The 224,450-nt window shown below is 58.8% G+C and carries 213 protein-coding genes, 3 tRNA genes and 4 pseudogenes (2 of these 220 only partly in view); 107 read left to right on the top strand and 113 right to left on the bottom strand.

Going from position 1 to position 224,450, the window contains the following annotated elements:
* The 10 genes and pseudogenes from ACYSTU_RS12550 to ACYSTU_RS12505 all read left to right on the top strand — a co-directional run.
* Positions 1 to 534, top strand: partial view of an urea amidolyase associated protein UAAP2 gene (locus ACYSTU_RS12550; RefSeq protein WP_130903204.1) — the 3' portion only. Its footprint begins 108 nt before the window's first position; the window shows 534 of its 642 coding nt (coding positions 109–642); its start codon lies off the left edge, out of view; the stop codon is at positions 532 to 534.
* Positions 535 to 817: 283 nt separating this feature from the next.
* Entirely contained in the window at positions 818 to 4,465 is a 3,648-nt protein-coding gene (gene uca / locus ACYSTU_RS12545) for an urea carboxylase (RefSeq protein WP_217879475.1), read from the top strand.
* Positions 4,466 to 4,490: 25 nt separating this feature from the next.
* Positions 4,491 to 6,263, top strand: coding sequence for an allophanate hydrolase (gene atzF / locus ACYSTU_RS12540; RefSeq protein WP_217879474.1), 1,773 nt, complete (start codon positions 4,491 to 4,493; stop codon positions 6,261 to 6,263).
* A gap of 280 nt (positions 6,264 to 6,543) precedes the next feature.
* The gene (locus ACYSTU_RS12535; protein WP_024011977.1) at positions 6,544 to 8,031 is read left to right on the top strand and encodes a sensor domain-containing diguanylate cyclase; all 1,488 of its coding nucleotides are present in this window, start codon (positions 6,544 to 6,546) and stop codon (positions 8,029 to 8,031) included.
* Positions 8,024 to 8,254, top strand: a complete 231-nt coding sequence (locus ACYSTU_RS12530; protein ID WP_024011976.1) for a cysteine-rich CWC family protein — start codon at positions 8,024 to 8,026, stop codon at positions 8,252 to 8,254. The genes ACYSTU_RS12535 and ACYSTU_RS12530 overlap by 8 nt, the downstream gene beginning before the upstream one ends.
* 33 nt (positions 8,255 to 8,287) lie before the next feature.
* Positions 8,288 to 8,980, top strand: a complete 693-nt coding sequence (locus ACYSTU_RS12525; protein WP_264364658.1) for a pseudouridine synthase — start codon at positions 8,288 to 8,290, stop codon at positions 8,978 to 8,980.
* Between the two features lie 316 nt (positions 8,981 to 9,296).
* Positions 9,297 to 10,181, top strand: coding sequence for an alpha/beta fold hydrolase (locus tag ACYSTU_RS12520; RefSeq protein ID WP_016771295.1), 885 nt, complete (start codon positions 9,297 to 9,299; stop codon positions 10,179 to 10,181).
* A 157-nt stretch (positions 10,182 to 10,338) separates the two neighbouring features.
* A tRNA-Gly gene (locus ACYSTU_RS12515) sits at positions 10,339 to 10,412 on the top strand.
* Positions 10,413 to 10,663: 251 nt separating this feature from the next.
* Positions 10,664 to 11,197, top strand: a pseudogene (locus ACYSTU_RS12510) (zeta toxin family protein); the annotation flags it as partial.
* Positions 11,194 to 11,352, top strand: coding sequence for a hypothetical protein (locus ACYSTU_RS12505; protein WP_264364657.1), 159 nt, complete (start codon positions 11,194 to 11,196; stop codon positions 11,350 to 11,352). The pseudogene ACYSTU_RS12510 and the gene ACYSTU_RS12505, both read left to right, overlap by 4 nt.
* A gap of 386 nt (positions 11,353 to 11,738) precedes the next feature.
* On the opposite strand, the gene tam is transcribed toward ACYSTU_RS12505, so the two are convergent.
* Positions 11,739 to 12,509, bottom strand: coding sequence for a trans-aconitate 2-methyltransferase (gene tam, locus ACYSTU_RS12500; protein ID WP_264364656.1), 771 nt, complete (start codon positions 12,507 to 12,509; stop codon positions 11,739 to 11,741).
* A gap of 159 nt (positions 12,510 to 12,668) precedes the next feature.
* Between tam and ACYSTU_RS12495 the strand changes: the two genes are divergently transcribed.
* The gene (locus ACYSTU_RS12495; protein WP_016771301.1) at positions 12,669 to 13,079 is read left to right on the top strand and encodes a low affinity iron permease family protein; all 411 of its coding nucleotides are present in this window, start codon (positions 12,669 to 12,671) and stop codon (positions 13,077 to 13,079) included.
* A 161-nt stretch (positions 13,080 to 13,240) separates the two neighbouring features.
* Here ACYSTU_RS12495 and ACYSTU_RS12490 read toward each other — a convergent pair whose 3' ends face one another.
* The 11 genes from ACYSTU_RS12490 to ACYSTU_RS12440 form a co-directional block, all read right to left on the bottom strand.
* Entirely contained in the window at positions 13,241 to 13,744 is a 504-nt protein-coding gene (locus tag ACYSTU_RS12490; protein WP_264364655.1) for a DUF4142 domain-containing protein, read from the bottom strand.
* 153 nt (positions 13,745 to 13,897) lie between these two features.
* Positions 13,898 to 15,247: a sensor domain-containing protein gene (locus ACYSTU_RS12485; RefSeq protein WP_125917738.1), complete on the bottom strand. Its 1,350-nt coding sequence runs from the start codon at positions 15,245 to 15,247 to the stop codon at positions 13,898 to 13,900.
* Between the two features lie 75 nt (positions 15,248 to 15,322).
* The gene (locus tag ACYSTU_RS12480; RefSeq protein ID WP_016771303.1) at positions 15,323 to 15,961 is read right to left on the bottom strand and encodes a LysE family translocator; all 639 of its coding nucleotides are present in this window, start codon (positions 15,959 to 15,961) and stop codon (positions 15,323 to 15,325) included.
* Positions 15,962 to 16,021: 60 nt separating this feature from the next.
* Positions 16,022 to 16,438 (bottom strand): fosfomycin resistance glutathione transferase, encoded by a 417-nt coding sequence (gene fos, locus ACYSTU_RS12475; protein WP_122691684.1) that lies wholly within the window; start codon positions 16,436 to 16,438, stop codon positions 16,022 to 16,024.
* Between the two features lie 4 nt (positions 16,439 to 16,442).
* Positions 16,443 to 17,162: a PA3715 family protein gene (locus ACYSTU_RS12470; RefSeq protein WP_125917737.1), complete on the bottom strand. Its 720-nt coding sequence runs from the start codon at positions 17,160 to 17,162 to the stop codon at positions 16,443 to 16,445.
* A 36-nt stretch (positions 17,163 to 17,198) separates the two neighbouring features.
* Entirely contained in the window at positions 17,199 to 17,933 is a 735-nt protein-coding gene (locus ACYSTU_RS12465) for a PA3715 family protein (protein WP_498998833.1), read from the bottom strand.
* A 194-nt stretch (positions 17,934 to 18,127) separates the two neighbouring features.
* Positions 18,128 to 19,459, bottom strand: a complete 1,332-nt coding sequence (locus ACYSTU_RS12460) for an MFS transporter (protein WP_016771305.1) — start codon at positions 19,457 to 19,459, stop codon at positions 18,128 to 18,130.
* A gap of 180 nt (positions 19,460 to 19,639) precedes the next feature.
* Entirely contained in the window at positions 19,640 to 20,566 is a 927-nt protein-coding gene (locus tag ACYSTU_RS12455; RefSeq protein ID WP_498998821.1) for a hydroxymethylglutaryl-CoA lyase, read from the bottom strand.
* Complete coding sequence (locus ACYSTU_RS12450; protein ID WP_498998818.1) at positions 20,563 to 21,756, bottom strand: CaiB/BaiF CoA transferase family protein; 1,194 nt, start codon at positions 21,754 to 21,756, stop codon at positions 20,563 to 20,565. Before ACYSTU_RS12450 ends, ACYSTU_RS12455 begins: the two co-directional genes overlap by 4 nt.
* A gap of 246 nt (positions 21,757 to 22,002) precedes the next feature.
* Positions 22,003 to 22,914 carry a LysR family transcriptional regulator gene (locus ACYSTU_RS12445; RefSeq protein ID WP_130888782.1) on the bottom strand — a complete coding sequence of 304 codons (912 nt, stop codon included), beginning with the start codon at positions 22,912 to 22,914 and terminating at the stop codon, positions 22,003 to 22,005.
* Positions 22,915 to 22,976: 62 nt separating this feature from the next.
* Complete coding sequence (locus ACYSTU_RS12440) at positions 22,977 to 24,281, bottom strand: NHL repeat-containing protein (RefSeq protein WP_498998812.1); 1,305 nt, start codon at positions 24,279 to 24,281, stop codon at positions 22,977 to 22,979.
* A gap of 218 nt (positions 24,282 to 24,499) precedes the next feature.
* On the opposite strand from ACYSTU_RS12440, the gene ACYSTU_RS12435 reads away from it, so the two are divergent.
* On the top strand, positions 24,500 to 25,177 hold the full coding sequence (locus ACYSTU_RS12435; RefSeq protein ID WP_177421639.1) for a hypothetical protein: 678 nt from the start codon (positions 24,500 to 24,502) through the stop codon (positions 25,175 to 25,177).
* Here ACYSTU_RS12435 and yiaY read toward each other — a convergent pair.
* Positions 25,138 to 26,286, bottom strand: a complete 1,149-nt coding sequence (gene yiaY / locus ACYSTU_RS12430) for an L-threonine dehydrogenase (protein ID WP_264364650.1) — start codon at positions 26,284 to 26,286, stop codon at positions 25,138 to 25,140. The two genes, ACYSTU_RS12435 and yiaY, sit on opposite strands and share 40 nt — an antisense overlap.
* A gap of 154 nt (positions 26,287 to 26,440) precedes the next feature.
* On the opposite strand from yiaY, the gene ACYSTU_RS12425 reads away from it, so the two are divergent.
* Positions 26,441 to 27,460, top strand: coding sequence for a DUF4917 family protein (locus tag ACYSTU_RS12425; RefSeq protein ID WP_207808287.1), 1,020 nt, complete (start codon positions 26,441 to 26,443; stop codon positions 27,458 to 27,460).
* 164 nt (positions 27,461 to 27,624) lie between these two features.
* Here the strand turns inward: ACYSTU_RS12425 and ACYSTU_RS12420 are convergent, their stop codons facing one another.
* From ACYSTU_RS12420 to ACYSTU_RS12395, 6 genes are all read right to left on the bottom strand, one after another.
* Positions 27,625 to 27,969: a YegP family protein gene (locus tag ACYSTU_RS12420; protein ID WP_071174640.1), complete on the bottom strand. Its 345-nt coding sequence runs from the start codon at positions 27,967 to 27,969 to the stop codon at positions 27,625 to 27,627.
* Between the two features lie 80 nt (positions 27,970 to 28,049).
* Positions 28,050 to 28,631: a DJ-1/PfpI family protein gene (locus ACYSTU_RS12415; RefSeq protein ID WP_039762696.1), complete on the bottom strand. Its 582-nt coding sequence runs from the start codon at positions 28,629 to 28,631 to the stop codon at positions 28,050 to 28,052.
* Between the two features lie 170 nt (positions 28,632 to 28,801).
* Entirely contained in the window at positions 28,802 to 30,028 is a 1,227-nt protein-coding gene (locus tag ACYSTU_RS12410; protein WP_264364649.1) for a class I SAM-dependent methyltransferase, read from the bottom strand.
* A 256-nt stretch (positions 30,029 to 30,284) separates the two neighbouring features.
* A complete protein-coding gene (locus ACYSTU_RS12405; protein ID WP_264364648.1) occupies positions 30,285 to 30,902 on the bottom strand; it encodes a TPM domain-containing protein in 618 nt (205 codons plus the stop codon).
* A gap of 33 nt (positions 30,903 to 30,935) precedes the next feature.
* Positions 30,936 to 31,688, bottom strand: a complete 753-nt coding sequence (locus tag ACYSTU_RS12400) for a TPM domain-containing protein (RefSeq protein WP_264364647.1) — start codon at positions 31,686 to 31,688, stop codon at positions 30,936 to 30,938.
* A 13-nt stretch (positions 31,689 to 31,701) separates the two neighbouring features.
* Positions 31,702 to 32,310, bottom strand: coding sequence for a LemA family protein (locus ACYSTU_RS12395; protein ID WP_024011957.1), 609 nt, complete (start codon positions 32,308 to 32,310; stop codon positions 31,702 to 31,704).
* 257 nt (positions 32,311 to 32,567) lie between these two features.
* Between ACYSTU_RS12395 and bglX the strand changes: the two genes are divergently transcribed.
* Entirely contained in the window at positions 32,568 to 34,859 is a 2,292-nt protein-coding gene (gene bglX / locus ACYSTU_RS12390; protein WP_130887059.1) for a beta-glucosidase BglX, read from the top strand.
* A 197-nt stretch (positions 34,860 to 35,056) separates the two neighbouring features.
* Here bglX and ACYSTU_RS12385 read toward each other — a convergent pair whose 3' ends face one another.
* From ACYSTU_RS12385 to ACYSTU_RS12365, 5 genes are all read right to left on the bottom strand, one after another.
* Positions 35,057 to 36,214: a phospholipase D-like domain-containing protein gene (locus tag ACYSTU_RS12385; protein ID WP_056783426.1), complete on the bottom strand. Its 1,158-nt coding sequence runs from the start codon at positions 36,212 to 36,214 to the stop codon at positions 35,057 to 35,059.
* 1 nt (position 36,215) lies between these two features.
* A complete protein-coding gene (locus tag ACYSTU_RS12380; protein ID WP_223630011.1) occupies positions 36,216 to 36,806 on the bottom strand; it encodes a YceI family protein in 591 nt (196 codons plus the stop codon).
* A 170-nt stretch (positions 36,807 to 36,976) separates the two neighbouring features.
* On the bottom strand, positions 36,977 to 37,273 hold the full coding sequence (locus ACYSTU_RS12375) for an amidase (protein WP_125917729.1): 297 nt from the start codon (positions 37,271 to 37,273) through the stop codon (positions 36,977 to 36,979).
* The gene (locus ACYSTU_RS12370; protein ID WP_498998800.1) at positions 37,270 to 38,349 is read right to left on the bottom strand and encodes a serine hydrolase domain-containing protein; all 1,080 of its coding nucleotides are present in this window, start codon (positions 38,347 to 38,349) and stop codon (positions 37,270 to 37,272) included. The genes ACYSTU_RS12375 and ACYSTU_RS12370 overlap by 4 nt, the downstream gene beginning before the upstream one ends.
* A 180-nt stretch (positions 38,350 to 38,529) precedes the next feature.
* Positions 38,530 to 39,408: an acyl-CoA dehydrogenase middle domain-containing protein gene (locus ACYSTU_RS12365; RefSeq protein ID WP_498998797.1), complete on the bottom strand. Its 879-nt coding sequence runs from the start codon at positions 39,406 to 39,408 to the stop codon at positions 38,530 to 38,532.
* Positions 39,409 to 39,561: 153 nt separating this feature from the next.
* Between ACYSTU_RS12365 and olsB the strand changes: the two genes are divergently transcribed.
* Together olsB and ACYSTU_RS12355 are read left to right on the top strand one after the other, a co-directional pair.
* The gene (gene olsB, locus ACYSTU_RS12360; RefSeq protein WP_016771324.1) at positions 39,562 to 40,317 is read left to right on the top strand and encodes an L-ornithine N(alpha)-acyltransferase; all 756 of its coding nucleotides are present in this window, start codon (positions 39,562 to 39,564) and stop codon (positions 40,315 to 40,317) included.
* Positions 40,317 to 41,111, top strand: coding sequence for a lysophospholipid acyltransferase family protein (locus ACYSTU_RS12355; RefSeq protein WP_498998795.1), 795 nt, complete (start codon positions 40,317 to 40,319; stop codon positions 41,109 to 41,111). The genes olsB and ACYSTU_RS12355 overlap by 1 nt, the downstream gene beginning before the upstream one ends.
* A 107-nt stretch (positions 41,112 to 41,218) precedes the next feature.
* On the opposite strand, the gene ACYSTU_RS12350 is transcribed toward ACYSTU_RS12355, so the two are convergent.
* Positions 41,219 to 41,803, bottom strand: coding sequence for an acyl carrier protein phosphodiesterase (locus tag ACYSTU_RS12350; protein WP_136492112.1), 585 nt, complete (start codon positions 41,801 to 41,803; stop codon positions 41,219 to 41,221).
* Between the two features lie 168 nt (positions 41,804 to 41,971).
* Here ACYSTU_RS12350 and ACYSTU_RS12345 point away from each other — a divergent pair, with 168 nt between their 5' ends.
* From ACYSTU_RS12345 to ACYSTU_RS12335, 3 genes are read left to right on the top strand one after another with little or no spacing between them, the layout of a single operon-like run.
* The gene (locus ACYSTU_RS12345) at positions 41,972 to 42,274 is read left to right on the top strand and encodes an ArsR/SmtB family transcription factor (protein ID WP_016771327.1); all 303 of its coding nucleotides are present in this window, start codon (positions 41,972 to 41,974) and stop codon (positions 42,272 to 42,274) included.
* 34 nt (positions 42,275 to 42,308) lie between these two features.
* Complete coding sequence (locus tag ACYSTU_RS12340; RefSeq protein WP_016771328.1) at positions 42,309 to 43,475, top strand: MFS transporter; 1,167 nt, start codon at positions 42,309 to 42,311, stop codon at positions 43,473 to 43,475.
* 33 nt (positions 43,476 to 43,508) lie between these two features.
* Positions 43,509 to 44,558 carry an alkene reductase gene (locus ACYSTU_RS12335; protein ID WP_039762674.1) on the top strand — a complete coding sequence of 350 codons (1,050 nt, stop codon included), beginning with the start codon at positions 43,509 to 43,511 and terminating at the stop codon, positions 44,556 to 44,558.
* A gap of 211 nt (positions 44,559 to 44,769) precedes the next feature.
* On the opposite strand, the gene emhR is transcribed toward ACYSTU_RS12335, so the two are convergent.
* Positions 44,770 to 45,402 carry an efflux system transcriptional repressor EmhR gene (gene emhR, locus ACYSTU_RS12330; protein ID WP_024011948.1) on the bottom strand — a complete coding sequence of 211 codons (633 nt, stop codon included), beginning with the start codon at positions 45,400 to 45,402 and terminating at the stop codon, positions 44,770 to 44,772.
* 266 nt (positions 45,403 to 45,668) lie between these two features.
* On the opposite strand from emhR, the gene emhA reads away from it, so the two are divergent.
* The 4 genes from emhA (at position 45,669) to ACYSTU_RS12310 (ending at position 53,127) form a co-directional block, all read left to right on the top strand.
* A complete protein-coding gene (gene emhA, locus ACYSTU_RS12325) occupies positions 45,669 to 46,826 on the top strand; it encodes an efflux RND transporter periplasmic adaptor subunit EmhA (RefSeq protein WP_136492110.1) in 1,158 nt (385 codons plus the stop codon).
* 3 nt (positions 46,827 to 46,829) lie between these two features.
* Positions 46,830 to 49,994 (top strand): efflux RND transporter permease subunit EmhB, encoded by a 3,165-nt coding sequence (gene emhB / locus ACYSTU_RS12320; RefSeq protein WP_024011946.1) that lies wholly within the window; start codon positions 46,830 to 46,832, stop codon positions 49,992 to 49,994.
* Positions 49,991 to 51,451, top strand: coding sequence for an efflux RND transporter outer membrane subunit EmhC (emhC, locus tag ACYSTU_RS12315; protein WP_024011945.1), 1,461 nt, complete (start codon positions 49,991 to 49,993; stop codon positions 51,449 to 51,451). The genes emhB and emhC overlap by 4 nt, the downstream gene beginning before the upstream one ends.
* A gap of 416 nt (positions 51,452 to 51,867) precedes the next feature.
* Positions 51,868 to 53,127 (top strand): OprD family porin, encoded by a 1,260-nt coding sequence (locus ACYSTU_RS12310; protein ID WP_136492109.1) that lies wholly within the window; start codon positions 51,868 to 51,870, stop codon positions 53,125 to 53,127.
* Between the two features lie 175 nt (positions 53,128 to 53,302).
* On the opposite strand, the gene pcaC is transcribed toward ACYSTU_RS12310, so the two are convergent.
* From pcaC to pcaR, 11 genes are all read right to left on the bottom strand, one after another.
* Positions 53,303 to 53,695, bottom strand: a complete 393-nt coding sequence (gene pcaC, locus ACYSTU_RS12305; protein ID WP_024011942.1) for a 4-carboxymuconolactone decarboxylase — start codon at positions 53,693 to 53,695, stop codon at positions 53,303 to 53,305.
* Positions 53,696 to 53,705: 10 nt separating this feature from the next.
* Positions 53,706 to 54,497: a 3-oxoadipate enol-lactonase gene (gene pcaD, locus ACYSTU_RS12300; RefSeq protein WP_016771335.1), complete on the bottom strand. Its 792-nt coding sequence runs from the start codon at positions 54,495 to 54,497 to the stop codon at positions 53,706 to 53,708.
* 11 nt (positions 54,498 to 54,508) lie between these two features.
* Positions 54,509 to 55,873, bottom strand: coding sequence for a 3-carboxy-cis,cis-muconate cycloisomerase (locus ACYSTU_RS12295; RefSeq protein ID WP_498998787.1), 1,365 nt, complete (start codon positions 55,871 to 55,873; stop codon positions 54,509 to 54,511).
* A gap of 45 nt (positions 55,874 to 55,918) precedes the next feature.
* Positions 55,919 to 57,214, bottom strand: coding sequence for an MFS family transporter (locus ACYSTU_RS12290; RefSeq protein ID WP_264364640.1), 1,296 nt, complete (start codon positions 57,212 to 57,214; stop codon positions 55,919 to 55,921).
* 262 nt (positions 57,215 to 57,476) lie between these two features.
* Positions 57,477 to 58,043, bottom strand: coding sequence for a protocatechuate 3,4-dioxygenase subunit alpha (gene pcaG / locus ACYSTU_RS12285; protein WP_076566302.1), 567 nt, complete (start codon positions 58,041 to 58,043; stop codon positions 57,477 to 57,479).
* A 1-nt stretch (position 58,044) separates the two neighbouring features.
* Positions 58,045 to 58,749, bottom strand: coding sequence for a protocatechuate 3,4-dioxygenase subunit beta (pcaH, locus tag ACYSTU_RS12280; protein WP_076566301.1), 705 nt, complete (start codon positions 58,747 to 58,749; stop codon positions 58,045 to 58,047).
* Positions 58,750 to 58,785: 36 nt separating this feature from the next.
* A complete protein-coding gene (gene pcaF, locus ACYSTU_RS12275; RefSeq protein ID WP_264364639.1) occupies positions 58,786 to 59,991 on the bottom strand; it encodes a 3-oxoadipyl-CoA thiolase in 1,206 nt (401 codons plus the stop codon).
* On the bottom strand, positions 59,988 to 60,767 hold the full coding sequence (locus tag ACYSTU_RS12270; RefSeq protein WP_498998781.1) for a CoA-transferase subunit beta: 780 nt from the start codon (positions 60,765 to 60,767) through the stop codon (positions 59,988 to 59,990). Before ACYSTU_RS12270 ends, pcaF begins: the two co-directional genes overlap by 4 nt.
* The gene (locus tag ACYSTU_RS12265) at positions 60,767 to 61,624 is read right to left on the bottom strand and encodes a CoA transferase subunit A (RefSeq protein WP_024011937.1); all 858 of its coding nucleotides are present in this window, start codon (positions 61,622 to 61,624) and stop codon (positions 60,767 to 60,769) included. The genes ACYSTU_RS12270 and ACYSTU_RS12265 overlap by 1 nt, the downstream gene beginning before the upstream one ends.
* A gap of 274 nt (positions 61,625 to 61,898) precedes the next feature.
* Positions 61,899 to 63,245, bottom strand: a complete 1,347-nt coding sequence (pcaK, locus tag ACYSTU_RS12260) for a 4-hydroxybenzoate transporter PcaK (RefSeq protein ID WP_264364638.1) — start codon at positions 63,243 to 63,245, stop codon at positions 61,899 to 61,901.
* A 293-nt stretch (positions 63,246 to 63,538) separates the two neighbouring features.
* Positions 63,539 to 64,381, bottom strand: coding sequence for a pca regulon transcriptional regulator PcaR (gene pcaR / locus ACYSTU_RS12255; RefSeq protein ID WP_016771343.1), 843 nt, complete (start codon positions 64,379 to 64,381; stop codon positions 63,539 to 63,541).
* A 631-nt stretch (positions 64,382 to 65,012) separates the two neighbouring features.
* On the opposite strand from pcaR, the gene ACYSTU_RS12250 reads away from it, so the two are divergent.
* Together ACYSTU_RS12250 and ACYSTU_RS12245 are read left to right on the top strand one after the other, a co-directional pair.
* Positions 65,013 to 65,213, top strand: coding sequence for a hypothetical protein (locus ACYSTU_RS12250; RefSeq protein ID WP_008080067.1), 201 nt, complete (start codon positions 65,013 to 65,015; stop codon positions 65,211 to 65,213).
* A gap of 370 nt (positions 65,214 to 65,583) precedes the next feature.
* A complete protein-coding gene (locus tag ACYSTU_RS12245) occupies positions 65,584 to 67,059 on the top strand; it encodes an inorganic phosphate transporter (RefSeq protein WP_016771345.1) in 1,476 nt (491 codons plus the stop codon).
* Positions 67,060 to 67,788: 729 nt separating this feature from the next.
* On the opposite strand, the gene ccoM is transcribed toward ACYSTU_RS12245, so the two are convergent.
* The 3 genes from ccoM to ACYSTU_RS12230 form a co-directional block, all read right to left on the bottom strand.
* Positions 67,789 to 67,902, bottom strand: coding sequence for a cytochrome c oxidase subunit CcoM (gene ccoM, locus ACYSTU_RS12240; protein WP_016771346.1), 114 nt, complete (start codon positions 67,900 to 67,902; stop codon positions 67,789 to 67,791).
* 154 nt (positions 67,903 to 68,056) lie between these two features.
* Complete coding sequence (locus tag ACYSTU_RS12235; protein ID WP_016771347.1) at positions 68,057 to 68,218, bottom strand: hypothetical protein; 162 nt, start codon at positions 68,216 to 68,218, stop codon at positions 68,057 to 68,059.
* A gap of 94 nt (positions 68,219 to 68,312) precedes the next feature.
* The gene (locus tag ACYSTU_RS12230) at positions 68,313 to 68,654 is read right to left on the bottom strand and encodes a hypothetical protein (RefSeq protein ID WP_024011931.1); all 342 of its coding nucleotides are present in this window, start codon (positions 68,652 to 68,654) and stop codon (positions 68,313 to 68,315) included.
* Positions 68,655 to 68,906: 252 nt separating this feature from the next.
* Here ACYSTU_RS12230 and rapA point away from each other — a divergent pair, with 252 nt between their 5' ends.
* The gene (rapA, locus tag ACYSTU_RS12225; protein ID WP_024011930.1) at positions 68,907 to 71,753 is read left to right on the top strand and encodes an RNA polymerase-associated protein RapA; all 2,847 of its coding nucleotides are present in this window, start codon (positions 68,907 to 68,909) and stop codon (positions 71,751 to 71,753) included.
* A gap of 190 nt (positions 71,754 to 71,943) precedes the next feature.
* On the opposite strand, the gene ACYSTU_RS12220 is transcribed toward rapA, so the two are convergent.
* A complete protein-coding gene (locus tag ACYSTU_RS12220; protein WP_130911951.1) occupies positions 71,944 to 73,293 on the bottom strand; it encodes a spinster family MFS transporter in 1,350 nt (449 codons plus the stop codon).
* 301 nt (positions 73,294 to 73,594) lie between these two features.
* On the opposite strand from ACYSTU_RS12220, the gene ACYSTU_RS12215 reads away from it, so the two are divergent.
* Entirely contained in the window at positions 73,595 to 73,963 is a 369-nt protein-coding gene (locus tag ACYSTU_RS12215; RefSeq protein ID WP_110600010.1) for a YkgJ family cysteine cluster protein, read from the top strand.
* A gap of 150 nt (positions 73,964 to 74,113) precedes the next feature.
* Positions 74,114 to 76,396 (top strand): putative bifunctional diguanylate cyclase/phosphodiesterase, encoded by a 2,283-nt coding sequence (locus ACYSTU_RS12210; protein WP_264364636.1) that lies wholly within the window; start codon positions 74,114 to 74,116, stop codon positions 76,394 to 76,396.
* Here the strand turns inward: ACYSTU_RS12210 and ACYSTU_RS12205 are convergent.
* Positions 76,287 to 77,183, bottom strand: coding sequence for an NAD(P)-dependent oxidoreductase (locus tag ACYSTU_RS12205; RefSeq protein ID WP_264364635.1), 897 nt, complete (start codon positions 77,181 to 77,183; stop codon positions 76,287 to 76,289). The genes ACYSTU_RS12210 and ACYSTU_RS12205 overlap by 110 nt on opposite strands.
* Positions 77,184 to 77,379: 196 nt before the next feature.
* Here ACYSTU_RS12205 and ACYSTU_RS12200 point away from each other — a divergent pair, with 196 nt between their 5' ends.
* Complete coding sequence (locus tag ACYSTU_RS12200; RefSeq protein ID WP_498998773.1) at positions 77,380 to 79,578, top strand: hypothetical protein; 2,199 nt, start codon at positions 77,380 to 77,382, stop codon at positions 79,576 to 79,578.
* 282 nt (positions 79,579 to 79,860) lie between these two features.
* Here the strand turns inward: ACYSTU_RS12200 and ACYSTU_RS12195 are convergent, their stop codons facing one another.
* Complete coding sequence (locus ACYSTU_RS12195; RefSeq protein WP_016771353.1) at positions 79,861 to 80,166, bottom strand: DUF2288 domain-containing protein; 306 nt, start codon at positions 80,164 to 80,166, stop codon at positions 79,861 to 79,863.
* Positions 80,167 to 80,517: 351 nt separating this feature from the next.
* On the opposite strand from ACYSTU_RS12195, the gene ACYSTU_RS12190 reads away from it, so the two are divergent.
* The 9 genes from ACYSTU_RS12190 to ACYSTU_RS12150 all read left to right on the top strand — a co-directional run bounded on the left by ACYSTU_RS12190 (position 80,518) and on the right by ACYSTU_RS12150 (position 88,255).
* Positions 80,518 to 81,645, top strand: coding sequence for a branched-chain amino acid ABC transporter substrate-binding protein (locus tag ACYSTU_RS12190; protein WP_016771354.1), 1,128 nt, complete (start codon positions 80,518 to 80,520; stop codon positions 81,643 to 81,645).
* Positions 81,646 to 81,874: 229 nt separating this feature from the next.
* Complete coding sequence (gene livH, locus ACYSTU_RS12185; protein ID WP_016771355.1) at positions 81,875 to 82,798, top strand: high-affinity branched-chain amino acid ABC transporter permease LivH; 924 nt, start codon at positions 81,875 to 81,877, stop codon at positions 82,796 to 82,798.
* Positions 82,795 to 84,051, top strand: a complete 1,257-nt coding sequence (locus tag ACYSTU_RS12180) for a high-affinity branched-chain amino acid ABC transporter permease LivM (RefSeq protein ID WP_130926993.1) — start codon at positions 82,795 to 82,797, stop codon at positions 84,049 to 84,051. Before livH ends, ACYSTU_RS12180 begins: the two co-directional genes overlap by 4 nt.
* Positions 84,048 to 84,815: a high-affinity branched-chain amino acid ABC transporter ATP-binding protein LivG gene (gene livG / locus ACYSTU_RS12175; protein WP_016771357.1), complete on the top strand. Its 768-nt coding sequence runs from the start codon at positions 84,048 to 84,050 to the stop codon at positions 84,813 to 84,815. The genes ACYSTU_RS12180 and livG overlap by 4 nt, the downstream gene beginning before the upstream one ends.
* A complete protein-coding gene (locus ACYSTU_RS12170; RefSeq protein ID WP_003222380.1) occupies positions 84,816 to 85,517 on the top strand; it encodes an ABC transporter ATP-binding protein in 702 nt (233 codons plus the stop codon). It abuts the gene before it with no gap.
* A 291-nt stretch (positions 85,518 to 85,808) separates the two neighbouring features.
* Positions 85,809 to 86,114, top strand: coding sequence for a BufA1 family periplasmic bufferin-type metallophore (locus ACYSTU_RS12165; protein WP_130901036.1), 306 nt, complete (start codon positions 85,809 to 85,811; stop codon positions 86,112 to 86,114).
* Positions 86,115 to 86,139: 25 nt separating this feature from the next.
* The gene (bufB, locus tag ACYSTU_RS12160; RefSeq protein WP_264364633.1) at positions 86,140 to 87,027 is read left to right on the top strand and encodes an MNIO family bufferin maturase; all 888 of its coding nucleotides are present in this window, start codon (positions 86,140 to 86,142) and stop codon (positions 87,025 to 87,027) included.
* Complete coding sequence (locus tag ACYSTU_RS12155) at positions 87,024 to 87,782, top strand: HvfC/BufC N-terminal domain-containing protein (protein ID WP_498998766.1); 759 nt, start codon at positions 87,024 to 87,026, stop codon at positions 87,780 to 87,782. The genes bufB and ACYSTU_RS12155 overlap by 4 nt, the downstream gene beginning before the upstream one ends.
* Positions 87,779 to 88,255, top strand: a complete 477-nt coding sequence (locus tag ACYSTU_RS12150; RefSeq protein ID WP_136492100.1) for a DoxX family protein — start codon at positions 87,779 to 87,781, stop codon at positions 88,253 to 88,255. Before ACYSTU_RS12155 ends, ACYSTU_RS12150 begins: the two co-directional genes overlap by 4 nt.
* A gap of 23 nt (positions 88,256 to 88,278) precedes the next feature.
* Here the strand turns inward: ACYSTU_RS12150 and ACYSTU_RS12145 are convergent, their stop codons facing one another.
* A complete protein-coding gene (locus ACYSTU_RS12145) occupies positions 88,279 to 89,193 on the bottom strand; it encodes a LysR family transcriptional regulator (RefSeq protein WP_217879441.1) in 915 nt (304 codons plus the stop codon).
* Between the two features lie 104 nt (positions 89,194 to 89,297).
* Between ACYSTU_RS12145 and ACYSTU_RS12140 the strand changes: the two genes are divergently transcribed.
* The 3 genes from ACYSTU_RS12140 to ACYSTU_RS12130 all read left to right on the top strand — a co-directional run bounded on the left by ACYSTU_RS12140 (position 89,298) and on the right by ACYSTU_RS12130 (position 92,321).
* A complete protein-coding gene (locus ACYSTU_RS12140; RefSeq protein WP_498998761.1) occupies positions 89,298 to 89,897 on the top strand; it encodes a short chain dehydrogenase in 600 nt (199 codons plus the stop codon).
* Between the two features lie 60 nt (positions 89,898 to 89,957).
* A complete protein-coding gene (locus tag ACYSTU_RS12135) occupies positions 89,958 to 90,611 on the top strand; it encodes a COG3650 family protein (RefSeq protein WP_498998759.1) in 654 nt (217 codons plus the stop codon).
* A 96-nt stretch (positions 90,612 to 90,707) separates the two neighbouring features.
* Entirely contained in the window at positions 90,708 to 92,321 is a 1,614-nt protein-coding gene (locus tag ACYSTU_RS12130; protein WP_498998757.1) for an NAD(P)/FAD-dependent oxidoreductase, read from the top strand.
* Between the two features lie 135 nt (positions 92,322 to 92,456).
* Here the strand turns inward: ACYSTU_RS12130 and ACYSTU_RS12125 are convergent, their stop codons facing one another.
* Positions 92,457 to 93,551: a PLP-dependent cysteine synthase family protein gene (locus tag ACYSTU_RS12125; RefSeq protein WP_264364629.1), complete on the bottom strand. Its 1,095-nt coding sequence runs from the start codon at positions 93,549 to 93,551 to the stop codon at positions 92,457 to 92,459.
* A gap of 251 nt (positions 93,552 to 93,802) precedes the next feature.
* On the opposite strand from ACYSTU_RS12125, the gene nhaA reads away from it, so the two are divergent.
* The 5 genes and pseudogenes from nhaA (at position 93,803) to ACYSTU_RS12100 (ending at position 96,259) form a co-directional block, all read left to right on the top strand.
* Positions 93,803 to 94,987 (top strand): Na+/H+ antiporter NhaA, encoded by a 1,185-nt coding sequence (gene nhaA, locus ACYSTU_RS12120; RefSeq protein WP_122505756.1) that lies wholly within the window; start codon positions 93,803 to 93,805, stop codon positions 94,985 to 94,987.
* Between the two features lie 247 nt (positions 94,988 to 95,234).
* A pseudogene (locus ACYSTU_RS12115) lies at positions 95,235 to 95,480 on the top strand (colicin E3/pyocin S6 family cytotoxin); the annotation flags it as partial.
* Between the two features lie 7 nt (positions 95,481 to 95,487).
* Entirely contained in the window at positions 95,488 to 95,739 is a 252-nt protein-coding gene (locus ACYSTU_RS12110) for a colicin E3-like toxin immunity protein (protein ID WP_130926793.1), read from the top strand.
* Positions 95,740 to 95,985 carry a colicin E3-like toxin immunity protein gene (locus tag ACYSTU_RS12105; protein WP_264364628.1) on the top strand — a complete coding sequence of 82 codons (246 nt, stop codon included), beginning with the start codon at positions 95,740 to 95,742 and terminating at the stop codon, positions 95,983 to 95,985.
* A 22-nt stretch (positions 95,986 to 96,007) separates the two neighbouring features.
* Positions 96,008 to 96,259 (top strand): pyocin S6 family toxin immunity protein, encoded by a 252-nt coding sequence (locus ACYSTU_RS12100; RefSeq protein ID WP_136492096.1) that lies wholly within the window; start codon positions 96,008 to 96,010, stop codon positions 96,257 to 96,259.
* Positions 96,260 to 96,332: 73 nt separating this feature from the next.
* Here the strand turns inward: ACYSTU_RS12100 and ACYSTU_RS12095 are convergent, their stop codons facing one another.
* The 6 genes from ACYSTU_RS12095 to dinG form a co-directional block, all read right to left on the bottom strand.
* On the bottom strand, positions 96,333 to 96,797 hold the full coding sequence (locus tag ACYSTU_RS12095) for an outer membrane lipoprotein (RefSeq protein WP_016771369.1): 465 nt from the start codon (positions 96,795 to 96,797) through the stop codon (positions 96,333 to 96,335).
* Between the two features lie 180 nt (positions 96,798 to 96,977).
* Positions 96,978 to 97,625 (bottom strand): pyridoxamine 5'-phosphate oxidase, encoded by a 648-nt coding sequence (pdxH, locus tag ACYSTU_RS12090; RefSeq protein WP_122612613.1) that lies wholly within the window; start codon positions 97,623 to 97,625, stop codon positions 96,978 to 96,980.
* Between the two features lie 24 nt (positions 97,626 to 97,649).
* Entirely contained in the window at positions 97,650 to 98,753 is a 1,104-nt protein-coding gene (locus ACYSTU_RS12085; protein ID WP_207808268.1) for an OmpA family protein, read from the bottom strand.
* A 113-nt stretch (positions 98,754 to 98,866) separates the two neighbouring features.
* On the bottom strand, positions 98,867 to 100,012 hold the full coding sequence (locus ACYSTU_RS12080) for a serine hydrolase domain-containing protein (protein ID WP_498998750.1): 1,146 nt from the start codon (positions 100,010 to 100,012) through the stop codon (positions 98,867 to 98,869).
* Between the two features lie 210 nt (positions 100,013 to 100,222).
* Complete coding sequence (locus tag ACYSTU_RS12075; protein ID WP_498998746.1) at positions 100,223 to 102,691, bottom strand: beta-galactosidase; 2,469 nt, start codon at positions 102,689 to 102,691, stop codon at positions 100,223 to 100,225.
* A 95-nt stretch (positions 102,692 to 102,786) separates the two neighbouring features.
* The gene (gene dinG, locus ACYSTU_RS12070) at positions 102,787 to 104,931 is read right to left on the bottom strand and encodes an ATP-dependent DNA helicase DinG (protein WP_024011911.1); all 2,145 of its coding nucleotides are present in this window, start codon (positions 104,929 to 104,931) and stop codon (positions 102,787 to 102,789) included.
* A 99-nt stretch (positions 104,932 to 105,030) separates the two neighbouring features.
* Between dinG and ACYSTU_RS12065 the strand changes: the two genes are divergently transcribed.
* Positions 105,031 to 105,495 (top strand): CopD family protein, encoded by a 465-nt coding sequence (locus tag ACYSTU_RS12065; RefSeq protein ID WP_498998742.1) that lies wholly within the window; start codon positions 105,031 to 105,033, stop codon positions 105,493 to 105,495.
* A gap of 200 nt (positions 105,496 to 105,695) precedes the next feature.
* On the opposite strand, the gene ACYSTU_RS12060 is transcribed toward ACYSTU_RS12065, so the two are convergent.
* From ACYSTU_RS12060 to ACYSTU_RS12045, 4 genes are all read right to left on the bottom strand, one after another.
* The gene (locus ACYSTU_RS12060) at positions 105,696 to 106,454 is read right to left on the bottom strand and encodes a collagen-like triple helix repeat-containing protein (RefSeq protein ID WP_122698367.1); all 759 of its coding nucleotides are present in this window, start codon (positions 106,452 to 106,454) and stop codon (positions 105,696 to 105,698) included.
* A complete protein-coding gene (locus ACYSTU_RS12055) occupies positions 106,447 to 106,728 on the bottom strand; it encodes a DUF1145 domain-containing protein (RefSeq protein WP_016771375.1) in 282 nt (93 codons plus the stop codon). The genes ACYSTU_RS12060 and ACYSTU_RS12055 overlap by 8 nt, the downstream gene beginning before the upstream one ends.
* Before the next feature lie 160 nt (positions 106,729 to 106,888).
* Entirely contained in the window at positions 106,889 to 107,611 is a 723-nt protein-coding gene (locus ACYSTU_RS12050; RefSeq protein WP_206420946.1) for a PA1041 family peptidoglycan-binding anchor lipoprotein, read from the bottom strand.
* A 90-nt stretch (positions 107,612 to 107,701) separates the two neighbouring features.
* A complete protein-coding gene (locus tag ACYSTU_RS12045) occupies positions 107,702 to 108,397 on the bottom strand; it encodes a PA1041 family peptidoglycan-binding anchor lipoprotein (RefSeq protein ID WP_016770616.1) in 696 nt (231 codons plus the stop codon).
* Positions 108,398 to 108,596: 199 nt separating this feature from the next.
* Here ACYSTU_RS12045 and ACYSTU_RS12040 point away from each other — a divergent pair, with 199 nt between their 5' ends.
* The 7 genes from ACYSTU_RS12040 (at position 108,597) to ACYSTU_RS12010 (ending at position 117,666) form a co-directional block, all read left to right on the top strand.
* Positions 108,597 to 109,094, top strand: a complete 498-nt coding sequence (locus tag ACYSTU_RS12040) for a DUF6231 family protein (protein WP_071174595.1) — start codon at positions 108,597 to 108,599, stop codon at positions 109,092 to 109,094.
* 443 nt (positions 109,095 to 109,537) lie between these two features.
* The gene (locus ACYSTU_RS12035; RefSeq protein ID WP_498998733.1) at positions 109,538 to 110,407 is read left to right on the top strand and encodes a tyrosine-type recombinase/integrase; all 870 of its coding nucleotides are present in this window, start codon (positions 109,538 to 109,540) and stop codon (positions 110,405 to 110,407) included.
* Positions 110,407 to 112,086, top strand: coding sequence for a site-specific integrase (locus ACYSTU_RS12030; protein WP_498998728.1), 1,680 nt, complete (start codon positions 110,407 to 110,409; stop codon positions 112,084 to 112,086). Before ACYSTU_RS12035 ends, ACYSTU_RS12030 begins: the two co-directional genes overlap by 1 nt.
* Positions 112,083 to 113,972, top strand: coding sequence for a site-specific integrase (locus ACYSTU_RS12025; RefSeq protein WP_498998725.1), 1,890 nt, complete (start codon positions 112,083 to 112,085; stop codon positions 113,970 to 113,972). Before ACYSTU_RS12030 ends, ACYSTU_RS12025 begins: the two co-directional genes overlap by 4 nt.
* Positions 113,969 to 114,400, top strand: a complete 432-nt coding sequence (locus tag ACYSTU_RS12020) for a TetR family transcriptional regulator (protein WP_498998722.1) — start codon at positions 113,969 to 113,971, stop codon at positions 114,398 to 114,400. Before ACYSTU_RS12025 ends, ACYSTU_RS12020 begins: the two co-directional genes overlap by 4 nt.
* Positions 114,401 to 115,182: 782 nt before the next feature.
* A complete protein-coding gene (locus ACYSTU_RS12015; protein WP_498998719.1) occupies positions 115,183 to 116,271 on the top strand; it encodes a PIN domain-containing protein in 1,089 nt (362 codons plus the stop codon).
* Between the two features lie 303 nt (positions 116,272 to 116,574).
* Positions 116,575 to 117,666, top strand: a complete 1,092-nt coding sequence (locus tag ACYSTU_RS12010; protein ID WP_024617748.1) for a YaaC family protein — start codon at positions 116,575 to 116,577, stop codon at positions 117,664 to 117,666.
* 174 nt (positions 117,667 to 117,840) lie between these two features.
* On the opposite strand, the gene ACYSTU_RS12005 is transcribed toward ACYSTU_RS12010, so the two are convergent.
* Positions 117,841 to 118,737, bottom strand: a complete 897-nt coding sequence (locus tag ACYSTU_RS12005) for an AraC family transcriptional regulator (protein WP_137216848.1) — start codon at positions 118,735 to 118,737, stop codon at positions 117,841 to 117,843.
* A gap of 138 nt (positions 118,738 to 118,875) precedes the next feature.
* On the opposite strand from ACYSTU_RS12005, the gene ACYSTU_RS12000 reads away from it, so the two are divergent.
* Genes ACYSTU_RS12000 through ACYSTU_RS11990 form a run of 3 tightly spaced genes read left to right on the top strand, consistent with a single transcriptional unit; the run spans position 118,876 to position 121,005 of the window.
* On the top strand, positions 118,876 to 119,619 hold the full coding sequence (locus ACYSTU_RS12000) for an SDR family NAD(P)-dependent oxidoreductase (RefSeq protein WP_498998713.1): 744 nt from the start codon (positions 118,876 to 118,878) through the stop codon (positions 119,617 to 119,619).
* Positions 119,620 to 119,629: 10 nt separating this feature from the next.
* Positions 119,630 to 120,031 (top strand): VOC family protein, encoded by a 402-nt coding sequence (locus ACYSTU_RS11995; protein ID WP_046815625.1) that lies wholly within the window; start codon positions 119,630 to 119,632, stop codon positions 120,029 to 120,031.
* The gene (locus ACYSTU_RS11990; RefSeq protein ID WP_046815626.1) at positions 120,028 to 121,005 is read left to right on the top strand and encodes a saccharopine dehydrogenase family protein; all 978 of its coding nucleotides are present in this window, start codon (positions 120,028 to 120,030) and stop codon (positions 121,003 to 121,005) included. Before ACYSTU_RS11995 ends, ACYSTU_RS11990 begins: the two co-directional genes overlap by 4 nt.
* 14 nt (positions 121,006 to 121,019) lie before the next feature.
* Here ACYSTU_RS11990 and ACYSTU_RS11985 read toward each other — a convergent pair whose 3' ends face one another.
* Positions 121,020 to 121,406, bottom strand: coding sequence for a winged helix-turn-helix transcriptional regulator (locus ACYSTU_RS11985; RefSeq protein WP_046815658.1), 387 nt, complete (start codon positions 121,404 to 121,406; stop codon positions 121,020 to 121,022).
* 125 nt (positions 121,407 to 121,531) lie between these two features.
* Between ACYSTU_RS11985 and ACYSTU_RS11980 the strand changes: the two genes are divergently transcribed.
* The gene (locus ACYSTU_RS11980; protein WP_498998706.1) at positions 121,532 to 121,996 is read left to right on the top strand and encodes a nuclear transport factor 2 family protein; all 465 of its coding nucleotides are present in this window, start codon (positions 121,532 to 121,534) and stop codon (positions 121,994 to 121,996) included.
* Positions 121,997 to 122,141: 145 nt separating this feature from the next.
* Positions 122,142 to 123,143, top strand: a complete 1,002-nt coding sequence (locus ACYSTU_RS11975; RefSeq protein ID WP_498998704.1) for an LLM class flavin-dependent oxidoreductase — start codon at positions 122,142 to 122,144, stop codon at positions 123,141 to 123,143.
* Between the two features lie 558 nt (positions 123,144 to 123,701).
* Here ACYSTU_RS11975 and ACYSTU_RS11970 read toward each other — a convergent pair.
* A complete protein-coding gene (locus tag ACYSTU_RS11970) occupies positions 123,702 to 124,613 on the bottom strand; it encodes a LysR family transcriptional regulator (RefSeq protein WP_498998701.1) in 912 nt (303 codons plus the stop codon).
* A 727-nt stretch (positions 124,614 to 125,340) separates the two neighbouring features.
* On the opposite strand from ACYSTU_RS11970, the gene ACYSTU_RS11965 reads away from it, so the two are divergent.
* From ACYSTU_RS11965 to ACYSTU_RS11955, 3 genes are all read left to right on the top strand, one after another.
* Positions 125,341 to 126,396 carry a tartrate dehydrogenase gene (locus ACYSTU_RS11965; protein ID WP_122611017.1) on the top strand — a complete coding sequence of 352 codons (1,056 nt, stop codon included), beginning with the start codon at positions 125,341 to 125,343 and terminating at the stop codon, positions 126,394 to 126,396.
* A 93-nt stretch (positions 126,397 to 126,489) separates the two neighbouring features.
* Positions 126,490 to 127,845: a dicarboxylate/amino acid:cation symporter gene (locus ACYSTU_RS11960; RefSeq protein ID WP_122611016.1), complete on the top strand. Its 1,356-nt coding sequence runs from the start codon at positions 126,490 to 126,492 to the stop codon at positions 127,843 to 127,845.
* Positions 127,846 to 127,982: 137 nt separating this feature from the next.
* Positions 127,983 to 129,080: a sugar diacid recognition domain-containing protein gene (locus ACYSTU_RS11955; protein ID WP_498998696.1), complete on the top strand. Its 1,098-nt coding sequence runs from the start codon at positions 127,983 to 127,985 to the stop codon at positions 129,078 to 129,080.
* A 93-nt stretch (positions 129,081 to 129,173) separates the two neighbouring features.
* Here the strand turns inward: ACYSTU_RS11955 and eno are convergent, their stop codons facing one another.
* Positions 129,174 to 130,463, bottom strand: coding sequence for a phosphopyruvate hydratase (gene eno, locus ACYSTU_RS11950; RefSeq protein ID WP_498998693.1), 1,290 nt, complete (start codon positions 130,461 to 130,463; stop codon positions 129,174 to 129,176).
* Positions 130,464 to 130,808: 345 nt separating this feature from the next.
* Here eno and ACYSTU_RS11945 point away from each other — a divergent pair, with 345 nt between their 5' ends.
* Positions 130,809 to 131,939 (top strand): glycerate kinase, encoded by a 1,131-nt coding sequence (locus ACYSTU_RS11945; RefSeq protein ID WP_498998690.1) that lies wholly within the window; start codon positions 130,809 to 130,811, stop codon positions 131,937 to 131,939.
* A gap of 312 nt (positions 131,940 to 132,251) precedes the next feature.
* Here ACYSTU_RS11945 and ACYSTU_RS11940 read toward each other — a convergent pair whose 3' ends face one another.
* Positions 132,252 to 133,178 (bottom strand): DUF4435 domain-containing protein, encoded by a 927-nt coding sequence (locus ACYSTU_RS11940; protein ID WP_498998687.1) that lies wholly within the window; start codon positions 133,176 to 133,178, stop codon positions 132,252 to 132,254.
* Positions 133,175 to 134,476: an AAA family ATPase gene (locus ACYSTU_RS11935; protein WP_498998684.1), complete on the bottom strand. Its 1,302-nt coding sequence runs from the start codon at positions 134,474 to 134,476 to the stop codon at positions 133,175 to 133,177. Before ACYSTU_RS11935 ends, ACYSTU_RS11940 begins: the two co-directional genes overlap by 4 nt.
* Positions 134,477 to 134,937: 461 nt before the next feature.
* Here ACYSTU_RS11935 and ACYSTU_RS11930 point away from each other — a divergent pair.
* Positions 134,938 to 135,198, top strand: a pseudogene (locus ACYSTU_RS11930) (transposase); the annotation flags it as partial.
* Positions 135,199 to 135,591: 393 nt separating this feature from the next.
* Complete coding sequence (locus ACYSTU_RS11925) at positions 135,592 to 135,945, top strand: hypothetical protein (protein ID WP_498998680.1); 354 nt, start codon at positions 135,592 to 135,594, stop codon at positions 135,943 to 135,945.
* On the opposite strand, the gene ACYSTU_RS11920 is transcribed toward ACYSTU_RS11925, so the two are convergent.
* The gene (locus ACYSTU_RS11920; protein ID WP_498998677.1) at positions 135,942 to 136,973 is read right to left on the bottom strand and encodes a hypothetical protein; all 1,032 of its coding nucleotides are present in this window, start codon (positions 136,971 to 136,973) and stop codon (positions 135,942 to 135,944) included. The genes ACYSTU_RS11925 and ACYSTU_RS11920 overlap by 4 nt on opposite strands.
* A gap of 660 nt (positions 136,974 to 137,633) precedes the next feature.
* On the opposite strand from ACYSTU_RS11920, the gene ACYSTU_RS11915 reads away from it, so the two are divergent.
* Together ACYSTU_RS11915 and ACYSTU_RS11910 are read left to right on the top strand one after the other, a co-directional pair.
* Complete coding sequence (locus tag ACYSTU_RS11915) at positions 137,634 to 137,852, top strand: hypothetical protein (RefSeq protein WP_498998673.1); 219 nt, start codon at positions 137,634 to 137,636, stop codon at positions 137,850 to 137,852.
* Between the two features lie 22 nt (positions 137,853 to 137,874).
* Complete coding sequence (locus tag ACYSTU_RS11910; RefSeq protein ID WP_498998671.1) at positions 137,875 to 138,447, top strand: hypothetical protein; 573 nt, start codon at positions 137,875 to 137,877, stop codon at positions 138,445 to 138,447.
* 188 nt (positions 138,448 to 138,635) lie between these two features.
* Here the strand turns inward: ACYSTU_RS11910 and ACYSTU_RS11905 are convergent, their stop codons facing one another.
* The 5 genes from ACYSTU_RS11905 to ACYSTU_RS11885 all read right to left on the bottom strand — a co-directional run bounded on the left by ACYSTU_RS11905 (position 138,636) and on the right by ACYSTU_RS11885 (position 145,352).
* Positions 138,636 to 139,718 carry a caspase family protein gene (locus tag ACYSTU_RS11905; protein WP_498998667.1) on the bottom strand — a complete coding sequence of 361 codons (1,083 nt, stop codon included), beginning with the start codon at positions 139,716 to 139,718 and terminating at the stop codon, positions 138,636 to 138,638.
* A 37-nt stretch (positions 139,719 to 139,755) separates the two neighbouring features.
* On the bottom strand, positions 139,756 to 142,239 hold the full coding sequence (locus ACYSTU_RS11900; RefSeq protein WP_498998664.1) for a GAP1-N1 domain-containing protein: 2,484 nt from the start codon (positions 142,237 to 142,239) through the stop codon (positions 139,756 to 139,758).
* Positions 142,240 to 142,243: 4 nt separating this feature from the next.
* Positions 142,244 to 143,083, bottom strand: coding sequence for a TRAFAC clade GTPase domain-containing protein (locus ACYSTU_RS11895; RefSeq protein ID WP_498998660.1), 840 nt, complete (start codon positions 143,081 to 143,083; stop codon positions 142,244 to 142,246).
* 2 nt (positions 143,084 to 143,085) lie between these two features.
* Positions 143,086 to 143,973, bottom strand: coding sequence for a TRAFAC clade GTPase domain-containing protein (locus tag ACYSTU_RS11890; protein ID WP_498999114.1), 888 nt, complete (start codon positions 143,971 to 143,973; stop codon positions 143,086 to 143,088).
* A 65-nt stretch (positions 143,974 to 144,038) separates the two neighbouring features.
* On the bottom strand, positions 144,039 to 145,352 hold the full coding sequence (locus ACYSTU_RS11885) for a GTPase-associated system all-helical protein GASH (protein ID WP_498998655.1): 1,314 nt from the start codon (positions 145,350 to 145,352) through the stop codon (positions 144,039 to 144,041).
* 156 nt (positions 145,353 to 145,508) lie between these two features.
* On the opposite strand from ACYSTU_RS11885, the gene ACYSTU_RS11880 reads away from it, so the two are divergent.
* On the top strand, positions 145,509 to 146,663 hold the full coding sequence (locus ACYSTU_RS11880; RefSeq protein WP_498998652.1) for a S8 family peptidase: 1,155 nt from the start codon (positions 145,509 to 145,511) through the stop codon (positions 146,661 to 146,663).
* A 330-nt stretch (positions 146,664 to 146,993) separates the two neighbouring features.
* On the opposite strand, the gene ACYSTU_RS11875 is transcribed toward ACYSTU_RS11880, so the two are convergent.
* Together ACYSTU_RS11875 and ACYSTU_RS11870 are read right to left on the bottom strand one after the other, a co-directional pair.
* Positions 146,994 to 147,266, bottom strand: a complete 273-nt coding sequence (locus ACYSTU_RS11875) for a hypothetical protein (protein WP_498998649.1) — start codon at positions 147,264 to 147,266, stop codon at positions 146,994 to 146,996.
* Between the two features lie 465 nt (positions 147,267 to 147,731).
* Positions 147,732 to 148,223: an OsmC family protein gene (locus tag ACYSTU_RS11870; RefSeq protein ID WP_498998646.1), complete on the bottom strand. Its 492-nt coding sequence runs from the start codon at positions 148,221 to 148,223 to the stop codon at positions 147,732 to 147,734.
* Between the two features lie 383 nt (positions 148,224 to 148,606).
* Between ACYSTU_RS11870 and ACYSTU_RS11865 the strand changes: the two genes are divergently transcribed.
* The 4 genes from ACYSTU_RS11865 to ACYSTU_RS11850 are packed head-to-tail and all read left to right on the top strand — an operon-like array spanning position 148,607 to position 151,981.
* The gene (locus tag ACYSTU_RS11865) at positions 148,607 to 150,322 is read left to right on the top strand and encodes an amidohydrolase family protein (RefSeq protein WP_498998643.1); all 1,716 of its coding nucleotides are present in this window, start codon (positions 148,607 to 148,609) and stop codon (positions 150,320 to 150,322) included.
* A gap of 51 nt (positions 150,323 to 150,373) precedes the next feature.
* Positions 150,374 to 150,580, top strand: a complete 207-nt coding sequence (locus ACYSTU_RS11860) for a hypothetical protein (protein WP_498998637.1) — start codon at positions 150,374 to 150,376, stop codon at positions 150,578 to 150,580.
* Positions 150,581 to 150,592: 12 nt separating this feature from the next.
* Positions 150,593 to 151,357 carry a hypothetical protein gene (locus tag ACYSTU_RS11855; RefSeq protein WP_498998633.1) on the top strand — a complete coding sequence of 255 codons (765 nt, stop codon included), beginning with the start codon at positions 150,593 to 150,595 and terminating at the stop codon, positions 151,355 to 151,357.
* Positions 151,358 to 151,366: 9 nt separating this feature from the next.
* A complete protein-coding gene (locus ACYSTU_RS11850; protein ID WP_498998629.1) occupies positions 151,367 to 151,981 on the top strand; it encodes a hypothetical protein in 615 nt (204 codons plus the stop codon).
* 122 nt (positions 151,982 to 152,103) lie between these two features.
* On the opposite strand, the gene ACYSTU_RS11845 is transcribed toward ACYSTU_RS11850, so the two are convergent.
* The 3 genes from ACYSTU_RS11845 to ACYSTU_RS11835 all read right to left on the bottom strand — a co-directional run bounded on the left by ACYSTU_RS11845 (position 152,104) and on the right by ACYSTU_RS11835 (position 153,616).
* Positions 152,104 to 152,709, bottom strand: a complete 606-nt coding sequence (locus tag ACYSTU_RS11845) for a DUF6088 family protein (RefSeq protein ID WP_498998626.1) — start codon at positions 152,707 to 152,709, stop codon at positions 152,104 to 152,106.
* Between the two features lie 58 nt (positions 152,710 to 152,767).
* Entirely contained in the window at positions 152,768 to 153,034 is a 267-nt protein-coding gene (locus tag ACYSTU_RS11840; RefSeq protein WP_498998622.1) for an antitoxin Xre/MbcA/ParS toxin-binding domain-containing protein, read from the bottom strand.
* Positions 153,035 to 153,331: 297 nt separating this feature from the next.
* Positions 153,332 to 153,616 carry a helix-turn-helix domain-containing protein gene (locus ACYSTU_RS11835; protein ID WP_498998617.1) on the bottom strand — a complete coding sequence of 95 codons (285 nt, stop codon included), beginning with the start codon at positions 153,614 to 153,616 and terminating at the stop codon, positions 153,332 to 153,334.
* 85 nt (positions 153,617 to 153,701) lie between these two features.
* Between ACYSTU_RS11835 and ACYSTU_RS11830 the strand changes: the two genes are divergently transcribed.
* Entirely contained in the window at positions 153,702 to 154,154 is a 453-nt protein-coding gene (locus ACYSTU_RS11830) for a hypothetical protein (RefSeq protein ID WP_498998613.1), read from the top strand.
* A 227-nt stretch (positions 154,155 to 154,381) separates the two neighbouring features.
* On the opposite strand, the gene ACYSTU_RS11825 is transcribed toward ACYSTU_RS11830, so the two are convergent.
* Positions 154,382 to 154,858, bottom strand: a complete 477-nt coding sequence (locus tag ACYSTU_RS11825) for a DUF417 family protein (protein ID WP_498998609.1) — start codon at positions 154,856 to 154,858, stop codon at positions 154,382 to 154,384.
* Positions 154,859 to 155,099: 241 nt separating this feature from the next.
* Between ACYSTU_RS11825 and ACYSTU_RS11820 the strand changes: the two genes are divergently transcribed.
* The 4 genes from ACYSTU_RS11820 (at position 155,100) to ACYSTU_RS11805 (ending at position 157,186) form a co-directional block, all read left to right on the top strand.
* Positions 155,100 to 155,333 carry a zinc-binding dehydrogenase gene (locus ACYSTU_RS11820; RefSeq protein ID WP_498999111.1) on the top strand — a complete coding sequence of 78 codons (234 nt, stop codon included), beginning with the start codon at positions 155,100 to 155,102 and terminating at the stop codon, positions 155,331 to 155,333.
* 565 nt (positions 155,334 to 155,898) lie between these two features.
* Positions 155,899 to 156,375: a YchJ family protein gene (locus ACYSTU_RS11815; RefSeq protein WP_071174594.1), complete on the top strand. Its 477-nt coding sequence runs from the start codon at positions 155,899 to 155,901 to the stop codon at positions 156,373 to 156,375.
* A gap of 116 nt (positions 156,376 to 156,491) precedes the next feature.
* Positions 156,492 to 156,977: an LEA/WHy family protein gene (locus ACYSTU_RS11810; protein WP_122505749.1), complete on the top strand. Its 486-nt coding sequence runs from the start codon at positions 156,492 to 156,494 to the stop codon at positions 156,975 to 156,977.
* 5 nt (positions 156,978 to 156,982) lie between these two features.
* Entirely contained in the window at positions 156,983 to 157,186 is a 204-nt protein-coding gene (locus ACYSTU_RS11805) for an SEC-C metal-binding domain-containing protein (RefSeq protein ID WP_003198420.1), read from the top strand.
* 201 nt (positions 157,187 to 157,387) lie between these two features.
* On the opposite strand, the gene ACYSTU_RS11800 is transcribed toward ACYSTU_RS11805, so the two are convergent.
* Positions 157,388 to 157,945: a cysteine hydrolase family protein gene (locus tag ACYSTU_RS11800; protein WP_498998603.1), complete on the bottom strand. Its 558-nt coding sequence runs from the start codon at positions 157,943 to 157,945 to the stop codon at positions 157,388 to 157,390.
* A gap of 201 nt (positions 157,946 to 158,146) precedes the next feature.
* On the opposite strand from ACYSTU_RS11800, the gene ACYSTU_RS11795 reads away from it, so the two are divergent.
* From ACYSTU_RS11795 to pdeM, 10 genes are all read left to right on the top strand, one after another.
* Positions 158,147 to 160,597 carry a penicillin acylase family protein gene (locus tag ACYSTU_RS11795; RefSeq protein WP_498998601.1) on the top strand — a complete coding sequence of 817 codons (2,451 nt, stop codon included), beginning with the start codon at positions 158,147 to 158,149 and terminating at the stop codon, positions 160,595 to 160,597.
* 302 nt (positions 160,598 to 160,899) lie between these two features.
* Positions 160,900 to 161,934 (top strand): ligase-associated DNA damage response exonuclease, encoded by a 1,035-nt coding sequence (locus ACYSTU_RS11790; protein WP_125918038.1) that lies wholly within the window; start codon positions 160,900 to 160,902, stop codon positions 161,932 to 161,934.
* Positions 161,931 to 163,619: an ATP-dependent DNA ligase gene (locus tag ACYSTU_RS11785; RefSeq protein ID WP_425645481.1), complete on the top strand. Its 1,689-nt coding sequence runs from the start codon at positions 161,931 to 161,933 to the stop codon at positions 163,617 to 163,619. The genes ACYSTU_RS11790 and ACYSTU_RS11785 overlap by 4 nt, the downstream gene beginning before the upstream one ends.
* 372 nt (positions 163,620 to 163,991) lie before the next feature.
* A complete protein-coding gene (locus ACYSTU_RS11780) occupies positions 163,992 to 164,774 on the top strand; it encodes a transporter substrate-binding domain-containing protein (RefSeq protein ID WP_042608231.1) in 783 nt (260 codons plus the stop codon).
* Positions 164,775 to 164,830: 56 nt separating this feature from the next.
* The gene (locus ACYSTU_RS11775) at positions 164,831 to 165,559 is read left to right on the top strand and encodes an ABC transporter permease (RefSeq protein WP_016771383.1); all 729 of its coding nucleotides are present in this window, start codon (positions 164,831 to 164,833) and stop codon (positions 165,557 to 165,559) included.
* A complete protein-coding gene (locus tag ACYSTU_RS11770) occupies positions 165,556 to 166,266 on the top strand; it encodes an ABC transporter permease (RefSeq protein ID WP_498998590.1) in 711 nt (236 codons plus the stop codon). Before ACYSTU_RS11775 ends, ACYSTU_RS11770 begins: the two co-directional genes overlap by 4 nt.
* 27 nt (positions 166,267 to 166,293) lie before the next feature.
* Positions 166,294 to 167,412, top strand: a complete 1,119-nt coding sequence (locus ACYSTU_RS11765) for a succinylglutamate desuccinylase/aspartoacylase family protein (RefSeq protein WP_498998587.1) — start codon at positions 166,294 to 166,296, stop codon at positions 167,410 to 167,412.
* Positions 167,413 to 167,424: 12 nt separating this feature from the next.
* Positions 167,425 to 168,189, top strand: a complete 765-nt coding sequence (locus ACYSTU_RS11760; protein WP_041478066.1) for an ABC transporter ATP-binding protein — start codon at positions 167,425 to 167,427, stop codon at positions 168,187 to 168,189.
* A 193-nt stretch (positions 168,190 to 168,382) separates the two neighbouring features.
* The gene (locus tag ACYSTU_RS11755; RefSeq protein WP_136492078.1) at positions 168,383 to 170,872 is read left to right on the top strand and encodes a ligase-associated DNA damage response DEXH box helicase; all 2,490 of its coding nucleotides are present in this window, start codon (positions 168,383 to 168,385) and stop codon (positions 170,870 to 170,872) included.
* Positions 170,869 to 171,522, top strand: a complete 654-nt coding sequence (gene pdeM, locus ACYSTU_RS11750; protein WP_016771388.1) for a ligase-associated DNA damage response endonuclease PdeM — start codon at positions 170,869 to 170,871, stop codon at positions 171,520 to 171,522. Before ACYSTU_RS11755 ends, pdeM begins: the two co-directional genes overlap by 4 nt.
* Positions 171,523 to 171,566: 44 nt before the next feature.
* On the opposite strand, the gene ACYSTU_RS11745 is transcribed toward pdeM, so the two are convergent.
* Both ACYSTU_RS11745 and dcd read right to left on the bottom strand, forming a co-directional pair.
* A complete protein-coding gene (locus ACYSTU_RS11745; RefSeq protein WP_016771389.1) occupies positions 171,567 to 171,776 on the bottom strand; it encodes a hypothetical protein in 210 nt (69 codons plus the stop codon).
* 107 nt (positions 171,777 to 171,883) lie between these two features.
* Positions 171,884 to 172,450: a dCTP deaminase gene (gene dcd / locus ACYSTU_RS11740; protein WP_007940589.1), complete on the bottom strand. Its 567-nt coding sequence runs from the start codon at positions 172,448 to 172,450 to the stop codon at positions 171,884 to 171,886.
* 355 nt (positions 172,451 to 172,805) lie between these two features.
* Between dcd and ACYSTU_RS11735 the strand changes: the two genes are divergently transcribed.
* Entirely contained in the window at positions 172,806 to 173,015 is a 210-nt protein-coding gene (locus tag ACYSTU_RS11735; protein ID WP_002554837.1) for a cold-shock protein, read from the top strand.
* A gap of 116 nt (positions 173,016 to 173,131) precedes the next feature.
* On the opposite strand, the gene ACYSTU_RS11730 is transcribed toward ACYSTU_RS11735, so the two are convergent.
* A complete protein-coding gene (locus ACYSTU_RS11730) occupies positions 173,132 to 174,139 on the bottom strand; it encodes a DUF481 domain-containing protein (RefSeq protein WP_024011896.1) in 1,008 nt (335 codons plus the stop codon).
* A 165-nt stretch (positions 174,140 to 174,304) separates the two neighbouring features.
* Here ACYSTU_RS11730 and ACYSTU_RS11725 point away from each other — a divergent pair, with 165 nt between their 5' ends.
* From ACYSTU_RS11725 to ACYSTU_RS11710, 4 genes are all read left to right on the top strand, one after another.
* Positions 174,305 to 174,658 (top strand): MGMT family protein, encoded by a 354-nt coding sequence (locus ACYSTU_RS11725; RefSeq protein ID WP_071174585.1) that lies wholly within the window; start codon positions 174,305 to 174,307, stop codon positions 174,656 to 174,658.
* Between the two features lie 43 nt (positions 174,659 to 174,701).
* Entirely contained in the window at positions 174,702 to 176,261 is a 1,560-nt protein-coding gene (locus tag ACYSTU_RS11720) for an AmpG family muropeptide MFS transporter (protein WP_024011895.1), read from the top strand.
* A 129-nt stretch (positions 176,262 to 176,390) separates the two neighbouring features.
* Positions 176,391 to 178,106, top strand: a complete 1,716-nt coding sequence (locus ACYSTU_RS11715) for a proline--tRNA ligase (protein WP_024011894.1) — start codon at positions 176,391 to 176,393, stop codon at positions 178,104 to 178,106.
* A gap of 17 nt (positions 178,107 to 178,123) precedes the next feature.
* Positions 178,124 to 179,077, top strand: coding sequence for a hypothetical protein (locus tag ACYSTU_RS11710; RefSeq protein ID WP_073475925.1), 954 nt, complete (start codon positions 178,124 to 178,126; stop codon positions 179,075 to 179,077).
* A 126-nt stretch (positions 179,078 to 179,203) separates the two neighbouring features.
* Here the strand turns inward: ACYSTU_RS11710 and dinB are convergent, their stop codons facing one another.
* Positions 179,204 to 180,265, bottom strand: coding sequence for a DNA polymerase IV (gene dinB, locus ACYSTU_RS11705; RefSeq protein WP_076567795.1), 1,062 nt, complete (start codon positions 180,263 to 180,265; stop codon positions 179,204 to 179,206).
* 279 nt (positions 180,266 to 180,544) lie between these two features.
* Between dinB and ACYSTU_RS11700 the strand changes: the two genes are divergently transcribed.
* The 4 genes from ACYSTU_RS11700 to ACYSTU_RS11685 all read left to right on the top strand — a co-directional run bounded on the left by ACYSTU_RS11700 (position 180,545) and on the right by ACYSTU_RS11685 (position 185,129).
* Positions 180,545 to 180,621, top strand: a tRNA-Met gene (locus ACYSTU_RS11700).
* Between the two features lie 217 nt (positions 180,622 to 180,838).
* Positions 180,839 to 180,915, top strand: a tRNA-Met gene (locus tag ACYSTU_RS11695).
* Between the two features lie 279 nt (positions 180,916 to 181,194).
* Positions 181,195 to 183,834, top strand: coding sequence for a bifunctional lysylphosphatidylglycerol flippase/synthetase MprF (mprF, locus tag ACYSTU_RS11690; RefSeq protein WP_130930160.1), 2,640 nt, complete (start codon positions 181,195 to 181,197; stop codon positions 183,832 to 183,834).
* Positions 183,834 to 185,129, top strand: coding sequence for a virulence factor family protein (locus ACYSTU_RS11685; RefSeq protein WP_498998569.1), 1,296 nt, complete (start codon positions 183,834 to 183,836; stop codon positions 185,127 to 185,129). The genes mprF and ACYSTU_RS11685 overlap by 1 nt, the downstream gene beginning before the upstream one ends.
* Before the next feature lie 201 nt (positions 185,130 to 185,330).
* On the opposite strand, the gene ACYSTU_RS11680 is transcribed toward ACYSTU_RS11685, so the two are convergent.
* Genes ACYSTU_RS11680 through ACYSTU_RS11670 form a run of 3 tightly spaced genes read right to left on the bottom strand, consistent with a single transcriptional unit; the run spans position 185,331 to position 187,478 of the window.
* Complete coding sequence (locus ACYSTU_RS11680) at positions 185,331 to 186,014, bottom strand: serine/threonine protein phosphatase (protein ID WP_125925226.1); 684 nt, start codon at positions 186,012 to 186,014, stop codon at positions 185,331 to 185,333.
* Positions 186,011 to 186,709, bottom strand: a complete 699-nt coding sequence (locus tag ACYSTU_RS11675; RefSeq protein WP_122505737.1) for a nucleotidyl transferase AbiEii/AbiGii toxin family protein — start codon at positions 186,707 to 186,709, stop codon at positions 186,011 to 186,013. The genes ACYSTU_RS11680 and ACYSTU_RS11675 overlap by 4 nt, the downstream gene beginning before the upstream one ends.
* A 1-nt stretch (position 186,710) precedes the next feature.
* Entirely contained in the window at positions 186,711 to 187,478 is a 768-nt protein-coding gene (locus ACYSTU_RS11670; RefSeq protein ID WP_123442999.1) for a MarR family transcriptional regulator, read from the bottom strand.
* A 474-nt stretch (positions 187,479 to 187,952) separates the two neighbouring features.
* On the opposite strand from ACYSTU_RS11670, the gene ACYSTU_RS11665 reads away from it, so the two are divergent.
* Positions 187,953 to 188,279, top strand: a complete 327-nt coding sequence (locus tag ACYSTU_RS11665; RefSeq protein ID WP_123443000.1) for a DUF3077 domain-containing protein — start codon at positions 187,953 to 187,955, stop codon at positions 188,277 to 188,279.
* Positions 188,280 to 188,475: 196 nt separating this feature from the next.
* Here the strand turns inward: ACYSTU_RS11665 and ACYSTU_RS11660 are convergent, their stop codons facing one another.
* Complete coding sequence (locus tag ACYSTU_RS11660) at positions 188,476 to 190,317, bottom strand: potassium transporter Kup (protein WP_371699263.1); 1,842 nt, start codon at positions 190,315 to 190,317, stop codon at positions 188,476 to 188,478.
* Between the two features lie 349 nt (positions 190,318 to 190,666).
* Between ACYSTU_RS11660 and rimO the strand changes: the two genes are divergently transcribed.
* From rimO to tsaA, 6 genes are all read left to right on the top strand, one after another.
* Positions 190,667 to 192,004 (top strand): 30S ribosomal protein S12 methylthiotransferase RimO, encoded by a 1,338-nt coding sequence (gene rimO / locus ACYSTU_RS11655; protein WP_024011887.1) that lies wholly within the window; start codon positions 190,667 to 190,669, stop codon positions 192,002 to 192,004.
* A gap of 219 nt (positions 192,005 to 192,223) precedes the next feature.
* On the top strand, positions 192,224 to 192,697 hold the full coding sequence (locus ACYSTU_RS11650; RefSeq protein WP_041478078.1) for a GNAT family N-acetyltransferase: 474 nt from the start codon (positions 192,224 to 192,226) through the stop codon (positions 192,695 to 192,697).
* A gap of 191 nt (positions 192,698 to 192,888) precedes the next feature.
* Positions 192,889 to 193,599 carry an rRNA pseudouridine synthase gene (locus tag ACYSTU_RS11645; protein ID WP_076566200.1) on the top strand — a complete coding sequence of 237 codons (711 nt, stop codon included), beginning with the start codon at positions 192,889 to 192,891 and terminating at the stop codon, positions 193,597 to 193,599.
* Between the two features lie 70 nt (positions 193,600 to 193,669).
* Positions 193,670 to 194,137, top strand: coding sequence for a YehS family protein (locus ACYSTU_RS11640; RefSeq protein WP_016771408.1), 468 nt, complete (start codon positions 193,670 to 193,672; stop codon positions 194,135 to 194,137).
* Between the two features lie 166 nt (positions 194,138 to 194,303).
* Positions 194,304 to 195,074 (top strand): SDR family oxidoreductase, encoded by a 771-nt coding sequence (locus ACYSTU_RS11635; protein ID WP_498998555.1) that lies wholly within the window; start codon positions 194,304 to 194,306, stop codon positions 195,072 to 195,074.
* A gap of 182 nt (positions 195,075 to 195,256) precedes the next feature.
* Complete coding sequence (gene tsaA / locus ACYSTU_RS11630) at positions 195,257 to 195,955, top strand: tRNA (N6-threonylcarbamoyladenosine(37)-N6)-methyltransferase TrmO (protein WP_498998551.1); 699 nt, start codon at positions 195,257 to 195,259, stop codon at positions 195,953 to 195,955.
* Between the two features lie 173 nt (positions 195,956 to 196,128).
* On the opposite strand, the gene fpr is transcribed toward tsaA, so the two are convergent.
* Entirely contained in the window at positions 196,129 to 196,908 is a 780-nt protein-coding gene (fpr, locus tag ACYSTU_RS11625; RefSeq protein WP_007908723.1) for a ferredoxin-NADP reductase, read from the bottom strand.
* Positions 196,909 to 197,040: 132 nt separating this feature from the next.
* On the opposite strand from fpr, the gene ACYSTU_RS11620 reads away from it, so the two are divergent.
* Positions 197,041 to 197,967 (top strand): LysR family transcriptional regulator, encoded by a 927-nt coding sequence (locus tag ACYSTU_RS11620; RefSeq protein WP_024011881.1) that lies wholly within the window; start codon positions 197,041 to 197,043, stop codon positions 197,965 to 197,967.
* On the opposite strand, the gene ACYSTU_RS11615 is transcribed toward ACYSTU_RS11620, so the two are convergent.
* The 3 genes from ACYSTU_RS11615 to ACYSTU_RS11605 form a co-directional block, all read right to left on the bottom strand.
* Entirely contained in the window at positions 197,964 to 198,326 is a 363-nt protein-coding gene (locus ACYSTU_RS11615; RefSeq protein ID WP_016771411.1) for a diacylglycerol kinase, read from the bottom strand. The genes ACYSTU_RS11620 and ACYSTU_RS11615 overlap by 4 nt on opposite strands.
* Positions 198,327 to 198,400: 74 nt before the next feature.
* Positions 198,401 to 199,051, bottom strand: a complete 651-nt coding sequence (gene erdR, locus ACYSTU_RS11610) for a response regulator transcription factor ErdR (protein WP_016771412.1) — start codon at positions 199,049 to 199,051, stop codon at positions 198,401 to 198,403.
* Positions 199,052 to 199,274: 223 nt separating this feature from the next.
* Positions 199,275 to 200,021, bottom strand: a complete 747-nt coding sequence (locus ACYSTU_RS11605; RefSeq protein WP_136492073.1) for a tRNA-uridine aminocarboxypropyltransferase — start codon at positions 200,019 to 200,021, stop codon at positions 199,275 to 199,277.
* Positions 200,022 to 200,210: 189 nt separating this feature from the next.
* Here ACYSTU_RS11605 and ACYSTU_RS11600 point away from each other — a divergent pair, with 189 nt between their 5' ends.
* Positions 200,211 to 200,636 (top strand): PA3611 family quorum-sensing-regulated virulence factor, encoded by a 426-nt coding sequence (locus ACYSTU_RS11600; protein ID WP_007908738.1) that lies wholly within the window; start codon positions 200,211 to 200,213, stop codon positions 200,634 to 200,636.
* On the opposite strand, the gene ACYSTU_RS11595 is transcribed toward ACYSTU_RS11600, so the two are convergent.
* Positions 200,637 to 200,834: a hypothetical protein gene (locus tag ACYSTU_RS11595; protein WP_016770569.1), complete on the bottom strand. Its 198-nt coding sequence runs from the start codon at positions 200,832 to 200,834 to the stop codon at positions 200,637 to 200,639.
* A gap of 341 nt (positions 200,835 to 201,175) precedes the next feature.
* Here ACYSTU_RS11595 and ACYSTU_RS11590 point away from each other — a divergent pair, with 341 nt between their 5' ends.
* Positions 201,176 to 202,291 (top strand): LOG family protein, encoded by a 1,116-nt coding sequence (locus ACYSTU_RS11590; protein ID WP_498998542.1) that lies wholly within the window; start codon positions 201,176 to 201,178, stop codon positions 202,289 to 202,291.
* A 58-nt stretch (positions 202,292 to 202,349) separates the two neighbouring features.
* Here ACYSTU_RS11590 and recX read toward each other — a convergent pair whose 3' ends face one another.
* The 26 genes and pseudogenes from recX to ACYSTU_RS11460 all read right to left on the bottom strand — a co-directional run bounded on the left by recX (position 202,350) and on the right by ACYSTU_RS11460 (position 222,427).
* The gene (gene recX, locus ACYSTU_RS11585) at positions 202,350 to 202,820 is read right to left on the bottom strand and encodes a recombination regulator RecX (RefSeq protein ID WP_024011877.1); all 471 of its coding nucleotides are present in this window, start codon (positions 202,818 to 202,820) and stop codon (positions 202,350 to 202,352) included.
* Positions 202,821 to 202,828: 8 nt separating this feature from the next.
* Positions 202,829 to 203,887 carry a recombinase RecA gene (gene recA / locus ACYSTU_RS11580; RefSeq protein ID WP_024011876.1) on the bottom strand — a complete coding sequence of 353 codons (1,059 nt, stop codon included), beginning with the start codon at positions 203,885 to 203,887 and terminating at the stop codon, positions 202,829 to 202,831.
* An 83-nt stretch (positions 203,888 to 203,970) separates the two neighbouring features.
* Positions 203,971 to 204,471, bottom strand: a complete 501-nt coding sequence (locus ACYSTU_RS11575; RefSeq protein ID WP_038861108.1) for a CinA family protein — start codon at positions 204,469 to 204,471, stop codon at positions 203,971 to 203,973.
* 67 nt (positions 204,472 to 204,538) lie between these two features.
* Positions 204,539 to 205,057: a lysis system i-spanin subunit Rz gene (locus tag ACYSTU_RS11570; RefSeq protein WP_122751960.1), complete on the bottom strand. Its 519-nt coding sequence runs from the start codon at positions 205,055 to 205,057 to the stop codon at positions 204,539 to 204,541.
* Positions 205,036 to 205,602 carry a glycoside hydrolase family 19 protein gene (locus tag ACYSTU_RS11565; protein WP_498998531.1) on the bottom strand — a complete coding sequence of 189 codons (567 nt, stop codon included), beginning with the start codon at positions 205,600 to 205,602 and terminating at the stop codon, positions 205,036 to 205,038. The genes ACYSTU_RS11570 and ACYSTU_RS11565 overlap by 22 nt, the downstream gene beginning before the upstream one ends.
* A 113-nt stretch (positions 205,603 to 205,715) precedes the next feature.
* Positions 205,716 to 206,162, bottom strand: a complete 447-nt coding sequence (locus ACYSTU_RS11560) for a phage tail assembly chaperone (RefSeq protein ID WP_498998528.1) — start codon at positions 206,160 to 206,162, stop codon at positions 205,716 to 205,718.
* Entirely contained in the window at positions 206,163 to 207,050 is an 888-nt protein-coding gene (locus ACYSTU_RS11555; RefSeq protein ID WP_483587391.1) for a gp53-like domain-containing protein, read from the bottom strand.
* On the bottom strand, positions 207,050 to 207,520 hold the full coding sequence (locus ACYSTU_RS11550; protein WP_498998525.1) for a phage tail assembly chaperone: 471 nt from the start codon (positions 207,518 to 207,520) through the stop codon (positions 207,050 to 207,052). Before ACYSTU_RS11550 ends, ACYSTU_RS11555 begins: the two co-directional genes overlap by 1 nt.
* The gene (locus ACYSTU_RS11545) at positions 207,520 to 208,443 is read right to left on the bottom strand and encodes a hypothetical protein (protein ID WP_498999108.1); all 924 of its coding nucleotides are present in this window, start codon (positions 208,441 to 208,443) and stop codon (positions 207,520 to 207,522) included. The genes ACYSTU_RS11550 and ACYSTU_RS11545 overlap by 1 nt, the downstream gene beginning before the upstream one ends.
* A 137-nt stretch (positions 208,444 to 208,580) precedes the next feature.
* A complete protein-coding gene (locus tag ACYSTU_RS11540; RefSeq protein WP_498998522.1) occupies positions 208,581 to 209,096 on the bottom strand; it encodes a phage tail protein in 516 nt (171 codons plus the stop codon).
* A complete protein-coding gene (locus tag ACYSTU_RS11535; protein WP_498998519.1) occupies positions 209,093 to 210,244 on the bottom strand; it encodes a phage tail protein in 1,152 nt (383 codons plus the stop codon). The genes ACYSTU_RS11540 and ACYSTU_RS11535 overlap by 4 nt, the downstream gene beginning before the upstream one ends.
* 13 nt (positions 210,245 to 210,257) lie before the next feature.
* Positions 210,258 to 210,857, bottom strand: coding sequence for a YmfQ family protein (locus ACYSTU_RS11530; RefSeq protein ID WP_042607028.1), 600 nt, complete (start codon positions 210,855 to 210,857; stop codon positions 210,258 to 210,260).
* Positions 210,845 to 211,891, bottom strand: coding sequence for a baseplate J/gp47 family protein (locus ACYSTU_RS11525; RefSeq protein ID WP_498998516.1), 1,047 nt, complete (start codon positions 211,889 to 211,891; stop codon positions 210,845 to 210,847). The genes ACYSTU_RS11530 and ACYSTU_RS11525 overlap by 13 nt, the downstream gene beginning before the upstream one ends.
* Positions 211,881 to 212,279: a phage GP46 family protein gene (locus ACYSTU_RS11520; protein WP_498998513.1), complete on the bottom strand. Its 399-nt coding sequence runs from the start codon at positions 212,277 to 212,279 to the stop codon at positions 211,881 to 211,883. Before ACYSTU_RS11520 ends, ACYSTU_RS11525 begins: the two co-directional genes overlap by 11 nt.
* Positions 212,279 to 212,788: a phage baseplate assembly protein V gene (locus ACYSTU_RS11515; protein ID WP_016771423.1), complete on the bottom strand. Its 510-nt coding sequence runs from the start codon at positions 212,786 to 212,788 to the stop codon at positions 212,279 to 212,281. Before ACYSTU_RS11515 ends, ACYSTU_RS11520 begins: the two co-directional genes overlap by 1 nt.
* Positions 212,789 to 212,930: 142 nt before the next feature.
* Positions 212,931 to 213,974, bottom strand: coding sequence for a phage baseplate assembly protein (locus ACYSTU_RS11510; RefSeq protein ID WP_264364613.1), 1,044 nt, complete (start codon positions 213,972 to 213,974; stop codon positions 212,931 to 212,933).
* Positions 213,975 to 213,977: 3 nt separating this feature from the next.
* Complete coding sequence (locus ACYSTU_RS11505) at positions 213,978 to 215,216, bottom strand: DNA circularization protein (RefSeq protein ID WP_264364612.1); 1,239 nt, start codon at positions 215,214 to 215,216, stop codon at positions 213,978 to 213,980.
* Positions 215,203 to 216,979: pseudogene (locus ACYSTU_RS11500) on the bottom strand (phage tail protein). The gene ACYSTU_RS11505 and the pseudogene ACYSTU_RS11500 overlap by 14 nt, the downstream one beginning before the upstream one ends.
* A gap of 130 nt (positions 216,980 to 217,109) precedes the next feature.
* A complete protein-coding gene (locus ACYSTU_RS11495) occupies positions 217,110 to 217,406 on the bottom strand; it encodes a phage tail assembly protein (RefSeq protein WP_024011858.1) in 297 nt (98 codons plus the stop codon).
* Positions 217,403 to 217,750, bottom strand: a complete 348-nt coding sequence (locus ACYSTU_RS11490; protein ID WP_007908779.1) for a phage tail tube protein — start codon at positions 217,748 to 217,750, stop codon at positions 217,403 to 217,405. Before ACYSTU_RS11490 ends, ACYSTU_RS11495 begins: the two co-directional genes overlap by 4 nt.
* 67 nt (positions 217,751 to 217,817) lie before the next feature.
* Positions 217,818 to 219,314 (bottom strand): phage tail sheath subtilisin-like domain-containing protein, encoded by a 1,497-nt coding sequence (locus tag ACYSTU_RS11485; RefSeq protein WP_016771428.1) that lies wholly within the window; start codon positions 219,312 to 219,314, stop codon positions 217,818 to 217,820.
* Positions 219,314 to 219,496, bottom strand: a complete 183-nt coding sequence (locus tag ACYSTU_RS11480) for a DUF2635 domain-containing protein (RefSeq protein WP_016771429.1) — start codon at positions 219,494 to 219,496, stop codon at positions 219,314 to 219,316. Before ACYSTU_RS11480 ends, ACYSTU_RS11485 begins: the two co-directional genes overlap by 1 nt.
* On the bottom strand, positions 219,493 to 220,077 hold the full coding sequence (locus ACYSTU_RS11475; protein WP_498998503.1) for a phage tail terminator protein: 585 nt from the start codon (positions 220,075 to 220,077) through the stop codon (positions 219,493 to 219,495). Before ACYSTU_RS11475 ends, ACYSTU_RS11480 begins: the two co-directional genes overlap by 4 nt.
* Positions 220,078 to 220,229: 152 nt before the next feature.
* A complete protein-coding gene (locus ACYSTU_RS11470; RefSeq protein ID WP_056783240.1) occupies positions 220,230 to 220,568 on the bottom strand; it encodes a phage holin family protein in 339 nt (112 codons plus the stop codon).
* A 141-nt stretch (positions 220,569 to 220,709) separates the two neighbouring features.
* Complete coding sequence (locus ACYSTU_RS11465) at positions 220,710 to 221,138, bottom strand: tail fiber assembly protein (RefSeq protein ID WP_476309463.1); 429 nt, start codon at positions 221,136 to 221,138, stop codon at positions 220,710 to 220,712.
* 545 nt (positions 221,139 to 221,683) lie between these two features.
* Positions 221,684 to 222,427, bottom strand: coding sequence for a LexA family transcriptional regulator (locus ACYSTU_RS11460; protein ID WP_110600122.1), 744 nt, complete (start codon positions 222,425 to 222,427; stop codon positions 221,684 to 221,686).
* A 202-nt stretch (positions 222,428 to 222,629) separates the two neighbouring features.
* Between ACYSTU_RS11460 and mutS the strand changes: the two genes are divergently transcribed.
* A protein-coding gene (mutS, locus tag ACYSTU_RS11455) for a DNA mismatch repair protein MutS (RefSeq protein WP_041478113.1) crosses the window boundary here: on the top strand, positions 222,630 to 224,450 show its 5' portion. The gene runs 762 nt beyond the window's last position; the window shows 1,821 of its 2,583 coding nt (coding positions 1–1,821); its start codon is at positions 222,630 to 222,632; its stop codon lies beyond the right edge, outside the window.

Genomic DNA, 224,450 nt, shown 5'->3' with positions numbered 1-224,450 from the left:
CTGCGCATCCTCGATCTGGAAGGCAATCAAGCCGTCGACACTTTGTTCTACAGCCTCGCCAACCCCAAGGAACGCTACGACGTGCAACGCACCTTGCGCCGGCAGAACAGCGTCTACCTGAGCACCGGCAGCGTGCTGTATTCCAACCTCGGCCAGCCGATGCTGACCATCGTTGCCGACACCTGCGGGCGCCACGACACCCTCGGCGGCGCCTGCGCGCAAGAGAGCAACACCGTGCGCTACGCCCTGGAAAAACGCTACATGCACAGCTGCCGCGACAACTACCTGCGCGCCTGCGCCCACGACGGCCGATTGAGCAAGAGCGACATCGGGCCGAACATCAATTTCTTCATGAACGTGCCAGTGACGGCGGATGGCGGGCTGACCTTCGAGGACGGTATTTCCGCGCCGGGCAAGTACGTTGATTTGCGCGCGGAGATGGACGTCATCGTGCTGATTTCCAACTGCCCGCAGTTGAACAACCCGTGCAATGCCTACAACCCGACCCCGGCGGAGTTGCTGATATGGAACTGACCATCAGCCGTTTACGCCGTTGGCTTTTTGCACTGTGCCAGGCGCGTTCCGGGCAGTGCCTGAAAGCTTCAAGGCACTGACAGTCCTGTGGGAGCTGGCTTGCCAGCGATTGCGGTGTTTCAGTCACCAACAATGTTGGATGTGCCGACCTCATCGCTGGCAAGCCAGCTCCCACAGGGGGTTTGTGGTGGGTTGGAGTGAAGTGTGTTTTTTCCATCCGGGACGGCCCGGATGTCTGTCGAAAAACAGCGGGACGGCCCGCTCCCCCTTCAGGGGTTATGCCATGTTCGAAAAAATCCTGATCGCCAACCGTGGCGCGATTGCCTGTCGCATCCTGCGCACGATCAACGTGCTGAAGGCCAAAGGCATCGCGGTGTACTCCGAAGCCGACGCTGCCAGCCTGCACATCTCCCAGGCCGCTGAAGCGCACAGCCTCGGCGAAGGCGCGGCGTCCGCGACCTATCTGGCGGTCGACAAAATCCTCGCTATCGCCAAACAAAGCGGCGCCACGGCGATTCATCCCGGCTACGGATTTCTCTCCGAGAACGCAGCGTTCGCCGAAGCCTGCGAAGCGCAGGGCATCGCCTTCATCGGGCCGACGCCGGAGCATTTGCGGGTGTTCGGCCTCAAGCACACTGCTCGCGCGTTGGCCAAACAGCACGGCGTACCGATGCTCGAAGGCACCGACCTGCTCGACAGCCTCGATTGCGCGCTGAGTGCCGCCGAACAGGTCGGCTACCCGGTGATGCTGAAAAGCACCGCTGGCGGCGGTGGCATCGGCATGCGCGTGTGCCGCAGCGCCAGTGAATTGAGCGAGTCGTTCGAAGCGGTGAAACGCCTCGGCCAGAACAACTTCAGCGACGCCGGGGTGTTCATCGAGAAGTACATCGAACGCGCGCGGCATCTGGAAGTGCAGGTGTTCGGCGACGGCTGCGGTGAAGTCATCGCTCTCGGCGTGCGCGACTGTTCAGTGCAGCGGCGCAACCAGAAAGTCCTCGAAGAAACCCCGGCGCCAAACCTGCCAGAAGGCATGGCCGATGAGCTGTGCGCAGCGGCGATCAAACTGGCGCAAGCGGTGAATTACCGCAGCGCCGGCACCGTCGAATTCGTCTTCGACAGCGAGGCCCAGCGCTTCTATTTTCTCGAAGTGAATACGCGCTTGCAGGTCGAGCACGGCGTCACCGAACAGGTGTGGGACGTGGACCTGGTGCGCTGGATGATCGAGCTGGCCGCTGGTGATCTGCCGCCGCTGAACGAGTTGTATCAAGGCCTGGAACCGCAGGGCCATGCGATTCAGGCACGTCTGTATGCGGAAGATCCGGGGCGTGATTTCCAGCCGAGCCCGGGCCTGCTGACCGCTGTGCAATTTCCGCCCGCCAACGGCGTTGAGTTGCGTATCGACACCTGGGTCGAGGCCGGCGTGGAAATTCCGCCGTATTTCGATCCGATGATTGCCAAGCTCATCGCGTGGGCGCCCAGCCGCGAACAGGCTCGCGCCGAACTCCATCAGGCATTGGGCGATAGCCTGTTGTACGGCGTGGAAACCAACCGCGACTATCTGCGGCAGATTCTGCTCGATGCTCCATTCGCCAGCGGTCAGCCGTGGACCCGTTGTCTGGAAAATCTGCTGTATCACGCCAACACCTTCGAAGTGCTCAGCGCCGGCACGCAGACCAGCGTGCAGGACTATCCCGGACGCCTCGGCTATTGGGCCGTCGGCGTGCCACCCTCGGGGCCGATGGACAGCCGAGCGCTGCGCCTGGGCAATCGTCTGCTCGGCAATGAACAAGGCGCCGCCGCACTGGAAATCACCATGAGCGGGCCGATCCTGCGCTTCAATTGTGACGCGGTGGTCGCGGTGACCGGCGCGCCGATTGCCTTGACCCTTGACGCTGAACCGGTGCCAATGAACACCGCGTTGCTGATCCCGGCCGGCGCGACGTTGCAGCTGGGCAGCATCAGCGGCGCCGGCGCGCGCAGTTATCTGTGCCTGCGCGGCGGCGTGCAGGTGCCGGATTATCTGGGCAGCAAAAGTACCTTCACCCTCGGCCAGTTTGGCGGGCATGGCGGTCGCGCGTTGAGGGCCGGTGATGTCTTGCATGTGCCGGCATTGACCGACCACAGCGCCGACCAACAACTGGCCGAACAGCACATCACCGCGCTGCCGAGCGTGCGCCAGATCCGGGTGATCTACGGCCCGCACGGCGCGCCGGAATACTTCAGCGAAAACTACATCGCCACGTTCTTTGTGACCCAGTGGGAAGTGCATTTCAACTCCAGCCGCACCGGCGTGCGCCTGATCGGACCGAAGCCTGAGTGGGTGCGTGAGGATGGCGGTGAAGCGGGTCTGCACCCGTCGAACATCCATGACAATCCGTATGCGATTGGCGCGGTGGATTTCACCGGGGACATGCCGGTGATCCTCGGCCCGGATGGCCCGAGCCTGGGTGGGTTTGTCTGCCCGGTGACGGTGATCGAGGCGGACCTGTGGCAGCTGGGGCAGCTCAAGGCGGGCGATAAAATTCAGTTCATTCCCGTCGACCTCAAGACCGCCCGCGATCTCGCCCTGAAATGGGATGCCCCCTGTGGGAGCGAGCCTGCTCGCGAAAGCGTCGGCAAAGACAAATCGATATTGACTGACACGGCCTCTTCGCGAGCAGGCTCGCTCCCACAGGGTTTGATGTCGCCTGTGGTGTTGGAGTTGGGTCAAGGCGATCAGCGACTGGTTGCACGGGTTTCTGGCGACACTCATTTACTGCTGGAAATCGGCGCGCCGGAGCTTGATCTGGTCCTGCGCTTCCGCGCCCACGCGCTGATGCAGGCGCTGGAAAGCCAAGCCCTGCATGGCGTGATCGACCTCACCCCGGGCATTCGCTCGCTGCAAGTGCACTACCAGCCCGAGCAACTGCCGCTGGCCGATCTGCTCGGCATCATCGCCGGCGAATGGGACGCGGTGTGCGCCGCCAAGGACTTGCAAGTGCCGTCGCGCATCGTGCACTTGCCGCTGTCGTGGGACGACCCGGCCTGTCAGTTGGCGATCGAGAAATACATGACCACCGTGCGCAAGGACGCGCCGTGGTGCCCGAGCAATCTGGAGTTCATCCGGCGCATCAACGACCTGCCGAATCTCGACGAAGTGCAGCGCACGGTGTTCGATGCGAGTTATCTGGTGATGGGCCTTGGCGACGTTTACCTCGGCGCGCCGGTGGCCACGCCGCTCGATCCGCGCCATCGTCTGGTGACCACCAAGTACAACCCGGCACGTACCTGGACCGCCGAGAACTCGGTGGGCATTGGCGGCGCCTATATGTGCGTGTACGGCATGGAAGGCCCGGGCGGTTATCAGTTTGTCGGGCGCACTCTGCAGATGTGGAATCGCTATCGCGAAGTCGCCGCGTTCGATGGCAAACCGTGGCTGCTGCGCTTCTTCGATCAGATCCGCTTCTACCCGGTCAGCGCCGAAGAACTGCTGCGTATCCGCCGTGATTTCCCGCTGGGGCGCTTTGATCTGAACATCGAACACAGCCAGCTCAACCTCGCCGACTATCAGGCATTTCTCAGTCAGGAAGCCGAGGGCATCAGCGCTTTCCGTGCGCAGCAACAGGGCGCGTTCAAGGCTGAACGCGAGCGCTGGATCGCCAGCGGCCAGGCGCATTTCGACAGCGAAGAAGCCGTGCCTGACGCCAGCGAAGAAGCACCGCTGCAAAGCGGTGAACACAGCGTTGACAGCCACATCGCCGGCAATCTCTGGCAGGTGCAGGTCGAGGCTGGTCAGCGTGTCGCGGCGGGCGATGTGCTGGTGATTCTCGAGTCGATGAAGATGGAAATCCCTGTGCTCGCGCCGCTGGCCGGCGTGGTGCGAGAGATCCGCGTGCAACCCGGTTCGGCGGTGCGCGCCGGACAACGGGTGGTGGTGCTGGAACTCGACTGAAGCCATTTCTGAAAAGGATCAACCAATGAATCTGCAACTCGATGCACTGCGTCAGGCCTATCGCGATGGCGATACCACACCGCGCCAACTGCTGCTGCAACTGCGCGAAAAAGCCGCTGCGCTGAACCCCGACTATCACTTGTTCATCCACCTGCTCAGCGTCGATGAACTGGAGCCGTATCTGGCCGCCCTCGACGGTCGTGACCTCGACAGTCTGCCGCTGTATGGCGTGCCGTTCGCGATCAAGGACAACATCGATCTGGCCGGCATTCCCACCACCGCCGCGTGCCCGGCGTTTGCCTATGTGCCGCAGCAGTCGGCGACCATCGTCGAGCAGCTATTGGCGCTGGGGGCGATTCCGCTGGGCAAGACCAATCTCGATCAGTTTGCCACCGGCCTCAATGGCAGCCGCTCGCCTTATGGTGCGTGCCCGAACAGTGTGCTGGCGGAGTATCCGTCCGGCGGTTCCAGCGCGGGTTCATCCCTGGCGGTAGCGCTAGGTGTGGCGAGTTTTGCCTTGGGCACTGACACCGCCGGTTCCGGGCGAGTGCCGGCGGCGTTGAACAATCTGGTCGGTTTGAAGGCGAGCAAGGGCCTGATTTCCACCGCCGGCGTGCTGCCGGCGTGCCGCACGTTGGACTGCGTGACCACTTTCACCGCCACCGCCCGCGAGGCCAGTCAGTTGCTGGCGCTGACGGCCAGACACGATCCCCGCGATGAATACAGCCGGCCCAACCCGGCATGGAACGACAGCTCGGCATTCGGCGCGCCACGACCGTTTCGCTTCGGCGTGCCACGGGCGCAGGACCTTGAATTTTTTGGCTGCAACGAAGGGCCGCAACTGTTCGCAGCGGCCATCAAACGGCTCAAGGCCTTGGGTGGCGAACCCGTCGAGCTGGACCTGTCACCGTTTCTGGAAGCAGCGCGTTTGCTCTACGACGGGCCGTGGGTGGCCGAGCGTTACAGCGTCGCCGGTGAGCTGATGGAGCAGAACCCCGAAGCGGTGCTGCCGGTGATCCGTGCGGTGCTGGCCAAGGCTCCGGCAGTGACTGGCGTGCAGACCTTTCGCGCGCAATATCGATTGCAGGCACTGAAGGCCCTCTGCGACGAGGCTCTGGAAAATCTCGACTGCGTGCTGACACCGACCATCGGCCGTCCAGTGACCCTGGCCGAGCTTGCGGCCGAGCCGGTGCTGCGCAATTCTGAACTGGGCTATTACACCAACTTCATGAACCTGCTCGACTACGCCGCCGTCGCCGTGCCGACCGCGTTCATGGGCAACGGTTTGCCGTGGGGCGTGACGTTGTTCGGGCGGGTATTTACCGACCAGTATCTGTTGAGCGTGGCCGATGCCTTGCAGCGCCAGCAGGACAGTGCCCTGCCAGCTCCGGCGAACGCTGCGCGCAATGACCGCGCTCGATTGGTGGTGTGTGGCGCGCATCTGCAAGGGCTGGCGTTGAACTGGCAACTGACCCAGCGTGGCGGGCGTTTGCTGGAAACCACGTTCAGTTCGCCGGACTATCGACTGCACGCCCTCGCCGGCGGCCCGCCATTGCGACCGGGCATGGTGCGGGTCAAGGATGGCGGCGTGGCGATTGCCGTGGAGGTTTGGGAGTTGCCGAGCAGTGAGCTGGGCTCGTTTCTCACCGGGATTCCGGCGCCGCTCGGGTTGGGCAAGGTGCAACTGGCGGATGGGCGCTGGGAGAGCGGGTTTATCTGTGAGCCGTATGGGTTGGAGGGTGCGGTGGATATCAGTCATTTGGGGGGATGGCGGGCGTATCTGGCATCCCGGGGCTGATCCGAAAGCTCGCCCTCACCCTGGCCCTCTCCCCCAGGAGAGGGCCAGGGTGAGGCGATTGTCCATCGGTTGCCATTGGCTGATACCGGGTCGATCACAGATTTTCCATCACCCACCATCCAGCTCCCTCTCCCCCGGGAGCGGGCTGGGGTGAGGGGCTGCGATTTCCCTGACACACCGCTACGTCATATCCCCCGCCATTTCAGGCACAAATCCCGCAGTGTTTTCCCGACCATCCCACTAGAATGCATCCCATCGGGCCACTGCCAACGGATCTGCCATGCCGCTTCGTTCTCCCTTGTACTCGCAACGTTCACTGGTGCTCACCCTGGTTGCCCTGCTCGGCGCCGGCTTTCTCGCCACCTCGCTGTTGAGCTATTTCGCGTCCCGCGAGTCGATCCGCGACAACATCGTCAACACTGAACTGCCACTGACCTCCGACACGGTCTATTCGGAAATCCAGAAAGATCTGGTCCGGCCGATCCTGATTTCCTCGATGATGTCCCGCGATACATTCATGCGCGACTGGGTGGTCAACGGCGAGCAGAATCCCGAGCAGATGACCCGCTATCTCGACGAGGTCATGACCCATTACGGCGCCTACACGGCGTTCTTCGTTTCCAATGCCACGCTCACCTACTACCACGCCAAAGGTGTGCTCAAGCAGGTCAAAGTCGACGAGCCGCGCGACACCTGGTACTTCCGCGTGCGCGACATGCAGGACCCGTACGAGATCAACGTCGACCCGGATCTGGCCAACAAGGACAACCTGACGTTCTTCATCAACTACAAGGTCTACGACTACCACAACCGCTTCATCGGCGCCGCGGGCGTGGGCCTCACCGTGGACGCGGTGATCAAGCTGATCGACAAGTATCAACAGCGCTATCAACGCAGCGTGTACTTCGTCGATACCTTCGGCCGCCTCGTATTGACCGGTGCCGAGGGTGGCCCGGAAGGCGCGCACATCGGCCAGAGTCTTGGCGAACTGGAGAGCATGAAAAGTCTGGTCAGCCAATTGCCCAAGCCACACAGCGGCAGCTACGAATATTCCACTCAGGGCCAGGGGCATTTTCTCAACGTGCGGTTTATCCCCGAGTTGAACTGGTACCTGTTCGTCGATAAACGCGAGGACGGCGCGCTGAGCGAGATCCGCCAGTCGCTGTACCTCAATCTGCTGATCTGCCTGCTGGTGACGTTGATCGTGCTGGCCTTGCTCAATCGAGTGATCAAGCGCTTCCAGGCGAAGATTCAGGCGCACGCCACCCTCGACAGTCTCACCGAACTGCCGAACCGACGCGGCTTCGACATCCTCGCCGCGCAAGCGCTGCACGAGGCCCAACGGGAAACCAAGCCGCTGACCGCGTTGTTGCTCGACCTCGACCACTTCAAAGCCTTGAACGACACCTACGGCCACATGGCCGGCGATCAGGTGTTGATCGGTTTCGCCCGCGACCTGCAAAGTTGCCTGCGTCACGCCGATATCGTCTGCCGCTGGGGCGGTGAAGAGTTCATCGTTCTGTTGAAAGACACCGACGGTGAGACCGGGCAGAAAATTGCCGAGAAGATCCGCCAGCACGTCGAACAACACAAATATGCCTACGATGGCCACAGCCTGCATCTGACCGTGAGCATCGGCGCCACCACCGTGCAACGCGATGACACCTTGCACACTCTGCTGTCCCGGGCCGATCATGCGATGTACCGCGCCAAGCAAACCGGGCGCAACCGCACCTGCATGGAAATGCCGCACTCGACCTATGCCTGATAACGACGTCAAACCCGACCACTGCCCGGCCTGCGGTGCGCGCAACGATTGCAGCCTCGCCGACCCGCGCACCGCCGACCGCGAATGCTGGTGCTATGGCGTGACCATCGACCCGGCGGTGCTCGAAGCGCTGCCGGCCGCGCTGCGCAATCAAGCCTGCCTGTGCCCGCGCTGCGCACAGGTCGAAGCGCAACTGCAAGCAGGCCGGCGGCCGATCCCGTAAGATGCGCGGCCCTTCGTCCGTTGAATTCTGACCATGCGCGTCGACCGCTTCCTCAGCAATCTGCCCCGCTACAACCGTCAGCAGGTGCGCCTGTTGCTGGTGGAAAAGCGCGTGCGGATTGACGGAAAAGTCGTCAGCGACCCGCACAGTGAGGTGCTGGAATTCAGCCGGGTCGAAGTCGACGATGAGGTGCTGCAGAGCGGCAAACCGGCGCGCTATTTCATGCTGCACAAACCCCCGGGCTGCGTCAGTGCCACCCGCGATCCGCAGCATGCGACCGTGCTCGACCTGCTCGATGAACCGCACAAGGACGATCTGCACATCGCCGGACGTCTGGATTTCAATACCACCGGGCTGCTGCTGATCACCAATGACGGCGCCTGGTCGCGACGCCTGACGCAGCCGCAAACCAAACTGGCGAAGGTCTATTACGTCGAAACCGAACAGCACATCGACCCGAGCTACGCGCTGAAATTTGCCGAGGGCATCTACTTCGCTTTCGAAGATCTGACCACGCAACCGGCGCAGCTTGAGCTGCTCGGCCCACGCTCGGCGCGACTGAGCATCGTTGAAGGCCGCTACCATCAGGTCAAGCGCATGTTTGGCTTCTTCAACAACAAAGTCCTGCGCCTGCACCGCGAATCCATCGGCGAACTGACCCTCGATCACGCGCTAAAACCGGGCGAGTACCGCGCTTTGCGCACCGAAGAGATTCATTTGTTCTAAGCCGGCGACCGCTCAGCCGAAGTTGTCGAACAATTCGCCGACGGCACTTGCGTGATCCTGAGTCCCCTGCTTGAATCAGGACGTCGGCCGAAATGTGACCGATGAGTCACCACATACTTCCAAGAAACTTTTTGTCGGTCGTTTGCCCTCAAGGGCTGCGCCTCAGCCGGCAATCTGCCCGCCAATAACAACACCCGTCGACCTGCCGTACCGGATCGACATGGGCCAGCAAATTTCAGGCGTATGCCTACCTGTCACAAAGCTCGTGCAATCTCGATTGCGCGCATACCCGCTTGCTTGCCAGGAGTCTTATGACATGAGGCCAGAAATCGCTGTGCTGGATATACAGGGTCAGTATCGGGTTTACACGGAGTTCTATCGCGCAGACGCCGCAGAAAAGACCATCATTCTGGTCAACGGCTCGATGGCCACGACTGCGTCGTTTGCACAGACCGTGAAAAACCTGCACCCGCAATTCAACGTGGTCTGTTATGACCAGCCCTACGCGGGCCGCTCAAAAGCCCACAACCGGCATGAGAAACATCTGACGAAGGAAGTCGAAGGGCAGATTCTGCTGGAGCTGATCGATCACTTCGCCGCCGAACACGTGCTGTCGTTCTCCTGGGGCGGCGCCGCCACTCTGGTCGCCCTCGCCCAGCAACCGCGGCGCATCGAAAAAGCCGTGATCAGCTCGTTCTCCCCGGTGATCAATGCGCACATGCTCGATTACCTTGAGCGCGGCGTCGATTACCTCGGCAGCCGAGACGGCGATCGGGTCGGTCATCTGGTCAACAACACGATTGGCAAACACCTGCCGTCGCTGTTCAAGCGCTTCAACTATCGCCATGTCAGCAGCCTCGCCGAGCATGAGTACGGGCAGATGCACTTTCACATCAACGACGTACTGCACAGCGATCGCCAGTGCTATCTGAATGCGGCGAAAAAGATCAGCGTGCCGGTACTGTTCCTGAATGGCGAATGGGACGAATACACCGCTGCTGAAGACGCACGCCTGTTTGGCAATCACGTAGCGCACAGCAGCTTCACCACCCTGCAAGCCACCGGGCACTTCCTCGACATGGAGCACAAGGCCGCCTGCCGCGACAGCCAGAACGCTCTGCTGGGCTTTCTGAAACCTGCGCCGCAAGCCAGCCGAACGCGCTACTCGTTTGTGCAGGATCACCATGCCCTGGCCATTTGAAACAGCGTCATCGCGGGCAAGGCTGCAAGCTTGAAGTGCCTGTTGCACCGGCGCAGCCCTTGCTCGCGATCGACCGATTTCTGCGTGGCAAAGCCCTCGCAGAGAAAAGAAAACTTCAAATCCGTGGCCGAGTCTGGTACAAAGTCAGCCGCTCTGAGCGGGTATAGTTTAGTGGTAGAACGAAAGCTTCCCAAGCTTTAGATGAGGGTTCGATTCCCTCTACCCGCTCCACCGAATATTGATCTCGCGTTGTGTTGTCCGACGAGGGATGCAGGAATAGAAAAGACCGGCCTTGATGGCCGGTTTTTTTGTGCGTGGGATTTGAGATCTGGTTACCAGCGCAGACCAATTCAGAAACAAACCGTAGATTGTAGATCCGCCAATTCCGCATACGCTTCGCTCATTCCAACAATATCAAGCAGAGCCATCGCCGGGGCGCACACCGGAGTCTCCACCAGCGAAAACGCAGCTGTCACGGCACCTTCTCCGACACGCCAATCCTGCGAATTGATCCCGACGAACTCAGGAACGAGTTCGAAGCCTATCAAGGTGGTAATGCCTGGCTATTCCAAGGCGCAGTCTCGATTCTCGTCGGCAAGTTGATAGACCTTGCGTTGGACCGAAAGCAATCCTTTCTGTTGGATGGAACACTGTCCAATATCGAGATCGCAAGGAACAATGTGCAACGTTGCCTTAATAAAGGGAGATTCGTTCAAATTCTCTACGTTTATCAGGATCCAAGACTTGCTTGGTCTTTCGTTCGGAATCGAGAGGAAGCCGAAGGACGGAGAATCCGGCCAGAGCATTTCGTCGACCAGTACTTCGCAGCCCGTGACGTGGTGAACACGCTTAAGATAGGCAAAGACCTGCATGTCGATCTCCTTGTGAAGCATATTGATAATTCCGGGCGTCTCTACAAGGCTGGAATTGACAAGATCGACTACCATATCCCCGAGAAGCATACGAGACCTGATTTGATGGCTACGCTTGGGATCACAGACGGAGCAATCACATGAAATTCGGATCCGAAAAGGAATCCACCAGTCCGTTCGCAGACTTCATCCGAAATGCTAAATTGGAGGAGAAAAAGCGTGTTTACAGCGAAGTGCTGACCGAAGCTACCAAAAAGCAGATTGAAGTGATGCTGGCGGCACGTGAGAAGCAAGCGTGACGGTGCTGAGAGAGTAAAGTAGAGCCTGGCACGCGCCGGGCTTTTTATTGGGCAGTTGTCACGGCGTGTTGGAATTGCCTTGCTGGTCGCTTTTTAGCGGCTGGGATTTGAAATGTCAGCGTCAACATCTATCAGAACGAACAATGCTGCCCACCCGTCTGCAGCTTGCTTCCTCGAAATCCAGATGCAGCCTCGCCAGTACATTGAAGATCGGCTCCCCGGCTTTGTGCGGGACATTCAATCGAGTTAATACTTTCTTCCAGTTGGCGAGCGCAGCGAGAGTCTGCTCGATATATTCCTCGGCCTTGAGGAACCGACCGGATTGCTTTCAAGGGATGCGCCGACCTGAGATAACGTGGCGAACTCCAGAAAGTTAGAGGCGTGATTCAGCGAGTCGCAACAATAAACAAACGTGGAAACGGCAACAGCACCGAGCCGTCAGCCAAGGCCGGATAAGCCTTGGCAACCTCCGCCAGATACCGCTGCAGATACTGCGCCCGCTCCTCCTCGGTCAATGGGCTCAGGAATGGAATCAACCCGCTACCCTTGAACCACTCCACCACCCCCGCCGCCCCGTCCCGAAGTTGGTGGTGATAGGTGGTGCGCCACACATCGACCCGCGCGCAATGCGGGCGCAGCATCGAAAAATACTCACTGGCACTGGCCATGTCGGTACGCTGCCCGGCAGCGTCTGCGAGCTTGCTCGCCCACGGCCCGTTGGCGGCGACTTCACGCATCAAGCGGTGGGACGGTTCGTTGAGGTTGTCCGGCATCTGGATCGCCAGGCTGCCACCATCTGAAAGCTTGCTCGCCAAGGCTGGCAGCAACGAAGCGTGATCAGGCACCCATTGCAACACTGCATTGGCGAAGATCACATCGAACGGGCCTTCATCGGCCCACTTGTCGATCTCGGCCACCTCGAACTGCACATCGGGCAAGCGCTTGCGCGCGGCGGCGATCATGTCCGCCGAACTGTCCAGGCCACTGACCCTGGCCTCGGGAAAACGCTGCACCAGCAACTCGGAGGAATTGCCCGGCCCGCAACCGATATCCACCACCGCCCGGGCGTGCGCCGTGGGTATCGCCGCCAACAGATCACGGGCCGGACGGGTGCGTTCATCTTCGAAAGCGACGTACTGCTTGGCAGACCAACTCATTGCGTTCTCCTGTTGGGGTTTTCTGTCGACTGTCGACACGATACCGCGATCTGCGCCGTACGCCTTCCCTACCAAAGTCCTGCACCGAAACTTGTAAACAGAATTTTCAGCGCAACGCCGATGTCTGAATTTCAAGCTCCCAAAACAAGGACTCCCATCATGAAATTCGCAAAAATTGCCCAAAAACTTGCCCTGTGGGCCGGTAGCCCGAAGACGTTCATGGGGGCGTTGATCCTGATCGGGTTGTGGGGGTTGAGCGGGCCGATTTTTGGTTACAACGACACTTGGCAACTGATCATCAATACATCGACGACGATCATCACGTTCCTGATGGTGTTCCTGATTCAGAACACGCAGAACCGCGATACCGACATTCTGCACTTGAAACTCGATGAGCTGCTGCGGGTGAACAAGGAAGCGCAGAACGCGATGCTCGGGCTGGAGGCGCTGGATCTGAAACAGCTTGAAGCGCTGCGCCGGCATTACCGCGCGCTGGGTGAGAATCAGGTGTTTGATCTTGAGGGGCTTGGCGACAAGAGCAAGCCAAAGCAGGATTTGAATGAGTGCTGAGCAAGTAAACACACCCAGTGGAAGCGAGCCTGCTCGCGAAGACGGAGGGTCAGTCAAAACATCATTGACTGACACACCGCTTTCGCGAGCAGGCTCGCTCCCACAAAGGACACATGCATTTCAACTGAAGGCTTCGTTCGCGCTGCAACAATACGGCGAAGTTAGCGACTGGCCTGCAACGCTCGGGCTTTCTCCAGATGGTTTTGCAGCTTCGGCAAGGTCTCATCCGCAAACGCTTTGATTTCCGGCACGTCGGTGGTCTGTGCCTGTTGCTCGATCTGGGTGATGGCCTCTTCGGTCGCCTTGACCTGACTGGCGGCGTAGGCCTGATCGAAAGTCGCGCCGTCCTTCACTTCCGGCATCAACTCTTTGGCCTTGTCGGCGAGTTCTTCGCGGGGGGCAACCGGCAGGTCGAGCTTCTTGGCGATTTTCGCCAAATGCTGGTTGGCCGTGGTGCGGTCGTTGATGACGACGATGGTGTAATCCTTGACCTCTCTGGATTCGGTCTTGCCGTGGGCCAGACGGCTGGCTTCGATGTCGGCCATGCCTTTAGCGGAGGCATCGTTGATGAATTCGGCAGGCGACTGGGCGAACGCAGTGCTGGCGCACAGGCCCAGCAAAGTCGCAAAACTGGCATTACGTAAACGGGTGGCCATCCGGCTCATGGTCGCGCCCTCCTTCGTGGAAAATTCAAGCGGGCCGTGATTCGCCCGCTGCTCAAATAGTCGCGGCGGACAATTGTCCGCCTCAGTTAAGAAGGCTTTGGCGTTCAAAGGTTTAGAAAATCTGCCGGGACCGCGACGAACGGTGCGCTCGCTTCAGATGCCCAAGGCCCGATGATTCAGGCGTTTGGCCGCATACATGGCTTGATCGGCATGCCGGAACAGTTGCTGTTCTTCTTCACCGTGTTCAGGAAAGCGCGCCACGCCGATGCTCGGTTCGATACGCAGGTCATGGCCGTCGAGGCGCATGGGCTGCGCCAGCACCTGACGGATTTTTCCGGCGACACTGTCGGCATCTTCGGCGGCATGCACGCTATGCAACAGCACGACAAACTCATCGCCACCGATACGCGCCACAGTGTCGGTTTCACGCACGCAGCCTTTCAGCCGATTGGCCACGGTTTGCAGGAGCATGTCACCGACGGCATGGCCATGGGTGTCGTTGACCTGTTTGAAGCGATCCAGATCGACATACAGCAGCGCCATGTGTCCGTGCACGGTTCGCGCATGGGCCAGCGCAGCCCTGAGCCGGTCACGCAGCAGTTCGCGGTTGGGCAGTTGCGTCAGTTGATCGTATTGCGCCATGCGCTTGAGCCGCGCATGCAGTTGCTGGCGTTCGATGGCCGTGGCGACTTGTGCGCAGACGTATTGCAGCAGTTCCTTGTCCTGCTCGGTGTAGCGTTCGCCGCCCGCGAGGCTTTTGACGATCAAGGCGCCGATGGTGCCGTTTTTTGAGCTCAGCGGTACGCCGAGCCAGCAAGGCGCGTTCTGCTCCGCCACCAGCGCAGCGAAGTCGGGCGTGGCATCGGCGCTGTCCGGGGTCAGCAACATTGGCTGGCCGCCGCGGATCACTTGCGCGCAAAGCCGTCCGATGACGGTGCCGGGCTGCTCGGGCTGCAATTCGTGATCGTCGACGTGATAGGGAAAATTCAGCTGCTCGCAGTTTTCGTCGTACAGCGCCACGGAAAAATTCAGCGCCGGCAGCCACTCGCCAATCAGCAGATGGATGCGTTTGAACAGCGCCAGCAAATCTTCCGCCGCGTGCGCCGCTTCGGAAATCGCGTACAACGCCGCTTGCCGCGACTCGGCCTGCTTGCGCTCGGTGATATCGCGGGCGACGGCGATGCGCAGTTGATCGACTTCCGACCAGCGCGCCGACCAGGAAATGTGCGCGACGCTGCCGTCCTTGCGCAGATAGCGGTTCTCGAAATTGTGCTTCGGGTCGCCGCCCATGATTTCGCCAGCGGCCGCGAGGGTGCGCTGGCGATCGGCCGGGTGCACCAGCTCGATCATCGAGCGGCCGATCAGCTCGTCAGGCGTGTAGCCGAAAATCCGCTCGCAGGCAGCGCTGACAAAAACGAAACGGCCCTGTTTGTCGACCGCGCAAACGGCGTCCAGCAACAGGTCCATGTAGCTCGCCAGCGGCGCAGGGTTAGGGCTTTGCATGGTTCTACGGGATGTCCGCACAGTGCAGCGATTTCAATCGTCCATGATCGTGATTGCGCGTCCCTGCCCATTTCATCAAGTCTTGTTCGGCAGCAGCCCCGGCAGCGCGTGCATCAACGCATTGATGGCGAAGCCGATAAACATCACGCCGCATAAACGGGTGATGAGCAGCTCATGACGCTGATACACCGTGCGCACCCGCTGCGCGCCGACCACGCCGATGAGGATAGCGTAAGCCAGCGCACCGCCGATAAAGCTCAGGGCGATCAGCGCCGGCAGCATCGACCAGTTGAGCAGTTCGGCGCGGCTCGACAGCAGCGCCGTAAAGGTCGCCACCGCCACCGGGTAGGCCTTGGGATTGGTCAGGCCGAAGACGATGCCGTGCCAGAACGGCTGCCGCGCCGCCCCTTGCGCCTCGTCGCCGCTACGGCGTTGGGCACGCACCGCACGCCAGCCGAGCCAGAACAGGTACACCGCGCTGAGCACGCCGAGGACATCGAACGCGGTGCTGCCGATTTCCCGCGCACCGACAATCGCCACCAGCGCGGTGCTGCACCAGATCACATCGCCGAGCAGATGCCCACACAGAAACCCCGCCCCGGCCCGTCGCCCATGGGCCGCGCCAATCCCGAACACCGCCAGCACGCCCGGCCCGGGGGTGATCCCGTAGATGAAACCCGAAGCCAGAACGGCCAACAGCAATGATGGAGTCATGGAAAACCTGCGAGCGCCAGAACACGTGGCGGCCAGTCTATATCAGCCGACTGCGCCCGATCACTGCGCGTCGTTAAAACGCATGCCGGGGTACGGTTTCTGCCGACACGCAGCCAGCCGCGATTGCAAATCGCCGACATGGGCTTCCAGCTTGTGGCCGTCGGGGTCGAGAAAGTAGAACGACGCGCCCTCGCTACGGTTGTCTCGCCACTGCGGCACCTGAGCCGATTTCAACGTCTCAACCAGTGAAGTGAAGTCTGCCGCGCTCACGCTCAAAGCGTAATGGGTATAGTCCGCGCCCGGCTCCCCACTGCGCTGAGGATCTTCTGACAAGCACAACCACAGTCCGGGCAGTGACAAATAGGCGCCGTTATCCCACGTCGCTTCGACGTCCAATTGCAGCACATCGCGATAGAACGCCAGACTGCGCTGCAGATCGCGGACGGCCAGGGTCAGGTGGTTAAGACCGGTAAGCATCGAATCAGTAACCTCTGAGGTCTTCGGGAACGACATATTGCTGGCCGTCGTAGATCAGGGTGACCTGGGTGTTCTTCAGGTTGGTGGTTTTCGAAGCGCATTGTTTGCCCGAAGTGAAAGACTCCATCAACGAACCGCTGGAACTGACGATCAGATCCGCAAACCCGTTGTGGCTGGATGAGCCGATTTCGACAGTCCTGCGAATGCGTGTGTCTCGCGTATCGCACTCCCCGGTACCCTCACCGAAATCCTTGCGCACCACCAGGCCTTCCAGCACTGGGCGTAAGCGATTGCCTTCGCGAACATACAAAGCCAGGTCGGTTTTGGAGTACGGATTCGCTCTGGAACCGTGGCTCATGAACGTCGATCGCAGCCCGAACGCACGGACATCCGCCGCCAAGCGGTAACGCGCCGTATCGATGATCAGATCATCGAAGCTGATCGCATCGGAGTTGTAAGCGCCGGGTTTGGCATAACTGGCGACTGTGTTTCCCGTCGTGGCGTTGATTACTGACAGTGCCAGATCGAACACGCCGTCTTGAGCACCCGCGGAATCGGGAACGAAGGTGGCCTTCGCTGCAATTGATTGAGTGTTGAACGCAGGCCAGATTTTGCAGCGCGAGAGAGTATGGCCGTCGAATTTTTTTACTTCGCAAGCGGCATGGACCTCAGCCGTAAGCGCGAACAAGCCGAGGGCGATATAGATTCGGAGATGCAGATTCATGATTCATCCTTGAAGTATTCGTATCAGTAACACCAGTCACATGCCCTTGAAACCTTGCGGCAAAACGTAGGTTTTGCCGTCATAGCGCAACGTGGTCAGCACCGGCTTTTCGTGGGTAGTTTTCGATTCGCAGGTGTCGGGTGACCCCTCACCGACCAGGCCCGTGGTCACTGAGCGGACAATGATATCGGCGTAACCATGGGAACTGGTTTTGCCCATCTCAAGCGTACGCACCGTCTCCGAGCGCTCTCCGGCACAATTGCCATCCCATTCGCCACTGAAGCTGTAGACCACCAAGCGATCCAGCACCGGGCGCAGTTTGTCGCCCTCTTTCACATAGAGCGACAGCAGGGTTTCATCCAGCGGATTGACGCGCGACGAGCCTTTGAAATGGGCGCGGACGCCGAAGGCACGGAGGTCGGGCGTGAGTTTATAACGCGCCGTATCCAGCTCCAGACTCTCCAGCGCGATGGCATCGGAGAGAAACGCCGACCGCTGATGATAGGTCGCCAGCGGCTTGGGGCTGCCAGCGGTAGTGACGGCCAGAGCCAGATCGTATGAACCCACCCTGCCGTCCTGGCCATAGACGGGATCGGGCACGAACGTCGATAGCGCGGTAATCGTCAGATGCGGATAAGCCGGCCAGTTCTTGCACAAAGAAAAGTCCGCTTCGCCACTGAGCGCAGGCGGCGTGCAATCGGCCAACGCCTGCCCAGCCATCAACCACCCGCAGAGCGCCGCAGCGCTGATCCACGTGGACTTCATTGTCAATTCCCGCTCCTTGAAGATATTTCCAGGCGCGCACTATCCCTTTCTGCATTGAAGGATTCAACAGATCAGGCCAGCGAATCCTCTCATGTGTCTGAAGTCGGAATTCGCGAGCAGGCTCGCTCCCACAGGAAATCCGCATTGCAAATGTGGGAGCGAGCCTGCTCGCGAAGGCGTCATCGCCGACGCAGCCAATCTCAATACTTGTCGAGCGTACGCAACTTCTGCGGCAAGCCCCACAGCAGCAACGCTGCGGCGATCAGCGCGGCGACGCCGATGACGTACAGCGCCGGGGTGGTGCTGCCGGTGAGGTCCTTGATGCGTCCGACCATGACCGGGCTGACAATCCCACCGAACTGCCCCAGGGTATTGATCACCGCGATCCCGCCTGCCGCGCCGGCACCGGCGCCCGCCAACAGTTTCGGTGGCAGGGTCCAGAAGCTCGGAATCGAAGCGATGATGCCGGCGCCAAGCAGGCCGAGCGCGACGATCAGGAAGGTCGTGTGGCTGGCGAAGATTCCTGCGCTGAAAAAGCCGATCGCGCCGACGATCACCAGCCCGGCGACAAACTTGCGCCGTTCACCGGTGGCGTCTGACAAGCGCCCGATCACGACCATGCTGATCGCCCCGCAGATGTACGGAATGGCGGTCAGCAGGCCGATCATCACCGGGCTCTCGGTGCCCGCGCTGCGGATCAATTGCGGTGCCCAGAAATTCAAACCGTAGGACGCGACCTGAATCAGGAAGTAGATCAAACCCAACGTCAGGAACCCGGGAATTTTCAGCGCCGCGAGCAATGAGCCGCCGCTCTTGTGTGGTTCGTGATGAGCGATGCGACTGGAGAGTAATTTCTTCTCGTCAGCGGTCAGCCAGTGCGCATCCTCGATGCGGTCCTTGAGCTGCGTCAGCACCAAGAAACCGAGGGCGATGCACGGCACGCCTCCGAGCAGGAACAACCAGTGCCAGCCGCGCATCTGCAACACGCCATCGAGGTGTTGCAACACCAGGCCCGAGAACGGCGCGCCGACCAGCCCGGCAAACGCCGAGGCCAGAAACAGCATCGAGGTGATGCGGCCACGGAAGTGCTGCGGAAACCACAGGGTCAGGTAATACAGCACGCCCGGAGCAAACCCGGCTTCCATCGCGCCGATGACGAAGCGCAGCGCATAGAACTGCCATTCGCTGTTGACGAAGACCATCGCCGCCGTCGCCACGCCCCACGACATCATGATCCGCGCGATCCAGCGTCTCGCGCCGACCTTGTACAACATCATGTTGCTCGGCACTTCGAACAGCACGTAACCGACCACGAACAGCCCGGCGCCCAAGCCATACGCGGTATCGCTCAGGCTCAGGTCGGTTTGCAACTGAAATTTGGCGAAGCTGATGTTGATGCGATCGAAGAAGGCGAACAGGTAGCAGACCATGATCAGCGGCATCAGGCGCCAGGCGACTTTGCTGACCAGGGCTTTTTCGGCGTCGTGATCGACGGACGGATTCACGCCCGCCTCCATTACGTTGAGGCTCATAGATTTTTCTCCAGGCGGACTGCCGATGGGCGTCCGATTGTTTTTGTTGTCTGGTTACTGCTGAATGCTTTTGAACTGTGGGAGCGAGCCTGCTCGCGAATGCGCCAGATCAGTCGATACCGATGTTGAATGACACACCGCGTTCGCGAGCAGGCTCGCTCCCACAAGGGTTTTGTATCTTCAGATGGGCATCGGATGCAGATCGCAGTTGCGCCCGGCCTTGGCCAGTTGGCCGGGGACATCGTGGCCCAACAGCGCCGGCAAGCCGCGCGAAAGCTTCAGCAACAGCGGCAAATCGATGCCCGTGTGAATGCCGACTTCATCGCACAGATTGACCAGATCTTCGCTGCAGATATTGCCCGACGCCCCCGGGGCAAACGGGCAGCCGCCGAGGCCACCCAGCGCCGCATCGAAGCGCCGCGCGCCGGCCTCGTAAGCGGCCAGCACATTGCACAGACCAAGGCCTCGAGTGTTGTGGAAATGCAGGGTCAGATCGGCCGGCGAAACCCGCTGCAAAACGCGCCGCACCAAGCGATCGACCTGACGCGGATTGGCCATGCCGGTGGTGTCGGCGAGGCTGATGCCCTGAATGCCGAGCTCTTGATAAGCGTCGACAATTTGCAGCACGCGATCCTCATCGATCCGGCCTTCGAACGGACAACCGAACGTGGTGGCGATGCTGCCGTTGAGGCGCACACCTGAGCCGCTGACAAACGCAACGATGTCAGCGAACGCCGCCAGCGACTCTTCGCAACGCATGCGCATATTGGCCAGGTTGTGGGTCTGGCTGGCAGACATCACCAGGTTCAACTCATCGGCATTCGCCGCCAATGCCCGTTGTGCGCCTCTCAGATTAGGGATCAACGCGACATAAATTACCCCCGGCTGACGCTGAATGCCGTTGAACACTTGCTCGCCGTCACGCAGGGCCGGAATGGCTTTGGGCGAGACGAACGAGCCGGCTTCGATGCGGCTGAATCCGGCCTGTGACAATTGATTGATCAGGGCGATCTTGTCAGCGGTTTCCACCCACGTCGGCTCGATCTGCAAACCGTCGCGGGGCGAGACTTCCTGGACGATCAGGGTTTGCGAATAGTCAGTGATCATTGCACCACCCCCTGGCCTTTCAGACGTTCGATGTCGAGTTCAGTCAGGCCAAGATTGGCGAGAATAGCGTCGGTGTGCTGGCCCAGTTTCGGCCCCGACCAGTTCACCCCGCCGGGCGTCTCCGAGAGTTTGGGGACAATGCCGGGCATCTTCACCGTTGCGCCACTGGGCAACTCGGCATCGAGCAGCATGTCCCGCGCCTGATAGTGCGGATCGGCGACGATGTCAGCCACCGAGTAGATGCGCCCGGCCGGCACTTCAGCGGCTTCGAGGGCGGCCAGTACCTCGTCGATCGGCAGGCTGCTGGTCCAGTGTGTGATGGCCGCATCGAGCAAACCGCTCTGCGCCGCGCGGCCGTCGTTGTGGGCGAACTCTTCTGCCTCGGCCAGATCAGCGCGGCCGATGGTGTGCATCAGACGCTTGTAGATCGGGTCGCTGTTGCCGGCAATCACCACGTAGGCGCCGTCGGCCGTGAGGTAGGTATTGGAGGGCGCGATACCCGGCAGGGCACCGCCGCTGCGTTCGCGGACATGGCCAAGCATGTCGTATTCCGGCACCAGACTTTCCATGACGTTGAACACGCTTTCGGCCAGCGACACATCGACGATCTGCCCACCGCCCTGCCCGGTCTTGACCCGCAACAGCGACATCAGCGCACCAATAACCGCGTGCAACGAGGCCAGCGAATCGCCGAGGCTGACGCCGACTCGCGCCGGTGGCGAATCGGGATTGCCGGTGGTGTAGCGGATGCCGCCCATGGCCTCGCCAATCGCACCGAAACCGGGACGGTCGCGGTACGGGCCGGTCTGGCCGTAGCCGGAGATACGCACCAGGGTCAGGTTTGGATTCAAGGCATGCAGCACGTCCCAACCCAGACCGAGCTTTTCCAGCGCACCGGGACGCAGGTTTTCGATGATCACGTCGGCGTCACCGGCCAGTTGCTTGACCAGTTCGATGCCTTCAGCGGATTTCAGATTGAGCGCCAGGGATTTCTTGTTGCGCGATTGCAGGTACCACCACAGCGATGTGCCTTCGTGCAGCTTGCGCCATTTGCGCAGCGGGTCGCCCTGACCAATGGCTTCGATCTTGATTACCTCGGCGCCGAACTCGGCAAGCATGCGCGCGGCAAACGGCGCGGCGATCAGGGTGCCGATCTCGATCACTTTGATTGCACTCAAAGGGGCAGTCATCGCGGGTACCTCTTGTTCTTGGAATATGTCGCCAAGGCTAGAGGAACGATGATCGGCGAATCCAGCCGTCTCTCGGCAAAGGGCGTTCGCGAAATGCGAATGCTTCAGCGATGTGGTGAATTCGAAGCCGCTTTCGCGGGCAGGCCCGCCCCCACAGGGTTCGAAGTCAGCCGCACAATTTGCATACACGCTGGAAACTGTGGGAGCGGGCTTGCCCGCGAAGAGGCCGGCCCATTCAATAGAGATTCAGGCGCCCTGCCCGCGCAAATGCTCAAACAACATCCGGCTCACCGGCGACAATCCCGCCTCATCGCGCACCACCACAATCAGCGCGCGATCGGACCAGTTGTCGGTCAGCGGCACCGCACGCAAGCCCAGTGCCTGACCAAACAACTCATAGGCTCGCTGCGGCAGAATGCCGATGCCCATGTTCGCCTGGACCATCCGGCACACCGCATCGAATCCCGGCACATGAATGCGGATGCGCAGGACTTTGCCGGCCTGCCGCGCCGCCGCATGGGTACGCATGTTGATCGAACTGGCTGCGTGCAAGCCGACGTAATCGCTGTCGAGAGTTTCATCAAAAGTCACGGATGCGCGCGTAGCCAACGGATGCTCCGGGAGCATCACCACCACCAGTTTGTCCTGGCGGTACAACACGCTGTGCAGGCCTTTGGTGTCGCTGTCGTCGGAGCAGATGCCGAGGTCGGCGACGCCATCGAGCACGCCCTGAATCACCCCGGCGCTGGGGCGTTCTTCAAGGTCGGTCTTGACCTGCGGATGCCGCGCGGAGAAGTCGCGCAAGTCTTCAGGCAGGAACTGAATGATCGCCGAAAGATTGGCCAGCATGCGCACGTAACCCCGCACACCATGGCTGTGCTCACCCAGCTCCAGGCCCATCTTTTCCACATTGAAGAGCATCTGCCGGGCGTGGTGCAGCAGGGTTTCACCGGCCGGCGTGAGGATCATGCCTTTGGCCTGACGCACGAACAAAGCGATGCCCAGCGCCTCCTCCAACTCCATCAGGCGCTTGCTGGCCGCCGACACCGCGATGGCCTCGCGCGCAGCCGCACGGGTCAGCGTGCCTTCCTCGTGGACGGCGACGAACAGTTGCAGAGTGATCAGGTCGAGACGGCGGATCAGGCTTTTTTGCAGCATGGTGGGCTCGAAGGCAGGGTTCATCCGAGCCGGCAGGATAGCCCGGTTTTACCGCTGACTGCTCAGTTGCCCATGCTGGCGCGCTGTTTTATGACAGGTGCGGTCAGCAAGCGAACCAGCTGCGCGCTGTCGTCCCTGCGACCCAACACCAGGATCGAAGAGCCTTGCAGGCAGGCATCGATGGCTGGCCATGAAATATCCTTCGCGCCCTCGACAGCAAACGAATCATCCACTGCGCCATCGACCAGAAAGCCTCCCGTCAGCAAGCCTCGTGCGCTGCCCGAGGTCTGTCCGACCGCCACAATACGTTTGCCAGCGATGTCATCCAGCGCAAACCCTGCTTGCCAACCTCTCAGGTCGAGTTCATGCGCCGTCGGGCTGAGGACAGGGTTGTTGAACGCGTTATCCATTTGGCCAGCGTAGGTAATACCACTGATGAATCCATGTTGCAGTTTCGTGTCTTGCGTTGACTCGACCGCCGCACCGAGCAAAAGCAGGCGCTGCGCCGTTTGCACAGCGATGTTGGTCACGTGGCTTTCGAGCGTCTTGCCATCCCGTTTAATGTTCAACAGCAACATGCCCTGATCGCCGAACGCTTGTGCAACTTTGCCGTTGTGGTCGAACGCCATGACCAATCCCTGATTGGTTACTTCCGTTTTGCCATGCAGCAGGATCTTCCCATCGTCGAGCTGGATGATCCCGGACAGCGAAATGGCCACGCCTGGCAGCGACAGGGGCAGCCAACCGTTGCTGGCAAACGATAAATCGTCCGAGCCATCGAGATGGAATCGCGTCAACAGGCCACTGCCCTTTTGCGCGGTCACAAACAGCAGCCTGTCCGGCTGCGCAAGCTGCGGATCGGATTTCGCCAGCAGCAGTTGCCCATGGGTCGCCCCAAAGAGTGCCGGAATCCGCATGGGCACAATCCGGTAGCCATTACTGTCGCCGCCGAACTCGATATCCGGCGAACCGTCGGGAAGAAACCGCGCGATGACTTGTTGATATTCAAGAGTCTGGTCTTTGACGACGCCAATCACACCGCACATCCAGATCCGCCCGAGCGCATCAACGATCCATGGCCCGCCTTGGGTGAGCGAGCCTGTGCCGAACCGGCCGCTGAGATATCCGCCGGTGCCGAAATCCGGGTCCGGATTGCCATCGGCATCCAGGCGCGCAAGGCCGTAGTACGAATGGCCCGATTGCTCGACGGTAGCGCTGACCATGATCTGCCCCGAAGGCGTGATAGACACGCCTTCGGCAATGGTCTTGGCCGCTCCGGGAAATTTCAGCGTTCGCAGACCAAACAGAGCGTCCAGCTCCCCGGCTGACTGCGCGGTTGGGGGCAATGGCGCGGTGGATTCGGGCATGTTCGTATTCTCCTGTGGGATCGACATCGATCCCCTCGCTGAGAGCATTCGACCCGAAGAAGCCACGCCGGACAACTGACACAAATGACAGTTTTTTAGAAGAAAACGAAATTGATCACCGTGCAAAAAAGACTGGAGGACTGGTAGTTCTTACAGGTTCGAATTCAGGCACGTCATGCCAACCTCAGCGTTCAAATCAGCCATGGACGAGAAGAACGATGAGCACTCGCGACGAGCACATGCCACAACCGGCCCCGGCCCCGACCATCACCTACCCCGAGGAGGCCAGCACGACGGGACCTGCGACATTGTTGCTCGGCAGCGGCATGCCCGATGCGCTTGTACAGGTCTGGAACATTGAAAACACCCAGTCGCTCGGTGCAGGGCTGGTCAGCGCAAAGGGACGATGGGCGTTCAGCATCAGCGGCGCCCAGGCTCCAGGCCAGCAGAAGATTCACGCCCACCAGACGTATGCAGGCATCACGTCCGAATGGAGTGACGAGCGCGGATATGAGGTGCGACTACGGCCCGAAATCGACGTCCCGGGCGTCTTCGTACCGCTTGAGGGAGCGGAGGTAAATGCGCCTCTGTTGTTGTCGGGAGATGTCACACGGGCCGAGGGTTTCGTCAGTGTTTTCGATCTGGACACTGGCCTGGAGATTGCCAGGGCAGCGGTCGAAAGCGACCGGAAATGGCAAACACCGGCTGCACACTCATTGGCAGTCGGGCAGTACCGTATATCCGCCGTTCACAACATCGCCGGCCAGGTTTCAGACTGGGGCCGTGTGCGGACATTTACCGTGGTCGCAGAAGCAAGCGAAGGACTGTTCGACTTCGCTCGCCTTCGCGCCTTCATTCAAAACGCGTTGCGGAAAATTTCCTCGATCTGGCGCTGATCTGCCGCCCGTGGATTGGTCAGTCCGCACGCATCCTTCAAAGCATTGGCGGCGAGCACCGGGATATCGCTGAGTTTCGCGCCCAGCTCACGCAGTCCTCCGGGAATCTCGACGTCCTTGGCAAGGTTGCGAATGGCATTGATCGCCGCCTGCGCGCCCTCCTCTGCGCTGAAACCACGAATATCCGCGCCCATGGCGTGGGCGACGTCCCTGAGTCGGTCAGCGCAGACCAGCGCATTGAAGCTCTGCACATGCGGCAACAGCACGGCATTGCAGACGCCGTGGGGCAAGTCGTAGTAGCCGCCCAGCTGATGCGCCATTGCGTGGACAAATCCGAGCGAGGCGTTGTTGAACGCCATGCCGGCGAGGAACTGCGCGTAAGCCATGTTCTCCCGCGCCGCCAGGTCGCTGCCGTCGCGCACAGCCAGACGCAGGTTGCTGCTGATCAGGCTCATCGCTTTAAGCGCGCAAGCATCGGTGATCGGGTTCGCGGCAGTAGAGACGTAGGCTTCGATGGCGTGGGTCAGCGCGTCCATGCCGGTGGCGGCGGTGAGGCCTTTGGGCATCGCGACCATCAGTTCCGGATCGTTGACTGACAGCAGGGGCGTGACGTTGCGGTCGACGATGGCCATTTTCACGTGGCGCGATTCGTCGGTGATGATGCAGAAACGGGTCATTTCGCTGGCAGTGCCGGCGGTGGTGTTGATAGCGACCAGAGGCAATTGCGGCTTGCTCGAGCGGTCGACGCCTTCGTAATCGCCAATCTGCCCGCCATTGGTTGCGCACAGGGCGATGCCCTTGGCGCAATCGTGCGGCGAGCCGCCACCCAGCGACACGACGAAATCGCAACGGCTTTCCTTCAACAGCCCCAGACCCGATTCGACATTGGCCGTGGTCGGGTTCGGTCTGGCGCCATCGAAGATCACCGAATCGATGTCCTGCATCGCCAGTTTCTCGGCAATCATTGCGGCCACGCCCGCCTTGGCCAGCCCGGCGTCGGTGACAATCAGCGCCTTGCGAAAACCATAATTGCGAATCGCGACCATGGCTTCGTCGAGGCAGCCGCTGCCCATGATGTTGACCGCCGGAATGAAGAAGGTGCTGCTCATCGTGTGTCTCCTGACTGAAGCCGGATCGACTGCCTCGATTCGGCGGGTGCACACAGGATCGACCGATCGGTCACAAGCAATGTTGATCTGGCTCAATGTCCGCTCGTGATAAAGTCGCCGTCCATCTGCCCTTTGTTTTGAGACCGCCCACGCAATGACCGATTTTCTCGATGTCGACGCCACCCTCGAAGACTGGAATGCCTTGCGCGCCGCGAACGATTTCCAGGGTTTGCTGGTGGGCAATGGCGCCAGCCGCGCGGTATGGGATGACTTCGGCTATGACTCGCTGTTCGAGAACGCCCGTACGGTCGAAGAGAAACCGCTGAGCCCATCGGAACTGGCGGTGTTCGATGCGCTGCAAACCCGCAGCTTCGAGCAAGTGCTGGGCGCCCTGAAAACCACCAGCCGGGTCAACAAGGCCCTGGCGGTCAGCTCGGCGGCGCCGCGCAATCGCTATTACGCAATCAAGGAAGCGCTGATCAACACCGTGCACGCGGTGCACATCCCGTGGCGGCTGGTGCAGCCTTCGACACTGACAGTGCTCAATGCTGAACTGGCGCGCTATCGCACGGTGTTCACCACCAACTACGACCTGCTCAATTACTGGGCACTGCAACACCCCGGCGAGGCCATCGACGACCTGTTCAACGGCGCGGACGCGAGTTTCGATCTGAGCCAGAGCGCCACCGACAAACCGCGTCTGCTGTACCTGCACGGTGGTCTGCATCTGGTGCGCAATCAGGACGGCACCGCACGCAAACTGACCTCGACCGAGGGCACCCTGCTCGGCAGTTTCGCCATCAACAATACGATCAAGACGCTGGACGACGTGCCGCTGTTCGTCACCGAAGGGCCGAGCGCTGACAAGCTCAAGACCATTCGCAGCTCCGATTATCTGTCGTTCTGCTACGAGCAATTACTGGCTCATGGCGACAGCCTGTGCATCTTCGGCCATGCGCTGGGCGAGCAGGATGCGCATCTGGTGCGCGCGTTGCGCCTGGCCCGACCGAGATGCGTGGCGATCTCGATTTACCCGCGCAGCGCCGCATTCATTCAGCATCAGAAACGTCACTATGCCAAGGTGTTCGACGGTACCGGCGTTGAGTTGCGGTTCTTTGATGCCAAGAGTCATGCGTTGGGTGATCCGCAGTTGTCGGTACCGGTTGAAGTTTGATATTGGCCGGGCTGACGCCTTCGCGAGCAAGCTCGCTCCCACAATGGAATGTAGTCACCTGTGGGAGGGAGCCTGCTCGCGAAGACGGCCTATCAGCCAATACAAAAGGTGACTGGAACACCGCTTTCGCGAGCAGGCTCGCTCCCACAGGTTGATGTCGGATTTCAGAGGACAGGCAGGGTCTTGTCCTTGATGGTTTTCGTCGGGCCGTTGGCCTTCACGCTGGCGATGCCCTTGTCGCACGCGCCATCCGATGAATACGACTCGCTGCTGCCGATGACCTGGTGATTGGCCGCCTTGAGGTTGAAGTACGGGTGGCCATCCTTGGTCGATTTTTTCTCGTAACGCTCGTCCAGCGGGCTGTTGGCCTGCACCGAGGCGATGCCGCCGTCGGCGCCGGCGCGGGTGCTGTAGAGTTCGCTGGTCAGAATCGTTTCGGCGTTCGCCGCTTTCAACACGAACCTGAATTGGCCGTTGCTGCTTTTGCTCACTTCGTACCATCCGGACATGTCTGTTTCTCCTGGGGGCGATTGAGAGATTTCGCGCTTCAGAGTAAAGACCAGCGTCTGCGATCTGTCGCCTGCCTCGACTACAAGGTGATTTTCGTACCGAGCAGACCGAGGAAACCGGCCAGCCATTTAGGATGCGCCGGCCACGCCGGAGCGGTGGCGAAATTTCCCTGAACATGGCCGTCGGTCACCGGAATGTCGATGTAGGTGCCGCCCGCCAGACGTACTTCCGGGGCGCAGGCCGGATACGCGCTGCATTCACGCCCCTCAAGCACACCCGCTGCCGCGAGCAGTTGCGCACCATGGCAGACCGCTGCGATGGGCTTGCCGGCGTTGTCGAACGCGCGCACCAGTTCGAGGACTTTGTCGTTCAGCCGCAGGTATTCCGGCGCACGACCGCCGGGAATCAGCAGCGCGTCGTAATCGGCTTCGCTGGCCTTGGCGAAATCGAAATTGAGCGCGAACAGGTGACCGGGTTTTTCGCTGTAGGTCTGATCACCTTCAAAATCATGAATCGCAGTGCGCACGGTGCTGCCGGCGGACTTGTCCGGGCACACGGCGTGCACCGTGTGGCCGACCATCTGCAGGGCCTGGAACGGCACCATCACTTCGTAGTCTTCGACGTAATCGCCGACCAGCATCAGAATCTTTTTCGCGGCCATGGGAAAACTCCTCGGGGAAAGGTCTGGGGGTATTCAAGGTAGACCCAAATTGAGCTGCAAGCTGCAAGCTGCAAGCTTCAAGCTTCAAGCTTCAAGAAAAAGCAGGATCACCCATATCAGGCACACCAGCGTCATGCTTCAACTTGCAGCTTGCAGCTTGCAGCTGCCTGTTAAGGCATATAACCGTCAGCGCGCAGCAGTGTTTCCAGGCAGTGTTCGCTGATGTGGTAGAACGCCTTGAGCTCTGCGATCTTCGCCAACAACTGCGTCGGATCGACCGGTTCGGCGCGTTTTACCGCGAGAATCATCTTGTTCTTGTTGGTGTGCTCCAGCGAGATGAATTCGAACACCTTGGTCTCGTAACCACAGGCTTCGAGGAACAGTGCACGCAAGCTGTCGGTGACCATTTCCGCCTGCTGGCCGAGGTGCAAGCCGTATTGCAGCATCGGCTTGAGCAGCGCCGGGCTCTGGATCTGCAGGCGGATCTGTTTGTGACAGCAGGGCGAGCACATGATGATCGACGCACCCGAGCGGATGCCGGTGTGGATCGCGTAATCGGTGGCAATGTCGCAGGCATGCAGGGCGATCATCACGTCCAGCTCACTCGGCGCCACTGTGCGCACGTCACCGCACTTGAACACCAGCCCCGGATGTTCAAGCTTCGCCGCAGCGGCGTTGCACAGGTTGACCATTTCTTCGCGCAACTCGACGCCAGTGACTTCGCCCTCGGCCTTCAGCGTGTTGCGCAGGTAGTCGTGAATGGCGAACGTCAGGTAGCCCTTGCCCGAACCGAAATCGGCGACCCGCACCGGTTTGTCCAGCGCCAGCGGCGACGAGGTCAGGGCATGGCTGAACACTTCGATGAACTTGTTGATCTGCTTCCACTTGCGCGACATCGCCGGGATCAGCTCCTGCTGCGCATTGGTCACGCCCAGGTCCTTGAGGAACGGACGGCTCAATTCGAGGAAGCGGTTTTTCTCGCGGTTGTGCTCGGCGGACGGCGCTTCACGCAATTGCTGAGGTTTGCTCTTGAACAGCGAACTCTTGCCCTTTTTGCTGTATTCCAGCTGCGCTTCGTCGGTCAGCGTCAGTAAATGCGCATTTTTGAACGAGGCCGGCAGCAGACCGCCGATCAGCGCCACGCCCTCGTCAAGCGACAGGTTCTTGGTGATATCTCGAGTCTTGTAGCGATAAACGAAGGAAAGACACGCCTGCGCCTTGACCGTCACCGGTTTGATGATGACCCGTTGCAGATCCGCCTCTTCACCGACGTATTTGGCCAACACCAATTTGATAAAACCGTTGTCGTCGAGGCTGGCTTGCAGCAGCTCGATGAACTGAGCGTGGTGATCGGCGGCCGGTTTGGCGGACGGCGCGGAAGAAGCGGAAACGGACATGGACAAGCGGCCTCGGACGGGCGGAATCGGGAATGGCGGGTATTTTAGGGGGGATGAGGGTTGGGGACACCCTCTTATTTACCCAACGGCAAAATCCATGACAACGACCTTTGTGGCGAGGGGATTTATCCCCGATGGGGCGCGAAGCGGCCCTCTGTTTTCGGCCCGTCAAACCACGCGCGCAGGTGTTGCGACTGCTACGCAGCCGATCGGGGATAAATCCCCTCGCCACAGAGGCCAAATATGCGCGACTGCTTCAGCCCAACACCACTAACCGATTCGGCAATTCATTCCTCACCTGCGTCACCGGCACATGCACCTTCAACAACTCGCCACACGCCTCCACGCACGTGACAAACCCTTCCAGCGTGCGCCCCTGACTGACCTGTTCGGTAAACGCTGCGACAATCGCGTCCCAGTTGCTGTTATCCAGCCGTTTGGAAATCCCCTCGTCCACCAGAATCTCCACATAGCGCTCAGCCTCGCAGACAAAAATCAGCACGCCGGTGCTGCCCACGGTGTGGTGCAGGTTCTGTTCGAGAAACTGCCGCCGCGCCAGGTTGGAGGCGCGCCAGTGGCGCACACGGCGCGGGACCAGATGCGTGGTGATTTTCGGCAGACGAAACAGCAGGCACAGGACGATGAACATGCCCCATTGCACCAGCAGCAGACTGCGCAGGGTCAGCCAGCCGGTGAGGTAGTGGACGATGCCCGGCAACACCAGCGCCAGCAGGCTGGCCCAGAGCAGCGGGATGTACGCGTAATCGTCGGCACGGGCAGCGAGTACCGTGACCAGTTCGGCGTCGGTGTCGCGTTCGACCCGGGCGATGGCCTCGGCGACTTTGCGTTGTTCGTGTTCAGTCAGTAATGCCATGTCGAAAAGTGCCTGCTCATTATTCTTTTGATCTCACCAGCCGCCGGACGAACCGCCGCCGCCGAAACTGCCCCCGCCACCGCTGAAGCCGCCACCGCCACCGCCGCCGAATCCGCCGCCACCGCCAAAGCCGCCCCCTCCTCCGGAGCCGCCCCGGCCGGCAGGCAGGATACCGAGCATCTGGCAGACAAACACCGTCACGATGAACAACATCACCAAAAACATGAACAGCGCCGGGTGCCGCGAGATGAAATCATCCGCCGGGTCGCCGCTGGATTCGTACACGGTTGAGGGTTCGTCCAGCGGATTGCCACCGAGCACTACCAGCATCGCCGCAACGCCGTCGCTGATGCCTTTGCTGAAATTGCCGGCCTTGAACGCCGGCGTGATGACCTGATGAATGATCACCGACGACTGCGCATCGGTCAGGCGATCCTCCAGGCCATAGCCGACTTCGATGCGCAGTTTGCGCTCGTCACGGGCGACGATCAGCAAGGCGCCGTTGTTCTTGTCCTTCTGGCCGATGCCCCAGTGCCGACCAAGCTGAACGCCGAAATCCTCGATGGTGGTGCCCTGCAGATCCGGCAGCGTGACCACCACCAATTGCTCGCCGGTGGCCTGCTCGTGCGCCTGCAATTGCTGGCTCAGTTGCGCGCGAATCGATGGCTCGAGCATTTGCGCCTGATCGACCACGCGCCCGCTCAGCGGCGGAAACGTCAATTCGGCCCGGGCGCTGACGGCAAACAGCCAGAGCAGCAGCACCAGGCTTAGTTTCAACACACGCATGGGCGACCTCGAGTCAGAATTTCACTTCCGGGGCCTTCTCCGCGCCGGGCGTGGTGGCTTCGAAGGTCTCGCGCATCGGCAGATCGCTGTACATCACGCTGTGCCACAGGCGACCGGGGAAGGTGCGGATCTCGGTGTTGTACTTCTGCACCGCCAGAATGAAATCGCGACGCGCCACGGCAATGCGGTTTTCCGTGCCTTCGAGTTGCGATTGCAGAGCGAGGAAGTTCTGGTTGGCCTTCAGATCCGGGTAGCGCTCGGAGACCACCATCAAGCGGCTCAATGCGCCGGTCAGTTGATCTTGCGCCTGCTGGAACTGCTTGAGCTTCTCGGGATTGTCGAGGGTGCTGGCATCGACCTGAATCGAGGTGGCCTTGGCCCGCGCTTCAATCACGGCGGTCAGGGTTTCCTGCTCATGGGCGGCATAGCCCTTCACGGTTTCCACCAGATTGGGGATCAGGTCGGCACGGCGCTGGTACTGGTTCTGCACCTGGCCCCAGGCGGCTTTGGCCTGTTCGTCGAGGGTCGGGATATTGTTGATGCCGCACGCGGTCAACAGCGTGGCGAACACCAGCAACGTGGCGATCTGTAGCCGTGAACGGGAGGTTGAGCTGATATTCATTGCAGTGATGCTCCATGACACATTTGATTTAAAAACCGAGCGCTGGGCATTCCCGGCCAGCGGTTGGGGCATAATCGGCGCCGCCACTGGCATGCGACGGGTTAATCGGCTAAAAAGTGCCCTCGCGTTCACGTTGCCGCTGTCGGCTGCGGTTTTCCGGCTCAGGATTTTGCGCCGGCACCCGAACAACAATAGTCGCTCCCTACATTTTGGCTGGCCGGTGTTGCATCACCGTTTGGGCTCTAGAGAAAAAATTCATGAAGAAGCTGTGTTTGCTGGGTCTGTTCGTCAGCCTGGCCAGTCATCAGGTACTGGCCGCCACGACCCCGGTACCTTTGGAAAACAAGGACGCCTTCATCAGCAACCTGATGAAACAAATGACCCTCGACGAGAAGATCGGCCAGTTGCGCCTGATCAGCATCGGTCCGGAAATGCCCCGCGAGCTGATCCGCAAGGAAATCGCCGGCGGCAACATCGGCGGCACGTTCAACTCGATCACCCGCGCGGAAAACCGTCCGATGCAGGACGCTGCCATGCGCAGCCGCCTGAAGATTCCGATGTTTTTCGCGTACGACGTGATCCACGGTCACCGTACGATTTTCCCGATTCCGCTGGCCCTCGCGTCGAGCTGGGACATGGACGCCATCGGCCAGTCCGGTCGCGTTGCGGCTAAAGAAGCCGCCGCCGACAGCCTCGACATCACCTTCGCGCCGATGGTGGATATCTCCCGCGATCCGCGCTGGGGCCGCAGTTCCGAAGGTTTCGGCGAAGACACCTACCTGACCTCGCGCATCGCCAAAGTCATGGTCAAGGCCTATCAGGGCGAGACCCCAAGCGCTGCCGACAGCATCATGGCCAGCGTCAAGCATTTCGCCTTGTACGGCGCGGTCGAGGGCGGTCGCGACTACAACACCGTCGACATGAGCCCGGTGAAGATGTACCAGGATTACCTGCCGCCCTACCGCGCCGCGATCGATGCCGGCGCTGGCGGTGTAATGGTGGCGTTGAACTCGATCAACGGCATTCCAGCCACGGCCAACACCTGGCTGATGAACGATCTGCTGCGCAAGGACTGGGGCTTCAAAGGCCTGGCAGTCAGCGATCACGGCGCGATTTTCGAACTGATCAAGCACGGTGTCGCGCGCGACGGTCGCGAAGCGGCGAAGCTGGCGATCAAGGCCGGCATCGACATGAGCATGAACGACACCCTCTACGGCAAAGAACTGCCGGGGTTGCTCAAGTCTGGTGAGATCGAACAGAAAGACATCGATAACGCCGTGCGCGAAGTGCTCGCGGCCAAGTACGACATGGGCCTGTTCAAGGACCCTTACCTGCGCATCGGCAAGGCCGAGGATGATCCGGCCGACACCTACGCCGAGAGCCGCCTGCACCGCGCCGAGGCCCGCGAAGTGGCGCGGCGCAGTCTGGTGCTGCTGAAGAACCACAACGAAACCCTGCCGCTGAAGAAAGACGCGAAAATCGCGCTGGTCGGTCCATTGGCGAAAGCGCCGATCGACATGATGGGTAGTTGGGCCGCCGCCGGGCGCCCGGCGCAATCGGTCACTTTGTTCGATGGCATGAGTTCGGTAATCGGCGACAAGGCCAACCTGATCTACGCCCGTGGCGCCAACATCACGGGCGACAAGAAGGTCCTCGACTACCTGAACTTCCTCAACTTCGACGCCCCGGAAGTGGTCGATGACCCGCGCCCGGCCAGCGTGCTGATCGACGAAGCGGTGAAAGCGGCGAAGGATGCTGACGTGATCGTCGCCGCTGTCGGCGAGTCCCGTGGCATGTCCCACGAATCCTCGAGCCGCACAGACCTGAACATCCCGGAAACCCAGCGCGAATTGATCCGTGCGTTGAAAGCCACTGGCAAACCGCTGGTACTGGTGCTGATGAACGGCCGTCCGCTGACGATTCTCGAAGAGAACCAGTCGGCCGATGCGATTCTGGAAACCTGGTTCAGCGGCACCGAGGGCGGCAACGCCATTGCCGACGTGCTGTTCGGCGACTACAACCCGTCGGGCAAACTGCCGGTGACTTTCCCGCGTTCCGTGGGCCAGATCCCGACCTACTACAACCACCTGAGCATCGGCCGGCCGTTCACGCCGGGCAAACCGGGCAACTACACCTCGCAGTATTTCGATGACACCACCGGCCCGCTGTTTCCGTTCGGTTATGGCCTGAGCTACACCACCTTCGCCCTGAGCGATATGGCGCTGTCATCGACCACCCTCAACGCCAGCGGCAAGCTCGACGCCAGCGTCATGGTCAAGAACACCGGCAAGCGTGACGGCGAAACCGTGGTGCAGTTGTACATCCAGGACGTCACCGGTTCGATGATCCGCCCGGTGAAAGAACTGAAGAACTTCCAGAAGATCATGCTCAAGGCCGGCGAACAGAAAGTCGTGCACTTCACCATCACCGAGGAAGACCTGAAGTTCTACAACGCCCAGCTCAAATACGCAGCCGAGCCTGGCAAGTTCAACGTGCAGATCGGCCTGGATTCGCAGGCGGTGACGCAGCAGAGCTTTGAATTGCTGTAACAGCAAGCACGCCGCCCCCCCTGCACTGATCGTTCCCACGCTCTGCGTGGGAATGCAGCCCGTGACGCTCCGCGTCACTGGACGCGGAGCGTCCCTAGAGGCATTCCCACGCGGAGCGTGGGAACGATCAAATGACACACCGCTTTCGCGAGCAGGCTAGCTCCCACATTGGATTCAGGGTGTATTCAAAATCGTGGTTATCCGCGACGGTCGAGAATATTCACCACCAACCGATCCACCCAGCCCCACACCCGCTGCTTGACCCGCCGCCACAACGGTCGGCGCTGCCATTCCTCCAGACTCACCAGCTGACTCAAGCCGAAGTCCTTCACAAAGCTCGCCTCCACCGCTGCCGTCAACGCCGGGTCCAGTGCTTCCAGATTCGCCTCCAGATTGAAACGCAGATTCCAGTGATCGAAGTTGCACGAACCGATGCTTACCCATTCGTCGACCAGAACCATTTTCAGGTGCAGGAAGCACGGCTGGTATTCGAAGATCTGCACCCCGGCCTTGAGCAGGCGCGGGTAGTAGCGATGGCCGGCGTAGCGCACTGACGGGTGATCGGTGCGCGGCCCGGTCAGCAGCAAGCGCACATCGACGCCGCGCGCGGCAGCCTTGCGCAAGGAGCGGCGGATTTTCCATGTCGGCAGAAAGTACGGCGTGGCCATCCAGATGCGTTTTTGCCCGCTGTTCAGCGCGCGAAACAGCGATTGCAGAATGTCGCGGTGCTGGCGGGCGTCAGCGTAGGCTACGCGGCCCATGCCTTCGCCTTTGTCCGGCACGCGTGGCAAACGTGGCAGACCAAAATGCGCGGCCGGGCGCCAGGCGCGGCGGTAACGGTTGGCGATCCACTGGCGATCGAACAGCAATTGCCAATCGATCACCAATGGGCCGCTGATCTCGACCATCACTTCGTGCCACTCGCTGACATCATGGCCCGGCGTCCAGAATTCATCGGTCACGCCGGTGCCGCCGACCACTGCCAGGCATTGGTCGACCAGCAGCAATTTACGGTGGTCGCGATAGAAGTTGCCGACCCAGCGCCGCCAGCTCAGGCGATTGTAGAAACGCAGCTCGACCCCGGCCTGAGTCAGGCGCTGGCGCAGATGCAGCGTGAACGCGAGGCTGCCGTAATCATCGAACAGGCAACGCACGCGCACGCCGCGCTCGGCCGCCGCGACCAGCGCCTGGACGATGGCTTCGGCGCAGGCGCCGGCCTCGACCAGATACAGCTCCAGTTCGATCTGTTCTGTAGCTCCAGCGATGTGCTCGAGCATGCGCGGAAAGAATTGCGGGCCGTCGATCAACAGTTCGAAACGGTTGCCGTCACGCCAGGGGAACACCGCACCGCGCATGTCAGCGCGCCGTGAAAATCAGCACCGCACCCACCGGCACCGACAGACTGATCGCCGACAGATCGGCGAGTTTGCGCAGGTTTTCCAGGCCCGGCGCCAGATCGAAATCCTCGGCGTTGATCACCAGCGGCTCCAGTGTCACCACCTGAAAGCGCCGATCATCCAGACGCGTGGCGAGCAACTCGGCCGGGTATTCGTGCTGCTTGCCGTGCAGGCTGACGGTCAGCGGCAGGCGCAACTCCAGCTGCGCGCCGGGGGCCAGATCGTTGATCGGGCGCAGGTCGATCTGGGTGGTGACGGTCGCTGCCGGAAATTGCTCGATCTGGAACAGCTCCTTGCGCATGCGCTCATCGCGCAGGGGAATGCCGCTGTTGATCGATTCGAGCTCGACTTCGACCTCGGCCCGACCGTTGGGGTCGACCTTGCCGTGCAGCACCAGAAAACGCTGCACTTCCGACACGCTGGCATTTTTGGTGCTGACGAACGACAGCCGCGACGACTCGCCGTCCAGGTACCAATTGGCCTGGGCCGGCAGTGCAGCGGCGGTCAACAGCAGACTGGCGAAGGTTGTATAGAGGGAGCGGTTGAACATTGAACACTCGTGGGGGCGATAAACCTGCACGAACCTTAACCGCCCGCCAAGTTATTGCAAGCCCTGTGGGAGCGAGCCTGCTCGCGAATGCAATGCTCCCCGCACAGCATGTATTGCGGCTTGCGACGATTTCGCGAGCAGGCTCGCTCCCACAGGGGAGACCAGATAATTCAAGGATTCAGGCGACAGCCCTGGCGTTCGCTCAGCCACTGCGCGCTGTTACTGCGGCCCATGCCGTTGACGGTGACGGTTTTGCTCGACGGGTCATCGGTAAAACCGCTGGTTGGCAGCCATTGCTTCACATAGCCACGGCAATACCCGGCGTCGTTGTTCATCACATAACGGCACGAGCAATATTCCTTGGCGGTGTAGGCGCTGATGATGTCCGGGAAAGCCCAGAGGTTTTCCCGTTCATACCATCCCCAGCCGAGCAGCACGATCAGCAGCAACAATAGAAAGCGCTTCATCGCCGCACCGCCTGCAACACGCGTTTGAGCAATTCGTTGTGCTGGTAGCTGCCATCACGATCATCGCCGTAACGCACGATCACCAGTTTCTCGCTGGGCATCACGTACAGCGCCTGGCCCCAGTGGCCGAGGGCGGCGAAGGTGTCGGGTGGGGCGTCGGGCCATGGTGATGTGGCGCCGTCGACAGGACGATTGAGCCACCAATGGCCGCCGGGTACGGCTTCGTCCTGCTGCGCCTTGTAGCCGGCAAAGGGCTTGAGATTGAATGCCACCCAATCCTCGGGCAGCAACTGCCGATCGTTCCAGCGCCCGCCGCGCGCCATCAGCAGACCGACCCGCGCCAGATCACGCGCGGTGAGATAGGCATAGGACGAGGCGACAAAGGTACCGCTGGCATCGCTTTCCCACGCGGCGTGGCGAATGCCCAACGGCTCGAACAATGCTGTCCACGGATAGTCGGCATAACGTGCTGGGCCGACCATGGTTTTCAGGGCAGCGGCGAGTAGATTGCTGTCACCGCTGGAATAACGAAAAGCCACACCCGCTGCGGAATAACTGTCGTGTGCGGCGGTGAACGCGGCCATGTCGCGATGGCCTCGCGTGTAGAGCATTGCCACCACCGAGGATTTCAGCGGGGCGTATTCGTAGTCCTCCTGCCAATCGAGACCGGAAGCCCAGTTCAGCAGATGGCCGAGGGTGATCGCCGGGTGTTTTTCCAGCGCCGGGTAGAACTTCAGCACTGGATCATCGAGTTTGAACCGGCCTTCGCCGTAGGCCACACCGAGAACGGTTGCCAGCAGACTTTTGCTGATTGACCAGGTCAGATGTGGGGTCTGTGCAGTGGTCGGAGCGGCGTAGCGTTCGTAGATGATCTGGCCGTCGTGGATGATCAGCAAGGCGTCGGTGCGGATGCCTTCGCGGGTGACGTCGTTGCGGGGCGCGAAGGCGTAGTTTTCCAGTGCCAGGGCAGCCGGGCCGGTGATCTGCGGGGCGATCGGCCATTGCTCGCCGGGCCATTGTTCGGCGCGGACGGTGAGGCTGATCAGCAGCAGGAACAGCGACAGGCCTTTGAACATGGTGGGCGCTCTGGGAATGAACCTGTCGAGACTAGTCGGGGTTTATGACAAATTTTAGATGTTGGTCGTCCATGAAATTGCCATCGCTGGCAAGCCAGCTCCCACAGGGGTCCCAAGTGAACACACATTTCATGAACACCTTGAAACCTGTGGGAGCGGGCTTGCCCGCGATGAGGCCAGTCAGGCCAACGCAAGAGCCTTGGCCAAGCGCTTGGCCCGGGCCCCTGCAGCCAATTGCATCACGCCTTGATCACGCTGCCACATCGCCGCCCACGCAGGATCACCCTGCACCAACGCCTGATCTACCTCGGTCTTGAGTGATTCAAACTGCGCAAACAATCCGCCCAGCACTACATGTCCGGCCGGATTGTTCGGCGCTTGCCGGCTGGCCTCGGCGCACCCGGCCAGCAGCGCCAGCAAACGCAATTGCAGGGCCTGCGGCCAGTCGCTGTCCTGGCCGACGCCGTACAACCACGCGGTCATGGCGCTGAGCACGTAGACATCTTCAAGACTGCGAAACGGTTTGACGTAGGCGTCCCAACCGTCGCCGGCGAGCAGTTCGCACAGGGCGCCGTCGAGGTGCAGGCGACCGTGGCTGATGTCCGGCATCAACGGCAACGCCGGCAGTTTTTCCACCTTCACGCCGGGCTCGCCGGGATACACCACCGCCAGACTCAGGCGCGGTGCTTCGCCAAGCTCCTCACTGCGCGCAGCCACCAGTAACCAATCGGCGGCGTCGCCTGCGGTGACGAAATCCTTGCGCCCGCTCAAGCGCAAATCGCGCAGCCGCGTTTGCATGTCGGCCGGACGCAGGCTGCGTTGTTCGGTCGCGCACAAGGCGCCAAGGCTCGGCGGCGCGCTCGGCCACAACATGCGCAGCGCCGCCTGATAACCGACCAGAAACGCCAGCCCCGGCGTCGCCATTCGCCGCCCGCCGACCACCGCCAATTCGAACGGCGTGACGTTGCCCAGCGCCTGCAACAACGTTGCAAAGCCCTCGGCCAGATCAGCAGCGGCGGGCAAGCGTTCACGGCGGTGCAGCAGATCTGTCCAGGGCATGGGCGCCTCCTCGCGGGCTGTCATATAAGCATCACCGAACGTTCATGGCGATGACACCGGGGCTACATAGCCTGACTTTGCACAACACGGCTGCATAAAGAAAGTCGATCGGCTGCAACCCACGACGGGTTAAAGGCCCGTACGGAGATTCACATGACGCAAATCGCCCGCATCAGCGACACCGGCAATGAACGCCGCCTGCAAGCCGAACGCCTGATCGGCGCCGAAGCCTTGCAGCAAGCCCAGGCCCTGCGCTTCGCCGTCTTCAGCGGCGAGTTCAACGCCAAACTCAAAGGCGCCGAACTGGGTCTGGACATGGATGATTATGATGTTCACTGCAGCCACATCGGCGTGCGTGATCTGAACACCGGGCGCCTGGTGGCGACCACGCGTCTGCTCGATCACACCGCTGCCAGCAGCCTCGGCAAGTTCTACAGCGAAGAAGAATTCAGCCTGCATGGCCTGGCGCATCTGCAAGGCCCGATCCTGGAAATCGGCCGCACCTGCGTCGATCCGGCGTACCGCAACGGCGGCACCATCGCCGTGCTCTGGGGCGAATTGGCCGAAGTGCTCAATCAGGGCGGCTACAGCTATCTGATGGGTTGCGCGAGCATTCCGATGCAGGACGGCGGCATTCAGGCCCACGCGATCATGCAGCGTCTGCGCGAACGTTATCTGTGCACCGAACACCTGCGCGCCGAGCCGAAAAACCCGCTGCCGACGCTGGATATCCCGTCCAACGTCATCGCCGAAATGCCACCGCTGCTCAAGGCCTACATGCGCCTCGGGGCGAAGATCTGCGGCGAGCCGTGCTGGGACGAAGACTTCCAGGTCGCCGACGTGTTCATCCTGCTCAAGCGCGACGAACTCTGCCCGCGCTACGCCAAGCACTTCAAGGCGGCGGTGTGATGAGCCGGTTGCGGGTGTACGCGCGAATCGCGCGAGTGCTGCTGGTGGTGACGCTGGGGCTGACCATGGCCAGCGTGTTCGGCGTGTTCGAACGCATCGGTCTGGCCCACTCGATGGAGCGGCGCCAGCGCTGGTCGCGCTTCTTCATGGCGCGGCTGAGCAATGCCCTGCCGTTTCGCGTGAGCGTGCATGGCGAGCTGCCGAAACAGCCGATGCTGTGGGTCAGCAATCACGTGTCGTGGACCGACATTCCGCTGCTGGGCATGCTCACGCCGCTGTCGTTTCTGTCCAAAGCCGAAGTGCGCACCTGGCCGGTGGCCGGCTGGCTCGCAGCCAAAGCCGGCAGCCTGTTCATCCGCCGTGGATCGGGCGACAGCCAGTTGATCCGCAAGCAGATGACCCGCCATCTGCAAACCGAACATGCGCTGCTGATGTTCCCCGAAGGCACCACCACCGATGGCCGTTCCCTGCGCACCTTTCATGGTCGCCTGCTGTCGGCGGCGATCGATTCCGAGGTGATGCTGCAACCGGTGGCGATCCGTTATCTGCGTGACGGCGAAATCGACACGCTCGCACCGTTCATTGGTGACGATGACCTGCTCTCGCACCTGATGCGCCTGTTCAGCCATGACTGCGGCGACGTCGAAGTGCATCTGCTCAAGCCAATAGAGTGTCAGGGCCGCGAGCGTGCGGCGCTGGCGTTCGAAGCGCAGCAGGCGGTGCACAAGGTGTTGTTTGGCGAGGTCGCAAAACCTGCCGAACCGCGTCGCGCAGGCGAACTAATCGCGGCCTGAAAAAACACTTATCCCCTGTGGGAGCGAGCCTGCTCGCGAAGGCGCCGTGTCATTCAGCATCTATATTGGCTGAGGCACCGCCTTCGCGAGCAGGCTCGCTCCCACATTCAGATCTTCAGTGGATCAGAGTTTTGCGCAAAATCCTGCAATTGCGGGTAGAACTGGCTGAAATCTTCACTCAGCGGCTCATACAACCGCCGCAACTCCGCCATGGCCCCGGCCAATTCCTCCGGCCTGGTCAGGCGCCGCGAGATCCCGCGCAGCACCTGCTCCAGCACCTCGAATTCGCGATACGAGCCCAGCCAGTCGTTGGCGACCATGTGCGGGGCGATCTTCGCCAGCCGTTCCGGCAACTGTCGTTCGCGGGACAGCACGTGATAGACGTCTGCGGTGAACTGCTCCAGCGGCCGGTCGGCATACAGCGTCCAGTCCCGCGCCAGGCAATGATCGAAAAACACATCGAGGACGATTCCGGCATAGCGCCGCCGCGTTTCGCTGAAGCGGCCCAAAGCAATGTCGACCAGTGGATGGCGATCGGTGAAGACGTCGATGCGCCGATGCAGCGCAATCGCCGCCTCCACTTCCGGGTCGAACTGGCCTTGCAGCCGACCTTTGACGAAGTCGCCATACAGGCTGCCGAGTAACTGACCGGGGCGCTGGCCGCCGAGATGCAAATGCGCGAGATAGTTCATGGGCGCAGCTTAGCACTGCGCTCGCTCCTCCAGCACCCTCGTATCGTTATAACCCGATATAGCGATTTACGCGTTCGTCAGACCGAATTCATATTGGTATATCGCGATCCAACGATTTAAAGTTCGCTCCATCGCGATATATCGCTACTGCCACCACGAGCCCAAGCCATGAACCTCGACCTCGACGAAATAATAAAAGCCCTGGCGCACCCAGTACGGCGAGACATCCTCAACTGGCTGAAGGACCCGAAAGGCGAATTCCCCGAGCAGTTGCACAACCACGAGTACGGCATCTGTGCCGGGCAGATCGATCAGCGTTGCGGCCTGTCGCAATCGACCGTTTCCGCGCATCTGGCGACGTTGCAACGGGCCGGGCTGATCAGCAGCCAGAAGGCCGGGCAGTGGCATTTTTTCAAACGTAACGAGGACGTCATCCAGGCGTTTCTCAGCACCCTCAGTAAAGAGCTCTGACCCTTAACGTCAGCCAGCCGACAAGGAAACCTGCATGCCCCTTTCGCTTCTCATCCTCGCCCTGAGCGCCTTCGCCATCGGCACCACCGAGTTCGTCATCATGGGCCTGCTGCCCGACGTGGCGGCGGACCTCGGTGTGTCGATTCCAGGCGCCGGCTGGCTGGTCACCGGTTACGCCCTGGGCGTGGCCATCGGTGCTCCGTTCATGGCGCTGGCCACCGCGAAGCTGCCGCGCAAGGCCGCACTGGTGGCGTTGATGGGCATCTTTATTGTCGGCAACCTGCTCTGCGCCATCGCCAGCGACTACAACGTGCTGATGTTTGCCCGGGTCGTCACCGCTTTGTGCCACGGTGCATTCTTCGGCATCGGTTCGGTGGTTGCGGCCAATCTGGTCGCGCCAAACAAACGTGCCTCGGCGGTCGCCCTGATGTTCACCGGTCTGACCCTGGCCAACGTGCTCGGCGTACCGCTGGGCACCGCATTGGGTCAGGAAGCCGGCTGGCGTTCGACCTTCTGGGCGGTGACCGTCATCGGTGTGATCGCGCTGATCGGCCTGATCCGCTTTCTGCCGGCCAAGCGTGACGAAGAGAAACTCGACATGCGCGCCGAACTCGCTGCCCTCAAAGGCGCCGGCATCTGGCTGTCGCTGAGCATGACCGCGCTGTTCGCCGCCTCGGTGTTTACCCTGTTCACCTACGTCGCCCCACTGCTTGGCGAAGTCACCGGTGTGTCGCCACGTGGCGTGACCTGGACGCTGATGCTCATCGGCCTCGGTCTGACGGTCGGCAACATCATCGGCGGCAAACTCGCCGACAAAGGCATGGCCGCCACGCTGATCGGCGTGTTCATCGCCATGGCCGTGGTTTCCACGGTGCTGAGCTGGACCAGCGTTGCGCTGATCCCGACCGAGATCACCCTGTTCCTCTGGGCCACCGCGTGTTTCGCCGCTGTGCCGGCGCTGCAAGTCAACGTGGTGACCTTCGGCAAGGCTGCACCGAACCTGGTTTCGACCCTGAACATCGGCGCCTTCAACGTTGGCAACGCCCTCGGCGCCTGGGTCGGCGGCAGCGTCATCGCCCACGGCTACGGCCTGACCAGCGTGCCACTGGCTGCCGCCGCGCTGGCCGTACTTGCCCTGCTGGTGACCCTGATTACTTTCCGCCAGAACGGCAATGCCGAGCTGGCGCCTGCTTCCAACTGATCAACTTCCTTTATTAAAGAGAGGCTTTTAGACATGGCGACTATTTTCGACCCGATCAAACTCGGCGACATCGAGCTGAACAACCGCATCATCATGGCCCCGCTGACCCGCTGCCGCGCCGACGAAGGCCGTGTGCCGAACGCGCTGATGGCCGAATACTACGTACAACGCGCCTCGGCCGGCCTGATCCTCAGTGAAGCCACTTCGGTAACGCCGATGGGCGTCGGCTACCCGGACACCCCGGGCATCTGGTCCAACGATCAAGTGCGTGGCTGGGCCAACGTGACCAAGGCGATTCACGGCGCCGGCGGCAAGATCTTCCTGCAACTGTGGCACGTTGGCCGCATTTCCCACCCTTCGTACCTGAACGGTGAAGCACCGGTCGCGCCAAGCGCCATCCAGCCAAAGGGCCACGTCAGCCTGGTGCGCCCACTGGCCGACTACCCAACCCCGCGCGCCCTGGAAACTGCTGAAATCGCCGACATCGTCGACGCCTACCGCACAGGCGCCGAGAACGCCAAGGCCGCCGGTTTCGACGGCGTGGAAATCCACGGCGCCAACGGCTACCTGCTCGACCAGTTCCTGCAAAGCAGCACCAATCAGCGCACCGACCAGTACGGCGGCTCGCTGGAAAACCGTGCGCGCTTGCTGCTGGAAGTGACCGACGCCGCGATCGAAGTATGGGGCGCTGGCCGCGTTGGTGTGCACTTGGCACCGCGCGCCGATTCCCACGACATGGGCGATGACAATCTCGCCGAAACCTTTACCTACGTCGCCCGTGAACTGGGCAAGCGTGGCATCGCGTTCATCTGCTCGCGCGAAAAAGAAGGCGCCGACAGCCTCGGTCCGCGACTGAAAGAAGCGTTCGGTGGCCCATACATTGCCAACGAGAAGTTCACCAAGGAAAGCGCCAACGAGTGGCTGGCCAGCGGTAAGGCAGACGCCGTAGCGTTCGGCGTGCCGTTCATTGCCAACCCGGATCTGCCGGCCCGTTTGCAGGCCGATGCGCCGTTGAACGAGCCGCATCCGGAGACTTTCTACGGCAAGGGTCCGGTCGGTTATATCGACTATCCGACCTTGTAATCACGCTGTAGCGCAGAAATGAAAAAGCCCCGGACTTGTGAAAGTCCGGGGCTTTTTGCTGTTGGCGCAGGGTAAGAGCCAGCGAACACCGTTTCACAACAGCGACACAATTTCCCTACAAAATCCACGACTCGCTACGTTTAAACTCCCCGCCGCGATCATCAGCCATGGCGGCTGATTGACATCCTGCCGGGCAATTGCGCATTTTGTTTCATTTGCGCAGGCTTGGGCTCAGGCGCAGCATGTCCAGCCCGGTGTCGACCCAGCGTTCAGCCTCGGCGTGCAGTTCGAAGCTGTCCGGGGCCAGCAGCCAGCCGTACAGCAGGCCGTCGATGTAGGCATGAATGCTGATGGCCGCGCGGGCAGTGTCGAGATCTTCCGGCAACTGGCCGCGATTCACCGCATTACGCAAGGTCAGGCCGATGCGCACGTTGCAATCGAGACTGGCCGTCCGGCGCTGCTGGCGCAGATCGCACATTTCATCGGTGAACTCGCACTTATGAAACAGAATTTCGTTGATGCGCCGGGTTTTCGGGTCCAGTGCAACTTGATGAAACAAATGAATCAGCAACTGCCGCATGCAGCCCAGCGGGTCCGGTTCGTCTTCGCTTTCGCTGGCCTTGGCCAGTTCATCCAGCGGTTCGTGCAGGCTGTCGAGCATGGCCTGGACCAGATCGGCCTTGTTGCTGAAATGCCAGTAGATGGCGCCACGCGTCACGCCGGCGAGGGTCGCGATGTCCGCCAGGGTGGTGCGGGCAACCCCCCTTTCATAGAAGGCTTTCTCGGCCGCTTCCAGAATCTGGCTGCGGGTTTCCTGAGCTTCCTCTTTGGTACGACGGACCATGGCAGTAAAACCTCAAACAGGATGTTTCAGGGATGGCTGAATATCCGCTGAATAAAGAGGGGGCGATCTCTCGTGAATCGACTCCCCGGCCTACAATTTCAAACCTTGCGACGACTTTTGTATCAGGGTGGGTACGCGGCGCAGGTGTTTACAAACAACCATGAACGTAAGTATATTACTTAGCAAGCTACTTATCCACCCGGTGCCCGTTTTTTACTCTTTCACACTTCTTGTGCGCTTCTTGCGCGCCTGACCCGAGGATCTTCATGCAATTCAAGCCAGCTGTTACCGCTCTGGTCACTGCCGTCGCCCTGGCATCGCTGCTCAGCGGATGTAAAAAGGAAGAAGCGGCCCCAGCCGCTCCGCCTCCTCAGGTCGGCGTCGTCACCCTGCAACCACAAGCCTTTACCCTGACCTCGGAACTTCCGGGCCGCACCAGTGCGTTCCGCATCGCGGAAGTTCGCCCGCAGGTCAACGGCATCATTCTGAAGCGCCTGTTCAAGGAAGGTGCCGACGTCAAAGCCGGCCAGCAGCTTTATCAGATCGATCCGGCGGTCTATGAAGCTACGCTGAAAAGCGCCGAAGCCGAGCTGCGTTCGACCAAGTCGATTTCCGACCGCTACAAGCAACTGGTCGACGAACAAGCCGTGAGCCGTCAGGAATACGACACCGCACTGGCGAACCGCCTGCAATCGGAAGCATCGTTGCAGAGCGCGCAGATCAACGTGCGCTATACCAAAGTCTACGCGCCGATTTCCGGCCGTATCGGCCGCTCTTCGGTGACCGAAGGCGCACTGGTCAGCAATGGCCAGGCCGATGCAATGGCAGTGATTCAGCAGCTCGACCCGATCTACGTCGACGTGACCCAGTCGTCGGTGGAACTGCTGGAGCTGCGCCGCGAGCTGGAAAGCGGCCGTCTGCAGAAGGCTGGCGACAACGCCGCTGCGGTCAAGCTGACCCTGGAAGACGGCAGCCAGTACAAGCTCGACGGCAAGCTGGAATTCTCCGAAGTCTCGGTTGACCAGACCACCGGCTCGGTGACCCTGCGCGCGGTGTTCCCGAACCCGGATCACACCCTGCTGCCAGGCATGTTCGTCCACGCCCAGCTGCAAGCCGGCGTCAACAGCGCAGCGATCCTCGCGCCGCAACAAGGCGTGACCCGCGACCTCAAAGGCACCCCGACCGCACTGGTCGTCGGCGCCGACAACAAGGTCGAGCTGCGTCAGCTCAAGGCCAGCCGCACTGTCGGCAGCCAGTGGTTGATCGAAGACGGCCTGAAAGCCGGCGATCGTCTGATCACCGAAGGGCTGCAGTACGTCAAACCGGGCGTCGAGGTCAAAGCGACCGAGGCGACTAACGTCGGCACCAAGAACCCGGCCCCCGCACAGGCAGCTGACAAAGCCGCCGGCGGCAAAGGGGAGTAACCCATGTCAAAATTCTTCATCGACCGTCCGATTTTCGCCTGGGTAATCGCCCTGGTGATCATGCTGGTCGGGGCACTTTCGATCCTGAAATTGCCGATCAACCAATACCCGAGCATTGCGCCACCGGCCATTGCGATTCAGGTGACCTACCCAGGCGCGTCTGCACAAACCGTGCAGGACACCGTGGTGCAGGTCATCGAGCAACAGCTCAACGGTATCGACAACCTGCGTTATGTGTCGTCGGAAAGTAACTCCGACGGCAGCATGACCATCACCGCGACCTTCGAGCAAGGCACCAACTCCGACACCGCGCAGGTCCAGGTCCAGAACAAGCTGAACCTGGCCACCCCGCTGCTGCCGCAGGAAGTGCAGCAACAGGGTATCCGCGTGACCAAGGCAGTGAAGAACTTCCTGCTGGTGATCGGCGTGGTGTCGCGCGACGGCAGCATGACCAAGGACGACCTGTCCAACTACATCGTGTCGAACATGCAGGACCCGATCTCGCGGACCGCCGGTGTCGGTGACTTCCAGGTCTTCGGTGCGCAGTACGCGATGCGTATCTGGCTCGACCCGGCCAAGTTGAACAACTTCAACCTGACCCCGGTCGACGTGAAGAACGCCATTGCTGCGCAGAACGTCCAGGTGTCGTCCGGTCAGCTCGGTGGCTTGCCTGCCGTGCAGGGCCAGCAACTGAACGCGACGATCATCGGCAAGACCCGTCTGCAGACCGCCGAGCAGTTCAAGGAAATCCTGCTCAAGGTCAACAAGGACGGTTCGCAGGTTCGCCTCAAAGACGTGGCTGAAGTCGGCCTCGGCGGTGAGAACTACGCGATCAGCGCCCAGTTCAACGGCAGCCCGGCGTCCGGTCTGGCGGTGAAACTGGCCAACGGCGCCAACGCCCTCGATACCGCCAAAGCGCTGCGCAACACCATCGACAGCCTCAAGCCGTTCTTCCCGCAAGGCATGGAAGTGGTGTTCCCGTACGACACCACCCCGGTGGTGACCGAGTCGATCAAAGGCGTGGTGCACACGCTGGTCGAAGCGATCGCGCTGGTGTTCCTGGTGATGTTCCTGTTCCTGCAGAACTTCCGCGCCACCGTCATCACCACGATGACCGTGCCAGTGGTACTGCTCGGTACATTCGGCATCCTCGCCGCCGCCGGTTTCAGCATCAACACCCTGACCATGTTCGGCATGGTGCTGGCCATCGGTCTGCTGGTGGACGATGCCATCGTCGTGGTGGAAAACGTCGAGCGGGTGATGAGCGAAGAAGGCTTGTCACCGAAGGAAGCGACAAAGAAATCCATGGGCCAGATCCAGGGTGCACTGGTCGGTATCGCCCTCGTGCTCTCGGCGGTACTGCTGCCGATGGCGTTCTTCAGCGGCTCCACCGGTGTGATCTACAAGCAGTTCTCGATCACCATCGTGTCGGCCATGGCCCTGTCGGTACTGGTTGCCCTGATCTTCACCCCGGCGCTTTGCGCAACCATGCTCAAGCCGATTCCGAAAGGCGAGCACGGCACCCCGAAGAAAGGTTTCTTCGGCTGGTTCAACCGCAACTTCGACCGTGGCGTACGCAGCTACGAGCGTGGCGTCGGCAACATGCTGACCCGCAAGGCGCCGTATCTGCTGGCGTACCTGTTGATCGTCGTGGGCATGATCTGGCTGTTCACCCGCATTCCGACCGCGTTCCTCCCGGAAGAAGACCAGGGCGTTCTGTTCGCCCAGGTGCAGACCCCGGCCGGTTCCAGTGCCCAGCGTACGCAAGTGGTCGTGGACGAAATGCGTGAGTACCTGCTGCGTCCGAACAAGGACGGCGGTGAGGCGGACGCGGTGGCTTCGGTGTTTACCGTGACCGGCTTCAACTTCGCCGGTCGTGGCCAGAGCTCGGGTATGGCGTTCATCATGCTCAAGCCGTGGGGCGAACGTAACGCCGACAACAGCGTGTTCAACCTCGCTGCGCGTGCCCAGCAACACTTCTTCAGCTTCCGCGACGCGATGGTGTTTGCCTTCGCCCCGCCAGCGGTTCTGGAATTGGGTAACGCCACCGGTTTCGACGTGTTCCTGCAGGACCGCGCCGGTATCGGTCACGAAAAACTGATGGAAGCGCGCAACCAGTTCCTCGGCATGGCGGCGCAAAGCAAGGTGCTGACCCAGGTGCGTCCGAACGGCCTGAACGATGAGCCGCAGTTCCAGCTGGAAATCGATGACGAGAAGGCCAGTGCCCTCGGCATCACCATCAGCGACATCAACAACACCCTGTCGATCGCGCTGGGCAGTAGCTACGTCAACGACTTCATCGACCGTGGTCGGGTGAAGAAAGTCTACGTGCAGGGCCAACCGGACTCGCGCATGAGCCCCGAAGACCTGAAGAAGTGGTACGTGCGCAACGCCGAAGGCACCATGGTTCCGTTCTCGGCGTTCGCCAAGGGCGAGTGGGTCTACGGTTCGCCGAAGCTGGCGCGCTACAACGGTGTGGAAGCGGTCGAGGTCCTCGGGGCTCCGGCACCGGGCTATTCCACCGGTGAAGCGATGGCTGAAGTCGAAGCGATTGCCAAGAAGCTGCCGTCCGGTGTCGGTATTTCCTGGACCGGTCTGTCCTACGAGGAACGTCTGTCCGGCTCGCAAGCGCCAGCGCTGTACGCCCTGTCGCTGCTGATGGTGTTCCTGTGTCTGGCGGCGCTGTATGAAAGCTGGTCGATTCCGATCGCGGTCATGCTCGTGGTACCGCTGGGGATCATCGGTGCGCTGATGGCCACCAGCCTGCGCGGTCTGTCCAACGACGTGTACTTCCAGGTGGGCTTGTTGACGACCATCGGTCTGGCGGCTAAAAACGCCATTCTGATCGTCGAATTCGCCAAGGAACTGCATGAACAGGGACGCAGCCTGCGTGAAGCGGCGATTGAAGCCTGCCGCATGCGTCTGCGCCCGATCATCATGACATCGCTGGCCTTCGTCCTCGGTGTTGTGCCGCTGGCGATTTCCACCGGCGCCGGTTCAGGCAGTCAACATGCGATCGGTACCGGCGTGATTGGCGGTATGCTCACGGCCACGATCCTGGCGATCTTCTGGGTCCCACTGTTCTTCGTTACTGTGTCGTCCATCGGTCAGCGCAAAAAGACCGACGCGGATGAGACTACTGAAACTCCTAAAGAGGCTGGCCAATGAGCAAGTCGCTACTCTCCATCGCAGTCGCCGCCTTCGTGCTGAGCGGTTGCTCGCTGATACCTGACTATCAGCAGCCTGAGGCTCCGGTCGCAGGCCAGTACCCGCAGGGGCCGGCATATTCGCCGGCCCAGGCTCCGGCGCAAGCCGCTGCCGAACAGGGCTGGAAGCAGTTTTTCCATGACCCGGCCCTGCAACAGCTTATCCAGGTCGCCCTGGAAAACAACCGCGACCTGCGTGTCGCGGCGCTGAACATCGACGCTTACGCGGCGCAGTACCGCATCCAGCGCGCCGACCTGTTCCCGGCAGTGTCGGCCAATGCCGCCGGCAGCCGCCAGCGTCTGCCTGCCCGTGCCTCGCAGACCGGCGAGTCGATGATCAGCAGTTCGTATTCCGCCACCGTCGGCGTCAGCGCCTACGAACTCGACCTGTTCGGTCGGGTGCGCAGCCTGAGCGAGCAAGCGCTGCAACAGTACTTCGCTACCGAAGAAGCACGCCGCAGCACACAGATCAGTCTGGTCGCCAACGTCGCCAATGCCTACCTGACCTGGCAGGCGGACAAGGAACTGCTCAAGCTGACGCAGGACACCCTCGGTGCCTTCGAAGAAAGCTACAAATTGACCAGCCGCAGCAACGAAGTCGGTGTGGCTTCGGCGCTGGATCTGGCACAGTCGCGTACCTCGGTGGAAAACGCCCGGGCGCAACTGGCGCGTTATACCCGCCAGGTCGCACAGGACGAAAACAGCCTGACCCTGCTGCTCGGCACCGGTATTCCGGCCAATCTGCAAGCAGCCAAACCGCTGTCTGATGATCTGCTCAGCGACGTACCGGCCGGTCTGCCTTCGGACCTGCTGCAACGTCGTCCGGACATCCTCCAGGCCGAGTACAACCTGAAGGCGGCCAACGCCAACATCGGTGCGGCGCGTGCAGCGTTCTTTCCGAGCATCAGCCTGACCGCCAACGCGGGCAGCCTGAGCCCGGACCTGTCCGGCCTGTTCAAGGGCGGTTCGGGGACGTGGCTGTTCCAGCCGCAGATCAACCTGCCGATCTTCAACGCCGGCAGCCTGCGCGCCAGCCTCGACTACGCCAAGATCCAGAAGGACATTGGCGTGGCGAACTACGAGAAGTCCATCCAGACCGCCTTCCAGGAAGTCGCCGACGGCCTCGCCGCTCGCCAGACCTACACCGAGCAGCTGCAAGCGCAGCGTGACTTCGTTCAGGCCAACCAGGATTACTACCGCCTGGCCGAACGTCGCTACCGCATCGGCGTCGACAGCAACCTGACCTTCCTCGATGCCCAGCGTCAGTTGTTCAGCGCACAACAAGCGCTGATCACCGACCGCCTCGCGCAGCTGACCAGTGCGGTCAACCTGTACAAGGCCTTGGGCGGTGGCTGGAATGCGCAGACCGCGCAGAACGAAGCGCTGAAAGAAGAAGCGCCGAAGATGAAGCTGTTCTGATCATCGGCTGACTACATCAAGCCCACCATTTCGGTGGGCTTTTTGTTGCCTGTCGCAAAGGTTTCGCGGCCGAACTGGCCTCTTCGCGAGCAGGCTCGCTCCCACAGGGGAACGCATTCCAGTTGTGGGAGCGAGCCTGCTCGCGAAGAGGACCTCACACTCACCACAAATCCGCATGAATCTTGCGTTCGATAACCGCCCAAAACCCGCTTTCAGCAATTGAACCCGAACACACAGGCCCTTCACCATTCGAACCAGAAAACCAATAACAACAAGGTTCGACACCATGCTCCAGCGCCCTGCCCCGCCCGGCTGACCGCCACCGCTGCATCTCAGATCTGCATCATGTTGCCTGCGCCGCATCCGCCGCGACAGCGCCGCCGTTCGCCCTAAAAAAACAAGAGAGACCCAAGTCCATGACAGTTTTCCCTGTGCCCTACGCATTGCCCGCTGTGATCGCCCTGGCCATCGCCGGTCTGGCACTGCCAGCCAGCGCCGAAGAAGGCGGCTTCGTTGAAGGCGCCAAGGTCAACCTCAACCTGCGCAACTTCTATATCAACCGCAACTTCACCAACCCGACCAAGGCCCAAGGCAAGGCTGAAGAGTGGACGCAGAGTTTCATCCTCGACGCCAAATCCGGCTTCACCCAAGGCACCGTCGGTTTCGGCATGGACGTACTCGGGCTGTATTCGATCAAGCTCGATGGCGGTAAAGGCACGGGTGGTACGCAGTTGTTGCCGCTGGACCATGACGGGCGCCCGGCGGATAACTTCGGCCGCACCAACGTCGCGTTCAAGGCCAAGCTTTCGCAGACCGAAGTCAAGGTCGGTGAGTGGATGCCCGTGCTGCCGATCCTGCGTTCGGACGACGGTCGTTCGCTGCCGCAGACCTTCCGTGGCGGCCAGATCACCTCGAAGGAAATCGCCGGCCTGACCCTCTATGGCGGCCAGTTCCGCGCCAACAGCCCGCGCGACGACAGCAGCATGAGCGACATGTCGATGACCGGCAAAGCCGCGTTCACCTCTGATCGTTTCAACTTCCAGGGCGGCGAATACCTGTTCAACGACAAGCGCACGCAGATCGGCCTGTGGAACGCGCAGCTCAAGGACATCTACAGCCAGCAGTACCTCAACGTGCTGCACAGTCAGCCGCTCGGCGACTGGACGCTGGGCGCCAACCTCGGATTTTTCTACGGCAAGGAAGATGGCAGCGCGCGTGCCGGCGATCTGGACAACAAGACCTGGTACGGCATGTTTTCGGCCAAGTACGGCGGCAACACGTTCTACCTCGGCCTGCAGAAACTGACCGGCGACAGCGCGTGGATGCGCGTCAACGGCACCAGCGGCGGCACCTTGGCCAACGACAGCTACAACGCCAGTTATGACAACGCTCAGGAACGCTCCTGGCAGTTGCGCCACGACTACAACTTCGCCGCCATGGGCATCCCCGGCCTGACCCTGATGAACCGCTACATCAGCGGCGACAACGTGCACACCGGGACGATCACCGACGGCAAGGAATGGGGTCGCGAATCGGAACTCGGTTACACGGTGCAGAGCGGCACTTTGAAGGATTTGAACGTCAGATGGCGCAACTCGACCATGCGCCGCGACTTCAGCAACAACGAGTTCGATGAAAATCGCCTGATCGTCAGCTACCCGATCAGCCTTCTCTAACCACACATGCCCCACTGTGGGAGCGAGCCTGCTCGCGAAAGCGCAGCTTCAGTCGACATCTCTGTCGAATATGAAATGGTCTTCGCGAGCAAGCTCGCTCCCACATTTGTTTTGTGATCGACACAACTCCAATGTGGGAGCGAGCTTGCTCGCGAAGGCGTAATTTCGGGCGCCATCAATCCCGGGATTCGACTCCTAGCTCATCCCACACCGATTCAGCCAGATGAAACGTCGCATTCGCCGCCGGAATTCCGCAGTAGATCGCGCTCTGCATGATCACTTCCTTGATCTCGCCACGGCTGACGCCGTTGTTGGCCGCTGCGCGCAGGTGCAGTTTCAGTTCGCCCTCGCGGTTCATGCCGATCAGCATGGCGATGGTGATCAGGCTGCGGGTATGGCGGGGCAGGCCCGGGCGGGTCCAGATGTCGCCCCAGGCGTGGCGGGTGATCATCTCCTGGAATTCCGAGTTGAACTCGGTCAGCGTGGTCAGGCTGCGATCGACGTGGGCATCGCCCAGCACCGCGCGGCGTACTTGCATGCCTTCGTCGTAACGTTGTTTCTCGTCCACAAATTCTTCCTCACTGAGCCTGCAGAAACGCCAGCACACGGTCGCTGAAAGCGGCACCGGCCTGCACGTTGGACAAATGCGCCGCATGGAACTCGGCGTACTCGGCACCGCGCACGTGGTCGCGGATGAAGTGCCCGCCGGACGGCGGCGTCACCGCATCTTCGCTGCCGGCAATCACCAGCAACGGCACGTTGATCGAAGCCAGTTGTTCACGGAAATCGGCATCGCGCACGGCCGCGCAGTTGGCCGCATAGCCTTGTGGATTGGTTGCGGCAAGCATGTCGGTAATCTTCTTCGCCGCCTCGGGATGCGCTGCGGAAAAGTCCGGGGTAAACCAGCGCGCAATCGAGGCATCACGCAGCGCGACCATCGCCGCCGGGCCGTCGCGCAACACGGTTTCGATGCGCGGATTCCACACCGACGGATCGCCGATTTTCGCTGCGGTGTTGCACACGATCAGTTTGTGCAGACGATGGCCTGCGTTGATCCCCAGCCACTGACCGATCAGCCCGCCCATCGACAGCCCGCAGAAATGCGCGCGCTCGATATGCAGCGCATCGAGCAGACCGAGCACGTCGCGACCGAGTTGTTCGATGCTGTACGGCCCCTCGGTGACCAGCGATTGCCCATGGCCGCGCGTGTCGAAACGCAGCACGCGGAAATGCTCGGTGAACGCCGGCATTTGCGCGTCCCACATGTGCAGGTCGGTGCCCAGCGAGTTGGACAGCACCAGCACCGGCGCCTCCGCCGGGCCCTCAATTTCATAGTGCAGTTCGCCATCGGCGAGTTGAACGAAAGCCACAGCCCTCTCCTTCAGACAGTCAAAGCGTTGTGTTCAGCCACCGCGCGCTCGACCCAGACTTGCGCCTGGCCAAGGTAATGCGCGGGGTTCAGAAGATCATCGAGCTCAGCGCCACTGAGTTCGGCGGTGACCTGCGGCTCGTCAGCCAGCACCGCACGCAGATGGCGTTGCTCGGCCACCGCGCGTTTGCAGCATTGCTCGAGCAGATGATGCGCGGTGTCGCGGCCGACGCGTTGGGCGAGGACGATGCTCACCGCTTCGGCCAGCACGAGGCCCTGGGTCAATTCGAGGTTGCGGGCCATGCGCGCCGCGTCGACTTCCAGACCGTCGGCCAGCAAGCGCGCCTGGTGCAGCGAACCGGACACCAGGCAGCAGATTTCCGGCAGGGTTTCCCATTCGGCATGCCACAAACCAAGGCTGCGTTCATGTTCCTGCGGCATCGCGCTGAACAGCGTCGACACCAGCCCCGGCACCCGCGTGGCCGCGCCGATCAGCACCGCCGCGCCGACCGGATTGCGTTTGTGCGGCATGGTCGACGAACCACCCTTGCCCGGTGCCGCAGGCTCGAATACTTCCGCTGCTTCGGTCTGCATCAAAAGGCTGATGTCGCGGCCGAATTTGCCGAGGCTGCCGGCGATCAGGCCAAGCACCGCGCCGAATTCGACGATGCGATCACGCTGGGTATGCCACGGTTGCTCGGGCAGCGTCAGTTGCAGCTCTTCGGCCAATGCTTCGGCGATCGGCAACGCCTGTTCACCCAGCGCCGCGAGCGTGCCGGAGGCGCCACCGAATTGCAGCACCAGCAAACGCGGTTTCAGTTGTTGCAGACGCTGACGGCTGCGCGTGACGGCGCCCAGCCATCCGGCGATTTTCATACCGAGGGTCACTGGCGTGGCATGTTGCAGCCAGGTGCGCCCGGCCAGTGGCGTGGTAGCGAAACGTTGTGCCTGAGCTGCGAGCGAGTCGGCCAGTTGCGCCAGTTGGTCTTCGATCAGCGCCAGCGCCTGGCGCAATTGCAGGACCAGCCCGGAATCCATCACGTCCTGACTGGTCGCGCCCAGATGCACATAGCGCTCGGCTTCGGCATCGCTCGAGGCGATCTGCTTGCCCAAGGCCTTGACCAGTGGGATCGCCGAATTGCCGGCCGTGGCAATCGCCTCGCCCAGCGCCGCGAAGTCATACAGGCCCGCGTCGCACGCTGTGGCAATCGGTGCCACGGCCGATGAAGGAATCAGCCCGACCCGCGCCTCGGCCCGGGCCAGCGCCGCTTCGAAATCAAGCATCGCCTGCACCCGGCCCTGATCGCAGAACACTTCGCGCATATCGCGGGCGGTGAAGTAGGCATCGAACAATTGATTGCCCGGTCGCTGAGTCATAAACAGTCCTTGCCGGCGCGGGCCTCGCAGCCCGCGCACATGGGTTTACAGATCGTGGTGCAGATACTTCGCCTGCTTGGGCAAACGCAGGCTGAACAGGAAGGCCACCGCCATCATCGCCGTGACGTACCAGTAGAAGGCGTTTTCCATGCCGCCGGCTTTGAGACTCAGGGCAACGAATTCTGCCGAGCCACCGAAGATTGCATTCGCCACTGCGTAAGCCAGGCCGACACCGAGGGCGCGGACTTCCGGCGGGAACATCTCGGCTTTTACCAGACCGCTGATCGAGGTGTAGAAACTGACAATCGCCAGCGCCAGGGTGATCAGTACGAAGGCGAGGAACGGGCTGGTGATGCTTTTCAGGCTGAGCAGAATCGGCACGGTGAACAGCGTGCCGAGGGCGCCGAACCAGAGCATCGAGTTCCGTCGGCCGATCTTGTCGGCGAGCATGCCGAACAACGGCTGCATGCACATATACAGGAACAGCGCGCCGGTCATGATGTAGCTGGCGGTCTTGGCGTGCATCCCGGCGGTGTTCACCAGGTATTTCTGCATGTAGGTGGTGAAGGTGTAGAAAATCAGCGAGCCGCCAGCGGTGTAGCCGAGCACGGTGATGAACGCCGCTTTATGATCGCGGAACAGTGCAGTGATGCTACCGGCGTCTTTGTGCGCACGGGTTTCCTTATTGGTGGTTTCCTTCAGCGAACGACGCAGGAACAGCGAAATCAGCGCCGCCACCGCACCGACCACGAACGGAATCCGCCAGCCGTAGGCACGCAGGTCTTCTTCAGTGAGGAACTGTTGCAGCACCACCACCAGCGACACCGCCAGCAGTTGTCCGCCAATCAGCGTCACGTACTGGAACGAGGCGAAGAAACCGCGCTGGCCCTTGAGCGCAACCTCGCTCATGTAAGTCGCGGTGGTGCCGTATTCGCCGCCCACCGACAGACCTTGCAGCAAACGCGCGAACAGCAACAGCACCGGCGCCCAGACGCCGATGTCCTTGTAGGTCGGCAGGCAGGCAATCAGCAGCGAGCCGAAGCACATCATCAGAATCGAGATGAGCATCGAGTTCTTGCGCCCGTGCTTGTCAGCGACCCGGCCGAAAATCCAGCCACCAATCGGCCGCATCAGGAACCCGGCAGCGAACACGCCAGCGGTGTTGACCAGTTGCACGGTGGGGTTATCGGAGGGGAAAAACGCCGGGGCGAAATAGATCGCGCAGAAGGCGTAGACGTAGAAGTCGAACCATTCGACGAGGTTGCCGGACGAAGCGCCGACGATGGCAAAGATGCGCTTGCTGCGCTCTTCGCCGGTGTAGTGGGAGGTGGTGGTTGTCATTGTTTTTTCACTCGATAGGGACAGTCACAGTCTAGACATACTTTGCAACAGTCCCGTTCCACATCGGATCGTCACCCAAGTCTGGATCAGCCTTTGTGGCGAGGGGATTTATCCCCGCTAAAGTGCGAGGCACTCGCAAATCAGATACACGCGGTTCATCTGAATACCGCGCCGACTGGTTTTTGGGGCTGCTTCGCAGCCCAGCGGGGATAAATCCTCTCACCACAGGGACTCTGTCCTGCACGGGATTTGGGGTGTTCTCTCAATAATCGAAGAACACCGTCTCGGCATCGGTGCCCTGCAGAACTACATTCCACTGGTACACACCCGACGCATCCGCCTTGGCCAGCAACGTCTGGCGACGCTCCGCCGGCACACATTCCAGCAACGGATCAGCAACGTTCGCCGGTTCGCCCTCGAAATAAATCCGCGTCAGCAAGTGCTTGACCAGACCGCGAGCAAACACCAGCACCACCAGATGCGGCGCCTGGGTCGAGCCTTTCAGGCCGGGCACGGTGCCGGGTTTGATCGTGGTGAAACGGAAGCGCCCCTCGGCGTCCACCGGTACCCGGCCAAAGCCTTCGAAATTCGGATCGAGCGGTTTGTCCTGCTGATCTTCCGGGTGGTCGTACTTGCCGGCGGCGTTGGCCTGCCAGACTTCGAGCATGGCGTCGTTGACGACATCGCCATTGCCGTCCACCACTTGGCCGGTGATCGCCACGCGCTCGCCGAGGGTCAGCTCGTTGGCCAGGGTTTCGCGGTTCAGCCAGGTCAGGCCGATGTGGTAATACGGCCCGACGGTGTGGGACGTGGTCGCATAAAGCGTCATCTTATTTCTCCATCGGCGTGGCTTCACGGCCGCGCAGCACGATGTCCCAGCGGTAACCGAGGGCGTAGGACGGAATGGTTTTTTCCAGATCGAAAGCAGCGATCAGGCGTTCCTTGGCCGAGGTGTCCGGCACGCAGTTGTAGATCGGGTCATACGCCAGCAACGGGTCGCCGGGGAAATACATTTGCGTGACCAGACGCGTAAGAATGCTCGGCCCGAACAGGGAAAAGTGGATGTGCGCCGGGCGCCAGGCGTTGTGGTGGTTGCCCCACGGATAGGCGCCGGGCTTGATGGTCTGGAACTGGTACCAGCCGTCGGCATCGGTGACGGTGCGGCCGGTGCCGGTGAAGTTCGGGTCCAGCGGCGCGTCGTGCAGGTCGCGGGCATGGTTGTAGCGGCCGGCGGCATTGGCCTGCCAGATCTCCACCAGAATCCCCGGCACCGGCAGGCCGTCTTCGTCGAGCACGCGGCCGTGAATGATGATGCGCTCGCCCAACGGTTCGCCGTCGTGCTGTGCGGTCAGGTCATTGTCCTTTTCGGCAACGTGTTCGGCGCCGATGGTCGGCCCGGTGATTTCCGATAGCGAGTGCGGCAGGTGCACCAACGGCTTGGACGGCGAGCGCAGGTTGGTGGATTGATACGTCGGGTGCAGGTAGTCAGGCTGAGTGCCTGCCTGTGGGCGACGGTAACCAGGCTTGTCAGTCATTTCGCTTTCCTCAGTTCTTGTAAGTGCCGCAGCGCGTCAGACACGTTCGATGGCCAGGGCCAGACCCTGGCCAACACCGACGCACATGGTCGCCAGACCTTTCTTGCCGCCAGTCTTTTCCAGATGATGCAGGGCGGTCAGCACCAGCCGCGCACCGCTCATGCCCAACGGATGACCGAGGGCAATCGCGCCGCCATTCGGGTTGACCTGCGGCGCATCGTCGGCCAGGCCCAACTCGCGCAATACCGCGAGGCCCTGGCTGGCAAACGCTTCGTTGAGTTCGATCACGTCGAAATCGCTGACCGCGACGCCAAGGCGCTCGGTCAGTTTACGCACCGCCGGCACCGGGCCGATGCCCATCACCCGTGGTGCGACGCCGGCGCTGGCCATGCCGAGCACTTTTGCGCGGGCGGTCAGGCCGTGTTTTTTCACCGCTTCGGCCGAAGCCAGAATCAGCGCAGCAGCACCATCGTTGACCCCGGAGGCATTGCCGGCAGTAACGGTTTTGTCCGCGCCGTTGACCGGTTTCAGCTTGGCCAGTGCTTCGATCGTGGTGTCGGCGCGCGGATGTTCGTCCTGGCTGACCACGGTTTCGCCCTTTTTGTGGGCGATGCGCACTTCGACGATTTCTTCAGCGAAGTAACCGGCAGCCTGCGCGGCGGCGGTACGTTGCTGACTGCGCAGAGCAAAGGCGTCCTGATCTGCGCGCGAAACCCTGTAGTCGTCGGCAACGTTGTCAGCAGTCTGCGGCATGGCATCGACGCCGTACTGCGCCTTCATCAGCGGGTTGATGAAACGCCAGCCGATGGTGGTGTCTTCCAGTTTCATGTTGCGCGAGAACGCCGCGTCGGCCTTGCCCATCACGAATGGCGCGCGGGACATCGATTCGACGCCACCGGCAATCGCCAGCTCCATCTCGCCGCTGGCGATCGCACGGAATGCGGTGCCGATCGCGTCCATGCCCGAAGCGCAGAGGCGATTGAGCGTAACGCCGGGCACGCTGTCCGGCAGACCCGCCAGCAGCAGCGCCATGCGCGCAACGTTGCGGTTGTCTTCGCCGGCCTGGTTGGCGCAGCCGAGGAACACCTCATCGACGGCGTTCCAGTCCACCGATGGATTGCGCTCCATCAGGGCCTTGATCGGCACGGCGGCCAGGTCATCGGCGCGCACGGCGGACAGTGCGCCGCCGAAGCGTCCGATGGGGGTGCGAATCGCGTCGCAGATATACACGTCACGCATCATGCTTCTCCCGGTGCCTGGCCATGGGCGGCAGCGGTGCGCGCTTCCAGATCACGCAGCGCCGTCAGCTCGACTTCGGTCGGCTCAGCGGTGGTTTCAACAGCGTCGGCAAAACGGATCGCCCAACCGGTGGCGGCGACCACTTGCTCGCGGGTCATGCCCGGATGCAGCGCAGTGACCACGAATTCGTGGGTACCCTCCTCCGGTTCCATGATGCACAGGTCGGTGATGATGCCCACCGGCCCGGCGCCCGGCAGGCCGAGACGTTTACGCGAATCGCCACCTTCGCCGTGACCGACCGAGGTGATGAAATCGAGCTTGTCGACAAACGAACGCGCCGACTGTTTAAGGATGATCAGCACGCTTTTCGCCGAACCGGCAATCTCCGGCGCGCCACCGGCACCCGGCAGACGCACTTTCGGCGCGTGGTAGTCGCCGACCACGGTGGTGTTGATGTTGCCGAAACGGTCGACCTGCGCGGCGCCGAGGAAACCAACGTCGATGCGCCCGCCCTGCAGCCAGTAGCGAAAAATCTCACCGGTCGGCACCACCGTGTCGGCGGTCTCGGCCAGCTCACCGTCACCGATCGACAGAGGCAGTACGCTCGGCTTGGCGCCAATCGGGCCGGATTCGTAGATCAGCACTACGTCTGGCGATGAAGTCAGCCGCGCGAGGTTGGCGGCTTTCGATGGCAGGCCGATGCCGACGAAACATACCGAGCCGTTCTTCAGGCGCCGGGCCGCCGCGACGGTCATCATTTCATTGGTGGTGTAAGTCATTACTTGGCCTCCGAAGCAGCGGCCAATTTGGCCTGGAATTCGCTGAAGTCAGCGCAGCCATGGATGTATTCGTTGATCCACGCGGTAAACGTCTCACGGTCGCGAGCGATCGGGTCCCACGCCTGATAGAACCGATTGTCACGCTCGGTGTAACCGTGGGCGTAGGACGGATGCGCGCCACCCGGCACGTGGCAGACCGCGCTCAAGGCCCAGGTCGGCAGTACGCAAGCGTTCATCGGTGCATTGAGGTCGTCGACGATTTCTTCCACGGTGACGATGCAGCGCTTGGCCGCCAGCGCGGCTTCTTTCTGCACACCGAGAATGCCCCAGAGCAACACGTTGCCTTTGCGGTCGGCCTTTTGCGCGTGGATCACGGTGACGTCCGGGCGTACCGAAGGCACTGCCGCCAGCACTTCGCCGGTGAACGGACAGGTCACGGTTTTGATCAGCGGATTGACCTTCGGCAGGTCGGAGCCGGCGTAGGCACGCAGCACCGCGAACGGCAGGCCGGACGCGCCGGCAACGTAGGCGTTGGCGAGGTCGGCGTGGCTGTGTTCTTCGATTTCCAGCGCGTGCGGCCATTGTTTCTCGACCGCGTCACGCAGGCGGTGCAGCGAGCCCACACCCGGGTTGCCGCCCCAGGAGAAAATCAGTTTGCGCGCGCAACCGGCGCCGATCAGTTGGTCGTAGATCAGGTCAGGCGTCATCCGCACCAGCGTCAGATCTTTCTTGCCTTGACGAATGATTTCATGACCCGCTGCCGTAGGGATCAGGTGAGTGAAGCCTTCGAGGGCGACGGTGTCGCCGTCGTTGACGAATTGCTTCACCGCGTCGTGCAGCGAAAGGATCTCAGCCATGGAGCGGGCTCCTGTTCTTGTAAGGAATCGCCAGTGATAAAAAGGCGCGAGGTTCAGCGCCGGAGTCACTGAAGATTAAGCTCGGGAAATTCGCCAAACAATCCGATAATCGACTGAGTGTTCGTTTATCGAACGGATTGTTGCTTGCCTAATGATCGTTCCCACGCTCCGCGTGGGAATGCAGCCCGGGACGCTCCGCGTCCCTGTACAGCCGAACGCAGAGCGTCCGTTGAGGCATTCCCACGCGGAGCGTGGGAACGATCATGGGTCTGCCTCAGGTCGCATCCGCATGACTGACCATGCCTTTGATCAGCACCGCCGCCGTCGCCAAACCGGCCGGGATCACCAGTGCGGTCAGCACTTGCTCGAAATTCCAGCCCAGGCCGAGCAAGGTTGCGCCCATCCACGCGCCGAGGATCGCGCCGAAGCGGCCGATGCCGAGCATCCACGACACCCCGGTCGCGCGGCCTTGAGTCGGGTAGAAGCGCGCGGCCAATGACGGCATCGCCGATTGCGCGCCGTTGACGCACATGCCTGCCACCAGCACCAGCGTCGCCAGCAAGGTGATGTTGCCCAGGCTCTGCCCCACGGCGTAGGCAAACACCCCGGCCAGCAGGTAGAAAATACCGATGACCTTGTGCGGATTGAAGCGGTCCATCGCCCAGCCCACCCCGACCGCGCTCAACACCCCACCAAACTGGAACAACGCACCGATGAACGCAGCCTGTTCCATGCTCGCGCCGCTGTCGCGCATCAGCGTCGGCAGCCAACTGGTCAGCAGGTACACAATCACCAGGCCCATGAAATAGGTCAGCCACAACAGCAGCGTGCCGGAGCTGTAAGTGCCGGAGAAGATCACCGCAAAGACATTACGCGCCTTCACGGTCTTCTGTTCCGGCACGCTGAAGCTCGCAGCCTGGGCAACGGTAACCGGGTCGATCGGCGCGAGAGTCTTGCGTACTTTGTCGGTGCCACGGTTGCGCACCACCAGATAGCGCGCCGATTCCGGCAGCCAGAACACCAATACCACGGCGAGGATCAGCGGCAGGATCCCGCCGATCATCAGCAGAGCATGCCAGCCGAACGCCGGGATCAGCTTCGCGGAGATGAAACCGCCGCCGGCCATGCCGAGGTTGAAGCCGCAGAACATGCTGGTCACCAGCAGCGACTTCTTGCGCTCGGGTGTGTATTCCGAAAGCAGGGTCGTGGCGTTGGGCATGCCCGCGCCGAGACCGAGGCCGGTGAGGAAGCGCAACACCAGCAGTTGTTCGACGTTGGTGCTGTACGCCGAGGCCAGGCTGAAGCCGCCGAACAGAGTCACCGCGCCGACGAGTACGACTTTGCGCCCGAAGCGGTCAGCCAAAGGGCCAGAGCCGAGAGCGCCGAAGACCATGCCGATCAGCGCAGCACTCATCACCGGGCCTAGGCTGGCGCGATCAATGCCCCAGTCTTGCGAGAGCGCCGGGGCGATGAAGCCCATGGCGGCGGTGTCGAGGCCGTCGAGAAATACGATCAGGAAACACAGGATCACCACCCGCCACTGATAGCGCGAGATCGGTTGGGCGTTGATGAAGGTCTGCACATCGAGGCAGTTACCCACAGCGGACTGAGGCTGGTTCATTATTTTTATTCCACGCAAAAAACGCAGTCGAACGGCGGCCGGCCGAAGGAAGGCACGGTCACAAGAATAGAAGGTTGTAATCAGGCGTTGCGGTGAACCCGGCAACAACGGGTGGGATACAGACAGTCGGGGAGCGAGCGCATGGTGAGTTGCCTCTTGTCATTATTATGGGGTCGACAGTCCGGCGAGCTCATTCACATCAGCGCCGGATGACGCTGCCGCGACATTAATGATCCGAGGGTTTTAGCGTCAATTCGATAAACGCAACACTGTGCGTTTATCGAACAGCTTCCTCAGGCGAACAGTTGCGCACTGAGGTCGCGACTGGCGCTGAGCAGGCCGGGCAAGAAGCGCTGCTCCAGCTCGGCGCGACTGACCCGCCCGGCGTGGGTGCTGACATTCAGCGCGGCGACCACTTGCCCCGAGGCGTCGTACACCGGAACGGCGATCGAGCGCAGCCCCTGTTCCAGTTCCTGATCGACAATGCACCAGCCCTGCTGCCGCACCTGCTGCAAACATTCGAGCAACGCGTCGGGGGTATGAATGGTGCGGCTGGTCTTGGCCACCAGTTCGGCGTGGTCGAGGTATTCGCCCAGGGAAGTGTCATCCAGTGCCGCTAGCAGAATCCGCCCCATCGACGTGCAATACGCCGGCAACCGCCCGCCGACGGAAAGGTCGACCGAGATCAATCGCTGAGTGGTCGCCGAACGCGCGATATAGAGAATGTCATCGCCCTCCAGCGTCGCCATGTTGCAGGCCTCGTGCAGTTGCTCGCTCATACGGTCGAGATACGGCTGTGCGGAAACGGCCAGCGGGGTTGAGGACAGATAGGCATGGCCGAGGGTCAGCACTTTCGGCAGCAGCGAATAGGTGCGCCCGTCGGTGGTGGCGTAGCCGAGCTTGATCAACGTATGCAGGCAACGGCGCACGGCGGCGCGGGGGATTTCCGTGCGATGACTTATCTGCGCGATGGTCAGGTGGCGTTTGCGTTCCTGAAACGCCTGCACCACTGCCAGACCACGGGCCAGGGACGTCATGAAATCCGGATCACCGGTCAGCGCCTGAATGCGCTTGGCCGGCGAGGCGACGATGGGCGGCGCCACCGAGGTGAAGGAGTTGCGCATTTGATCGTTCATTTCTTGGCCTTGTCCGGCACGCATCGATGCCTAGTCAAACGGCTCGCCACGCGATGCACAAGCACCGGGGCGCCAACATTGGGCGATTATCGAACCGCCGACCGATAATCGCAATCCAGACTCCCGCCCTCCTCTTCATCCTTGAGGCAGCTTTAGCGATTCTGCTCGCAACTTAGTTGTTCTAGTTAATGGCGCCAAAAACAGAACGCCGGTTCTATAACGCTGTCTTTACACTTAACTAGCGGCAAAAGTTGCCAGCAACAAAACCATCACACATTCAGAACCGTTTTTAACTTGGCAAAGATAGTCATTCCCGAATCGGCCGCTATAATGCACCCTAGTCGCGGCGCTTTAATCAAAAGCCCGCGACTTGCTGAAACGAGGTCCTTCGTCTCAGCTCCGGCCAGCGCCCGGCGCCCATCACACATGCAACGCCAGCGCTCGCTGAAACAGGAAACTGATGCTGCGTCAGTTTTTATCTGGTGCCGTAGCCGCCTGTAACACGGAAGTCTTGATCGCCTCTGCAATGTCTCCGCGCCCGATCGAGCTGTGGATGACTGGCGGGGGCGCGCAATTGACTCGTTGCAGTGTGTTTCACCGGATATTCAATTCAACTCATACAGGTAGCACCGTGACAAAAGACGAACTGCGCGCGGAACTAGAGCGCCAGGAACAACGTTACAAGGAAGTTTACGGCGGGGAAGTCACCACCTACGCCGCTCAGCCGGAACCGGAACGCAAGGCATGGCGCAAGCGCCCTACTGTTCAGGATCAGGTGTTCAAGCAGGAAATCGAAAAGATCGAAAAGGAACTCAAAGCCGAAGAGCCATGAGCCACGGCGGTTGAGCATTCGAAAGTCGACGTCCGCCTGAGCCACAGCGCGGTGGAAGACGACACCTCGCGCGCCCGCTAAGCGCGGGCAGCGGCTATATCGCTGTTCTGCGGCTTATGAACGAGCGTCCCACAGGTTTCAGAGATATTTCAGACAAGCGTTTGAGCCTTTGAGATATCAGAAAAACTGGCTTAAAAATCTTATTTTTTCAATAAAATCAAAGATTTGAAAAACCCTGCGTACTGCTTGGTTTTCACGCCCTGCAACAAATTAAATCGAAGAAGGGTGTGACCAGTGAGCAGACGGGGCATCGATTTCCTGTCTTTTCTGGCATAATCGCGCCCCCTTACGACCGGGTCAGAAAACCTTCATGATCGATTTATTCAGCGGACTGGATGCTTGGGTGCTTGTGAGCCTCTTGCTCGCCCTGACGTTTGTCCTCGCCTTCGAGTTCATCAATGGATTTCATGACACCGCTAACGCGGTAGCCACTGTTATCTACACCAAAGCCATGCCGCCACACCTGGCGGTGTTCTTTTCCGGTGTGTTCAATTTCCTCGGCGTGCTGCTGGGCGGCGTTGGCGTGGCGTATGCCATCGTCCACTTGCTGCCGGTTGAGCTGCTGATCAATGTGAACACCGGCCATGGCCTGGCGATGGTGTTCTCGTTGCTCGCCGCGGCAATCGCCTGGAACCTGGGCACCTGGTACTTCGGTATCCCGGCTTCCAGCTCGCACACCCTGATCGGCTCGATCCTCGGTGTCGGCCTGGCCAACGCGCTGATCAACGACATTCCGTTGAGAGATGGCGTGAACTGGCAGAAAGCGATCGACATCGGCGCCTCGCTGGTGTTCTCGCCGATGGCCGGCTTCCTGATCGCCGCGCTGGTGCTGATCGGCCTGAAATGGTGGCGCCCGCTGTCGAAGATGCACAAGACACCGGAACAGCGCCGCAAGATCGACGACAAAAAGCACCCACCGTTCTGGAACCGTCTGGTCCTGGTGATCTCGGCCATGGCCGTCAGCTTCGTGCACGGTTCCAACGACGGCCAGAAAGGCATCGGCCTGATCATGCTGGTGCTGATCGGTATCGTCCCGGCACAGTTCGTACTCGACCTGAACAGCACCACCTACCAGATCGAACGCACCCGCGACGCGACCCTGCACCTGAGCCAGTTCTACCAGCGCAACGCCGATTCGCTGGGTGAGTTCCTGGCCCTGGGCAAGAGCGTGGAAGGCGACCTGCCGGAGAAATTCCGCTGCAACCCGCAGCAGACCGAACCGACCATCACCGCCCTGCTGCACACTCTCAAAGGTGTAGCGGACTATCATTCGCTGTCGTCGGACAGCCGCATCGAAGTGCGTCGCTACCTGCTCTGCCTGGACGACACGGCGAAGAAAGTCGGCAAGCTGCCAGGCCTCGAAGCCCGTGAAAAGGCTGACCTCGACAAGCTGCGCAAAGACCTGACCACCACCACTGAATACGCCCCGTTCTGGGTGATTCTGGCGGTCGCCCTGGCACTGGGCCTGGGCACCATGGTCGGCTGGAAGCGCGTAGTGCTGACCATTGGCGAGAAGATCGGCAAGCAGGGCATGACCTATTCCCAGGGCATGTCGGCGCAGATCACCACCGCCAGTTTGATCGGCATGGCCAACATCTTCAGCCTGCCAGTGTCGACCACTCATGTGTTGTCTTCGGGTGTTGCCGGGACCATGGTTGCCAACAAAAGCGGCCTGCAGGGTGGTACGGTGAAGACTATTCTGCTGGCCTGGGTGTTGACCCTGCCGGCGACCGTGGCGCTGTCGGCCGGGTTGTTCTGGTTGGCTTCGAAGGCTTTGGGTAGTTGATCGTTAGCTGTTGATTGGAAAAGGCGTGATTCGTGAGGATCACGCCTTTTTTGTTATTGGGGCTAAGAAGTATGCCGAAGGGGCAAAAGATCAAAAGCCAAAGCAAAAGCCAGATCAAGAGCCCCTCACCCTAGCCTCTCCCGGAGGGAGAGGGAACTGACCGAGGTGTTTAATCGAAGTACGCCGACCTGAGATACCGAGTCGATGCAGGTTTTGAACACCACACAAATCGGCCCCCTCTCCCTCGGGAGAGGGCTGGGGTGAGGGGCAGCAACAATGCAAATCAAAAGCCGAACACCCACGCTTTTCACCACTCAATAGGCCGAGTGTCAGCTCGCCTGCTCTTGATCTTGATCCACCGGCGACGTCGGAAGGCTGAGCGGAGGGATTGATCCGGGCGTGGGAGCGCAGCGACCGTACGACGCAGTCGTACACAGCGGAAGGAGGTGCAGCGAAGCAAACCGGAGCCGCTGCGCCCGGATCAGTCCCGCAGCGAAGGGACCCGAGCCTGCGAGGGCCGAACGCAGGAGCTAGCGTTTTGGTTACTTTTTGGCGTCTGAAAAAGTGACTCGCCGTAAGGGCGAAACCGCCAGCCGCCACACCCGAAGCAACGGATATTCACCCAAAACCCCAACAGCCTGGTCGGCCCAGAGGCCGCCAAGGCACAAAAAAAAGGGGCAACCGAAGTCGCCCCAAAATGCCTTGCGTGCCCATCAAATCCAGAAGAACTCACTTGCGCCGCTTATGCGCATCCTTCCAGATAAAAAATCCAAACCCTGCAAAAAACAGCACCATGAGCCCCACCGTGAGAACCCCGGCAAACACCACGTTATCGAAAAACATGACTGACCTCCCGGCCCTGCTTTGCTTTGCTTTGCTGCGATGGATTCAAATTAACAAACACACAGGCGCACATATTGACCAGGATCAATATCCGCAACGTTGGGAAATAAAGGAGGGGAAATAACTGATCTGCATCAACCAATGCAGCGGGAGATCAACGCTTTTTCGGCTTGTTCTTCGACTTTTTCTTGGCTTTTCCCAACGGCATCGCCTGCTCGAAAGCCTGGCGCACTTCGTTCAGGCGCTTCTCGTTGAGGTCATGCACACGCTTGGCGCGTTCAGTGCTGAGGTCGATCAGTTTGTCGTCTTGGCTCATGGCGTCCGGCACATCGCAAAAGAGATCACAGCTGCCGTCACCGACAGGATTGCGCCAATCATGCCGCTTGCCGCTGGCGCTGACCAGTCACTGCTCAAATCTCGATATCGACCCACAAGCCCTGACGCGGCTGATCGTCTATCAACGGCACCACCGGCACGGTGTTGTCGGCATTCAACTCGGTACCCGGCACGGCCAGATGCTCTTCAGGATCTTCATCCGCCTCGCGGCGTCGGCGGTCACGTTCCTGTTGACGACGCTGTTCTTCGCGCGCCAGCAGACGATCCTCTTCCGGATCACGCTTCTGCAGATCGATCGTGCTTTCGTTGGAGCTTTCCTGTACCGGCACCACTGGCGGGATGTCCGGCCGCTGGCGGATCGGATCCTGCTGGGAAGTGATCGGCACGGCGCTCAAGGGGAGCATCGGTGGCAACATATAAAGGTCTCCTGTCTGCAGGCTATCGGCTGGGGTGCAGGCGCCTTGAGCCGCCTGTCGCAAACTTGTGATGCGCTTGGCACCTGTTGGAGCTGCCGAAGGCTGCGATCTCTTATGGGACAACGCAAAACCGAAGTGTTCCCACAGATCAAAAGATCGCAGCCTGCGGCAGCTCCTACCCCAGTATTTCTTTGGCCTGAAGCCCGCATTCCGTTAAGATAGCCCGCTTTTTCAAGGTGGGAGTCAGGCAGCATGGCGCAGCAGTATCAACCGGGGCAACGCTGGATCAGTGACAGCGAAGCAGAGCTTGGTTTAGGCACCGTTCTGGCACAGGACGGCCGCTTGCTGACCGTGCTCTACCCGGCCACTGGCGAAACCCGCCAGTACGCGCTACGGAATGCGCCCCTGACCCGCGTGCGGTTCTCGCCGGGCGACTCCATCACCCATTTCGAAGGCTGGAAGATGACCGTGCAGCAGGTCGACGACGTCGACGGGCTGATGGTCTATCACGGCCTCAACGGGCAGAACGAAGTCGTCACGCTGCCGGAAACCCAGCTGTCGAACTTCATTCAGTTCCGTCTGGCCAGCGACCGCCTGTTCGCCGGACAGATCGACCCGCTGCCGTGGTTCTCCCTGCGCTACAACACCCTTGAACACACCAGCCGCCAGTTGCAGTCCTCGCTGTGGGGCCTAGGTGGCGTGCGTGCGCAACCGATCGCGCACCAGCTGCACATCGCCCGCGAAGTCGCCGACCGTATCGCCCCGCGCGTATTGCTGGCGGACGAAGTAGGTCTGGGTAAAACCATCGAAGCCGGTCTGGTCATCCATCGCCAACTGCTTTCGGGGCGCGCCAACCGCGTGCTGATTCTGGTCCCGGAAAACCTTCAGCATCAGTGGCTGGTGGAGATGCGCCGCCGCTTCAATCTGCAGGTCGCGCTGTTCGACGAAGAACGCTTTATCGAAAGCGATGCCACCAACCCGTTCGAAGACACGCAACTGGCGCTGGTCGCGCTGGAGTGGCTGGTCGATGACGAGAAGGCACAGGACGCCTTGTTCGCTGCCGGTTGGGACCTGATGGTGGTCGACGAAGCGCACCACCTGGTCTGGCATGAAGACAAGGCCAGCGCGGAATATTCGCTGGTCGAGCAACTGGCCGAAGTCATTCCCGGCGTGCTGCTACTCACCGCCACCCCGGAACAACTCGGTCAGGACAGCCACTTCGCCCGTCTGCGCCTGCTTGACCCGAACCGTTTCCACGACCTGGCCGCGTTCCGCGCCGAGAGCGACAACTATCGCCCGGTCGCCGAAGCGGTGCAGGAACTGCTCGACAAGGGCCGTCTCTCCGCCGAGGCGCACAAGACCATTCACGGTTTCCTCGGCAATGAAGGCGAAGCCCTGCTCACCGCCGTCAACGATGGCGATACTGAAGCCAGCGCCCGCCTCGTGCGTGAGCTGCTCGATCGCCACGGCACCGGCCGCGTGCTGTTCCGCAACACCCGCGCCGCCGTGCAGGGTTTCCCGGAGCGCAAACTGCATCCTTATCCGCTGCCGTGCCCCGACGAATACCTCGAACTGCCGCTGGGCGAGCACGCCGAGCTGTACCCGGAAGTCAGCTTCCAGGCGCAACCGGACGCCGACGAAGAACAGCGCTGGTGGAAATTCGATCCGCGCGTCGAGTGGCTGATCGATCAGCTGAAAATGCTCAAGCGCACCAAAGTGCTGGTGATCTGCGCCCACGCCGAAACCGCGATGGACCTGGAAGACGCGTTGCGCGTGCGTTCCGGCATCCCGGCCACGGTGTTCCACGAAGGCATGAACATCCTCGAGCGTGATCGCGCCGCCGCCTACTTCGCTGATGAAGAGTTCGGCGCGCAAGTGCTGATCTGCTCGGAAATCGGCAGTGAAGGTCGCAACTTCCAGTTCGCTCACCACCTGGTGCTGTTCGATCTGCCGTCGCACCCGGACCTGCTCGAGCAGCGCATCGGCCGTCTTGACCGGATCGGCCAGAAGCACATCATCGAACTGCACGTGCCGTACCTGGAAACCAGCCCGCAAGAGCGCCTGTTCCAGTGGTACCACGAGGCGCTCAACGCCTTCCTCAACACCTGCCCGACCGGCAACGCCTTGCAGCATCAGTTCGGCCCACGCCTGCTGCCGCTGCTCGAAGAAGCCGATGACGGCGAGTGGCAAGCGCTGATCGACGAAGCACGCGCCGAGCGTGAACGTCTCGAAGCCGAGCTGCACACCGGCCGCGACCGTCTGCTGGAATTGAATTCCGGCGGCGCTGGCGAAGGTGAAGCGCTGGTAGAAGCGATCCTCGAGCAGGACGACCAGTTCGCCCTGCCGATCTACATGGAAACCCTGTTCGACGCCTTCGGCATCGACAGCGAAGACCATTCAGAAAACGCCCTGATCCTCAAGCCGAGCGAGAAGATGCTCGACGCCAGTTTCCCGCTGGGCGACGACGAAGGCGTGACCATCACCTACGACCGCAATCAGGCGCTGTCGCGCGAAGATATGCAGTTCATCACTTGGGAACACCCGATGGTGCAGGGCGGCATGGATCTGGTGCTGTCCGGTTCGATGGGCAACACCGCCGTCGCGCTGATCAAGAACAAGGCGTTGAAGCCGGGCACCGTGTTGCTCGAATTGCTCTACGTCAGCGAAGTGGTTGCACCGCGCTCGCTGCAACTGGGTCGCTACCTGCCACCGGCGGCGCTGCGTTGCCTGCTCGATGCCAATGGCAATGACCTGTCGCCACGGGTGTCGTTCGAAACCCTCAACGATCAGCTGGAAAGCGTGCCGCGTGCCAGCGCCAACAAGTTCATCCAGGCCCAGCGCGATCAGCTGACGCCTCGGATCAATGCCGGCGAAGAAAAGATCGCCCCGCGTCACGCCGAGCGTGTGGCCGAAGCGCGCCGCCGCCTGGCCGCCGATACCGACGAAGAACTGGCGCGCCTGACCGCGTTGCAAGCGGTCAACCCGACCGTGCGCGACAGCGAACTGGAGGCGTTGCGCACTCAGCGTGAGCAGGGTCTGGCGATGCTCGACAAAGCGGCGCTGCGCCTGGAAGCGATTCGGGTGCTGGTAGCGGGTTAATCGCCCCGCTCCACCGCTGAAACCAAGAGGCCCGCAGTGATGCGGGCGGATCGTTCCCACGCTCTGCGTGGGAATGCAGCCTGGGACGCTCCGCGTCCCTACCGAAGCTGGAACGCAGAGCGTCCCTTGAGGCATTCCCACGCAGAGCGTGGGAACGATCATGTGGGAGCGAGCCTGCTCGCGAAAACGGTCAAGCAGTCGCCGCAGAAATTTCTGGTTCAACCACCGCTACCAACCCCTCCTTCATCCGCTGTGCATCGCGAACAAAGCAACGCGATGCCAGAAACAGAAAGACCATCGTCAGGAACAGCGCCACCGGGATCAGGTACATCGCGTCGTGCAGGCCGACAGCCTTGAACGCTTCGGTCATCTGCTCAGCCCCCGCCGCCAGCATCGCCGTATGCGCGAAGTGATCCGACAGACCACCCACGACCACTGGCCCCAACCCGCCGCCGAGCAGATACAGACCGGCGAAGAACAACGCCATCGCCGTCGCCCGCAGGCGAGGTTCGACGACGTCCTGAATCGCCGTGTACACGCAGGTATAGAAGTTGTAAGCGAACAGCCAGCCAACGCTGAACACCGCGACGAACACACCAATCTCGATGCGCCCGGCATGCAGCGCCCACGCCGTACACAGGGTCGAAATGATCAGACTGAACGCGGCAAACAACAGCCGCCCACTGGCGAAGCGCTGGTGAATCTTGTCGGCGATCCAGCCGCCAAGGGTCAGCCCGACCAGTCCGGTGACGCCGACGATCACGCCGGTGGCCACCGCCGCCTCCTGCAACGGCATGAGGAAATAGCGTTGCAGCATCGGCACCAGAAACGAGTTACAGGCATAGGTCGCGAAGTTGAAGCACAGCCCGGCCATGACCAGCCACAGGAAGGTCGGCACAGCGAGCACGCGGCGGATCGGTTTGTCGACTTTCTCCTGCGAGACCTGCACCGATTCCGCCGCACCGCGCTTAGGCTCTTTGATGAAGAACATGAAAATCGCCAGGATCAGCCCCGGCACGGCGGCAATGAAGAACGGCGCTCGCCAGCTGTCGAACGCCTTGACCATTGCGCCGATGGTGAAGAACGCCAGCAGCAGCCCCAGCGGCAGGCCGAGCATGAAAATGCCCATCGCCCGCGCCCGGCGGTGTGCCGGAAACAGGTCGCCGATCAACGAATTGGCCGCCGGTGCATAGCTGGCTTCGCCGATGCCGATGCCCATGCGCACGATGAGGAAACTCCAGAAACTGCCGACCATGCCGTTGACCGCAGTCAGCGCACTCCAGGTGGCCAGGCCCCAGCCCATCAGTTTGCTGCGTGAACCGGTGTCGGCCATGCGCCCGAGTGGCAGGCCGGCAATCGCGTAAACGATGGTGAACGCAGTGCCGATGATGCCCAGCTGAAAGTCGCTGAGGTGCCATTCCATGCGGATCGGTTCGATGATGATCGCCGGGATGGTGCGGTCGAAGAAATTGAACAGGTTGGCGAGGAACAGCAGGAACAGAATGCGCCAGGCATTCGCCGCTTGGGTCGAGTTCTGCATGGGTCCGTCTCTTTATTGTTATGAGGGCTTCACTGCCAGCGCGTCGAGCCCGGAACCTGCAATCTAGTCAGCTGCGCCGGGGCTGTCTGTCATCATTCGTCAGCCTGATATCGACCCATCGCACTGTAACGAAACGTAAGCCCTTGATAAGTCTGGAATCCCCCGCAGTACGGGGCTTTCGCGGCAAAATCCGGCGACAAAAAAATAGTTTCGCGCCCCCCTTCCCAACGGCATGGCAAAGCCTAGAATGGCCGCCGGATCCGTCCGGATCTTCCGATCAACCCCTTTGATACCCCCGCCCATGTCCGAAGCCAGTCCGTGTCTGAATTGCGGTGCCTGCTGTTCCCATTTTCGCGTGTCTTTTTTCTGGGGTGAGTGCGCATCCTCTGGCGGGACGGTGCCCGATGAACTGGTCGCGCAGATCACCCCGAGCCGGGTGGCAATGATCGGCACCGATCGCAAACCGGCGCGTTGCATGTCGCTGGCGGGTGAGGTCGGCAGCGCTGTGGCCTGCACGATCTATGACAAGCGCTCGAGCACCTGCCGCGAGTTCGAGGCGTCGTGGGAGAACGGCGAGCACAATCCCGACTGCGACAAGGCTCGCGCCGCCCACGGCCTGCCACCCTTGCCGCCACACTGGAACGATCTGCCGCTGGAGCGCATTGCCTAAGCCTTAGCGCGAATCGCTATGAGGCTAATGGCAAAATCATTACCACCAATGTGCCACTACGGCTTGCAGCCGGAAAAGCGCCTCTATACTGCTTTCATTCGCCTGCGTTGATTGACGCAAGGGCCAGATGAATCCGAGACGGGGCATGCTATGGAGTGGCTTGGTTTGCAGTTTGTTGCCGAGCTGCCGGCGAGCGGGCAGATTCTCCTCGATTGCAGCCACAACCCTTTGTTGGTGATGGTGGCCTATCTGGTCGCCTGCGCGGCGAGCTTCGCCACCCTGGACATGGCAGAGCGCCTGGTGCATGCCGAAGACCCGGGGTCGCGGCGAATCTGGCGCTGGATCGGCGCGACCTGCCTGGCCGGCGGCATCTGGGCCATGCACTTCATCGGCATGCTGGCCTTCCAGACCCCCATCGATATTCAGTACGACCTCGGCATCACCCTCTTGTCGTTGCTGATCGCCCTGCTCGCCTCGTGGCTGGCCATGCATACCCTCAGTGAGGTGCAGCCGAGCGCATTGCATTGCCTCAAGACCGCATGTGTCATCGGTTTGGGCATCGCTGGCATGCATTACGTCGGCATGGCCGCGATGAAGTCGAGCGCCACCGCCTACTACCAGCCGGGGCTGTTCGCGCTGTCGGTGCTGATTGCCATCGGCGCCAGTTTCGCCGCGCTGTGGGTGGCGCGCTATCTCAGCGAAGGCAGCGGCGTCGCGCATCAATTGCTCAAGTACAGCGCGGCGCTGATTCTCGGCGCTGGCATCATCAGCATGCACTTCACCGGCATGGCTGCGCTGGATCTGGTGCTTCCCGAAGGCGCTCTGGCAGCCAGCGGCGGCGACACCGGCCATCTGCAACTGGGCCTGACCGTAGCGCTGATCATCCTGTTGATTCTCGGCAGTGCGATCAGCGCCGCCCTCGCCGACAAGAAACTGCAGAACAAGGAAAACGACCTGCGCCGGCTCAACGCCCTGCTCAGCCAACTCGATCAGGCGCGCATGTCCTTGCAGCAAGCGGCCAATTACGACGCGCTGACCAACCTGATCAACCGCCGTGGTTTCAACCAGATGTTCGCCGAAAAACTTAGCCAGAAAACCAGCGAGGGCGGCATGCTCGCGGTGATGTTTCTCGACATCGACCACTTCAAGCGCATCAACGACAGCCTCGGCCATGACGCCGGTGACGCGCTGCTCAAAGTCATCGCCCAGCACATCAAGAGCTCGGTACGCAGCCATGAAGACGTGGTCGCGCGGTTCGGCGGCGACGAATTCTGCATCCTCATCAGCCTGCGTGACCGCGAAGAGGCGCGCGGCATGGCGCAGCGCATCATGCACAAGATGAAAGAGCCGATCGAACTGGCCGGCCGCCGCATGGTGATGACCACCAGCATCGGCATCAGCCTGTTTCCCGAAGACGGCACCACTTGCGAAGAGCTGCTCAAACACGCCGACCTGGCCTTGTACCAATCCAAAGGCGCCGGGCGCAACGGTCTGCACTTCTTCAATTCCAGCCTGAAGACCCGCGCCAGTTTCGAGCTGCAACTGGAAGAAGAACTGCGCAGTGCGCTACGGCAAGACAACGCGCTGATGCTCTACTACCAGCCGATCTTCGAAGTGAAAACCGGACGCGTGACCAAGCTCGAAGCGCTGATTCGCTGGCAGCATCCGGTTCACGGTTTGCTTACACCGGATCGCTTCATCGGTATCGCCGAGAACAACGGTTTGATTGCCGAACTGGACAACTGGGTGCTGCGCCGCGCCTGCAAGGATCTCGGCGAGCTGTCGCGGCATGGTTGTGCCGAATTGAAAATCGCCTGGAACTGCTCGCCGCTGAATCTGGCGCGGGAAGAGCTTGCCGAGGAGATTGAGCACGCCTTGCACACGGCGGGCGTTGCCCCGGAACGCCTGGAACTGGAGGTCACCGAAAACGCCTTGATGGGCAACATCGCCAACACTCTGGTGCTGTTGCGGCAGATCCGCGCCCTCGGTGTGTCGCTGTCGATCGATGATTTCGGCACCGGCTATTCGTCGCTGGCCTACCTCAAGCGTCTGCCGCTGAACACCCTGAAAATCGACCGCTCGTTCATCCTCGACATCCCCACCGCCACGGCGGACATGGAGATCGTCCAGGCGATCATCGTCATGGCGCACACCCTGCATCTGCAGGTGGTCACCGAGGGCGTCGAGAGCCTGGAGCAATACGAGTTTCTCGAGCGTTCGGGCTGCGACTTCATTCAGGGTTATCTGCTCAGCCGCCCGGTGCCGCTGGACGAATTGCGCGCGGTGCTCGATGAAATCAATCAGCGCAAACCCGTGCTCGGGGTCAATCCGTTGAGTCTGGCGCGCGATACATTTGCACCAGCGTCGCTGGATCCTTCGCTAAAAAGCCTTGCGCCCCATGCAGGCGCATCAATTGTGCGGCCAATCCGCTGATTGGCGTCGCCGAGCCCTGCTCGCGGGAAAATTTCACCGCCGTGTCGAGATCCTTGAGCAGCGTGCGCACGTGCCACTTGATCGGTTCGAAACGGCTCTCGGCCATTTGCGGGGCAAGGATCTGCAACGGCTTGGAATCGGCAAACCCACCGGCCAGCGCCTCGGCGATCAGGCTGGCATCGACCCCCGCCTGCTCGGCCAACGCCACCACTTCGGCAATCACCAGCGCATTGCAAGCGACAATCATCTGGTTGCAGGCCTTGGTCACCTGACCGGCGCCAATGCCGCCCATGTGCGTGACGCGCTGACCGAGGCTGAGCAGCACCGGGCGCACGCGCTCAAGATCTGCCGCTGCACCACCGACCATGATCGCCAGACTGCCAGCCTCGGCGCCGACCACACCGCCGGACACCGGGGAGTCAAGCCAGCCCATGCCGCTTTTCTCGGCCAGCTCTGCGGCCATCTCGCGAGTCGCGGTCGGTTCAAGACTGGAGAAATCCACCAATAGCTGGCCGTTTTTCGCACCTTCGGCAACACCGCCAGCGCCAAACACCACTTCACGCACCACGGCGGTATCGGCCAGACACAGCATGACGATGTCGGCGTGTGCGCACAGTACGGCAGGGCTCGATACCTGGCGGGCGCCGGCCGCAACCAGCGGTGCGCACTTGTCCGGGTTGCGGTTCCACACCGTCAGCGGGTAACCCGCGGCCAGCAGACGCCGGCACATCGGCAGGCCCATCAGGCCGATTCCGGCAAACCCCAACGAAGGTAGCGTTGACATCATTTCGCCTCTTTTCGATTAAAGATCACCGAATCATGGCCGATTCATCAACGATCAGGAAAGGATTCCGCCCGGCGATCAGACCAGCCAGCACTACGACGCCCGGGCCGTATTCGCGCACACAAGACGCGAGATCTTATTCCGTGAGGTTCGCCGGCACTGTTCGGCGGGCCAACCCAGTCCAGGTAAATGGCGCACCATGACCTCTAAAAACAACCCCGCCAGTGCAACAGCCGATCTGACCCTGAGCCCCGCCGCGAACAGCGCGTCATTATCCAGACCGACGCAGCCTTCGCGCCCGCTGTCGACCCAGCAATACCTGTACTTCACCGAAACCAACACCGACCGCATCCTCGATAACCTCGACGGCCTGCGCGATTCGGTGTTCCCGCGCCCGGCGCATCAGGAAGGCGACAACGAGCAGCACACCGACCAGGAATTCCCTTCGGTGTGCCTGATCGGCCTCGGTCGCTGCGGCTCCAACATCGCCCTCGACGTGGCGGAGCTGGTGTACAACGCGCGCAAGTTCTACCTCAACGAATTCAACAACGAAGACCGCCCGACCGACCGGCGTCTGGCCGACAAGGGCTACAGCCCGGCGCAGTGGATCAAGAACAATCTGCGCATCGGCACCAGCAAATCGACCAAACCGGTGTTTCTGGTCGAACCGCTGGTGATGCTGGGCGACCTCGACAAGGACATCGCCGGGCGCATCCGTTTCTCGCGCAAGGGCGAGAAAAGCGGCTTCCTGCGCGACTACAGCAAAATGAAGATCATGGACTTGTCCGAAGTCCACGCCGGTGGCGCCGGTAATGCGCCGATCCTCGGCCAGTACTTGGCGAAGATCATCCTCAACAAAGACACCCAGCGCTTCTCCAGCCCTGACTGGAAAATGATCCACTCGTACCTGATCGACAGCTGCGGGATCAAGGCCAACCAGTCGCGCCTGTATTTCTCGATCTTCAGTGCCGGCGGCGGTACCGGTTCGGGCATGGCCTCGGAGTTCGGTCTGGCCCAGCAGCACTCGTACATGAACAAGACCTTCGACACCAAGCCGATGGACGAGCATGACGGTAAGAGCGGTCATTCGTTTGTCTTTGAGCCGATCTTCACCAGCGGCATCTGCGTGCTGCCGAACATTTCCGACCACCGCAGCGAAATGTCCGAGGCGCTGCACATCAACGCCGGGCGCCTGCTGTGCAAATACCTGTCGGAGGAATGGGATTTCTCCTACAACTTCGCCAACGAAGACAGCAGCGAAGCCAGCGTGATGGGGCGTATCCGCCCGTGGAACGCGATGATGCTGATCTCCAACGACATCATGCGTTACGCCGAAGAAAGCGATGACGGCAATATCCAGAACATTGATGTCAATGCCATGGAGAAACACGCCAACCAGTACATCTCGCAGCAGATCTTCAACATTCTCACGGCGCAGGCAGTCACTACTGACTACGACCAGAACTACTTCCGCCGCGCCGGCATCGACATCGGCGAAACCATCCGCCTGGACGCCAACGACCTGTTCATGAGTCTGGCCGGGCCGGTGGCGATTGCCTACGCCGAATCGGTAGTCCCGGAAACCCCGCCGCCGAGCAGCGACAAGTTCAAGGTCTTCGACAAAGAGCCGCAGCGCCTGAACATCGACGACCTGTTCTTCCGTTCGATCGACCTGCCGCACTTCAACAAGGTCACTCAGGCCATCGAAGGCATCAGCCTGCTGCCGATCGAATCCAAGCGTTATCGCGCTTCGCTGGAGCAGTACAAGAATTCCGGCTACGACGCCGCCGCGCTGCACGACCTGCACTTCTTCAAGAATTGCTCGTCGGTGGTCTCGATCGTCTCGCTGCCGAAAGACTACAAACTGTCGTACATGGACCTGAACCGGTTGAAGACCCACCTCAACAGCCTGTTCCCCAACACCACGCTCAAGCGTTACGCGCTGGTGATCGGCGCTTCGGCCAACCTGTCGCTGACCACCCTGATCGCCAAGAGCCCGTGTCTGTCGGACGACTTCCTCACGCTGATCGTGGCGTTCATCAAGCGCTGCTTTGCGAAGAATCCGTACCGTTTCGACGAGACGCTGGATAACTCGATTCTCGACTTCATCATTCAGGAAGACTTCGACGAAGAGCGGATCGACGACCTGCTCAACGAATTCGAAAACCCGGCGAAGATCCTCGATACCAACTGGTACGCGATCAAACCGATGTACGAAAAGAAATACCGTGAGTTGATCAACGACAAGGACAAGTTCGTCTCGATCAATGACATTCGCCTGTCGCGTGATTGCGTGAAGAAGTCGATCAAGTACCTGCGCGAGATCTACCGCCACCGGATTGGCAAGACCAAGGTGATTTCGCTGAATAACCATACCGGGAAGACTTACTCGGTCTGATCTGGCACCGAGTCGCCCCATTCGCGAGCAGGCTCGCTCCCACAGGAAAGTGCATTCCGGTGTGGGAGCGAGCCTGCTCGCGAAGGCGCCCTCAACCTCACCGACAAATTCAGCTTACGAACATCCAGAAACAATTAAGCGACCCTCAGGCCGCTCTAGAAACTGTTCCCGTTACGTTTACGTCACCGTGAGGCGTGGCATTTCTCCACGGCAAGGTGCCATCACGCTACTCCGCTACACACTTGCGGCGCGCCAGTCGAGGCACCAAAAGAGTGCGAGCAATTAAACGGCCGCCCTTTCCTGGATCAGAATCCACGGCGAAACCACCACGGCCCACAGCTGCGGATCACGTTCGAAAATATCCAGTGCCCGCGTTTCAGACAGCTTGGCGACCTTGTCGTCGGCCAGCCAGGCCGCGACTTTCTCGCCTTCATCCGAAGCCACGGCCTCGGCGGCGGCGATCAAATCGAGGTCAGGGTCGACCCACAATAGGGCACCCTTGGCGAAGAACGGCTCCAGCTCTTTCCAGGTAATAGATGCCGTTTCACCAAGCAGCTTGGCATAGAGGGTGCTAGGTTCTTGATTCATGGGAGCTGTCCGGAAAAGAAATCGACGCGAATGATAACGTCGGTGGTCCGTCAGAAAAACCCGGTTGCAAATCGCTTCACCGAACGAAAAGAGCAGGAACGCCAGGGAATGCTGCCTTTTGGGATATATGCCCCCGATTGCCCCGCCGCAATTCTGTCTCTTTCATTCAAAAATGCGACACCCCCAAGTTTTGCCCCGTGGCGCCCGCTTCCCAGTTGATCAAGCGGCGCTCTACACTGTACCGGTACAGTTGCCGGGGCATTTTCCGGAGGGTATCGCAAAGATATCTGACCCGGTTCTGCTGCTACGGCGCCAGAACTCTAAAAAATACAACAGTAAGAGTGGAGCACTATGACTAAGGCTACTAAGCAGATTTCCAAACTGTTTGCCGCTATGGTTCTGGCCGGGGTTGCCAGCCATTCGTTCGCAGCTGACACCATCAAAATCGGTATCGCCGGTCCTAAAACCGGTCCAGTAGCCCAGTACGGCGACATGCAGTTCAGTGGCGCGAAAATGGCCATCGAGCAGATCAACGCCAAGGGCGGCGTCGACGGCAAGAAACTCGAAGCCGTTGAATACGACGATGCCTGCGATCCAAAACAAGCGGTAGCGGTAGCGAACAAGGTCGTCAACGACGGCGTCAAGTTCGTGGTCGGTCACCTGTGCTCCAGCTCCACTCAGCCAGCTTCGGACATCTACGAAGACGAAGGCGTGATCATGATCACCCCGGCTGCCACCAGCCCGGACATCACCGCCCGTGGCTACAAAATGATCTTCCGCACCATCGGTCTCGACAGCGCCCAGGGCCCTGCCGCCGGCAACTACATCGCCGATCACGTGAAACCGAAAGTGGTTGGCGTGCTGCACGACAAACAGCAGTACGGTGAAGGCATCGCCACCGCCGTGAAATCGACCCTCGAGAAGAAAGGCACCAAGGTTGCCGTCTTCGAAGGCGTCAACGCTGGCGACAAGGACTTCTCCGCCATCATCGCCAAGCTCAAGCAAGCCGGCGTCGACTTCGTCTACTACGGCGGCTACCACCCGGAGCTGGGCCTGATCCTGCGCCAAGCTCAGGAAAAAGGCCTGAAAGCCCGCTTCATGGGTCCGGAAGGCGTGGGTAACGACTCGATCACCCAGATCGCCAAGGACGCGTCCGAAGGCCTGCTGGTGACCCTGCCGAAATCCTTCGACCAGGATCCGGCCAACGTTGCCCTGGCTGACGCGTTCAAAGCCAAGAAGGAAGATCCGAGCGGTCCGTTCGTGTTCCCGTCCTACTCGGCGGTGACCGTGATTGCCGAAGGCATCAAGGCGGCCAAGTCCGAAGACGCTACCAAAGTGGCTGAAGCCATCCACGCCGGTTCGTTCAAGACCCCGACCGGCGACCTGAGCTTCGACGACAAGGGCGACCTGAAGGACTTCAAATTTGTCGTGTACGAGTGGCACAACGGCAAACCTAAAACCGAAGTTTCGCCTCAGTAAGGCCTTGCCCGACTGACTGCCAATAAAGCCCACGGCGTGCCGTGGGCTTTGTTTTGCGAATGTATGGGCCGCGCTGGCGTGATCCGCCAGTCGGCCCACCTGAAAATCTCAAAACCGTCATCAGCGGTTCGCTGGCAAAACCCGGATTCGAAGTGGATAGAGATCCACGGGGCCGGGCGGGAAAATGACTCCACCAGTGAAATGCGTACAGGTTTTTAGGAGCGCTGTAATGCCTGACCTCTATCACTTCTTCCAACAGCTGGTTAACGGCCTCAACGTTGGCAGCATGTATGCCCTGATCGCCATCGGCTACACGATGGTCTACGGCATCATTGGAATGATCAACTTCGCCCACGGCGAGGTGTACATGATCGGTTCCTACGTGGCCTTCATCGCCATCGCCGGGCTGACCATGATGGGACTCGACAGTGTCCCGCTGTTGATGACTGCGGCGTTCATCGCCAGCATCGTCGTCACCAGTTCCTACGGTTACAGCATCGAACGGATTGCCTACCGTCCCCTGCGCGGCAGCAACCGTCTGATCCCGCTGATTTCTGCCATCGGTATGTCGATCTTCCTGCAGAACACCGTTCTGCTGGCGCAAGACTCCAAGGACAAAGCTATCCCCAACCTGATCCCGGGCAACTTCGCCTTCGGTCCGGGTGGCGCACAAGAAGTGCTGATTTCCTACATGCAGATCGTGGTGTTCGTGGTGACCCTGATCGCCATGCTCGGCCTGACCCTGTTCATCTCCCGTTCCCGTCTGGGCCGCGCCTGCCGCGCCTGTGCCGAGGACATCAAGATGGCCAACCTGCTCGGCATCAACACCAACAACATCATCGCCCTGACCTTCGTCATCGGTGCTGCGCTGGCCGCCGTTGCCGCAGTGCTGCTGAGCATGCAATACGGCGTGATCAACCCCAACGCCGGTTTCCTCGTCGGCCTCAAGGCCTTCACCGCTGCGGTACTGGGCGGCATCGGCAGCATCCCCGGGGCCATGCTCGGCGGGTTGGTGCTCGGTGTAGCGGAAGCGTTCGGTGCCGATATCTTCGGCGACCAGTACAAGGACGTCGTTGCGTTCGGCCTGCTGGTTCTGGTGCTGTTGTTCCGTCCGACCGGCATTCTGGGCCGTCCGGAGGTTGAGAAAGTATGACTAGGAATCTTAAACAGGCACTGTTCAGTGCCTTGCTGGTGTGGGCGGTGGCCTACCCGGTACTGGGTCTGAAACTGACCATCGTCGGCATCAATCTGGAAGTGCACAACACCAGCCCTGCGGTACTCGCGACCATCGCGATCTGCTCGGTGCTGATGTTCCTGCGCGTGCTGTTCAATCAGCAGATCAGCAACGCCTGGCGCTCCTCGCCGGGCATGCCGCTGATCCCGGCCAAGGCCAGCAACTTCCTGACCCTGCCAACCACCCAGCGCTATTTCATCATTGCGCTGATTCTGATCGCCCTGGTCTGGCCGTTCTTCGGCTCCCGTGGCGCGGTGGATATCGCAACGCTGATCCTGATCTACGTGATGCTCGGCCTGGGCCTGAACATCGTCGTCGGTCTGGCCGGTCTGCTCGACCTGGGTTACGTCGGTTTCTACGCCGTCGGCGCCTACAGCTACGCGCTGCTGTCGCATTACTACGGCTTGAGCTTCTGGATCTGCCTGCCGATTGCCGGCCTGATGGCGGCGACGTTCGGCTTCCTGCTGGGCTTCCCGGTGTTGCGTCTGCGTGGCGACTATCTGGCGATCGTTACCTTGGGTTTCGGCGAAATCATCCGTCTGTTCCTGCGTAACCTGACCGACATCACCGGTGGCCCGAACGGCATCAGCAACATCGAAAAACCGACGTTCTTCGGCCTGACCTTCGAGCGCAAAGCCGCCGAAGGCCTGCAGACGTTCCACGAGTATTTCGGCCTGCAATACAACTCGATCAACAAGGTGATCTTCCTTTACCTGGTTGCGCTGTTGCTCGCACTGGCCGCGCTGTTCGTGATCAACCGTCTGCTGCGCATGCCGATCGGTCGCGCATGGGAAGCACTGCGTGAAGACGAAATCGCCTGCCGCGCGTTGGGCTTGAACCCGACTGTGATCAAGCTCTCCGCGTTCACCCTGGGTGCTGCGTTCGCCGGTTTCGCCGGCAGCTTCTTCGCTGCGCGTCAGGGTCTGGTGACGCCCGAGTCGTTCACCTTCATCGAGTCGGCGATCATCCTCGCCATCGTCGTGTTGGGCGGCATGGGCTCGCAACTGGGCGTGATTCTGGCGGCGATCGTGATGATCCTGTTGCCGGAAATGATGCGTGAGTTCAGCGAATACCGCATGTTGATGTTCGGTGCGCTGATGGTGCTGATGATGATCTGGCGTCCACAAGGTCTGCTGCCGATGCAACGCCCACACATGGAGTTGCGCAAATGAGCCGCGAGATCCTTAAAGTCGAAAATCTGAGCATGCGCTTCGGCGGCTTGCTCGCGGTCAACGGCGTGGCGCTGACCGTCAAGGAAAAACAGGTGGTTGCACTGATCGGCCCGAACGGCGCCGGCAAGACCACCGTGTTCAACTGCCTGACCGGCTTCTATCAGCCTACCGGCGGCAGCATCCTGCTCGACGGCGAGCCGATCCAAGGCCTGCCGGGCCACAAGATCGCCCTCAAAGGCGTGGTGCGGACCTTCCAGAACGTGCGTTTGTTCAAGGACATGACCGCGGTCGAGAACCTGTTGATCGCCCAGCACCGTCACTTGAACACCAACTTCCTGTCCGGCCTGTTCAAGACCCCGGCGTTCCGCAAAAGCGAGCGCGAGGCCATGGAATTTGCCGAGTACTGGCTGGAAAAGGTCAACCTCAAAGAGTTCGCCAACCGCACCGCCGGCACCCTCGCCTACGGCCAGCAACGGCGTCTGGAAATCGCCCGCTGCATGATGACCCGCCCTCGGATTCTCATGCTCGACGAACCGGCCGCCGGCCTGAACCCGAAGGAAACCGAAGACCTCAAGGCGCTGATCGGTGTGTTGCGCGAAGAGCACAACGTCACCGTGCTGCTGATCGAACACGACATGAAACTGGTCATGAGCATTTCCGACCACATCGTCGTGATCAACCAGGGCACCCCCCTGGCCGACGGCACGCCGGAACAGATCCGCGACAATCCTGAAGTGATCAAAGCCTACCTGGGGGAAGCGTAAATGCTGCAGTTCGAAAACGTTTCCACCTTCTATGGCAAGATCCAGGCCCTGCACAGCGTCAACGTCGAAGTCCGTCAGGGCGAAATCGTGACGCTGATCGGCGCCAACGGTGCCGGCAAATCCACGCTGCTGATGACGCTGTGCGGTTCGCCGCAGGCGCACAGCGGCAGCATCCGCTACATGGGTGAGGAGCTGGTCGGCCAGGACTCGTCGCAGATCATGCGCAAGAGCATCGCCGTGGTCCCGGAAGGGCGTCGGGTGTTTGCCCGTCTGACCGTGGAAGAAAACCTGTCCATGGGCGGATTTTTCACCGACAAGGGCGACTATCAGGAACAGATGGACAAGGTTCTCGGACTTTTCCCACGCCTGAAAGAACGCTTCAACCAGCGCGGCGGCACCATGTCCGGCGGCGAACAGCAAATGCTCGCCATCGGCCGTGCGCTGATGAGCAAGCCCAAGCTGCTGCTGCTCGACGAGCCATCGCTGGGTCTGGCGCCGATCATCATCCAGCAGATCTTCGACATCATCGAACAGCTGCGCAAGGACGGTGTGACGGTGTTCCTGGTCGAGCAGAACGCCAACCAGGCGCTGAAAATCGCTGACCGCGCCTACGTTCTGGAGAACGGCCGCGTGGTCATGCAAGGCACCGGTGAAGCGCTGCTGACCGATCCGAAAGTACGCGAGGCGTACCTCGGCGGTTGAGTGTTTCCGCTGAATAAAAAACGGCCTTCGGGCCGTTTTTTCATGCCCAAACGAAAAACACCGATCCTCTGTGGGAGCGAGCCTGCTCGCGAAAGCGATGTATCACGCACCAATAATGTTGAATGTCACACCGCCTTCGCGAGCAGGCTCGCTCCCACAGGGATACTGCTGAATCCGAAATTTTTCATAAATTTCTCGCCCCACCTGTAACGCATCCCCCCACCCGTTCTCTAGAGGGACAAGCAAGCGCAAACCGCTTGCAGAAACCCTGATAAAAACTGGAGAAACATCATGACTGCGACTACCCGTACCCTGTCCGCTACCGCCCTGGTTCTGGCCCTCGGTTCCGCTCTGAGCATCGCCACTGTCTCCACCGCCCATGCCGCCGATGCCAACATGGAAAAATGCTTCGGCGTGGCCATGAAGGGTAAGAACGATTGCGCCGCAGGTGCCGGGACTACCTGCGCCGGCACGGCGAAAATGGACTACCAGGCCAACGCCTGGAAGCTCGTTCCGAAAGGCACCTGCGCCACCACCGAAAGCAAAACCTCGCCGACCGGCTTCGGTCAGCTCGAAGCCTTCAAAGCCAAGTCCTGATCCACGGCCTGCCTGAGTGACGCCCATGTTCAGTCATCACGAACCGTCCCTGCCGCGCACTCAGGCAGCTCGCACCGAGCTCCCTGCCCGCGCCGGGCTGGGGCTCAAGACCGGGCACTTCCTCGAAGTGCTCGGCTCCGTACCGGACCTCGGTTTCTTCGAAGTCCACGCCGAAAACTACATGGTGGCCGGCGGCCCGTTTCATCATTTTCTCGGTCTGATTCGCCAACAGTACCCGCTGTCATTGCACGGCGTGGGCCTGTCTATCGGTGGCGAAGGCCCGCTGGACAGCCAGCACCTCAAACGCCTCGCCGAGCTGATCGAGCGCTATCAACCGCAAGCCTTTTCCGAACATCTGGCGTGGTCGAGCCACGGCCCGGTGTTCCTCAATGACCTGCTGCCACTGGCTTACGACACGCCGACGCTGAACCGCGTCTGTGCGCACATCGACCAGGTGCAGAACACTCTGAAACGACCGATGCTGCTGGAGAACCCGGCGACCTATCTGGGGTTTGAGCACTCGACGATCGACGAGGCCGAGTTCATCGGCGAAGTGATCCGCCGCAGCGGCTGCGGCTTGTTGCTCGACGTCAATAATGTCTACGTGTCGTGCATCAATCATCAGCGCGATCCTTTGGCCTACCTTGATGCGTTACCGCTGCACGCAGTCGGCGAGATTCATCTGGCCGGCTTCGCTGAAGATTGCGACAACCTCGGCGATCGCTTGCTGATCGACGATCACGGCGCGCCGGTTGATCAGGCCGTTTGGGATCTGTACCGGCAAGTGCTGCGCCGTATCGGCCCGGTGGCGACGTTGATCGAACGGGATAATCAGGTGCCGGCCTTCGCTGTTTTGCTCGCCGAAGCGCAGCAAGCCGAGACGCTGTTGCGCCAAGCGGAGCGTGCGGCATGAGCACGCAAGCGGACTTCGCAGCCGCCCTGCTCAATGCGCAACTGCCGTATCCCAAGGGCCTGTGCAGCCGCAATGGCGCCGATCCGTCGCGGCGTTTCGCGGTCTATCGCAACAACGTGCAAAGCTCGCTGATCAATGCCCTGGCCGACAGTTATCCGGTGGTGCTGCAATTGGTCGGCGAGGAATTCTTCAGCGCCATGGCGGCGATTTTCGTCCAGAGTCAGCCGCCACACAGTCCGTTGATGAGCCGCTATGGCGAGCACTTCGCCGACTTCATCGCACAATTCGAACCCATTGCCGGCGTGCCTTATGTCGCTGACGTCGCGCGACTGGAGCACTTGCGTACTGTTGCCTACCACGCCGCTGATGCGCAGCCGATCCGGCCTGAACAAGTCAGTGCCGCGCTGGCCGATCCGCAGTCGCTGAGTGAACTGTGTTTCGAACTGCATCCCTCGCTGCACCTGCTCGACTCTGCTTTCGCGGTGGTGGCGATCTGGGCCGCGCATCAGCAGGAGCCAAGTCTGGCGGGCATTGGCCTCAATCAAGGCCAGCATGCCCTGGTGCTGCGCAATGGTCTCGACGTTGAGGTGTTCGCTCTTGAACCGGGTGCGAGCGTGTTCATTGGTCATCTGTTCCAGGGCTCGCCACTGCTCGCGGCGGCAGAAAACAGCCCGCCGTTCGATCTCGCCCAAACCCTCGCCTTACTGATTGCGCACAACGCAATTACCCGTCTGAATTACAAGGAGTTGCCATGAAGGCTTTTATCCTGCGCGTCATCGCGCTGTTCGAAAAAATCCCGCACAGCCTGATCGCCCTCATCGCGCGTTTTTCCATCGCTGCGGTGTTCTGGAAATCCGGGCAAACCAAGGTCGAAGGACTGGCCGTCGATTTGATTGACGGAACCTTTGAACTGGGCTGGCCACGTTTGGCCGATTCGACGATTCCGCTGTTTCAGAGCGAGTACAACCTGCCGCTGTTGTCGCCGGAAATTGCCGCGCATCTGGCGGCGTTTGCCGAGCATGTGTTTCCGCTGCTGATCCTGCTCGGCTTCGCCACACGGTTTTCGGCGCTGGCGCTGCTGGGCATGACCCTGACTATCCAACTGTTTGTCTACCCGGATGCCTACCCGACCCATGGCACCTGGGCGGCGGTGTTGCTGTACCTGATGGCGACCGGGCCGGGCAAATTGTCGATCGATCAGCTGATCGCGCGCCGTTTCGCAAAATAAGATCCCCCCTGTTGGAGATCACATCAGCGCTGGAGTCGATCCAGCGCCTCGCCACTGCGCTTGAACCAGCCCATCAGATAATCCGCGAGCACCTGCGTGCGTTTCGGCAATCCACCCTGATACGGGTGCACCAGATACATCGGCATGCGCCGGGTCTGGTAATCGCGCAGCAACCAGCGCAAGCGGCCGTCCGCCAGTTCCGCTTGCAGGAGATACGACGGCAAACGGGCGATGCCGGCGCCGGACAGCGCTGCTTTCTTCAACAGGCTGTAGTGATTGCTGGCAAACGGACCCGAAACCCGCACCCGCAACAACTCGTGCTGCTGGTGATACAGCCATTCTTCGCGGCCGCTGTAATGGCTGTTGAGCAGGCAACGATGCTCGACCAAGGCATGCGGCGTCGCCGGCTCGCCGAAGCGCTCGAGGTAGGCCGGGCTGGCGCAGGTCATTTCGTGCCACGCCAACAGCGGCCTGGCCACCAGCCGATCGTCATTGGCCACTTCGGCACGAATCGCCAGATCAAAGCCATCGCGGGCCAGATCGCGATAGCTGTTGTTCAGCTCCAACTCGATCTGCACCTGCGGGTATTGCCCGGAAAACTCCAGCAACAAGCCATCGAAGAAGGTCTCGCCGAGCGACACCGGAACCGTCATGCGCACGGGACCGGCCATGTCGTCCTTCAACCGCGCCAACGCCTGCCGTGCGCGTTCGACCTGAACCACCAGCGCCTGAGCCTGCGGCAGCAGCGCCGCCCCCGCCGCCGTCAGGCTCAAGCGCCGGGTCGTGCGTTGCAGCAGCACCACACTGAATTGCGCTTCGAGCTGGCTGATGCGCTTGGAGAGTTGGCCCTTGCTGCAGCCCAACTGCTGCGCGGCCAGGGTAAAACTGCCAGCTTCGATCAGCACGGCAAACGCGGCAAGGTCATCCATTTCGCTCATGGATTGTTTCCATTTGAAAACCAAAGGTTGCCTATTAGTGCGCTTATCCGCAGAAAAAACCACTCTAGACTGAAACCTCATTCGCACACATGAGGTACAGCTCGATGAAAATTCTGTTGATAGGCGCAGGCGGCACTATCGGTTCGGCGGTGGACAAAGAGTTGTCGCAACGCCACGAGGTCATTCGTATCGGTCGCAACAGCGGTGACTTGCAGGTGGATATCAGCGACAGCGCGTCGATCCGCAAGCTGTTCGAACAGACCGGCAAGTTCGATGCCTTGATCTGCGCGGCGGGCAACGTGACGTTTGCAGCGCTGGACGAGATGACAGGGGACAGCTTCGCCCTCGGCCTGAAAGACAAGTTGATGGGCCAGGTCAATCTGCTGCTGATCGGCCGCGAGTTCGCCAATGACGGCGCCTCGTTCACCTTCACCACCGGCGTGCTCAGCCACGACCCGATTCGCAGCGGCGCTTCGGCAGCGCTGGTCAACGGCGCCCTCGACAGCTTCGTCCGCGCCGCCGCCATCGAACTGCCGCGTGGCCTGCGGGTGAACTCGGTGAGCCCGACCGTGCTGACCGAAGCCCTGGGTAAATACGCGCCCTACTTCCGTGGCTTCAAGCCGGTTGCTGCAGCGGAAGTGGCATTGGCCTACGCGAAAAGTGTCGAAGGCCTGCAAACCGGTCAGACGTTTCACGTGAGTTAAGGCCCTTGTGATGAACGGTCAGGCTGCGTAACGTGGCGACACTTGTCTGGAGAGCCAAAGATGCGTGTTGCCCGTTCGTTCGTCCTCGTTGCCCTGCTGCCGATGTTTGCCGCCTGCCAGTTGTTCGACGGCCAGCGTGAAAGTGTGTCCCATGCCGGGCAGACGCGGATGCAGGGGCAACTGACCGCCGCCGACGGCAAACTGGTGTTTCAGCCGTGCCAGGAGCAGCGGCAACTGGTGGTCAACGACATCGGCGGCACCAGCGTCCTGCAAGAAGCCGCCACCCTCGCCGACGAGCAGGGCAAGCTGTTTGCCGATGTGCGCGGCAAGTTTTCCGGCGATCGTCTCGACCTCGGCCAGTTGTATCGCGTCGAGCGCTCGGGCACGGCCTGCGACGATCCGAATTTCAAACTGCTGATCCTGCGCGCCGCCGGCCATGGCCCGGAATGGAACGTCAAGGTCAGCGGCAAAGGCATGGTCATCGAGCGCGACGGCCAGCCGCCGCTGGCCGTGCCGTATGTGGAAGAGCAATTGGGCGACGGCCGCTTCAATCTAAGCAGCGAAGCCAACAACCAGCGCATCGAATTGTGGGTCGCGCCACAGCGCTGCGTCGACAGCAGCACCGGCAGCGTGCAGCACATGAGCGCCGAGTTGCGTATCGACGGTCAGGTGCAGCGCGGCTGCGGCTATTTCGGCGGCGCGCGTAACGACTGATCGTTTTTCCCCCACGGATCCGCTCGCGGCGGCTTATAATCGCCGCCTTCAAACGCCCTGGCGCAGTTGTGCGCCCCGCGAATCCGGATCCCCGCCATGTTACGAATCACCGAACTCAAGCTGCCAATCGACCATCCCGAAGAAGACCTGCGCGTCGCCATCGTGCAACGCCTGGGCATCGCCAGCGATGATCTGCTCGATTTCACCTTGTTCAAGCGCAGCTATGACGCGCGCAAAAAGTCCTCCGAACTGTGCTTCATCTACACCATCGACCTCAACGTGCGCGACGAGGCCAGGGTGCTGGGCAAGTTCGCCGACGACCGTAACGTCAACGTGGCGCCGGATGTCAGCTACAAATTCGTCGGCCAGGCACCGAGCGATCTCGGCCAGCGGCCGATCGTCGTCGGTTTCGGCCCGTGCGGCATCTTCGCCGGCCTGCTGCTGGCGCAGATGGGCTTCAAACCGATCATTCTCGAACGCGGCACCGAAGTCCGTCAGCGCACCAAGGACACCTGGGGCCTGTGGCGCAAAAGCGTGCTCAATCCCGAGTCCAACGTACAGTTTGGCGAAGGCGGCGCGGGCACGTTCTCCGACGGCAAGCTGTACAGCCAGATCAAGGACCCGAAATTCCTCGGCCGCAAAGTCCTGCACGAGTTCGTCAAGGCCGGTGCGCCGGAAGAAATCCTCTACGTCAGCAAGCCGCACATCGGTACGTTCCGCCTGACCGGTATGGTCGAAAACATGCGCGAGCAGATCCGCGAACTGGGCGGTGAAGTGCGCTTCCAGGAGCGCGTCAGCGACGTGCTGATCGAAGATGGCCAACTGGTCGGCGTGCAACTGGCCAGCGGCGAAACCCTGCATTCGAAGCATGTGGTTCTGGCCCTCGGCCACAGTGCCCGCGACACCTTCCGCATGCTCCACAGCCGTGGCGTGTTCATGGAGGCCAAGCCGTTCTCGGTGGGCTTCCGCATCGAACATCCCCAATCGCTGATCGACCGCGCGCGCCTGGGCAAATACGCCGGCCACCCGAAACTCGGCGCTGCCGATTACAAACTGGTGCACCACGCCAAGAATGGGCGTTCGGTCTACAGCTTCTGCATGTGCCCGGGCGGCACCGTGGTCGCGGCGACGTCGGAACCGAATCGCGTGGTCACCAACGGCATGAGCCAGTACTCGCGTAACGAGCGTAATGCCAACTCCGGCATCGTCGTCGGCATCACCCCGGAAGTCGATTATCCGGGCGGCCCGCTCGCCGGTATCGAGTTGCAGGAGCGCCTGGAATCCCACGCGTTCATCCTTGGCGGCAGTGACTACAAGGCTCCCGCGCAACTGGTTGGCGACTTTATCAACGGCAAGCCGTCGACCGAGCTGGGCGAAGTCGAGCCGTCGTACAAGCCGGGCGTGGCGCTGGGCGATCTGGCCTTGGCATTGCCGGATTTTGCCATTGAGGCGATCCGTGAAGCCTTGCCGGCGTTCGAGAAGCAGATTCGCGGTTATTCGCTGCACGACGCCGTGCTGACCGGGATCGAGACGCGCACTTCATCGCCGCTGCGCATCACCCGCAACGAGTCGCTGCAGAGCATGAACGTCAAAGGCCTGTTCCCGGCCGGTGAAGGCGCGGGCTATGCCGGCGGGATTCTCTCGGCGGGTGTCGACGGGATTCGCATTGCCGAGGCAGTGGCTCGCGATATCCTCGGCCTGGAAGCCTGATCCGCATAAGCTGACACAACACAAACCCTGTGGGAGCGAGCTTGCTCGCGAAGTCGCTATTTCAGTCAATGATGATGTTGAATGAGATGACGCCTTCGCGAGCAGGCTCGCTCCCACATTGGTTTTTGCGTTTCTTCAGATGTTGGCGCGCAGCACCGAGGTCGGCAGCGCCTCCCCGCGCTCGGCACTCGCCGCCACTGCTGCAATCAACTCACCCAGTTCGTAACCCTGCGCTTTCAACCATTGCTGGTCGTAATAAGTGTCGGCATAACGCTCGCCGCCATCGCACAGGATCGCCACGATCGACCCAGACTGCCCCGCCGCTTTCATCTGCTGCGCTGCCATCAGCGCACCGATCAGATTGGTCCCGCTCGACCCGCCGACATGCCGCCCCAAACGCTGCGCCAGATAATGCATGGCCGCCAGCGACAAGGCGTCCGGCACCTTGACCATCGCATCGATCACCTTGGGCAGGAACGACGCTTCCACCCGAGGCCGGCCAATGCCTTCTATGCGCGAGCCGCAGTCCAGGCGCAGGCTGGCATCTCCGGTCTGGTAAAAATCGAAGAACACCGAACGCTCGGCATCGGCACACAACACGCGGGTGCAGTGCTGGCGATAGCGCACGTAACGGCCGAGGGTCGCGGTGGTGCCGCCGGTGCCGGGGCTGGAAATCAGCCAGGTCGGCTCAGGGTGTTTTTCGTAGCGCATCTGCTGGAAGATCGACTCGGCGATGTTGTTGTTCGCTCGCCAGTCGGTGGCGCGTTCAGCGTAAGTGAACTGATCGATGAAGTGACCGCCATGCTCGCGGGCCAGGCGCTCGGATTCGGCGTAGATCTGCGTCGGATCCTGCACCAGATGGCTCTGGCCGCCGTAGAAGGCAATCTGGGCAATCTTTTCTTTCGAAGTGGTCGCGGGCATCACCGCGATAAACGGCAAACCGAGCATGCGCGCGAAATACGCTTCGGAAATCGCCGTCGAGCCGCTGGACGCTTCGATCACCGGCGCGCCGGGTTTCAGCCAGCCGTTACACAGCGCGTAAAGGAACAGCGAGCGGGCCAGGCGGTGCTTGAGGCTGCCGGTCGGGTGGCTGGATTCGTCCTTGAAATACAACTCGATGCCGGCAAAACCGGGCAGCGGCAAAGGGATCAGGTGGGTGTCGGCGCTGCGCTGGAAGTCCGCCTCGATGATGCGGATGGCTTCGCGGGCCCACTGTCGGTTGTCGCTCATGGTTTCGGTTCTCGTTGAATCAGCCAGAAGATCGGTCTTCTGAAAAAGGTCTGCCGCAAGCTTAGGAAAAATCCCGCAGGCGGCAAAGATACAGCTGAGTCTCAATGTGTCAGGCAACTGCTAGGCTCAGTGCTGCCCGTACCAGACAGCCTGTAACGACATATAACAAAAAAGAATATAACTTTTGTTTTAACAACTAACGGTACGGGTTAGGGTGTTTCACCTTTTTCTTGATTCGATGGAGAGCGACCTTGCCTCTGCGTAGCACTTTCACGCGTTTCTTTCAGTTGGAAGCCGCCAGCGGTCTGCTATTGATCGCCGCAGCCGTTCTCGCGCTGATCATCAACAACTCACCGCTGTCGTGGCTGTACACCGGCCTGCTCGACACTCCTGTGGTGGCGCAGATCGGTGCGTTGAAAATCGCCAAGCCCCTGCTGCTGTGGATCAACGACGGCCTGATGGCGATGTTCTTCCTGCTGATCGGTCTGGAAGTGAAACGCGAAGTGCTCGACGGCCAATTGTCCAAGCCTTCGCAAATCGTCCTGCCCGGCGCAGCGGCGATCGGCGGCATGCTGGTGCCGGCGCTGATCTACTGGTTCCTCAATCGCGACAACCCCGCGGCCCTGAGTGGCTGGGCCATTCCGACCGCCACCGACATCGCCTTCGCTCTCGGCGTACTGGCCCTGCTCGGCAAACGCGTGCCGGTGTCGCTGAAACTGTTCCTGATGACCCTGGCGATCATCGATGACCTCGGTGCCATCGTCATCATCGCAATCTTCTATTCCGGCGAACTCTCGACCCTGTCCCTCGGCCTGGCGGCTGCGTGCATTGCCGCGCTGGTGGCGATGAACCGGCTCGGCGTGGTCAAGCTCGGGCCGTACATGATCATCGGCCTGATCCTCTGGGTCTGCGTGCTCAAGAGCGGTGTCCACGCGACACTGGCCGGCGTGACCCTGGCTTTCTGCATTCCCCTGCGCACGAAAAACGCCGAGTCGTCGCCGCTGCTGACCCTCGAACACGCGCTGCACCCGTGGGTCGCCTACGGCATCCTGCCGCTGTTCGCCTTCGCCAACGCCGGCCTGTCACTGAGCGGCGTCACCGTCGAAAGCTTCACCCACGACGTACCGATGGGCATCGCCATCGGCCTGCTGCTGGGCAAGACCGTCGGCGTGTTCGGCCTGACTTGGCTGGCGGTCAAGATCGGCATCGCCGCCCTGCCCCAAGGCGCCAACTGGGGCCAGGTCCTCGGCGTCGCGATCCTCTGCGGCATAGGCTTCACTATGAGCCTGTTCGTCGGCTCGCTGGCCTTCGAACCGGGCGTGAGTGATTACGCCGGCATGGATCGCATGGGCATCCTCACCGGCTCGATCCTCGCGGCGGTGATTGGTTATGCGGTGACTGCGGCGGCGAGTCGCAAGAATTCACAACTGCAATAACCCCTGTGGCGAGGGAGCTTGGCCCTCGCCACAGATTCCTCGCCTTACAGTTACGCAGCGAACAATCCCCGCGTCATTAGCGACCCGTCCTACAGCCACACTTTCCCCGCTTCGATAACGTCGTGCAGCCCCTTTCCGAGGGGCTGTCGATGATGAACAAAGGGACGATCAGTGGCGCGGAACAAGGACATTCCCCGGGTGCAAAACCCACCGCAGGGCGACGGACAATACCTATCACCCCGCCCCCGATACGTCGGATATCACAGCCTTTCCCGATTTAAGAAGAGCGAAAAAGAAAACACCGTTCAACGGTGGGCTTAGGGATCGCTGGATCAATGCAAAAGGCCGAATAATTTATGAATGGGACTATTTACACGGCGAGCTTGAAGCCTACCGCGCAAGTGATGGCAGCCATTTAGGCTCTTACGACCACAGAACTGGTGAACAGATAGATCCACTCAAAAAAAACCGTAGTATTAAAAAATATTTATGAGGATTACATGGGACTCAAAGCCAGACTCGAATGGTACGACCAACAAACCGAACTGGGTGAAGGGGAGGAACTGTCGAAAGACCTAGGCGAGGACGGCTCATTAATGGAAGCATTAGGCCTACCGTCGAAAAGCTTCAATAACGGCGGATTTGATGTAAAAGCCGATTGGATCAAGACTCTCCAGCCCCACTTCAAGCATTCAATCCAATTTTCGTCCTACGACTATCAGGTATCGTTTGTTTACCGTGATCAATGGTAGATGGGACTGGAACTGAGATTGGAATGGTACGACACAGCAACCTTGGAGTTTCAGGGGGAAGAGTCGTCAAAAGACCTGGGTGGTGACGAGTCAGTGTTAAACGCCTTGGGGACTCCCGCCGCGGACAACATCAACAATGGCACTTTCAACGTCGCTCAAAATTGGCTCGCCACCATGCAGCCGTATTTTCAACATCAAATCGATTTGAGAGTTCACGACTATCAAATTTCGTTTGACTACGGTTAACAGCCCCGGAAGTATTAGCTCCATGCACTTTCTTTTAATTACCGGTTTTTTCCCTGACGAAGCCCAAGATGACTCCTTGCAATTCGAGCTGGATATCACCGGCAGCGAGATGAATGAAAAAGTGGCTCAGCTCATTGAATCAAAGCCCTTGGATGAGGTGGAACCCGGCGAGCTGTTGTTGACTCAGGATCAGGTAACCGCATTGGAAAACCTACTCAACGTCAGCTTTCCAGAGGGCCTCGAATACTTTATGGGCATCTGCGCCACATACTGAATGAACAATTCACAAGCAAAGAAAAACCCCGACCAGTCACCTGATCGGGGTTTTCTTTTACCCGGCTTCTCGTTTAGTGCGAAACGCGGCTGGTTCCGCCAACGGTGGAAATCCGTACCCGCTCGCCAACGCGGAATACTTCATTTTCCTGAACCTGCTGCACATAGGCGCGCATGCTGCCGTCGTCTTCGCGGACGGTGATTTCCACGCCCTGGGTGCGGGTCAGGCCTTCTTCGGTGGCCGAGCCAAGCAGGCCGCCAGCCACTGCACCGATGACCGCAGCAACGATGCTGCCCTTGCCGCCGCCGATGGCGCTACCGCCGACGCCGCCGACCACTGCGCCTGCTGCGCCGCCGATCGGGGTCTTGGTGCCTTCGATTTTTACCGGGCGCAGGGATTCGATGGTGCCCATGCGAATCGTCTGTACACGACGCGCTTCGTCACGGGAGTAGGAGTCGCCGGTGAGGCTCGATTGGCAGCCGGTCAGCAACATCGCCATCGTCGAAAAAGAAGCAACCAGCAGAACAGACTTACGCATAGCATCAACTCCAAAAGAACATGTGTTCATTAAACCCCGTGGCCTGGCGCCTGTCACGACACCATCCGGATAAAATTGGCTTCCATTCAGGCTTGGTACAGATGCCCGCGAGCGTCCACTCAAGGTAGCGTCAAATCAGCGATCCTGCGCCATCCGCGTTTATCTCGCTCGGTAGACTGCTCAGGGTGCCAGTCGTTCCAGAATCCACTCGGTGCCCTGGAGGCGGTAGTTGAGGCGATCGTGCAGGCGGCTCGGCCTGCCCTGCCAGAACTCGATGCGCTCGGGCAACAAGCGGTAACCACCCCAATGTTCCGGGCAGTGCGGCTGGCTGTCGCTGAAGCGTTGCTCGGTGGCCTTGAGCAAATCTTCCAGTTCGCCACGACCGTTGATAACCCGGCTCTGCGGCGAGGCCCAGGCGCCGAGGCGGCTGCCCAGCGGGCGCACCTGATAATACGCGTCGGACTCTTGCGCCGTGACCTTGACCACCCGCCCCTCGATGCGCACCTGGCGCTCCAGGGTTGGCCAGAAGAAGGTCATGGCGGCAAACGGGTTGGCCGCCAGATGCTGGCCCTTGGCGCTGTCGTAGTTGGTGAAGAAGGTGAAGCCCTGCTCGTCCAGGCCCTTGAGCAACAAAATGCGGCAATGCGGACGACCGTCGGCATCGACCGTGGCCAGGGTCATGGCATTGGCTTCTACCGGCGCCTGCTCGGTTTTCACCGCATCGGCGAACCACTGGTGAAACAGCGCAAACGGCTCGGTCGGGGCTTGCGCCTCGGTCAAACCGTCACGGGTGTAGTCGCGACGCATATCGGCCAGAGCCTGGGTCATGGCGGATTCCTTTTCGTTAGCGGATCACTTCTTGGCAGCGTCGGCTGCGGCGACTTTCTTGTCGGTCGCGGCGGCTTTGGCTGGTGCAGTCTTTTTCGCCGGAGCCTTGGCCGGGGCCTTCTTCGCCGGAGCCTTGGCAGCGGTTTTCTTGGCTGGCGCTTTTTTCGCCGCAGGGGCAGCTGCTTTCTTGGCAGCAGGCGCTGGGGTGGCGGGTTTGGCCACTGGCTTGACGTCTTGCGCAGCAACCATCGTCACCGGCTTCGGCGCTGGCATGTTGTATTTGCTCAGCAGCGCAACCATGGTGTTTTGCGGCGTCACCAGCAGTTCGACACGACGGTTCAAGGCACGGCCTTCAACGCTGTCGTTGGCCGCACGCGGCGCTTCGGAACCCATGCCGCGCAGCATCAGGCGATCACGTTGCAAGCCGCTGAGGCGGAAGATCGCCGCCACCGATTGCGCACGTTCCTGACTCAGCTTGACGTTGGCCGGCGCAGCACCGCTGGTGTCACTGTGACCGAGCACCAGCACCGCGGTTTTCGGATCGGCTTCAAGGATTTTTGCCACGCGAGTGAACGGGCCAAGGGTGACCGGCAGCAGCATCGCCGGGCGGTCCGGATTGAACGAGCCTTCGACCGGCGCCGTCACTACCAGTACGTTGTCGCGACGCTCGAGTTGCAGATTGCTGTCCTTCACCGCTTCACGCAGACGCGGCTCGTAGTCGTCGAGCCAGGCCTGAGTCACCTTCGGATCGGGCATCGGCACGGCTTTGGCGGTTGGCTGATCCTTGCCGCCGAACGGCCACCACCATTTGCCATTGGACTGCGCCTCGGCTTTGGCCACCTCGACCGGTTTGGCTTCAGGTTTGACCTCGGCTTTCAGATCAGCCTTGACCGCTTCGTCGCTGGAACCGAACGGCCAGTACCACGGGTTGCTGCTCTCAGCCTTGGCCACTGGCGCAGTCGCCGCAGGTTTCAGCGGAGCCGGGACCGGAGCCGGATCCTTAGCCGCAACTTTGTCGGAAGAACCGAACGGCCACCAACTGCCGCCATCTGCATCGTTTTTCGGAGTCTGTGCGCAACCGGATATCGCTACACACAGGGCCAGGGCGAGGGTCTTTTTAGATGACATTGAAAATCCACAAAATGAAGTAATGAAAAATCAGAGCACTTTCGCCCGGATAAACAGCCGTTTTGAAACGAAAATCCCTTCGAGGTTCCGACCCTGGAACCTCTGTTGAAGCTTTACAGACAAGTGGCAAGCACCCGCGCCAGCTTTTGCGCGCGCGGATCCATCAAAACATAAGGCCCCAGGGTATTTGTCACGAAACCGAAAGCCACATCGTGCTCAGGATCAGCAAAACCGATCGAGCCGCCCGCTCCCGGATGACCGAACGCGCGTGGGCCGAGGCCGTAGGTGGCGTTGGGCACGTCCGGTTGATCGAGCATGCAGCCGAGGCCGAAACGGGTGCGCGTGAGCAAGGTCTTGTCGTCGCCAAGGCTGTGCTCGCGGGTCAGCTCTTCGAGCATCTCGCTCTCGAGCAGGCTGCCGTCGAGCAGGCCGGCATAGAACCCGGAGAGACTGCGCGCGTTACCGTGGCCGTTGGCCGCCGGTTGCTGCATGCGTCGCCATTCCGGCTTGTTGGTGCTGGTCAGCACGGACGGCGGATTGGTGAAGGCGCGAGTAGTCATGGCAGTCGGTTCGCGCATGGTCACTTGCAGCAGACGCTGGGCCGCAGCGTCGCCGGCGTTGCCCTTGCCACGGGCGATGTGCGCCACGCGATGAAACTCTTCGTCGGCCAGGCCCACGTGGAAATCCAGGCCCAACGGTTTGGCGACCCGAGCGACGATCGACTCGCCCGGCCCACGACCGTCGGCGCGGCGCAGCAATTCGCCGACCAGCCAGCCGTAGGTGATCGCGGCATAACCGTGACCGGTGCCCGGCGTCCACCACGGTGCTTCGGCCGCGAGGGCGTCGACCATGGTTTGCCAGTCGTAAAGGGCTTCAGGCGCGAGTAGTTCGCGCAGCGCCGGCAGGCCGGCCTGATGGCAGAGCAATTGGCGCAGGGTGACGGATTCTTTGCCGGCGGCGGCGAATTCCGGCCAGTAGCGGGCAACCGGGGCGTCGAGTTGCAACTTGCCTTCAGCGACCAGTTGCAGCGCGGTAACGGCGGTGAAGGTCTTGGTGCAGGAGAACAGGTTGGCGATGGTGTCGCTGTGCCAGGCTTCGGCGCCGTCCTTGTCGGCAGTACCGGACCAGAGGTCGAGGACGGTTTCTCCACCGACCTTGATGCACAGGGCTGCGCCGCGTTCCTGGGGATCGTCGAACAGTGCGGCGAAAGCCTCGCGCACCGCTTCGAATTGAAGCTCGTAATGTCCCTGAATCTGCACCCGCAACTCCCCCGCGAAAACGCTCTACAAAGTGGCCCGCATTGTTCCAGCCCTTGAGGGATTTGGGAACAGGCGCGGGCCAGACGGTTGATCGGCAATTTGTGTTGATCCCTTCGCGAGCAGGCTCGCTCCCACACTGGATCTCAACAGCAGCGCAGATCCCCTGTGGGAGCGAGCCTGCTCGCGAAGAACGATAACGCGGTCTGAAACCTAGTGACCATTCCCCGAATGCCCACCCGCCTGCGCGGCCCCCGGCGCTTTGCCAGCCTCGGCCTTGCGCCCGCCTTCCACTTCCGCCGCCGGGGTTTTCTGCGCCTCCTTGCCCAACTGCTCCAGCGCCTGCAGATTGCTCTTACGCACCGCCTCGACAAAACCCTGATACGGCAGGTCAGTGACCCCGACCAGACCGAAATGGCCGTTCTCGCCGTCGAGCAAACGCCCGGTCACCGGTTGGTCGAGGTACTGAAACCAGTGCACGCCGACAATCGACGGTTCGCTCAGCGCCTGTTTGAGGAAGTTGGCATAGGCCGGGCCGCGATCTTCTTCCTTGGCCAGCTGCGTCACGCCGCCCCAGAACGGGCCTCGGTCGGCCGAGCCGAAGTTGAATTCAGTGATCAGCACCGGTTTGTCCAGCGCTGCCAGCGCGGCGAAGTCATAGCCGTCCTGCGGCTTGAGCGTGTACATGTTGAAGCTCAACACATCGCAGTACTGCGCGCAGGAGGCCACGGCTTCAGGCGTACTGGTGGCGAAACGACCACCCAGGAGCATCTGGTTCGGCGCGTGCCATTTCAGCGAATCGGAAATGGTCTTGAAATAGGAATCGGCGAAGACCTTCTGGAAGTATTTGAAATCCGCTTCGATCTCCGGATGCTCCGGGTTCGGCAGTGGCGGCACGAAGCCTGGATCTTCCATCAACTCCCACGCCGGTAGCTCGATACCCCAGGCTTTGGACAGCCCGGCCTGATTGCGGTACTTGTCACGCAATTGCTTGAGAAAGGCGCGTTTGGCCGGCACGTCGGTGGTCATTTTCAACGTGCCGTAGGCCAGCGCGTAGCGAGCCTTTGGATCGTCGCCAGGGCCTGCCCAGGCCAGTTCGTTGTCGGCGTAATAACCGATCAGCCACGGATCGTCACGGTGATCGCGGGCGGCAATGGCCACGGCGCGCTCGGTGGCCATGGCGAAACGCGGATCGAACGGATCCGGCATGCCGCCCCACCAATCGCTGCCGGTGCTGATGCTGGTGTAATCGCCGACGATCGACAGCGGCAAGGTGTACGGCACGCGCTCAGCATCCGCCAGCGACGGCGCGCTCCAGTTGCCCACCGTGTTGAAGCCCCAGGCTTGCAGCCGATCGAGGGTATGCCGGGTCCAGCGTTCTTCATCAATTCTGGCTGTGCACGGAGCGGTTTCCTCGCTGGACGCTTGCACCGCATCGGTCTGCGCCGCTTCGGCAATACCGGATTTTGGCTCAGCAGGCACCGCTGCGGTTTCAGCAGCCTGCACCGAGCCGGCCTCAGCCGCCCCCGCCTTCGCCGCTTCGGCAATCCCGGCCTTGTTGTCGCTGTCGGCCTTGCACGGTTCGCCGTACAGGCGTTGCAGATTGGCGCCATAGAAGTCGTACCAGCGGCCGTTGCCGTAGCCACGGCCCTGATCGGCACCGTTGCCGCCACGGTTGTCGCCCTCGCCGAAATGCGCGGCCAGCGGGTCGTCGTTCTTCGGCAACGATTCGAACATGTACTCACGACCAGCCACGTAGGTCTGGTTGACTTGCGGGCTGACGGTGTTGACGCCCAGCGAATAGAACGGGTGGCCTTCAGGGGTCACCAGATACCAGCGGCCATCACGTTTTTCCGTGCGGAAGAAGCCGCTGGCCTTGAACGCCGGGCCCTTGTTCCAGCCGCCGAACTTGTCCAGCGAAGCCTTTTCACGCTCGGCCAGCCACGTATTCAGCTGTTGCTGCTCTTTGCTGGCGGCGCTTTTCAGTTGTTCGTCGCTGCTGACTTTTTCCGGCCATTTACTGCGGGTTGACTGCCCGTATGCGTCGACCAGATTACCGTACACCGCGCGCGTCACCGACTCGCCGTCCTGCACGCCGAAACGCTCGAGCAACAGGCTCTGCGCAACTTTCGGCTGATCCATCGACAGACTTACCGAAACCACCTGGCTGCGATCGATCTCGCCGGTGCTGCTGGCCAGCAGGATGCGTTGGCCATCGACGGTCATCGGCATCGGCGGCCCGGCTTTCATGCCTTGGCTCAGCGGCGTCGACGCCACCAGCGGCACCAGCAAGGTTTGCGCGGGGCCAGCCGGCAGATCGACGCGGCTGACCAGGGTGCGGCCGTCGTTGCTCTGGATCTGCACATAAACCGTCACCGCCCAGTTCATCGCACTCTGCAGACGCAGAGTCATCATGCCGGACTGCGACCAGTCCCAAGCGCCGGTCTGTGGGGTCAGGCGCAAGGTCGGGCGGGCGACCGGGTTGAACGTCACCCGGCGCAGCACTTCGCCTTCCGCGGTCTGTTCGGCATTGGCCTGCGGCAGGTCGGCGTTTTCCGTGGCGACCTTGACCACGTCGGCCGGGCGCACGAAGTTGAACAGCGTCTGCTGACCGGCAGGGGCCGCCAGCAACGGCGCGGCAAAGATCAAGGCGAAAACAGCGGGCAACGAACGGCGGATCATAAGAACGGAGTTCTCCCTAACGACCAGTCAAGGCCAGTGGAAAAGCGGTGGCAGAGAGATAGACAACGCGGCGGGCCAATCGGCCCACCCGTGTCTCAGGATATTTCACGACGGAAAGGAGGCAACGCATTGAGGATCGCCTTGCCGTAGCGCTGGGTGACCAGACGCCGGTCGAGCAAGGTGATGGTGCCGCGGTCTTCTTCGGTGCGCAGCAGACGCCCGCAGGCCTGAACCAGTTTCAGCGAGGCATCGGGCACTGAGATTTCCATGAACGGATTGCCGCCACGCGCCTCAATCCACTCCGACAACGCGGCCTCGACCGGATCATCGGGCACCGAGAACGGAATCTTGGCGATCACCACGTGCTCGCAGTAGGCACCCGGCAAATCGACACCCTCGGCAAAACTGGCCAGCCCGAACAGCACACTGGAATCACCGCCATCGACTCGCGCCTTGTGCTTGTTGAGGGTTTCCTGTTTCGACAGGTTGCCCTGAATGAACACTTGCTTGCGCCAGTCGCGGTCGAGACCGTCGAACACGTCCTGCATTTGCTTGCGCGAGGAGAACAGCACCAGCGTGCCACGGGAACCTTCGACCAGATCCGGCAGTTCGCGAATGATCGCCGCCGTGTGAGCAGCGGCATCGCGCGGGTCGGCCTTCAGGTCCGGCACGCGCAGCACGCCGGCATCGGCATGATGAAACGGGCTCGGCACCACCGCCGTGACAGCTTTTTTCGGCAGACCGGCGCGCATGCGGAAACGGTCGAAAGTGCCCAGCGCCGTCAGCGTCGCCGACGTCACCAGGCAGCCGTAAGCGACATTCCACAAACTGCGACGCAAGGTTTCCGCCGCCAGAATCGGGCTGGCGTTGACCTCGATATCGAACAGCGACCCGCTTTCGGCCAGGGTCAGCCAGCGCGCCATGGGCGGGCTGTCTTCCGGGTCTTCGGCGGTGAACGCGGTCCACAATTCCCAGTTGCCGGAAGCGCGGGACAACAGGCTGCCGAACAGCGGATACCATTCTTCGGCCTGATTGCTGGCGATGCCGATATTGACCTCACCGTCCATGCCTTCCTTGAGCAGGTCGGTCAGGCGCTGGAACAGGTCGTTAAGGCGCGAATAGCCTTTTTTCAGCTCGATGCCCATCTCGCGCATGTCCTCGGGAATCACCCCGCCGACAAAGCGATGACGCGGTCGCTCGCGGCCTTCGACGTCTTCGCCGGGTTTGAAATCGGCGATCTGCTCGCAGGCGGTGAACATGAACTGCTGTTGGGTCTTGATCTCCCGCGCCAGCTCGGGCACCTGCTCGATCAGCTTGCCGAGATCACCCGGCAACGGATGCTGTGCGAGCAGTTTGGTCAGATTCTTCGCGGTGGTCTCCAGCCAGTCGGCAGTGGAGCGCAGGCGTGTGTAATGAGCGAAGTGGCCGATGGCCTTGTCCGGCAAATGGTGACCTTCGTCGAACACGTAAATGGTGTCGCGCGGGTCCGGCAGCACGGCGCCGCCGCCCAATGCCAGATCCGCCAGGACCATATCGTGGTTGGTGACGATCACGTCAACCTTGCCCATGCCCTCGCGAGCCTTGTAGAAGGCGCACTGCCCGAAGTTCGGGCAATGACGGTTGGTGCACTGGCTGTGATCGGTGGTCAGGCGCGCCCAGTCGGCGTCTTCCAGCGCGTTCGGCCAGCTGTCGCGGTCGCCGTCCCATTTATTGCCGGCGAGCTTTTCGATCATGCTGGTGAACAGCTTCTGACTGGCCTCGTCGACTTCGATCTTGAAGCCTTCTTCCTCGAACAACTGCGCGGTGGCGGTTTGCGCGTGGCCTTCCTGCAAGAGCATGTCGAGCTTGGACAGGCACATGTAGCGGCCACGGCCCTTGGCCAGGGCGAAACTGAAATTCAGCCCGCTGTTGCGCATCAGGTCGGGCAGATCCTTGTAGACGATCTGCTCTTGCAGGGCGACGGTCGCGGTGGCAATCACCAGACGCTTGCCGGCCAGTTTCGCCGTAGGGATCGCCGCCAGGCTGTAGGCCACCGTCTTGCCGGTACCGGTGCCGGCTTCCACCGCGACAATCGCGGGGTCGCCACTGCGCCGGCCTTCGTCATCGGTGTCGATATCCCCGAGGACCTTGGCGATTTCGGCGATCATCAGGCGCTGGCCGTAACGCGGCTTGAGGCTCTTGGCCTCTAGAAAACGCGAATAGGCGCCCTGGATCGTGGTTTTGAGTTCAGTGCTGATCATTGAGTGTCGGGCGCTGGAAACGCTGGATAAATTTTCAGTAGTTTGGTTCGGCGGCTATCATACCTGCCTAATCGATCCTGCGCAGAACGGAGTGCCCGAATGACACCTTTTAGCCTCGTTTACCCCCTGCATGTCCTTGCCGCTCTGGTGTGGGTCGGCGGCATGTTTTTCGCCTGGATGGTCTTGCGCCCTGCGGCTGTGAAGGCTCTGGACGGCCCAGCTCGCCTGACCCTGTGGGTGGAAGTGTTTCAAGGTTTTTTCCGTTGGGTCTGGGTCGCCGTGATCCTGTTGCCGATCAGCGGCGTGGGCATGCTGCATCTGCAGCAGGTCGGCTTTGAGACCGCGCCGAAGTATGTGCAGGTGATGATCGGTTTGTATGTGGTGATGACGGCGCTGTTCATCCGCATTCAGGGGTTGATGCTGCCGGGATTGCGCAAGGCGGTTGAGGCGAAGGATTGGCCGGCGGGTGCGGCAGTGCTGGGGCGGATTCGGCGGGTGGTGGGGCTCAATCTGCTGGTCGGGTTGGTGCTGGTGGCTGTGGCTGCGGCGAGACCGATGCTCTGAATCGCACTCTTGTTCTGCTGTGAACACAGTTGTGGCGAGGGGATTTATCCCCGCTGGGCTGCGTAGCAGTCCCGCTTTTGATTTTTAGAGCGGGGCCGCTTCGCGACCCAGCGGGGATAAATCCCCTCGCCACATAATTTCACTCACCAAAGATCTTCACTCACCAAAGCGTTTTATTGATCAGAGAGTGGGTCGCAGTTTTAGAGGCGTTGCACGGTAACCGAACCCGCCGCTCCCTCCGGCCCCGGCTGGCCATCCGCGCCGGCCTTGCCGTTCTTGCCGCCGTCAGCGCGGTACACCAGGCAGCCCTTGGACTTGCCACCCTTGCCCGCCTTGCCGCCGACACCCGCCGGGCCGCCGGCACCGCCAGCCACGTTGACTTTGATCAGCTCGGCCGGGAAATCCCGTGGTACGGCGAGGCGCACCAGCGCACCCGGCGCGCCTGGCTGGCCATCGCTGCCGTCACTGCCATCGGCGCCGTGGCCGGCCGAGCCATAGGTGCAGCCGGGGTCTTCACCGTTGCCGCCGTCGAGGCCGACGAACCCCGGCGCGCCCCTGCCGCCACGGGCATCGACCGTCAGTTGCGGCGCGCTCAGGGCCTGGAATTGCAGATTCAGATTGCGCCCGGCCCGGGCCGCTTTTTCATAAGTGCCGGGGGCGCCGCGCGCGGTGATCTGGCTGCCCTCGCTCAATTCAGCGCGCTTGACCTTCACTTCCAGCGCTTGTTCAGCCGGAACGATAGCAATACGTGCTTCGTGGCCCAGGCGCAGTTCATCAATGTTCAATTCAGTCACGTTGGACGGGATCAGCAAGGTGCCGTAATCGGCGACTTCCAGTTTCTCCAGTTGCAGCGTGCTGGTGGTGTTGGGCAAGCGCATCAAAGAATTGCTTTGCACGTTGACCACCTGGGCGCAGGCCAGTGGACTGATGAATGCAGCGAGCAGGCAGAGTTTACGCATGGGAAGAAGCCTCCGGGGCGGCCGGGGCCGGGATGGTTTGCAGGTGGAAAACGCCGAACAACAGGATGCGGCCACGATCACGCCAAGGGTGCGGACGGCCCTTGAGGCTGCGGTTGCACAGCAGCACTTCGAGGAGATGAATCAGCAACAACAGAGCGCCGGCCAGATTGACCAGCAGATGCAGCGGATGAACAAACGGCACCAGTTGATTGGCCAGTACCACGCAGCAGAACAGCAGGGTCAGCAAACGCCCCAGCCCCCAGAACACCTTCATACGCTCCCCCGTGTTGCGAATTATTCTTTGCACGCACAGTACCGGCTTCTGCGGGGGATAAGCCAGAGGGAAAAATGAAATTTCTACAAACGCCGGGTAAATGGCTGCCGGGCCGATGATTTCGACCCGGCAGCTCTAGTCGGCGGACTACAGACCTTTCCTAACGATTGATATGCAGCTCGACCCGGCGATTTTCCGCGCGACCTTCATCGCTGGCGTTATCGGCGACCGGCTCACTTTCGCCTCGACCCTCGCTGGTGAGCTTGTTCGGCGCCAGGCCCTGACTGAGCAAGTACGCTGCGACACTGCTCGCGCGCCGCTCGGACAAAGCCTGGTTATAGGCGTCGGAGCCTTTGCTGTCTGTATGCCCGATGACTTTGATGCTGACCACGTCGGCATTACGCAGTTTGTCCATCAAGGTGTCGAGCTGGGCTTTGGCCGCCGGGGTCAGATCGGACTTGTCGAAATCGAACAGCACGTTACCAGCATCGCTCAAGGTGATCACTTCGGTTTGCGGCGCCGGTTCGACGGGTTTGACTGCCACCGGATATTGCGGCAGCGGGCAGCCACGGTGATCGACTTCGGTATTTTCCGGTGTGTCCGGGCAGCGATCGCGGCGGTCGAATACGCCGTCGCTGTCCTCGTCGCCATCCTGGGCGTAACAGATCAGCCCGCCGGTGACGATACCCAATGCCGCGCCGCCACCGGCCCAGCCGGCGCTTTCAATGGCGCCAAGACCGCCGCCGACCAGGCCGCCAAGCAGGCTGCAGATCGGCCACGTACGTTGATTGAGGGGGGCGGTGCCATCGCTGTGAGTGGCACAACCGGTGAGCAAGCTGCCAAGCAGCAGCACCGGCAAGACGGACCTTGAGAAAACACGCATTTGTGAACGCTCCTGTGTACCGGCCCATACCGGTTACACAGGAGTAAAGACCCGCATCCGCGACTGCACAAGCCGCGGATGCGAGAGGGGCTAGCGGACGATTTTGATTTCGGTGCGACGGTTCTGCGCACGACCATCAGCCGACTTGTTGTCAGCTACAGGCTGGCTTTCACCAAGGCCCGACACCGAAACGAAGCTGGCACGTGGCACGCCCTGCTGGATCAGGTATTCCACCACCGAGTGCGCACGACGATCCGACAGTTTCTTGTTGTAGGCATCGCTGCCGACACTGTCGGTGTGACCGGTCACGGTCAGTTGCGCGGTAGAGGATTCCTGTTTCAGGCGATCGGCGACCTTGTCCAGCACTTGCTTGTCAGGGCCGGTCAGCGTGGCTTTGTCGAACTCGAAATGCACATCACGAATGACGATGGTTTCTTCCTTGACCACAACCGCTTCTTCGACCACTGGCGCAGGCGTCGGTGGCGGGCAACCGTCAGCGTCGACCTGTACGCCTTTAGGCGTACCCGGGCACTTGTCGCGACTGTCCGGCACGCCATCGCCGTCTTCATCGCCATCACCATGCACCCAGCAATAGGCCGCCGCCGTACCACCGACAATCAGTGCACCGTAACCGGCCCACGAAGCGCTTTCCGTCGCGCCGAGACCGGCACCGACCACACCGCCGACCGCCGCACAGGTCGGCCAGTCGGTTTTCTGCAAACCTGCGCAACCAGTCAACACACTGGTTAGCAGAACCAAGGGTAATGCTGTCCGAACTATGCTCATCTAGTTTTCTCCTGAGGGATCGGCTTAAAACCGATTCAGGGAGTAAAGACCGGAGTTTTAATCTCCGCCAGCAATAGGCCACCGCTGTTTGCGACCGTGTTCACAGGGGGTTGCCTCTTTGGGCGAAAACCGCCGCCACCGGGCGCTTTGCCGACGCGGTCTGGCAGGCTAGTCTTGGCGGTCTGACTGAGGAGCTTCGATGAACGCCGCCATTTCTTCGCGCACGCCACAACAGGCGCTGGCCGCTTTGCTGGATCGCTACGCCCCGGCCCGACTGCTGCTGATCGGCGCCAGCGAATTTCCCGCCTTGAGCGCTTTCAAGGACGCGCATCCGGACACCGTGGTCGCTCATGCCGCGCCCGGCGCGTTGCCCGCCGAATTGGCTGCGCAACGCTTCGATCTGGCGCTGGTAGTCGATTGCCTGGAACATTTGCCCAAACGCGATGGCCTGAACCTGTTGGGCGGCATCCGCAATCTCAACGCCAGTCGCATCGCGGTGCTGGCGGATCTGGCGGCCAGCGGCTGGCAGGAAACCGATTTCTATTCGCTGGCCCTGCAGGCCAGCGAGCGTTTTCAGCGCGACGCGCAGGTGCTGACCCTGTTCACCTACGATCTGCTTGACTACAAACAAGTCCCCGACTGGCTCAATTCACGCTTCTGGGCCAATCCGGAAAACTTCGGGAAATACTGGTGGTAATGCAATGATCTGACACCTTGCAACCGTTAGCTCCCAATTGTATTAGATGGCGCTCCCTTACAAATCTATAGCCTGAGCTGGTGATTAGGGGGCGATCTAATGACCCTGAATCTGTGAAGGCAGACTGAAGGGAATGGGTGTCTGGTCAATGTGGGGGATGGTTAATGGAGCTTGTGAGGGCTACAAAAGACTTTGTGATCGTTGGGCAACCCTACCCGGGATTCCCCATTCTTCTATGGGACTCGATGGAGAGTTGTGCCCCCGCCAATCAATTTTTTCGCCATTACTTACTTCGCGGGGCTATAGGGTCAAAACGCTCCTGGCCAAGTACTGGACGCGCTCTTTATGACTTTTTCAGCTTCCTCCAAGCGCACGAACTGGACTGGCGCGACGTAGATCGAAGTGAGGCCAAGAGTCTTGTGGCTGCCTACCGAGACTATTGCATGAACACGTGCTGTCTGGCTTTGAACACTACACGCCAGCGACTGACGTACATCTGTAAGTTCTACGAATTCGCCCTAGATAATGGCTGGGTGAAGCGCCTGCCGTTCGGTCATGAAGAGCGGACCGTAAAGCGTGAATTGGGCTTCCTTGCGCATGTCGATGCCCGTGGCGGTCAGGTGATGGCAAACGATGTGATGCCGCGTTCCCGCAAGATCTTGCCCAAATTTCTAAACATGGCCGAGATCAAGTCTCTCCTGGCCGCAGCGGAGAATCCTCATCACAGGATGATGATTCGCCTTGCGTTACATACAGGGTTGCGCCGCGAGGAAATCGCTGCCTTCCCGCTTGCATATGTCTTCGACCCAGACAAGGCTGGACGAGCCGTACGCAACCTCCGCATTCGACTTGACCCGTCCGACGGCAGCGGTATGGTGACTAAAGGCAGCAAGCCTCGAGATATTTACCTTAGCAGCAAGTTCATGGCTGAACTCTATAGCTATGTGACAAAAATCCGCGGCGAGCGCGCCTCGCTAAGCAAGACTTCACAAAACGCCTTGCTCCTTAACCAGTCCGGTAAACCCTATGGTAACGATGGCAAGAGCCTCAACCGTATCATCAGCGAGACCGGCAAGCGGGCTGGAATCAAGGTCCACACGCACATGCTCCGTCACACCTATGCGACCCAAACCCTAGTTAACCTCCAGCGTACTCCTGACAGAGGTCTGGAGCCTCTGGTCTTCATTCAGCGACAACTCGGCCACAGTTCGATTCAGACAACCATGGTGTACCTGCATCTGGTCAATGAAATGGCCGACAAGGCGGTGCTGGCGTATGACGATGAATTGAACGCACTGGCAGGTGCTGCTTGATGGGCAAACGCAAGATATTTACGAAGACCGACCTCAATGTCCCGCAAGTCGACCAAAGTCAGGATATGACAGGTAATGTGGTGATTCTGCCAGAGGTGATTCCGCCGACTAATACAAAAATCGCGTTCGGGCGGAACGCCACCACGGCACGTAATTTCGATTTTGCCCGCTGGTATGGCGCTGACATCGATCCCATCACCTATGCTTGCCAGCGCCAGATCGAACACTTCCTCTCACAAGGGAACGCCGTAGTCGCGACGAGCACGGTGAGTGCTTACTGCAGGGAAGGATTGCGCTCTTTTCTAGATTACTGCTTGCTGCGGGCGACGGCATTTGGCCGAGAATTAGCGTTGGCCGATATAACCCGGGACCTGATCGATGGTTATCTCGGCCATCTTGCCGGGACAGGCATGGCAACTACCTCTCAGAAAAGCACCTACGCGAAGACTAAGTCCGTACTGTTCGCTTTGGGGCGGCGTGGACTGGTCCATCTGCTTACGTCCGGCGATGACGCGACCTTCCCATATAATCCCTTTCCAAACATCAACCGCAAGGCCAAGGGCGAGGTGGCGCTGTCTAAGCGCGAACAGGGAGCTTTAATGGTGGCGCTGCGACAGGCCATCAAGCCGATTTGGAATGATGATGTAAATATAACCAGTGAACTTCTAAGCATTATCCTGCTGCTCGTGGCACTGCACACTGGGCGCAATACCACGCCACTGGTGGAAATGGGCCGCGACTGCCTGCGCTCGCACCCTAAGGACAACACCGTGTTCCTGGTGCTATGGAAACGACGCGGTTACAACTCCAGCAAGGTAGCCCTCCGCGCCGCGTCAGACGCCGAACGCCTTTTGGAATCCACGCCCAGCGTGAGAACCAACCTAGAACGGCTGATCCGTCGCGTGATGACTCTCACCGAGCCTTTGGATGCAGAAGCACCGGTCGACCTCAAAGGCCGCGTGTGGCTGTATCGCTCTCGTGCCTGGAAAAACGCCGGCGAAGTCCATGCCTTGAATTCTGCATCGTTGAGCGAAGCAGCAAGAAATTTTGTAGCTCGCTATAACCTGACAGACATCGACGGAAAGCCACTGCGCATTAACATCCCACGCCTACGCAAGACCTTCGCCAACCGCATCTTCGAGCTGACCGATGGCGATTTGGTAACCACTGCCGCGGCTCTCGGCAATAACACTCGCGTAACCGACCAAAACTATCTGGCGCCCGGTGAAAATGCCCGTCGCAACTGGCAGTTCATGGGCGAGTTACTGGTGCAGGAGCTACTAACCCAAACCATTGGAGCGACCTATAAAAATACCCCAATGGGCCGCTGCGCCGACCCGGTGAACGGCCACTACGCCCCGAAGCGCGAGGGTGCGACCTGCATGAACTTCATGAATTGCCTGCGGTGCAGTCACTATGCGGTAACCGCCGAGGATCTGTATAAACTGTTCAGTTTCTACTTCCGCGTACTGACCGAGCGCTCGCGTATGGATAAGCGGCGCTGGGCACGAGAGTACGCTCATATCCCCCGCTTAATAGACCACTTCATCATTGCCGAGGGCCTTCGTCGCGGCACGTTCAAGACAGCCGTAGTGGAGGCCGCCCGTGAACGTGCCCGCATCCTGCCGCATCCGTTCTGGTCAGTTGATCTGATTGACAATCTTGAGGTTTTTGCATGAGCGAGCACACCTTGGTGGCGACAACCTGCGCCCTCTTTTCAGCCCAGCCTGGTGATGTGCGTGGGCTCTCTGAGTCCGAGCGCGACACCCTAATTATCAGCACCACCCAGATCAATGGAAAGTGGGTCATCCTTAGCCGCTACGGCGATAATATTTGGCAACTCGATGGATGCATCAGCAACGTGGAGATGAGCAAGAAACGGCTGGACTTCAACAAACTACCGTCGGCATTTCTAGAAGTGATGAAAGCAGCATTGTACCGCTACCTACGACGTGGCCTCAGAGGCGGCGTGCGCCCTAAAGGCGGCTCTATGAGACGCTTATTCCACGATGCACAGCCATTCTTAAGCCATTTGCAGGCGCTTAAGCTCGATCACATTTCCGCAGCGAACCCAATGGTCTGCGGGACCTATGTGAACGCAAGCAAGGCGTATCGACAAACCAGTCGATCCAAGGGTAAGCCCCTTTCGCAAAATGCAATAAGAACCCGTTTCAAAGCCGTCGAAGCGCTCTATGAACTCAGTCAATACACCCACGACCGGATGCCTGTGCATCCATGGCCGGAGACTTCAGCATCGGAATTGGCAGGGCTCACCGGCCGTGGATTTAATTACGACAGCAAAACGCATCTGATTCCCGATGATGTGTTCTGCGTTCTGTTCGAGCGAGCCTACCAGCAAGTTGAAAGCGGTCAGCACCTGCTTGACCTCCGCGATGCATTGGATACTCTAACGACGCATCGAAAAGGGCAACTTACCAGTGCCGTTTATGTCGCTATGAATGTTCAACTTGGCGCTCTTGGTTGGGAGGGCGGTCTGAATTCATTCACTAAGGCATTACTCGATCTTCGGACTTCTTGTTACATCGTTGTAGCCAGCACCTCCGGCTGTCGCAATCACGAGATCACCAACCTACAGTCAGGCGCACACCACCGCACAGAGGACGATGAAGGCACCCAATACCATTGGATGCGCTCTCGCTCGGAAAAAACCGATACTGGTGTGCATGACTGGATGATCCCCGAAGTCGCTGTGCGCGCCCTGCGCGTGCTGGAGCGCTGGGCCGCGCCCTATCAGGCCAAGATTGCCGCCGAAATCATGCAGCGTAGACGCGCCAATCCATATGATCCGCAGATAGTAGAGGCACAGAAACACCGCCATGCGCTCTTTCTCGCTGTTGATCGAAAAAATAATCTGGCACGCACGCTTAGCAACAAAAATTGGAATGGGCGCCTTAAAGCATTCACGAAAAATTGCGGTCTGAGTTGGAATCTCACTACTCATCAGTTCCGCCGCAAGTTTGCCAACTACGCCGCGCACAGCCGTTTCGGCGACTTGCGCTACCTCAAGGAGCATTTCGCGCACTGGTCGCTGGACATGACGTTGAGCTACGCCATGGATGATAGCTGGGGACAACATCTGGACCTTGAACTGTACGACGTTATTCAGGGAGAGGTGGAAGACATAAAACTCGGCGTCGTGGACAAATGGCTTGATGACGCCCCGCTGGCCGGTGGCTATGGTATCGCGCTGAAAAAGTGGCAGCGAGAGCCACAGACCCTCCTAATTTTCAAGGATCATGCCTCGATGCTGAAGTCCATTAGTGAGAGTACCGCAATCCGGAGCAATGGCCATGCCTGGTGCACGGCGGACAATGATGGTTGCGTTGGCAACACCCTTGAACGTACCCGCTGTGGCAACTGCAACCAGGCCGTGATAGGACGCGGTCATGCGCCCATTTACCAACAACTATACGATGATCTGAAAGGGCTGCTGCATTGCACAGACATTGGCGAGGGCGGCCGCCAGCGCGTTGAGCGCAACCTGAATCGCTGCCGTGACGTACTGGCACAGTTGGGAATGGACCCGGAGACTCTAATCGCATGAAACTCAAAGATAAGGCGACCAACTACAAACCTGCCGAGGATCGGATGAAGGATCTGAAACTCGCCCTCCTCCGTCTCCAGAAGGGGCGCGCCCGCCCTGGGGAATCCAAGATTACCATCGCGGCGGTCGCCCGTGAGGCGGGCGTATCAGCGGCGCTAATTCACAACCACTATCCGCGAATTGCCGAGGCTATCCGAGAGGCTCAAGGCCGCTCAAGTCGTGCCATGCGTGATGTGAAACAACAAGACTTGATTGTGGAACGCAAAAAGTCCGCAGCGTACCGCCAGGAGATCGAAGAACTACAGACCAAGCTCGCCATTCTTGCTTCCATCAACGAAGTATTGATAGACGAGAATCGTGTGCTCAAAGCTAAGATGAACGGCAGCAAAGTGGTCGATCTGGCCTCAAGGAAACCATATGGTAAGTAGATTCCGTTTTTCTGCTCAGTTGTTCTTGCCTCCACCGACTTGTTGTGTGGACTGCTCGATCTGGATTACGGCTATGACCAGCGAGTGCCTATCTTGCGTTGCATGAGTAAATTCTTGGTGTTGTTCATCCCGGTAGTCGCACCTACGTGAGTAAACCGGCCCTTCGCTCGTTGAGCACTGAGATAATTAGTAAACCGGCATCCATTTCGAGCCGGGGGCCGCGTGAACCTGAGCACCGAGCTTGCATAGTGTCGACTACTCACAACGCAACCTGTCTACATGCTCAATGAGCAACTCCTCTATCAAAAGAGTGCCTAGGAGAGTTGTCCGGCGAGTTAATCGAAGGGCGCTGATGGCCTTATCCGGCGTGCCTGCGGCCAGCTATTTGCTCTCATGACCGCGCACTGACCGAAAGCAGTGCCTATAAGCTACGTCCGCTTTTGGCCGAAAGCATTCGCTCTGAACGACCGCTTCGGGCCGATTGCTGCCGCTCACGAGTGACCGCTTTCGGCCAATAGCTGCCTCTCAAAGATCAAAGATAATATGCCCCTTTTTCATGCACCCTCGATCGAGCATTCATTGGCATCGCCCGCGGCAATGTGGCTGGAAGCTAAAAGCTTCCAACGCGACCCAAGCATAGGAGGCGTACGCATCGTAATTTCAGACATGGGGTCTATAAACTAGTATGCAAAACAAAACAGCGAGTGGTATTTTTGTACCAAAGAACCGATGCTCATAATCGGCAAAAACAATAAACATTAAATGCTTCGGGGAGCTGGGATATGGAAATCAAGTCACGACTAGTCTTTCTAGATACCAATATCTTTGAGAGTAAAAATTTTCAGTTTGATAATCACAGCCTAAAGGCTTTTAAGAAACTTGTTGATGATGAGGAGATTAGACTTCTCATAACCGATCCGACAATTCAAGAGGTTAAGCAGCATATTAAAGCTAAATCTGAGGAGGCGGTTAACGAAATAAAAAAAGTAAGGCGCTCTGCGATGTTGCTGCGTAACACTCCTGATTTTCCTGTGCATGGAATATTTGAGGAATTAACTGTCGACGCGGTAGAAGACAGGCTATGCAGAAACTTCGACGAGTTTTTATACGGGGACAATGTTGAGCATGTTACGATTGAAAATGTGAGCGCATCGCAAGTTTTTGATATGTACTTCAATCTGAGGGCGCCTTTCGCAAATGGCGAAAAGAGAAAAGAATTCCCTGACGCCTACGTTCTTTTAGCGTTGGATGCACTTTCAAGAACGCGAGGATGGCCAATTCACGTAATCACAAAAGATAAAGATATGTTCAGGTTTTCGGAGGCGCACTCGAATCTAATATGTAGTGAATCCATAGATGTGCTAATGGATTCGATAAATAAAATCATTTCCATAGAGCCTTCTGAATTTGCCGCTACCGCCTTCTTGAAAGTCCGTGACGAAGCTATAAAACGAATAAATGATTCTTTGAATGATATCACTATCGATATAATTGATTATGGAAATTACGATGAGGCCTCGCTTGAAGATGTAAAATTTAGAGACCTTAATCTGATTGATAGTAATTTAATTTCCGTCGATAAAGAATACTGTGCTTATAGTCTATTGTTTTCAGTTTCTATTGATACAGTTGAAATAACCAAGGACTACGATAGAAGCCCATTTGATCGAGAGGATGATAGGTATTTTTTTGTTCTTGAAAGTATTCATTCAAAATCATTCCAAGTTAAATTCTCTGCTGAATTGGTAATAGGGTATTCCGATAGAATAGATCACTCAATATACATTGAGGAGATAATTACGCCGGATGTTATACCGCTATCAGACCCCTATGATCATGAAGTCAGGCACCTCGATGTTAACGGTGATTAACATTGAGCCATGGTCAAGAATTTCTACCTAAAACCTCAAAATCCCGCCGCAGCTTCCATCTTTGAAGCTTAGCGCCAGACGAGGCCAGACGGCCGGGCAGCAAAGGACGGTTGCAAAACAATGGGACATGCCAACTGGACAATCATTACGATGGTCCATGGTTGAGGAGTCCTGACGCTGATTTGACGGCAGACATGAAAGACGAAAGTATGTGCCCTTCTAATTCACTCGACAACGGAATAACGTTCGATGAGACTGCCTCCAGCGCGACCAGGGAAAAGAGTTGAATCAAGGCAACGGGTTGTGGACTTCTCGTTCTGGCCGGCCACTCTCGCTCACAAGAACAGATATAAGGTCCAACACACGCTGTTCGCTTTGGATCCATGGTCAATTATCGAGGGAAGTATAAGTCAAAAATGCCCGGCGGCCGCTAAAGAGGAGGCCCAAGCATGCCTGCGTCAAGCGCGAGATTTTTTCCAAGCTGCCAACCAGGCACAGACTTTAGAGTCACGACCGCTCTCTCTCTACTACAGCTACATGAATTTAGTTAAAGCTTTTTGCCTGACTCGCGGACAACAACCAACATTTGATAAAGCGCAGCATGGGCTATCCGAGCAGCTTCGCGCCCCAAATGTTGAATTAGTTGATGCGTACCTCGCCGCATTCCCCAGCCCGAGCAAAAAACAAATACTTCAAAACTTTGATGAATTCTTGCGAGCTGTGACTGGAAAGTCACTACCCGCCAGCTTCGATTACGAATTAAAAAAACTATTGCCCCAGACGGTAAGCGGGCACAGATTGTGGTGTTCAGCTGAGAACGCTGATGAGCGAATGTTTCCAATAGAAAGCATCCAGTACTGGAAGGATTACCAGGGTAAAACTGCATGGCTTAGGATGATTTTGAAAACCGAAAACCTTAATAGACACGGCATGACGCGCTCCCAACTTTTGAAACGAACCGGCTTAAACATTGATTTTAAAATGGTCAGCCAAGACCCCATCACAGATAAAGTTCTGACCACCCTCGAGATGAAGGTACCGATTCCGGTTAGTGGCTATGCAAGCGACAAGGTTCAGGAGCTATCAAAGCTTATTAAGGATCGTATTTGGTCGGTGGTTTCTACAGTGCCACCCTATCGAAAATACTATCTGTATGCATGCCCACTCGCGGAGCAGCCACACGTTTTACCCCAGCTACTCAGCATTTACGCCATATCCTATTATTTGGGGTCAATTACCCGGTACAGACCTCATCAATTACCAAAAATATCCCAAGGCGCTTATGGCCCGCTAATCCAAGATTTTATTACTGGTCAACCGATGCAGTTCCTCTACTTAATGGCATCAGAGTTTTCAGAGCAAGATGTTGCTAAGCCTGCGATCGTACTCCAGTAATGGCTGCTAATGGCCGGAAGCAGCCCTTTACGACAGTCTGCAATCGGCCAGAAGCGGACGCTCATGACCGACTGTTTCCGACCCAGAGCGGCCTGTCGCGTCAAACAGCTCCTCGCCGGTACCCAGTAGCGGCAGCCACAGTAGACCCGTACTCAATCCAGCCAGGCATTCAGCTCACTCGCATGTAATGGCTCTCGCTCGGCCAAGGATCCGGGTGGCATCCTGCGACGGGGGAAGTCCGAATACCTTTGAATAGTCACGACTGAATTGCGTTGCGCTTTCATAGCCGACCTCGAAGGCAGCGGCCATGACACTTCTTGCGTTTGCCACCATCAATGTTCGAGCCTGAAGCAGGCGAACCCGCTTTTGATACTGCAATGGGCTGAGGTTGGTCACTGCTTTGAAGTGCCGATGGAATGCAGAGACGCTCATTGAAGCTCGCTCTGCCATGTGCTCAACCCCTATAGGCTGGGCGAAGTCGCGGCGGATCCACTGAATCGCCATGTTTACACGCGCCATGGCGCTGTCTGGCGCCGCAATTTCTCGCAACATCCAGCCGTGGGGGCCCTGAAGTACGCGAAAAATGATCTCACGCTCGTAGACTGGGCCCAGCGCTGCGATGGCGTTTGGATCGCCCATTAGCCTGAGCATTCGCACCCAGGCATCCATGAGATCGTCCGTCATTGATGCGACTGAAAACCCTGGCTGAGGCATGACGCGGTTTGCAGGTTTGGGCAGATCTGCGAATAGGGTAGCCAACACCGCTGGATCCAGCGTCAGGCTGACCGCCAGATAAGATTCTCCGGTTTCGGCGGGGTGCACCGAACCTACAGCAGGTAGATCGATGGACATCACGAAGTAGGTGGCGGGGTCATATCGCAGCGTGCGGTCGCCCACGGTCATGCTTTTGCTGCCCTGAAGGATCAGGTTGATCATCGGATCATAGACCGCCGCGAGCATGTGCTCGGGAATTTTTCCCTTGACCATGGCGACGCGGGGGATACCCGTTTCTGTACGCCGGTTTTCAGCATTGGCCGCGAGCGACCTGAGTTCGTTCAGTTGATTGTCCATGTTGGGCATGCTGAGGGCGAACGCCTGTGCGCTGCAAGTGAAAAGTAGAAACAGGCAGGTTTCGAGTAGGAATGGGCGCGAGCGACGATGGGGTGGACGGTACTCTGGGTACACGTTTGAACCACGGAGGAAAATTACATGGGCGTTATCGTCATTACAGGCGGCAGTCGCGGGATCGGTGCCAGTACCGCCGAGCATATCGCTCAGCGCGGCATGGGCGTCATTCTGACCTACAACAATCATCCAGAAGAGGCTGCTTCGGTCGTCGACCGGATAGAGCAGGCAGGAGGCAAGGCCATCGCTCTCAAGCTCGATGTGTCGGATGCTGGAAGTTTTGAGGTGTTTCATGAGTCAGTGGTATTTGCCCTGCGCGAGACTTGGGGCATCACCACCTTGAGCGGCCTCGTCAACAATGCCGGGTATGGTCTTTTCAATCCGTTGGCAGCGGTGAGCGAGGCGCAGTTCGATGGCTTGTTCAATGTGCACCTCAAAGGCCCGTTTTTCCTAACGCAAACCTTGCTGCCGCTGCTGGCCGATAACGCCAGCATCGTCAACCTGACTAGCGCCACGACTCGTGTCGCCACGGCGTGTGTAGCGCCTTACGCGGCATTCAAAGGCGGGCTCGAAGTTCTCACCCGTTACATGGCCAAAGAGTTTGGCGAACGGCGGATCAGGGCTAATGCGGTATCGCCTGGTGCGATCCGTACTGAACTTGGCGGAGGGTTGAACGATGAGTTCGAGGCTTTGCTGGCGGCGCAGACTGCGCTCGGCCGAGTGGGTGAACCGGAGGACGTTGCGCGTGTGATTGGCATGTTGCTGTCCCAAGACGGCAGCTGGATCAATGCCCAAACCATCGAAGTCGCTGGCGGCTATAACATCTGAGGATTATCCCATGCTCGATCATGTCTTTTTGTCGGTAAGCGACATTACTCGCTCCATCCGTTTCTACGAAGCTGCGTTGGCGCCCTTGGGCATCAATGCCCGCCTGGACTACGACGGCAAGGATGGCCCGCCTGGGCATCCCGACCTCAAAGGCTTTGGCGCCAATGGCCGGATGTTTTTCTGGCTGCGCGAAGGTATCGTCGAAGGACGCGCCGTCCACGTGGGGTTCGTCGCCAAAAGCAAGCATGAAGTGGAAGCCGCCTATGCTGCTGCCATGGATGAAGGTGCGGTCGACAACGGCACGCCTGGGGCGCGCCTGCACTATGACCCCGACTACTACGCCGCCAACGTGTTAGACCCGGACGGGTACAGCCTCGAATTCGTTTATAAAAAATGGCAGCACGTCCAATGAGCACGCTGCTGATCTACGGCGCCACCGGCTATACCGGTCGCATGGCCGCTGAACGAGCAAAAGGGCTTGGCCTGCGTTTTGAAGTCGCTGGGCGCAATCAAGCGCGTTTAGCAGCACTCGCCGCACAACTGGACGTGCCATTTCGGGTGTTCGAGGCCGACGCGGATGCGGCTGGCTCGCTGGATGGCATCTCGGTATTGCTCAATTTCGCGGGGCCGTTTGCGCTCACGGCAGAGCCACTGATGCGTGCATGCATCAAAGCCGGGGTCGACTATCTGGACATTACAGCCGAGATCAACGTCTATCGGTTGGCCGAGCGGCTAGGTGCTGAAGCCGCTTCGCATCATGTGATGTTATTGCCGGGTGTAGGTTGGGATGTCGTGCCGACTGATTCGCTGGCGGTGCATGTCACCAGGCGAGTTCAAGAGCCTTTTGCCTTGAGCATCGCGCTTCAGGTTCCTGGCTCCATGTCGCGTGGCTCAGCCATGAGTGTCAGCGAAATCATCGGTGCGGGGGTGCTAGCTAGGATTGATGGAGAACTGGTCGCAACGCCCGACGCGACGCCGCGTCATTTCGACTTTGGCGACGGCCCGATTCTCTGCGTGCCGTTGTCGTTCGGAGATCTGGTAACTGCCTGGCACTCGACTGGCATCCCTAATATCGCGATGTTCGTGCACATCTCAGGCGATGCGTTTCCAGAAGGCGATATGTCGCAACTGCCCGATGGCCCGACTCAAGAGCAGAGGGAGGCTCATCCAGCACGTGCAGTGGTTGAGGTCATTGGTATCGATGGGGCAGCCTCACGCTCAGTCATCGAAACCGTGAACGGCTATTCCTACACTCCGCTTGCGGCAGTGGAGGCAGCGCGGCGGGTGCTCAACGGTGATCGGCAGCAGGGTTTCACAACACCGGCCAAGGTCTTCGGCGGCGGATTTGCCGAGAGCATTGAGGGTACGCGGGTCACGGATTTTTAAGGCCGCTTCTGACGCTAAACCTTTACGCCCTCGACTTCTCGGGAGTCGAAATCAGCCTGGGCTTGCATGACCGTATCCAGATGTTCGAGTGTCCAGAGGTATAGCGCGTTGAAAGGCTGCGCGAGCGTTCTCCCTAACGGCGTAATGCTGTACTCAACGGCCACCTGAGAGGAGGGAATGACACGCCTGGCCAAAATGCCGCTGCGCTCAAGACGACGCAGAGCCTGCGTCAAAGCTTTCTGAGTGACCCCGTCCAGGCGTCGTTTGAGTTCATTGAATCTCAATGGTTGCTTGCAGAGCGCTGTGAGAATCAGTACCGACCACTTGTCAGCGATTTGGTCGAGCAGGAAGCGGCTTGAGCAATCCAGGTTGTGATCTGCGAGTGCTGGGACGGCGTGCATTGCGGTCGGCGTGACATTCTCTTGCATGAGGTTTCCTGGGATATACCTGATGACTTAAAAGTGCGTAATTGATATCTGGTATACAACTTATACCATGGTGATTCACTTCACATAAGGCGTTACCCATGTCGTCCACCTACCTTCAAGAAACCGCAGACAAACTGTCAGTGGTTGAAACACTCTATCGATTTGCTGCCGGTATCGATCTGCAAGACAGCGTTCTTTTCGCATCGGTGTTTACAGAAAACGCAGTTTCCGACTTCCGGCCCGCTGGTACAAAAGCCGGCTTTGAATACCCGGTGCTGGAAGGCCGGGACAAGATTGTCGCAACGTTGTTAGAAGCGCTCAGCCACGTCGACACGACGCATTCGGTGAGCAACCCTCGGGCCAGCATCAATGGTGACAAGGCACAACTGGATGCCTTGGTGGAAGCGCAGCATGTTCTGAAGATCGATCCGTCACGCCACTACCTCATGAAGAACCGTTACGACGTGGAGATGGTGAAGCAAGGAGATATTTGGCTCATTGAGCGCGTCACGGTGGACAACATTTGGCGCACTGGAGAGCTGTCCGCCCTTTTCGGTAGCTAGGAAGAGGCATGCGGGGAGCGTCTGACTCTCACTAACAGGGGCAACGCATCTCGCACGTGCAGCGATGCCCGGAGGCAGGCTTCAGCGACAATCGTGCTGTCGTCTGCCCTCAGGTTCTCAATGACTTTTCGCAGGAGCCACCATTGTGATTGCCTATTCCATCCTCGACCTCGTCCGGGTGACCCAAGACACTGACGCGCGAGGAGCTATTGATAATGCTCGAAACTTGGCCGCATCTGCCGAGACTTGGGGCTACACGCGTTTCTGGGTTGCCGAGCACCACAATACTGTCGGGATCGCAAGTGCGGCCACTTCGCTCGTGCTGGGGCATATCGCTGCCGGTACGCGACATATTCGAGTAGGGGCGGGAGGAATTATGCTGCCCAACCACGCCCCTTTGATCATCGCCGAGCAATTTGGCACGCTCGCGCAATTACATCCTGGTCGAATTGATTTGGGAGTCGGGCGAGCGTCAGGGACAGATCCGTTAACGGTGCGGGCGTTACGTCGCCCGACTTCGGGGGTTGATTCCTTCCCGCAAGATATTCTCGAAATACAAGCCTACTTCAGTGATGCAGCGGCGAGCCAAGCGATTCAAGCAGTACCGGCTGCGGGCACCAACGTGCCAATCTGGATTCTCGGGTCAAGTCACTATGGTGCTCAACTCGCAGCCGAGCTTGGCTTGCCCTACGCATTCGCCTCGCACTTTTCACCCGACATGCTGCTTTCAGCGCTAAAACTTTATCGGGGAGGATTCCAACCCTCGCCACAGCTTGCCAGGCCACGCGTAATGATCGGCGTCAACATTATTGCCGCAGATACAACACTAGAGGCACACAGAATCGCGACGACCCAGCAAATGTCTTTCACGGATGTATTTCGCGGTCACTACGGTCTCAGCAAACCTCCAATCCACGATATCGATACGTACTGGTCGTCACAGGAGCGAGCTTGGGTCAGCCAGACACTGAAGTGCTCGATTATCGGCGATGCTGACGACGTAAGCGCTGGAGTTCAGGCTCTGCTGTCGAAGACGGGTGCCGACGAGTTAATGATCGTTTCCGATGTGTACCACCATCACCAACGGCTTCAGTCATTTGAAATCGTCGCAGCCGTCATGCGTGAATTGAACATGTCCGCACATTGAGACGCAACGTACAAAAAATTTTACCTGCTGCATGGTTAAGTTACACATCAGAAACATGTATGGGGCGCTTCCTTTTTTACCTGTATCCAGTGGCCGCTTTTGGCCGATTTCAGCCGCTCGCGAGAGCCAGCAGCCGGCCAAAAGCCGACAGTCGTGGCCGCACTGTGACGAGCTAGCCCCCAGTCGAGGCTGTGGGCATTCGATGCTTGAGCTCTACACGACATCCCCTGTCGGGGACGGCAAAGACAACAAGAGTTAAACTGCTACCCGGAGAGATACGGTACGACGCGAAATTCCTGCTGCGGCACCGTCCCGTTGATAGCGATGTTGAACTGGCTGGACGCCGTGGAGAGGAACCCGATACTTCGGCTCCTTAATTGACCCCTATGGGCAGTTCCTCTACCGAAAGCTGAGGGCAAGCCGCTGAGCGACAGTGAATCATGGCCCTTCCAAGATCACGTATTGCCGGCAAGTTCTACATGCCTCTGGCATCAGGTCTGGGCCCCGTGGCGCTTTGCCTGCGCTGTTTGCGGTCCATCAGGTTTTAAGTTAATAGGATCATTCAGCTTCGCTCAAATGATCGATATGAGCAAAGCGCTCGACCAGAAAGTCGATCAGGGTGCGAACCCGTGCAGATAGCTGCAGTTGCTGGGGGTAAACTGCATAGACATCCGCGCGGGTAGGCGTCTGATCTTCAAGGATTAATTGCAAGCGGCCGCTTCGCACATAGCGCGCAATGTCCCATTCTGCTCGCATAAGAATGCCGTAACCCTCTAACGCCCAATTCAAGGCCACCTCGCCGTCGTTGCAACCCAGTGCGCCATGCACTTTGATGTTTTGAGTACGGCTACCTGCTGCGAAACTCCATACGCCATAAGGCGTCTCGTTTTGCCTGATGAAAATGCAGTTGTGCTGCTGCAAATCTGCCAGTCGCTCAGGTGCGCCGTGCTTCTGCAGGTAAAGGGGAGAGGCACAGAGCAAACGACGATTGGATGCGATTTTGCGAGCATGGAATGCAGCATCCGGCAGTGTGCCGAAACGGATGCTCAGGTCAAACCCGTGGGTCGTCAGATCCAGTGGGTGGTCGCTGATCTCCAGTTGTATCTCAACCTCAGGATAGTGGCTGTAAAAGGCTGCCAACGCCGGCCCGATATAGCGCCGACCAAAGCCGAGCGATGCGTTGACCCGAATAAGTCCTTTTGGTGTGGCCCGACTGCTACTGACCATCTGCTCGACCTCATCTATCTGCGTAAGGATTCGCGCCGCATGGGAGAAGTAAAGCTCACCCTCAGTGGTTAGGCTCATTGAGCGGGTGGTGCGATTGATCAGACGAATGCCCAGCCTAGCCTCCAGCGCCGATAGACGCTTGCTCACTGCCGGAGGGGTGACCCCCAGCTCGCGAGCCGCAGCGGCTAGGCTGCCTTGGTTGGCAAGCAGGTAGAAAAACGACAGGTCTAAGGTCTTGCTCATTCATGACTCAAAGTGATGTATAGGGCGCTTATGTATGATTGAAGCATTATCAATACATATACCCTTCCCATGCCCTGACTGAACAGCATTTTCAACCTGTAAAAGCAGGAGCCTTAGATGAAGGTTGTGGGCGAACACCTCCATCAGTGCTGCGCCCGATTCTTTAAACCTCAGCTGCAGTCTCGGAGCAAAGAAAAGGCCCCTCCGTCGCATCCGCGCACGACGAAAGCATTTACCTCTCCAAGATTTCTACTGGCAGGCAAGGGCATTTTGACTGCCGGATCAGGTTTGGGTGAGTTGCAACGCCAGAAGGGGCGTGTGTTGCGGGTCTCTCCACTTCGAAAGAAGCCTCCGCGCAGGGCGCCATAGTGGTGGCATTAACATGGCGTTGATGTGGCTAAATAGCGGCGTGGCGCTATCTTCCTGAACGATCAGAGGGGAGGCGACACTTGACAGTTCTTTAGAAACTTAGCGCCAAGGCGGGGCCGAGCGCCCATGAAGCAGTGACTATTATTTTCAACAATCCGCGCCGTCCGGGATGCCTACCTGAAGGCCCGATCTCGACCGTTTGTGCGGGTAAAAATAGACGAATGATTGATAACTTAAAGTAAATTATGTAGTGATTTTAAGTAACTCACACCTTCGAATTCAATACTTATACTCCGAACACACCCTGATCGAACGACTCCGTTTGACGGGCAAAACAAAACTTACAAAGGTGTTCCCAATGACTGCGTACAAAATTGCTTCGGTTCCTGGTGACGGTATCGGCATTGAAGTTATTGCTGCCGGGGTTGAAGTCCTCAAGGCGCTGTCCAAGAAAGTCGGCTTTGAAATTACCTTCAAAGACTTCGACTGGAACTCGGATAACTACCTGAAAAATGGCTACTACATTCCGGAAGGTGGCCTGGAAGAACTCAAGACTTTCGATGCCATTTTCTTCGGTGCCGTAGGTGCGCTGAACGTTCCTGACCACATTTCTTTGTGGGGACTGCGTCTGCCTATTTGCCAAGGCTTTGACCAGTACGCAAACGTACGTCCTGCCCGTGTGCTTCCCGGCGTCAAAAGCCCGCTGCACAATGGTGATCAGATCGACTGGGTCGTGGTGCGTGAAAACTCTGAAGGTGAGTACTCGGGCAACGGCGGACGCGTACACCGTGGCTTGCCAGAAGAAGTGGCCACTGAAGTCTCTGTGTTCACCCGTGCCGGTGTTGAGCGTATCCACCGTTTTGCTTTCCAGTTGGCCCAGAGCCGTCCGCGCAAGCACTTGACTATGGTCACTAAGTCCAACGCCCAGCGCCATGGCATGGTGTTGTGGGATGAGATCTTCTACGAGGTGGCCAAGGACTTCCCTGATGTGAAGATCGACAAGGAACTGGTCGATGCCGTTACCACACGCATGGTGCTTAAGCCATCCACTCTGGATGTGATCGTGGCGACCAACCTGCACGCCGATATCCTTTCCGACCTCGCCGCCGCCTTGTCAGGTAGCCTGGGTATTGCACCGACTGCCAATCTAAATCCTTCGCGCCAGTTCCCGTCGATGTTCGAGCCGATCCACGGTTCCGCCTTCGACATCACCGGTAAAGGCGTCGCCAACCCGATCGCAACCTTCTGGACTGCGGCCATGATGCTCGAGCATCTGGGCGAGGCTGCGGCCGCCAAGGAACTGATGTCCGCCATCGAAGCTGTTACCGAAAGCGGTTTGCACACGCCTGATTTAGGCGGTACAGCAACCACTCGGCAGATCACCGACGCTGTAATCAAGCTGATTGGCCGCTAATTCATAGTAATAACTACGGCATACCGCCAAGGGAGGGGTCATTGATCCAGCCCTTGGCATTTCCTGACAACAATAAAAAATCAGGGCCCCGTCATGAAAAGAATTTTGGGAAAGCTCTACGTTCAAGTTTTGCTAGCCGTGATCCTCGGTGCCATCGTGGGTGTAGCGGTTCCTGAAACCGGTGAAGCACTGAAGCCCTTGGGCGACGCCTTCATCAAACTGATCAAGATGCTCCTTGCACCGGTGATTTTCCTCACGGTGGTAACGGGCATCGCCAAGATGGAAAACATGAAGGAGTTAGGGCGTGTCGGTATGCGCGCACTAATCTACTTCGAGGTGGTGTCGACCCTAGCACTGGTGGTTGGTCTGGTGGTGGTGGACGTGTTCAAGCCCGGCGCAGGAATGAACATCGACGTCGCGACGCTGGACGCTTCAAGCCTGGATACCTATACCACCGCAGCGAAGCACACGACGTTCATGGATTTTGTGATGAACATCATCCCGAACACCATTGTCGATGCCTTTGCCAAAGGCAATGTACTGCAGATCCTATTGTTCTCGGTGCTGCTGGGCGTCGCCCTGGCACAGGTTGGCCCCCGCGCAAAATTCTTCGTCGACACGCTTGATAGCCTGATGCAGGGCATGTTCCGAATGGTCAACATGATCATGCGCTTGGCCCCCATTGGCGCATTCGGCGCGATTGCCTTCACCATCGGCAAATACGGCTTCGGCTCGCTGTTCTCGCTGGGCAAGTTGATGGCCTGTGTCTACCTCACCTGCATCGTGTTTGTGATCTTCGTGCTCGGTCCCATCTGCCGCATGAGTGGTTTCAGCCTGTGGAAGTTCCTGCGGTTTATTAAGGAAGAGTTGTTCACTGTGCTGGGCACCAGTTCATCGGAGTCGGTACTACCGCAGATGATTTCCAAGATGGAGAAGGCAGGGGTTTCCAAGCCGGTTGCTGGCATGGTGATTCCGGCGAGCCTGACGTTCAACCCGGATGGGCAGGCGATCTACTACACCATTGCAGCCATCTTCATTGCCCAGGCCACCAACACACCATTGACCTTGATGGACCAATTGATCGTGCTGGCCGTGCTGATGTTCACCTCCAAGGGATCGGCCGGGGTGACAGGTTCGGGTTTTATCATTCTGGCGGCCACCCTGGCTTCGCTGGGAACCATTCCGGTCGCTGGCATGGTGCTGTTGTTGGGTGTCGACCGTTTCATGTCTGAAGCGCGTGCCATCACCAACACCATTGGCAACGGCGTCGGCACCATGGCGATTGCCAAGTGGGTAGGAGCACTGGATACGGCGAAGATGAATCGTGCACTCAACGGTCAGCCGGAGCCTGATGAAGTGACGCCCCCTGTCGCCAGCCAATCCGCGTCCCATGACGCTCATAGCAACGGCTCTCAACAGGTGGGCCTGGCGCCTGCTTTGAAGGTCTAAGCTTCTGCAATCAGAAGTTTGGACTGGCTCAACGTCGGCTCCTTCCCGGAGTCGACGTTTTCTTTTTAGCCGACCTTCAATTTGAAATCAGGTAGCTGCGCCGGTCGCGTGACGAGTCATTTTCAAAGGTAAAAACAATGTTTGAGTTGGATCATGTGCTTGCGCAGGACATTGTCGATCGAGCAATGCTCATCCTTCCTTTCAATGTCAATGTGATGGACTGCCAGGGCTTGATTATAGGCAGTGGCGAGCCCGAGCGGATAAACACTCGTCATGAGGGTGCACAGCTAGTTCTGGCGAACCAGCGCGTGGTGGAAATCGATGTGCAGTCGTCTCCCTGCCTCAAAGGGGTCCAGCCAGGTATCAATGTGCCCCTCATGCACGATGAACGCTTGATTGGCGTGCTGGGCCTTACCGGCGATCCGCATACGCTGCGTACTTACGCAGAATTGCTGCGCATGACCGCTGAAATGCTAGTTTCGCAACGGCACCGCGAAGTGCAGTCGCAATGGCGCAAGCAGCGCAGCGACGACTTGCTGGCCTTGCTCTTGGGGGATGCAGGAAACTCTCCTCGCTTGTTGGACGAAGCGCAGCAGCTAGGGCTCAAACACCAGCTCACGCGCACGCCACTTTTGATTGAGTTCGCGTCTAACCAGGTCGCAGCGATGGTGAGTGAATGGCTGCTGGGGCGGGTTCCGGACAGTTGGTGTCTGAGTCCGTCGCCTAATACGGTCCTGTGGTGCTGCCCCGCCGTCAGCGGGGTCGATCCTCACAAGTACCTGCAAAAAATGCAGAGCCAAGGCTGGACGCCTGTTCGTGTGGCCATCGGAGTGCCTGTCCAGGGCATGGAGCGGCTACGCAAAGTCTGCGCGCATGTGACGGCGCTAGCGGCCTATGGTCGTGCCGTTTTGAAGACGCAGCGGCTTTTGCTGCTGACGCGCTTGCGTCTGCCGGCAATATTATGGGCTCATCGAGAAGAGTATGTGGTCGAGGAACTACTGGCCGTCGTCAACAAGGTGCGTGCCAAGGACAGCAATGGTCAGTTGATGCAAACGTTGCGAAGCTGGTGTGAGCACAGTGGGCAAATCCAAACCTGTGCAGATGCCCTAGGCCTGCATCGAAACACGCTGCGTTATCGGATGGATAGGATTTCAGAGATCACCGAAATGGATTTGAACAAGCTAGATGACGTGATTGTTTTGTACCTGGGTGTGCAACTGATGTCTGACGGTTGAGCCTCGATGTTCAGCGTAAACAGGCGCAGACTTGCATCAGCGCCTGAGGTTAAAAGGTTAAACGGTTCGCCGATATCAGCACTCGGCATAGGTTCAGCGAATACCTGCGCCGTAAACCGCGAAGGCGCCCAATGCTTCTTCTATTCGCAGTAGACGATTGTATTTGCTCACTCGGTCCGACCGGCACAACGATCCGGTCTTGATCTGTCCGGCCCGCGTGGCGACGGCGAGGTCGGCAATGAAGGTATCCTCCGTTTCCCCGGAGCGGTGTGAGATGACCGCTTTGTAGCCCGCCGCTTGAGCCATGCGGATGGCGGCCAGGGTTTCGGTCAAGGTGCCGATCTGGTTGTATTTGATCAGCACCGAGTTGGCGATCCCTCGATCTATCCCTTCCTTGAGGATGCGCGTGTTGGTGACGAACAGATCGTCGCCGACCAGTTGCACATGTTCGCCAAGCTGGGCGGTCAGTTTTTTCCAGCCGTCCCAGTCACTTTCGTCCATGCCGTCTTCGATAGAAGTGATGGGGTAGCGCTCACAGAGTGAGCTCAAGTAACGGGAAAAGTCTTCGGAGTCGAATCGACGATCTTCACCCTGCAGATGGTAGAAACCGTCCTCGAAGAATTCGGAGGCTGCGCAGTCGAGCGCTAGGGTAACGTGCTGTCCCAGCACATAGCCTGCCCGCTCCACGGCTTCTTGGATGACCAACAAAGCGGCTTCGTTGGAGGGCAGCGAAGGGGCAAATCCGCCTTCGTCGCCAACCGAGGTACTCAGGCCTTGAGCGCGCAAAACGGCTTTCAAGGAGTGAAAGATCTCGGCACCCATGCGCAGTGCCTCGCGAAACGATGAGGCTGAAACCGGCTGAATCATAAACTCCTGAATGTCCACATTATTGTCGGCATGTTCGCCGCCGTTAATGATGTTCATCATCGGTATCGGCAAGGCGTACCGTCCAGGTTGACCGTACAGGGAGGCCAGGTGTTCGTACAGCTCCAGGCCCTGGTGCTTTGCGCCAGCCCGTGCGGTGGCCAGCGATACGGCTAGCGTCGCATTGGCGCCCAAGGCGCTTTTGGAATCTGTGCCGTCCAGTTTGATCATGGCCTCATCGACGGCCTTCTGGTCCAAGGCACAAAGCCCTTTGACCCGTGCGCTGATCACGCCCTTGACGTTTTCCACGGCGCGCAGTACGCCTTTGCCCAGGTAGCGAGCCTCACCATCGCGAAGCTCCAGCGCTTCTCTCGAACCCGTCGATGCGCCAGAGGGCACACTGGCGGAACCGGTCACACCGTTGACCAGTGTCACGCTGGCTTCTATCGTCGGATTGCCGCGTGAATCGAGTATCTCGCGAGCGTGAATGTGCGCAATGGCAGAGGTTTCAGGTGTCATGGAGGGTCTCCGATTGAGTGATGCGTGCAGGGCGCGGTTGGTTGGCGTTTTCGAGCAGTTCTTGCTGTTCTGCTCGTAAGGCACGGACGTCGAAATCCCGTGGCCAATCAGTCATGGACTCTCGGGGAGTCGGCATTTGTACGGCTGGGTGCTGCTTCGAAATCATTGGACGTCACTCTTTTTGATATTGAGGGACAACTATTACCTGACCAAGCCTACGCCGCGATTCGGGCGAATCCTTTAGGCGCGCGAACAAAAGCGCTTGCCTGTGCTTGTGCCTGGAGCTGGAGCCTAAGCGGTTCGCTGATGTCAGCATGAGGCATCACCTATCGCCGGAGAGCGCTCATGAAAGTCGTCATAGCACCTGATTCATTCAAGGACAGCCTAAGCGCCGATGGCGTTGCACAAGCCATTGCGCTGGGGCTGGCTGAGGTGCTGCCCAACGCTGAATTGGTGCAATGCCCAATGGCCGATGGCGGCGAGGGAACCGTGGAGGCGATTCTGGCGGCCCTGCACGGTGAGCGTCGTCACGCCAAGGTTAGAGGGCCTTTGGGTGTTGAGGTCAGCGCCCGTTGGGGATGGCTTGCGCAGACGCAAACCGCGGTCATTGAAATGGCTGAGGCGAGCGGCCTGCAACTGGTGGCCCTAGAGCAACGTGATGCCTGTCTCAGCTCCAGCTATGGCACTGGGCAACTGATCCTTGATGCTCTGAATGCCGGGGCCGAAACAATCATCTTGACGATTGGTGGTAGCGCAACCAACGACGGTGGTGCGGGTATGCTCAATGCCTTGGGCGTGCGCTTCCAAGATGGAAGTGGAAGGGAGCTGACGCCAGGCGGCTTGGCTCTTTCTGGTTTGCGTAGTATCGATTTGAGTGAGATGGACCCCCGTCTGCATAGTACCCGTTTCGAAGTGGCGGCTGATGTCGATAACCCCTTGTGCGGTGCCCACGGCGCTTCATTTACCTTTGGTCGACAAAAGGGGGCAAGCAGCGAGCAGATCGAACAGCTGGATCAGGCATTGACCCATTTTGCCGATTGTTGCGCTGTCGTGCTTGCGCAGGATGTTCGCGACTTTCCGGGCGCCGGGGCAGCCGGAGGCATGGGGTTCGCCGCGAAAGCGTTCCTGGGGGCCGGTTTTCGGCCGGGCGTAGAAGTGGTGGCCGAATTGGTCGGGCTTGCCGATAAGATCAAGGGTGCAGACCTAGTCGTCACTGGCGAAGGCCGTTGTGATGGTCAAACATTGCGCGGTAAAACCCCTATGGGGGTAGCGCGTATTGCGCGTGAGCAAGGCGTACCTGTAGTGATTCTCGCCGGCACGCTCGGTGAGCGCTACGAGGCGCTGTATGAACACGGCGTCAACGCTGCTTTCGCGTTGGTGTCGGGCCCCATGAGCCTCGCCGATGCGTGCCAGCAAGCACCTCGACTATTGCGCGAACGGGCGCGGGATATTGCTCGTCTCTGGCGGCTTAAATAGCTATTTTCGGCCTGCAGGCAACTGAGAGGTAAACGTCCGCTTCTGGCCGAAAGCGGTCATTCATAAGCGTCTGCTTCCGGCCAAAAGCGGACGATCATTGCAGCCCACGTAGATAATGTTAGGAGCTGCTCAAATCCTAGATCAAAAACCATCTTATCGTTTAGACGAAAGGGGCGACTCTCTCATTCAGATGAATAAATACAAAGGCGCTCGCCCCCAGCTGACTCTAGAATTGGACGCCTTCTTTCGTTACCTATTTGCGCATTAGGGCAGGTTCGACCACGTTTTTTACGACTAAGTTAGCAGCGATGATCACCCTAGTGATTTAAGCCTAGCTTTAATGTAAGCGAAATCTGGCAGATCAACATATCCACGCGCAAGACCTCGTAAATGCGCAGACTGAAAATTTTCGCGCCATCTATAGAGGCATTTCTTATTATTGCCGCCCGAGCAATATTGACACTGAACTAAATGGCCAGACGCACACATCTGAGGGAGATTAGAGATATAATCATGCAGATAATCACAGAACAAATCCAACAGCCACTTCCCCTTACAAATTAATGTGAGGTTTTGCCAGTCTCGTGCAATATTTAGAGTGCTAGCAAATTGTTCAAGTGCTGGCTGCTTGGCCATAATCTTGGCATATGCACCATTCAAAAAAACAGAACGCACCTTGTCTGCATAACCGATTTCAGCAGAGTAGCCCCGAACACAAGACTTCTTCAATGCTTCGAGAGAAACCTCGTATACCCCCATCAGTCGGTTAACAATATCGCGGAAAATTTGATTAGTGTCGGTCTTGTGCAATAGTTCGTCAGATACATTAAGCACAGATGAAAGTATCCGGCGGATCGTCTCCTCGCCAACGAAATGACTTTCGATTGAGTAGAGGTCGAGTGTCAATATTGCGGGACTAGCGGGCATGTCATTTCTAAAATAACGCGCATCTCGGTCAATAATTCCAACTACGTGCTTTGAAATATCCGTATTTCCAGCGACAAGCTCAATTACATCAATATTGGAAATGACACCCTCACACCCTTCTTTTTCGGTGAGAATATTTTCGCTCGCAATAATTTGACAAGTTACCTCTGCTTGCTTTGCAAACGACTCGTATAATCTAATATCATCAAAGCCCTCAACGATAACCAACGGCCTTTCACCCATCATAGCTGCCTTAAGCAACTCGACAGCTTGAAGTTTGAGGTCCTCCGGAATCAACGCAACATTGCTCACAGACTACTCTCCTGCGGGACAAGTTTGACAAGGGAGTCAAGAGTATCGCTTGAGATTATTGGGCTGTGTGTCGCCACTATTATTTGTGTATTCGGAACGAGTTCGATAATTACATTCATTAATATCCGCTGCCACTTTATGTTCAGCGATATTTCTGGCTCATCAATAATGAGGAATTGCCTGCTCCGACCAACTGTTACTACCAGCGCTAAGAACGTTAGAATATGCCTTTCGCCACTAGACAGGTAGTTAACCGAGTGTTCCGAGCGCCCTACCAAAACCTTGAGTTGATTATCGATGATTTCAAGTTTTTTCCCGCCAATCAAAAAATCATTAAAGGTATCTATCAGATGGTTTATCGAGCTTAATAATTGCTTTTCAACTTGAAGCTCACCAACCATATTAATTATTAGCTTGGCGAATATTTCATTTTTTAGAAGTGGAGCTACGTCGTCCTCCCTCTCAATCTGCTTCAAAGTTTGGATAACCTGGCTCTTGAATGTATTCTCGGGCCCTGCTGCCAGCGCCTCTATAATCCGGTCCCGGCTCTTAACTAAGGCTCCGCTTATCTCTCTGACAGAAGTATCAGTGGGTAACACTGGACCTAACTGCCCATCAATAACACTTGCTAGAGTATCGAATAAAGCATTTTGTATTTTTTCAGTAGCTACGCTTTTAGCGAGTCTGTACTGCTCAAGAAGGAGTGATTCAATGTTGCCAATTTCGATGCTTTTTACAAATAAATGCTGCTCATTTACATCAAGCTCTTGATTGCGATTTCTGCTCTTAATCTGTTGAGCTCTATTTAGATGCTGCGCGAGATCATAAGCAAATTCTTTGTTGTCAGGGTAATACCGCGACTCCCTGACATACTCTCTTTGGCGCATTAAGAAGCGATGTATTATTTGCGGGTCAATTCGAATTGGCTGTGTAGCAAGCCCGCGTTCTACACCAATAGACAGAGAGCGCGATTTCCCTAGCGGTGAGTTTTGTAACTGGGACCAATCATACCTTTCGCTGGCGGGAGATTCGCTTTCGACTTCGGTTGAAATCAACGCTATGGTTATTTTTTTAGTTTCATTCTCATCAGTATATTCGATCGTAAGCTCTTGAACAGACTCCTCTAGTAACGCGGACGTTTGCTGGTTGAGTGCGGCAAATAAAAGCTTCAAAAAAGTAGTCTTACCGCAACCGTTGTCTCCGTAAATTATAGAAACAGGGTTATTCGAAAACGAGACATCAACTGAACGCTCGGGGTGTTGAAAACCTTGAACTTTGAGGCGAGATATCCTTAACATTTATGCAATCCCTTATCAATAATCTTAATATTTTTTGTCACATCGAATTCAAATGATGCCATTTTGACATTTCTCTGCGTTCTCTGCCAAGCCTTGCAGACCTGCGCGCATACGCCATACACCGCCCTACCAGAGGGAGGGCTCGCAAGCAGTATGCCTGAGAAATATGGCATATTATTGCGAAAGCGATGATGGTGAGTTAGGTCTCGCGCTAGGAAGACAGGCTACAGATGAAGCTCAGTGGGACGTCGGTCGATGATGCTAGAACTGCCGTAGCCAAATGAAGGCGTGTGTGGTGCCTTAGGCATTCTTGAAACACACTATTTTGGTAAGGCTCTCGACGTGACTGGAGCTGACGTATTAAGCCATTTAGCGATATTCCGCTTTTGGTCCAGAGTGTGTAAAAACAGCTTCGCAAACCCTTGCCATGATTTCTGAGAATTTCATCGTAAGGATAGCCCATGAAGCGCTTTATCCGAGGAGGGCATCGAGGCCAAAGCACCTTCCTACCAGAGAGCCTCGACGATTACGTCGCGGATATCAATCTGTTGCGCGTAGTCGACGCATTTGTCGACGAACCTGACCTGATCAAACTGGGTTTTGAAAACGCCATGCCGGCAGATACTGGCAGGCCGGCTTGCCATCCCTCTGTCCTGCTGAATATCTATATCTACTCCTATCTGAACCGCATTCAATCGAGCCGGCGACTGGAGCGAGAAGCCATTTAGTGCCCCCTCTATTGCTGCCCCGAGCGCTTGCTGGTTGTGCAGCAGCAATGTCAGAGCATCTGCCGTGGCGGAGTTTGAGTCTGAATCAAATGGCATGAGGACTCGTCCTTGGTGTTGAATTAGGAAAGCCTAGGTCATCGCATCGTCGGCGAAGGTCAATCACTAATTTGGCAAGCGTTATTTGCGCGCCGAAACAAGTCCAGATGAGACTGGCCAGATCACCAAACGGCAAGTACTCATAGCTGGCATCCCACTCTCAAAGGGAAGAGCACTTTATCGGGCAGCGTCCTGATGCGAAAAATAAACGGTGGGTCTCCTAGAAGACAGATCGAAACTCCTAAAACTGGTTGGCAAGATGCGCTCACATCAACCACTACCGGAGTCACCATGTATCATACCCCTACCCTCGACGACGCCTGCTACATGCTCACAGCCCTAGACAGCATTCCTCGGCCCTATGGAGACAACGAAGGCGATCCGATCAACAGCGACAGCGTTTACTATTCGTTGTCAGCTGAACACAAAGCGATGGTGGACCAGGTCGAAGACGTGCTGAAAATCTACACCCGCACGCCTGATCAGCAGCCCAATAATCGCGCAGTTCGCTACCTCCAAAATCGAGGATTTAAGGCTTACCTTGGACCAGACCAATACGACCCATATCGTTTGGTGGGAGCTGTACAAACGCAGGAGTGGACTCTTGTGATCTCCGACCAAAAATCCTACGAAATTGACCTCTAGATGTCGTCAGCATGTATGTAGGTACCGTCTTTAAGGCGGTACCCTGGCACAATGCCGAAATCTGGATTTGCTTTGCGCTCTATTTCCCGATTGTGAAGTACTCTGCACAGTTTAAGAATGGTGGAGTCGCCTATCTTTATATCGGTTCTTTTACTTTCATGGATCTCTTTATTCAAAGCCTTGGAGATATCCTCCATGGCTCTATTTGCGCTTTTCCACAGGGGCCGAACACCGTCATCCCCTATGGTTCTTAAGGTGTAAAATAATTCTCTGACCCTAATTTTCCCCAAGTTAACTGCATTATCACTTGCATGACGCTTTTCGAGATGAAGTTTTGATTTTCTTTGGGTGGAAACCTCATCAAATCGTTCCATGATGTATTCAGATGACTGATACATTCCCAGCATGTGATTTGCATCAAGCAGATAACTATAGGCCTCGGTCGTCAGGCCGTTTTCCGACGCTTGCTGTGACTGTATAAGTAATCCACAAATTCCGAAAATGGCTGCCGGTGTTTGATGAGGCGTATCCAAGGTTTGGGAGATGATTTTAGCGACCTGTTTTTCATCAGAATAGGTCATTGCATGCCTAACAAATAAAAACAAATCATCGCCAGGATTGCCTTGGCTAGCTAGCGCTGGAATCACGCCTCTTCTAAAAATCACATTCAACATCTCCTTGAGCTTTGATTCGCCATTCTGATTGCCATCTTCGATAAGCATTTTCAAACCCGGAGAGATGCGAGCTTCGAAATACTGTTCAAAAATTCTGATGGCCCAGCCCCAGAGCCGGTTCAACTCGTACTCATAGGAGCGAATCGAGCGTGTTTCCTTGTGTATGGTAACGCTCAAATCAGGATACTCAGGCAGTACGACCTCCCGTATGACCTTGAAAAGCTCATCAATTTCGCGTTTTTGAGCATTCCAAATATCGAATCCTCTACCTTGGCGATCTTGGGAATTCCGGTGCTGACGAATCAGCTCTAGGAAAAGATCGTGCATTATTTTCTGATCTTCGGGGGAATCCACTCGACGCTCCGACACTTCTGATTATGTGGTCGAAAGTAGTGTATAGAAGGTTTGTCAGAGCCCCAAGCCCCCTACTAACAGCGCCTCCGGCTCCCTATTTCGAAGTTTTCAGCATGCTTCGTATCGAGGACACCAGCCTTGATCAGAGCCTGCAGAAAATCTTCATCGATGGCCCGCTTGTTACATGGATCTAAAAGTGCGGAGTTTCGTTGATCTATGCCTTGACGATAGAAGCAGTAGCTCATAATAAGCGCTGTGTTAGGTGGTTCAATCGGCGCTCGAGATCCCTTAGCCCGAAGTCACGACGACTGCTACTGCTACTGCTACTGCTACTGCTGCCAGATAATGCGCTGCTCGCTAACCCGTGCGGGAGTTCTTTATCGCGAATTGAATGCCCGTCTGACCGATTGTGCTGAAAAAATCGGTCCCTCTAGACTGCCCACGCATTAACTGCTGAGAATGCCCTTATCGCGCGCAGCGTACGCGAAATCTGAAATCTTGGACTTTAGGTTTTTGGCGCATTAAAAATGGTCATCTGGAACAAGAATGGGAAAGATGCGCCACTCCGGTGCGAAAATTTACTCAATGAATGAGCGATTGAGCTAATCTGATCTGAGTACGCGAAAATGCTTTACGAAAAACTCACTCAAGGACGACTAAATGCCAAGTAGTTCAGACTCTAACATCGTTGCTGCCGATGCTCTAACATTGCTACTTCACAACCAGCATGCTCTTGGTGCTGCGATTGAAGAGATCACGCACTGGATCTCAGGACCGGGGGCAGACATTGTTGCCGATAATGCCATTACGGCTTTGGGAACACTGGACACAAATGCAAAAGCGATTAAAGATGCGATCATGCGATTACGGCAATACTAGTTAATAATTAAGGAAGTAAAAGATGGATAGTGCAATCTTTAGCTCAGTCGTTGCTGCGGCATCTGCCATTATGGGTGGCGGGCTAGTATCGATAATACAACTTCGTTCCGCTAGAGAGGCGCAATCAGCTCAGTTACGCCTCGAGTCAATTAAGATAAAGGCGGCGGCGGAAGATAAACGCAGTGCAACCATTATCAGCAGCTACACCGATACACATAAAATCTTGAGCCGCATCGCTAGGGAGTATTCATTAACATCATTGGATATTATGTGGAGAGCGGAACTGAGCGGGGCCGATTACGACAAAAAATATCTACTTTCCTGCGAGTCTTTAGATGAGGCTCGTGCTGTCGCAGATCTTTACTTTCCAGATATATCAGAGGTAATGGAAAAGATTTATGGTCAGATGAATATTTTTTGGGGGAATTTCAAAGAAATCCGCTCTCTGACACAGTCCAACGAGTCCTACGCGAAAAAAGAAAGATTTCATGCTGAGGCCGCAGCAGCCTCCTTGGAAATTTCAGACTTCGTAATACTTGCGAAAAGTAGGCTTAACTTGCTTGTTAGCATCGCTAAAACAGTGGATCATGGGTGATTGCTCGACTAATATCTAGGGGGTTGCGCCGCGAAATTTGCGGTTCGCGCCTCAATGCAAAAATAAAAATCATTATCTCGGCATGAATGCTTGCTGATACGAGCTCACGAAACAGGACGTTAGGCGAGAGAGAAAGGAAGCTTGTTTTCTGCTTATTTCGATCGGATGCTCGTAAGCGCTCAGTGGGTTTATCGTGAGGCTGGCGAATGACTCAATTCTGGATTGTTTGGAAAATCATCGGTTACGACACCAAAGAGGGTGCGGATCGTGATGTTCATTCCCCCTCCTCCGAGTTCCAGCAGCTTTAATGCAGAAAACCACATTGTTCGCCCTGTACCTTGTAACCGAAGGAGTGAGAGGTCACCTCCCGCCCGCTCCCACACGTTCTGATCACAAGGCCCGAGTGGATAAAGCATCGGAAGGACGGAGCTCATCAATTCAAGAGCGGTGCCATCATCTAGTGGAAGCCTTTCGGAAACCGCAGCATCCGCGACCTTGCTAAAAGAAACCGGGAAATTGTTTTCAAGTTCAGCAGCCTTAAAAATAGGATGCTGTTTTTCTTGCGTGGTTATTGGCACTGTCCTCGACACGTAATCAAACAAATCGAAAACGCGAACAACACCTTCCTTGAGTTTGTCTGCTTTCCCTTTCAATGCCTCAAGCAGAGCCTCTGTAAAGGCACTGTTTTGTGCTCCTGGCATGATGAGCGAACTCTCGCTAGATCTGCACGATGCCATGAGCGCTCGCCCAGCTCCTTCCGCTAATTGTGAAAGTGTTTTTTCAGCAACTCCAAAAATCGGCTGAGGAGAGAGAGCAGCATCTTTGAGTGTTCCAGCCCCCGCGGCGTGACAGGCATCCAAAAACACAATCAAGCGCCTCGCCTCGATTCTTTTCAGCGCATTCGAAAGCTCAAAAGCGCTAACGGATGTATTGATCAGATCGGACGTAGAAGAATCCACTGTGAGGAGGCTGCTTTCGTCAGGCTTACCGGTCAAGACACCATGCCCCGAAAAATAGACACAGACAATGTCTTCCGGCTGCGCTCGACGTCTTAAATCATCAAGCCCTGACAAAACTGCTTCGCGTGTGGCCCCCTCATCCAACAGTTGTATGATGTTTGCTTGCTCGAACCCGCAGTACTGTGGAGAACTGAAGACCTCTGCCATAGCTTTTGCATCGTTTAGAACGGCAACTGGTAGTGCCCTGACATGACTGTAATTTGCGATAGCAACAATTAACGCGTGCCCTTTAGGACTAGCAAAGGTGTTCATCAAAAAACTTCACTCTTTGGGAGTCGAGGTTGGCCGGTCAGTAGCGCCTTGAGCCGTTAATTTCAGGATCGTTGGCTAGAAGCTGCAATTGCTCATTGGTTGAGTAATCCCGTAGCATTTCGGAAATTAGTCTGGCAGAGGATGGCCCGCGGCCGTTGCGCACGTTAGCCAGCGCATGCGACCACATCGATTTACCCGAACCTCTTGTTGGAAGATCGGAATTTTCTCCGCCTGCGCGAGACCAGATTTGATCATGCTCTGGACCACTGTAATAAAGTTGAGCTGCTAGCTCTACGAAAGCATCCCATTTTTCTTCAGCGGTTACCGCTGAAATGTCGAGCTTCCATCGATCGAACCATCCGAGCATTGAGGAGCATATCCTCAGCGCCGGCTTAAGATCCGTACGATGAGCTCGATATTTCGAAAGTATCTCTCGCAGGCCACTATCCCATTTGTTTCGAAGGATTAAATAGCCAATTTTTTCTGCGTCCTGATGCAGAAGCAACTTGGGTTGCGCGATTAGGTCTTGTATCCAGTTTAGAAAGCGCTGTTCATCAAAATGGTCTAGCTCTTCGATGATTTGTATCCGAATGCCTACACCCAATGATTCGTTCTTGAGAAGACTATCAAGCTCTGGGGAGAGCTTAACTTCAGCCATTAGAAGGGGCGAAAGTACAAACGGAATGCCCCCTTGGGCGGCACGCTTGATCCACCCATCGGCTGTAGCGCACAAGTATGCCCTCTGTACACGGACCTCCATCTTCGCCCAGACAAAGTCTCGACTTGCGAAATCTGACAGGTCTGCCAACGGCGTCGCTGCTAAAGCTGCCAAGAGGGGTTGATAGATCTCTTCATCCTTCACAAATTTTTCAAGAATTTTATCTCGACACACAAATGGTGTGCGCGGGGCCTGCCAAAGGGTCGGATTTCTTCGAAGGGCTGCCTCCCAAATCGCTTGCTCGGCTACTGCAACGAGCTCCAGCTCTGCAAAAATTTCAGGGCTATCGAGGACATGTTCTGCAGCTAGATTGATTAGGCGCTTGTCATCGAATTGTGTAGCGCATTTCAGTATTTGCTCCGGTGACGCTTTTTTCAGCGCAAACTCAAGCCCGGCACGGTCAGTAATGATGCCTTCTACTTCAATCTGTCTGCGCACAGCAACACAGGGACTTTCAAATGTTGCAAGCACGGCCCCATGTGCAGTCATCCAGCCTCGCTCTACCAGTATCTTGAGCAAGGCTTCAGCAAGCGAAGAAGGCAGCTCATCCGGCACAGAGTTGGCTAGCTGTCGTTCGGTCGAGAAATCGATTGGTATTAGCCTGAACAGAATTGTCACTAGATCTGGTCGTTCTTGAATCCAGCGCCATACAGCCAGTGAGAATCTGTTCGCGTCGGACCGTACAACAGAAGAAATACCTCTTACAACAGCGCTCTGCCAATCATCAACAGCATCACTTGGAGTAGCGGCGCAGACGAGCATTTCAAGGATAGAGTGATCTTCAGAATGGGAAAATTGGCGATTTTCAAACCACTGCTCAATTTCCAGCCAAAGCTGGGGATGCAACGGAAATCCGGAAAGGGCGAGATTACGCATAGACGAAATTTGTTCCGCCGTCGCAGTCTTCACCCCCGCCACAAGATCAGCCAAGATCATTGTTTTCTTTCCCCCCCCCCTAGTCACATCAGGCGAAATTCTCTCGATCAGCCGTACCGCAGTCAAAGTGTCACCGACATCGCTGGGATTTGATGAGGTCGTGAAGGCGCGCTCTAATAGTGGCAATAGGTGAAGATATTGCATATCGGCCCCTACGTCGCGTCCGAAAGCTAGAATCGGTACCAGAGCAGTTTGCCCCGAAAGTAACTCTGCTGAGGCTGAAAGCGGGGCTTTGTCGTCTGTGTTCACGACTCGGAATTTAGTCCAGCGAGCTCTTAAGCTTTGGGGGGTGCATACTACAGTTGGGGGGGTATTTTCGATAACATCTGTCGGGCCAAAGCTTAGCCGGAAGCCGAAGCCTGCCCGAGCCTCAACCCAAAGGGCGGCCCACAAAGAAGCCACTAGTTCTTCGAAGTTCTGCAGCCCAAGCCGAATCACGGGGCCGGTACCACGCGTTGTGATTGCGTTCACGACCGCCAGGAAATCACCAGCTCTGGGAGGAGTACCAGAATCTAATTTAATGTCGAATCCAACAGCGGTCGCTATTTCTCCCACAGACTTTGCGAGCCTTTCCAGTATCGAATGCAGGTTACGTATTTGTATCAATTCTTCGAGCGGCGCAATCAACGCATGACAAATTACCATGCCAGAGCGTGACGCACCGTCGTCAATAAAGGTTCGCGCAATTACATAACGGTCACCATGAGAGAAGCCACTAATGTACGGAGACCACTGAACTCCAGTTGGTGCTGTGTCTGGAAGGTCCAGACGCGAAGCAATGGATTGGGCGAAGTGACTGTCTCCGCTTGCTTCTCTTAAGGCATGGCCGCCGTTGACCTCACCATAGATAGCTTCTTCGACTCTCATCGGTTCAATCCACATCGTTATTTGTCAGTAGTCGATGGATCGGCCAAGTTATGTCCTCGGTACGGCTGCCGTCAGGATGAACGATGAAGCCAAACTCCTCCGGTCCGCGAGATGTGTACTCCTGATCAGGTTTCTTTTGACTGAGCGGTTTCTCTAAAGCAGAAAGGCCGAAAACTACCGGCTCTCGCCAAGTGCTATTGATGAACGCAGAAAACATAGGTAATTGTTCTGCCAAGATATCTTTAGGGCTGCCTTGCACTCCCAGTTCGTCCCAGCAGGTGAGTAAAACGGTAAGGCTCGGGCTCCGTCGTGGCTCATCTCGATCAAGCCCCGCAACGTACAACAACATTTGTAGCAGTTCGATAAGTCTGCCCTGATCTGAAAACTGTTGGGGCGTACCTTGGCTTTTTACTTGGCCGAGCACCGACACTGGTCGAGAGAACATGTCGTCAGCGGAGCGGAGAGTGTGGAGCCGAATAAGAAAGATCCAGTCCGTTGCTAACCCCACACGGCTCCGCCAAGTTTCTGGAACTCTCCGCTCGGCAATCATCTTGAGGACTTGTTCTCCTCCGTAGTCTGGCCAAATTAAAGTTCCGGAGTGGCCTTCGGTATCAATCATAGGCCACACACTTTCGACATAAGTCGTGGCGGGTGTGTGTTCAGTGGCAATCCCATCTGCGAGACACTCCATGGCCTTCTCAAAAGGCTTCAGATTGGAGGCAGCACCATTCATCCGGAGCTTGCATTCACCGACTATGAGACGCTTGAGGAGCTGCGCGCCATAATGCGTCTTGCCGACATTTGATTCGCCTATTACGAGGATGGATTGCTGGGTGGCGGACACTGTTATCTCCTGCCGTAGACAAAGAGAGAGTCAGCACCTGAGGCGGCTGCACTGGGGAGTTCAACCACAGAGCGGCGTCTAGCCAAAATCCACTGAAACAATTCTTGAAATCCGATACCAACTGCGCTCGCGCCATCAGTTAAGACGCTTACTGAAAACTCGGCTGCATCCGGCATGATACTCATCACTGCCTGGCGTATCCGGTCCTCCATGTCTGGCGCCACCTCGACATCTGCTTTGGTCCAAACCAATGCGACTGGTCGTCCCCGTCTCTGGGACCCTACTCTCGTTGCAAGCAATTGAAACGCGCTGCGCGCCGAGCCCATTTTTGGCCCAGCGAGAGCCTGTCGATCTGCGACGAGAAGCAACACATCTGCGTGCTGCGACACCCAGCGTGCACCTTCTGCGTCCTCAGCGTGCTCATCAATTGCCCAGCGCTTGAACCACTCACCAGGGGCATCTGCAAAAAGGAAATCTCGCAATTGACGTCCACAATGTCTGAAAGCCAAATGCAGTAACCCAGGAGCACGAGCACGGCGGCTCGAAGTATGAGGCGGGAACCCTGGTGCTTGTCCGGGAGACCAGCGCATGGCTGTAGCTACTGCTTCCCATCCCTCCAATGAAAACGAACCACCGAAATGCCAGGCGTCATCCGTCAGTCGTGTGCGCCCCAGGAGCAGGTACCATGCGGCAAGTAATGTGGTTTTCCCTGCACTCTCTTGGCCAGCGATGCCGACGATCAGTGGCTTGGCTCGCCCTGTCACAAAATTCAGGTCCCCCAGCCCTAGTGCGTTTCCGGTCCACGGAAGTGAAACATGTTGGACCTCTGGATCTGGCGGAGACTCCTCCGGAACAACACCCTTCCATCGCGGGCATCTCGCCAACTCCATGTTACCCATAGCGCAAGAGGTTTCTGGCGCATAGCAGTTCGGACCAGGGCAGATGTTCATATAGCTCAACCTTTGCGTCGAGGGCGTTTGACACACGCTTCTTGAGTGGCACGAGCGGCTTGCAGTTCTCGATACAGCAGAGCCCCCCAAGAGGAAGGAGAAAATACGCTGTTTGCGCCCATGCCCGACACTTCGCGAAGTGTTAATGCATCCAATAACCCAGTATTACTAGCATGACCGAGCAATGACAGGAGCGGACGCCGCCCCTGAACAGGTGGTACGAGCTCCGCCGCGATTAGCCGAAGTGGTTCCAGCTCGCTGACGTCCATAGCTTGTAGGGTCAACGAAAGTAGAGTCTCACCGTCGGATTCCTCATCAAACGGCAGTTGTAAAATTGCCTCGCTCAAAAACGCCGATACACTCGCTGGCGAATAAGTGGGCACTTGTTTGAAAAGGTCGAGCGCCATCAATGAAGCTGCGCTAAAGACTGGGATATTTCGATAGCTTGCTTTAGCACTGCTGGAATAGAGTGCCTCCTTCCACCAGAGCAGATTTGTCCGACGTTGTAACCCAGCTGTTGCACCACTGAAAGCTGCCAGTGCGGTCTCAATGTGGATTCCGACTGCTTTTGCTAGGGCAACAAAAGATGGACCCAAGTCGATTGGCTCTATGGACACCTCCGCAACCGCCTCTTCGACAGTATCTGCCAGCACTGCGGAAAGTCGAGATGCAAACTCAGGCCCCCATTGCTGTGGGTATTGATGTAGCCAATGTGGGTTACAATTACCTCCTACAAAGGGGCCTGTTGCCTCCGCGACTGCGGTCTGTAGCGCTGCTCGATCAGCTGACCATTCTCCCGCGTTGACGACAATGCTGGCAGGAGATTTGAAGTTAAATGGATCTACTTTAATCGTCTCGGGCGTAGACCATTCGGCCTCAGCTCGTAGGTCAACCAGGCCTTCAATTTCGGCAATCGCAGATGCCCAAATCGCTTGGTGTTCGCCGGACTCCACGTGAGGTAAGACGTTACGAGCAGTATTCACGAAAGCTACTGCTATGGCGTCGTCTTGACGTGCCGTCTGTACTAGCGAGTCCAGCAGCATCGCTCGGACCACCGCGACAGGAGTGCCCGAGAAAGTATTGGCAACCGTAGTCCAATGCTTTTTCAGCAAGGCCATTACAACCTCAACTGTCGGGTCCGCTGGCGGGACGTCTGGATCGGCGGCAACAATCGTAAAGCTTGCAGTTCTGGTGGGGGTCTCTTTGAGGACTGATACCAGATCACTCACAGCTGCGCGCAGCTTTTCTAGCTTGTTGTCATCGCCGTTGACGTCAATCACGCCGATCGCTAGAAATTCCAGAAGAACTTCACCATCCATAGCAGCTCAAGCCTCGTTTTTGATACTTTTATAAGTGTCTAAAAGATATCAGAACGAGATCATTTTGGCATCGTTGCTTGGCACGACTATTTCGGCTCAAGCTGGCGCCAAAGGAAGATGGTCAGCGGGCTGCATTACACATCATTAGGGGCAGGGATGGAAAATTACATCGTTCTACGGAAATCGCAGGCAACAGAGAAGTCCATAGTTGGCTTAGCCATGAATGATTATGCAGTTGGAGGCACCATCACCACAGAGCGAATACCTGAGCATGCTTTGTCTGACCTTCAGCGAGACCCTGAGGTTTTGGTTGTCACTCCACCAATGGCTACAGCGCTGATCCAACCAGAACAAAGCACAGCAAGCTTGATCGGTGATGCGTGGGGCGTAGCGTCCGTTCGGGCTGATACTTCACCTTACACGGGTGAAGGTGTGACAGTTTCTATATTGGACACTGGTATCGATAAGTCTCATCCAGCATTTGCGGGGGTAGATATTGTCGAGCAGGATTTCACTGGCGAAGGTAACGGTGACTTAAAGGGTCATGGTACCCATTGCGCTGGTACGATTTTCGGGCGGAACGTCAATGGTTGCAGGATTGGCATTGCCAGGGGAGTGAGCCGAGCCTTGATTGGCAAAGTCTTGGCCAGCAATGGAGGTAACACCTCGATGCTCTTTGAGGGGCTTCAATGGGCTCTCAGAGAGCAGGCGAACGTCATTTCTATGTCTCTGGGCTTCAACTTCGCTGGGGAGGTTGAACGTAAGGTCAAGAGTGGATGGCCGGTAGATCTGGCAACGTCCCAAGCATTGGAAACATATCGAGGTAATCTTCGCCTACTGGATGCACTAATGGGACTGTTTAAAGCCCAGTCGGCCTTTAACGGTGCGCCACTGGTTATAGCGGCTACCGGCAATGATAGCCGTAGGTCGGTAAACAAAAACTACAGAATTGCAGCCTCTCTGCCAGCCGCGGCGGAAGGAGTGCTATCAGTCGCAGCGGTGTCAGAGTCTGGAACCCTGTTCGACGTTGCTGATTTCTCCAACAGCATGGCCCAGGTTGCCGCACCAGGCGTGGGTGTGCTCTCGGCTTGGCCTGGCGGAACGTTGCACGCTCTAAATGGCACGAGCATGGCATGCCCTCACGTTGCAGGTGTCGCTGCACTGTGGTGGCAAAAGTTGAAAGTGCAACAGGCTCCGAATCTTGCGCAGGCCGTAGCGTCCAACCTGATTTCTCACGCACGAGCGGACTGTTTTCTACCTGGCCTCGACTCCGTCGATTTTGGACATGGATTGGTGATCGCGCCGCAGTAAAAAACGAGGGAAGCTTTAGCCACTACGATCTATCTATCGGCTAAAGTCCCTCAACGATCTGACACCGACCTCGACAGTCAGTGTTCTCTTTCCTTTACAGGCAGCGAGCTCCGTTCCCAGCAAAGGACCCCGCCTCGATCTATTGCTTGAGAGTAATAAGACTGACGCTACCGAGCAATACCCCCGCTGCTGCCCGACAAGCATTAGGACAAGCCTTCCAGGTGGCAGTTATACGGTAGCGGTATGCAGAGCGAACAGCTACCGCTGAGCTAGGTCCGCGCACTGGTGCTTCGCATCTAAATAAGTCTCAACTCTCCCTGTTGTCGATCCTCATTCAGCTGAAAGGGTGGGACCATGTAAATGTGCATCGATGATGCGGAGTGACTTACGAGCCGCCGTCACAGCACCACTATAAATGCTGTCCGCGACTATCTTCGCTAAGAAGGCACGATCATTCGGTTCAACTGCCGCTTCTGCAATTAATCGATACCAATGGCCTAGAACTGCATCCCGATGGAGCTGTGAAATAGTTTCTTTTTGTTCTACAAAAGACTGCCATAAATCAATCGCACCGATTAGCCCTATTGAAAACGCTTCGACCATGGTACATAGAAACTCGGGCAGTTCGCGTACGGCACCTTGAAGGAGTAGTATCACGCCGTATGGCTTCTATTCCCGCCAGTGCTTCGCTGATTCTTTGTTCGAAGGAAGGGCGGCGCGCAGCTAGTACCGCCTGCCTTAAATATCCCGACAAGTGTTGAAGCTGTTCTTCTGCCACCAAACGGACAATACACCAACATGGCCGCGTGGTACCTCCGCTTACACTGAAAGCTGACGCAACAAATGGCCAAGCCGTTTGCCCCGTTAACTCTCTATGACCTAACTCCGTCACAAGCTGCTCCTGGGCGGAGAATTGCATTCCACTTGACCACCCGCTTGCATTGCAACTGACCAGCATTTGCATTCAACCTGACCAGTTGTTTGCATCGGATCTGACCAGCGCACTGGGTGCGCCTTGACCGGCAGGAATCGGCCGGGAGCAGTCATTCGAAGGCAAATCCACACTTTTTAAGGTGTCTGATTGCTACTACCTATTGAAATAATAGGTTCAAGGTGTATAGGGAAATTAACGGAGCGGGCAATAAAGCACTTCTCATGAGCAACGTAATGTAACTCCTCTGCCCTTTTGACATCAGATCCCATAGCCAAGATCACCTTCGGCTTCAATACAACCAACCTAAACTGACCCGCTCCATCTGCGTACTCGACCATCTCACCCACCGCCTCGTCTTCGTAACCTATGACCGCTACCCCAGCCTCGGAAGACAGACCGAGATACCAAAGCTGATGACACGCAGACAACGATGCCAACAGCAACTCTTCAGGATTCCAACAATTCGAATCGCCTCGAAAGCTTGGATCCGATGAACCATAAATTATAGGTTTTCCTCTACCTTGAATGATGTAGGATCTACTATAACCAGAATACGTTGCTGTACCTGCACCTTTATTTCCTTTCCATATTACCCGGGTACTGTAACAATGAACTCTATGTTCCATTTTCTAAGCTCCTGCAATGTGCACTACCAATAATCAATTAGGTATGATTGACCCAAAGCATCATAAGATTTTTTTGGATGATCAAAAATAACGTTAAGTTATAAAGAACGAATACGCGATTATTGATACCAAAAGCTTTGAATTGGCGGTGCAGGTAATGCCCCGTGTTGATGGCTAGGCTTCCGCGCTCACAGTTTCGTATCGCGAGCGAAATCGATGATCATTGCCAATTTAGAAGCACGCTTGCAAAACGCAAGAGGTCTACTAATCTCCACAAAACATAAATTCCTTCGTTCCTAACACTTCGATTGTAGGGAGGAACGTTAGATATACATGATATTGCTAGCTGATAGATTTTGACTTTCGACTGGAAGGGCCAGGCCGTGAAAGGAATTCTCTACTTAATCGTTCCTCTTTTCCTGCTTGTCGTCGGTTGTGCGACCAGACAGGCACCCACTGTGTATGAAATAAAAAAGCTGGATTCACTTTTAGAGAAGCCGGTGAAAGTCTGTGCCCCCTTACCCACACCAAATCACCGTTGCGATGTATATCCAGCGGGCGAATCACAAGACTTTATAATTGCCGGGGATATTATGACGCCTACCGGCATAATAAAAAATGGCGAGATATATATTTCGGCCGGAAAGATAACGTCAGTCGGGTGTGGTTCAGATAATAAGGCTGTCACAATGATAAATTGTAGCGGCGAATTAGTAACGCCTGGCTTAGTAAATGCTCATGACCACTTAACCTTTAATAGCATTCCACCCGGAGGCAATAACGTAAAAACCTCAAAATATGAATACTGTAATGATGCAAACAATGCCTACTCCGATGTGGATTGTAGTGCGTACCGATACGATCGCAGAAATGAATGGCGCAAGGGTCTGAACAACAAAGTTAAAATTGAAGCTAACCCTCAGCAAAATGATCCGAAAGCTGCTCTCGTCTGGAACGAACTTCGGCATGTAATGGCAGCAACGACTACAGTGGCTGGCTCAGGAGGGATAGAAGGCCTAGTGCGCAATCCAGACAACTTAAAACAAATGGAAGGAATGACAGAGAAATCCAATGTAAAATATGTAACTTTTCCACTCGGAGATACAAATGATGTGAGCGGCCTTACTGACTCTTGCAGCTATCCAAAAGTTGTGGGTACTGAAGTGCTTAACAATTTAGTATTTTTACCTCATGTAGCCGAGGGCATCGATAAATATGCTCGAAATGAAATTCTTTGCCTAACTGGTCGAGGAATCAACTCTAACTCAAGTGGTGTTAATCTCCTAAGTTCAAACACGACACTCATTCACGCCCTTGCTGTAACAACTGAGGATGCACAGCTTTTGGCAGCCGCACAGACAAGCGTGGTTTGGTCTCCCCGCTCAAATATCTCACTTTACGGCAATACAGCCCCCGTTACACTGTTTAAAAACACCGGAGTCAACATCGCTTTAGGCTCTGACTGGACCCCTTCAGGTTCAATAAATATGATTCGAGAATTGCAATGCGCAGCATCTTACAACGACAAGTATTTAGGCAATTTTTTTTCTTCAAAGGAGCTTTGGGAAATGGCAACCCTAAACTCTGCAAAAGCACTGGGCATAGGGGATCAGATTGGCAAAATTGCTGATGGATATTTAGCCGACCTTGCGGTAATTCATCCTCCTAAACCTGATGATCCATACGCGAGCGCGATAGCTTCTGATAGCAATGATGTGGTGCTAACTGTACGAGGAGGAAGCTTTTTATTTGGAGATGCCGCCACAATAAATTCTCTTTTGCCAGGGAGGTGCGACGCTATGGGAGAAGTTTGTGGTGTGCCGAAATCTGTTTGCCTAGAAGGGACTGGATACTCTTTTAAAGAATTAAATTCAAAAAATGAAGCTAACTTTATGTTGACCATGTGTGGTAGTGAAAACTTTCAACCAACCTGTACGCCCTCAAGATATGCACAATATAACGGAGAGCGGAGCGAACAAGATTGGGATGGAGACGGAGTGAAAAATGCCTTGGACAATTGTCCGCATATATTCAATCCGCCGCGGCCGATGGATGACGGCCGTCAAATGGATGTTTGTAATTCAGCAGTGACGCTGTAGAAAGTGAATGAAGGACTATTTTAAATAAATCCAATGCTAGAGGATGTCACCATGTCGAATAAAGAGGAAGGGAAAAAAATTGATTTTGAGCTGACGGCGGATGACTTGAAGGCTATTGCTTCAGGGCAAAGTGTCAAAATACCTAGTTCAAAATTTTTTGGAAAGACCGTTTTTACCATTGAGAACGCGCCAATACCTAAGAGCATTGATGACAATGTAACCATCCAGATAGTTTTAGAGAAGGATGTAAAAAAATAGAGGAAACTACCAATGAGCGATATAGCGAAATACTTCATAAGTAACCTGACAATCGCGGCGCTCAAAGGTGTTGATGGAAAAGAGCGCCCGCTTTATGAGCAAGCATTGCGAAATGCTTGCTCATCTGTTCCTCCACCATATGGTATGAAGTGGTTTGGGGAAGAGTTTCGCATAAAAGGACGGGATGCTTCGTGGTTTGGCGGACTCTTAATTTCTGATGCTCATATGGAGGGGTATAGTGCTGGACGCTTATGGCAATACGGCGAAAGAATATCAGATAAAGCATTGTCGGAAGGTATGCTTAGGCACGCAAGGGACGAAGCCAAACACTCTAAGCTTTTCGGAAAAATATTGGTTGAGGTTTTTCCTCAAGTTCAGTCTGCAGAATTATCAGAAAAATTAAGATCATTTGTTCCTCTGTTCCCTGTCCCCAATGGGGCATTGATTGAACCTCCAGGTTTTGAGGAGCTTCTAAACTCTTTAATTTTAATAAATCTATATGAAATCAAAGCTCTAGTTTTAGGGCGATTACTTTCACCGCTAGCATTGGCTCATGCACCAGAGATGAATAGGTTAAAAATCTCCAAAATGTTGGGCTGCATCCTCAATGACGAAGCGCATCATGTTAAATACAGTGCGGATTTTATTGAGGCTGCTTGTGCTGCGGGCTATCACGATTATGTTTGTTCCGCCTTTGAGGAATTCCAAAAAACGTTAAACATAATAACTGAGTCTGAGTTGCTTGCAGCTTCAGAATTCAACGAGATTGATGCCTAGGTGATATAAATGTCTAATCGATTTTACAGCATAAGCAAAGATGTCATGACTTCAAGAGATTTGCAAAAAATTATTGACGGGGTTTGCGAATGTAAATATTTAGGAAAAAGTCCTTTGGGACAGGAATTCGTTCGCACCTTGGGTTTTTCAATCGTATTTAGGAGGGAGGCTCTAGAAGATGTCGTAAGACATTTCCCGTTTTTAGAGGTTTTTCTAAAAACGGTAGTTTTTTGTGAGTGCAACGCCTTTTACGTTAATCCCCTGGTACTGCATGCCTCATCAAAAGTTAAAGCACACATTGATTGCAGATTGTTACCTGGGGATATAAGGATAATACCTAATTTAGTTAGCATTTTTTATGCGGAAATTTCTAAGGATATGCAGGGTGGTCGCTTAATACTCAATGTCGGGGCAAGCAACCAAGTTGCTTTGACGCCGGAAACAAATAGCGTGGTTCATTTTTTAGGTTCAACTGTTCATTGTGTAAGTACAATTAAAAACCCCATGAGAAGAATTAGCTTAGTGTGCGAACAGTATAATCTTGATGAGGAAACTCTTAAGGGTTTTCCCTACTGCAAGGTGATTACAGATATCGATAGCGCACCCAGGGTTAGCGTTTACTAAGTCACACCTAGATCTAATAATTTAAGCACCAAGCTGAGATCACCAAATCACTACCCAGATAGGTTAGCCGAGCTAAATGACTGCTTTGGGTCGGAAGGCACCCATTCACGTGCCTATTCCAGCTATTTTTTGCGCGCATTTCCAGCACAGTCGACGAGTGCTGAGCGCAGCCACTTGGGCATTTTGCATTCCATGAACTTGTTGAGCTCTCCATCGCTGAGCGAGTTGGTAATCTTCCTCACGACCTGCTCATTCACCCCCTTTTTCCCGAGATACAGAAAAGCAGTCAAGGCCGTCCCAATTAGCGTTCCAGCTTGTTGGAGTCGTTGCTGTGACGCATGGCGCAGCCGAACAACCGCGTTACCAATTCTGATTTCTCGTGTCGATCCGCTAGTGTAGAAAGTGGGCAAAACCTGCACTTGAACACTTAGACCCAGTCGGCGAATAGCTTCTACACCATGGATCTGGATAGTCTCGCTTCTCGCTCTTGCAACCGCTTCCAACACAGAAATCGGGTTGGCTCGAACCCGTTTACCCGTGTATTGGCTGAACTTGGGACGCATGTAAACGCCGCGGACAACGCGCTCCAAAGTGCCCTTGAGCACCATCCGAGAGAGAGCTTTGTTAACAGCGGAGCGGGAGCCCGCTTGCTCAAATACCGTCTGAACAAAGGGTCTTCCCTTGGGCATTCGCTTGATACGTTTCGAGATAGACTCTGTGACCGACACAGCTAATCCTATGACTAACAAGTAGTGGACAGGCCCTATGGCATAGAACCTAACGGTGTTAAACGTAGACACCGTGTTCAATTCGTCCTAGAAGTGTAACTACTTGCTGGTAACCCGCTCGAGTTATCAAGATGTTGCAAGGCACTTGATATCTTAGCCCGATCGCCGGTTTGCATAGCCATTGCCCGGCAAGCGCTCGACTGCCAAGCACTCGCGTTGCCAGATGCAAGATGTGCTCACACCGCCCCTCTAGGCATCGGTGGGCGATGCTCCAGCACCCCAGCGGCGAGTTGGGGCAAAGCGCTAGTATCTTTGTATCGTTCATTTGCACACCTCAAAGGTGAAAGCGTATCTCTCGACCGGCCAGTCGGCCAACGGGTTCCATCCTTTCGTCGGGTTGTGCTGCTATGTCGAGGAGCCTTCCTTGCGCATTCGCAGCCCTCGCAAAAGCTCTCGAGCTTCCGTCTTTACATGTCACTTACTGGTCTTTACCTCCCGGCGGCCCTTCATTGCCTCCTCTTTTCCTCGAAAATAGGGCCGAGGATCAACTCATCCACGCAGTCTTTGGTTGTATCCAACCGCAGGTATCAGCCCGTGTGCGGGGTGCAGGCGCCCGTCCGCATCAGTCCAATGGGGTCACGCTGAGTTCCTCGCGAATACGCTCAATGATCGAGTCCAGCGTGGCCTCCTTGTCCATAAGAAGGTAGCACTGGGTCAAGATCGTCAAAGGATGAACGTTCATGACCGAGGCGAGCCCATGCACCATTTCGAGGGTAGGGCCCTTTCCACCGGCTTCCAGCTGACTAAGGTAGGTTTGGCTACTTCGGCCGCCGAAATCTTCCTGGCTAAGGCTACGAGATTTTCTCAGCAGCCTCATTGCTTTACCAAATGCCTGTTTCAGCTCCATTTTTTCATTCCTACAAAAGGAATGATGAAGCCGTCTTGAACGTCAGACATCCATTAACTATTGTTAATATTTTGAGGGTTTTTCGATGTTCAAGACCTACAGACATGCCGAACTGAGCCCTGCCGCCATTTTCGGAGAGCCTTACATTCGTCATTGGCAATTTATTGAGCTGGAGCTGCACCACCCATGGTTTTACGTGGAGCTAGTACGCGATCATGGTGATGACATTGTCGGTAGCATGCTGATGATCCCTACGGTACCGATCTTTCAACAAATGCTCTCGGAGCTGGATGACCACTCATGGTTCGCGCAGGCACATCTAATGTCTCCTGGATACATGAGAGGAAGGGGCAATTGGGTGATGGAGCCGCTTATTGAGGTAAGTGTTGCGGAAGGCGGTGCGGGGGCGTTGGAAGGCTACTTGTACAAGGTGGAAGGTGGCGCATGTTACAGCACTCATCACTCGGCTCAGATCGATAGCCTCAAAGTCACAGAAATTATTTTTTCGGCTGAGCGCGATTTGCGCGTGCGAGGGTGAGCTGTTTTTTGAAAAAATTAGGCATTGCAGCTTTTCCTTGCTTGCTCTTGATGGTTTGACCAGAGTTCTCCCCTGCCATCTGTACGGTCAATGTCGTGCATCTAGATTGGCGTGGGACGGCTTTGCTGCTGTCAATCCTACTTGTACACAGAGGGTTATGTGTCAACCTTTGCCAAAATCATTGACAGTCAACTCACTTTCGTATGCTTTGTGTAAAAACCTTATTTTCATTGGAGTTCGATATGTAAAGGATGAACCAAGGCAGGTGATACAAGTTGATAGGGGAAGCCAAACTGAGCGTCTCCGAGGTTTGCGACCCATGCTTCAGGCGTTGTGATTAAAAAAGACAACGTCACTATTGGCGTAAGGATTATGAGGACAGCTCCTGCGAGACCAAGCTTCGGGGAGACGAGATAAGCTAGCACCAGCAAGCCAATGCTCAGCTCTACTATGCCCAGCCCGCTGGAAAACGTGTAGGTATGGTTTGCCACTTGCCATGCTCGTTTTGCGAGATCGAGCTGGCCTTCGTGGGTAAAGTGCTCGCGATAGGCCTCTGGATTTGCGTATATGAGGGAGAAGAATGGGCTGTTAGCGACAAACGGAGTAATGCTGTCAGCTTCATATGGAACGAACTTCAGCGCACCAATCCATAAAAAAACGACTGCTACGGCAAACCGGACCAAATGGATGCCCAGCCTGTCCAAGCGGCTTGCAGCAACCAGCAGTTAATTGGGTCTCATGTGTTAATTTCCCTTGGGTTGAAGAAGAGCCCATCGTAAAAAAATACCGCTTCGCTCTATAGTTGGTGAGCATCGTTTTTTTGCGGATCGTCTCAAACCATCGAACTTAGTAACCGCGCTTTGTATTGAGTTGCTTAAAGCGTGATCTGCTGGCCACCTTGCCATGAGATATCTATGACGACGTTGGACAAACTCATAACGCTGGCTGGAGTGCGCGGCAGCATGGATTCACCAGGTCGGCTACTCCTTCTTGTTCATGCGCGGCAGTGGCGAGCAACTGTCAACGCTAGGTGAACTAATCGATAGCGGCGTGATACGCCCAGTCATCGACAAAGTCTTTCCATTCGAGGAAACAGATAGTGCCCTGGCGTATGTCGAAGCAGGACGTGCCAGGGGCAAAGTCGTAGTGCAGGTTGTTGCTCCCGACAATCAGGTCTGAAGGCGCAAAATCAGGAGCATCGAGCGGTAGACGAATTTCTAGGTTGCAGATTTGGCTGATACGCACGAACGAATGACCAACCGACCATTTGTTCTCATCACAGGTTCAGCTTCCGGGAACCGACACGGCCGCTTTCAGGAACAGGTAATTCGCGCTTCCGCCCACTGATTCCATAGGCAACCCCCGCGACTCTCAGTTGTCGAGGTGTCGCCTCTTTATCAACCGATGAATGAGAACGCTCCTGAGTTGAGTGGAAGCGAAAATCAAAAATAGGGATAGTGGTAAGGGCGACCTGTTAGATCCGTCAGCAACCGCTGTGGTAAGCGTATAAAGATAATTAAGTTTGAATGTCATGCCATCGGCGATTCCGTAAAGCATGACCCTCATCGACTAACCTTCACCTCTGACGAACGCTCGATGAGGCTTGCCGTGGAGCTGCAATGAGGCAGATGGCGATCGCTCATTAGCTACACGCGCTTGAAATAAGTGAAAAAAGTTAATTTAGGTAAGTGACTGATTTATGGAAGATAAAACACATATAACTGTTAGCAAGGCTCCAGAACAAATGAGTACAGCCATTTGCCCTTGCGGCAGCGGCAATCTGCTGGATGCCTGCTGCGGCCCTTATCACGACGGCCACCCGGCACCGTGTGCCGAAGCCTTGATGCGTTCGCGCTACAGCGCTTATGTGCTGGGGCTGGTCGATTATCTGGTGGCGACCACCCTGCCCGCGCAACAGGCGGGACTGAATCGACAATCGATCAGCGACTGGAGTGCGCAAAGCACTTGGCTCGGCCTTGAGGTTGAAAGCTCGGAAGTGTTCGGCGGCCAGCCGGAACACGCCTTTGTCACCTTCACCGCGCGCTGGCATGACAGCCAAGGCGAGCACAGCCATCGCGAGCGCTCCTCGTTTGTGCAGAACGGCGGGCGCTGGTACTTCATCGATCCGACGGTGCAGATGAAGCTGGGGCGCAATGACGGCTGCCCGTGTGGCAGCGGGCAGAAGTTCAAGAAGTGTTGTTCGGGTTATTTCGGCGCTTGAGCTGAAGATCAAAAGATCGTCCGATCGCGGCCCGAGCCTTCGGCCGCTCCTACACGGGATTAGCCGAAGGCTGAAATCTTTTAAGGTCTAGACTGGGCACAAAGGGAGTCAATTTCATGCTCGGTCATCGGCGCACATTACATTTTCTGCTGTTGATGCTGATCGTAAACCTCGGCGGCTGTGCCTCGTGGTTCAGCGACGACAGCGTCGAGCCTGCCGTACATCTGGTGAAAGTCGAGGTGGTGCGGGCCAAGCTGCTTGAGCAGAAATTCATCCTGCACTTTCGCGTCGACAATCCCAACGACAGCGATCTGACCGTGCGCGGCCTCGAATACCGGATTCACCTGGCCGACATGCTGCTCACCGAGGGCGAGCACGAACACTGGTTTACCGTGGGGCCAAAGCGCAGCGCTTACTTCAAAGTGCCGATCCGCACCAACCTGTGGCCGAAGGTCAAACACGTGGTGAAACTGCTGAAAAATCCGAACCAGCAGATTCCCTATCGATTGCAGGGGGAAATGGAAACCGGTTTATTCATCGCCCACTACGTGCACCTTGAGCGCAATGGCGTGATAATCCCCGCCGATCTAACTCCGGAGTGACCTCGATGACCCAGCAACCCCATGTCCATGGCCCTGACTGCAACCACGATCATGACCACCATCATGATCACGACCATGGCCATGTCCACGGCCCGAACTGCGGCCACGCCCACCAGGAACCGGTGCGCAACGCCCTGAAAGACGTCGGCCGCAACGACCCTTGTCCATGCGGCAACGGCAAGAAATTCAAGAAGTGCCACGGCGCTTGATGTCACTGGCGAAGGTCTTCTTCGCCTGACCTGCCGCCTTCGCGAGCAGGCTCGCTCCCACAGTTGATCTGCACTCAACACATTTTTGTGAACCTGCGCAGCCCCTGTGGGAGCTGGCTTGCCAGCGATAGGGCGGCACATCCCTGCATTGATGTCGCCTGATTCACCGCAATCGCTGGCAAGCCAGCTCCCACAGGTCTATCAGTTGGCTGTCAGAATCAGGGCAGCACTGACCACCGTCGCATACTCCCCATGCAGATTGCCCAGCGACATCCCGTGCACCTCTTCAGCGGTACGCGGTGTGCCGAAATAATCGGCCTTGTCGAAGGTAAAACATGCATCCTCTGCCACCCATGTGTCGAACCCCAGGTTGCCCGCAGTGCGCGCCGTCGACTCAACCGAGTTATTGGTCGCCACACCAACGATGATCAATTGCCCGATCCCAGCCTCACGCAACTGCGCCTCCAGCCCATTGACACAAAACGCATCCGGCACCTGTTTCTGCACCAGCCATTCCCCGTCCCGAGGAACAAATCGCTCTTGAAACTCCACTCCGTCCTGCTCGGGCCAGAACACCGAGTCAGGTGAGCGCGACAAATGCTGCACGTGAATCACCGGGCGCCCGCACCGCCGCCACAGCGCCAATAACTCAAGCATTCGCTCTTCGGCCTGAGGATTATTCCGCCGCCCCAGACGCGGATGCAGAATGCCTTTCTGCTGGTCGATGATGATCAGCGCAGCGTTGCTCTGAAGCTCCATAGCGATCTTTCTCCTGACAGGGCACGGGACTTGTTCCGTAGTTCAACATCAGCGCTTTCCCACAAGCAACTGTCACACCTCTGACCGATCAGCCGACAACTGCATAAATAACCACTCGCCCCGCTTGCGCGGCCCTCGCGCCGTCACTAACGTAGCGGCTTTATTGCGCCCCCAGCCTTATACCCCCGCAGGAGCTTCGCCATGGCCTCGCCAGCCCTTTCACATTTTCTTCCCCGGTTCGGCGTTGCCGCAGCAGTGGCCGGTGTCCTCGGCCTGTCCGGTTGCCAGACCTGGAACGCCCAGGACAGCCTGCCACCGACCTCCGGCGTGCAACCGCTCAAGGGCCTGGCGCAGAACGTTTCGGTGCGGCGCAATGCGATGGGCATGCCGCTGATCGAAAGCAACAGCTTCCATGACGCGCTGTTCAGTCTCGGTTACGTCCACGCCAGCGACCGCATCAACCAGATGGTCACCCTGCGCCTGTTGGCCCAGGGCCGGTTGGCGGAAATGTCCGGCGCGTCGATGCTCGATGCCGACCGCTACATGCGCGCGGTCAATCTGAAGAAGAGCGCCGGCGAGCTGTACAAGGCCTCGTCGCCACGGCTCAAGCGCTTCTTCGAGGTGTATGCACGGGGCGTCAACGCCTACCTGTTCCGCTACGCCGACAAATTGCCGGGCGACCTCGCCGCCAGCGGTTACAAGCCCGAATACTGGAAACCGGAAGATTCGGCGCTGATTTTTGCCCTGCTGAATTTCAGCCAGTCGGCCAACCTGCCGGAGGAAATCCAGTCGCTGGTGCTCGCGCAAACCGTGACCACTGACAAACTCGCCTGGCTGAGCCCGTCGGCGCCTGATGAAAACCTGCCAGTGGCTGAAGCCGACAAACTGCAAGGCCTCAAGCTCAACGGGCAGATTCCGGGGCTGACGGAACTGAGCAGCGCCAGCCAGCAACTGTCGGCGCTGAACCTGCTCGCCACGCCGACTGCGAACAATTGGGCGATTGCCCCGCAACGCAGCCGCAGCGGCAAAAGCCTGCTGGCCAGCGATGCGCACGGGCCACTGGCCGCGCCGTCGTTGTGGAGTTTCGTGCAGATACGTGCGCCGAAATATCAGGCGGCCGGCGTCACGGTTGCCGGTCTGCCGATGGTGCTCGGCGGCTTCAACGGCAAAGTGGCGTGGAGCATGACCAGCGTGCTCGGCGATAACCAGGATCTGTTCCTCGAAAAAATCCGCCGTCAGGGCAGCAGCCTCACTTATGAAGTCAACGGCAAATGGCAGCCGCTGGGTGTGCGCAACGAAACCTACTTCGTCAAAGGCCAGCGACCGATTCGCGAAGCCGTTTACGAAACCCGCCACGGCGCGCTGCTCAACAGTGCCCAGGCAGCGGCGCAGGGCAGCGGTTTCGGCCTCGCCCTGCAGACGCCAAGCTTCACTGACGACAAAACTCTGGATGCCTTCTTCGACCTGACCCGCGCGCAGAACGTCGAGCGCGCCTCGGACGCCAGCCGCGAAATCCGCGCCATCACCCTGAATCTGGTCTTTGCCGATGCGAGCAATATCGGCTGGCAAGTCACCGGGCGCTTCCCCAACCGTCGCGAAGGCGAAGGTCTGCTGCCCTCGCCGGGCTGGGACGGTCGCTACGACTGGGACGGTTACGCCGACCCGATGCTGCACCCCTACGATCAGGACCCGGCACAAGGCTGGCTCGGCACCGCCAACCAGCGCGTCATCCCCGACGGCTACGGCATGCAGTTGTCGAAATCCTGGGCGGCACCGGAGCGCGGCGAACGCTTGGCGGAAATGGCTGGCAGCGGCAAGCACGACAGCCGCAGCGTGATCGCCATGCAGTACGACCAGACCACCACCTTCGCCGCCAAGCTGAAAAAAGTCTTTGAAGCGCCGGGCATGAAGCAACCGCTGAAACAGGCGATCGACGCCCTGCCGGAAGCCGAACGCAGCAAGGCGCGCGAAGCCTTCACGCGCTTGATGGCGTTCGACGGCAAGCTCAGCCCGACCTCGGCGGATGCGGCGATTTATGAACTGTTTCTGCAGGAAAGCATGAAGCAGATCTTCCTCGATGAACTGGGTCCTGAATCGAGCCCGGCGTGGAAGGCCTTTGTCGCCAATGGCGATCTGTCCTACGCGGCGCAGGCCGATCATCTCTTGGGACGTGAGGACAGTCCGTTCTGGGATGACCTGCGCACGCCGCAGAAGGAAGACAAAGCGGTGATTCTCGCCCGCAGTCTCGCTGCAGCGATTACAGCGGGAGACAGCCAGCTGGGCGGCGATCATCGCGCCTGGCAGTGGGGCAAATTGCATAGCTATGCGTGGAAAAACAGCAACGGTCAGACTGTGCGCGGGCCGCTGGCGGCTGGAGGCGATCACACCACGCTGAACAGCTCGGCGTTTGCCTGGGGCCAGGACTTCGTCACCACGCGCGCGCCGTCGATGCGCTTTATCGTCGACTTCGGCCAGAGCGAGCCACTGATGGCGCAGAACGGTACGGGGCAGTCGGGCAATCCACTGAGTCCGAACTACCTGAACGGGATCGATGCGTGGCTGAAAGGTCAGTACATCGGCCTGCCGATGCAGCCGCAGAACTTTGATCGGGTGTATGGCAAGACCCGTTTGACCCTGACGCCCGGGAAATAGAGCAAAGATCAACAGCCCCTCACCCTAGCCCTCTCCCGGAGGGAGAGGGGACTGATTGGGGGATGCTTGGGTCTTGCGCCGACCTGAAAGAGAGACAGTGAATCCAACATTGGATCAGGCTCAAGGCTGTGCCGGATCCATATTCAACTCGGTCCCCCAGGTCGATGTACCTCACCAGATACCTCGGTCGGCCCCCTCTCCCTCTGGGAGAGGGCTGGGGTGAGGGTAGCGCTTTAAAGCCGATCGAACTTCCAGCCTTACGCCCGCCTCATAGCTAACAAGCCCCCCATTCCGGTCACGACATGGATCTTGTTATTGCCCGACCTGAAGGTCTCTACTGCCCCGCCGGGGATTTCTATATCGATCCGTGGCGGCCGGTCGAGCGTTCGGTGATCACCCATGCCCATGGCGATCACGCGCGCACCGGTAATCAGCACTACCTGTCGAGCAGCGCCAGCGCCGGGATTCTGCGCGCGCGTCTGGGTCAGGACATCCAGTTGCAAACACTCGACTACGGCCAGCGCCTGACCCACCACGGCGTGACCTTGAGTTTTCACCCCGCCGGGCATGTCCTCGGTTCAGCGCAAGTGCGCCTTGAATACGGCGGCGAAGTCTGGGTCGCATCGGGGGATTACAAGGTCGAGCCGGATGGCACCTGCACCCCATTCGAACCGGTGCGCTGCCACACCTTCATCACCGAATCGACCTTCGGCCTGCCGATCTATCGCTGGCAGCCGCAGGCGCAGATCTTCGCCGAGATCAATCAGTGGTGGGCGGCCAATATCGCCGCCGGCAAGGCCAGCGTGCTGTTCTGCTACTCCTTCGGCAAGGCGCAGCGGATTCTCCACGGCATCGACGAAACCCTCGGGCCGATCCTCAGCCATGGCGCGGTCGAACCGCTGAACCGCGTCTACCGCGATGCCGGCGTGTACCTGCCGCCGACGGTCTATGCGGGCGACGTGAAAAAAAGCGATCCGATCATGCGCCAGGCGCTGGTCATTGCTCCGCCGTCAGCAGGCGGCAGTACCTGGATGCGTCGTTTTGGCGAGTTCAGCGATGCCTTTGCCAGCGGCTGGATGCGCCTGCGCGGGACCCGGCGGCGGCGCGGCGTCGATCGCGGTTTCGTCCTTTCCGATCACGCCGACTGGCCCGGCCTGCTGTGGGCGATCAACCAGACCGGCGCGGAACGGGTGATGGTCACCCACGGCTCGATCGGCGTGCTCGTGCGCCATCTGCGGGAACAGGGCCTCGATGCACAAGGCTTCACCACCGAATACGGCGATGACGAAGACGACAACATCGCCACCGAACCCACCGTTGCCGAGACATCGCCATGAAAGCCTTCGCCGAGTTATATGCCGAACTCGACGCCACCACGTCGAGCAACGCCAAGCTGGCGGCGATGCAGGCGTACTTCGCGCAGGCCGCGCCGGAAGATGCCGCATGGGCGGTGTATTTCCTCTCCGGCGGGCGGCCGCGACAACTGGTACCGGTGCGCATCCTCCGTGAGCTGGCGGTCGCAGTGTCGGGACTGGAGCCATGGCTGTTCGAAGAAAGCTACCAAGCCGTCGGCGATCTGGCCGAGACCATTTCTCTGGTGCTGCCAGAAAATTCCCACAGCTCCGAGGCCGGTCTTGCCGAATGGATCGAAGACAAGCTGTTGCCACTGCGCGGAGAAACGCCGGAGTACCTGGCGCGCCAATTGCCAATGTTGTGGGCACAACTGGACCGGCCGAGCCTGATGCTGTGCATCAAGTTGATCACCGGCAGTTTCCGCGTTGGCGTGTCGAAGTTGCTGGTCACCCGCGCCCTCGCCTCAATGGCCGGGCTCGACAGCAAACGCGTGGCACAGCGCCTGGTCGGGTACACCGATCTGTCGAACCGGCCCAACGCCGCGAGTTATTTGAAACTCATCGCCCCGGAGTCCGCCGACGAACATGCCCAGCGCGGCGGCCAGCCCTACCCGTTCTTTCTTGCCCACGCGTTGTCGCAACCGGTCGAGGAATTCGAAGCCCTCCTCGGCCCCGCCAGCGACTGGCAGGTGGAATGGAAGTGGGACGGTATCCGCGCGCAAGTGGTCAAGCGCGACGGCAAGCTGTGGGTGTGGTCGCGCGGCGAGGAACTGGTGACCGAGCGCTTCCCTGAATTCGATGTGCTGGTCCACGGCTTGCCTGACGGCACGGTGATCGACGGCGAAATCGTCGTGTGGAAGAGCACCCATCCGACTACTGAAGATGCCTTCGATCCGCAATCCGATGAGCCGCCGGCCGTGCAACCGTTCGCGCTGCTGCAACAACGCATCGGTCGCAAGACCCTCGACAAGAAGATTCTCGAAGAAGTGCCGGTGGTGGTGCTGGCCTACGACCTGCTGGAGTGGCAGGGCGAAGACTGGCGCAACCAGCCGCAGGTCAAGCGGCGGGCGCAACTCGAGGAAGTCATCGCGCGCTGCAACAGCCCGGTGTTGCTGCCCTCCCCGGTACTGACCGGCGAAGACTGGCTCGACCTCGGCCGCCAGCGCGAAGCGTCGCGCAAACTCGGCGTCGAAGGCATGATGCTCAAGGCGCGCGATTCGTTGTATGGCGTCGGCCGGACCAAGGACATGGGCGTGTGGTGGAAGTGGAAGGTCGACCCGTTCAGCGTCGATGCCGTGTTGATTTATGCCCAGCGCGGGCATGGCCGCCGCGCCAGTCTGTACAGCGATTACACCTTCGCCGTGTGGGACGGCCCGCCGGAATCCAGCCAACGCTCGCTGGTGCCGTTCGCCAAGGCGTATTCGGGGCTGACCGATGAAGAGATGCGCCAGGTCGACAGCATCGTGCGCAAGACTACGGTGGAAAAATTCGGCCCGGTCAGCAGCGTGAAACCGAGCCTGGTGTTCGAGCTCGGCTTCGAAGGCATCGCCCTGTCGCGCCGACACAAGAGCGGCATCGCCGTGCGTTTCCCGCGCATGCTGCGCTGGCGCAAGGACAAGACCGTCGAAGAAGCCGACAGCCTCGCTACCCTTCAGGATCTGTTGGCCTAACCCCTTTTCACTGATCGTTCCCACGCTCTGCGTGGGAATGCAGCCCGGGACGCTCTGCGTCCCCCCAGAGCCGAACGCGGAGCGTCCGTTGATGCATTCCCACGCAGGAGCGTGGGAACGATCAGTCATCAGGGACAAATCCCTTGCCACAGTTTTACCTGCTCTCAGCCACGCGCTTGAACCGAAACAGTGCATGCAAACAGCTATGCCCGTTTCCGGGCATTCAACTACCCTTGCCTCTCTGCACTCGACCTTTTAAAACACCTGTTCGGCACTCTGGTTCGGAAATTGCTACTTTCTACAGGTCGTAAGCGTTGCAGTAACAATAATTCTGCGCCACAAGCGCTCATATTGGTTCTTAGGGATTGAATAATGAAAAAAGCATTGCTGACCCTTTCTGCACTGGCGTTGTGCATGGCCGCCGGCTCCGCGCTGGCCAAGGAATACAAAGAGCTGCGCTTTGGCGTTGACCCTTCGTACGCACCGTTCGAGTCGAAAGCGGCCGATGGCAGCCTGGTCGGGTTCGATATCGATCTGGGCAACGCGATCTGCGCCGAACTGAAGGTCAAGTGCAAATGGGTCGAAAGCGATTTCGACGGCATGATTCCGGGCCTCAAGGCCAACAAGTTCGACGGCGTGATCTCGTCGATGACCGTGACTCCGGCGCGCGAGAAGGTCATCGACTTCTCCAGCGAACTGTTTTCCGGCCCGACCGCTTACGTGTTCAAGAAAGGCTCCGGCATCACCGCCGATGTCGCTTCGCTCAAAGGCAAAACCGTTGGCTATGAGCAAGGCACCATTCAGGAAGCCTATGCCAAAGCCGTGCTGGACAAAGCCGGTGTGAAAACCCAGGCCTATCAGAACCAGGATCAGGTGTACTCCGACCTGACCTCCGGCCGTCTCGACGCCGGTATCCAGGACATGCTGCAAGCCGAACTGGGCTTTCTGAAGTCGCCAAAAGGCGCTGATTATGAAATCAGCCAACCGGTCGACAGCGAATTGCTGCCAGCCAAAACCGCTGTCGGTATCAAGAAAGGTAACACTGAGCTGAAAGCACTTTTGGATAAAGGTATCAAAGCGTTACACGACGACGGCAAATACGCCGAGATTCAAAAGAAACACTTTGGCGACCTGAATCTGTACAGCGGCAAATAATGCCCCGGCGCCCATCCCCGATGGGCGCCTTTTCCATCCGCTCAGGTTGCTGATTTATGTTTGAAACCCTCCTGCAAAATCTGGGGCTGGCCTCGTTCAGTCTGCAGGGCTTCGGCCCGTTGCTGCTGCAAGGCACCTGGATGACCATCAAATTATCGGCGATGTCGCTGCTGGTGGCCGTGTTGCTCGGCCTGCTCGGCGCCAGTGCCAAACTGTCGAAAGTCAAACTGGTGCGCCTGCCCGCGCAGCTCTACACCACGCTGATTCGCGGCGTGCCGGACCTGGTGCTGATGCTGTTGATCTTCTACAGCCTGCAAACCTGGCTGACGTCACTGACCGACTACATGGAATGGGAATACATCGAAATCGACCCGTTCAGCGCCGGCGTGCTGACGCTGGGCTTCATTTATGGCGCGTATTTCACCGAGACCTTCCGTGGCGCCATCCTCGCGGTGCCGCGTGGTCAGGTCGAAGCCGCCACCGCGTACGGCCTCAAACGTGGCCAGCGCTTTCGCTTCGTGGTGTTTCCGCAAATGATGCGTTTTGCCCTTCCAGGCATCGGCAACAACTGGATGGTCATGCTCAAGGCCACCGCGCTGGTGTCGATCATCGGTCTGGCCGATCTGGTCAAGGCAGCGCAGGACGCCGGTAAAAGCACCTATCAACTGTTCTACTTTCTGGTCCTTGCCGCCTTGATCTATCTGCTGATCACCAGTGCTTCGAACTTCATCCTGCGCTGGCTCGAACGCCGCTACGCCGCCGGTGCCCGGGAGGCCGTACGATGATCGAACTCCTGCAGGAATACTGGAAAGCCTTCCTTTATACCGACGGCCAGAACATCACCGGGCTGGCGATGACGATGTGGCTGCTGACCGCCTCGATCTGCATCGGCTTCATCGTCTCGATCCCATTGTCGATCGCCCGCGTCTCGCCGCACTTCTACGTTCGCTGGCCGGTGCAGTTCTACACCTACCTGTTCCGTGGCACGCCGCTGTATATCCAGTTGCTGATCTGCTACACCGGCATCTACAGCCTCGCCGCCGTGCGCGAACAGCCGATCCTCGACAGTTTCTTTCGCGACGCGATGAACTGCACGATCCTCGCTTTCGCGCTCAATACCTGCGCGTACACCACGGAGATTTTTGCCGGGGCGATTCGCAGCATGAACCACGGCGAAGTCGAAGCGGCCAAGGCTTATGGCCTGACCGGCTGGAAGCTGTACGCCTACGTGATCATGCCGTCGGCCTTACGCCGTTCGTTGCCTTACTACAGCAACGAAGTGATCCTGATGCTCCATTCGACCACCGTGGCGTTCACCGCGACCATTCCCGATATCCTGAAAGTCGCGCGGGATGCCAACTCGGCGACCTTCCTGACCTTCCAGTCGTTCGGCATCGCCGCGCTGATCTACCTGACCATTACTTTTGGGCTGGTCGGTCTGTTCCGCCTTGCCGAACGCCGCTGGCTGGCCTTCCTCGGGCCGACTCACTAGCATCGGTTTGACAATAAAGAGATAACAATGCGCCACCAGATTCATGACTTGCTGGCCCCGCTGCCGGGGACCGCACGGCAGATTCACAGTTTCCACTTCGGCCCACAGCAGGCCAAGGGCAAGGTGTACATTCAGGCCTCGCTGCATGCCGACGAACTGCCCGGCATGCTGGTCGCCTGGCACCTGAAACAGCGTCTGGCCGAGCTGGAAGCCGCCGGCCGCCTGCGCAGCGAAATCGTCCTCGTGCCGGTGGCCAACCCGGTCGGCCTCGAACAAGTGCTGATGGACGTGCCGCTGGGCCGTTACGACCTGGAGAGTGGGCAGAACTTCAATCGCTGGTTCGTCGACCTCAGCGAAGAAATCGGCAACGCCATCGAAGGCCAGTTGGACGACGATGCGCAGCACAACCTCGAACTGATCCGTGCCAGCCTGCGCGACGCCCTCGCCCGCCAGACGCCGGCCACACAACTGCAATCCCAGCGTCTGACCCTGCAACGCCTGGCCTGCGATGCCGACATGGTGCTGGACTTGCATTGCGACTTCGAATCGGTGGTGCACCTGTACACCACGCCCGAGGCGTGGCCACAGGTCGAGCCCTTGGCGCGCTACATGGAAGCGCAGGCTAGCCTGCTTGCTACCGATTCCGGCGGGCAGTCATTCGACGAGTGCTTCACCCTGCTCTGGTGGCAACTGCGCGAGCGCTTCGGCGAGCACTTCGAGATTCCGCTGGGCAGCTTCTCGGTGACCGTCGAATTGCGCGGCCAGGGCGACGTCAACCACCCGCTGGCCAGCCGCGATTGTCAGGCGCTGATCGATTATCTGATCCAGTTCGATGCCATCGTCGGCGAGACCAAGCCGCAACCGCCACTGCCGTACCCTCCCACGCCGCTGGCCGGGGTCGAACCGGTGACCACGCCAGTCGGCGGCCTGCTGGTGTACTGCGCCACACCCGGCCAATACCTGGAAGCCGGCCAGCAGATCGCCGAAATCATCGACCCGGTCCACGACAAGGTCACCCCCATTCATTGCACCGCCGCCGGCCTGCTGTATGCGCGCTCGCTGCGGCGCATGGCCACTGCCGGCATGGTCATCGCCCACGTCGCGGGCGCCGAAGCCTATCGCAGCGGCTACCTACTTTCGCCTTGAGGATGCTCGTCCATGTACAAACTGACCGTTGAAGGCCTGCACAAAAGCTATGGCGATCATCAGGTGCTCAAAGGCGTTTCGCTCAAGGCCAAAACCGGCGACGTGATCAGCCTGATCGGCGCCAGCGGCTCGGGCAAAAGCACCTTTTTGCGCTGCATCAATTTCCTCGAGCAACCGAATGACGGCGCCATGAGCCTCGATGGCCAGGCGATCCGCATGGTCACCGACCGGCACGGCATGCACGTCGCCGACGCCGATGAACTGCAACGCCTGCGCACGCGGCTGGCGATGGTGTTCCAGCATTTCAACCTGTGGAGCCACATGACCGTGCTGGAAAACATCACCATGGCCCCGCGCCGGGTGCTCGGTTGCAGCAAACAGGAAGCCGAGGATCGCGCCCGGCGGTATCTGGACAAGGTCGGCCTGCCAGCGCGGGTCGCCGATCAATACCCGGCGTTTCTGTCCGGCGGCCAGCAACAGCGCGTGGCGATCGCCCGGGCACTGGCGATGGAACCGGAAGTGATGCTGTTCGACGAACCGACCTCGGCACTCGACCCGGAACTGGTCGGCGAAGTGCTGAAAGTAATTCAGGGCCTGGCCGAGGAAGGCCGGACGATGATCATGGTCACCCATGAAATGAGTTTTGCGCGGAAGGTGTCGAATCAGGTGCTGTTTCTGCATCAGGGTCTGGTGGAAGAAGAAGGCGCGCCGGAAGACGTGCTGGGCAATCCCAAAAGCGAACGGCTGAAGCAGTTCCTCAGCGGCAATCTTAAGTAAGGTTGGCCCCCGCCCTGTGTGGGAGCGAGCCTGCTCGCGAAAGCGGTTTATCAATCAACATCAATGTTGAATGAGACATCGCATTCGCGAGCAGGCTCGCTCCCACAGGGGGAATCCACCGACCGACAAAGTTAAACTTGTCCCCCCGCTTCGCTGTCTCTGAAACAACACCTCCAGAGCGCACGCAGCCGGCATGGCGAAATCCCCCGACTTTGCAAAAACCTGGTTCAGCGCCCGCGACTGGAAGCCGTTCGCCTTTCAGAAACAGGTGTGGGCGGCGGTGAAAAACGGCGAGTCCGGATTGCTCCACGCCAGCACCGGCGCCGGCAAAACTTATGCGGTATGGTTTGCTGCGCTCAACCGCTTCGCCCGCCTGCAACCGCCCGTGGCTACACCGCGCAAACGCAAACCGCCGGCCGAGCCGTTGACGGTGCTGTGGATCACGCCGATGCGCGCCCTCGCCGCCGATACCGCCCGCGCGCTGCAAATCCCGGTGGATGAATTGCAGATTCCGTGGAGCATCGGCCTGCGCACCGGCGACACCAGCAGCAGCGAACGCGCTCGTCAGGGCCGGCGCTTGCCGACGACGCTGATTACCACCCCGGAAAGCCTGACTCTGTTGCTCGCCCGCGCCGATGCGCGCACGGCGTTGTCGACCCTGCGCATGATCGTCGTCGATGAATGGCACGAGTTGCTCGGCAACAAACGCGGCGTGCAACTGCAACTGGCCCTCGCTCGCCTGCGGCATTGGCAGCCGGAACTGATCGTTTGGGGCGTGTCCGCCACCCTCGGTAATCAATCCCACGCGGAGCAAGTGCTGATCCCACAGGGCGGCGGCGTCAGTGTTCAAGGCAAAAGCGAAAAAACCCTGCAAGTCGACACCCTGCTGCCACCGGCCATCGAGCGTTTTCCCTGGGCCGGCCACATTGGTCTGAAGATGCTGCCGCAGGTGGTGGCCGAACTCGACGCCTGCGCCAGCAGCCTGGTGTTCACCAACACCCGCGCACAATCGGAGATCTGGTATCAGGCGCTGCTGGAAGCGCGGCCGGACTGGGCCGGGTTGATCGCGCTGCACCACAGCTCACTGTCCCGCGATACCCGCGATTGGGTCGAGCAGGCATTAAAGAATGGCCAGTTGAAAGCGGTGGTCTGCACTTCGAGCCTGGACTTGGGTGTGGATTTCCTCCCGGTCGAGCGTGTATTGCAGATCGGCTCGGCCAAAGGCGTTGCGCGGTTGATGCAACGTGCCGGACGTTCCGGTCACGCACCGGGGCGCACCTCGCGGGTGACGCTGGTGCCGACCCACAGCCTGGAGTTGATCGAAGCGGTCGCCGCACGCGATGCCGTCGAACAGCGGCGCATCGAGCCGCGTCTGTCACCGCACAAGCCGCTGGATGTGCTGGTCCAGCATTTGGTCAGCATGGCCCTTGGCGGTGGCTTTATTCCTGAAGACTTGTACGCAGAAGTCCGTGGTGCCTGGGCTTATCGTGACCTGACAGCGGCAGACTGGGCCTGGGCGCTGGCGTTCGTACGCCATGGCGGGATGTCTCTTACAGCGTATCCGGATTACCGCCGGGTCGAGCCGGACGAACACGGCGTCTGGCGCGTGCCGGATGCGCGCCTGGCGCGGCGCCATCGCATGAGCATCGGCACCATCGTCAGCGACGCGAGCATCAACCTGAAATTCTGGAGCAAGGGCGGCGGCGGCAAACAGCTGGGCAGCGTCGAGGAAGGCTTTATCGCCCGGCTGAAACCCGGCGATGGTTTCCTCTTCGCCGGGCGCCTGCTGGAACTGGTGCGGGTGGAAAACATGACCGCCTACGTCAAACGCAGCACCGCAAAAAAAGCCGCCGTGCCGCGCTGGAATGGCGGGCGCATGCCGTTATCCAACGAACTGGCCGAAGCAGTGGTGACGCGCTTCAGCGCCGCTGCTCAAGGTCAGTTCAACGGCCCGGAAATGCACGCGCTGCGGCCGCTGCTGGAGACGCAGATACGCTGGTCCGGCTTGCCCACCACGGAAAATCTGCTGGCCGAGGTACTGAAATCCCGCGAAGGCTGGCATCTTTTCCTCTATCCGTTCGCCGGGCGCCAAGTGCATCTGGGACTGGCGAGCCTGCTGGCGTGGCGCGTCAGTCAGCGGCAACCGCTGACCTTCTCGATTGCCGTGAATGATTACGGCCTGGAACTGCTCAGCGCCACGCCGGTGGATTGGGCCACGCATCTCGACGCGCGACTGTTCAATGCCGATGACCTGTTGCTGGACGTGCTGGCCAGCCTCAATGCCGGTGAACTGGCGTTGCGCCGCTTCCGCGAAATCGCGCGAATCGCCGGGCTGGTGTTCGCCGGGTATCCGGGCGCACCGAAAAGCACCCGCCAGGTGCAGGCGTCGAGTGGGTTGTTTTTCCAGGTTTTCAAACAATACGACGCCGACAATCTGCTCTTGGCCCAGGCAGGGGAAGAAGTCCTACGCGAGGAACTGGATATTCGTCGTTTAGAGCAGACATTGGAGCGCATCAATCGGATGAAACTCGACATGCATCAAGTTAAACGTCCTACACCGCTGGGCTTTCCGCTGCTGGTGGAGCGGATGCGCGAGAGCATGAGTTCGGAAAAGCTGGCTGACAGGATCAGAAGAATGGTCGGTGACCTGGAAAAAACCGCTGATAACGGAAAATCGTCGTGAGTGCGTACCCGGTGCGTTTGGCCGGTGAGGAGTTGTGGTTGCTGCCGGAGAAAGCGCTGTATTGGCCAGCGCAGGAAGCATTGCTGATCGCCGATGTGCATTTCGGTAAAGCGGCGGCCTATCGCAGCCTCGGCCAGCCGGTGCCGCATGGCACGACGGCGAGCAACATCGAGGTAATCGACGCGTTGCTGGCGCGGTTGCCGTGTCGCCAGTTGATTTTTCTCGGTGATTTCCTGCATGGGCCTGGCTCACATGTCCCGACCACATTGAATGCGCTGGCAGAGTGGCGAGCGCGCCACGCTGACCTGCCGATGACGCTGATTCGCGGCAACCACGACAAACGCGCGGGCGACCCGCCGGCCTCGCTGAATATCCGCGTAGTGCCAGAGCCGCTGTTACTCGGGCCGTTTGCCTTGCAGCATGAGCCCGATGCGCATCCGGAACGGCACGTGCTCGCCGGCCACGTGCACCCGGTCTATCGGCTGCATGGCAAAGGTCGGCAGAGTCTGCGTCTGGCTTGTTTCAGACTCGGTGAGCGCATCAGCCTGATGCCGGCATTCGGTGCGTTTACTGGCGGCTATCAGGTCGAGCGCGACGACAGTTGCAAGGTCTTCGTGATCGGCGACAACGAAATATGGCCCGTCAGCTAGATCGCAAATCGATCAGACTGACGGGCCATATTCATGACAGTGGATCAGGCAACAGGCGCCGGAGGCGGCTCGTCCGGCAGCGTCGGTTCGCCTGGTTCGGTCGGTTGTTCGTTGGGAGTATCGGGATCGGGCTGGCCGGGTACGCCGCCGGACAGGCTCAAAGACGGATTCGCCAGTAACGACCAGGCCAGAACGCCTATCTGATTGGGCTCAAGCCTTGCCAGTTCAGCGCTGATTCGCGGGTCGATCTTCATAGGGCACTCCTCAGTGAAGGCCCGAATCTGTGTGTAACAAAAACGGGCAGTACACCCCATAGAGTGTCTGCCCGCCAAAGAATTCCCGACATCCGTCGGATGGTCGATCAGGTACGCGGCAAGGTTACGCCACGCTGGCCCTGATATTTGCCGCCACGATCCTTGTAGGAAACTTCACATTCTTCATCGGATTCGAGGAAGAGCATCTGCGCCACACCTTCGTTGGCGTAGATTTTCGCCGGCAGATTGGTGGTGTTCGAGAACTCCAGCGTCACATGACCTTCCCACTCAGGCTCGAGCGGAGTGACGTTGACGATGATGCCGCAGCGCGCGTAGGTGCTTTTACCCAGGCAGATGGTCAGCACGTTGCGCGGAATGCGGAAGTACTCGACGGTGCTGGCCAGGGCGAAGGAGTTCGGCGGAATGATGCAGACGTCGCTGTGGATGTCGACGAAGCTGCCGGCGTCGAAGTTCTTCGGGTCGACAATGGCCGAGTTGATGTTGGTGAACACCTTGAAGTGGTTGGTGCAACGCACGTCGTAGCCGTAGCTCGACACGCCGTAGGAAATCACCCGGCTGTCGTCGCTGCCGCGCATCTGGCGCTCGACGAACGGTTCGATCATGCCGTGTTCCTGCGCCATGCGGCGAATCCACTTGTCCGATTTGATGCTCATGGCGGGTTTGTCCTGAATAGCGAGGTGGAAAAATTCTGTCCGGCATCTTACCGGGCGCGTCGCCGCGATCAAAGTGCGCAACGCAATTCTCGGCGAACACCCCGTATTTACGCGATGTGGCGACGAACCGTCGCACCGCCGATCCCTAAAACACAGAATCCTTTGCAAGAAACATTGGCACGTTCCGGAAAAAGGGTTAAGGTGGCGTCACTGTGTTGCTTGTGTCACTGAGAATCTCTACACGATATGTTGAATTTCGATCCAACCATCTACAAGAATTTTTCCTGCTCTTTGCACTCAGTCTCGGCCAGGGTTCTTCCTGAGTCGCAGTTATCTTTGTTCAAGGAGTTACACCATGTCTAATCGCCAAACCGGTACCGTTAAGTGGTTCAACGATGAAAAAGGCTTCGGCTTCATCACTCCACAATCCGGTGACGACCTGTTCGTTCACTTCAAAGCTATCCAATCCGACGGCTTCAAAAGCCTGAAAGAAGGCCAACAGGTTTCTTTCATCGCTACCCGCGGTCAGAAAGGCATGCAAGCTGAAGAAGTACAAGTTATCTAACTTGTAGCTTCTTTAGAAAAGAGCCCCGCCCTTAAAAGCGGGGCTTTTTTGTGGGCGCCTGTTTTGTTCAGGCAAAAAAATCGCAGCCCAAAGGCTGCGATTTTTTGTGTGTGTCTTTACCAGGCCACGCCAAACCCTGCGGTATAACGGGTCTTGTTCAGATCCGCATCGTTGGTGCCGCTGATGATGTCGCGCTCGGCCTTGAGGTTGAGCGAAGCCCAGTCGGTAACCTTGTAGCGCAGGCCCAGCTCGGCATCCAGTGCATAATCGGCAACGCCCGACAGCGGCTTGCCGACTTCGCCATTGGTGAAGAACTCGACCTTCTTGCCGATCAGGTAGCGGTTGTAGTCCCACTTCATCGCGACGGAATAGAAGTTGTCCTTGCTGCCATCGCGATACTCGTAATCGGTGCGGTTGAGCAACGAGCCCAGCGAGAACGCGCCGAGTTCGTCGTCCCAGAACTGGTAGCCCGGACCGGTACCGACCACGCGCTGACGCGCCAGCTCTTCGATGTGATCACGCTTGTAGTTGATGCGTCCCTGCCAGAACCACTGATCAGTGAGGAAGCGGTCGAGGGAGTATTCGGCGCGCCAGTTGTTGGTGGTGGTTTCCGCATCCTGGACTTCGCGGTTGTACTCGCCCTCGCCGGTATGCCGCCAGCGGCCATGGCGAGCCGAAGTCTTGAAGGCAACGTCGTAATCGTCGGTGTCCTTTTCGGCGCGCTGATAGTCCAGCGCCAGATCGACGTTGCCCTTCCACACCAGGTCGGTGACGATCGGCTTGGGCTTGAGGATCTGCTGAATGCTCGCCAGCTCGACCGTTTTCGGCGCCTCGCCGTTGGCCAGGGTGACCTTGCCATCGTCGGCCGCGGTGAGCGACTTCGACACTTCGCCGGCATAGGCGTCCTGCTTGACCAGCAGATGCTGATCGCTGTCGAGGGTCTTGACCTCTTTCCAGTCAATCGCCACTGCGCCGGCGTATTTGGTCTGGATCAACAGCTTGCCGCCGTCGAAAACCGTGATAGTGCCACTCAGCTTGTCGCCGTTTTTCAACCAGACGGTGTCGGCAAGCAGGGGCGTGGACGCGCTGAAAACAGCAAGGCACAACAGGGTTCTGGGGAACATAAGCAGATCGGGGGCTCAGAGTTGGCGAAAAGGGTCGGCATTATCCGTAGGATTTTGCCCATGACAAGGACTGACCGGACTATTTCAATTGAGTTCATTTCTCAATTGCGCCACGAGCGATTACCCTTGTCGCCATCATCACGCCAATGCTCAGGAGCCGCGTACGTGAAAGACCCGCTCGACAGCGTCGAAAATGATGCGCAAATCCGACGCACGGCACTCTACTCGACGCTCGCGCAAGTGCCTGAAGGCAAAGTCGTCAGTTATGGCCAGTTGGCCGAACTTGCCGGGCTGGGCCGCGCCGCGCGCTGGGTCGGGCGGACTTTGAGCCAGTTGCCTGGCGACACCAGGCTGCCCTGGCACCGCGTACTCGGCGCCGGCGGGCGCATCAGTCTGCCGGTCGGCAGCCCCTCCGGTGATGAACAACGTGCGCGATTGCGTATGGAAGGCATCACCGTCCAGAACAATCGTGTGGATATTCGGCGCCATGGCTGGCGTCCGGTAGAGCACAGCGGTTAGAGTGCGCGCTTTGTTTTCGCAATTTTGAGGCAGACTTCAGCCCATGCCCCGTAAAACCTGGCGCGCCGCGCTCGCCGCCTATGCCAGTCCTTCGACGCTCGTGCTGTTGTTGCTCGGTTTTGCCGCCGGCCTGCCGTACATGCTGGTGTTCTCGACGCTCTCCGTATGGCTGCGTGAAGCAGGCGTGGCCCGTGAAACCATTGGCTATGCCAGCCTGATCGGCCTGGCGTATGCGTTCAAATGGGTCTGGTCGCCCCTGCTTGACCAATGGCGCCTGCCCTTGCTGGGCAAGCTCGGCCGCCGCCGTTCCTGGCTGGTGCTCTCCCAGGCACTGGTGATTCTCGGGCTGATCGGCATGGGCTTCTGTGATCCGCAGAAGCATTTGTCCTGGCTGATCGCCATTGCCGTCGTCGTCGCCTTCGCCTCGGCCACGCAGGATATCGCGGTCGACGCCTATCGCCTGGAAATCGCCGATGACAGCCGCCAGGCCGCGCTCGCCGCCAGCTATATGTCCGGCTACCGCGTTGCCGCCCTGCTCGCCACCGCCGGCGCGCTGTTCTTCGCCGAAGGTTTCGGCTCAACCGGCTTCAACTATAAGCACGCGGCATGGACCGGCACCTATGTACTGTTTGGCGCATTGATGGTGCCCGCGCTGCTGACCACGCTGTTCATGCGCGAACCACCCGTACCGCTGCGCACGCAGTTACAGGCCGGGCGCTATACGTTCATGCATCAACTGATGTCGGTTTTCGTGCTGATCGTTTTGCTGGTCTCCGTGCCGGCGATGTTCACCCAGCTGTACAACACCGATTTCGCTGGCGTGCTGTTCGGTGACATGAGCCCGCTCGATTTGCTGCTCGAAGACCGCGCCTTTCTGCGCGCCATCCTCTACATATTGCTGACGGGGATGTGCCTGTCGGCCATGGGCCGGCGCGGACTGGCGCCGGTACTGACGCCGATCAATGACTTCATCCTGCGTTATCGCTGGCAGGCGCTGTTGCTGCTGGGCCTGATCGCGACCTATCGCATGTCGGACACGGTAATGGGCGTGATGGCCAACGTGTTCTACATCGATCAGGGTTTCACGAAGGATCAGATCGCCAGTGTCAGCAAGATTTTCGGCCTGATCATGACCCTCGTCGGTGCCGGCATGGGTGGCCTGTTGATCGTGCGTTTCGGCATTCTGCCGATCCTGTTTATCGGTGGTGTGTCTTCGGCAGCGACCAACCTGCTGTTCGTCATGCTCGCGGACATGGGCCCGAACCTGCAGATGCTGGTGGTGACCATTTCCCTAGACAACTTCAGCTCGGGCCTGGCGACGTCGGCGTTCGTCGCTTACCTGTCAAGCCTGACCAACCTGAAGTTTTCCGCAACGCAATATGCCCTGCTCAGCTCGATCATGTTGCTGCTGCCGCGCCTGATGGGCGGCTATTCCGGCGTGCTGGTCGAGAAGTTCGGCTATCACAGCTTCTTCCTCATCACCGCCCTGCTCGGCGTGCCGACGCTGCTACTGATCGCGCTGCACTGGTTCCAGGAACGCCGCCGCGAAGGGCAGACACCGACGCCCGAGCCTGCACCGACGCCCGTCACCGAAGAATCGTAGGACGCTTCGCCAATGGCGGGAGGAATCCCGCCGCTGGCGCCTTCCGCCGGCCACACTTCTGTACGTCAGCAAAACTCGCCGGTACACTGCTCCGTCATTTCCAGTCATAGCAACCGACAACGGCCAACCATGCGCACCAGTCAATTTTTGCTCGCCACACAGAAAGAAACGCCTTCCGACGCGGTCGTGATCAGCCACCAGCTGATGCTGCGCGCCGGCATGATCCGCAAGCTTGCCTCGGGCCTGTACACCTGGCTGCCGATGGGCCTGCGAGTCATGCGCAAGGTCGAAGCCATCGTTCGCGAAGAAATGAACGCTGCCGGTTCTCTGGAAGTGTTGATGCCGAGCACCCAACCGGCCGAGCTGTGGCAGGAATCGGGGCGCTGGGAAGAATACGGCCCTGAGCTGCTGCGCATCAAAGACCGCCACGGTCGTGATTTCTGCGCGGGCCCGACCCACGAAGAAGTGATCACCGATCTGATGCGCAACGAGTTGAGCAGCTACAAACAGCTGCCAATCAACCTGTACCAGATCCAGACCAAATTCCGCGATGAAATCCGCCCACGCTTCGGTTTGATGCGCGGCCGCGAATTCATCATGAAGGACGCCTACTCCTTCCACGCTGATCAGGCGTCGCTGCAGATCACTTATGACCGCATGCATGAAGCCTACTGCAACATCTTCACGCGTCTGGGTCTGAAATTCCGTCCGGTAGAAGCCGACAACGGCTCGATCGGCGGCGCCGGCTCCCACGAATTCCACGTGCTAGCCGAGTCCGGCGAAGACGATATCGTCTTCAGCAACGGTTCCGACTACGCGGCGAACATCGAAAAAGCCGAAGCGGTGCCACGGGAAACCTCGCGCCCTGCGCCAACCGAAGAACTGCGTCTGGTCGACACGCCGGACACCAAGACCATCGCGGCGCTGGTGGAAAAATTCAATCTGCCGATTGAAAAGACCATCAAGACCCTGATCGTCCATGCCGAAGAAGAAGGCAAGCTGATCGCGCTGGTGATTCGTGGCGACCACGAACTGAACGAAATCAAGGCTGCCAACCAGCCTGGCGTGGCCAGCCCGCTGGTGATGGCCTCCGATGCCGAACTGCGTGACGCGATCGGCGCCGGCGCTGGTTCGCTCGGCCCGCTGAACCTGCCGCTGCCGATCATCATCGACCGCTCGGTGGCGATGATGAGCGACTTCGGTATTGGCGCGAACATCGACGACAAGCACTACTTCGGCGTGAACTGGGAGCGCGATCTGCCGGTTCCGACCGTTGCCGACCTGCGCAACGTCGTCGCTGGCGACCCAAGCCCGGACGGCAAAGGCACGCTGGAAATCAAGCGCGGCATCGAAGTCGGACACATCTTCCAGCTGGGCAACAAGTACAGCAAGGCGATGAAGTGCGAAGTGCTGGGCGAAAACGGCAAGCCGGTGACCCTGGAAATGGGTTGCTACGGCATTGGCGTATCGCGCGTGGTGGCTGCTGCCATCGAGCAGAACAACGACGCCAACGGCATCATCTGGAGCGACACCCTGGCGCCGTTCCAGATCGCGCTGGTACCGCTGCGCTATGAAACCGAGCAGGTGCGCGAAGCCACCGACAAGCTCTATGCCGAACTGACGGCGGCCGGCTTCGAAGTGCTGCTGGACGATCGCGACAAGAAAACCAGCCCGGGCATCAAGTTCGCGGACATGGAGCTGATCGGCATTCCACACCGGATCGTGGTCAGCGACCGCGGCCTCGCCGAAGGCAACCTGGAATACAAGAGTCGTTCCGAAGCAGAGGCGCAAGCACTGCCGGTGGCCGATGTTGTGTCCTTCCTTCAGGCCCGTATCCGCCGCTGAAACCAGATAGAGACGTCATGTTCAAGCGAAACACCTTAGGCCTCGGTGGCGCCGCCCTGTGCGGCGCCCTGCTGGTCAGCGGCTGCGCCAATCACATGTCGCAACGCAGCGAGCACGAAGAGCGGGTCGAGCGAAAACTGCTCGATCACAGCCTGCAGATCGATGTCGGCGAGCCCAAGGTGCTCGAGCTGCCGCAGCGACGCGTGAAGATCAACGAGCAGAAGACTTTCGAAGTCACCGAGTTCGAGGTCACCCGCCGTTACGACCGCTACACGCCTTATCAACCCTGGCGCGAAGTCTACGAGATTCCGCTGGGGGCGGTGGCCGTGGTCGGTGGTGTCGGTGCGAACGTGGTAAACGTGTTTGCCCTCGGTAACCTGCCGGACAGCGTCACCAAGGATTGGCTGAGCTACGGTTTTGCCGGGCTCAACCCGTTCATGAACGTGCAGTCCAATGGTCGCGCGCAGCAGAACCTCGCGGGCATCGACGAAGTCCAGCGCGACAAGCGCACGGAGTATTCGAGCCTGCCGTGGAGCGAACGACCGGTGCAGGTCAAGGCCGGCAAGCAGACGTTCGACATGACCACTGATCGCAACGGCGTGCTGCGCTTGAACCTGCTCGACAGTCCGTTCGCCGAACATGACCTCAACCATGTTGGCCGCTTGCAGATCAGTGTCGAAGACGCCAAGGACGACGTGCATACCGACTCGACCCTGATGCTCAGCGGCCACCTGCGCGGCAAGTTGATCGAGGCGCACGGGCTGATTTATGACGATCTGGAAGATGACGAAGTGAGCCAGTGGGTACACCGGGTCAAACGCCTGTCGGAGCTGGGCCTGGAAGAAGAAGCCAGCGAATTGGAACAAAGCCTGATCGAACTGACCCGCAATGATCCTGAGTTGCAGACTGAGTTTCTCAAGTCTCTGGCCAAGGATGCCGGGCGTTTAGTGGCTGATCCGGGACCGAATTAAAAGCTAAAGGCATCGCGGGCAAGCCCGCTCCCACAGGGTTTATGGGTGTTCACACAATATGTGTTTCACCATCGATCAATGTGGGAGCGGGCTTGCCCGCGATGACTATCTGAATACGCCGCGAATCTACCGCTCAAACAATTCCATCTGCTCAAACCCGCCCCGCAGATCCTCCAGCCTCACCCCCACCCCCAACAACCGCACCGGTTTGCCGCCGCGATTGAACGCCTGCGTCAGCATCAACTGATAACTGCCCAGGTCACGCCCTGCCCCGGCCTGTTCCAGCGTGGTCTGGGTGAAATCATGAAATTTGACTTTGACGAACGGCTTGCCCGGTCGATAACTGCTGTCGATCCGCGCCATGCGGGTTTTCAGGGTATCGAGCAACTCGGGCAATTTGTCCAGGCAGCTGCGCAAGTCCGGCAGATCGACGTCGTAGGTGTTTTCCACGCTGATCGACTGACGCCGGCTGTCGTTGTGCACCAGCCGGTCATCGATTCCACGGGCGAGATTCCACAAGCGCTCGCCGAAACTGCCGAATTCGCGCACCAGCGCCAGCCTGCCCCACTCGCGCAGATGCTGGCAGTCAACGATGCCAAGCTTGCCGAGCTTGTCGGCGGTGACCTTGCCGACGCCGTGCAGCTTGCTTACCGGCAGACCACTGACGAACTCCTCGACCTGATCCGGGGTGATCACGAACAAACCGTTGGGTTTTTTCCAGTCGCTGGCGATCTTCGCCAGAAACTTGTTCGGCGCAACGCCTGCGGAAACGGTGATGTGCAATTGGTTGGAGACCCGGCGGCGAATGTCCTGGGCGATGCGCGTGGCGCTGCCGCCGAAATGCGCGCTGTCCGACACATCGAGGTAGGCCTCGTCCAGCGACAGGGGCTCGATCAGGTCGGTGTAATCGGCGAAGATCGTATGAATTTCTTTCGAAGCTTCGCGATAAGCCTCCATCCGCGGCTTGACGATGGTCAGGTCCGGGCACAATTTCAACGCGTGACCGGAAGCCATGGCCGAGCGCACACCATAGGCGCGCGCTTCGTAATTGCAGGTGGCGATCACCCCGCGCCGATCCGCCGAACCACCCACCGCCAACGGCTTGCCGGCCAGACGCGGATCATCGCGCATCTCGATGGCGGCGTAGAAACAGTCACAGTCGATGTGGATGATTTTTCGCTGGGTCATGTCGGAAAAAGACAACGTGGCAAGCCGGAGCGGCAGTATCTCATTGGCACCTGTATATAGCACCAGTGGTTGAATGTTCTTTTCCGACCGTAGGAGATTTCCGATGAATTTATTTTTTCAATCACAGATCAACGGGCAATAGAGCTGAAAGCCTTGCACCACCTGCCCTGCGCGCCGGCCAACCGCCGCGAAAAGACGCTAAGCGCTTGAACCTGAACAGATTTATCCAGATCGACGGTTGACACACTCGCGAACCTCTGTAGAATGCCGCCACACAGACGCGGGATGGAGCAGTCTGGTAGCTCGTCGGGCTCATAACCCGAAGGTCGTCGGTTCAAATCCGGCTCCCGCAACCAAACATCAGAAAAGGCTACTCGAAAGAGTGGCCTTTTTTGTGCGCGTCTGTTTTGCAAACGGGCGCCCTGCTCAATCGCTAGCGAAACGGCAATTCGTTGCATTTCCGAAACTTACGCACCACCTGCGACCGTTTGCCGCGATTTCGCAGTTATTTGGCCCATTCCGGGATTAGCGGTTGACACTTCGTCGTTCGCCTGTAGAATGCCGCCACACAGACGCGGGATGGAGCAGTCTGGTAGCTCGTCGGGCTCATAACCCGAAGGTCGTCGGTTCAAATCCGGCTCCCGCAACCAAACATCAAAAAAGGCTACTCGAAAGAGTGGCCTTTTTTGTATCTGTTGAAAAAGTCCTTTCGCAACAATGATCTGTCACTGTGCAGTGAACCGCTGGGGATCATCAGAACCACTGACTTGCGACTATGCTTGAGTCGCAGACAGGGCTTCTGCAATCCAGGAACTGCCCTCGCCGATGCCCGACGAGAGGCGTAGTATTTTGTGATTATTTTTTTCTACAGGGATTGGTAACTTGGCTGGATACCTCCATCCTGTCGCGCACAATCCAAGAGGTGATTGATGCGCGCCAACTCGTCTGATCCACAAGACACCGTTACAGCAGAACAACCGATCAAACCCGAGCGTTTGCGCTGGCTGGATCGATTAAGCAAATACCGTCAGCCGATCGGTCTGGCCGTCACGTTGCTGCTGTTTGCCATTGCCCTGATTGCCTGCCGCCATCTGCTCGCCGAGCTTGATCTCGACGCGCTGCATGACTCGATTCTCGACGTGCCGAAGCCCGCCCTGCTTGGCGCCATCGGTGCGACCGTGGTCGGTTTCATCATTCTGCTCGGCTATGAATGGTCGGCCAGCCGCTACGCTGGCGTGAAACTGCCGCCGCGCACCCTCGCGCTCGGCGGCTTCACTGCATTTGCGATTGGCAATGCCATTGGTCTGTCGCTGCTGTCCGGCGGCTCGGTTCGTTATCGTTTATATGCGCGACTGGGCGTCGGTGCGTCGGAAGTTGCGCACATGACGCTATTTGCCAGCCTCTCGCTGGGCTGCGCCTTGCCGCCACTGGCAGCGCTGGCCACGCTGAGCAACCTGCCCGCCGCCTCGCAAGCGCTGGGACTGTCCGAAGTCTTGCTCGGCTCGGTCGCCGCTGCCGTACTGATCCTCGGTGCAGTGCTGGCGATCGGCATCTATCGCCGTCGTCTGCCGGAACAACCCTACCCCGACAATCTGCTGGTTCGTGCCGGGCGGCGCACCCTGCGTCTGCCGGGTCGGCGCCTGACGTTCCTGCAACTGGTGATCACCGCTCTCGATGTCGCGGCTGCCGCCACCGTTCTCTATTTATTGCTACCGGAAGCGCCGCCGTTTGCGCCGTTCCTGCTGGTGTATCTGCTGGCACTCGCCGCCGGTGTCCTCAGTCATGTACCTGGCGGCGTCGGTGTGTTCGAGGCGATTCTGCTCGCCGCGTTTGCCGACAAGCTCGGCGCCGCGCCGCTGGCAGCCGCACTGCTGCTGTATCGCCTGATCTACGTGGTGCTGCCGCTGCTGGTCGCTTGCGTACTACTGCTGATCAATGAAGGCCAGCGCCTGTTTCAATCCCAGACCATGCGCGCGGCGTCCGGTCTGGCCGCGCCGGTGCTGGCGGTGTTGGTGTTCCTGTCTGGCGTGGTGCTGCTGTTTTCCGGCGCCACCCCGGAGATCGACACGCGCCTGGAGCACATCGGTTTTCTGATCCCGCATCGTCTGGTCGATGCGTCGCACTTTGGCGCCAGCCTGATCGGCGTCCTCTGTCTGTTACTCGCGCAGGGCCTGCGCCGACGCCTGTCGGCGGCGTGGATGCTGACCACCATTCTGCTGCTGGTCGGCGCCCTGCTCTCGCTGCTCAAAGGCTTCGACTGGGAAGAAGCCACGCTGATGACGTTGACGGCCGCCCTGCTCGGCGTGTTCCGCCGCTCCTTCTATCGCCCGAGCCGTTTGACCGAACTGCCGTTTTCGCCGCTGTATCTGGTCGCCAGTCTCTGCGTGCTGGGCGCTTCGGCCTGGTTGCTGCTGTTCGCCTATCAGGACGTGCCCTACAGCCATCAATTGTGGTGGCAGTTCACCCTCGATGCTGACGCGCCGCGTGGTCTGCGCTCGCTGCTCGGCGCGGCGGTGTTGCTGGTGATCATCTCGCTGACCTGGCTGCTGCGCACCGCGCGCCCGGTGATTCATTTGCCGACGCCGGACGAACTGGATCGCGCGGCAAAAATCCTCATGGCCTCGTCACAACCCGACGGCGGCCTCGCGCTGACCGGTGACAAGGCGTTGCTGTTTCATCCCAACGATGAGGCGTTCCTGATGTACGCCCGTCGTGGCCGCAGTCTGGTGGCGCTGTACGACCCGATCGGGCCGAGCCAGCAACGTGCGGAAATGATCTGGCAGTTCCGCGATCTCTGCGATATCCATCACACGCGCCCCGTGTTCTATCAAGTGCGCGCGGAGAACCTGCCGTACTACATGGACATCGGCCTGACTGCGATCAAGCTCGGCGAAGAAGCCCGGGTCGATCTGCTGCGCTTCGATCTGGAAGCCAAGGGCAAGGAGATGAAGGACCTGCGCTACACCTGGAACCGTGGAACCCGCGATGGACTGTCGCTGGAAATCCATGAGCCGGGCCAGGCGCCGATGGACGAGCTGAAGGTGATTTCCGATGCCTGGCTGACCGGCAAGAACGTACGCGAGAAAGGCTTCTCCCTCGGCCGCTTCAGCGACGATTACCTGAAGCATTTCCGCATTGCGGTGATTCGCTTCGAAGGCCGCCCGGTGGCGTTCGCCAATCTGCTCGAGACCTACAGCCACGATCTGGCCAGTCTCGACCTGATGCGCGCGCACCCGGAAGCGCCGAAGCTGACCATGGAATTCATGATGGTCGGCCTGATTCAACACTATAAGAGTCACGGATACGCGCGCTTCAGCCTGGGCATGGTGCCGTTGTCGGGACTGCAACCCCGGCGCGGCGCACCGCTGACCCAGCGCCTGGGCTCGATGGTTTTCCGCCGTGGTGAGCAGCTGTACAACTTCCAAGGCTTGCGCCGCTTCAAAGACAAGTTCCAGCCTGACTGGGAACCCCGTTATATGGCCGTGCCCGCCGGACTCGATCCGCTCGTGGCGCTGGCCGACACTGCTGCCCTGATCGCGGGCGGCTTGACTGGATTGGTGAAACGCTGATGATTCAACGCTCCCTGAAGTACATCCTGGCCGCCCTGCTGGTGCTGGCCGTGATTGCCGGCGGCGGTTACTGGTACCTCAAACGTCCGGCACCGGAACCGACCGTCGAACAACTGAAACCCGCCGATGGCACAGCCATGATCCGCGTGATCCCCGGCAGCAAGCCGAAGGCTCAGGTGCTGGTGGCCGTCACCGACGAACAGAAGCTTTCCGAGAAACAACTGACCACCCTCAGCCGCAGCGCCTCGGCGCAGATCGTTCAGGTGATCCTGCCCAAGGACTGCCTGCTGCAAAGCCGCGCCCTGCAATCAGGCCTGCGCGAACTGAATGGCCCGGCCACCCTGGTCAGCGGCATCGGCCCAGGCGCTGTGCTGGCATGGCGCTGGCTGGCGGAACAGAAAGACGATAAGGCCCAGGCCATCTCCGTCGACTTGGCTCTGGAAAAACCCGGCTGCACCCACCTGTTGCCGAAATCCGCCGCCCACGGCCACTGGCTGGTGGCGTGGAACGACAACCCGGACGATGCCAGCGCAGGCTTCGTGCGCGATCAGCCGAACGCCGAAACCAGCATCAGCGACTACGACATCAACCTGCCGCAAGTGCTGAACAACGAACTGCGCAAAATCCTCGTCGGCGGCGACAAGGCCAACGGCGGCCTGGCGATCCCGGTAGTTGAAGTGCCGGCCGGTCAGGCCAACGACACCGTGACCCTGTTCCTCTCCGGCGACGGCGGCTGGCGCGACCTCGACCGCGACGTGGCCGGGGAAATGGCCAAGATCGGCTACCCGGTGGTCGGCATCGATACCCTGCGCTACTACTGGCAGCACAAAAGCCCGGAGCAAAGCGCACTGGACCTGACCGAACTGATGCAGCACTACCGGCAGAAATGGGGCACCAAGCGCTTCATCCTCACCGGTTACTCGTTCGGTGCTGACGTTCTGCCAGCGATCTACAACCGCTTGCCGGACACCGAGCAGCAACGCGTAGACGCGATCATCCTGCTGGCCTTCGCCCGCACCGGCAGCTTCGAAATCGAAGTCGAAGGCTGGCTGGGTAACGCCGGCAAAGAAGCCGCCACCGGCCCGGAAATGGCCAAGCTGCCAGCGGCCAAGGTTGTGTGCATCTACGGTGAAGAAGAGACCGATGAAAGTGGCTGCACGGACAAGACTGCAGTCGGTGAAGCAGTGAAACTGCCTGGTGGCCACCACTTCGACGAGAACTACCCGGCGCTGGCCAAGCGTCTGGTGGACTTGATCGAGAAGCGCCAGAGCAAGGACTCGGTCGCCGAAGAGTGATCTGAGCCGCATCCACAAAAGGCCCCCACAACTTCGCAGTTACGGGGGCTTTTTACATTCCAGCCGCCACCAAAATCCCCTGTGGGAAATCCCTGTGGGAGCGAGCCTGCTCGCGAAAGCGGTGGGTCAGTTTACAGATTCGTCGACTGACACTACGTCTTCGCGCTCCCACAGGGTATTGTGCCGGACTCAGACAACTCGTCAGTCCCGCCGGCCAAGCTGAACATCTATCCACGTGACATCATCGTCGCCAACGCTAAAGTCGCTATCCGGCGCCGCCAACAAACTGCTTTGCTGGACTTGCGTCAAGTCCGCCCAAAAGCCATCAGTGACAAATACCAAGCGCTCAACAGCCTCCAGTTCACACCAAACAAAGTCAGGGTTCGGAACCCGATTGATCTTCAAGCATCGCGTTACTGAATTTCGAGCTGGATCTTGCGCCAACTCACAGTGCGAACGGTCGCGCCGCCAATTGGCCTTGCAGTGAGGAGGCGTAATCCACTCGATGGCTCCCAACAGCGTCACAATCCCGCATGAACAGTCACCTTCGTATGCAACGGTGAGTCGGCCATGAGCGACCAAGCCAATCAGGTAACAGATGGCTCCCGTCTGATCAGCAGGCAACGACGCATGAAAATCCGACAGTATTGAACCCAATAGACGCTCGATAGCTCCGGGTTCTGCAGGATAGCCCCCCTGCTCCAACTGTGTGGAATGAGCCGCCAACATGCCGCTTACGAAGCATTCAGCCAGCTGTCCACTGCCGCGCCTTGAAGTGCCATCCGCGACAACAAAAAAACCACGGTCACCCTCACAGGTAGCTCCGGCATAGTCATTATTTGCTCTGCTGGCTTGCCCAGTGATTGATCGGGAGAGGTATCTCATGCGCTGGCCAGCGCTTTCATACGCCTGTGAATAATCTGCCCTCTGCCTGGATTCGCCTGCACCGAGCCTGAACTTTCGATCACGTAGCCAACCCCATCGAGCGCCATCAGCTTCTGGACTCCCTCTGTAATGAATGCCTTGAGGTCCTTGTCAGCCTGGACCACCTCCTCCAACAGCTCAGGCCGACCATCGATCAAGATGATCATGTCCTCGACATCCTTGTGATAAGGATCACCATTTCCCCGACCGGCGAAAGCTTCCAGTTTCGTCGCGAGAAAATACGTGGGCTGGAATATCTGGATGACAGTGCCGCTGGGCAAGGTGAATTTATCCGCACTCGCCAGCCCCTCGACGAACCAGCGGTTGGCATAGCCGAGTACTGCAGGGTCGGAAGGCATGACATCCACGACAACGTCATTGAAGCGAAAACGACAATTCACCTCGTCCTCACCCGTGATCTTGAATCCCTTGGCCGCCAGCCGTTCGGTGAGTTGGTTCCAGGCGCTGATACCGGCCAACTCGATCACTAGATCAACGTCATCAGTGAAACGAATGTCGTCCAGCACGGCTGTATCTGTAACCAGCATGGCGGTTGTGCAACCGCCAACAAAAGCAACTTCGGCGAGAAACGCCTCGCCCAAGCCTCCAGCCACGAACTCAATGAGTTCGTAGTTGTGATCCGCGTTTGACGACATGTTATTTCAGCCCCATCCCTGCCTTCAGAATACTGATTGCCACACCACACTCACGCGGACCACCCAGACGGATTGCATCAGCGAGCGCCAGATAGTGGTAAAGAATCCGGTCTTTTTTCACCGCTTCCGGCACTGTTTTGTAAAGCGGCTCGATCGCTTGGCCTCGCTCGGTTCCCTGCGCATCCGGCCAGACCGGAATCAAACCACCCGCACTCTTGATGCTTTTGGACAGCGCAGGCGCTGCAAAACCTGTGGGTATGCCACGAACCATCGCGCCAGGCTTGACCGGGAAGAAGTACTTCAGCGCGTGCTCGGTAATTTTCAGCAGTTCCCGGCGGTGCACTTTGGCAAGCCCGGTGTCGTAATCATGAATGAGCAATCCAGATTCCCGGCACCGGGCGAGAGCATTTGAGACTTCGCTTTTGCTCAGTCCGAGAGAGGCAGACAGCGCACGTAAGGAGTACCGATCACTCCAACTTGTCAGCGGTGGATCAGATGCCGGTTCCGCCCATCCCTCCCAACCTGGCCCATCAGCGAAAGGCGAGTCGAATTCGCGGCGCAGGAAGAGAGTGTCTTCCCCATCAGTGGAATAGGTGACCAATGGCTTCCCCACACTTTGCCCTGCGGTCATTCGGCTGACGACATAAGGCCTGAGCAGCTCTTCGACCCTGTCCGAATTCGATTCGGCCTCCATCTCCCCCATGAGGTTCTCTTCCTGAGCGTGGAGACTGGCCATTTTGAACAATAGTAAAATGTCTTGACTCTTCATTTAGATCAAAACCTCAAGTGTCCACATTCCATAAAACGTGGACACTTGTCTCACTACCGAGGCCGGGTCGTCAAGCCCTTGGGTAAATCACTAATCGCTGCATACCTTGCCCGCATATCGTCATGGCTGTGTTCGTGTCAGACGTTTAGTATCGTTTACTTCCAGTTTCGCAATATCAGATGACGCCCACAGACCTTGTAGGCAAACTCCGAAACTCGTGTTCGGGCGCTTTGCCGCTCTATTGCGCTGTTTTTCGACGGGATACTCTCCGGACGTCGCTGACCCATTCAGCGATCGGGTGTGGTAACCCGGAGAAACCATCGCAACAGCGCGCTCCTCAAGTTATGGCGGCTGTGCGTGGGACGCTTTCGGGCGTGCCGGTTTCCTTGGTTCCCGGTTTACCACCCTGCGTACAGTTGCCTCCCTTTCGCGTGGTAACGAAAGTCGCGGCACTTCGAACCAAGGAGTAACACGATGACCGAAACTGATCTGCACGGACTTGCAAACGCTAAAACCATCGGCTTCACCCCTTTCCTCTACAACTCGGATCGAGCGTTCTTCAACGTCCGCGCCGGCATCCCGATCATCGATGCCTTGTCCCAATCCTCCGACCTGCTGTCCCTCGCCAAATCCTTCGCCGAGGACGCTGCCTTCATCAGAGACACCGACCGCCATGCCTGGGCGGCGCATTATCTGACGGTGATGGGCAAAGCCTTGATTGATGATGTGATTCAAGCGCTGATGCCGCGACCTGCTCGCACAAAGACCGAATCTGAAGAAGAATCGCCTGAAAGCCACTAACACCACAGAACCCTTGTGGGAGCGAGCTTGCTCGCGAATGCGGAGGGTCAGTTAAACAGATTGTCGACTGACACTACGCCTTCGCGAGCAAGCTCGCTCCCACAGGGGATTTGCGTGGGTTCGAGGTTTATGTGCGGGCACAAAAAAGCCCCCGCCAGCCTTGAAGCTGACGGGGGCTTTTCAGTTGAAGCGAGGCTTACATCTCCACCTGCGTCCCCAACTCGATCACTCGGTTCAACGGCAGATTGAAGAACCGCAAATTGCCATTGGCATTCTTCAACATGAACGCAAACAGCGCCTCTCGCCAACGCGCCATCCCCTCAAGTTTCGAGGCAATCACCGTTTCCCGGCTAAGGAAGTAGGTGGTGCGCATCGGGCTGAAGTCCAGATCATCCAGATGACACAGCTTCAACGCTTGCGGCACGTCCGGCTCGTCGGTGAAGCCGAAGTGCAGGATCACCCGGAAGAAACCCTCTCCGTGCGCTTCGACCTCGAAGCGCCGCGATGGCGGCACACGGGGGATATCTTCGTAGACCACCGTCAGCAACACCACTTGCTCATGCAGCACCTGGTTGTGCAGCAGGTTGTGCAACAAGGCATGGGGCACGGCGTCGGAGCGGGCGGTGAGGAACACGGCGGTGCCCTGCACGCGATGCGGCGGTTGCACGCGGATGCTGCTGATGAAGATCGGCAGCGGCAGCGCGCCTTCGTCGAGGCGTTCGACCAGCAGTTGTTTGCCGCGCTTCCAGGTGGTCATCAGCACGAACAGCGCGATACCGGCGATCACCGGGAAGGCGCCGCCCTGGACGATTTTCGGCACGTTGGCGGCGAAGTACAGACCGTCCACCAGCAGGAAGCCAAGCAACACCGGCACCGCGAGGATCGGTGGCCACTTCCACAGCAGCAGCATCACGGCGGACACCAGAATGGTAGTCATCAGCATGGTGCCGGTCACCGCCACGCCGTAAGCCGAGGCCAGTGCACCGGAGGATTCGAAGCCCAGCACCAACAGGACCACGCCGACCATCAGCGCCCAGTTCACCGCGCCGATGTAGATCTGGCCTTGCTCATCGCTGGAGGTGTGCTGGATGTACATGCGCGGTATGTAACCGAGCTGGATCGCCTGACGGGTCAGGGAGAACGCACCGGAAATCACCGCTTGCGAAGCGATCACCGTGGCCAGGGTCGAAAGGCCGACCAGCGGAATCAGCGCCCAGCTCGGTGCCAGCAGGTAGAACGGGTTACGCGCTGCGTCAGGGTTTTCCAGCAGCAATGCGCCCTGGCCGAAGTAGTTGAGCACCAGCGCCGGCAGCACCAGCAGGAACCAGGCGCGAGCGATCGGCTTGCGGCCGAAGTGGCCCATGTCGGCGTACAGCGCTTCGGCGCCGGTCAGCGCCAGCACTACCGCGCCGAGGATCGCTACGCCCATGCCCGGGTGCACGACGAAAAAATTCACCGCCCACATCGGGTTCAGCGCGTGCAGCACTTCCGGGGTGTGGCTGATGCCGTACACACCGAGGGCGCCGAGGACGAGGAACCAGGTGACCATGATCGGCCCGAACAGAATGCCGATCCGCGCAGTACCGTGGCGCTGGATCAGAAACAGCGCGACCAGCACGACCAGCGACAGCGGCACCACCCAGTGATCGATGCCTTCAAACGCCAGGCCGAGGCCTTCGATCGCCGACAGCACCGAAATGGCCGGGGTGATCATGCTGTCGCCATAGAACAGCGCCGCGCCGATCAGCCCGCACACCACCAACAGCGTGCGCAGACGCTTGCGCCCCGCCGCTGCCCGCCGTGCCAGTGCCGTCAGGGCCATGATGCCGCCCTCGCCCTGGTTGTCGGCGCGCAGGACGAACATCATGTATTTGATCGAGACCACCCAGATCAGCGACCAGAAGATCAACGACAGAATGCCGAGCACGCCGTCGTGATTGACCGGCACACCATAACCGCCGGAAAACACTTCCTTGAGGGTGTACAACGGGCTCGTGCCGATGTCGCCATAAACCACCCCGACCGCCGCGACCAGCATGCTCAGCGGTCTGCTTGCCGAACCCTCGGCGCCCGCCGCATGACTACTTGCCTGACCCATCCAACACTCCTGATCTCGATACCGGCTTCTTTGAAGGAAGCACTATGCTTTGAGTTGCAGCATGCGCTGTTTTACCTGTTGTTACAGACCAATGATTGACTGCACGAAATCGGTAAAGCTCAACGGCGCGAAGCATAGCGCAGCACTCGTCGTATTTCCCCGTATAAAGCTGGTCAAGTGCGTTGCCCGCCGCTAGAATTGCGCACTTTTTGATCAGAGGCGCATCTCAAGCGCCCATCCGTCAGCTGCCGCGCGTGGCCAGCGACGTCACAAAACACCGAGGTTAGACATGTCCACCACTCCTGCGCCGGCCAATCCAAAGGTTGGCTTTGTATCTCTGGGTTGCCCGAAAGCACTGGTCGACTCCGAGCGCATCCTGACCCAGCTGCGCATGGAAGGCTATGACGTGGTGTCCACCTATCAGGACGCCGACGTCGTGGTGGTCAACACCTGCGGCTTCATCGATTCGGCCAAGGCTGAATCTTTGGAAGTGATCGGTGAAGCGATCAAGGAAAACGGCAAGGTCATCGTCACCGGCTGCATGGGCGTGGAAGAAGGCAACATCCGCGACGTACACCCGAGCGTGCTGGCCGTGACCGGTCCGCAGCAGTACGAGCAAGTGGTCAACGCCGTGCACGAAGTGGTGCCGCCGCGTCAGGATCACAACCCGCTGATCGACCTGGTGCCGCCGCAAGGCATCAAGCTGACCCCGCGCCACTACGCGTATTTGAAGATTTCCGAAGGCTGCAACCACAGCTGCTCGTTCTGCATCATCCCGTCGATGCGCGGCAAACTGGTCAGCCGTCCGGTTGGCGATGTGCTCGACGAAGCCCAGCGCCTGGTCAAATCCGGCGTTAAAGAGCTGTTGGTGATCTCGCAAGACACTAGCGCTTACGGCGTTGATGTGAAATACCGCACCGGTTTCTGGAACGGCGCGCCAGTGAAAACCCGCATGACCGAGCTTTGCGAGGCGCTGAGCACCCTGGGCGTCTGGGTCCGCCTGCACTACGTTTATCCGTACCCGCACGTCGACGAGCTGATTCCACTGATGGCCGCCGGCAAGATCCTGCCGTACCTGGATATCCCGTTCCAGCACGCCAGCCCGAAAGTCCTGAAGTCGATGAAACGCCCGGCGTTCGAAGACAAGACTCTGGCGCGCATCAAGAACTGGCGCGAAATCTGCCCGGACCTGATCATTCGTTCGACCTTCATCGTCGGCTTCCCGGGCGAAACCGAAGAAGACTTCCAGTACCTGCTCAACTGGCTGACCGAAGCCCAGCTCGACCGCGTCGGCTGCTTCCAGTACTCGCCGGTTGACGGCGCGCCAGCGAATGATCTGGATCTGGAAGTGGTGCCGGACGACGTCAAGCAGGATCGCTGGGAGCGCTTCATGGCGCACCAGCAGGCGATCAGCTCGGCACGCCTGCAAATGCGCATCGGTCGTGAGATCGAAGTGCTGGTGGATGAAGTTGACGAACAAGGCGCGGTTGGCCGCTGCTTCTTCGACGCCCCGGAAATCGATGGCAACGTGTTTATCGACAATGGCAGCAACCTGAAGCCGGGCGACAAGGTCTGGTGCAAGGTGACTGACGCCGACGAATACGACCTGTGGGCTGAGCAGATCTAAGCACCGCAAAATACCTGTGGGAGCGAGCCTGCTCGCGAATGCGCTGGGTCAGTCGCTGTAAATATTGCCTGACACAATGCCTTCGCGAGCAGGCTCGCTCCCCACAGGGGGATAGCGCTGTATCCAGAAGCCCCGCTCTTTTCCGAGATACGGGGCTTTTTTGCGGCTATCGTTTAGCGGGGGACGGACTCCCTTGAACCGCACAAGAGGCACACGCACATGCGTCAGCATTCGGTCATTCACACACCGAAAATCAGCGATTACGAAGAACTGACCCGGGTCTGGGAGGCCTCGGTCCGTGCAACTCATCGGTTCCTGCCGGACAGCTATATCGAGCTGCTGCGCAATCTGGTGCTCACCCGCTATCTCGACGCGGTCATGCTGATCTGCACCAAGGACCGCCAGCAGCGCATCACCGGGTTTGCCGGTGTGGCGGCGGGCAAGATTGAAATGTTGTTCATCGATCCTGATCATCGTGGTCAAGGCTTGGGCAAGCAATTGCTGCGCTATGCGATCGAACGGCTCAACGCCGATGAACTCGACGTCAATGAGCAGAACCCGCAAGCCTTGGGTTTTTATGAAAAGCAGGGATTTGAAGTGATCGGCCGCTCCGAGGTCGATGGCATGGGCCAGCCGTATCCGCTGCTGCATATGCGCTTGCGGCAGTCCCAACAGCGCTCAGGCAACGGCTGACACACCATGAACCCCCTGTGGGAGCGAGCCTGCTCGCGAATGCGGTGTACCAGTCACTGCACACATAGACTGGCTGGACGCCTTCGCGAGCAGGCTCGCTCCCACATTGAATACAGCGCCTGCAAATGGAACCGGGCTTAACCGCTTCCACACAGGTACAATGCCCACCCCTTTTTTGTTACGGCCCCGTCATGACTGACCCGATTCGCCTCTCCAAACGCCTCATCGAACTGGTCGGTTGCTCCCGCCGGGAGGCCGAGCTGTTCATCGAGGGCGGCTGGGTCACCGTGGACGGCGAAGTCATCGATGAGCCGCAATTCAAGGTCGGCGAGCAAAAGGTCGAGCTCGACAAGGACGCCAAGGCCACCGCGCCGGAGCCGGTGACCATCCTGCTCAACGCGCCCGCCGGCATGGATGTCGACAGCGCCATGCAAACGCTCAGCGCCGAAACCCTCAGCGAAGAGCATCGCTACGGCAAGCGCCCGTTGCGCGGGCATTTCCTGCGCCTGACCGCCAGCGCCGACCTGCAGCCCAAGGCCAGCGGCCTGCTGGTGTTCACCCAGGACTGGAAAATCCTGCGCAAGCTCACCGCCGACGCTGCGAAGATCGAGCAGGAATACATCGTCGAAGTCGAAGGTGAGATGGCTGCCCACGGCCTCAACCGTTTGCAGCATGGCCTGACCCACAAGGGCAAAGAGCTGCCGCCGGTCAAGGCCAGTTGGCAGAACGAAAACCGCCTGCGCTTCGCCATGAAAAACCCGCAGCCGGGAATCATCGCGCAGTTCTGCGAAGCGGTCGGCCTGAAGGTCATCGGCATCCGCCGCATCCGCATCGGCGGCGTGTCGATCGGCAAGGTCCCGCTCGGCCAGTGGCGCTACCTGTCCGGCAAAGAGAAGTTCTAGAACTTTCACTGCCGCCACACATTTCGGCAGTGCTTACGAGCGCTGCCCACAACGCATCAGGAATACCGACATGGTTCATAACGACGTACTGCGCAGCGTGCGCTACATGCTCGACATCAGCGACAAGAAAGTTGTCGAGATCATCAAACTGGGCGGCATGGACGTCACGCTCGCCGATGTCATCACCTGGCTCGACAAGAAAGAAGAAGACGAAGAAGGCTTCGTGCGCTGCCCGGACGAAGTCATCGCGCACTTCCTCGACGGCCTGGTGATCTTCAAGCGCGGCAAGGACGAAAGCCGTCCGCCACAGCCGATCGAAGTGCCGGTGACCAACAACATCATCCTGAAAAAACTGCGTGTGGCCTTCGAACTGAAAGAAGACGACATGCACGCTATCCTCAAAGCCGCCGAGTTTCCGGTATCCAAGCCTGAACTGAGCGCGCTGTTCCGCAAGGTCGGCCACACCAACTATCGCCCGTGTGGCGACCAGTTGCTGCGTAACTTCCTCAAAGGGCTCACGCTGCGCGTGAGAGCGTAAAGCAGCTACAAGCTGCAAGCTGCAAGTTAGCCCCTGCTTTAACTTGCCGCTTGTGGCTTGCAACTCGAAGCAGGCCGCATGGCCCCTCATTCCCTCCAAAAATAATGGCTCCGCTTTTCGCGGCTGACGACTAGGGTGTACTGATCCCTAATCTTCAGGATTCGCCATGCATCCCTACTTTTCCCTGCAAGGCCGCACCGCTCTGGTGACTGGCGGTACTCGTGGTATCGGCAAAATGATCGCCAAGGCATTCGTCGAGGCCGGCGCCCATGTCTACGTGTGCTCGCGCGACGTCGAAGCCTGCCATCAAACCGCCGAAGAACTTGGCGCCATGGGCACTTGCCACGGCGTGGCGGCAAATCTGGCGACCGAAGAAGGCGTGCGGGAATTGGCCGCGCGTCTGGGTGAGCAGATCACTCATCTGGACATTCTGGTGAACAATGCCGGCACCACGTGGGGCGCGCCGCTGGAGAGTTATCCGGTCAAGGGCTGGGAGAAAGTCATGCAGCTCAACGTGACGTCGGTGTTCAGTTGCATCCAGCAGTTTCTGCCGTTGCTGCGCAAGGCTGGCTCGGCGGCGAATCCGGCGCGGATCATCAATATCGGTTCGGTGGCGGGGATTTCATCGTTTGGCGAGCAGGCGTATGCCTATGGGCCGAGCAAAGCGGCACTGCATCAGTTATCGCGCATTCTGGCGCGGGAACTGGTGAGCCAGCACATCAACGTCAACGTGATTGCGCCGGGACGATTTCCGAGCAAGATGACCCAGCATATTGGTAATGATCAGCAGGCGTTGGCTGAGGATACGGCGCTGATTCCGATGAAGCGCTGGGGGCGTGAGGAAGAGATGGCGGCGCTGGCGATCAGCCTGGCGACTACGGCGGGTGCTTATATGACCGGGAATATCATTCCGCTGGATGGTGGCTTCAGCCTCTGACATCGGCGGTGTGACTATCGCTGGCAAGCCAGCTCCCACAGGGTTCTTTGGTGTTTGAACAATCCAGGTTCACTCAAAAACCTGTGGGAGCTGGCTTGCCAGCGATGGCGTCCGCCCTGTCACCACCAGACTTGAAGCGAGCCGGGTTATCATGCCCGCCCTACCCGCTTCGATCCCAGACCATGACTTACAGCGTCTCCCCCATCGGCTTCGTGCGCTCCTGCTTCAAGGAGAAGTTCGCCATCCCCCGCCAGCCGCAACTGGCTCCGGCCGCCCGTGGCGTGCTGGAACTGGTCGCGCCGTTCGATCAGGGTGACGCCGTGCAGGGGCTGGAGCAGGTCAGTCATGTCTGGCTGTTGTTTCTGTTCCACCAAGCCCTGGAAGACAAGCCACGCCTGAAGGTGCGCCCGCCTCGCCTGGGCGGCAACAAGTCGATGGGCGTATTCGCCACCCGCGCCACGCACCGGCCAAACGGCATCGGCCAATCGGTGGTGAAGCTGGACAGCGTCGAAGGTAATCGGCTGTTTATCTCCGGGATCGATCTGCTCGACGGCACACCGGTGCTGGATATCAAACCCTATGTGCCGTATGCCGACATCATCCCTGGGGCGACCAATGACATCGCCAGCGCGGCGCCGCAGTTGATCGACGTGCAGTGGGCGGATTCGGCTTTGAAACAGGCGCACGCCCACGCTCAGCGCCTCGATGAGCCGTTGGTTGAGCTGATCGAGCAGTGCCTGGCGCAGGATCCGCGTCCGGCGTATCAGACGCCGGCGCCGGAACGTGAATATGGTGCACAGTTCTGGGATCTGGACGTGCGCTGGCATTACCCGACGCCCGAACAGATCCGCGTGCTGGAAGTCATCCCGGCCGGGGCATAAAACTCGCAAACGAAAAAGCCCGCGCTGCCTTCTCAGGCAGCGCGGGCTTTTACTGTCACACCGAAAAACCAACTGTGGGAGCGAGCCTGCTCGCGAAGGCGTCGTGTCATGCAACATCAACGTTGATGACAGACCGCATTCGCGAGCGGACTCGCTCCCAAAGGTCTCGCAGGTTATTTTTCGACGAAAGCACGCTCGATCAGGTAATCACCCGGCTCGCGCATCCGCGCCGAGATTTTCAGGCCGAAGCTGTCGAGCACTTCGCTGGTCTCGTCGAGCATGCTCGGGCTGCCGCAGATCATCGCGCGGTCGTCCTGCGGGTTGATCGGTGGCAGGCCGATGTCGCTGAACAGCTTGCCGCTGCGCATCAGGTCAGTCAGGCGGCCCTGATTCTCGAACGGCTCGCGGGTCACGGTCGGGTAGTAGATCAACTTGTCACGCAGCGCTTCGCCGAAGAACTCGTTCTGCGGCAGGTGCTCGGTGATGAATTCGCGGTAAGCGACTTCGTTGACGTAACGCACACCGTGAACCAGGATCACTTTCTCAAAGCGCTCGTAGGTTTCCGGGTCCTGAATCACGCTCATGAACGGCGCCAGACCGGTGCCGGTGCTCAGCAGGTACAGGTGCTTGCCCGGGTTCAGGTCATCAAGAACCAGCGTGCCGGTAGGCTTCTTCGAGATGATGATCTCGTCGCCTTCCTTCAAGTGCTGCAGCTGGGAGGTCAGCGGACCGTCCTGCACTTTGATGCTGAAGAATTCGAGATGCTCTTCCCAGTTCGGGCTGGCGATCGAGTAAGCGCGCATAAGCGGGCGGCCGTTGGGCTGTTGCAGGCCGATCATCACGAACTGACCGTTCTCGAAGCGCAGGCCCGGATCGCGGGTGCACTTGAAGCTGAACAGAGTGTCGTTCCAGTGATGAACACTGAGGACACGCTCGTGGTTCATGTTGCTCATGTACGTTTGACTCCTGGAGATTGGTCTGCGCGGCTCAATGAGGCTCAACGTGCGCAATTGCATCGCATTCTAATAGCGACGACAATATCTGTTAACTGGATTATTAAGATAAGGGTTATCGGTTATATCGATATGCGATTTACTCTCCGTCAACTGCAAGTCTTCGTCGCCGTCGCCCAGCAGGAAAGCGTATCCCGTGCTGCGGGTCTGCTCAACCTCTCGCAATCGGCGGCCAGCACTTCGATCACCGAGCTCGAGCGCCAGTCCAGCTGCCAGCTGTTCGACCGCGCCGGCAAACGCCTGAGCCTCAACGCCCTGGGCAAACAACTGTTGCCGCAAGCGGTCGCCCTGCTCGACCAGGCCAAGGAAATCGAAGACCTGCTCAATGGCAAATCCGGTTTCGGCTCTCTATCAGTGGGGGCGACGCTGACCATAGGCAACTATCTGGCCACCCTGCTGATCGGCAGCTTCATGCAGCGCCACCCCGAAAGTCAGGTCAAGCTGCACGTGCAGAACACTGCCAATATCGTGCAGCAGGTCGCCCACTACGAAATTGATCTGGGTCTAATCGAAGGTGATTGCAGCCACCCGGACATCGAAGTGCAGAGTTGGGTCGAGGATGAGCTGGTGGTGTTTTGTGCGCCGCAGCATCCGTTGGCCAAACGCGGCAGTGCGACAATGGAAGAGCTGACCCATGAGGCATGGATTCTGCGCGAGCAGGGTTCCGGCACGCGGCTGACCTTCGACCAGGCCATGCGTCACCATCGCAGCGCGCTGAATATTCGCCTGGAGCTGGAACACACCGAAGCGATCAAGCGCGCAGTGGAATCAGGGCTGGGGATTGGCTGCATTTCGCGGCTGGCGCTGCGCGATGCCTTCCGGCGCGGCAGTCTGGTGCCGGTGGAGACGCCGGATCTGGACCTGGCCCGGCAGTTCTATTTCATCTGGCACAAACAGAAATACCAGACCTCGGCGATGCGCGAGTTTCTCGAGCTGTGTCGCGCTTTCACCGCCGGGGTGCAGCGCAGCGACGAGATCGTCTTGCCGACCATCGCTTAAAGCAGAATCACCGCCCACACCAGTCCGATCATGCTCAGCGCCACGAACTGCGCGGCGCTGCCCATGTCCTTGGCGTTCTTCGACAGCGGATGCAATTCCAGCGAGATGCGGTCAATGGCCGCTTCCACCGCCGAATTGAGCAGCTCGACAATCAGCGCCAGCAAGCAAACCGCGATCAACACCGCCTGCTCGACCCGGCTGACATTAAGGAAGAATGTCAGCGGAATCAGCACCACGTTGAGCAGCACCAATTGGCGGAATGCCGCTTCGCCAGTGAAGGCGGCGCGCAGGCCGTCGAGCGAATAGCCGGACGCGTTGAGGATGCGTTTCAGGCCGGTCTGGCCCTTGAAAGGTGACATAAGAAAGAAACCAGCCAAAAAGGTGTGGGGAAGCTAGATCAACGAAAGTCAAAAAAGCGTGAAACCGCCAGCCATCACTGGCTGGGAATTGACTCAAGTTGTTGCAGCAGTAAAGCCGCTTGCGTGCGAGTGCGCACGTTCAATTTGCGAAAGATCGCCGTGACGTGGGCCTTGATGGTCGCTTCCGACACGCTCAGCTCATAAGCGATCTGCTTGTTCAGCAAACCTTCGCAGACCATGGTCAGCACGCGGAACTGTTGCGGCGTCAGGCTCGCAAGGCCATCGCTGGCGGCTTTCGCTTCATCCGACACACTCACTGCTTCGAACGCTTGCGGCGGCCAGAACACGTCGCCATCGAGCACCTTGCGCACCGCTTCCTGAATCACGCTCAGATCGCTGGATTTGGGAATGAAGCCACTGGCGCCGAACTCGCGGGACTTGACCATCACCGAAGCTTCTTCCTGGGCCGAGACCATCACCACCGGAATCTGCGGATACTGCCCGCGCAGCAGCACCAGCCCGGAAAAACCATAGGCGCCGGGCATGTTCAGATCCAGCAGGACCAGATCCCAGTCAGCCTTTTCGGTCAGGCGCGCTTCCAGTTCGGCGATGCTCGCCACCTCCACCAGCCGCACGTCCGGGCCAAGGCCCAGCGTCACCGCTTGGTGCAGGGCGCTGCGAAACAGGGGGTGATCATCGGCAATCAGGATGTCGTATGTGGCCATTTTTCAAATGATCCTGTTTTTGATGGCAGACGCGGTAGATTCCGGTCTGGCCAAAGCAACTCGAGACAACGCTTGGCAGCGATATCCACAGGGGCACGTTCGACGCCAATCAACAGCAAACACGGCGTCTCAAACCTTGGCCGCACCCTAATCGGCGCCAAGCATGCCCAGCGCAGCCGGGGTGGTCAAGCAAGATGGCCAGCGCTGTCGACAGTATGGGCCACTATCGGGCCAACTCCGGCTGCGGCTTTCGTATATAGGGCAGCAGCTCGGCGTGAGCGGGCGTTGATTCATTCATGTCCAGTTGCTGCTTGGCACCGAGGTAATGCTGGCTGAACACATCGAAATAGGCGTCCAGCGCCGAAGCGGCAGCGCTGTCACCGGCCAGTTCCAGGCACAACGCTGCGACTTCGGCGGTGCACAGGTGCTCGCTGCGGGTCGAACGGCGCAAGCGATAGCGCGAGAGTTTGTCGGGCAGCAGGCTGAGGATCGGCAAGCGGTCGAAATACGGACTCTTGCGAAAGATCTTGCGCGCCTCGGTCCAGGTCGCATCCAGCAGTATGAACAGCGGGCGCTTGCTGCTATCGACTGTCACCGTGTTGGTCACCCGCGACGGTTCGACATACTCACCCGGAAACACCAGATACGGCTGCCACTGCGGATCGTTGAGCAATGCAAGCATCCGCGGGTCGGGCTCGGTGCGTGACCAGATGAACGCATGGTTGTCGCGCACCACATCGGCAATCAGCCAGCCGGTGTTGCTTGGCTTGAACACTTCCTTGCCGGTCATGATCAGGCACACGCCGGAACGGGTGTCGACGCTTGGCCGCCACGCGCACAGGCAATGACTGATGATGACCCTGCAATCGCGGCAACGCTCGGAGCGAAAGCCGCGCGCCTGAATCGGCTTGATGCCTTCGTCCTCGCGCTGATCGCGCAGGCGGGCCACGGCGTTGGGGGCATGGATCATCGCAGGCAACACCGGCAGACAGGAAAACTCGACACGAACGACACTCGGCAGGGCAATAAAGGCCGGCAGTTTACCAGAGCGACGGCCGCAAGCCTGTACCGTCCAGACCGGCTCCCCTATAATTCGCCGCCACTGAACGCACCGCCCCGTGACGGGTCGAACCACCAGTCACCGAATCAGGAGAGTTTCATGCTGCGCCTTATCGTTCCCACCGCTGCCATTCTGCTGGCGTCGTCCTTTACCGCTCAGGCTGCGTCCCTGAGTGAGCAGAATCTGAACCGAGAGCTGCGCAACGTCGCCGCCCAAAGCAGCGTCGGCACGCCACGGGCGATCAATGAAGACATTCTTGATCAAGGCTACACCGTCGAAGGCACACAGCTGATCAACCATCTGAGCGTGCAAAAGAGCCACGCCGACAAGATGCGCGCCGATCCCAAGGCTGTGTATTTCCAGTTGGGCGCGTCGGTCTGCAACAACCCGTCGTATCGCAAGCTGATGGCCAAAGGCGCGATCATGCGTTACGACTTCACCGAAGTGAAAACCAACAAAGCGATCGGTTCGGCCAGCTATCAGGAATCCGATTGCCCGAAAGCCGCGCCAGCAAAGAAGAAGTAATCAGCGCGAAGCCTTGGCGCGCCGCTGTTCATCCTCGGCGCGCAGTTCCGCCACTAGCGCCTGCAGATAGCGCGAGCGGCGTTCGCCGCCGGCCAATCGTCGGCAGCACTCTTCTTCGAGACTCAATTGATGCGTCTCGGCCGACTCCTGCAACATTCGATACAGCTGAGTATCGATCTCCAGAACCACTCTGACCATGCATCCCGCCTCCTTGCCACCCACGAATCCTTGAATTGCCTGGCCTTGCGCAAGCGCAAGGTTGTCTTGCGACGTCTGTATTTGAGTAAATCAGAGTGATGGCCCTTTGCGACACGTTCAGACGAGCGGCGACGCTTTGGCGCAAACCAGTAAGCGGTTGCCAGGCAAAACGTTACAGCGCACTGTTCAAGTCAGCGCGAATGCGTGCGAGGGTCTAGATTGAGAGTATCCCCGATCATTCATTAACGGCAGAAATGGAACTGCCGGCCCTGTGTGTTTTTGCAGTGCGGCCCGGACGCTGGTTGTCCGGGCTACCCGCTCTGTACAGAAGGAGACGTTGAATGCCTTATCAACCGAATGACCTCTTGAGCCGTCATTTTCAAGAAAGCGGCGACCTCATCAGCCAGGTCGAAGCCCAACTCAACCGTGTTTCCACCGACAGCCCGAACATCCCCATCTACCGCGACATGATCCTGACCGTGCTGCGCATGGCTCAGGAAGACCACAACCGCTGGAACGCCAAGATCACCCTGCAAGCCCTGCGTGAACTGGAGCAGGCGTTTCGCGTGCTTGAGCAATTCAAGGGCCGGCGCAAAGTCACCGTGTTCGGCTCGGCACGTACGCCAGTGGAACATCCGCTATACGCGATGGCCCGCGAACTCGGCGCAGCGCTGACGCGTGCAGAGATGATGGTCATCACTGGCGCCGGCGGCGGCATCATGGCCGCCGCCCACGAAGGAGCCGGTCGAGATCACAGCTTGGGTTTCAACATCACCCTGCCCTTCGAACAACATGCCAACCCCACCGTCGACGGCACCGATAATCTGTTGCCATTCCACTTTTTCTTCACCCGCAAACTGTTCTTCGTCAAAGAGGCAGACGCGCTGGTACTGTGCCCGGGCGGGTTTGGCACCCTTGATGAAGCGCTGGAAGTGCTGACGCTGATTCAGACCGGCAAAAGCCCATTGGTGCCGGTGGTGTTGCTGGATGTTCCGGGCGGTACCTTCTGGCAAGGTGCGCTGGACTTCATCCGCAATCAGCTGGAAGGAAACCGCTATATCCTGCCGACCGATATGAAGTTGATGCGACTGGTTTACAGCGTTGAAGACGCGGTGGACGAGATCAATCAGTTCTATAGCAACTTCCACTCCAGCCGCTGGCTCAAGCGGCAGTTTGTGATTCGCATGAACCACAAGCTCAGCGACCAGGCACTGGCGCGGATGCAGGAGGAGTTTGCTGATCTGTGCCTGAGCGACCAGTTCCACCAACATGCCTACAGCGGCGAAGAACACGACGATGCGCAGTTCAGCCACCTGACGCGGCTGGCGTTTGCCTTCAATGGCCGTACCCATGGTCGTCTGAGGGAGTTGGTGGACTTTATCAATCTGCCGGAAAACTGGGCCGATTCGAAACCGCCCACTGCACAACGCTCACGCGAGCCTTTCAACGTAATTTGAAGGCAAAAAAAGGCCCGCTATTTTCTAAAAAATAGCGGGCCTTTTTTGTTGAATCGGTCTAATCGTCCATCCCTCGACCGCTGAACAAGCGGTTGATCATCTCCATCGAGAACCCCCGATACGCCAGAAACCGGCCTTGCTTGGCCCGTTCTTTCGCATCGATCGGTAAATGTCCGGAAAACTTGCGTTGCCAAGTATCCTGAAGCTGCGCCTGCCAGTTGATACCGCTTTCGCGCAGGGCGATTTCGATATCGGTACGTTGCAAACCCCGCTGGCTGAGCTCCTCACGAATTCGCAGAGGGCCATAGCCGGAACGGGCTCGGTAGGAGACAAAGCTTTCAAGGTAACGGGCTTCGGAAAGCAGCCCCTCTTCCGTCAAACGGTCGAGGGCTGTTTCGATCAGCTCCGCCTCGGCGCCGCGCTGACGCAGCTTACGCGTCAACTCGACTCGACCATGCTCGCGACGTGCGAGCAGGTCCATGGCGGTTCGCCGCACCGCGACGAGGGTATCCAGTACGGCGGTGGTCATCGCTGGTATCAGAGATCAGCGTCGGCCAGGTCGTCTTCGGTCTCTTTGACCGCCGAGGCCTTGGAGTCCGCGATCACCGCTGGCGACAGCAGCTTGTCACGCAGCTGCTTCTCGAGCTTCGCGGCGATTTCCGGGTTGTCCGCCAGGAACTTGGCCGAGTTGGCCTTGCCCTGACCGATCTTGGTGCCTTCGTAGGCGTACCAGGCGCCGGACTTCTCGACGAAACCGTGCAGCACACCCAGGTCGATCATCTCGCCGTTGAGGTAGATGCCTTTGCCGTAAAGAATCTGGAATTCGGCCTGACGGAACGGCGAAGCCACCTTGTTCTTCACAACCTTGACGCGGGTTTCGCTGCCGACCACTTCGTCGCCTTCCTTCACCGCGCCGGTACGGCGGATGTCGAGACGAACCGAGGCGTAGAACTTCAGCGCGTTACCACCGGTGGTGGTTTCCGGGCTGCCGAACATCACGCCGATCTTCATACGGATCTGGTTGATGAAGATGACCAGGCAGTTGGCGTTCTTGATGTTACCGGTGATTTTACGCAGCGCCTGAGACATCAGACGTGCTTGCAGGCCGACGTGCATGTCGCCCATTTCACCTTCGATTTCAGCTTTCGGTACCAGTGCCGCCACGGAGTCGACGATGATCACGTCAACGGCGTTGGAGCGCACCAGCATGTCGGTGATTTCCAAGGCCTGTTCGCCGGTGTCCGGCTGGGAAACCAGCAGATCATCGACGTTGACGCCCAGCTTGCCGGCGTACTCTGGATCGAGTGCGTGTTCGGCGTCGACGAATGCGCAGGTCGCGCCGGCTTTCTGCGCCTGGGCGATCACGGACAAGGTCAGTGTGGTTTTACCGGAGGATTCAGGACCGTAGATTTCAACAATACGGCCTTTTGGCAGACCGCCGATGCCGAGTGCGATATCCAGACCCAGAGAGCCAGTAGAGATGGCCGGGATCGCCTGACGGTCCTGATCGCCCATACGCATTACGGCACCCTTGCCGAATTGACGTTCGATCTGACCCAGGGCCGCAGCCAAGGCTTTCTTCTTGTTGTCGTCCATTAAAGTCCTCACGTAATCAATAAGGCCTGACGGCCAACACCTGTATAAGTAGCCAGTATTATTCCACAGCGTTCGAAGATCGCCTACCCCTGATTTTCGATTTCTCGTGCCGCTAGTCGCACAAGCCCCTCTAGCGCGGCCTTCACCGTTTGTCGGCGGACCTCATCACGGTTGCCGGGGAAGTGCTGAACCTCACTGTAAACCTCATCGCCAACACCCCAGGCCAGCCATACCGTGCCCACTGGCTTGTTCGGCGTGCCGCCGTCGGGGCCGGCAACACCGCTGACCGCCACGGCAAAATGCGCCAGGCTGTGCTGCTGCGCACCGCGCACCATGGCCTCGACCACTTCGCGACTGACCGCCCCTACCGTCTCGAACAAATCGCCCGGCACATCCAGCTGCCGGGTCTTCTGCCGATTGGAATACGTCACGTACCCCGCTTCAAACCAGGCCGAACTGCCCGGAATCCGCGTAATCGCTTCGGCAATCCCGCCACCTGTGCAGGACTCGGCGGTAGTGACATGGGCATTGAGCACTTGCAGACGTCGGCCCAGTTCTGCGGCCAGTTGGGTGGTCTCTTTCACGGCGAGCTCCGGATCGTGTGGAATGCCTTCACCGTACACGAGCCGGCCATGCTTTCAATACACAGAATCATTCAAGATGTTCGGGCGCCAGCGCTCTGACATAGGCCTGACAGGCCTGCAAGGCAATCAATCCACGGTCGCCGGTGTCGGTGATGGCGATAATTCGTTGAGCATGCGCCGGGTCAAGTCGGGCGCGTACGGCTGCAGAATCCACGCCGCCGGTGCCGGCGGTGGCTGGCACCGCACAGCCGTGGGCAACGTCGCCGGCGTCGAGAAGGACCGACAGCCGAACATCGGCAGTAGCAAGGCGATCGCGCAGGCGATCCTGATCACGTTGGGCATCGCTCAGCGCTCGGTAATGGGTTTGTTCACTCGCCGCGAGCCGTTGCTCCAGCGCCAGGCGTTTATCCTGCTCGGCCTGTTGCGCGGTGGCGGCGGTCAGAGTGAGTTGATTTTGCGTTTCGGCGTTTAACCGCGCTTGGTCGGCCAATTGCCGCCCGTAACGCCAGCCCTGAAACTGCCACGCCGCGGCGAAAGCCCCCGCCACCAGCAACAACAGGCCAATCACCCGCCAGGAGCCGGACATAGCACCGCCCTCGCCCGTGCCCAAATTTCCAGGCGATCCTGCAAGCCGTTCAACCCGCCGTTGATCCGCCGGGTGATGGTGTTGAACTGGTCCGCGTCGGCCAGTTCGTTCAAGCCCTTCTGCGCCCAGAACCACGCCGCCGATTCGGCGGCCCACTGCGGTTGTTCGAGCAGTTCGGGCAACGACAACAGACGCTCATCGCCAAACAAGCCGAGGCTGCATTGTCGATAGTTGTCACGACCGGTGATCTGGATCAGCCCGCGCCCTCTGTATTTTTGCCCATCGCCATCCGCCTCGGGCGTATTGCCCAGACGCAGCGCCAGGGTGCCGGTGTCGTATTTGCTCAGGTATTGGTTGTTGCCCAGTTCGCGCACGTAACGCAATTGGCCCGACTCGTGACCGACCTGAGCCAGAAAAGCCGCGATACGTTTTGGCGTATCGATGCGATGCCTGGCCATCGCGGTGTTGAGCGGCGAAAAAAAAACGCCCGCTTGAGAGCGGGCGTTGGGCATGATGTCGATAAGGTGTTTTTCATTTAATTGCATGATGCTTGATCCTCCCTGGATGTTGTCCCGATTGAATCACGGCTGGCGGCTTATGCTTGCCAGCCATTTATTTGCCAGAGTTTTCCGCGAAAGTATTTGTGAGTGACGCTGGGTCAGGGCGTCGCTACCAACCAGCGCGGTGCCAGCGGGCGATGCTCGCTGAAGGGAAAGGAAGACCCTTGCGGCCAATCGCGCAATTCACGTCGATAGGCTTGCAGTTCGGCATATTGTCCGGTGGTCAGCGTCGTGCCACCGCCATCCTCCAATTCATCGCGATCGCGTGCAACCATGCCATCGGTGGCTGCCAATTGCGCATTGCGCCATAGACGTTCAATGTCCTCGACTTCTTCTGCCGAGGGTGGCGGTGGATCTACCAGAATCGGGTAGCCATCGTCCGCACGCACCCCGATCATTTTCGCACTCACCGCCAGTTGCTGCAGCAGCGAGATCCAGTAGCCCTGAGGAATTTCGATGACGTCGTCGGGGATGTCCGTCGAGTTGATGCCGGGTACGTAAACACCTCGGGTGGTGGCGCTGAATAAAACGTTGAAGGTGTTCATTCAATAGCCCTTTACAAAATAGTTGACGGTGCAATTGGCAGCCAACTGCGCATTCGCATCGCGAATTTTCAAGGTGCAGCCCTGCTGGTTGGCGGCATTCAGCACGATCATTGCGGTATCGCCTCCCGCATGTGTGGCCACGAGCGAGAAATAGGCCCTCGGAAACGAGATTGGAAATGTCACGTAGACCAGTCCAGCAGCATTCGACAGACCTGAGCCCCATTGATCGATATTGCCGCTGGCGTGTTTTTGATATCCCTGGGCACTCGTCAATCCGGAAAAAAGCGAGGCATATTTCAGACTCGCCGTCCCGTGTACCGCCCAGGCTCCACTTTCCCTGACGATGGTGGCGCTCTCGCCACTGTTGATCACTATCGAATTCAACAAGACGCCCTGCGGGCTTATCTTGGCGGCGCCCGGGTGAGCAATCGTGACCGGAGCATTGCTGCGGCAGTGAAATGCAATGGCGGCGCCCATTGGAACCTTGTCGATGTCCGGCAGGGTCACGGTGTAAGGCGAGTTACCACCCAGACCTAACGACCAGCCCAGGTCAGCGAGAGTTAGTTGCGTAGTGGCAAGGATGTCACGCGCCCCCGCGTAGTTGCCAAGAGCCCGCTGAACATACTCGCAAGTCGCCGCCGAACGGCTGATATCGAAAGGTGCGGCGGTCCTAAAAAGCTGGGCGCTGCGCAGTGCGCCCAGCATTTGCGTGTTGGACGCTTCACTCGGCGTCAGCCCGCCGGCTTGAACGACACTCAGGATTTCCTGGGTGACACCATTGCCCCAACTCGCCGGAATCAGCGATCCCGGTCTGCCGTTCAGCGGGTCTTCATCAACAAAGCTACCATCCACCAACCCTGCGCTGGGGACGCTTTTTGGGTAATCCATTACTGTTCTCCTGTTTTGATAGCGAGCCATGCGGGTGCCAGAGGGCGGGCATTCAACGCCGGGAAAAGCGCTGAGTCAGGCCAGTCGCGCAATGCCTGTCGGTACTCAAGCAGTTCCAGATACTGCGTGGGCTTGAGCGATGTGCCGCGTCCCAGATCCTGTTCATCGCGATGCCGCGTGACTAACCATTCGGTCGTGGCCAGAGAGGCTTGGCGCCAGACAAGTGCGGCCGCAGGTTCCTCTTCCGCAACAATGGGAGCCTGAGCTACCCCACGGCTCTGCTGTGCAGGCAGTTCTTCGACGACTGCCGGAAGCCTGCTGATCGGCGCACCGATCTCGACCTCTTGACCCTCCAGCACGCGAACCATCGTATCGACGAAAGATGGAGCAAACAGTTGGCTGATCGCGTACTCACCGGTATCTATCCGTTCAACGACCACGCCGTTCTCGACCCGTGCATAAATAGCCATTATTCGTACTCCCAGATTTCACAGAAGGCGTTGCCGCCGACGCCGCTGACCACTGAGGCCGTGGGCAGAACCGAACATGAGCCGCTGCCCCCGGAACCACGGGTGCCGGCGCTGCCTGGGGTGTCCGACCCCGTGAACGGGCCGCCTCCGTCGAACGCACTCGCGGCTCCGCAACCGGATAGCAAGCCCCAGTTAGCGTTGCTCATGCCGAATCCACCCGAAATGCCCCGAGCATTGCAAAGATTTCCGCCCGTCACGGTCCCGCCAACACCGCCCTGAATGAATCCAGAGGATGTAGCCGACGTCACGATCGCCAGTTTTTGCCCACCACCACCGCCCGAAACACTCATGTAGGCGCCAAAAGAAGCTCCACCGCCCGCCAGGCCTGTGGAGTTGCTGACCGCACCACCCGCGCCCAGCGAAACCGGGACACCGGCGAGCATTTGCGTGGTAACGTCATACAAGCTTTCCGCGTAACCACCTGAACCGCCACCTCCCCCCAGAATCTGGGTGCCCGCCGGCACCGGCCCACACCCGCCACCGGAACCACCCGCACCCACCAACCGCACTCGGATCCGCTTTGCTTTGGGATTTGGCTTGTAAACCGTAATACCGACCGTCTCGATCTGTCTGACCGCCAGCAGCCGCCCCACCGCATCGGTGATGCCGTAACCGGCCAATGTGGTCGGGGTATTTTTCAGTTTGGTGAAATCGACCAGTGCACCGATCGCACTGGCGAGTTGATCCGTTTTGGCCTCATCGGGTGTCAACCCGGCCGCCTTGATCACGTTGAGAATCTCTTGTGTAACGCTGTTGCCCCACACCGCCGGAATCAACGAACCCGGTGTCCCCGCCACCGGGTTTTCATCGACGAAGCGGCCATCGACCAGTCCGACGCTGGGTACGCTTTTTGGATAATCCATAAGATGTTCGCTCCTTTGAAATGACAAATGACCGGCATCGGCAAAACGTTCTTCGCCTACCTGTTCACGGTCTGTTTTCAGAAATAAAAAGCCCACATCTAAGTGGGCTTGGGTGACGCAGAACTGAGGTTTTTGATTTAGCTGGATGGACCGTTGACCAGTTCGCGAATGGCGACCGATGCTTCCTCAGCAGAGCTGCGCGCCCGATCCATGTTGCCCTTGGCAGCTTGGGCGCGAATCTGCGCTTTGGCCTTCAGGCGCAGGGTACGCAGCGCCAACAGATGGTCGGTCAGTTGATCGGCCATGCTCAGAATCTGCTCGGTGGCCTGTTTGGCGCTGCGGCCTTTGACAACCCACGCGGCGACCGACAGCGGCACTTCTTTTTTTGGGTAACCGGCGTCCTGATAAGCCTGCGCGTCGGCGGCGGCCTGGGCGTATTCCATGGCTTTGAGCGGGTCGCCGGCCAGCACCGTGCGGACGTTATCAGCAGCGGCGTCGATCATGCCGCAGAGGCGTTCGGCTTCCAGCAGTTCCAGTTCGGCGACCCTGCCCGCATTAAGCTGCCATGCTTCACCGACCCACTCATGGGCAGGAGAAGGCTGTGCAGCACGCAAACCGTCCTCGAACTGATGCATTTCTTGAATGATGATCATCGGATCAACTCCCAGGAAAGATTGATATTCACCGCTGCTGTAAAATTGATCGCAATACCGTTGGAGTAGTCGCTTGGAAGGATATTTTTAATACCCATGCTCAACAGCAATTCGTCACTTGTTCCGTTATCAGCACCGAAGGCGTGTTCGGCTTGATAGGTCTGCCACAGGGAACGCAACATGCTGTGGTCGAAGCTGGCGGTCAATGTCGAAACGGTTGTGTCATTCACCTCGTTGTTGGTAATAACCCGCACCGTCTCACCCGCATTGGCCCAGCCGTCCCAGTTGCTCGACGTGGCAACCTTCGGGTTGAGAAAACAGTAGTTGGCGCCCAGCCATCCGGGTGTAGCAAAATTCACAGCTGTGACTTGCGTCGGATGCGGCGTCGCGTTGCCCACCACCAGACGAGCGGCACGAGCATGCGGGTCAAGTGGCAGGTACACCACACCATTACCGCTGATTGTTTGCGTCCACGACAAGCGACTGCGGTTATAAATCGGCCGGACAATTGGTACCGAGCCGGGACCAGCCGTCACCACCCATGCCAGACAAAGATCCAGCGTCGTCGATTGGAAACCGCCTCCCGCCGCTCCATTGTTCGTGCCCTTCAAACCCTCCGGTGTAGCGTCATAAATCGTGCCGCGCTGCATGTAGAAGGTCAGCACGCCCGCAACCACTTGCGCACGCAGAAAGTAACCAGAGTTGGGCAAAAGATCGGCACTGCTCCAGGCTTGTGTCGTAAATGTGCGCGGACGACCCAACTGACCTGCCAGCACTTCTTGGCCCAGGCTGATCAGTACGCCGGGCAGAATAGATAACCGACCGCCACTGGTAGCAAACGCGGTCGGTGTGATTGGCAATCGCCCGTCCGCCGTAGCGACGGTGGCGGTTGGCAAGGCGCCAATCGGCAACGCCGAATCCAAATTCCAGCCCTTGGCCGAAACGCTCTGAATCGCTTGCAACAACTGATCGTATTTCTTCTCATCCGGTGTCAGGTCCGCCGCCTTGATCACGTTAAGAATTTCCTGCGTAACCCCGTTCCCCCAATCCGCCGGGATCAACGATCCCGGCGTCCCCGTCATGGGGTTTTCATCAACAAACTTGCCGTTCACCAGCCCGGCACTGGGCACACTCTTCGGATAATCCATCCCTCATCCCTCCCTAGTCATAATTGATATGCACCTTGGTATGCGCCGGCGCGCTGCGGTGGATCAGGCATTCCAGCGCCGAGCCCGGGTTTACGCCGAAGCGCTCCCCCCAATAGCTCGCGCCGTAACGCCGGCCGAGCAGCAAGCGCCCGCCGGTATTGAGCGTCCACATGAACTGTGCTTCCCAGGTGCCCCAATGCGCCGAGCCGAAACGAGCGCGGCCCATGCGTGGGGCTTCGTGTTCGGTGATGCTGGCGTTGGGGTAACCCTGGCTTTTGGCGATGTCGAGGTAATAGCCGACAGCCTGGCTGCCGACCGCGAGCAGGCGGCGGCGTACGGCGAGGCGGCGGTCGTCGAACAGTGGCGTGGTGCCCAGGCACGGGTCGGGCAACTGCATGACGCGTTCCCAGTCCGGCACCAGTTCGCTGACGCCGGCCGGGTCCATTTCGTTGAGCAGGTCGGCGGCGCGCGCATCCAGACGAGCCAGTTCGACGGCGACGCCTTGCAACACTTCTTCGAGTTCCGGCACGCGTTCCGGATCCCATGCCGGGCCACTGGGCAGCAAGGCGCGCAACTGCGCCTGGTATTGCGCGGCGGTTCTTATGCCCCCCATACGCAGCCTCCGAAAGTCAGCAGTTCGCTTTGCCCGGCCGGCACGTCAGCGGCTGGAGCAGTGAGCGTGTGATCGTATTCGCCGCCGGCGCTGCTGATCGCTTCGCGGATATGGCTGATCAGCAACGGCACGCCGAGGTCAGCCTCGCGGTTGTGCAGATCGCGCAACTGCGCTTCGACGGCGGCGCGCACCGCGGTGGTGTCCGGATTAACGCTCTTGAAGCGATACACCACCGGCACCTGAACCGGTCGCTGCATGTGCACTTCCGCGGTCACCGGACGCAGCGGTTCGATGTACTCCTGAACCTCCGCCAACTGTTCATCGTTCGGCACCGGTTGCGGATCATCGTCGCGCATGATGAACACGGTTACGGTGCCCGGGCCGAGCAAGCCACCACGGCACCACGCCCGCGTCACGCCCGGCACTTCCAATGCCCAGGTTTCGTAGTCGCTGGCCGCGCCACCGTGGGGAATCACGCGGTAGGAACGGATGACCCGCGAGCGCAGCGATTCGAGGCTTTCCCGCGCCACACCGCCGCTGAGGCCCGGCGCCAGCACCACGAAGCTGTTGCCGACAATCCCGGCAATCGGCTGCACCGGGGTCAGCGTCAGACCGGCGTCAGCGTTGCCGAGACTGCCGGCCTCCAACGCGGCAATTGTGGTGTTGTTGCTGCCATTGACCGTGGTGCGCGCGGCGGTGACTTTGTAGGTGCGGCCATCGTTCGCTTGCAGCAGCGTGTCAACGTCGAGCACCGCGCCGGGAGTGGCGGTAAAACTGACGCTGCCGGTGGCCACTTGCGCGGCTTTGCGCGGCTGATTCAGGCGCAGCGCTGCGATGCGTTCCAAGGTTGACTCATCGGCTTTGTCGGGCAGGATCTGCTCGGCAATCCAGTCGAGATAACCGTACAGACCATAAGCGGCGCCGCCGAGGGTGCGGGCGAGCACTTGCGCATCGGACTGGCGCAGCGAATCGCCGGCCAGGTCGCTTTGGGTGCGCTTGATCAGCACCGGCAGCGAAGGGGTTTCAAACGGCATAGATCACCTGCCAACTGTTATCGGGGTTGATGTCCAGACGTTCGCCGTCGGCCAGGGTCAGGACCGTGCGCAGGTTCAGGCGCTGGGCGTCGAGGCGTTCGCTGATGATGTCGATGGCGCTGCAGTGGCCGTCGTCGAGTAGCCATTGCAGGGCTTCGCGGGCATAGAACTCCGCGTCCATCTGCGTCTGCCGGGTCAGCTTGACCCGGCGCAACAGCCACAGCCGCGAGCCGACGCGATCGTCGGCAACCGTGGGAAAACTGTCGCCCCACCAGCCGAAGCGTTCTTCGTCATCGAGGGCATCGTCATCGGCGGCGCGACGCCAGGTGAACAGGCTGATCAGCACCGCGCGGGTCAGTGCGGCGTGGAGGTTCTGGCTGATGAACATCACTGGCCTCCTGCCGGCGCGCCGGTCTGACCGTTGCCGGCCTGCACGCCAACATGCACGTGTTTGATCTGGCTGATGCCGCCGGCCAGTTGATCACCGGTGGAAACGATCTTGCCGGTCTGGTTGATCACCGGCGTGTCGAAGTTCACCGCGCTGCTGGCGCGGATGTTCAGCGTGGCGGTTTCGATGTCGATGATCCGTCCGCGCTTGAAATGAATTTTGTCGCCCTCGTCGGTGTAGATCGCCACTTCACCGGCAGCGAGTGCTTGCAGGCGATAGCGGCGGTCGGCGATGACCAGGGCGATGGCATGGGAACGGTCGCCGCCGATGAAGGTGACGACCCCTTCGGCTCCCGCCAGCGGATGGCTGGTGAAACCGTAGGGTTCGAAGTGTTCGAGGTCGTCGTTGATTTCACCGGCGGTGAGGCGCATTTGCAGCGATTGCAGCTTGGTTGCCGAATTGGCGAGCACGACAGTGCCGCGCGCCAGCAGGCGTGTCAGTAGGCTCATGGGGTGTCCTTGAAAAGAGTCGCCCGAATGGGATCAGTGTGGGAGCGAGCCTGCTCGCGAACGCGGCGGGTCAGGCGCTGTGATGTTGAGGCTGGCGACGCTTTCGCGAGCAGGCTCGCTCCCACAGGGTTCGGGGTCAGGCTCAGGTTTTTTTCGGGGGAGTCGGATCAGGATCAAAGGTATGCGGCGGCGCCACTTGCAAGGTGGTCACCGATCCCTGCGCCGACAGCGAATAAGTGACCTTGGAAATCAGCATGTCACCATCGAAATCGAGCACCGGATCCTTGACCTTGACCAGCGTGTTATGGCGCCACAAATCGCCATTGCTTTGCCGCCAGCCCTGCACCTGATAGGTGGTGGTCTGCGCGCGGCCCATGCGGGTCGCGCTTTCCCATAGAGCACGCTGCTGCGCCAACTCAAAGGTCAGTTGCGTGCCTTCATTGATCACCGTGGTGCGTCGACGTTTGAAACTCAGGTCAGCCGCGGTCGACTCGACTTCGCTGACCGCCGCGCCGCTTTTTGCGTCCGAGCCTTTTTGCTGGCCGATCACCCGGTACTCGGAGAACACCTGGCTGAAATCCATTGGCGCACTGGCCGACAGGATATTCTTGCCCAGCTCCAGCGCATCGCTGGCGCGGCCACCGCTGCCGGGTTTGGCCAGCACCAACTGGCCCAGCTCGTTGTCGGTGGAAAACACCCGCAGCAGCGAGAGCAATCGGTCGATCGACTGGAATGCCGTTTCACCCGGCACGATGGTGTGTTTGGTCAGGCGTGTGGTTTCGCTGATCTCGTTGACCACTGACAGCCCATATTCGCTCGCCAGATCGCGGACGATAGTCAGCAAGGGTTGTTGCTGCCATTGGCTGGGCAGGTTGCGAGCGGCGCAATCGACCAGATCCTGGGTCTTGGAACTGCCTTCGATGGTCAGGCTGATCTGCCGTCCGTCATAGCGGATCGGTGCTTTGAACACGTAACCGGTGAGCACCAGGTCCTTGCCGATTTTTACCTCGCAGGGGTCGCCGGGTTTGATCCTTTGGTCTACGGCCTCCCCTGGCCATTGCCAGGTGATGTCGAGTTTGAAAGTGCGGAACTGACGCTCCAGATCAGCGGTGATTTCGACGCTTTTCCAGCCGCCGTATTCCATATTGTTGACCGTCAGCGTGACGTGGTTATCCAACTCGTCCATGGTTCACTCCCTGGAGACTTTCACATCGCTTTGCGGGAGGTACAACGGATTGGTCACGCCGTTGCGCTGCACGACTTCGGTGACTCGCGTGGCGTCGCCAAACTGTTTGTACGCTATGACCAGTGCCGGAAGGCTTTCCTGAAAGGTTTTGCTGACCAGTCGCACGCCCGAGGATGCCACGGCCTTGAGGTGCGCAACCAAGGCATCCTGCACGTCACTGATGGCTTGATAGTGCTCAGGATCGGCCTTGTTTTTCGCCCCTTGCAGCGCCTCGACCAAATCCTTTTGCAGCGCCTGCAAATCATCCGTGGCCGGGACTTCCGGGCGGGTGACTTGCTGATGAGCTTGCTGAGCAACGGTGGGCGTCGACGGCAGTTGCATCGCTCGGGTGGCCACTGGCATCGACGCGACCCACTGCGCCACTTTGACGATCAGCGTGTCCTGCACCAGATCGGCCATCGCCTGCGCGGCGGCATTGGTGTCCTTGCCCGTGGTGATCTTCGGCGCATCGGCCTTGCGAATCGCTTCGAGTTGCTGCGACACGTCAGCAATCACGCCACGGTAGCCTTCCTTGGCGAACGCTTTCAGCTCCTTGATATCGCCGAGCAAACCCTTGAATTCCGCCGCCACTTCCTTGGGCAGTTCCTTCACGGCTTTGACCAGTTCAGTGATCTGGCGGTACTGCTCGATCAAAGGTTTCAGTTGCTCTTTGATCACGTCATAGACGCCGGTAAGGCTGTTGCGCAGGTTGGTGATGCCGATCCGCGCAGCCTTGATCAGCGTCATCGCTTGTTCGAAACGCGCCACCGCCGAACCCAGCAGAGTGTCGGCTTTGGCCAGCAGCACTTTCTGCGTGCTGACCGTGGCGGTCGGAAACGGCAGGGGTTGGTCGGGATAGAACTTCAAGGCGAACGTCACCAACCCACCGTCCTGGCGGGTGTGGGTCATGTCGCATTCGCCGACCTTGACTTGCAGGCGTCCGAGCCACGGATGCACCAGTTCGCCACGGCCCTGCTCCAGCGCCTTGAGCAACTTGTCGCGCTGCTCGAGGCAATCGGGGCCGATGATGAACGCGGTCAGATCGTGGGTCTTGGCCTGCTGGCCGAGGTCCTCGAAATACGGCAGGTCGCGTTGCGGGTATTCATGCAACTGCCCTTTGCGCCCGACCGGGGTTTTCGCCTGGTCGATCCAGAAACCGACACCGCGAAAGGATGCCGGCAATAAACGATCACGCCAGTTCATTGGGAACCTCCCATCGACAGTGAGCGATAGCCGATGCGTGAAGACACGGCCAGGCCAGGTTGATTGGTTTGCGGTTGTTCGGTGCGCAGGCCTGCCGGCGCATTTTCGAAGCGCACGGTCAGCCCGCCTTGGAGCTGCGTACGGTTGTTGGCGGCGCTCTGCTGGATCAGCGCGCTGGAGGTTTGTGGCAACGAACCGCTTTGCAGTGTGCCGTTGCCAGCAGGCGCCGGACTGGCAGCGAAGAACGCCGGCGCCAGTTCGCCTTTGCCTTCGGCATTGGTTTGGCGTTGTGCTTCAGTGAGAGTTTCAACCTTGCCGGTGACCTTGGCGATCAGTCCGGCGAAGCCACCGTCGAACAACTCCTTGATCGGCGCGATGACGGTTTGCAGCTTTTGCCACAACTCGCCGAACCACTCGGTGATCGGCCCCCAACTCTCGATGATCTGATCCAGCGGTTTCCATTCGAACAGGCTGTGCAGAAAGTCCACGACCGGCGCGGACAGCGCCAACACAACGCCCCAGAGCGCCGAAAAGACCTCACTGATCGGCTGCCAATACTGGGCAATCTGCTCCAGCGGTGACCACTCGAACAGACTGGTGAAAAAGCCCCTGACTCGCTGCACAGACGTTTGCAGCGCCATCCAGATCGGTTCGAAGAACCCGACAACTCCACCCCAGGCGCTGGTGAGCATTTCCATCGGGAAAAAATCGAACAGCGTGCGCAGGATATCCCGGGTGCTTTGAACGGCCGATTGCAGCGTGGTGAACATCGGTTCGAAGAACGTCACGACACCACCCCACGCATCGGTAATCATCTGCATCGGCGAGAAATCGAACAGGTTTCTGAGAAACGCCATCACCGGCACACTCAAGGCCTCGAGCAATTCCCAGATCGCCGAGAACAAACCGGTCAGCGGCCCCCAGTTTTCGATGATCATCCCCGCAGGCGACCACGCGAAAACCGACTTGAAGAAGTCGATCACTGGCGCCGTCACGACCGTGACCTTGTCCCAGATAGCCGAGAAAAATCCCGTGACCGGTTCCCACAGCGCAGCCAGTGCCGCCAGCGGTCGCCAGTCTAGTACCGAGCGCAACGTCGCCATCGCACTCGCCCCGGCGTTTTTCACGCCCTCCCACATCCCGGTGAAGAACGCGCTGATCGGCGTCCAGTTGGCCACGATCAAACCGGCCGCCACGGCAATGCCCATGGCGATCAGCATGATCGGGTTGGTCTTGAGCACCATGCTCATGACGTCCATCACCTGGGTCATACCGGTGACCGCGGTTTGCATGGCGGAGAAGGCAATCGCCCCCGCCGCCAGGCCCTCGACCAGTTTCGGATTGTCGGCGAGCAGGCTGCCGACCTGCGTCAGCATCGGCTCCAGTCCGACCACCAACGCCCCCACCGCCGGCACCAGCGCAGCGTCCACCGCCGCCGAAACCTTCTGCATCGACGCACTGAACACGTTCATGTTCTGCGTGGCAGCAGTCGGCGCGGCGGGCAGATCGACGGTTTTCGCCGTGTCGCTGACTTCGCTCAATTTGCCCTGGAACGCTGCGGCCGATTTGATGCCGTCTACAAACGGCGTGATCACGCTGCCGCCGTTGAACAGACCACTGATGTCCAGTTTGCCGAGGCCGGTCTGCTCGAGATTGTTTTTAAAACTCTCAACCTTCATGCGCAGGGCGCCCAGTTTGGGCGAGAGTTCATCGATGCCGGTGATCAGCACCGGTTTCGGGGTTTTCTTCTCTTCGTCTGCCATCACTGCACCTGCTGCATCGCATTGATCCGTTGCGCGTGCTCCAGCGATTCGCGAAGCACATCCAGTGGCCTGGCCATCATCTGTTCGGGGTCAACCTTCCAGAACCAGGCCAGGTCATAGGCGACGGCGATCAGGTCGGTGATGGCGCCGACGCCGCACTCATGAAAAAACTCGCGACGGCCCAGCTCAGCGCATTGAGGTCAGCCAGATCGAGCTGGTTGACCGACGACGGCGGGATGCCGGCGCACACGGCGATGTATTTGGCCGCCACGTCCATGTCGAGGCTGACTTCTTCGCTCTTGTCGATCTTGTACGGCAGCGCCTTGATCGCTCGCACTTCCTGCACCGTCGGACGGCGCAGAACGAGTTCGGTCAGAGGCTCGCCGTGGGCTTCGATTGCTACTTGAAGCTTCACGGCGGCGCTCATTGCCAGGTCCCCTTGATGCCTTCGAATTTCAGTTCGATGGTGGCGTCGTCGCCCTTGGAGACTGGCTCCTCGACCAGATAGGCGCCGGCCAGCACGTAGACTTTGCCGTTGCTGAACTCGCAGGTGACCGTGATATCGGTGCCTTCGATCAGCTTCTTCAGCGGGAAGTCGGCGGTGTGCAGCGCGGTCACTTTGAACGACGGTGCGATGTCGGTTTCCTTGTAGAAACCGGGCACGACGGTTTCACGTTTGACGGCCATCAGCGGGGCTTCGCAGCCGCCATTGATGGTCAGTTGTGCGCCGTCGACCTTGACGTAGCAGGTGCCTGCAATCAGTTGACCCATGGTGTTTCTCCCTTCAAAAAAAAAGCCCACGCGAGGTGGGCTGAATGCTTAGCGCCGACTGCGCGGATCAGGCCGCGTCGTCGTACTGCAGACGGAACTGGTTGAGCAGTGCGAACACGCGCAGACCGTTGATGTAATCCGGCGGGAACAGCACGTTCACGCGGCTCGGGTCCTGCACGTCGCGCTCGACAATCAGGTGCTCGGCGAACAGCTCGGCGTTCTCCACATGGCCTTCGAGTTCGAGCTTGGCGTACTGCGCGATCAGCTCGCCGCGAATGGTCGCAGGCGTGACGATCGGCTGACCGGCGCCGAAACGGGTACCGTCGGAGGCCAGTTTGTGGCGGCCGTATTTGCTGGTGATCACGCTTTGCAGACGACGCACGATGAACGCCGACTGGTGCATGGTTTCGCTGTCCAGATAGGAGTTGTCGGCCTGGCCGTAGGCGTTCTTCTGGTAGGTGGTGATCGAGCGCTGGATGCGCACGTAACCGCCTTCGTAGTAAGCGGTGGCGATGCCGTAGTTGAGCAGCGACTGACGCTCGGTCAGGGTGAAACGCTCGCTCGCCGGCGCCGGATCGACGCCCGGCAGGCTGCCGCTTTGCGTCGGACGGCTGGCATCGGCGGAGATGAACACCGCCGTGCGCGCAGCCAGCGCGGCGGCCTGCACCCAGAACGGTTGCGGTACGCCCGGCTCCAGCGCCTGAATGGTCATGTGCTGATCGTTGCGGGCCTGGCCTGCGGCGACCAGAGTGCCAACGGTGCCGCGCTTGGCGCTGTAGACGTGACCGAACAGTTGCTTGGCCCACGACCAGCGACCGGTGCTGTCATCCATGACCGCTTGCCAGGTATTGAGGGTCGCCAGATCGGACCACGGCAAGGCGATGAATTCGAATGGCTCATCGCCTAGAGCCGCGACGGCGGCGATCTGATCCGGCACACCGGCGCCGCCGGTCATGGCGGTGATTGCGCTGGTCAGGCCAGCCGGGGTTTCTTCGCCGTTGCTCTTGCCCAGGCGATTGAATTGCAGGCTGATGTCGTTACCGCTGTCGCCGGTCCATTTGGCGTTCAGGGTGACCACACCTTCAGCAGCCGCAGCGCTGACCGGCAGGTCGGCAGTGGCGTTGATTTTCTGCGCCAGTGCAGTGGCCGCTTGCGCGGCGGTGGCGCCATTGACCACGGTGGCCTGCACACGCACGCCGCCGACGTATAGATTGAGCATGCCCGCCTGAGTTGCGGTGCCGGTCAGTGTCAGCACACCTTTGGCGATAGCGCCTTCGGTGTTGTGCAGCGGCAGGCACCAGATCTCGCCGATCGGGTCAGCCTTGCGGAAAGTCTCGTACATCGAGGCGAGCATCGAGCCCTGGCCGCCGATGCTTTTCGCCAGCGCCACGCTGGAAACCAGCACCAGCTTGCCGACTTCAGTCGGGGCAATATTGTCGTTGACCTGGGCGACGATCAAACGGCGCATGGCCGAAGTCGCGCTGTTGGCGGCCGAGTTGTCCATTTCGGCATAGAACAGCGGCACACGAATGTCCGCCGGTATGTTGCTGAATCCGATCGCCATCATTTGGCTCCCTGTGGTTTAGCCGCTTTTGCGGTTTTGAGTGTGATATCGCCGTCGGCCAGACGCCGGCGCCACCAGGCGCTGTCCAGCACGTCACGGCCTGCGGCCGGCAACAGGTCGCCCGCCTCCGGGTCAGGTACGACACGGCCAGCGGCCGGCACTACGGTGATGCGGTTGCTCATGGGGTTACGTCTCCAGAGAAAGTCATTTCCACCCGGCCATCCGGACCCGGGCGTTGCAGATTGGGATCGGCCGGATCGATCGCATCGACCCGCACCGTCATCCCGGTAAAAGACGACAAAGCGTCCAGTTCGCGCTCGTGCCAACTCTCCGCAGGCTGACTCGGCAGATTGCGGCCGAGCTGGAACTCGGCATAAAAACGCAGCCGATAGAAGGCACGGCTGCTGTTGATCGAGACCATCTCGCCGCCGTCGTAGGCGATGGCGCTGTAGGTGGCATCAGGTTTGAAACCGACCAGCGCGCGCCACAGTTCGGCGCGCAGGTCGTGCAACAGATCCAGCGCTTTTGTAGCGTCGGTGGCGTCAAGGGCCAGGACGATTTCGAAGCGATCGCGGATTGGTTGGGTGGTGAGGTTTTGGGCGGTGCTGTTGCTGGCCAGATCGGCGATTGGCAGCACGTGGGCCGAAGGTGTTGGCAGATCCGGGTTGCCTTGCAGCAACGCCAGATCGACACCCACCGAAATGTGATTGGCAAGCCCAGGGCATTGCCCACGCAGTTGCGTGAGGATCGGGGTGATCTTCATGGGGGTGTTCCGGAATAAGAGAAATTACAGAGGACGCCGCAATCCCTGTGGGAGCGAGCCTGCTCGCGAAAGCGGTCGATCAGTCACATCGATGCTGAAGCTGACTTCCCTTTCGCGAGCAGGCACGCTCGCATAGGGCTATGCGTGGAGAATTAAGGATGGTCGCGCGGCGGCACTTCACAGACGCCAATGCGCTTAGCTGCCCAGCGCTCGTAAAGGCCGATGGCGACGTCGGCGCCGGCCATGGCGGTCAGGCAGCCAAACGCACCAGCGGCCCAGATCGACATGCCGGCGGCATACAGCAGCATGATCGCCGACACGCCGCAGATCATGCAGGCGCCGGAACGCAGAGCCAGACGCCGCACCAGCGACCAGCCGCGGGCGCCTTCCTTGTCGGCGCGCCACATTTCGCCGGACACCCCGCCGACGACAGCGAGGAGGATGACCAGCCAGATCGGCATGTCAGCCAATGCTTGTTGCTCGTTTGTCATGTCACGCCTCCATGGGTGATTAATGAGTGATGGGTTGGGTTCAAACGGTTTCTCTTGAGGCAGGCATTCCAAAAAGCCCGGCGCTTGCACGCCGGGATTTTCAGTAATGCGCTCTCGCTTCCTTCCACTATCGGAAAGAGATCAGAATGGCACGACTGGCCAAACGATCGTGTAAGGGTAATCGGCTTGTTTTCTCACGTCGGCGACTGCTACGTAATACTGTTGGTACGCAAGCCACTGGGTTTCTTCTTCGGGTGTGGCGATTTCCAAATTCACCTTGTACTGCAAGGGATTGAGATTCAACCAACCCTGCGCAACGCCGAGACGTTGTTGTATGCGCTGCGAAACAAGATCAGCGTGATCTTGATAAGTCAGCTCAGAATAAATCCATCCGCTGGCCGAATAGGTCGCCTTCCAGCCCACTTGCACGACCGTCTCAGCTGCCAACGCGTACCAGGCCCCGGGAATCCCAACCGGGCCTGTAAGTGGCGTGTCCTCAGACTCGACGATCTCAGCGACGCGCGAAAACGGATATTGATTACTCATTTCAATGAAAGCGTAACGATTCATTTTTTTCCCCTTATCGATATTCAGTATTGTTTTGCACTAATGCTTTCCTTCAGCCACGTCTTCACGGGGCAACTATTCCAGGCAGGCATTCCAAAAAGCCCGGCGCTTGCACGCCGGGCTTTTCAGTAATGCGCTCCTTCGCCTTCCAATCCTGTGTTCGAGAAGGAAGCTGACTTTTCGGCGCTACTGGCGCGGTACGAGTCCATTCAGATTGTTTTTCCGACCGCGGTCCCTGCCCGCCGGATAACTGCTTCTGGTGCTTTACGCTGCACACCCGGGTCAGTTGCCAACCCTCTGAACCGTTGAGGCCGGTTCATCGCTGCCTGTTCTTGTGGAACTAAAGAGCTTGTCTTGCCAGCCGCTTTGTCGAGCGGCTTGGTGGCAAGAATATGCATGGATGCATATACAGTCAATGCGCAAATGCATTTATTTATGCATTAAATTTGCGCGTATGCATGAAACCCATGCGGGCCAAGGGGTGGGGAGATTTCTGCAGGCGAAAAAAAACCTGCCGAAGGGGCAGGTTTCAGTTGGATGAACGAGTGTTAGCGGGCGTACATGCCCCACCAGAAGACGTGACCGAGGATGACGATCTGCTCTTCCTGGATTTCCTGGAAGCTATAGTCCTCGTCCGGATGCTCGTCGCGATTGAAGCTGCGCAGACGGATGCCGGTGGGCAGGCGATAGAGTTGTTTCACGCGCAGCTGGCCGTTGTGATTGATCGCATACAGATCGCCATCGATGATGTCGCCGATGCCGCACTTGCCGGCGTTGACGCCGACGGTGGCGCCATCGCGAAGAACAGGCAACATGCTGTTGCCGCGCACCGTCACGCATTTGGCCTGGTCGAATTGCACGCCGTTGTGGCGCAGGCTGCGCTTGCCGAAGCGCAGGCTAGAGCGCTCGCTCTCTTCGATGACGAATCTTCCTGATCCAGCAGCCAATTCAACCTCGCGTAGAAAGGGCACCGACACCTCGTCGTCATCGACGGGCGTGTCGTCGTCCCACAGGCTTATGTCCTTGAGTTCCGCATGCACGTCAGCGCGAGTGCCGCCGGTCGTTGGCGCGACGTCCGCGCGCCCGCGCAGCTGATCGGTGCTGACGTTGAAATATTCAGCGATCTTCGAGATGTGTTTATCCGAAGGATCGACAATCTTCCCGCTGAGAATCCGCGAGAGCGTTGATTGAGGCACGCCGGTGCGACGGTGGAGCTCCGTGGGGGAGATCCCGTGCTGGTCGAGCAGTGCTCTTAAGACGGAGGAAACGTTGCGTTTTTGCATAACGCGCATAGTGCTTGAAGTTTTTCCCGATGACAAATGCTGATTTGCATAAATCATGCATAGATCAACTTTTCTCTGCAAGTAAACGCTCTCCCGACCGCAGTGCCTGCGTCGGGCAGACTGCCCATGGTAACCTTGCGCCCATCGCGGAAAAGCCCGGCCACTGCCCGCGCTTTGCCCTACATCTTTTAACGAGTTGCCCGACAATCCGATGAATAAAGCCGTCTCCGACCTGTCCTCCCACACTCCGATGATGCAGCAATACTGGCGCCTGAAGAATCAGCACCCGGACCAGCTGATGTTCTATCGCATGGGCGATTTCTACGAGATCTTCTATGAAGATGCAAAGAAAGCCGCCAAGTTGCTGGACATCACCCTGACCGCGCGCGGGCAGTCGGCGGGACAGGCGATTCCGATGTGTGGGATTCCTTACCACGCGGCGGAAGGTTACCTGGCGAAACTGGTCAAGCTCGGCGAGTCGGTGGTGATTTGCGAGCAGGTCGGCGACCCGGCCACCAGCAAAGGCCCGGTGGAGCGTCAAGTCGTACGGATTATCACGCCGGGAACGGTCAGCGACGAAGCGTTACTCGATGAACGCCGCGATAACCTGATCGCAGCGGTATTGGGTGACGAGCGTCTGTTCGGTCTGGCAGTACTGGATATCACCAGCGGCAACTTCACCGTGCTTGAGATCAAAGGCTGGGAAAACCTGCTGGCGGAACTGGAGCGGGTCAACCCGGTGGAACTGTTGATTCCAGATGACTGGCCAAAAGACCTGCCGGCGGAGAAACGCCGTGGCGTACGTCGTCGTGCGCCGTGGGACTTTGAGCGTGACTCGGCGTTGAAAAGTCTCTGCCAGCAGTTTTCCACCCAAGACCTGAAAGGCTTCGGCTGCGAAAACCTGACCCTGGCCATCGGCGCTGCCGGCTGCCTGCTGGCCTACGCCAAAGAGACCCAGCGCACCGCCCTGCCCCACTTGCGCAGCCTGCGTCACGAACGTCTCGATGACACCGTGGTGCTCGACGGCGCCAGCCGGCGCAATCTGGAACTCGACACCAATCTGGCCGGTGGCCGCGACAACACGCTGCAATCGGTGGTCGATCGTTGCCAGACCGCCATGGGCAGCCGTTTGCTGACTCGTTGGCTGAACCGGCCGTTGCGCGACCTCACAGTGCTGCTGGCACGCCAGACGTCGATTCGCTGCCTGCTCGACGGCTACCGTTTTGAAAAGCTGCAACCGCAGCTCAAGGAAATCGGCGACATCGAGCGGATCCTGGCGCGAATCGGCCTGCGCAATGCGCGACCACGTGACCTTGCGCGTCTGCGTGACGCTCTCGGCGCACTGCCCGAACTGCAAGTGGCGATGACCGATCTGGAAGCGCCGCACCTGCAGCATCTGGCGGCCACCACCAGCACCTATCCAGAACTGGCGGCGCTGCTGGCCAAAGCCATTATCGATAACCCGCCTGCGGTGATCCGTGACGGCGGCGTGCTGAAAACCGGTTACGACAGTGAACTCGACGAACTGCAATCGCTGAGCGAAAACGCCGGCCAGTTCCTCATCGATCTCGAAGCCCGGGAGAAAGCCCGCACCGGTCTGGCCAATCTGAAAGTTGGCTACAACCGCATCCACGGCTACTTCATCGAATTGCCGAGCAAGCAGGCTGAATCGGCGCCCGCTGACTACATCCGCCGGCAGACGCTCAAAGGCGCCGAGCGTTTCATCACGCCCGAGCTGAAAGAATTCGAAGACAAGGCGCTGTCGGCCAAGAGTCGCGCGCTGGCTCGGGAAAAAATGCTTTACGAAGCGCTGCTCGAAGACTTGATCAGCCAGTTGCCGCCGTTGCAGGACACCGCCGGCGCCTTGGCCGAGCTGGATGTGCTGAGCAACCTCGCCGAGCGTGCGCTGAATCTTGACCTGAACTGCCCGCGTTTCGTCAGCGAGCCGTGCATGCGCATCACCCAGGGTCGTCACCCGGTAGTCGAGCAGGTGCTGACCACGCCGTTCGTGGCCAACGATCTGAGCCTCGAT

The sequence above is a fragment of the Pseudomonas glycinis genome (genome assembly GCF_054871425.1).
The sequence above is the reverse complement of the archived record's forward strand: the minus strand, read 5'-3'. Positions and strand labels throughout refer to the sequence as shown.

What these genes read in the sequence shown, in the direction of transcription:
- ccoM (WP_016771346.1), bottom strand. Translation starts at nt 67,902, where the DNA reads ATGTTTTTCGATAACGTGGTGTTTGCCGGGGTTCTCACGGTGGGGCTC.
- ACYSTU_RS11515 (WP_016771423.1), bottom strand. Translation starts at nt 212,788, where the DNA reads ATGAGCCTACTGACACGCCTGCTGGCGCGCGGCACTGTCGTGCTCGCC.
- ACYSTU_RS11995 (WP_046815625.1), top strand. Translation starts at nt 119,630, where the DNA reads ATGCTCGATCATGTCTTTTTGTCGGTAAGCGACATTACTCGCTCCATC.
- livH (WP_016771355.1), top strand. Translation starts at nt 81,875, where the DNA reads ATGCCTGACCTCTATCACTTCTTCCAACAGCTGGTTAACGGCCTCAAC.
- ACYSTU_RS12365 (WP_498998797.1), bottom strand. Translation starts at nt 39,408, where the DNA reads ATGCCCTGGACAGATCTGCTGCACCGCCGTGAACGCTTGCCCGCCGCT.
- ACYSTU_RS12480 (WP_016771303.1), bottom strand. Translation starts at nt 15,961, where the DNA reads ATGACTCCATCATTGCTGTTGGCCGTTCTGGCTTCGGGTTTCATCTAC.
- ACYSTU_RS11945 (WP_498998690.1), top strand. Translation starts at nt 130,809, where the DNA reads ATGAAAGTCGTCATAGCACCTGATTCATTCAAGGACAGCCTAAGCGCC.
- ACYSTU_RS11925 (WP_498998680.1), top strand. Translation starts at nt 135,592, where the DNA reads ATGTATCATACCCCTACCCTCGACGACGCCTGCTACATGCTCACAGCC.
- tam (WP_264364656.1), bottom strand. Translation starts at nt 12,509, where the DNA reads ATGAGTTGGTCTGCCAAGCAGTACGTCGCTTTCGAAGATGAACGCACC.
- ACYSTU_RS11475 (WP_498998503.1), bottom strand. Translation starts at nt 220,077, where the DNA reads ATGAAGATCACCCCGATCCTCACGCAACTGCGTGGGCAATGCCCTGGG.
- ACYSTU_RS11560 (WP_498998528.1), bottom strand. Translation starts at nt 206,162, where the DNA reads ATGAACACCTTCAACGTTTTATTCAGCGCCACCACCCGAGGTGTTTAC.
- ACYSTU_RS12145 (WP_217879441.1), bottom strand. Translation starts at nt 89,193, where the DNA reads ATGAGCGAAATGGATGACCTTGCCGCGTTTGCCGTGCTGATCGAAGCT.
- ACYSTU_RS12230 (WP_024011931.1), bottom strand. Translation starts at nt 68,654, where the DNA reads ATGTTGCCACCGATGCTCCCCTTGAGCGCCGTGCCGATCACTTCCCAG.
- ACYSTU_RS11635 (WP_498998555.1), top strand. Translation starts at nt 194,304, where the DNA reads ATGCATCCCTACTTTTCCCTGCAAGGCCGCACCGCTCTGGTGACTGGC.
- ACYSTU_RS11520 (WP_498998513.1), bottom strand. Translation starts at nt 212,279, where the DNA reads ATGTTCATCAGCCAGAACCTCCACGCCGCACTGACCCGCGCGGTGCTG.
- ACYSTU_RS11910 (WP_498998671.1), top strand. Translation starts at nt 137,875, where the DNA reads ATGGATAGTGCAATCTTTAGCTCAGTCGTTGCTGCGGCATCTGCCATT.
- ACYSTU_RS12350 (WP_136492112.1), bottom strand. Translation starts at nt 41,803, where the DNA reads ATGAACTATCTCGCGCATTTGCATCTCGGCGGCCAGCGCCCCGGTCAG.
- emhA (WP_136492110.1), top strand. Translation starts at nt 45,669, where the DNA reads ATGCAATTCAAGCCAGCTGTTACCGCTCTGGTCACTGCCGTCGCCCTG.
- ACYSTU_RS11590 (WP_498998542.1), top strand. Translation starts at nt 201,176, where the DNA reads ATGCCTTATCAACCGAATGACCTCTTGAGCCGTCATTTTCAAGAAAGC.
- ACYSTU_RS11665 (WP_123443000.1), top strand. Translation starts at nt 187,953, where the DNA reads ATGACCGAAACTGATCTGCACGGACTTGCAAACGCTAAAACCATCGGC.
- ACYSTU_RS12535 (WP_024011977.1), top strand. Translation starts at nt 6,544, where the DNA reads ATGCCGCTTCGTTCTCCCTTGTACTCGCAACGTTCACTGGTGCTCACC.
- ACYSTU_RS11550 (WP_498998525.1), bottom strand. Translation starts at nt 207,520, where the DNA reads ATGGCTATTTATGCACGGGTCGAGAACGGCGTGGTCGTTGAACGGATA.
- ACYSTU_RS12100 (WP_136492096.1), top strand. Translation starts at nt 96,008, where the DNA reads ATGCACTTTCTTTTAATTACCGGTTTTTTCCCTGACGAAGCCCAAGAT.
- emhB (WP_024011946.1), top strand. Translation starts at nt 46,830, where the DNA reads ATGTCAAAATTCTTCATCGACCGTCCGATTTTCGCCTGGGTAATCGCC.
- ACYSTU_RS12195 (WP_016771353.1), bottom strand. Translation starts at nt 80,166, where the DNA reads ATGAATCAAGAACCTAGCACCCTCTATGCCAAGCTGCTTGGTGAAACG.
- ACYSTU_RS11990 (WP_046815626.1), top strand. Translation starts at nt 120,028, where the DNA reads ATGAGCACGCTGCTGATCTACGGCGCCACCGGCTATACCGGTCGCATG.
- ACYSTU_RS12355 (WP_498998795.1), top strand. Translation starts at nt 40,317, where the DNA reads ATGAGCCGGTTGCGGGTGTACGCGCGAATCGCGCGAGTGCTGCTGGTG.
- ACYSTU_RS11915 (WP_498998673.1), top strand. Translation starts at nt 137,634, where the DNA reads ATGCCAAGTAGTTCAGACTCTAACATCGTTGCTGCCGATGCTCTAACA.
- tsaA (WP_498998551.1), top strand. Translation starts at nt 195,257, where the DNA reads ATGACTTACAGCGTCTCCCCCATCGGCTTCGTGCGCTCCTGCTTCAAG.
- ACYSTU_RS11800 (WP_498998603.1), bottom strand. Translation starts at nt 157,945, where the DNA reads ATGGAGCTTCAGAGCAACGCTGCGCTGATCATCATCGACCAGCAGAAA.
- pdxH (WP_122612613.1), bottom strand. Translation starts at nt 97,625, where the DNA reads ATGACCCAGGCTCTGGCCGATATGCGTCGCGACTACACCCGTGACGGT.
- ACYSTU_RS11755 (WP_136492078.1), top strand. Translation starts at nt 168,383, where the DNA reads ATGGCGAAATCCCCCGACTTTGCAAAAACCTGGTTCAGCGCCCGCGAC.
- ACYSTU_RS12530 (WP_024011976.1), top strand. Translation starts at nt 8,024, where the DNA reads ATGCCTGATAACGACGTCAAACCCGACCACTGCCCGGCCTGCGGTGCG.
- ACYSTU_RS11530 (WP_042607028.1), bottom strand. Translation starts at nt 210,857, where the DNA reads ATGGGGGGCATAAGAACCGCCGCGCAATACCAGGCGCAGTTGCGCGCC.
- ACYSTU_RS12125 (WP_264364629.1), bottom strand. Translation starts at nt 93,551, where the DNA reads ATGAGCGACAACCGACAGTGGGCCCGCGAAGCCATCCGCATCATCGAG.
- ACYSTU_RS12095 (WP_016771369.1), bottom strand. Translation starts at nt 96,797, where the DNA reads ATGCGTAAGTCTGTTCTGCTGGTTGCTTCTTTTTCGACGATGGCGATG.
- ACYSTU_RS11710 (WP_073475925.1), top strand. Translation starts at nt 178,124, where the DNA reads ATGTTCAAGCGAAACACCTTAGGCCTCGGTGGCGCCGCCCTGTGCGGC.
- ACYSTU_RS11545 (WP_498999108.1), bottom strand. Translation starts at nt 208,443, where the DNA reads ATGGATTATCCAAAAAGCGTACCCAGCGTCGGACTGGTCGATGGCCGC.
- yiaY (WP_264364650.1), bottom strand. Translation starts at nt 26,286, where the DNA reads ATGAGCAGCACCTTCTTCATTCCGGCGGTCAACATCATGGGCAGCGGC.
- ACYSTU_RS11835 (WP_498998617.1), bottom strand. Translation starts at nt 153,616, where the DNA reads ATGGAGCTGAAACAGGCATTTGGTAAAGCAATGAGGCTGCTGAGAAAA.
- ACYSTU_RS12460 (WP_016771305.1), bottom strand. Translation starts at nt 19,459, where the DNA reads ATGAGCCTCAACGTAATGGAGGCGGGCGTGAATCCGTCCGTCGATCAC.
- ACYSTU_RS11780 (WP_042608231.1), top strand. Translation starts at nt 163,992, where the DNA reads ATGAAAAAAGCATTGCTGACCCTTTCTGCACTGGCGTTGTGCATGGCC.
- ACYSTU_RS11840 (WP_498998622.1), bottom strand. Translation starts at nt 153,034, where the DNA reads ATGAACGATACAAAGATACTAGCGCTTTGCCCCAACTCGCCGCTGGGG.
- uca (WP_217879475.1), top strand. Translation starts at nt 818, where the DNA reads ATGTTCGAAAAAATCCTGATCGCCAACCGTGGCGCGATTGCCTGTCGC.
- ACYSTU_RS11735 (WP_002554837.1), top strand. Translation starts at nt 172,806, where the DNA reads ATGTCTAATCGCCAAACCGGTACCGTTAAGTGGTTCAACGATGAAAAA.
- ACYSTU_RS11600 (WP_007908738.1), top strand. Translation starts at nt 200,211, where the DNA reads ATGCTGCGCCTTATCGTTCCCACCGCTGCCATTCTGCTGGCGTCGTCC.
- pcaH (WP_076566301.1), bottom strand. Translation starts at nt 58,749, where the DNA reads ATGACTGACAAGCCTGGTTACCGTCGCCCACAGGCAGGCACTCAGCCT.
- olsB (WP_016771324.1), top strand. Translation starts at nt 39,562, where the DNA reads ATGACGCAAATCGCCCGCATCAGCGACACCGGCAATGAACGCCGCCTG.
- ACYSTU_RS12165 (WP_130901036.1), top strand. Translation starts at nt 85,809, where the DNA reads ATGACTGCGACTACCCGTACCCTGTCCGCTACCGCCCTGGTTCTGGCC.
- ACYSTU_RS11885 (WP_498998655.1), bottom strand. Translation starts at nt 145,352, where the DNA reads ATGGATGGTGAAGTTCTTCTGGAATTTCTAGCGATCGGCGTGATTGAC.
- ACYSTU_RS11525 (WP_498998516.1), bottom strand. Translation starts at nt 211,891, where the DNA reads ATGCCGTTTGAAACCCCTTCGCTGCCGGTGCTGATCAAGCGCACCCAA.
- atzF (WP_217879474.1), top strand. Translation starts at nt 4,491, where the DNA reads ATGAATCTGCAACTCGATGCACTGCGTCAGGCCTATCGCGATGGCGAT.
- ACYSTU_RS11805 (WP_003198420.1), top strand. Translation starts at nt 156,983, where the DNA reads ATGACCCAGCAACCCCATGTCCATGGCCCTGACTGCAACCACGATCAT.
- ACYSTU_RS12420 (WP_071174640.1), bottom strand. Translation starts at nt 27,969, where the DNA reads ATGTCCGGATGGTACGAAGTGAGCAAAAGCAGCAACGGCCAATTCAGG.
- ACYSTU_RS12335 (WP_039762674.1), top strand. Translation starts at nt 43,509, where the DNA reads ATGGCGACTATTTTCGACCCGATCAAACTCGGCGACATCGAGCTGAAC.
- emhR (WP_024011948.1), bottom strand. Translation starts at nt 45,402, where the DNA reads ATGGTCCGTCGTACCAAAGAGGAAGCTCAGGAAACCCGCAGCCAGATT.
- ACYSTU_RS11675 (WP_122505737.1), bottom strand. Translation starts at nt 186,709, where the DNA reads ATGTCGTCAAACGCGGATCACAACTACGAACTCATTGAGTTCGTGGCT.
- ACYSTU_RS11770 (WP_498998590.1), top strand. Translation starts at nt 165,556, where the DNA reads ATGATCGAACTCCTGCAGGAATACTGGAAAGCCTTCCTTTATACCGAC.
- dcd (WP_007940589.1), bottom strand. Translation starts at nt 172,450, where the DNA reads ATGAGCATCAAATCGGACAAGTGGATTCGCCGCATGGCGCAGGAACAC.
- ACYSTU_RS11645 (WP_076566200.1), top strand. Translation starts at nt 192,889, where the DNA reads ATGACTGACCCGATTCGCCTCTCCAAACGCCTCATCGAACTGGTCGGT.
- ACYSTU_RS11465 (WP_476309463.1), bottom strand. Translation starts at nt 221,138, where the DNA reads ATGAATCGTTACGCTTTCATTGAAATGAGTAATCAATATCCGTTTTCG.
- ACYSTU_RS11790 (WP_125918038.1), top strand. Translation starts at nt 160,900, where the DNA reads ATGGATCTTGTTATTGCCCGACCTGAAGGTCTCTACTGCCCCGCCGGG.
- ACYSTU_RS12045 (WP_016770616.1), bottom strand. Translation starts at nt 108,397, where the DNA reads ATGAGCATAGTTCGGACAGCATTACCCTTGGTTCTGCTAACCAGTGTG.
- recX (WP_024011877.1), bottom strand. Translation starts at nt 202,820, where the DNA reads ATGACCACCGCCGTACTGGATACCCTCGTCGCGGTGCGGCGAACCGCC.
- ACYSTU_RS11620 (WP_024011881.1), top strand. Translation starts at nt 197,041, where the DNA reads ATGCGATTTACTCTCCGTCAACTGCAAGTCTTCGTCGCCGTCGCCCAG.
- ACYSTU_RS12520 (WP_016771295.1), top strand. Translation starts at nt 9,297, where the DNA reads ATGAGGCCAGAAATCGCTGTGCTGGATATACAGGGTCAGTATCGGGTT.
- emhC (WP_024011945.1), top strand. Translation starts at nt 49,991, where the DNA reads ATGAGCAAGTCGCTACTCTCCATCGCAGTCGCCGCCTTCGTGCTGAGC.
- ACYSTU_RS12440 (WP_498998812.1), bottom strand. Translation starts at nt 24,281, where the DNA reads ATGCCCGAATCCACCGCGCCATTGCCCCCAACCGCGCAGTCAGCCGGG.
- ACYSTU_RS11905 (WP_498998667.1), bottom strand. Translation starts at nt 139,718, where the DNA reads ATGAACACCTTTGCTAGTCCTAAAGGGCACGCGTTAATTGTTGCTATC.
- ACYSTU_RS12505 (WP_264364657.1), top strand. Translation starts at nt 11,194, where the DNA reads ATGAAATTCGGATCCGAAAAGGAATCCACCAGTCCGTTCGCAGACTTC.
- ACYSTU_RS11570 (WP_122751960.1), bottom strand. Translation starts at nt 205,057, where the DNA reads ATGTCCGGCTCCTGGCGGGTGATTGGCCTGTTGTTGCTGGTGGCGGGG.
- dinG (WP_024011911.1), bottom strand. Translation starts at nt 104,931, where the DNA reads ATGATCAGCACTGAACTCAAAACCACGATCCAGGGCGCCTATTCGCGT.
- ACYSTU_RS12205 (WP_264364635.1), bottom strand. Translation starts at nt 77,183, where the DNA reads ATGATGTCAACGCTACCTTCGTTGGGGTTTGCCGGAATCGGCCTGATG.
- ACYSTU_RS11480 (WP_016771429.1), bottom strand. Translation starts at nt 219,496, where the DNA reads ATGAGCAACCGCATCACCGTAGTGCCGGCCGCTGGCCGTGTCGTACCT.
- ACYSTU_RS12485 (WP_125917738.1), bottom strand. Translation starts at nt 15,247, where the DNA reads ATGCAAAGCCCTAACCCTGCGCCGCTGGCGAGCTACATGGACCTGTTG.
- ACYSTU_RS11955 (WP_498998696.1), top strand. Translation starts at nt 127,983, where the DNA reads ATGTTTGAGTTGGATCATGTGCTTGCGCAGGACATTGTCGATCGAGCA.
- ACYSTU_RS12405 (WP_264364648.1), bottom strand. Translation starts at nt 30,902, where the DNA reads ATGGCATTACTGACTGAACACGAACAACGCAAAGTCGCCGAGGCCATC.
- ACYSTU_RS11510 (WP_264364613.1), bottom strand. Translation starts at nt 213,974, where the DNA reads ATGGACGAGTTGGATAACCACGTCACGCTGACGGTCAACAATATGGAA.
- ACYSTU_RS12345 (WP_016771327.1), top strand. Translation starts at nt 41,972, where the DNA reads ATGAACCTCGACCTCGACGAAATAATAAAAGCCCTGGCGCACCCAGTA.
- ACYSTU_RS12455 (WP_498998821.1), bottom strand. Translation starts at nt 20,566, where the DNA reads ATGATCACTGACTATTCGCAAACCCTGATCGTCCAGGAAGTCTCGCCC.
- ACYSTU_RS12085 (WP_207808268.1), bottom strand. Translation starts at nt 98,753, where the DNA reads ATGTCATCTAAAAAGACCCTCGCCCTGGCCCTGTGTGTAGCGATATCC.
- ACYSTU_RS11595 (WP_016770569.1), bottom strand. Translation starts at nt 200,834, where the DNA reads ATGGTCAGAGTGGTTCTGGAGATCGATACTCAGCTGTATCGAATGTTG.
- ACYSTU_RS11615 (WP_016771411.1), bottom strand. Translation starts at nt 198,326, where the DNA reads ATGTCACCTTTCAAGGGCCAGACCGGCCTGAAACGCATCCTCAACGCG.
- ACYSTU_RS12170 (WP_003222380.1), top strand. Translation starts at nt 84,816, where the DNA reads ATGCTGCAGTTCGAAAACGTTTCCACCTTCTATGGCAAGATCCAGGCC.
- ACYSTU_RS12180 (WP_130926993.1), top strand. Translation starts at nt 82,795, where the DNA reads ATGACTAGGAATCTTAAACAGGCACTGTTCAGTGCCTTGCTGGTGTGG.
- ACYSTU_RS11485 (WP_016771428.1), bottom strand. Translation starts at nt 219,314, where the DNA reads ATGGCGATCGGATTCAGCAACATACCGGCGGACATTCGTGTGCCGCTG.
- ACYSTU_RS12410 (WP_264364649.1), bottom strand. Translation starts at nt 30,028, where the DNA reads ATGTCCGTTTCCGCTTCTTCCGCGCCGTCCGCCAAACCGGCCGCCGAT.
- ACYSTU_RS12055 (WP_016771375.1), bottom strand. Translation starts at nt 106,728, where the DNA reads ATGAAGGTGTTCTGGGGGCTGGGGCGTTTGCTGACCCTGCTGTTCTGC.
- ACYSTU_RS12025 (WP_498998725.1), top strand. Translation starts at nt 112,083, where the DNA reads ATGAGCGAGCACACCTTGGTGGCGACAACCTGCGCCCTCTTTTCAGCC.
- ACYSTU_RS12445 (WP_130888782.1), bottom strand. Translation starts at nt 22,914, where the DNA reads ATGCTGCAAAAAAGCCTGATCCGCCGTCTCGACCTGATCACTCTGCAA.
- ACYSTU_RS12130 (WP_498998757.1), top strand. Translation starts at nt 90,708, where the DNA reads ATGTTACGAATCACCGAACTCAAGCTGCCAATCGACCATCCCGAAGAA.
- ACYSTU_RS12075 (WP_498998746.1), bottom strand. Translation starts at nt 102,691, where the DNA reads ATGATCCGCCGTTCGTTGCCCGCTGTTTTCGCCTTGATCTTTGCCGCG.
- ACYSTU_RS11670 (WP_123442999.1), bottom strand. Translation starts at nt 187,478, where the DNA reads ATGAAGAGTCAAGACATTTTACTATTGTTCAAAATGGCCAGTCTCCAC.
- ACYSTU_RS11855 (WP_498998633.1), top strand. Translation starts at nt 150,593, where the DNA reads ATGAGCGATATAGCGAAATACTTCATAAGTAACCTGACAATCGCGGCG.
- ACYSTU_RS11685 (WP_498998569.1), top strand. Translation starts at nt 183,834, where the DNA reads ATGATTCAACGCTCCCTGAAGTACATCCTGGCCGCCCTGCTGGTGCTG.
- pcaK (WP_264364638.1), bottom strand. Translation starts at nt 63,245, where the DNA reads ATGAACCAGCCTCAGTCCGCTGTGGGTAACTGCCTCGATGTGCAGACC.
- ACYSTU_RS11850 (WP_498998629.1), top strand. Translation starts at nt 151,367, where the DNA reads ATGTCTAATCGATTTTACAGCATAAGCAAAGATGTCATGACTTCAAGA.
- ACYSTU_RS12190 (WP_016771354.1), top strand. Translation starts at nt 80,518, where the DNA reads ATGACTAAGGCTACTAAGCAGATTTCCAAACTGTTTGCCGCTATGGTT.
- ACYSTU_RS11745 (WP_016771389.1), bottom strand. Translation starts at nt 171,776, where the DNA reads ATGAAGATCGACCCGCGAATCAGCGCTGAACTGGCAAGGCTTGAGCCC.
- ACYSTU_RS12450 (WP_498998818.1), bottom strand. Translation starts at nt 21,756, where the DNA reads ATGACTGCCCCTTTGAGTGCAATCAAAGTGATCGAGATCGGCACCCTG.
- ACYSTU_RS12215 (WP_110600010.1), top strand. Translation starts at nt 73,595, where the DNA reads ATGTCCGAAGCCAGTCCGTGTCTGAATTGCGGTGCCTGCTGTTCCCAT.
- ACYSTU_RS12370 (WP_498998800.1), bottom strand. Translation starts at nt 38,349, where the DNA reads ATGTTCAAAGGCCTGTCGCTGTTCCTGCTGCTGATCAGCCTCACCGTC.
- ACYSTU_RS12425 (WP_207808287.1), top strand. Translation starts at nt 26,441, where the DNA reads ATGACCGATTTTCTCGATGTCGACGCCACCCTCGAAGACTGGAATGCC.
- ACYSTU_RS11880 (WP_498998652.1), top strand. Translation starts at nt 145,509, where the DNA reads ATGGAAAATTACATCGTTCTACGGAAATCGCAGGCAACAGAGAAGTCC.
- ACYSTU_RS11505 (WP_264364612.1), bottom strand. Translation starts at nt 215,216, where the DNA reads ATGAACTGGCGTGATCGTTTATTGCCGGCATCCTTTCGCGGTGTCGGT.
- ACYSTU_RS12385 (WP_056783426.1), bottom strand. Translation starts at nt 36,214, where the DNA reads ATGCGCGGTGCGGTGTTCCCCTGGCGTGACGGCAACCGTTTCGAACTG.
- rimO (WP_024011887.1), top strand. Translation starts at nt 190,667, where the DNA reads ATGTCCACCACTCCTGCGCCGGCCAATCCAAAGGTTGGCTTTGTATCT.
- recA (WP_024011876.1), bottom strand. Translation starts at nt 203,887, where the DNA reads ATGGACGACAACAAGAAGAAAGCCTTGGCTGCGGCCCTGGGTCAGATC.
- ACYSTU_RS11680 (WP_125925226.1), bottom strand. Translation starts at nt 186,014, where the DNA reads ATGAGATACCTCTCCCGATCAATCACTGGGCAAGCCAGCAGAGCAAAT.
- ACYSTU_RS11785 (WP_425645481.1), top strand. Translation starts at nt 161,931, where the DNA reads ATGAAAGCCTTCGCCGAGTTATATGCCGAACTCGACGCCACCACGTCG.
- ACYSTU_RS12000 (WP_498998713.1), top strand. Translation starts at nt 118,876, where the DNA reads ATGGGCGTTATCGTCATTACAGGCGGCAGTCGCGGGATCGGTGCCAGT.
- ACYSTU_RS12290 (WP_264364640.1), bottom strand. Translation starts at nt 57,214, where the DNA reads ATGACAACCACCACCTCCCACTACACCGGCGAAGAGCGCAGCAAGCGC.
- ACYSTU_RS11640 (WP_016771408.1), top strand. Translation starts at nt 193,670, where the DNA reads ATGGTTCATAACGACGTACTGCGCAGCGTGCGCTACATGCTCGACATC.
- ACYSTU_RS11555 (WP_483587391.1), bottom strand. Translation starts at nt 207,050, where the DNA reads ATGGATTACCCAAAAAGCGTCCCCAGCGCAGGGTTGGTGGATGGTAGC.
- ACYSTU_RS11490 (WP_007908779.1), bottom strand. Translation starts at nt 217,750, where the DNA reads ATGGGTCAACTGATTGCAGGCACCTGCTACGTCAAGGTCGACGGCGCA.
- ACYSTU_RS11720 (WP_024011895.1), top strand. Translation starts at nt 174,702, where the DNA reads ATGCCCCGTAAAACCTGGCGCGCCGCGCTCGCCGCCTATGCCAGTCCT.
- ACYSTU_RS12050 (WP_206420946.1), bottom strand. Translation starts at nt 107,611, where the DNA reads ATGCGTGTTTTCTCAAGGTCCGTCTTGCCGGTGCTGCTGCTTGGCAGC.
- ACYSTU_RS12150 (WP_136492100.1), top strand. Translation starts at nt 87,779, where the DNA reads ATGAAGGCTTTTATCCTGCGCGTCATCGCGCTGTTCGAAAAAATCCCG.
- ACYSTU_RS12400 (WP_264364647.1), bottom strand. Translation starts at nt 31,688, where the DNA reads ATGCGTGTGTTGAAACTAAGCCTGGTGCTGCTGCTCTGGCTGTTTGCC.
- ACYSTU_RS11470 (WP_056783240.1), bottom strand. Translation starts at nt 220,568, where the DNA reads ATGACAAACGAGCAACAAGCATTGGCTGACATGCCGATCTGGCTGGTC.
- ACYSTU_RS12110 (WP_130926793.1), top strand. Translation starts at nt 95,488, where the DNA reads ATGGGACTCAAAGCCAGACTCGAATGGTACGACCAACAAACCGAACTG.
- ACYSTU_RS11605 (WP_136492073.1), bottom strand. Translation starts at nt 200,021, where the DNA reads ATGATCCATGCCCCCAACGCCGTGGCCCGCCTGCGCGATCAGCGCGAG.
- pcaG (WP_076566302.1), bottom strand. Translation starts at nt 58,043, where the DNA reads ATGACGCTTTATGCGACCACGTCCCACACCGTCGGGCCGTATTACCAC.
- dinB (WP_076567795.1), bottom strand. Translation starts at nt 180,265, where the DNA reads ATGACCCAGCGAAAAATCATCCACATCGACTGTGACTGTTTCTACGCC.
- ACYSTU_RS11660 (WP_371699263.1), bottom strand. Translation starts at nt 190,317, where the DNA reads ATGCTGGTCGCGGCGGTCGGGGTGGTTTATGGCGACATCGGCACGAGC.
- ACYSTU_RS12060 (WP_122698367.1), bottom strand. Translation starts at nt 106,454, where the DNA reads ATGCGTAAACTCTGCCTGCTCGCTGCATTCATCAGTCCACTGGCCTGC.
- bglX (WP_130887059.1), top strand. Translation starts at nt 32,568, where the DNA reads ATGAAGAAGCTGTGTTTGCTGGGTCTGTTCGTCAGCCTGGCCAGTCAT.
- ACYSTU_RS12220 (WP_130911951.1), bottom strand. Translation starts at nt 73,293, where the DNA reads ATGCAGAACTCGACCCAAGCGGCGAATGCCTGGCGCATTCTGTTCCTG.
- ACYSTU_RS11460 (WP_110600122.1), bottom strand. Translation starts at nt 222,427, where the DNA reads ATGCGCGTTATGCAAAAACGCAACGTTTCCTCCGTCTTAAGAGCACTG.
- ACYSTU_RS12015 (WP_498998719.1), top strand. Translation starts at nt 115,183, where the DNA reads ATGGAAATCAAGTCACGACTAGTCTTTCTAGATACCAATATCTTTGAG.
- ACYSTU_RS12495 (WP_016771301.1), top strand. Translation starts at nt 12,669, where the DNA reads ATGAAATTCGCAAAAATTGCCCAAAAACTTGCCCTGTGGGCCGGTAGC.
- ACYSTU_RS12105 (WP_264364628.1), top strand. Translation starts at nt 95,740, where the DNA reads ATGGGACTGGAACTGAGATTGGAATGGTACGACACAGCAACCTTGGAG.
- ACYSTU_RS12155 (WP_498998766.1), top strand. Translation starts at nt 87,024, where the DNA reads ATGAGCACGCAAGCGGACTTCGCAGCCGCCCTGCTCAATGCGCAACTG.
- ACYSTU_RS12490 (WP_264364655.1), bottom strand. Translation starts at nt 13,744, where the DNA reads ATGAGCCGGATGGCCACCCGTTTACGTAATGCCAGTTTTGCGACTTTG.
- ACYSTU_RS11650 (WP_041478078.1), top strand. Translation starts at nt 192,224, where the DNA reads ATGCGTCAGCATTCGGTCATTCACACACCGAAAATCAGCGATTACGAA.
- ACYSTU_RS12200 (WP_498998773.1), top strand. Translation starts at nt 77,380, where the DNA reads ATGACCTCTAAAAACAACCCCGCCAGTGCAACAGCCGATCTGACCCTG.
- ACYSTU_RS11890 (WP_498999114.1), bottom strand. Translation starts at nt 143,973, where the DNA reads ATGGAGTTGGCGAGATGCCCGCGATGGAAGGGTGTTGTTCCGGAGGAG.
- ACYSTU_RS12135 (WP_498998759.1), top strand. Translation starts at nt 89,958, where the DNA reads ATGCGTGTTGCCCGTTCGTTCGTCCTCGTTGCCCTGCTGCCGATGTTT.
- ACYSTU_RS12210 (WP_264364636.1), top strand. Translation starts at nt 74,114, where the DNA reads ATGGAGTGGCTTGGTTTGCAGTTTGTTGCCGAGCTGCCGGCGAGCGGG.
- rapA (WP_024011930.1), top strand. Translation starts at nt 68,907, where the DNA reads ATGGCGCAGCAGTATCAACCGGGGCAACGCTGGATCAGTGACAGCGAA.
- ACYSTU_RS11875 (WP_498998649.1), bottom strand. Translation starts at nt 147,266, where the DNA reads ATGGTCGAAGCGTTTTCAATAGGGCTAATCGGTGCGATTGATTTATGG.
- ACYSTU_RS11965 (WP_122611017.1), top strand. Translation starts at nt 125,341, where the DNA reads ATGACTGCGTACAAAATTGCTTCGGTTCCTGGTGACGGTATCGGCATT.
- ACYSTU_RS12040 (WP_071174595.1), top strand. Translation starts at nt 108,597, where the DNA reads ATGAACGCCGCCATTTCTTCGCGCACGCCACAACAGGCGCTGGCCGCT.
- ACYSTU_RS11730 (WP_024011896.1), bottom strand. Translation starts at nt 174,139, where the DNA reads ATGTTCCCCAGAACCCTGTTGTGCCTTGCTGTTTTCAGCGCGTCCACG.
- ACYSTU_RS12245 (WP_016771345.1), top strand. Translation starts at nt 65,584, where the DNA reads ATGATCGATTTATTCAGCGGACTGGATGCTTGGGTGCTTGTGAGCCTC.
- ACYSTU_RS11815 (WP_071174594.1), top strand. Translation starts at nt 155,899, where the DNA reads ATGAGTACAGCCATTTGCCCTTGCGGCAGCGGCAATCTGCTGGATGCC.
- ACYSTU_RS12380 (WP_223630011.1), bottom strand. Translation starts at nt 36,806, where the DNA reads ATGTTCAACCGCTCCCTCTATACAACCTTCGCCAGTCTGCTGTTGACC.
- ACYSTU_RS12415 (WP_039762696.1), bottom strand. Translation starts at nt 28,631, where the DNA reads ATGGCCGCGAAAAAGATTCTGATGCTGGTCGGCGATTACGTCGAAGAC.
- ACYSTU_RS12435 (WP_177421639.1), top strand. Translation starts at nt 24,500, where the DNA reads ATGAGCACTCGCGACGAGCACATGCCACAACCGGCCCCGGCCCCGACC.
- ACYSTU_RS12265 (WP_024011937.1), bottom strand. Translation starts at nt 61,624, where the DNA reads ATGGCTGAGATCCTTTCGCTGCACGACGCGGTGAAGCAATTCGTCAAC.
- ACYSTU_RS11775 (WP_016771383.1), top strand. Translation starts at nt 164,831, where the DNA reads ATGTTTGAAACCCTCCTGCAAAATCTGGGGCTGGCCTCGTTCAGTCTG.
- pcaR (WP_016771343.1), bottom strand. Translation starts at nt 64,381, where the DNA reads ATGAACGATCAAATGCGCAACTCCTTCACCTCGGTGGCGCCGCCCATC.
- ACYSTU_RS12310 (WP_136492109.1), top strand. Translation starts at nt 51,868, where the DNA reads ATGACAGTTTTCCCTGTGCCCTACGCATTGCCCGCTGTGATCGCCCTG.
- ACYSTU_RS11810 (WP_122505749.1), top strand. Translation starts at nt 156,492, where the DNA reads ATGCTCGGTCATCGGCGCACATTACATTTTCTGCTGTTGATGCTGATC.
- fos (WP_122691684.1), bottom strand. Translation starts at nt 16,438, where the DNA reads ATGCTTACCGGTCTTAACCACCTGACCCTGGCCGTCCGCGATCTGCAG.
- ACYSTU_RS12035 (WP_498998733.1), top strand. Translation starts at nt 109,538, where the DNA reads ATGAACACGTGCTGTCTGGCTTTGAACACTACACGCCAGCGACTGACG.
- ACYSTU_RS11565 (WP_498998531.1), bottom strand. Translation starts at nt 205,602, where the DNA reads ATGCAATTAAATGAAAAACACCTTATCGACATCATGCCCAACGCCCGC.
- mprF (WP_130930160.1), top strand. Translation starts at nt 181,195, where the DNA reads ATGCGCGCCAACTCGTCTGATCCACAAGACACCGTTACAGCAGAACAA.
- bufB (WP_264364633.1), top strand. Translation starts at nt 86,140, where the DNA reads ATGTTCAGTCATCACGAACCGTCCCTGCCGCGCACTCAGGCAGCTCGC.
- ACYSTU_RS11870 (WP_498998646.1), bottom strand. Translation starts at nt 148,223, where the DNA reads ATGGAACATAGAGTTCATTGTTACAGTACCCGGGTAATATGGAAAGGA.
- ACYSTU_RS11715 (WP_024011894.1), top strand. Translation starts at nt 176,391, where the DNA reads ATGCGCACCAGTCAATTTTTGCTCGCCACACAGAAAGAAACGCCTTCC.
- ACYSTU_RS11760 (WP_041478066.1), top strand. Translation starts at nt 167,425, where the DNA reads ATGTACAAACTGACCGTTGAAGGCCTGCACAAAAGCTATGGCGATCAT.
- ACYSTU_RS12270 (WP_498998781.1), bottom strand. Translation starts at nt 60,767, where the DNA reads ATGACTTACACCACCAATGAAATGATGACCGTCGCGGCGGCCCGGCGC.
- eno (WP_498998693.1), bottom strand. Translation starts at nt 130,463, where the DNA reads ATGACACCTGAAACCTCTGCCATTGCGCACATTCACGCTCGCGAGATA.
- ACYSTU_RS11860 (WP_498998637.1), top strand. Translation starts at nt 150,374, where the DNA reads ATGTCGAATAAAGAGGAAGGGAAAAAAATTGATTTTGAGCTGACGGCG.
- ACYSTU_RS12525 (WP_264364658.1), top strand. Translation starts at nt 8,288, where the DNA reads ATGCGCGTCGACCGCTTCCTCAGCAATCTGCCCCGCTACAACCGTCAG.
- pcaF (WP_264364639.1), bottom strand. Translation starts at nt 59,991, where the DNA reads ATGATGCGTGACGTGTATATCTGCGACGCGATTCGCACCCCCATCGGA.
- ACYSTU_RS11980 (WP_498998706.1), top strand. Translation starts at nt 121,532, where the DNA reads ATGTCGTCCACCTACCTTCAAGAAACCGCAGACAAACTGTCAGTGGTT.
- ACYSTU_RS12005 (WP_137216848.1), bottom strand. Translation starts at nt 118,737, where the DNA reads ATGGACAATCAACTGAACGAACTCAGGTCGCTCGCGGCCAATGCTGAA.
- ACYSTU_RS12375 (WP_125917729.1), bottom strand. Translation starts at nt 37,273, where the DNA reads ATGAAGCGCTTTCTATTGTTGCTGCTGATCGTGCTGCTCGGCTGGGGA.
- ACYSTU_RS12140 (WP_498998761.1), top strand. Translation starts at nt 89,298, where the DNA reads ATGAAAATTCTGTTGATAGGCGCAGGCGGCACTATCGGTTCGGCGGTG.
- ACYSTU_RS11960 (WP_122611016.1), top strand. Translation starts at nt 126,490, where the DNA reads ATGAAAAGAATTTTGGGAAAGCTCTACGTTCAAGTTTTGCTAGCCGTG.
- ACYSTU_RS11495 (WP_024011858.1), bottom strand. Translation starts at nt 217,406, where the DNA reads ATGAGCGCCGCCGTGAAGCTTCAAGTAGCAATCGAAGCCCACGGCGAG.
- ACYSTU_RS11935 (WP_498998684.1), bottom strand. Translation starts at nt 134,476, where the DNA reads ATGTTAAGGATATCTCGCCTCAAAGTTCAAGGTTTTCAACACCCCGAG.
- ACYSTU_RS11900 (WP_498998664.1), bottom strand. Translation starts at nt 142,239, where the DNA reads ATGAGAGTCGAAGAAGCTATCTATGGTGAGGTCAACGGCGGCCATGCC.
- ACYSTU_RS11970 (WP_498998701.1), bottom strand. Translation starts at nt 124,613, where the DNA reads ATGAGCAAGACCTTAGACCTGTCGTTTTTCTACCTGCTTGCCAACCAA.
- ACYSTU_RS11535 (WP_498998519.1), bottom strand. Translation starts at nt 210,244, where the DNA reads ATGGATTATCCGAAGAGTGTGCCCAGTGCCGGGCTGGTGAACGGCAAG.
- ACYSTU_RS12395 (WP_024011957.1), bottom strand. Translation starts at nt 32,310, where the DNA reads ATGAATATCAGCTCAACCTCCCGTTCACGGCTACAGATCGCCACGTTG.
- ACYSTU_RS12295 (WP_498998787.1), bottom strand. Translation starts at nt 55,873, where the DNA reads ATGACTCAGCGACCGGGCAATCAATTGTTCGATGCCTACTTCACCGCC.
- ACYSTU_RS12340 (WP_016771328.1), top strand. Translation starts at nt 42,309, where the DNA reads ATGCCCCTTTCGCTTCTCATCCTCGCCCTGAGCGCCTTCGCCATCGGC.
- ACYSTU_RS11540 (WP_498998522.1), bottom strand. Translation starts at nt 209,096, where the DNA reads ATGATCATCATTCAAGAAATGCATCAGTTCGAGGACGGTTTGCGTGCT.
- ACYSTU_RS12065 (WP_498998742.1), top strand. Translation starts at nt 105,031, where the DNA reads ATGACACCTTTTAGCCTCGTTTACCCCCTGCATGTCCTTGCCGCTCTG.
- ACYSTU_RS11830 (WP_498998613.1), top strand. Translation starts at nt 153,702, where the DNA reads ATGTTCAAGACCTACAGACATGCCGAACTGAGCCCTGCCGCCATTTTC.
- ACYSTU_RS11765 (WP_498998587.1), top strand. Translation starts at nt 166,294, where the DNA reads ATGCGCCACCAGATTCATGACTTGCTGGCCCCGCTGCCGGGGACCGCA.
- ACYSTU_RS11985 (WP_046815658.1), bottom strand. Translation starts at nt 121,406, where the DNA reads ATGCACGCCGTCCCAGCACTCGCAGATCACAACCTGGATTGCTCAAGC.
- ACYSTU_RS12470 (WP_125917737.1), bottom strand. Translation starts at nt 17,162, where the DNA reads ATGAATCTGCATCTCCGAATCTATATCGCCCTCGGCTTGTTCGCGCTT.
- fpr (WP_007908723.1), bottom strand. Translation starts at nt 196,908, where the DNA reads ATGAGCAACATGAACCACGAGCGTGTCCTCAGTGTTCATCACTGGAAC.
- livG (WP_016771357.1), top strand. Translation starts at nt 84,048, where the DNA reads ATGAGCCGCGAGATCCTTAAAGTCGAAAATCTGAGCATGCGCTTCGGC.
- ACYSTU_RS12020 (WP_498998722.1), top strand. Translation starts at nt 113,969, where the DNA reads ATGAAACTCAAAGATAAGGCGACCAACTACAAACCTGCCGAGGATCGG.
- ACYSTU_RS12030 (WP_498998728.1), top strand. Translation starts at nt 110,407, where the DNA reads ATGGGCAAACGCAAGATATTTACGAAGACCGACCTCAATGTCCCGCAA.
- ACYSTU_RS12235 (WP_016771347.1), bottom strand. Translation starts at nt 68,218, where the DNA reads ATGAGCCAAGACGACAAACTGATCGACCTCAGCACTGAACGCGCCAAG.
- erdR (WP_016771412.1), bottom strand. Translation starts at nt 199,051, where the DNA reads ATGGCCACATACGACATCCTGATTGCCGATGATCACCCCCTGTTTCGC.
- ACYSTU_RS11795 (WP_498998601.1), top strand. Translation starts at nt 158,147, where the DNA reads ATGGCCTCGCCAGCCCTTTCACATTTTCTTCCCCGGTTCGGCGTTGCC.